This window comes from Kutzneria sp. CA-103260, assembly GCF_018263855.1.
Classification (GTDB): Bacteria; Actinomycetota; Actinomycetes; order Mycobacteriales; family Pseudonocardiaceae; genus Kutzneria.
Genome location: NZ_CP073318.1, coordinates 4,134,799 through 4,360,859, shown reverse-complemented (window position 1 = coordinate 4,360,859; position 226,061 = coordinate 4,134,799). Strand labels below are relative to the sequence as shown.

The window sequence follows — 226,061 nt, the reverse complement described above, 5'->3', positions numbered from 1 at the left end:
TGGGTGGCCAGGTCGTAGAAGCCGGCCAGGCTGATCTCCGCGAAGTGGTCGATGGTGGTGTTCAGCAGGTGCTCGACGTTGTGGATGGTCGACGTGCGGCCGGCCTCGCGGCTTTCCCGCTCCAAAGTGGACTGGTCCCGCTCGCCCTGCGCGTAGAGCTGCTCCTGCCGCTGCTCCTTGGCCAGCCCGTAGGCTTCCTTGAGCTTGCCGGTCTTCTGGCCGAGCGGGGTGTCCACAAAGGTCACCTCGTCGTCGCGGGGCACCGAGACGGCCATCGCCTTGCTGCCGTCGTTGGGCACGTGCACGACGATCATCGTGTTGGTGTTGTAGCCGCCGCGCGTGCCGTCGCCGGCGTGCAGGGCGTCCTGCACCTCCTTGGGCAGCGGCTGGCCGTTCTGGTCCAGGCGGGTGGTCAGGCCCATGACCAGGATGTTCTGCGCGCCGTCCTTGGACTTCGGGCTGTCTCCGCTGATCGCCGAGGACGACCCGAGGTCCTGGAGCTGGCGGTAGGTGCCCCACGCGACACCGAAGGAGGCCAACACCGCGATCGACGCGCCGGCCGCCACCACTTTGCCGGCCAGCACGGCCACACGAATCCCCATGACGTCCCTACGCCGAAGCAGGTCATCGGGTTGCACGTGTGGCCGGGGTCATACTTCAGCGCCTGGCGGGGGTGACTCCGTCGAACCAGTTGCCGCCCAGGGCGATCTCCTTCTCACCGGCCACCGGCAGGTCGTTGAGGCGGGTGATCTCCTCGGCGGTGAGCCGGAGGTCGGCCGCGGCGGTGTTCTCCTCCAGCCGGGAGATGTGCAGGGTGCCGGGGATGGGCACGATGTCTGGGGCCTTGGCCAGCAGCCAGGCCAGCGCCACCTGGCCGGGGGCGGCGTCGTGCGCGGCGGCGATCTCGCGGACCGTCTCGACGGCGGCGAGGTTGGCGTCGAAGGCGCCGTCGGCGAAGCGCGGCATCCTGCGGCGGTAGTCGTTCTCGGGCAGGTCGCCGCGGGAGGCGATCCGGCCGGTGAGCATGCCGCGGCCGAGTGGGCTGTAGGGCACGACGCCGATGCCGAGCTCCCGGGTCAGCGGGACGATCTCCGTCTCGATGTCCCTGGTCCACAGCGACCATTCGGTCTCGATGGCGGTGATCGGGTGGACGGCGTGGGCGCGGCGGATGGTGTCCGGGGCAGCCTCGGACAGGCCCAGGTGACGGACCTTGCCGGCCTGGACGAGCTCGGCCATCGCGCCGACGGTCTCCTCGATCGGCACGGTCGGGTCGACGCGGTGCTGGTAGTAGAGGTCGACGTGGTCGGTGTTCAGCCGTCGCAGCGACCGCTCGATGCGCTCGCGCACGTACTCCGGGCGGCCGTTCATCCGCGGGCCGTCCTCGTGTAGCAGGGATTGAACGATGCCGAACTTGGTGGCGATGACGAACTGGTCGCGGCGGCCCGCGATGGCCCGGCCGATGACCTCCTCGCTGTCGCCGTAGCCGTCGGCCGTGTCGATCATGGTCACGCCGAGCTCCAGGGCCCGGTCGAGGATCGGTCCCGCGTCGACGGCCTGCTCGGCGGTCTGGCCGTAAGGACGGGCGAAGCTCATCGCGCCGTAGCCGATCGCGCCGACGGCGAGCGAACCCAGGTGACGCTGGGGGATGGGCATGTCTGACACCTCGGTGGTCACTGCGTGGGCCCTATGTCCACGACTGTGGACATCGTATGTCCGCACCTGTGGACATGCAAGGGGTGCGGCGTAGGCTGGCGTTATGACCGCCGAGGATCGACCCGTCCGCCGCCGCGATGCCGAGGCGACGCGGGCCGCCATCCTGCGCGCGGCCCGGGAGGCCTTCACCGAGCACGGCTACGACGGCGCCGGCGTGCGGGAGATCGCGCGGGCGGCCGATGTGGACACTCGTTTGATCAGTCGCTACTTCGGCTCCAAGGAGGGGCTGTTCGCCGAGGTCGTCGACGTGGCGTATGAGAAGTCGATGATGATGACGCCGGAGGCCAACGCCGACGCGGCCATACAGTTGTTGACCGGCACCGACAAGGCCGCGCAGGACGGCCTGCTGCTCACCCTGCGCTCGGCGGCCAATCCCCGCGCCGCCGAGATCATGCGGGACAGCATCGAGCGCAACTACCAGCGACGCCTGGCCGACGCGTTGCCGGGGGAGGACACCACCGGCCGCGCCGCGGTGCTGATCGCCATCTGCGCCGGCGTGATGCTGAACCGGATGTTGTTGGGCCACACCGAACTCAACGGTCCTGACGTGGCGCGCCTGGCTCCGCGCCTGCGCGCGGCCCTGGACGCGGTGGCCCTGGCTTAACTGGTTCCGGTCAGGCGTCGGGCGGCGTCCACCAGCACCTGCCCGTGCAGCTCGAACAGCGCGTCCAGGTCGACCGCGTCCCCGCCGATCTCGACGGCCACGAAGAACCCGTCCACCGCCGCCATCGCGTACACCGCCAGCAGTTCGACCTTGCGATCTGCCAATCCCGGCGCGTGCTCCCGCACCATCTCCCGGATCCGCGCCAGGGTCTTGGCCCGCACGTCCAGGAACACCCGCCGGGCGCTCGCCTCCTGGGGCCGACGCTCCAGCGTCAGCATCAGCCCGAGGCGTAGGAAGTCGGGCGTCTCGACCAGGGCCTTCCCGATGCGCACCACCAGCGTGGTGATGTCGTCGTCCGTCACGTCGAAGGCCTTCATCCACTCGACGAAGCTCTGCTCGATCACCGCGGCGATGAGCTCGTCCTTGTCCTTGAAGTGCCAGTAGATGGAGCTGGCCGGCAGTCCGCAGCGGGCGCTGACCTGGGCGATGCTGGTGCCGTCGTAGCCGCGCTCGCCGGCCACCTCGGCCGCCGCGTCCAGGATGCGCTGCCGCGACTCCTCCCCGTTGGCCCGCCGCTTGCGTGGTTCGCCCATCGTGACCACCTCCTTGACAACCCAGCTTACTGTAGCGACCATTCCAGTAACTACCGTAGTGATCGCTACAGGAACGAGGTCCGGTGTCCCACTACGACGTCGCCGTCGTCGGATACGGCCCGACCGGCGTCACCGCCGCCAACCTGCTCGGCGCTCTCGGCCTGCGCACGCTGGTCGTCGAGCGCGATCCCGACATCTACGCCCGCGCCCGGGCGATCTCCACCGACGAAGAAGTCGTCCGCGTCTGGCAGCGCATCGGCCTCGCCGACGAGCTGACCCGCGACATGCTGGCCGACCGGCCGATCAGCTTCGTCGACCACAGTGGACGGTCGTTCTACGACGCCGCCTTCACGTCGCGTGGCCACGGCTATCCGCCGCAGCTGTTCATCTACCAACCCGCCCTGGAAGCCACCCTCCGGCAAGGCGTCAAGCGACATCCGAACGTCACTGTGCGCCTGAACACCGCATGCCAGGGCATCCGCCAACGCCCCGACGCCGTTGAACTGGAACTCCCCGACAGCACCGAGACCGCCCGGTACGTGATCGCCGCCGATGGCGGCTCCAGCCCCATCCGCGGCCAGCTCGGCATCCGCTTCGACGGTCGCACCTACGAGGACCGGTGGGTGGTGGTCGACACGGTGGTCAAACGCGACTGGCCCGGCTGCGACCGGCTCCGGTTCCACTGCGACCCAGCCCGCCCGGCCGTCGACTGCCCGACTCCGCTCGGCCATCACCGCTGGGAATTCCCGGTCCTGCCAACGGAGAACGAGCAGCAGCTGACCGAGGACGTGTGGCGGCTGTTGGCCCGCTACGGCATCACCGACGACCATGTCGACATCCTGCGCGCGGTCGGCTACAGCCATCACGTCCGCGTCGCCGAACGCTGGCGGGTCGGCCGGGTGTTCCTGGCCGGCGACGCCGCGCACGCGATGCCGCCGTGGATTGGTCAGGGCATGGCCGCCGGCGTCCGCGACGTCGCCAACCTGTGCTGGAAGCTGGCCGGCGTCCTCAACGGCGAGTTCTCCGACAGCGTCCTCGATTCGTACGAAGCCGAGCGCAAACCCCATGTCCGGGCGACCATGAACCGGGCCGTCCTGGTCGGCCGGCTCATCACCGAACGCCGCCCGGCGATCACCAAGGCCCGGGATGTGTTCTTCCGGAGCCTCGGCCACCGGGCCTGGTTCAAGCAACTGATGATCAAACGCAGCTGGGTGCCGGAAGCCCATTACCGACAAGGGTTTCTCATCAGGAGTCGAGCCGCCGGGCACAAGATCCCGCAGCCCTGGGTGCTCGACGCCGCTGGTGCCCGTCGCCGGCTCGATGACGTCGTCGGTCCGGGTTGGGCGGTGCTCAGCCGCCACGACGAACCCGACGCGATCACGGTCCTCCCGCCCGGTTCCGCCGCCCGGCCCGGCTGCGTCGTCGACATCGCCGGCACGCTCATTGCCTGGCTCGCCCGACATCGGGCCGAAACCATCACCCTCCGCCCGGACGGCTTCGTCCACTCCTCCCGGAAGCGAATCCCATGAACGAGCGCACAATCCAGGTCGGCGGCCATCGGATCTTCGTGGCCGAGACCGGCGCCGGCCCGGCCGTCGTGCTGCTGCACGGCGGCGGCCCCGGCGCCTCCGGCGTTCCCACCTACAGCGCCAACATAGAGGCCCTGGCCAAGCAGTTCCACGTGATCGTGCCTGATCTGCCCGGATATGGCCGTTCCAGCAAGACGATCGACCAGAGCGACCCGTTCGGCTCGCTGGCCGACGCCGTCCGCGGCGTGCTCGACGAGCTGGGCCTCGACTCCGCCACCCTGGTCGGCAATTCCTACGGCGGCTCGGCCGCCCTGCGGCTCGCCCTGGACACACCGACCCGCGTCGACCGGCTCATCCTCATGGGCCCCGGCGGTATCGGCACCACCAGGTCGCTGCCGACTCGCGGCCTGCGCCGCCTGCTCGGCTACTACCCGGAGCCCAGCCGGGAGAAGATCGCCACCTTCATCCGCGAGTACCTGGTGTTCGACGGATCTTCCGTGCCGGACACGATGATCGACGAACGGTATCGGGCCAGTCTCGATCCGGAGGTGATCGCCAACCCGCCGCTGCGCCGGCCGTCCAGCCTGAAGACCTTGCTGAGCATGGACTTCCTTCGGGACCGCCGGCTGCGCACGCTCGACGTGCCGACGCTTGTGCTGTGGGGCACCAAGGATCGGGTGAACCGCCCGTCCGGCGGCACGGCCCTGGCCACGATCATGCCCAACTGCGACCTGATGCTGTTCGGCAACACCGGCCACTGGGTGCAGTGGGAATGCGCCGACCGGTTCAACCACCTGGTCGCCGACTTCATCGGGAGCGCCGCGTGAACGACGTCTTCGGCAACGTGCACCTGGGCTATGTCGTCATCGAGACGCGGAAGTTCGCCGACTGGCGGCGGTTCGGCGTCGATGCCATCGGCATGGCCATGGAAACCCTTGACCATGGCACGATGCGGTTCCGCCTGGACGACCGTGAATGCCGGTTCCTGCTGCATTACGGTCCGGCCGAGGACGCGACGGCCATCGGCTGGCACATCGACGACCACGAGACGTTCGACCGGGTTCTCGCCCGGGTCGTCGACCGCGGCGTTCCCGTCACCGAGGGAACGCCCGACGAAGCCGCGCATCGGGGCGTCGAGCGGCTCTGGCGGTTCCCCGGTCCCAAGGGCCTGGCCCAGGAGGTCTTCACCACGCCGGTGGCGAACCCCAATCCGGTCAAGGGTTTTGTCACCGGTGAGGGCGGCCTGGGGCACATCGCCGTCACGTCCGTGCAACCGCACAAGGTTCGCGGTTACTACAACACGGTGTTCGACGCCCGGCTCACCGACTATGTCGACGAGACCATCAGCGGCGTCAAGCTCAAGATCCGGTTCCTGCGGGTCAACAGCCGGCACCATTCGGTGGCCGTCGCCGCGACCGGTGGTCTGAAGTTGGATCCGATCCGCACCCGCATCCAGCACCTCAACATCCAGGTCGCCGACCTGGACGACATGACCCAGGCCTACCAACGGGTTCGCGAGCTCGGCTTCGGCATGGCGCTGTCGGTCGGCCAGCACACCAACGACCGCGAGCTCTCTTTCTACGCCCGCACCCCGTCCGGCTTCGAGTGGGAGGTCGGCTGGAACCCGGTCGCCATCGACGAGTCCACTTGGGAACCGGCCACCTATCAGGGCATCAGCATCTGGGGCCACACGCCCGTCGGTCAGACGGTGCTCGACCGCCTGGCCCAGTTCAAACGGGCCGCGCAGTCGTTGCGGGAGCAGGAGGAGACGGTGCCGGCGCTCAGCGGCGCCGGCATCCCGGATGACTAGAGCGTGTCTCACAGGCGAGTCTCCTAGCTAGGCTGCCGTCCACCCGAATTCCGGTGCCCCGTCGTTGATCTTCACCGACCAATCGCTGTGGTGAATCAGTCGATGATGCTGTCCGCACAGCAGGACGAGGTTGTCGGTGTTGGTGGGGCCGCCGTCTGCCCAGTGGATCACGTGGTGGGCGTGACATTGCCGTGGTCTTCGATGACATCCAGGGAACGCGCATCCTCGATCTCGGATGATCAACGCCCGCCGGATCTGCGTCGGGATCGTCCGGGTGGTGCGTCCGATGTCCAGCGGCTGGGACTGGGCACCCAGGACCACGCGCAGGACGGTGCTGTCGCAGCCGATCCGGCGGGCGGAGGCGGCGTTGATCGGCCCTGACCCGTCCATCTCGGCCGTGCCTCGCTGGGCCAGGAAGTCCGCCAGCGGCATGGTCAGGGCGAGGTGGGGCTTCTCGCCGCCTTCGTCGGGAAGGCTGTCGCTGCCGGCGGCGAGGTCGATGATCTCGGCGAGGGCATCGCCCTGACGTTGCGCGGTGGTGCGGGTGTCGTCAGCGGAGGCGGGCTTGGCCAGGGGGCTGAGCATCGCTTCCAGCTGTGCTCCGCTTTCCGGGTCGAGCTTGCCCCGGAAGACCATGGAGCCGTCGCGCCGGTTGGTGTAGTGGAATTCTCGGGCGGGTTCGGCTAGGTCGGGGTCGTCGGGTTCTTTGCCGTCCTGGTCGAGCAGCTGCAGGATGCGCTGCCCGAGCATCCGCAGCGCCGCCCCGTCGAAGACGCGCGCCTTGTCCAGCAACTCGGCCTCGACCTTGTCCCGGTCAGGTTCCGGCGCATCGGCCAGTGTCTTGTCCAGCACGGTCAGGTGCTGCTTGCTGAGCACCCCCGCCCGCGCCGCCTCGCGAACAGCCTCGCGTCGGAACAGCTGGGCGTGCCGCAGCAGGTCCCGCGCCTCCGCCCGAGTGATCTTCCACCGTGCCGCGAGATCCGCCACCAGCGCCCGCTGGTCATCCTTGCCCCGCGCCGTGCGACCCCACAGCTCACCGACCAGCTCGACCTGCCGCACGTACTCCGCGCGCTGCCGGTCCTGGCTCTGCTGGCCGGCGGCCCACAGCGATCCCTCGTCCATGCGCCACCACTGGGCGTCGGCGGTCAGGGTCGCTTCCATGCCCCCGATTCTACCGTCCTAATGTGATCGATTCCTGTTGTGGGGCAAGGATTACCTGTGTGGGTGACAAAATCAGGCAAGCGCTTTCCGGGCTGGCAGTGGCGGGGCGGTGGCGGTGCGGCGACGACGATGCGTGGTGGGGCGAGCAGGGCGTGGGGCGTTGCGGGGTAAGGGGATTGGCCGGCGGGCAGCCAGGGTAGGGGGTCGGAAACTGGCGGGCGGGGCCGGGAGCCAGGCCTAGGGCCAGTGACTAGGAGCCGAGAGCCGGGGCTGACGGAATGACATACCTGCCAACAGCAACTGCGCGGTGCGGACGCCCGAGTCACAACCGCGCCGACCGATTGGCAACTGCGCGGTGCGGACGCCCGAACCACACCCCACCCCAGGCAACCCACCTCACGGCAACACAACCACCCGAGCCCACCCCACCCCAGTCCACAGCCCTCCCTAGACGCAACTCCACAACCAACCGGCAGCAAACCACCCAACGCCACCACCCACCCAACCCTAGCGAACTTGCCAACCGTCCACGCAGGCCCGCAACCCACCACCCGTCACTTGAGGAACTCCAGCGCGTTGCCGCCGAGGATCTTGGCCTGGTCGCCCTCGGTCAGGAAGTCGGACTTCTGCACCACCCGCCCCACCGGTCGTTCGCCCAGCGGATACGGATAGTCGCTGCCCAGCATGATGTTGTCCACGCCCAGGGTGTCCACCAGCAACCGCAGCGCCGCCGGCTCGAACACCACACTGTCCACACTGAACCGACCGACATAGGCTGACGGCGGCCGCTCCGAGGTGCCGAGGATGTCGTGCCGCTGGTGCCAGGCGTTCTCCAGCCGCCCCAGCCAGAACGCGAACGAGCCGCCGCCGTGGGCGAAGCAGATCCGCAGGCTGTCCGACACCCGGTCGAACACCCCGCCCAGCACCATCGCCACCAGCGACAGGTGGGTCTCGGCCGGCATGCCGGTGATCCACTGGGCCATCCACCGGTTCAGCCGCGGCGAGGACGGCATGTCCCACGGGTGCACGAAAACCGGCGCGCCGCGGTCGGCGCAGTGTTGCAGGAACTGGACGATGCCGGCGTCGTCGAGGTCGCGGTCCCCGACGTGGTTGCCGATCTCCACGCCACGATGCCCGTTGTCCAGGCACCGGTCCAGCTCGCGGCAGGCCAGATCCGGGTCCTGCAACGGAACCTGGCAGAACGGGATCAGCCGGCCGTTCGACGACGAGGTCAGCGACAGTGACGCGTCGTTGAACACCTCGGCGATCCGCAGCGCCTCGCGCGGTGTCCGGTCGTAGGAGAAGAACACCGGCGTCGGCGACACGACCTGGGCGTCCACGCCGTCGGATCCCATGTCGGCCAACCGTTCCGCCTGATCCCAGCTGTTGGCCTGGATGTGCCGGAACTCCCGCGATCCCACCATGATCGTCGCCTCGCGGACGCTGTCCACCCGCAGCCACGGCGCGTCCTCCCAGCCCAGCGCCGGCCACTGCGCCGGCACGTTGTGGGTGTGGATGTCGATAATCGTCATCGGGCGTCCTTCCCCGGGTGCACCGTGCCGCACTGAGGGCACTTGCGCAGGTTCTCGTCGGCGTAGAACTGCTCGAACACCGGCGGCAGGTCGACGACGATGTCCCGCACCTGGAGCTCGATCTCGTGCACCAGGGCGTTGCAGTCCAAGCAGTACCACTGGAACTTCTCCAGCACACCCTCTTCCCGGATGCGCTCCAGCACGATGCCCACCGAGCCGGGAACGGGACGCTGCGGCGAATGCGGCGTGTTCCTGGGCAGCAGCCACATCTCGCCCTCGCGGACGTGCTGCGTGACGATGCCCTCGTCGGTCTGGAGGTTGATGTGCATGTCCCCACGGAACTGGAAGAACCACTCCTCGTACGGGTCCACGTGGAAGTCGGTGCGCTCGTTGGGGCCGCCCACCACCTGCACGATGAAGTCGCCCTGCGGGACCCACATCTCCTTGTTGTTCACCGGCGGCTTGAGCAGGTGCTGGTTGTCCTCGACCCACCGGGTGAAGTTGAACGCCGGGTTCAGCGTGGTCATGACTGGCCGCCTTTCAGCAGGGCAACTGCCTGGATCTCGATCAGCAGGTGCGGGTGGGGGAGCTGGTGCACGGCGACGGTGGTGCGGGCCGGCCCGTTCTCGTCGAAGAACTGGCCGTAGACCTCGTTGTAGCCACGGAAGTCGTTCATGTCGACCAGATAGCTGGTCACCTGCACGACGTCGGTCAGCTCCGCACCGACGGAGTCCAGGATGTCCCGGATGTTCTCGATCACCGCCCGGGTCTGCTCCCGGATGTCCAACGAGGTGACGCCGAGGGCGTCCACCGAAGCCCCGGCGATGGTGTCGTCCGGGCGGCGGCTGCTGGTGCCGGAGACGAAGGCGAAGCCGCCGGCGATCCGGACGTGCGGGTAACGCCCGCGCGGGGTGGCCTTCCCGGCCACGGTCTTGGCAGTCACAGTTTCACGCACACATTCGTCGGCTCGGTGTAGAAGTGCAGGGAGTGGGCGCCGCCCTCGCGTCCGATCCCGGATAGGCCGGAACCGCCGAACGGGGACCGCAGGTCCCGCAGGTACCAGGTGTTGAGCCAGGACATGCCGACTCGCATCGCCCCGGCAACCCGGTGGCCGCGCTGGAGATCGGTCGTCCAGACCGCGGCCGCGAGTCCGTACGGGCTGTCGTTGGCCAACCGAATCGCCTCCTCCTCGGTGTCGAACGGCATCAGGGCGGCGACCGGACCGAAGATCTCCTCCTGCACGATCCGCGCCGAGTTGCCGACGCCGGTCCACAGCGCCGGTTCCACCCACGAGCCGCCAGTCAACTCCTCACCAACGGACGGAATCCCGCCCCCGGTCAGGAGGCGTGCGCCTTCCTGCTCGGCGATCGCGTAGTACGACAGCACCTTCTCCCGGTGCCCCTGGGAAATCAGCGGCCCGGTGGTGGTCTCCGGGTCGTCGGGACGGCCGAAGCGCAGCTCCTGGGCCCGCTTGGCCAGCCCGGCGGCGACCTCGTCGAAGATCCCGCGCTGCACGTAGACCCGTTCCGTGCACAGACAGACCTGGCCGGTGTTGGTGAACACCGAACGAGCCAGTCCGTCCACAGTGGACTCAAGGTCGGCGTCGTCGAACACCACAGCCGCGTTCTTGCCGCCGAGCTCGAACGACACCGGCAGCACCCGCGGCGCGACGGCCTTCATGATCGCGGACCCGGTCCGGGACTCGCCGGTGAAGGTGATGCCGTCGACGTCCGGGTGCGTGGTCAGGAACTCGCCGGCCGAACCCGGACCGAAGCCGTGCACCACGTTGAACACGCCGGCCGGGGCGCCGGCCTCGGCGATGATCTCGGCCAGCAGCGTGGCGCTGGCCGGCGTCTCCTCGGACGGCTTGACCACCACGGCGTTGCCGGTGGCCAGCGCCGGCGCGACCTTCCAGGTCAGCAGCAACAGCGGCAGGTTCCACGGCACGATCACGCCGACCACGCCCAGCGGCCGGCGGACCGCGTAGTTCAGTGCGGTCTCGGTGAGGAACGAGTCGACACCGAGCCCGGCCACCAGGTCGGCGGCGGCCCGGAAGTTGGCCGCCGCCCGCGTGACGTCGAGGTCGCGGGCCAGCGGGACCGGCTTGCCGGTGTCGGCGACCTCGGCCGCCAGCAGCTCGTCGAACCGGGCCTCGATGCGGTCGGCGACGCGGCGCAGCAGCGCGACCCGGTCAGCTGCGGTGAACCGGCCCCACGCGCCGTCCAACGCGGCCCGGGCGGCGCGGACCGCGCGGTCCACCACCTCCTGGTCGGCCGCCTGGACGCGGGCGACGAGCGAGCCGTCCACCGGATTGACGTCGTCGAACTCCTCGCCACCGGCCACGAAACTTCCCCCGACGAAGTTCTGCAAGAGGCGTGTCATGCCTCGATCGTGGCGGCCCGGAGCTATGCCTGGCCAATGCTTGAATCGGCCGGAGATATGCTCGTGTCAACATAGCTTCGGATCTCCGCCCCGACGGCCTCCAGATGCCGCACGAACGCCTCCAGGCTCGGGCTCTGGCCACGGCCGACGGCCAGCGTGAGGCCGACCAGCCGGTCCACGTTGGGCAGTTCGACCGGCAGCACAGCCAGCGCCGGATCGTCCTTGGCCAGCAGCGCCGGCAGAGTGGCGATCATGTCCGCGTCGATCAGCAGCGTCCGCAGCGTCGGCAGCGACGTGCACTCCACGCGGTTGGTGGGAATCCCCAGGCCCTGTCGGAAGAAGACCTGCTCCACCTCGCCACGCAGCGAGGTCTGCGGCACCGGCAGCACCCACGGATAGTCGATCAGGTCCGCCAATTCCGGGTCGACCAGGGACAGCGCGGGATGCCCGGCGCGGACCACGACCCGAACCGGCTCGTGGTAGAGCCGGATCCGGCGGGTCCGCTCGTCCGCCTCCGGAGTCAGCCGGCCGACCACCAGGTCGATGTCGCCGGTCAGCAGGTCCTCGGTCAGCCGGTCCGGGGTCGCCTCCCGGACCACCACCGTGACGTACGGGAACTGCCGCTTGAGCCGGGCGATCGCCGTCGGCAGCAGCACGTTCGCGCCGCTGAGGTGGTTGCCGACCACCACCGTGCCGACCATGCCGGCGCTCAGCTCGGCCACGTGCCGCCCGGCCTGCCGGATCTGCGCGACGATCGCCCGCGCGTCGTCCACGAACGCCCGCCCGTAGGCGTTCGGCGTCACCCCGCGCGGCCCCCGGTCGAACAGCTCCACATCCAGGATCTGCTCCAGTTCCCGCAGGCCGCGGGTCACCACCGGTTGCGTCACCCGCAGGCGCTCGGCCGCGCCGACCAGGCTGCCCTGCTCGGCCACGGTGACCACGAGCACCAGGTGCCGCACCTTCAGGCGGCCGTCCAGCAGCCGGTTGACGTCCATGGCCCATTGTGACGTGAGCCTCGAACGATGCACTGAGTGCAGAACTGCCCGTAGTGTAAAACTCGTGCCCAGGGAAATCGGTGGTCGTGAGGCGGCCAGCATGCAGCGCCGCCGGCAGCGCATCATCCGGGCCGCGACGGAGCTGCTGGTCGACCACGGCGTGCAGGAGCTGTCGGTGGACGAGGTGGCCGAGCGGGCCGAGGTGTCACGCCGCACGGTGTTCAACTACTTCCACTCCACCGACGAGCTGCTCATCGCGGTCGGCACCGACCTGCTCGGCGACGTCGTCAACAGCCTCAACGACGACCGCACGCCGGCCCCGGCCGGGACCGGCACGCACGCGGCGCTGCTCGACGACCTGCTGACACTGCTGGGCGCCACGGACCTGCTCGGCACGATGATCCGCCTGACGCACATCCTCGGCCCGATGGGGCACCAGGACACGCGGGTGCTGGCGATCGTGCGGGACACGATGCTGGGGGTCAGCGAGCGCCTGACGGCTCGCGCCCGCGAGCGGCATCCCGACGTGCCGCCGATGGACGCCGAACTGCTGGTCTCCAGCCTGATCGGTGGCCTGATCGTGCTGCACAAGCACTGGACCGAGCGGACCGGGCTGGCCGACACGCCCGAGACCCGGCGGCTGTGGTCCGACATGTTCGACCGGCTCGTCGTCCACATGCGCGACGGCTTTCTCGCCCTTCCCTGACCAGTTCGACCCGGGAGCCCATCACCATGGCGCAGTTGCTCTATCGACTCGGCCGGCTCGCCGCCCGTAATCCGATCCGGGTGATCGCGTTATGGGTGGTGGTGCTCATCGGCGCGGCCACGGCCTACCTGACCGCCGGCGGCACCCTGGCCACCAGCTTCGACATCCCCGGCACGCAGACCGCCGCGGTCACCGCCAAGCTGGCTCAGAAGCTGCCGAACCTGGCCGGTGTCAGCGGGACCGTCGTGTTCCAGACCAAGGACGGCAAGCCGTTCACCCCGGCCCAGCGCACCGCCGTCGCGAACCTGTTGACCGGCCTCAAGGGGCAGGACCGGGTGCGTGACGTCGTCGACCCGTTCGCCACCGAGCAGCAGCGGGCCGACCAGGAGAAGCAGCTGGCCGACGGGCAGAAGCAGGTCGACGACGGCAAGGCCCAGATCGCCGCCGGACGGCAGCAGCTCGCCGCCGCGCAGAAGCAGCTGGACGCCGCGAAGGCCGCCGCCGGCGGGCAGGCCGTGCCGCAGCTGGCCCAGCAGCAGGCCCAGCTCGACGCGCAGACCAAGCAGCTGGACGCGTCCGAGGCGCAGATCGCCACCAAGTCCAAGCCGCTGGAGTTGGGCAAGGAGCTGCTCGGCTTCGCGGCCAACGTGCGCACCGTGTCCACCGACGGCGGCACCGCGACCGGCCTCGTGATGTTCAGCGACGACGTGTACTCGCTGCCGCAGGAGGCCAAGGACAACGTCGCGCACAAGCTGGACGCCGCCTCGATCCCAGGTGTGCGGGTCGACTACTCGTCCGAGATCGCCCAGTCCACCGACGGCATCATGGGGCCCGGCGAGGTCACCGGCCTCATCGTTGCGGCCCTGGTGCTGCTGCTTATGTTGCGCACCCTGCTGGCCACCGTGCTGCCGCTGATCTCCTCGCTGATCGGGGTCGGCGTCGGTGTGGCCGGGGCGATGGCCTTCTCCGGCGTGGTCGACATGGCGTCGGTGACCCCGGTGCTCGGCCTCATGCTCGGCCTGGCCGTCGGTATCGACTACTCACTGTTCATCATCAACCGCCATCGCCGGCAGTTCCGCGCCGGCATGGAGCTGCACGAGTCGATCGGCCTGGCCAACGGCACGGCCGGCGGCGCGGTGGTCTTCGCCGGTGCCACCGTGATCATCGCCCTGCTCGCGCTCAACGTCACCGGCATCCCGTTCCTGGGTGTCATGGGCGATGTCGGCGCGGTCTGCGTGGCCATCGCCGTGCTGGTCGCCATCACGCTGCCGGCCGCGCTGCTCCGGCTGGTCGGCGCACGTCTGCTTACCCGGCGCGCCCGCGCTTCCATCGGCGCGGACGAGCACGCGGAGGTCGCGCCGAAGCCGATGCCGACCTGGCGGGCGGTCGTGACCGCGGCACTGGCGATCGCGGCCCTGCTGGTGATCGCCGCGCCGGCGCTGTCGATGCGGCTGGGGCTGCCTGACGGCTCGGCCCAGGACACCAACTCCACCGCGTACCGGACCTTCAAGACCGTGGCCGACAAGTTCGGCACCGGTGTCAACGGCCCGCTGCTGGTCACTGCCCAGACGCCCAAGCCGGTCGCCGCCGACGACGTGCTGTCCACCCAGGTCGACATCGCCCGCGAGCTGAGCAAGCAGCCCGACGTGGTCGCGGTCGCGCCGGCGGCGGTGGCCGACAGCAAGGACTTCTTCGCCTTCCAGGTGGTTCCGGCCGAGGGACCGACCAGTGTGTCCACTTCGGACCTGGTCACCCGGTTGCGTTCGTTGCCGTCGCTGCGCAGCGACATCACCGGGGGCATCACCCTCGGCGTCGCCGGCACGGCCAGCGCCAACATCGACGTCGCGGACAAGCTGTCCGGCGCGCTGCCGGGGTACCTCATCGTGGTGGTCGGCCTGTCGTTGCTGATCATGATCGTGGTGTTCCGCTCGCTGCTGGTGCCGCTGATCGCCACCGCCGGCTATGTGCTGTCGCTGTTCGCGGCGTTCGGCGCGGTGGTCGCCGTCTACCAGTGGGGCTGGCTGTCCGCGGTGTTCGGCGTGCACGATCCCGGGCCGGTGCTGGACTTCGCGCCGATCATCCTGATGGGTGTGCTGTTCGGCCTGGCCATGGACTACCAGCTGTTCCTGGTGTCGGGCATGCGAGAGGCCTTCGTGCACGGCGCGCCGGCTCGGGTCGCCATCACCGCGGGGCTGCGCAACGGGCGGGCGGTGGTCGTCGCCGCGGCGATCATCATGGTCTCGGTCTTCGGCGGCTTCGTGTTCTCCGAGCTGACCTTGGTCCGGCCGCTGGGCCTCGGCCTGGCCGTCGGCGTGCTGTTCGACGCGTTCGTGGTGCGGCTGCTGCTGGTGCCGGCGTTGATGCACCTGGCCGGCCGGGCCGTCTGGTGGCTGCCCCGCTGGCTGGACCGTGTGCTGCCCAATGTGGACATCGAGGGCGCGGTTCTGGAGCGCACGCATCCGCTGCCGAGCGCGGATTCCGTCAGCGAACGGGAAAAGGTCGAGTCACACTGACTCACCAGGCGAGTCTGGTGTCGTCCTGGTAGACCTCGCCGGAGGGGCCGTCGTCGTCCACAGTGGCCAGTCGGATGGCGACGGCGGCGCCCTCTTCGGGGGTGCGGGTGCCCCGGTGCTGGTTGAAGTCGGTCGCGACGTGGCCGGGCGCGGCGCCGTTGATCTTCAGCTTGGTGCCGGCGAACTCGCGGGCGTAGTGCGCGGTGAGTGCGTTGAGGGCGGTCTTGGAGCTGGAGTAGACCATCGAGGGCTGGCCGGCCCAGGCACCGGGCTCGCCCAGGGAGCCCCGCATGCTGGTCACGTTGACCACACGCGGGGCTTCCGCCTTGTCCAGGAGGGGCAGGAAGGCGTTCATCATCCGCACCACGGCGAAGACGTTGACCTCGTAGACGTTGCGGTAGTCCTCGACGATCTCCTCGGTGGGGCGGGGGATGTGGTCGAGGGGGCGGAACAGCAGCGGATGCACGCCGGCGTTGTTGACCAGCACGTCGAGGCGGCCGAACTCGGTTTCGACGTGTTGGGCGAGCGCGTCGACCTGGTGCTGTGACGTGACGTCCAGTTGGACGGGGCGGACGTCGCCCGCCAGCTCATCGGCGGTCTGGGCGGGGTCGCGGGTGCCCATGAGGACGGTGAACCCCTTGGCGGCCAGTCCGGTCACGATCGCCAGTCCGATTCCCTTGTTGCCGCCCGTGACCAGGGCGATCTTGCTTGCTGTTGTCATGACAACACCGTAGCTCGCCTGCTGTTGTCATGACAACAGCAGGCTCGGTAAGGTGGCTCACGTGGACCTGTTGACCGAGGACGAGCTGCGGTTCTGGCACGCGTGGAAGCACGCGTCGGAGACGGTGCGGGCCCGCGTCGCCGAGGACATCAGCGCCGCCACCGGCCTGTCCGACGCCGACTTCGGGATCCTGACCCGGCTCGTCGACCTGGGCGAGGGATCCCAGGGTGGCGGGTCACTGCGGCAGAACGAGCTCGCGGCCTCGCTGGGCTGGCACCGCAGCCGGCTGTCCCACCAGCTGACCCGCATGGAACAGCGCGACCTGATCCGTCGCGACCCGGCCGACGGCGGTGTCGTCGTGACGATCACCGACCGCGGCACAGCCGACGTCGCCGCGGCCCGCCCGGTCCACGCCGCGGCGGTGCGCGAGCACCTGCTGGACTTTGTCCCGCCGCGCCAGGCGGGGGAGATCGCCGCCCTGCTCGGCGTCATCGCCGACCGTTAGGGTGGGGCCGGTGGCGATCAAGCTCGTTGTTGTCGACGACCAGACTTCGGTCCGCGAGGCGCTGGCCGTGATGCTCGGGCTGGCCGAGGATGTGGACGTCGTGGCGACGGCCACCAACGGCGAGGAAGCCGTCGCGGTGGTGGGGGAGCATCGCCCGGACGTGGTGCTGATGGATCTGCACATGCCGAAGCTGGGCGGCGTCGCGGCCACCGCGAAGATCCACGAGCAGGCCCCGGACGTGCACGTGGTGGTGCTGACGACGTTCGAGGACGACGAGTCGATCCTGGCGGCGCTGCGGGCCGGGGCCTCGGGCTACCTGACCAAGGAAGCGGACCGGGCGACCCTGTTGCAGGCGGTGCGCAGCGCCAGCCACGGGCAGTCGGTGCTGGACCCGAGGGTGCAGCGGCGGCTGCTGACCCTGGCCACGGCCCGGCCGGTGGCCAGCGAGACTCCGTTCAACCTCACCGCCCGCGAGTTCGAGATCCTCGGCCTGATCGGCGAAGGCCTGCGCAACCCGGAGATCGCCAAGCGGCTGGTGATCAGCGAGGCCACGGTGAAGACCCACATCAACAACCTGTTCGCCAAGGCCGGTTTCCACTCCCGCACCGACGCCGTCCGCTACGTGCTGAACAACCGGGTGGAGACCGGTCTCCACCCGGGGCCGTAGCCCGGAAATACGGCGGCGGTCCCAAGACCGGCAAGGGCGGTTTTCCTAATCTGGTGTCGAACCTGATTGGGAGGAACAATCGTGAGTGCGCCACTGGAAATCCTGTTGGTCATCGCCCTTGTCGGCTACATGCTGATTCGCCGCCTGCTCGGCGAGCCGGCCCAGGCCAAGCGCATGCTGGTGCTGCCGGCGGTGCTCACCGTGATCGGCCTGTCCAGCGCCAAGGACGTCCTGCACGACCCGCTCCAGCTGGGCTTTCTCGTCGTGACCACGCTGATCGGCGTCGGCCTCGGGGCGCTGCGGGGCCTGAGCGTCCGGGTGTACGTGCAGGACGGAATCGCCAACATGCGCTACACCGCGATGTCCATTGTGCTGTGGGTCGTGAACATTGTCGCCAAGTTGGGCGGCAATTTCCTGCTGGCCGCGGTCGACCCGCACGCGAACGGTGGCAACACGCTGATGCTGACGCTCGGCGCGGGCCTGCTGGTGGAGGGGGTGGTCGTGCTGGCCAAGGCCATGCGCACCGACGGCCAGGTGATCTGGCAGCAGGGCAAGGACGGCGCCCCGCACCAGACCTCGCAGTTCCTCAACGACCTGCAGTCCCGCATCGGCCGGCGCTGACCGCTACGCTGGCCGGCGATGACAGTGATCGATCGGGAACAGTGGCTGATCGAGGTCGTGGTCCGACCGGTCCTGACTCTCGGCTGCATCCTCGTGACGGCGGTCGAATTCCCCAGCCACGAGGTTATGGCGCGGCCGTTCACGACCGGGCTGCTGGTGGTGGTGTCGGCGCTGGGCCTGGCCACGCTGGCGCCGTGGGGTCGCCCTCCACAATGGACACTGCCACAGTGGACACAGCTGGGTCTGCTCGGCCTGTACGCGGTGACCGGTTCGTTGCTGCTGCCGCTGGCTCAGCCCACGCTGGCCCCGATGTTCGCGTTCCTCGCGGCCTCGGCGACCGGCAAGCTGACCGGCCGCAAGCCGGCCATCGCCATCGCGGTGCTCACCTCGGTCAGCAGTGCCGTCGCCGTGGCAGTGGTCAACGGGATCGCACCGTCGCCGACCCAGTGGCCGTGGTGGGAGGGGCTGATCACGGGATTCCCGGCGTACATCAGCATTGCCCGCGTGGACCGGCTGGCCGCGCTGGCCAACGCGAAGCGGGCGGCGGCCGAGGCCATGCGGGCGGCGGAGTCGGAGGCGCGGGAGGCGACCCTGCTGGAGCGCGGCCGGATCGCCCGGGAGCTGCACGACGTGCTCGGCCATTCGCTGACCGGCATCGCGCTCCAGCTCGACATGGCCGACGCGCTCAACGAGAACGACCGCCGCGACGAGGCTACGCAAGCCATCAGACACGCCCGGAAGCTGGCCGTGAACAGCATCGTCGACATGCGTGGGGCGGTCGAGGCCCTGCGCGAGGACACCGTGCCGTTGAGTCGAACCCTGCGGACCATCGCCGACAACGCCGGCGCGTCGCTGGCCGTGGCGGGGGAGGAGCGGCCCGTCCCGGCCGAGGCCGCGCACGCCATCCACCGTGCCGCCCAGGAAGCCCTGACCAACGCCGCCAAGCACGCGCCCGGCGCTTCCGTGACGATGGAGTTGGCTTTCGACAAGGACTCCGTGACCCTGACTGTCGTGAATGGACAGTCCAAGGTTCCGGTGCCGGCCGGTATCGGCGGCGGCACCGGCCTCGGCCTGTCCGCCATGCGGGACCGGGCCGTGGCGCTCGGCGGCACCCTCGACGCCGGTCCGTCCGGTCCAGGCTGGGCCGTGAAGCTGACCCTCTAGAACCGGGCCACGAACCGCCGCTGCCACGGTGTTTCCACCGCCCGTGGCGAATAGTGGTCACGGACATAGGCCACCGCTTCTTTGCCGGGCACCCCGTCCAGCACCGCCAGGCAGGCCAACGCCGTCCCCGTGCGGCCATGCCCGCCGCTGCAAGCCACCTCGACCCGTTCTGCACCGGCTCGTTCCAGCAGTTCGTGCAGCGCTGTCCGGAACGCCTCCCGGTCGGTCGGCAGCCAGAAGTCCGGCCAGCGGATCCATCGGCTGTCCCACGGCATCGGGCCCGGATCAGCGCCTTGCAGGTAGAGCCCGAACTCCGCCGTCGGCCCGGGCGGCAGCGGATTGCGCAGGCCACGCCCGCGAACCAGCCGCCCCGAGGGCAGCCGGCACAACCCGGGCGTGGCCCGCGCCCACATCAGCCGATCACCGCGTACGAGGTCGAGCTGCCGGCCCCGATCGCCGTGACGCCGCTGAGGCCGGCCACCAGCTGCGCGGCGATCAGGTTGGTGCCGCGCTGCCCGTCGGTGTTGTCGCCCCAGCTCCACACCGTGCCGTCCGACTTGAGGCCCAGCCCGAAGTTGGCGCCGCCGGCGATCGAGGTGATCCCGGTCGGGCCAGGGATCTGGTGTGGCGTCGGATCGACGTTGGTCCGCTCGCCGGTGCCGAGCGCGTTGAGTTCGTTCCCGCCCCAGCTCCACACGGTGCCGTCCGCGGCCAGCGCGTACGCGGTTTCGGTCGTGTGGCCGTTGGCCAGCCCGACGATCGCCGGCAGGCCGTTGACCTGGGCCGGCGGGGTGTTCGCCTGGAGGTTCATCGCGCCTCGCTCACCGAACGTGTCGCTGCCGCCCCACGCCCACACCGTACTGTCGGACTCGCGGGCGAACACCGTGCCGGTGGCCGTGGTGCTGATGGCCGTCACATCGGCCAGCCCGGCCACCTCCTGCCGGTTCGCCTGCGGGGCGGGGCCGCCGAGGTCGCCCAGGCGACCCCAGCCGTAGACCTTGCCGGCCATGACCAGGTAGGCGGCGCCGGACCCGGCGGCGATCGCCGTCGCCGTCCCCGGGCCGGCGATCTGCTGCGGCGTCGCGAACCACTGGTCGGCATCCGGCGTGACCTGGTTGAAGAAGTTGTCGCCCCAGCCCCACACCGAGCCGTCACGGCCGAGCACGTACCCGTTGTGGCCGCTGTAGGTGATCGCGGCGGCGGGCGGCAGCCCGTCCAGGCGCGTCGGCACCGGAGTCACGTCCTGGCTCTGGCTGCTGGCGGTGCTGGAGCCCCACGTCCAGACGCCGCCGTCCGAGTCCAGTGCCGCCCCGTTGTCCGAGCCGCCGGCGACGGACGTGATGCCGGACAGGCCGAACACCTGGCCGGGCCGGCTCTCCCCGGCCCCGACGGTGCCGGTGCCGAGCTCGCCGTGGTCGTTCGCGCCCCAGCTGACCGGGCAGTGCACCGCGCACGCCGACGACGCCGGCGCGAAGTAGCCGTCCAGGTCCGCTCGCACGTCGACGTTGCCCACAGGCGACAGCGGCGTGAAGCCCGAGCCGGCCGGGGCCACGCTCGTCGGCGTCGCGGCAGCCGGGACGGCCATCCCCACAACGAGGACGGCGGCCAGTAACAAGGCACGTCTCACCATGCACTCCACCCCTGACCCGAGGTGGCGCCCTCAGCCGCCGGTGATCCCCGGATCCCCGCGCACACCCTAGCCGACAGGCGGGCTAACCTGGGATCACTTGTCACCTGTGCGCTGGAGACCGAGACCCGATGCTTGACCGTGCCGTCATCGACGCGTTGTTCCCCGCCGACCTGCCGGAGCCGGCGCACTGGGAGCAGCGCTACCCGCAGCGGCAGCTCCCGGACGGCGCCCAGGTCACCCGGGTCGGCCCGTCGCCGACAGGCTGGCTGCACATCGGCGCGCTGTACGTCGGGGCGATCAACCGGGACATCGCGCACCGGACCGGCGGCAAGTACCTGCTGCGCATCGAGGACACCGACCAGGCCCGCGAGATCGAGGGCGCGGTCGAGCAGTTCACCCGGGCCTTCGGCTACTTCGGGCTGACCCCGGACGAGATGGAGGGCGTCGGCGAGTACGGCCCCTACCTCCAGTCCGAGCGTGAGCAGCAGTACCTGACCTACGCGCGCGAACTGCTGCGCGAGGGCAAGGCGTACCTGTGCTTCGCCACCGAGGACGAGCTGGCCGACATCCGCCGCCGCCAGGAGGCCAGCAAGATCCCGCCCGGCTACTACGGTGGCTGGGCCATCTGGCGCGACCGCGACGACGCCGACGTGCGGGCCAAGCTGGACGAGGGCGCGCCGTACGTGGTGCGGTTCCGCTCGCCGGGTCAGGTCGACGGCCGGGCCGTGTTCACCGACGCCATCCGCGGCCGGCTGGAGCACGAGGACAACCGCAACGACGTGGTGATCCTCAAGTCCTCGGCCAACGACGTGCGGCTGCCCACCTACCACTTCGCGCACGCCGTCGACGACCACCTGATGCGGGTCAACCTGGTGATCCGGGCCGAGGAGTGGATCTCCTCGGTGCCCACCCACCTCCAGTTGTTCGCGGCGCTCGGCTTCGAGCAGCCGACCTACGCGCACATCGCGCCGCTGATGAAGCAGATCTCCGGCGGCAAGCGCAAGCTGTCCAAGCGCAAGGACCCCGAGGCCTCCGTCGACTTCTACATCGACGAGGGCTACCCGGCCGAGGCGGTGCTGTTCTACCTCAAGGGCCTGGCCAACGGCCGCATCGCCGAGATGTCGCTGGCCGAGGCGCTGGACGCGCCGATCAAGCTGGACGAGATGGGCCTGGCCGGGCCGCTGATCGACATGGCCAAGCTGGACGACATCAGCGCCAACCACATCGCCACGCTCAGCGGCGCGGAGATCGTGGCCGCGGTGAAGGTGTGGGCCGCCGACCGTGACGCCGAGCTGGTGACGGTGCTGGACGCCAACCCGGAGCTGGCGCTGGCCGCGCTGGCGGTGGAGCGCGAGGGCGTCGAGAACCCGCGCAAGGACCTCCGCAAGTGGTCGGACTTCCGCACCGCCTACGGCTTCTTCTTCCCGGAGCTGTTCGTCCCGGTGGCCGCGGACGATTCCCGCATCGAGGGCGTGACGCCGGAGCTGGCCCGGGCCTTCGCCGCCGACTTCGCCGATGGCTACCAGCACCTCGACGACGGCCAGGAGTGGTTCGGGCAGATCCGCGAGCTGGCCGCCAAGCACGGTTACGCGAAGAACGCCAAGGAGTACAAGAAGAACCCGGACGCCTACCCGGGTTCCATCCGCGAGGCCTCACAGATCATCCGGGTCGCGCTGACCGGCTCCACGCGTAGCCCCGACCTGCACGCCGTGGCCACCACGCTCGGCGAGGCCGAGGTGCTGCGCCGGATCGGCGCCGTGGCTGGCTGAAATCCGGCGGAGGTTGGCAAACCGGCTCCTTCTTCGATGCGGCGGACGCGATTAGCGTTCGCCGCATCGTCTTTATGGGGAAGGAAGTTCCGCCGATGCTGGTGCAGGTTGTGTTGTTCGACGGGTTCGACCCGCTCGATGTCGTTGCCCCGTACGAGATTCTGGCCAACGGGCCGATGACGGCCGAGTTGGTGTCCGCGGAGGGGCCGCGTGACGTGCCCAGCGGCATGGGGTTGATGACGCTGCGGGCAGCGTCGCGTTTGGACCCTTCGCGGGCCGACATCGTTGTGGTGCCGGGGGCTTTGGGGGCCATCCCGGACGGCATCACCGAGACGCTCGGTCGTACCCTGTCCACGCCGTTGCCGGGGTTGCTGGCCGAGGCGCTGAACCGGCCCTCGACCACCGTGGCCACCGTGTGCGGGGGATCGATGATCCTGGCGCTGGCCGGTCTGATCAAGGGCCGCTCGGCGACGGGCCACTGGCTTGGGCTGGACATGTTGGCCGCCAACGGGGTCCAGGTCGTGGACGGCCGGGTGGTGGACGCCGGCGACCTGGTCAGCGCCGGTGCCGTGACGTCCGGCATCGATCTCGCGCTGTATCTCTTGGAGCGGGAGTTCGGCGCCCAGGCGGCGATCGAGACCGAACGGCTCATCGCTTATGAGCGCCGTGGAACCGTGTGGCGGGTCAGCCAGCCAGGCTGAACTTCTCGGCGTGCACTTGGCGGTCCGGCACGTTCAGCTCGCGCATGCTGGCCAGCACCGCGTTGGTCATGCCGGCCGGGCCGCACACGAACACGTCCCGGGACCACACGTCCGGCACCAGGTAGCGCAGGCTCTCCGCGTTGAACTGGCCGGCCGACGGTCCACTGAGGACACGGACCACCGGCGCCAGGGCGCGGAGTTCGTCCAGCAGCACGGCATCCCGCTCGTCGCGGACCCGGTAGAGCACCACCACGTGGCCCTGGATCTCCTCCAGCAGCGCGCGAATCGGCGTGACGCCGACGCCGCCGGCGATGAGCAGGGCGTGCTGGTGCACCTGGTTGGCCGTGGTGAACGCGCCGTACGGGCCTTCGGCGTAGACACGCGTGCCGACCTTGAGGTCGCGCAGGGCGGCGCTCGCGGTGCCGACCGCCTTCGCGGTCAGCCGCAGGTACCGGCCGTCCGGCGCGGCCGACAGGGAGAACGGGTTGGCCCGGTGCCACATGCCCTTGGCCAGGAACCGCCACACGAAGAACTGGCCCGCCCGCGCCGGCAGCTCGTGCAGGTTCCGGCCCTCGATGTACACGGAGACGACGTCGGGCGACTCCTGCACGATGCCCGCGACCCGCAGCTGGTAGCGGCGGTTGCGCAGCAGCGGGCGGATCACCCGGCCGGTCAGCAGCAGGCCGATCGCCGTGCCCCACAACAGGATCCAGTAGATCCGGCCGCCGGTGGAGGCGATCGTCGTGCCGGAGACGAACTGGTGGGTGAAGGCCAGCGCCACGATCGCGTAGGTCAGCAGATGGATCGCGTGCCACGTCTCGTAGGGCAACCGCTTGCGGGCGATCCGGGCCGAGGTCGCGCCGACCACGACCACCAGCAGGAAGGCGATGATCGCCAGGAACACACCAGCGAACGTGTCGGAGAGGACAAACACCTCGGAGATCACGTCGTGGGCGTCGTGCTGGGCGTAGCCCGCGACGATCAGCACCACGTGCGCGAGCAGGGCCCACATCAAGCTGAAACCGGTCCAGCGGTGGTAGGACGTGAGGCGATCCATGCCCAGCCGCTCGTCCAGCCAGGGCAGGCGGGCGATGAGCAGGAACTGGCACGCCATCAGCAGGCCCGCCACCAGCCCGGCGATCCGGCCCAGCGTGATCAGGATGTTCGGCGAGGCCCCCGTCACCACCACCAGCGCGGCGACGATCAGCACGTTCACGCCCAGCGCCGCGAGCAGCACGACCCGTGCCGTCGAGCGGCGGTCCGGCGCCGTCCGCACGGCTACCTGGCGGTTCTGGATGGTGGTCACGGGGTCCTCCCGGAGAATCGGCTCGCCCCCACACACGAGCCGCGGCCGCTCCCGGTTCACCTCGGTTCTGGCGGATTTCCGCCGTGGACGTTGTTCGCGGTCCGTCTGGTCACGTCCCGTCGTTAGGGTGTGGCCGTGGGTGATACTCCTTCAGGCGACGCGCGGAGCCCGCAGTGCAACCGCGTCACCCCCACCGGCGACATCGAGGCCTTTCCCCTGCGCGGGGCCTGGACCGGCAACCGTGGCGTGATCCACCGCGGCCGGGACATCGTCCGCTTCCACGCCAGCGACTTGTGGATCACTTGCGCCTTGGAGTTCCGGGGTCGGTGGCGGGAGCAGTGGTTGCCCAACCGCTGGACCCACCTCTACTTCCACGACGAGGCCGTCTCCTTCGCCGCCGGCCACCGCCCGTGCGGCGAATGCCGCCATCGCAGCTATCTGTCCTATCGGGACGCTTGGGCGGATGTCGTCGGGCACCGACCGTCGGCGACGGAGATGAACCGCCAGCTGCACGGTGAACGCATCTTCCGCGGCACTCACCGGCGGCGGTTTCATCAGTTGCCGTGGGGTGGTCTGCCTGTCGGAACGTTCGTGCTCGTGGAGGAAGGCCCGGCGGTGATCGTGGACGATCACTTGGCGCTGTGGACCAGAGATGGTTACCGGGGGTGGAGACCGTTGCCTCGGTCTGGGGAGGCCACGGTGATCACGCCGCCGTCTACGGTGGCTGTGCTGAGGGGTGGTTATTCGGTGCAGATCGATGCTGGGGCTGGGGGTTGAGGGGGAGGGATTTTGAGGGGGCGCTGTGTGGAGTGGGGGTGTGTTGCGTTTGGAGGGTGGGATTTTTGGGTGGCTCCGGGTGGATTTTGCGTGGAGCCTCTGGGCGATGGCATCGAGGCAAAGAAGCGGGCAGGCTGCGCCTGCCTCGATCGCCGACAGCTTATGCCATCGCCCCCCTCCACGCAAAATCCACCCTCCGGAACGAGGAGTGGGTGTCCTTGGGGTGGAATGGTTAACAAAGGGCTTGAATTCACCCGTTAGTGAGTCGAGTTCGATCTTCGGTCGGCGTATTCTGAAGGCATGAAGGAAATCACCCGAGAGCTGGAGTCCATGGAACCCTCAGGGGTCATGGTGGACCTGCTCCTGGGTGTGGATGTCGAGGGCCTTACCGATGATCAGAAGCTCACTCTGCTTATCGTGGCTCGTAAGGCCATGGCGGCTCTCCACTGCGTTGAGCTCAGCCTGGTTCGGGGAATCGAGGACACGGCCGAGATCGCCATGGCGGTTCATGAGCCGGAGCAGTCGGTGGTTCGTCAGAAGGAATACAGCGACGTCCTGGACCGGCTACCCCGATGTGCGGAACTGTTGAGGCGTGGGGAGATCGATGCCCGCCGGCTCAAGACGGTGGATGACCGGGTGGTTCACCTGACCGACCCCGAGCTGATCTCCCAAGTTGACGAGGCCCTGGCGGACGTGGCCCCCGGCCTGACCCACACCCAGCTGGCCCGCCGGGCCACCAAGGCCGTGGCGGAGGCTGACCCTCTCGGCTATGACCAGCGCCGGCTGAAGGCCCGCGAGGACCGGCGGGTGGAGTTCATTCCGCTGCCCGATGGCATGGCCCAGCTCAGCATCATCCTGCCGGCCATCGAGGCCCGCCAGGCCTACGACGTCCTGACCTGCGACGCCCGCTCCCTCCCGAAAGACGACCGCACCACCGACCAGAAACGCGCCGACGCCTTCCTGGACCGCTTCCTGGGCTACGGCGTCGACCGCACCGTCCAGGTCCACGTCACCATCCCGGTGGAGACCTTGATGGGATTGACCGAGGACCCCGGCCTGCTGGACGGCTACGGCCCCATCGCCGCCGACTCCGCCCGCGAACTGGCCATGCACGGCCCCTGGCGCGGCCTCCTCCTCGACAACCGCCGCCACGCCGACGCCATGAACACCCACAAATACCGGGCCGACACCCGGACCCGCGAGTTCATCAAAGTCCGCGACGGCGGCACCTGCACCGCCCCCGGCTGCACCACCCCCATCCAAGAACTCGACCACACCATCCCCTGGCCGGCCGGCAAAACCACCGCCACCCAACTCAAGGGCTACTGCGCCCACCATCACCACCTCAAACACGCCAACTACACCGCCACCCTCGACTCCGACGGAACCCTCCACTGGCTCACCCCACAAGGCCGCCACTACACCACCCACCCCCACCAGTACTGACCGCTCGTTCTTTGACAACTCCACAGCGAAACAGCACCCGAAAAAGAGGAAGAACTGGCCGACGAAGGGCGGGGCCGGAAGGCCAGGAAGAGGGTGGCGAGAAGGCCGCCCGAGCGAAGCGTGGGAGATGGATGCGGGAGGGGCCGAAAAAAGGCCCAGGGGATCTAAATCTAGCCAAAGCGCCAGCGCCGAAAAGCGCGACCGCCCCAGCAACCCCCACCCCTTACCTCGGAGGGTGGATTTTGCGTGGAGGAGGGCGATGGCATAAGCTGTCCGGCGATCGAGGCAGGCGCAGCCTGCCCGATTCTTGCCTCGACTGCCATCGCCCAGAGGCTCCACGCAAAATCCACCCGGAGCCACCCAAAAACCCCACCCAGACCCCACCCCCAAAAACCACCCACCCAAAACCCCATCCCCCGGCTAATCCCCCTCCGCCGCCGAATCTCCCCGATGAGCCGCGGAACCGCCTGCCGGGCCACGGCGATGAAGGAGGCGTTCTCGTCCCCAGCGCTCGTCGGCGACGTCGATGTAGCGGGGCTGCTGGATGAGTGCGGCGGCGACGATCTCGCCGAGGCCGGTGTCGGGGACGGTGCTGACGGCGACAAACCACGGGCCGGAGGTGGCCGCCTGAGCGAGCTCAGAAAGCCCGTCGAGCTCCTGGTCGGTGAGGTTCATGCGCGGATGCTAGGACCGTCCTGTTCACGACATTGGCCCAATTTGCCGGTGCTGAAATTGCGTTGTTCCCGGAGCTGCCCCGGAGTAGCACTGGGATGGTGCGCTTACTGGGAGCGGTTCTCGCCATAATGCTGATGGTCACGCTGGCCCCGGCGGCCAGCGCGGCGGAGGGGCCACAGGTGTCGGGGCCGGTGACGGGCGGCCGGTTGGGCATTCCGTTCAACTCGTCGCCGGTGCCGTTGGGCGCGGCGGGGTACACCGAGCAGGAGTACTTCTTCGGTGGCACGGCCACGGGATACGCGCAGAGCGGCACGTGGACGGGCGACGGGCGGTGGTCGGTGACGCCGGCGGAGCAGGCCCCGTACGAGACGAGGATGCTGGTCCGGCGGCCGGCGGATCCGGCGAGGTTCAACGGCACGGTCGTGGTGGAGTGGCTGAACGTCACGGCCGGCATCGATCTCGACCCGGACTTCCAGTACGAGAACGAGGAACTGCTCCGCGCCGGCTACGCCTGGGTGGGCGTCTCCGCGCAGCAGCTCGGGGTCGATGCCCTGAAGAAGATCGACCCTGGCCGCTACGGGACGCTGAACCACCCGGGTGACACGTTCTCGTACGACATCTTCTCGCAGGCGGCGCAAGCTCTGCGGCACCCGCAGGGGGCGGATCCGTTGCAGGGCCTCAAGCCCAAGGCGTTGATCGCGGACGGCGAGTCGCAGTCGGCGTTCCGGATGGTCACCTACGCCAACGCGATCCAGCCGGTCCAGCGCCTGTACGACGGTTTCCTGATCCACAGCCGTCGGGACGCCGGGGCGCCGATCAACTTGAACCAGCTCTCCCCGGCAGCGTGGACGAGGACGGATTCCGGTGTTCCGGTGTTGACCGTGCAGACGGAGACCGACGTGCTGGCCCCGCTGAACTACTTTCCGGCCGCGCAGCCGGACAATCCACGCTTCCGGCTGTGGGAGATCCCAGGCACCTCGCACGTGGACGCGCACGTGCAGCAACTGGGCCAGGTCGAGATCCAGCGCTTCTTCCCGGGCATCACGTTGCCGCAGTGTGGGCTGCCGCCGAACGACGGCCAGGAGCGCTACGTCATGGACGCCGCGCTGGCGCACCTGAACGCCTGGGTCCGCTACGGCGCCGCACCCCCGGAAGCGGACCGGATCACGATCACCGGGACGCCGCCGGCGATGGTCCGCGACCAGTACGGCAACGCCGAAGGCGGGATCCGCACGCCGGCCCTGCAAGCGCCGGCCGCGACCCTGACCGGAACCGGAAACACTGGCGACAGCCTCCAGTGCACGCTCGAAGGCACGACGGTCCCCTTCACCCCGGAACAGCTGGCCCGGCTGTACCCGACGAACGCCGACTATGTCGCGGCCGTGGGCCGGGCGGCGGCGCAGGCCGTGGTCAAGGGCTTCCTGCTACCGGCGGACGCGGCGGAGATCGTGCGGGACGCCGTCCACTAGCATCGCCGCACGTGATCACCGTCGCGACCTGGAACGTGCTGCACCGCATCCACGCCGAGAACTGGGGCGAGGACGTGGCGACCCACTGGCCGGACGAGTCGAAGCGGGTCGCCGCGATCGCCGGGCGGGTGGCGGAGCTGCCGGCCGAGGTCGTCGCGCTGCAGGAGGTCAGCGGCGACCTGCTGGCGGCCATCCGCGCGACGACCGGCCGCACGGTGCACGCGATGCGCTACCGCCGGGTGCCGCGGCCGCGGAAGATGCCGTCCCAGCTGAAGGACGACACCGAGTACCTGGTGCTGCTGGTCGACGGCCCGAGCCGGGTGATCACCGAGCTGCAGTTCCACGACGACTGGGGCAAGGGCGGGTTGGCCGTGCACACCGCCGGTCTCACCATGGTCGCCACGCACGTCAGCTGGTGGGAGGCGAAACGGGCCGGTCAGCTGGCGAAGCTGCGGGATCTGGCGGTAGAGCCGGCGGTGCTGATGGGGGATTTCAACGCTGACGGCGACACCGTGGTCAGCGGCCTTGGCGAAGGCTTTCGGGTCGCCGAGCTGCCGCCCGGCGCGACCACCCAGGGCGAGCAGGCCATCGACCACGTGATCGTGCGCGGTGCGACGGCCACGAACGCGCGGGTCCTCGACAACGAGGGCCTGTCCGACCACCACCCGGTGCTGGCCACGATCAGTTAGACACGGGGAACCGCTCGTGGCCCAGCACGCTCAGCAGCTGGAGCTTCTCGTGGCCCTCACTGCGTGGGGGAGCGGTCAGCACCAGCAGCGCCTGCGACTGGTCCTCGGTGAACAGGGCCTGGCAGTCGACCTCGATCGGCCCGAGCTCGGGGTGCAGCAGCGTCTTGTGGTCGGCGAACCGCTGCGCGACTTCCTGCCGTTCCCACAGTCCCGCGAACTCCGTGCTGGCCTTCTCCAGCACGGAGACCAGCTCGCCGGCCCGTGACCGGGGGCCCATCTGCCCGTACGCGAAGCGGAGGTTGGCCACCAGTGCCCGGCTCTGCCGGTCGCGGTCGTCCTCGGGATAGATCAGCCGCTGCTGGGGATCGGTGAACCAGCGGTAGATTTCGCTGCGGGCCAGCCCGGTGTACGCGGTGTGATCACCCATCAGCGCCTTGGACATGCGGTTCTGCACCAGCACTTCGCCCAGGTTGGACAGGATGAGCGCGGGCGTGTCGTCGAGCCGGTCCAGCACCCGCAGCAGCGCCGGGGCGACGTGCGCGCCGGCCGAGACCGGTGACGGCGCGTTGCGGCCGGCCACCCGGAACAGGTAGTCCCGTTCGTGATTGGACAGCCGCAGCGCCCGGGCCAGCGCGGCCAGCATCTGCTCGCTCGGCTGCGGGCCCCGTTCCTGCTCCAGACGCGTGTAGTAGTCGGTGGACATCGCCGCCAGCGACGCGACCTCCTCGCGGCGCAGGCCGCTGGTCCGGCGGCGGGCGCCGGCCGGCAGCCCGACGTCCTCGGGGCGCAGCGCCTCCCGTCGCGTCCGGAGGAAGGAGGCCAGTGCAGCTCGGTCCATACGCCAAGTATCGGCGGGAGGCCGGACGCCAGCCAGGGATCGCGAATCCCCCGATGAGTGCTCTCTGCACACGGCTCTCGAACCCGAGCAGGGTTACGGCCATGGACATCACCGGAAACACCGTCTTCATCCCCGGCGCGACCAGCGGCATCGGCCTCGCCTTGGCGCTGGCCCTGAAGGACCGGGGCAACAAGGTCATCGTCGGCGGCCGCCGCACCGCGCTGCTGGAGCAGATCGCCGTCGAGCACCCCGAGATCGACACCGTGCTGATCGACACCGCCGACGCCGGCAGCATCGAGGCCGCGGCCAAGCAGGTGCTGGCCCGGCACCCCGAGCTGAACGTGCTGATCGCGATGGCCGGCATCATGCAGGTGGAGGACTGGCACAAGCCGGAGGGCTTCCTGGCCTCGGCCGAGGCCATCGTGACCACCAACCTGCTCGGGCCGATCCGCCTGGTCGCGGCGTTCGTCGAGCACCTGCAGACCCGTCCGGACGCCACCATCGTCACCGTCTCCTCGGGCCTGGCCTTCACCCCGCTCAAGGTCACGCCCAGCTACAACGCCACCAAGGCGGCGATCCACATGCTCAGCGAGTCGCTGCGCATGCAGCTGGCCGACACCACGGTGAAGGTGGTGGAGCTGGTGCCGCCGTCGGTGCGCACCGCGCTGATGCCCGGCCAGGAGACCAGCGACTTCGCCATGCCGCTGGACGAGTTCGTCGACGAGGTCGTGATGCTGCTGGAGACCCGCCCCGACGCCAAGGAGATCCAGGTCGAGCGGGTCAAGTTCCTCCGCTACAGCGCGGTGAACGGTGAGTACGACCAGGTCGTGGCCACGCTGAACCACAGCGACCCGCACGGCAAGTGAGGCGCGAAAACCGCACGCGCCGCCGGCCTGGTCCGTGCCAGAATCCGCCGGGTGCAGGAGTTCCGCGGCTTTGACGGCCTGAGCATCGCGTACCAGGAACTGGGGGAGGGCCGGCCGGTCGTGCTGCTGCACGGCGTGATGGGCGTCGGCTCGCAGTGGATCGACCAGGGGCCGGCCCGCATGATCGCGGACAGCGGCTTCCGGGTGATCCTGCCCGATCTTCGCGGGCACGGCGCGAGCGCCCGTCCGCACGACCCGGCCGCCTATCCGCCCGACGTGCTCGCCGACGACGGCCTGGCCCTGGTCGAGCACCTCGGTCTCGACGACTACGACCTGGGCGGCTATTCGCTGGGCGGCCGTGTGACCTTGCGCATGCTGGTTCGCGGCGCCCGGCCGCGGCGGGCGGTCATCGCCGGCCAGGGCCTGGACGCGGTCGAGGGGGAGACCAGCCGGACCGGCGGCTACCGGCGGACGCTGACCGCGATCGCCACCGGCGGCGAGCTGGACCAGGCCGGACAGCAGACCAAACACTGGCTCGACCAGCTCGGTCAGGACCCGAATGCCCTGCTCCACGTGCTGGACACCCATGTCGCGACGCCGCTGGAGGCGTTGGCCGAGATCGACGTGCCGACGCTGGTGGCGATCGGGGCGGACGACCGCAGCCACGCCTCCGCCGACCGCTTGGCCGCGGCGCTGCCCTCCTCGCGGTACGTGCGGGTGCCCGGCGACCACTGGAGCGCCTTCGCCGGCCCGGAATTCGGCTCGGCGGTCCTCGGCTGGCTTCGAAACATTTCGGCGATGTAACCGGTAACATCCCGGCTCATGCGTGGTGACGCTCCGACGCTGGCGGAGATCGCGAGGGCGGCGGGAGTGTCCACTCCGACCGTGTCCAAGGTGCTCAACGGGCGGTCCGACGTCGCGCCGGCCACCCGGGCTCGCGTCGAGGAGCTGCTGCACCAGCACGGTTATCGGCGCCGGGCTGCCGGTCCGCCGTCGCGGCTGTTCGACCTCGTGTTCCACGAGCTGGAGAGCGCGTGGGCGATGGAGGTCATCCGGGGCGTGGAAAACGTTGCCCGGCAGGAGAAACTCAACGTCGTGCTGTCCGAGGCGGCCGACCGGCACTCGCCCGGGCAGTCCTGGGTGGACGGTGTGCTGGCCCGCCGGCCGACCGGGGTCGTGCTGGTGCTGTCCGACCTCGACGCCGCGCAGCGGGCCCAGTTGGGCAGCCGGGAGATCCCTTTTGTGGTCCTGGATCCCGCCGGTGACCCGGCCGACGGGGTGCCCGCCGTCGGCACCAACAACTGGCACGGCGGGCTCAACGCCACCCGACACCTGATCGAGCTCGGGCACCGGCGGATCGGCATCATCGGCGGGCCGTCCCGGATGCTGTGCAGCCGGGCCCGGCTCGACGGCTACCGGGCCGCCCTGGAGACGGCCGGCCTGCCCGTCGACCCGAAACTGGTGCGGGAGGGCGACTTTCACACCGAGGCCGGCTACAGCGCCGGCCGCGATCTGCTCTCCCTGCCGCAGCGGCCCACCGCCGTCTTCGCCGGCAACGACCTGCAGGCCCTCGGCGTCTACGAGGCCGCCCGCGAGCTCGGCCTGACCATCCCCGACGACCTCAGCGTCGTTGGCTTCGACGACCTGCCCCTGGCCCGCTGGGTCGGCCCGCCCCTGACCACCGTGCGCCAGCCGCTGGTCGCCATGGCCGAAACCGCCGCCCGGCTGGCGTTGCAGCTGGGTCGGGGTGAGCGGCCCGCGTCCACCCGGGTGGACCTGGCGACGTCGCTGGTGATCCGGCACAGCACCGCCCCGCCCCGCCTGCTGGCGCCGTCGGTTTAGGCCCAGGCGGTCGAAACCTTTCGACCGTTGACGGGTCCCCGCCTTGCTCCTACAGTCTGGCGAACCGGTTCGCGAACCGGTTCGCGACAAGGAGGCCGCGGGTGAACATCGGTGAGATCGCCAAGCTGGCGGGAGTGTCCCGGAGCACGGTCTCGTACGTGCTGAGCGGGAAACGGCAGGTCAGCCCGGAGTTGCACGAGCGCATCACCCGCGTGATCGAGGAGTCCGGGTATCGGCCCAACGCCACCGCGCGGGCCCTGGCCGAGGGATCGACCCGGACGATCGGGCTGGTCATACCGCCGACCGGCCCGCACCTGTCGGTGGACCAACTGCACTTCGTCGGGGCCGTGGCCGAGGCGGCGGCCGAGCGGGACTACGACGTGTTGCTGTCGCCAAGCGGGCCGGAGCGGTTCGACCGCATGATCACCGAGCGGCGGGTCGACGGCGTCATCCTGATGGAGACCCTGCTGCGGGACGCCCGCGTCACCGGGCTCATCGAGCAGGGCTTCCCGTTTGTCACCATCGGCCGCACCGGGGCCGACGACGCCCACGGCTGGGTCGACCTCGACTACGCCGGCCTGGTCACCGAGGGCGTCCGCCGGATGCATGCCTTGGGGCATAAGAACATCGCTCTCGTCAACCGCCCCCAGGAACTGCTGGACCACGAGTACGGCCCGGCCTTCCGGGCCGCCGACGCCTTCGAGAAGGCCACCGTCGAGCTGGCCGGCCTCGCCGTGTGCTGCGACGACAGCGACGACGCGGCCGCCGGCTGCCTGGCCTCGATCCTGGCCCAGGCCCCGGACACCACTGCCATCCTCACCATCAACGAGCGCTCCCTTGCCGGCCTGATCGCCGCCCTTTCCGCCGCTGGCAAGGACATCCCCGCCGACATGTCCGTCCTGGCCATCACCTCCGTCCGCAACGCGACGGCCCTGCGCCCCCAGATCTCCGCCGCCGACGTCCCGGCCGCCGCCATGGGCGAGGCCGCGGTCGATGCCCTCCTGCACCGCATCAACTCCGCCGCCGCCCCCGCCCCGAACGTCCTGCTCACCCCGGAGTTCGTCGACCGCGGCAGCATCGCGGCCCCACGCGCCTGACCCCGCACCTCGCCCGACCCTGCACCTCACCTGACTCCGCACCTCACCTCACCTCACCTCACCTCCGCGAAGGAGCCTTCGCCATGAGGAAACTCGCGCTCGCCCTGGTGGCGGCGACCGTCGCCCTGGTCACGACCGGCTGCGGCGGATCGTCGGCCGGCGACGACTCGACACTGTCCGAAATGGACTACTACAACACCGACCCGCTGGTCTCGGCCTTGCCGAAGCTGCTGGACAGCTGCGGCCAGCAGGCCGGAGTGACGATCAAGCGGCAGGTGGTGCCGGACCTGCGGACCAAGCTGCTGCAACTGGTCGGCAGCCATGACGTGCCCGATCTCGTGCTGCTGGACAATCCCGACCTGCAACAGATCGCCGCCACCGGGGCGCTCGCGGAGCTGAGCGGACTGTCCACCGACGGCCTGTATCCGAACGTCGTCGCCGCCGGCCGCTACCAGGGCAAGCTGTACGGAGTCTCCCCCGGCGTGAACGCGCTTGCCTTGTACTACAACACCAAGCTGTTCTCGGCCGCCGGCATCGACCCGCCCAGGACGTGGGACGAGTTGAAGACCGCTGCGGCGAAACTGACCACTGGGGCGCAGCACGGTATCGGGTTCGCGGTGCCCGCGACCGAGGAGGGCAGCTTCCAGTTCGAGGCCTTCCTGCTCAGTGGCGGCGGCTCGCTGTCCACATTGAACTCCCAGCCGGCGGTCTCCGCGCTGCAACTGCTCGCTGACCTCGTGACCAGTGGCGCCGCGCCGAAGGACGTGCTGACCTGGACGCAGGCCAACGTGGAGGAGCAGTTCGCGAATAGCAGCCTGGCCATGATGGTCAACGGCCCGTGGCAGCTGCCCCAGCTGGCCAAGGCCGGCATGGCCGACTTCGCCGTCGTGCCGATGCCGGTGCCCGCCGTCGGCGGCAAGCCGTCCAGCGCCCTCGGCGGCGAGGTCTGGGCCGCCGGCAACGGCCCCAAGTCGGCGAAGGCCGCCCAGGTCGTCAAGTGCCTCACCGCTGCCGAGAACAGCCTGTCGTGGTCCAAGCTCACCAACTACGTGCCCAGCAATCAGCAGGCGGCCCGGCAACTCGCCGCCGCCAGTCCGCAGTTCAAGTCCTTTGTGGACGAGATCGGCGACGCCGCCGGCCGCACCGCCACGCTCGGCGTGAACTATCCGAAGTACTCCCAGGCCCTGTGGACCGCGGTGCAGTCCGCCCTCGCCGGCCGTGCGACACCGCAGGCCGCCCTGGAGGCGGCCCAGAAGCAAGCGACGGGGCAATGAGTAAGACTCTAACCCGCGTTGGATTCTTACTGCCGGTCGTCGTATACCTGGCGGTGTTCTTCCTCTACCCGCTGATCGGCAACCTGGTCCTGTCGTTCCAGGACTTCGGCATCCAGTCCGTCTACAGCGGACAAGCACCGTTCAACGGGCTCGACAACTACGTGCACTTGGTGCACGACCCGGTGTTCGGGACGGCGGCTGTCAACACGGTGGTGTTCGTGGTGGCCTCGCTATTCTTCCAGTTCACGATCGGGCTGGCGCTGGCGGTGTTCTTCAACCGGGCGTTCCCGCTGAGCGGACTGGTGCGGACACTGCTGCTGATCCCGTGGCTGCTGCCGTTGGTGGTGACGGGCACGGTGTTCCGCTGGATTCTGGACACCAGCAACGGGGTGCTGAACCACGTGCTGCTCGCTCTGCACCTGGTCGGCGAGCCGGTGCCGTGGTTGAACAGCGTGCAGACGGCGATGATCGGCGTGCTGCTGTGCAACGTGTGGATCGGGATCCCGTTCAACATGGTCATCCTGTACGGCGGCCTCCAGTCGATTCCGGCCGACGTGCACGAGGCGGCGGCGCTGGACGGGGCCTCGGGGCTGAAGAGGTTCCGGCACATCACGGCGCCGCTGCTGCGGCCGGTGGTGGCGGTGGTGCTGACCCTCGGCCTGATCTACACGATCAAGGTGTTCGACGTGATCTGGGTGATGACCAAGGGCGGCCCGGCGAACGCGACCCAGACCGTCACGACCTACGGCTACCAGCTGTCCTTCGGCGGGTTGTCGCAGTTCGGACTGGGGGCGGCGGCCAGCAACATGCTGATCGTGGTGGCGCTGGTGTTCGCGGTGTTCTACCTGCGGTCGACACGGAAGGAGGTGGCGTGATGCGGACCGCGATCGCTGTTGTCCTGCTGGCGGTGATGCTGTTCCCGCTGTACTGGATGGTCGACGCCTCCTTCCAGACCAACGAGCAGATCGCCGACCGGTCGCCGCACTGGCTGCCTTTCGGCGGCACGCTCGACGGCTACTGGGATGCGTTGGGGCAGCAGGGCGATCACCTGCTGGTGTCGCTGATCGTGGCGCTCGGCACGGTGGCGCTGACGCTGCTGATCGCGGCCCCGGCGGCATACGGGTTGTCGCGAAGGGGAACGCCCGGCTCGCGGCCGCTGCTGTTCACGCTGCTGATCGTGCAGCTGATCCCGGGCATCGTGATGGCCAACGCCCTGTACCGGGTGTTCTCCACGCTCGGCGTGCTGAACTCGCCGGAGGCGTTGGTGCTGGCCGACTCCACGCTGGCGGTGCCGTTCGCGGTGCTGATCATGCGGGCGTTCATGCTGTCGGTGCCGAGTGAGCTGATCGAGGCGGCCGGCCTGGACGGCGCGGGCGCGCTGCGCACCTTCGTCGTGATCGTGCTGCCGGTCAGCCGCAACGGCGTGATCACCGCCGGCCTGTTCGCGTTCCTGTTCTCCTGGGGCGACTTCATGTTCGCCTCCACGCTCAACCTCGGTGCTCCACAATGGACGCCGATCACCGTCGGGTTGTACGACTTCATCGGCGCCGGCACCAACACCAGCAGCTGGAACTCGGTGATGGCGACCGGGGTGCTGGCCTCGCTGCCGGTGGCGGTGCTGCTCGTGGTGGCGCAGCGGCACGTGTCGGCGGGCCTGGCCGCCGGCGCGGTCAAGGACTGAGGGGATTGCCGTGACAGAACTGTGGCTTCGCACCGCCGACCACGTGCTGTGCGCGCAGCCGTGGGGTGCGGACAGCATTCGGGTGCGGGTCGGCCGCAAGGCGATCGTGCCGGACATTCCCGGCGCGCTGGAGCTGACGCCGGCGGAAGTGCCGGCCGTGGCAACGGAAACGTCGTTGACGGTGGGCCGGTTGCGCCTCGATGTCATCGACGGGCTGCTGAGGTTCAGCAAGGACGGCGAGGAGTTGCTGGCCGAGCAGCCGGGGCATTTCGCCTGGCCGGGGCCGCGGTTGTTCGCCCCCAATGGCGACGGCTACCACCGGTTGGAACAGCGGTTCCGCGCGTACCCCGGAGAGAAGGTCTTCGGGCTCGGCCAGCACCAGCACGGCCGCCTCGACCAGAAGGGCATGGTGCTCGATCTGGTGCAGCGCAATGCGGAGGTGTCGATCCCGTTCGCGCTGTCCTCGCGGGGGTACGGCCTGCTGTGGAACCTGCCGGCGATCGGCCGGGTCGAGTTCGCCGAGAACGGCACCCGCTGGGTCGCCGACTCGGCGCGTCAGATCGACTACTGGGTGACCACCGGCGACACCCCGGCCGACATCCTGTCGCACTACGCCGACGCCACCGGCCACGCCCCGGCGCTGCCGCACTGGGCCACCGGCTTCTGGCAGTCGAAACTCAGGTACCGTAACCAGGACGAGCTGCTGGCGGTGGCCCGCGAGCACCGTGACCGGGGTCTGCCGCTTTCGGTGATCGTGGCCGACTACTTCCACTGGACGCACCTGGGGGACTGGCGGTTCGACCCGGCCGAGTGGCCCGACCCGGCGGCGATGGTCAAGGAGTTGGACGGCATGGGCGTCAAGCTCATGGTGTCGGTGTGGCCGTCGGTCAACCCGCTCAGCGAGAACTACGAGCACATGCGGGACAACGGGTTCCTCGTCGGCGCCGAGCAGGGGCTGCCGCTGCACCAGACTTTCCCGGACAAGGGCTTCGGCGAGCACAAGCACGGCGTCGCCTTCTACGACGCGACCGATCCGGCCGCGCGGGAGTTCGTGTGGTCCCGGCTCAAGGCCGGCTACTACGACCACGGCATCAGGGTCTGGTGGCTGGACGCCTGCGAACCGGAGATCTTCCCCGAGCAGTTCGGCAATCTCCGTTTTGCCGCCGGCCCGGGCCGCGAGGTCGCCAATCTCTATCCACGCGAGCATGTGCGCGGTCTGCACGAGCACATGACCGCCGAGGGGGAGGACGACTCGGTCAGTTTGGTGCGGTCGGCCTGGGCCGGCAGCCAGCGGTTCGGGGCGGCCCTGTGGTCCGGCGACATCCCGGCCACGTTCGCCGCGCTGGGCAAGCAGATCCGGGCCGGCCTGAACGTCGCGGTCAGCGGGATTCCCTGGTGGACCACGGACATCGGCGGCTTCCACGGCGGCGACCCGGCGTCGGCCGAGTACCGCGAGCTGATGATCCGCTGGTTCCAGTACGGGGTGTTCTGCCCGTTGTTCCGGCTGCACGGCCACCGCGAGCCCCGGATCGGCTTCGGCGCGGGGCATTCCGGCGGTCCCAACGAGGTCTGGTCGTACGGCGCGGAGGCGTACGAGATCATCGCCGACCAGCTGCGCCTGCGGGAGCGGCTGCGCGGCTACATCGGGGAGCAGCTGGCCGAGACCGCCCGGACCGGGATCCCGTTGCTGCGCCCCCTGTTCGTGGACTATCCGGATGATCCATCCGCCTGGACGGTCGAGGACCAGTTCCTGTTCGGTCCCGACCTGCTCGTCGCGCCGGTCACCGAGCTCGGCGCGCGGTCCCGGCCGGTGCGCCTGCCGGCCGGAACCGCCTGGATCGACGTGGCCACCGGCATGGAACACGCCGGCGGCGAGACCGTCGAGGTCCAGGCCCCGCTGGCGCGCATCCCGGTCTTCCGGCGCGCCGGCAGCACCCTGCACCTGTAGACCGACGAAAGGTCAATGATGACCACGTCCCTGCTGACCACATCCCTGCTGGCCGCGGCCGCCCTGCTGACCGCCGCGGCGATTGTCCCCGCACCGCAAATCGATCAACCACGGGTCGATCACACCGTCACCGTCGACCTCGGCACGTCACTGGGCGCGCCGACCGGGGTCGGCTCCGGTTTCCTCTACGGCCTCAGCCAGGACGGCAGCGCCCCGGCCGACAACCTGCTGGGCCCGCTCAACGTGAAGTCCGGCCGCGGCGGCGGGGCCCGGATCGACGGCCACGGCTGGATCGGCGACGGCATGACCGCCGGCAGCGGCTACCGTGTCCGGGTCACCTCGGCGCTGGACCAGGCCCGGCGGCTCAGCGGCTACCACGCCAGCTACGACCTGCTGGTCAGCGACCTGTTCGGGGCCGACACCACCCAGCCGTCCACGACGGTTTACCCCTGCACCAACGGGGATTGCTCGAACTGGACCCGGTTCATCGACCAGGTCGTCGGGGACGTCAAGGCGTCCGGGCTGACCGTGAACTACGACGTCTGGAACGAGCCGGACGGCACCGCGTTCTGGCCCGCCGGCCTGAACTCCCCGCAGTACTTCCAGATGTGGGACACGGCGGTGCGGGAGATCCGGCGGCTCGCGCCGAACGCGTCGATCATGGGACCGAGCCAGTCCGGCTGGAATCCTTCGCAGTTGGGCACGTTCCTGGACCACGCCAAGGCCGCCGGCACCGTGCCGACCTACCTGAACTGGCACTTCAGCCCGCACCCGGTGCAGGACGCGCAGACCGCCCAATCCCTGTTGTCCGCAAGGGGAATCAGCGGCGTGAAGCTGGCCGACAACGAGTACCTCTTCTCCGGTGACCAGCACGCCGGCTACCAAGCCTGGTATCTGGCGGAGCTGGCCAAGTCCGGGATCAGCCTGGCCGACCACGCCATCTGGACCGACTGCTGCGTCACCGGCAGCCTCGACTCGACGCTGGTCAACGGGCAGCCGACCGGCCAGTGGTGGGTGTACGACGCGTACGCGCAGATCACGGGCCAGCTGGTGTCGGTCGACAACGGCGGTGCCAGCGCCGACGCCGTCGCGGCCAAGGACCAGTCGCTGCGGCGGGCGACCGTGCTGCTGGGCGACTCCGCCGGCAACACCGGGACGATCACCTTGAGCCTCAAGAACCTGCCGTCCTGGCTGGCCGGCAGCTCCGGGATTCAGGTGGCCGTGCAACGGATCCCGGACCAGAACCCGCTATCCCAGCCGATCACCGTCAGCACCACGGTCGTCACCGGTGACTCGTCGGTGCCGATCCCGTGGTCATCGGGCACCGACGCGTACTTCGTGACGTTGTCGCCCGCGAACGGACCGATCACCCAGATCGTCGACGGCACAGTCACTTCCGGTCCCAACTACTTCCAGTACGGGGCGAACTGGGGCCAGACCAACGGTGTCTCCGACATGTACGACGGCACCGCGAACTGGAGCTACACCCCGGGTTCGGTGGCGCAGTTCCACTTCACCGGCAGCCAGGTGGCGCTGCACGCCGTGCGGGACTTCGACCAGGGCCAGATGCTGTTGTCGCTGGACGGCAGTCCGGCCACTACCCTCGACAACTACGCCCCGAGCCGCAATGCCGCCGGCGTGGTGTGGACCAGCCCGAAGGTGGCCAACGGATCGCACACGCTGACGATCACCGTTGGCAGCGGCCAGAACCCGGCCAGCGCCGGGCGCAACATCGCCATCGACCGGGCCGACGTCAGCTGATCCGGGCTGGAGGTGGGGTGGTCGACCGCGGCCACCTCACCTCTGGTCGGCCAAGGTGTAGACGGCAAGGCGCACGGCGGCGTCGTCATTGGACTGGAAGGTGGCGTAGTCGTAGGCCAGCACCCCACGTTCCGGATGGTGTAGGACCTTGCGGCCGGAGCCACTGCCGACGGCGATGCTGTGGTCGTCCCACCAGGCGGTGAACTCGCGGCAGCCGGCGGCCAGCCGGGCGGCCAGGCCGGTGAAGGCGGGATCGCCGGCCCAGACGTCGTGAGCGGCGCGGAACTGGCCGACGGTGTGCCGGGCGCGGGCGGCCCAGCCGCGGCCGAACAGCCGCCGGGTGGCCGGATCCAGCAGCAGGTAGACGAGGATGTTGCGGTCCTCGACCGGGCTGCGGCCGAAGTCGGTGAACAGCTCGGCGGCGGCGTCGTTCCAGGCCAGCACGTCCCAGCGGCGGCCGGTGGCGTAGGCGGGTTGGCTCATGCCCTCGATCAGGTTTTTCACCGCCGGCGGCACGGTTTCCCGCTCGAAGGCGGGTCGCCGGGTCTGCTGGGCCAGGACGGCCAGGTGTGCGCGCTCGGTGTCGTCGAGCCGCAGGGCCTCGGCCAGCGCGTCGACCGTGGCCGTGGAGGGGCGGACGGTTCGGCCCTGTTCGAGGCGGACGTACCAGTCGACGCCGATGCCGGCCAGCTCGGCGACTTCCTCGCGGCGCAGGCCGGGCGTGCGCCGGCGGCGACCCGGGTGCAGGCCAACGGATTCGGGGGTCAGGCGTTCGCGCCGTGACCGCAGGAACTCACCGAGTCCGGTCGGCATGGGACGCCTCCATGGGTGTCGATAATCCTAGGATAATACCAGGTCTGGATACCTGGTCCGGATCCTTGTTGGATCGGTGGCATCCAACGAAGGGAACCACCGATGAAAGCCGCTGTGCTCACCGAGTTCGGCACGCCGCTGACTGTCCGCGAGGTGCCCGATCCGGTGCTGGGCACCGGAGAAGTGCTGGTCGACGTGGTCGCCGCGCCGGTCCTGCCGTACACCGGCGAGGTGGTGGGCGGCGACCGCGGCTACCTGCTCGACCTGCCGGTCGCGATCGGCGCCGGGGCGGTCGGCCGGGTCCGTGCCGTCGGCCCCGACGCGACCCGGCTGGCCGTCGGGGACTGGGTGTTCTGCGACCCGACGCTGCGGTCGCGTGATGACGCCCTGACCCCGGACATCATGCTGCAGGGCTGGAGCGCCCGGGGCGAGGGCGGTCTGCGCCTTCAGCGGCAGTACGGCAACGGCTCGTTCGCCGAGCAACTGCTGGTGCCCACGGAGAACGCGGTGCCGCTCGGGCCGATCGACCCGGCCGACGCGGGCCGCTGGGTCGCGGCGGCCGTCGTGTGTCTGGTGCCGTACGGCGGTTTTCTCGCCGCCGAGCTCCAGCCGGGGGAGACGGTCCTGGTCAGCGGGGCGACCGGCAACTTTGGCAGCGCCGGCGTCGCGGTGGCGGTGGCGATGGGCGCGGCCCGCGTGGTCGCGCCCGGCCGTGACGAGAAAATGCTGGCAGAGCTGGAAAATCGGTTTGGCAGTCGGGTCAGGACGGTCCGGCTGACCGGCGACGAGGACAGCGACCGGGAGGCCATGGCCGCGGCCGGGCCGATCGACGTCGTCCTGGACCTGATGCCCCCGTCGGTCGGCAACGGGCCGGTGCGGGCCGCCGCGATGGCCGTGCGGGAGTTCGGCCGGGTGGTGCTGATGGGCGGCGTGCAGGACGATTTGGCGTTGCCGTACCGATGGTTGATGCGCAACGGGATCACCGTTCGCGGGCAGTGGATGTGCCCGCGCTGGGCCCCTCTCCGCTTCATCGAGCTGGTCCGCGCCGGGCTGCTCGACCTGAACCAGTTCGATGTCACGGAGTTCGGCCTCGACGACGTCCACCAGGCGCTGGAGCACGCCGCCGCCACCGGCGGCAAGTTCCGGGGGACGGTGATCAGGCCCCGCGCTTGAGGATTCGGCCGCGTTTCCGCGCCAGCCGCAGGAACAGCACCGTGGGCACGCCGCAGACGAGGATCGCGACGATGCTGGCCTCGGGCCCGAACTGGCCGCCGGTAAGGATCTCCGGCCCGCTCGTCACGGCGTTGACCAGGCTGGCCTGGCCGGCGCCGGAGCCGGAGACGACGGTGCCGAAGATCCCGCCCTCGGCCAGGTTCCAGGCCATGTGCACGCCGATCGGCAGCCACAGGCTCCGGGTCGCCGCGTACATCGCGCCGAACAGCAGGCCGGCCTCCACCGCGATGGCCAGCGCGCCCCACACCGTGGCGTCCGGGTTGAGGATGTGCAGCCCGCCGAAGACCAGCCCGGACACCACGATCGCGCCGTAGGTGCCGGTCTTCTCCTCCAGGATGCGGAACAGAGCGCCGCGGAACAGCAGTTCCTCGCAGACGGCGGCCGACCACATCAGGCCGGCGGTGTTGAGGGCGCCGAAGAACGAGCCCCACCCGACGATCTGGTAGCCGCCGAACAGGGCGATGACCGCCAGCGTCACCACGAACATGGTCAGCCCGAGCAGCAGTCCACGGCCGAGGCCGTTGCGGGCGTCCTGGCGGGCCAGTTCGTCGAGGGAGCGGTGTTCGAGCCACCGCACCAGGCCGCGATAGGCCAGCAGCGCCAGGAATCCGGCCACCAGGCCGACGATGAGGCCGAGCACCGGCACGCCGCCCAGCGGCGGCACGACCAGACCGGCGAGGAGATCCACCGCCAGCAGCGCGACGAACATGACCGGCAGCCGGACCCAGGCCGACAAGGTTTGTTTCATGGGACGAAAACTACGGTCGACACCGGCCTGTGATCGTCACCGTGGGGTGGGCAATCGGCTGTCCCCCACGGGAGCTACGAGACCAGCCCGGTGCGGTAGGCCAGCACCACGATCTGCACCCGGTCCCGCAGGTCCAGCTTGGTCAGGATGCGGGACACGTAGGTCTTCACGGTCTCGGCGCTGATCACCAGCCGCTCGGCGATCTCGGCGTTGGACAGGCCCTCGGCGATGAGCTTGGTGACCTCCTGCTCGCGGGTGGTCAGCGTGGTGATCGGCTCCGCCGTCGGCCGGATCCGGTCGGCGAAGCGGCCGATCAAGGTCCGGGTGACGGCTGGAGAGAGCAGCGACTCGCCGCGGGCGACGGTGCGGACCCCGTTGATCAGCTCCGGCGGCGGGGCGTCCTTGAGCAGGAAGCCGCTGGCCCCGGCGCGCAGCGCGTCGTAGACGTAGGAGTCGACGTTGAAGGTGGTGACGACGAGGATCCGCATCGGCTCGGCCGAGCCGGGGCCGGCCAGCTGGCGGGTCGCCTCGATGCCGTCGAGCTGCGGCATCCGGATGTCCATCACGACCACGTCCGGCCGCAGCTCCCGGGCCTTGGAGACGGCCTCGCGCCCGTCGGCGGCCTCGCCGACGACGGTCATGTCCGGCTGGGCGTTGAAGATCGTCACGTAGCCGGCGCGGACCAGGGCCTGGTCCTCGCAGATGAGCAGGCGGATCATCTATCCACTTCCGGTGGGGATACGGGCGCTGACGACGAAGCCGCCGTCGGCTCGGGGACCGGCCTCCAGCGAGCCGCCGACCTTGGCGACCCGTTCCCGCAAGCCGTCCAGGCCCCGGCCGCCGCCCTGGGCCTCGGGATGGAGCCGGGACTCGGCGGTGGTGACCTCGACGTCGACGGCGTCGGGGGTGCGGCCGACCCGAACCACGGTCCGGCTGCCGGCGGCGTACTTCACGGCGTTGGTCAGCGCCTCCTGTACTACGCGGTACAGGGCCAGCTCCACGCCGGGGTTCACCGACCCGCGGTCGCCGTCCTCGATCAGCTCCACCGGCTGGCCGCCGGCCCGGGTCTGCTCGACCAGCTCGGCCACCGTGCCGGCGGCGCCGGTGGCCTCCAGCACGTCCAGCAGGTGCCGGAGCTCGCGCAGGGCCAGGCGGCCGGAGCCGCTGATCGCCGTCAACGCCTCGGCCGGCTCGCTCACGAACTGGGCGGCGTCGGCCTGCACCACCATGGCGGTCACGTGATGGGTGACGACATCGTGCAGCTCACGGGCGATCCGCGCCCGCTCATCGGCCGCCGCCGCCAGCTCCGCCAGCCGCCGCCGCTCCACCTCGTCCTGCCGTCGCCGGCGAACGAACGCCCCGAGCAGCCACCAGGCCGCCAGCGCCACATAGAAGACGGCTGAGTCGAGCATCCGGTCCGGCGATCCCAACCAGGCCAACACCGCCGCGAACGCGACGTAGGCCGCGGTCGCGGCGATCGCCAGCGCCATCCGGTGCCGGTTCTGCAGCGAACCCACGCTGTACAGCGCGATGTACAGGCCGATGGCGGCGATGTTCTGCGGATAGCCCATCGATTCGTGCACGGCGAACGCGATTCCCGTCACCGCCAGGCACAGCGCCGGCCACCGCCCGCGCACCGCGAGCGGCACCGTCTGGCCCAGCACCAGCAGCACCGCCAGCGCATCGGCCGGCCGCCGCGGCAGATCCCCGAACTCGCCCCCGAGCGCCGCCAGCGGCGGGATGAAGGCCAGCACCGTCACACCGAGGGCGATCTCATGGTCCCGCAGGCGCAGCACCCTCGGCATCGGCATGGCGGCAGGTTACTGAGTCCCCACCGGCGGGGACCATCGGACCCGGTATCGCTAGTGCTCGACCTTGAGCAGCAGCTCGCTCAGCTCGGCCGGCATGGTGATCATGCAGTCGTGGCCGGTCGGCAGTTCCCACACCCGGGCCGGCGAACCGTTGGGCTGGGTCGGGGGAACCGGCCGCCGGACGATGCCGGCCGGCCGGGTGCCGACGCAGTGGATGTGCGTGCGCGCAATCGCGTCGGTGGCCGGGTTGTCCAGCCGCACCGGCTGTTGCAGGCAGCGCACCGGCTGGTCCGAGAGCATCGTGCGCAGCCAGGCGATGTCCGCCGGGTCGGTGACCCCGAACAGGCCGAGCGGCGGGGCCTGCTCGGGGAACGGGGGGATGCGCCAGCCGTCGCCGGCCTGGTCGATCAGCCGCTGGCTGATGGGCATGACGTCGATCGCGGTCTCGCCGTCCTCGGGGACCATGGCGTCGAGGTAGACCAGGTGCGCGATCCGGTCCGGAACCCGGTTGGCCACCGACGAGATGACCAGCCCCGCGTAGCTGTGCCCGACGAGCACCACATCAGTGAGGTCTTCGCGCTCGATCAGCTCGGCGATGTCGTCGACGTGCGTGTCGAGCCCCACCTCCGGACCGAGCAGATGCGCCTTGTCGCCGTAGCCGGTCAGCGAGGGCGCGAACACCTGATGCCCGGCGGATTCCAGCAGCGGCGCCACCCGGTCCCAGCACCGTCCACTGTGCCAGGCGCCGTGAACCAGCAGAAATGTCGACATGACCGTCCTATCGGTTACTATTCGTGCCTCGGTTCTGTTCGATAACCGTGACGATTCTGGTTCGCCCGGCGCGGATCAGGCAATAAGGCACATTTCGGTGCCCCGGTTCCCTGGAGGTGACCATGGCCGCCACCGCGGGCGAGCCGGACCAGACGTCGGCCGACGGCTGTCGGACCCGGGCCGTGCTGGACATCGTCGGGGACAAGTGGTCGCTGCTGGTCGTGCGCCGGCTCAGCGCGGGGCCGCGCCGGTTCACCGAGCTCAAGCGCGAGATCGACGGCATCAGCCAGCGCATGCTCACCGTCACCCTGCGCAGCCTGGAACGCGACGGCATCCTGACCAGGACGGTGCACAACGTCATGCCGCCGCATGTCAGCTACGAGCTCACCCCGATGGGCCGGACGCTCCGCACGGCGACCCTGCCCCTGCTGGACTGGAGCATCGCGCACCTGGCCCGCATCGACGAAGCTCGCGCCCGGTACGACGCCCGACCGACTCCCTGACTCAGGGGCCGGCGATGACGGGAGTGACGCTGGCGGCCGCGATTCCCTCCTGCGGGCTCTGGTACACCGGTGTGCCGGTCGACCAGGGCACGGACAGGTGCGTGGTCTCGTCCGGCGGGGTCACCTCGAGGTGCGTCGGCGTCCACAGCTGGCCGGACTGGGAATCGGGCTGGGAACCGGTCGGATCGATGTAGCGGATCGTGGAGTGCGCGTTCGCGCCCGGGGCGAGCGAGACCGCGGCCGGGGTGTCCGTGGTGCGGGGCAGTGAGTACTTCGGGCCGCCGGATGCCCCATGGTCTGGACCATCCACGTCGACCCCGGGGAAGCCGCGCATCGTGCACGGGTGGCCGGAGTTGTTTGTCCACACCAGATTGACCGTGTAGTGCACGCCCGCGTCGCCGAGTTGGCCCTGCACGTCCACCGGCACCTCGATCTTCGGGCCCAGGGCGGCCGACAGGTCAGCGGCGTGGCACGTGCCTCCACCCTGGGGCGCAGCCGCGGCCGGCGCACTGGACTGGGACTGCGTTGTCGGAGAAGGTGAATCGGCTACCGGCTTGGCCGCGCTGTCCACGGCGGGACGCACCAGCGTGAACCACACCAACACCAGTGCCAGCAACACGGGCAGCAACGCCAGCGGCCAGCGGGGCAGCAGGGCGGTCTGGACGAGTTCGCCGTCTAGTTCCTTCGATTCCTGGGTGTCCTTGGGCGTCGCGGTGACCTGGAACGGGCTGGTCACCGGCCGGCCGAACCAGATCGGACTCGCCCCGCGCACCCGCAGCCGCACCTCGGCGTCCTCACCCGGGCGCAGCGCGGTGCTCGACGGAACGCCGCCGTAGCGCAGCTCCTCACCGGGATCGGAGGCGTCGAGCCCGACATCGATCGGCGTGTTGCCCTGGTTGGCCAACCGGACGTGGAAGTTGGCCCGCCACGCGGCGCGCCTTCGCCGTGGCGCCAGGGCGGCCGTGAGTTGGGTGAACGGTTCGATGGTCACGGTCGTCTCGGGCACGGTGGCCAGCCGGGGCCGTTGCGCGGGCAGCACCCGCACGGCCAGCGGCAGCTCGCCGGCGCGCACCTCGGGCGAACGCGGCGGGGTCAGTCTCACGGTGACGAATTCGGAAGTGCCCGGGTACAGCCGCAGCCGCTCGGGTTCGACCACGGCCCACGGCGCGCACGGACCGACCACCTCGAAGGTGTAAGCCTCCACGATCTCGCTGTCGTTGCGGATGGTCAGGCGGGTGGTGGCCGTGGCGCCGGGTGCGACCACAACGGCCGCGAAGTCGGGTTCCGGTGAAGTCACGGGCCCGACCGTACGGGCGGAAGCTTTGTCGCTGACAGGTCGTGGCGGGCAGCCGCCTGGCAGAACACGGCGTCCCGCAGGGCAACGGGTCTGCCCGAAGTCACTGGATGCGGCGCGCCACCAGCTCGATGGCCGGGCTGATGGCGCGGCGGTCGCGGGTGTTGAGGCGGATGTCGAGGAACCCGGCCGCCGCGGCCTGCTCGCACAGCCGCGTGGGCTCGCAGTCCAGGACGTGGCGGTGCACGGTGACCACCAGCCGGCCACCGGGCCGCAGCACCCGGTGGAGCTCGGTGAACCCGGCGGGGCGATCCCACAGCATCACGTTGTTCACGGAGATCGCGACGTCGATGCTTTCGTTGGCACAGTTGGTGTTCTCCGCCGAACCGGGCCGCACTTCGAGGTCGCCGGAGCGGATCCACCGCACGCAGCGCTCGGCGGCCATGGCCCGCATCAGCGGGGACGGGTCGACGCCGATGACGTGACCGCCGGGTGACACCGACACTGCCGCGAGGGCCATGCCGACGCCCGGCCCGTGCCCGACGATCAGCACCACTTCGCCGGAGCTCAGGGCGGCCAGGCCGATGGCGGCCCGCTCCTGGTCGCGGTTGCCGAACGCCATGATCGAGCCGCCGACCCGGCCGGCGACGCCGCGCGGGTGGCCGAACGCGGCGTCCAGGGCTCGCCTCAGCAACGTGGGCATGCCCTAGGGCACCACGGATACCGCCGGAATGCCAGCGATGAGCGCCCGCGCGTCCTCGTCGGGTGGATAAGGCAGCGAGACGAGAGGATCGAGCTACGGGACGGGCCGTCGGTCAGTGTCGAATGGAGCGGTGATAATCATCAGCGTCACCACCACGCTCGCCGACCGGTCCGACCGCGACCGCCTGGCCGAGCTGCTGACCGCTTCGCGGGTCGAGACCCTCAAGGAACCGGGCGTCGTCGAGTACAAGATCACCGCCGACTTCCGGGATCCCCGTGTCCTGCACTCGCTGGAGATCTACCGGGACGAGGCCGGCCTGCGGGCCCACGCCGAGGCGCCGCACCTGCGCGCGGTGCTGGCGGCGACGTCCACAATGGACATCAAGATGGACGCCACCGCCTGGACCGGCGACACCGAGCCGTTCGACCTGTCGTCCTTTCTGGTCTAGATGCCGCGCACGCCGGTGATCGTCACCCGCAGCGCGACCGAGTAGGTCCGGCTGAACTCGGTGATGTCACCGGCGAAACGGGCCACCGCCGGGCCGTACTTCTCGACGTAGGGCGGCCATTCGTGCATGGCCGGATGGCTCTGGTCGACGACCGCCCGGCCGTGCAGCACCACGATGTCCTGACCGTGGCCGTCACTGTCGAAGTGGAACGAGACCTGGTCCGGCCGGTCCCGCAGGTGCTTGAGCCGGTGGGCGTCGGGCCGGTTGTAGATGACGAACTCGGCGCTGTCCGGACCGCCGTCCCGACAGAACCCCACCGGGTTGGGCTGAGGTCGGCCGTCCGCGCCGACGGTGACGATCCAGATCACCGTGTCGTCGCCGAGGCGCTTGCGCACCCGCTGGCCGAAAGGGGTTGCCGCGTCGGGAAGAACGTCCGCCGTCATGGCCGACAGCCTAGTGTCGGACAGCGTCGTCCATATGACGACTCCTTCCGTTCATCCGGAATCACCGTATCGCCGGCGGGAGGACATCCCATGTCTGGATCGCGTCGAGGTCGGGTCCTGCTTTGCCGGTTCCGCACGGCAATATGGACGTCTTCTTAACGGCCGTGTGTCGGGAGGCTTGATCGGGTCCGCCCAGGCAGACTGGACGCGTGAGCAACGAGGGACACCATCGCACCGGGATGGCCGCGCTGGCGGTGAGCGCGCTCGGCGTCGTGTTCGGCGACATCGGCACCAGCCCGCTGTACTCCATCCAGACCGTGTTCGCCCTGGACAACGGGGCGATCCGGCCGGTGCCGGACGACGTGTACGGCGTGATCTCCATGGTCTTCTGGGCCGTGCTGCTGATCGTGTCGGTCAAGTACGTGGTGTTCGTGATGCGGGCCGGCAACGACGGCGAGGGCGGCATCATGGCCCTGGCGGCGCTGATCCGGCGCAGCGTGGCCGGCCGGACCACGATGGTGGCGACGGCGGTGCTGCTGGGGGTGATCGGCGGCTCGCTGTTCTTCGGCGACAGCGTCATCACACCGGCGATCTCGGTGCTCTCGGCGGTGGAGGGCATCGAGGTGGTGTCGCCGGAGATCAAGGAGGTCGTGCTGCCGATCGGCGTGACCATCCTGGTGCTGCTGTTCCTGGCCCAGCGGTTCGGCACGCATCGGGTCGGCCGATTCTTCGGGCCGATCATGCTGCTCTGGTTCGTGGTCATCGGGCTGCTCGGGGTGCCGTGGATCGTGGCCCGGCCCGGCGTCCTGCTGGCGCTGTCGCCGACCTCGGCCATCGCCTTTTTTGTCGACCGCCCGTTCCTGGCCTTCGTGGCGATGGGCGCGGTAGTGCTGGCCATCACCGGCGCCGAGGCGCTGTACGCCGACATGGGCCACTTCGGCCGGGCGGCGATCAGCAAAGCGTGGTTCTTCGTGGCCTTCCCCGCGCTGACGCTGAACTACCTCGGCCAGGGGGCGCTGATCCTGAGCCGCCCGGACGCGGTGTCGAACCCGTTTTTCATCATGGCCCCGGGCTGGGCCCAGATCCCGCTGATCGTGCTGGCCACCGCGGCCACGGTGATCGCGTCCCAGGCGGTGATCTCCGGCGCGTTCTCCATGGCCCGGCAGGCGGTGCAGCTGGGTTTCCTGCCGATCCTGACCGTCCGCCACACCTCGCGGGAGGAGAGCGGGCAGATCTACGTGCCCGGCATCAACTGGCTGCTGCTGGCCGGGGTGCTGATCCTGGCGGTGACGTTCGGCTCCTCGCAGTCGCTGTCGACGGCGTACGGGCTGGCGGTCACCGGCACCCTGCTGCTGACCACGTCGCTGTTCCTGGTGCTGGCCGGCGCGGCCTGGCACTGGAAGTGGTGGCAGCTGACGCTGGTCGGGGTGGTGTTCGGCGGGCTGGAGCTGACGTTCCTGGCCGGCAACCTGACCAAGGTCGTGCACGGCGGCTGGCTGCCGCTGCTGCTCGGAGCCCTGGTCGTGACCGTGATGTTGACGTGGCAACGCGGGCGGCGGGTCGTCACCGCGCGGCGCACCGAGCTCGAGGGCTCGATGGCGGAGTTCGTGGACGAGCTGCGTGACGGCGAGGCGGTCCGGGTGCCGGGGACAGCGGTGTTTCCCCATCCGCACAAGGAAACCGTGCCGCTGGCGCTGCGGGCCAACTTCGAGTTCAACGGCGTGGTGCACGAGGACGTGGTGGTCGTGACGGTGATCCCGGAGAACGTGCCGCACGTGCCGCGCAACGAGCGGTTCAGCGTGGACTCGCTGCACCAGACCGACGACGGCATCGTGCACCTGACCGTGCGCTTCGGTTTCCAGGACGACCAGGACATTCCCGGCGCGCTGCGGGACGCCTTCCTGCTCACCTCCGAGCTGGAGGTCGACCCCGACGCGGCGTTCTACTACCTGTCCCGGGTGAGCATCGAGGTCGGGCCGCGCAAGGGCATGCCGCGTTGGCAGAAGATGCTGTTCACCGGCCTGGCCCACAACGCCGCCAGCCCGGCGGTGTACTTCCGGCTGCCGGTGGAGCGGACCGTGGTGATGGGCACCCGGGTCGACATCTAGCGGTGGTGGGGAATGCCCAGCACGGCGTGGTCGGCGTAGCCCAGGGCCTCCTCGACCAGGCCCGCCAGGTGATCGCTGGTGATCCGGTACAGCATGCGGCGGCCGTCCCGCCGGGCCTGCACGAGCCCGGCGAGGCGGAGCCGGCCCAGGTGCTGCGACACCGAGGACCGTGACGCGGGAACCTGGGCCGTCAGCGTGCTGACGTCCTGCTCGCCGTCGCTGAGCAGGTGCAGCAGGTGCAGCCGGGTCGGGTCGGCCAGGTGGCCCAGCACGTCGGCGGCGATGCCGAGCCGTTCGCCGTCGACTTGCTGGTGCGAACCGCTGGCACCTGCCATGTTCTTGTGCGCGCACATGCTTGCATATTGCTCCTGAGCAGCGCATCCTGGCAACGTGAGCCAGCAACACGGACATGGTCATGGGCACGGCCACGGGCACGGGCATTCGCGGTGGCGGCGGCTGCGGCACGTGCTGAAGCCGCACAGCCACGACTCCGCCGACCGCGTGGACACCGCGCTGGAGACCAGCCGGCAAGGGCTGCGGACCCTGGTCTGGTCCTTCGCCGTGTTGATCGTCACCGCTGTTTTGCAGCTCGCGGTGGTCCTGCTCAGCGGCTCCGTCGCGCTGTTGGGCGACACGATCCACAACTTCGCCGACGCGCTCACGGCCCTGCCGCTGGGCATCGCGTTCCTGCTCGGCCGCCGCGCCGCGACCCGCCGCTACACCTACGGCCTGGGCCGCGCCGAAGACCTCGCCGGCGTCGTGGTGGTGGTGATCATCGCCGCCTCGGCGGTGGTCGCCGCGTGGCAGGCGATCGACCGGCTTGTCCACCCGCAGCCCGTCGGCTATTTGTGGGTGGTCGCGGTCGCCGGGGTGATCGGCTTCCTGGGCAACGAGATCGTGGCCCGCTACCGCATCAGCGTCGGTCGGCGCATCGGCTCCGCGGCTCTGGTTGCCGACGGTGTGCACGCCCGGACCGATGGCTTCACGTCACTCGCCGTCGTGCTCGGTGCCGGGGGAGTGGCCGTCGGATTCCCGCTCGCCGACCCGATCATCGGGTTGTGCATCACGGTGGCGATTTTGTTCGTGCTCCGGGATGCGGCCCGTGAGGTGTTCCGTCGCCTCATGGACGCGGTCGACCCTGCGGTGATCGATCTCGCTGAGCGGACCGCGGGTGGCGTGGAGGGTGTGGTCGGGGTCGGGGATGTGCGGATGCGGTGGATCGGGCATGTGCTTCGGGCTGAACTCGCCGTGACAGTGGATGCCGGGCTCACCGTTGAGCGGGCGCATCGGATTGCTCACGATGTCGAACACCAGTTGGTGCATGCGGTGTCGCGGTTGGCGGCCGCGACTGTGCACACCGAGCCGGCGGTGCGGGCGGGGGATGCGCACGAGACTCTGGCGCATCATCGCTGATGGTTGTTGGGTGAGTTTTTTGGGGTTTCTCCGGGTGGTTGTTGGGTGGCTTTGGGTGGGGTTTTTGTGTGGCTCCGGGTGGATTTTGCGCGGAGCCGCTGGGCGATGGCGTATCGAGGCGTCATCGGGCAGGCTGCGCCTGCCTCGATTCGCGGATCAGCGTATGCCATCGCCCCCCTCCACGCAAAATCCACCCTCCGAGCCGAATGGTTAAGGGTTCTTGGGGATTCTGTGCTGGTTTCGCTGTGGAGTTGTCAAAGAACGGGTGGAGTGGGTGGGTCAGTACTGGTGGGGCTGGGTGGTGTAGTGGCGGCCTAGTGGGGTGCGCCAGTGGAGGGTTCCGTCCTGGTTCAGGGTTACCGTGTAGTCGCCGTGTTTCAGGTGGTGGTGATGGGCGCAGTAGCCCTTGAGTTGGGCAGCGTTGGTCTTGCCCTGGGGCCAGGGGATGGTGTGGTCGATCTCTTGGATGGGTGTGGTGCAGCCGGGTGCTGAGCAGACTCCGCCGGCGCTGAGCTCGGAGAATTCTTTGATTCTGGCGGTGGGGCGGTACTTCTCCCTGCTCAAGGCGTCGGCGCGGTCGTACTCGTCGAGGAGCAGACCGCGCCAAGGGCCGTGCATGGCCAGTTCGCGAGAGGAGTCGGCGGCGATCGGGCCGTAGCCGTCGAGCAGGCCGGGATCCTCGGTCAGGCCCATCAGGGTCTCCAACGAGATGGTGACGTGGACCTGGACTTTGCGGTCCACTCCATAGCCGAGGAAGCGGTCGAGGAAGGCGTCGGCGCGTTTCTGGTCGGTGGTGCGGTCGTCCTTGGGTAGCGAGCGGGCGTCGCAGGTCAGGATGTCGTAGGCCTGGCGGGCGTCGATGGCCGGCAGGACGATACTGAGCTGGGCCATGCCATCGGGCAGCGGAGTGAACTCCACCCGCCGGTCCTCGCGAGCCTTCAGACGGCGCTGGTCATAGCCGAGAGGGTCAGCCTCCGCCGCGGCCTTGGTCGCGCGGCGAGCCAGCTGGGTGCGGGTCAGGCCGGGGGCCACGTCCGCCAGGGCCTCGTCCACTTGGGAGATCAGCTCGGGGTCGGTCAGGTGGACCACTCGGTCGTCGACGGTCTTGAGTCGGCGGGGGTCGATCTCCCCACGCCTCAGTAGCTCCGCGCACCGGGGTAGCCGGTCCAGGACGTCGCTGTATTCCTTCTGGCGAACCACGGACTGCTCCGGCTCGCGAATAGCCATGGCGATCTCGGCGGTGTCCTCGATTCCCCGAACCAGGCTGAGCTCGACGTAGTGGAGAGCCGCCATCGCCTTACGAGCCGCGATCAGCAGAGTGAGCTTCTGATCATCGGCAAGATTCTCCACATCCACACCCAGGAGTAGATCCACCATCACCCCTGAGGGTTGCATGGACTCCAGCTCTCGGGTGATTTCCTTCATGCCTCCAGAATACTCGCACACATGATCGAACTCGAATCACTAATGGGTGAATTCAAGCCCTTTCCCAACCATTCCACCCCAAGGACCCTCGCCGCTTACCTCGGAGGGGGATTTTGCGTGGAGGGGGGCGATGGCATAAGCTGTCGGCGATCGAGGCAGGCGCAGCCTGCCCGCTTCTTTGCCTCGATGCCATCGCCCAGAGGCTCCACGCAAAATCCACCCGGAGCCACCCAAAAATCCCACCCTCCAAACGCAACACACCCCCACTCCACACAGCGCCCCCACTCCCACCCCACCACCCCTTGACTCTCAAGCCGCTTGAGATCCCATAGTGGTCCCCGTGACCGAGTTCTACGCCATCGGAGACGTGGCCCGCCGCACCGGCCTGACTGTGAGCGCGATCAGGTACTACGCCGACGAGGGTGTCGTCGCCCCGTCGGAGCACACGGACGGCGGCTTCAGACGCTATGACGTGCAGGCGATCGCGAAACTGGAGTTGGTGCGAACACTCCGCGAGCTGGGTGCGGGCCTGGAGGAGATCCGCCGCATCCTGGGGGAGCAGTTGGCGCTGCCGGAACTCGCCGAGACGCATCTGGACCTGGTGGAGCGGCAGCTGGGGCAGCTCCGGGCCCGCCGGGCGGTGTTGCGGACGATCGTGCGGCAGCGAACGACCAAGGAGCAGGTGAGCTTGATGCACAAGCTGGTGTCGATGTCGGACGACGACCGCGACCGGATCATCGACGAGTTCTGGGACGCTGTCACCGAGGGCCTGGACGTCCACCCCACCTATGTTGAGCGGCTGCACCAGATGCGGCCGCACCTGCCCGAGGCGCCGGAGACCGAGCAGCTGGAGGCCTGGATCGAGCTGGCCGACATCGTGCAGGACGAGGAGTTCCGCACGAAGATGCGGGACCGCCTCCATGCCGGCTTCAGCACCGACCAGGCCCGCCGCCTGACGACCCCGGAGATGATGGCCCGCGTCGAGAAGCGGCGGGACCTGTTCCTGGAAGCGCAGGCGGCGCAGCAGGCCGGAGTGCCCGCGGATTCCCCGCAGGCCAAGGACATCGCGGAACGCATGGCCGCCGACACGGCGGAGTTCGCGGCGGCTATCACCGGTGAGCACGACGCCGCCGCCACGCGCCGCCGGATGATGGCCTACGACCGTGACGAGTCGGCGAAGGTTCTGTCCAGGCTGACCGGCGTGACCATGCTCAGCCGGTACCTCACCCTGGTGGCGACGATCAACGGCACGCCGAAGCCCGATCCGGACCGTGCGGCCGCCACGCAGGAGTGGATCGCCAAGGCGCTCAACCAGTAGCTACAGCTGGTCGTAGAGATCAGCCAGCTGCCGCAGCACGTCAGCGGTGGCGACGACCTGTTCCGTGCTGAGCGTTCCCAACGTCTTCTCGAAAGCATCGGCGAGCAGCCGCTGGCGGACAGTGTGCCGCTGGCGGCCTTCGGCGGTGATGGCGACGACCACCGATCGCCGGTCCTGCTCGGTGCGTTCCCGCGTGACGTAGCCGGCGGCGACGAGGCCGTTGACCAGCTGGGTGACGGCGGCGCCGCTGGTCTCGGTGTGGCCGGAGAGCTGGCTGATGGTGAGGGGGCCGATCTCGGCCAGCACCCGCAGGGCCCGGGCGTGCGGGAACGACAGCGCCCCGGGCACGCGGGTGGCGCGCCCGCGTAGCCGGGCGTCGGCGGCGCTGAGCGTGTAGACGGCCCGGCCGAAGTCGTCCAGGGCCTGCGCGCGGTCGACCATCGGGATCCTCCTCACGGTTGACGCCCAAGGTAGCACAGTGCTTAGCTACTAAGTACTTAATCATTAAGGACTTAGGAGTCGGCGATGACGGCACGGGCGCAAGGGCAGGCGTGGGCGTTGGACGCGGCGATCGCGCAGGGCGGCTTCGACGCGCTGCACCCGCAGGCGCGCGGGATCATGGAGGAGTTCGGCGTCGACCACACCGACTTCGACAAAGTGTTCTCGCAGGTCCGCAGCGGGGCGATGATGCCGAAGGCCTGGGCGGACGTGGCGGCGCAGACCGAACGCCGGGCAGCGCACCATCAGGCCGGAGGCTTCCAGCACACGGCCGAGGGCCTGTACGCGCGGGCCGCGCTGCTGTGGGGTCACGCGAACTACACCATCCGCGACGTCGCCGACCCGCGCAAGGCGGCGTTCCGCCAGCGGGTCAATCGCTGTGTGGACGAGGCCGGCGTGCGGCGGGTCCGGCTGCCGTTCGGTGACGGCCACCTCCACGGCCTGCTGCACCTGCCGGCCGGCCCGGTGCGCAATGCCCCGGCCGTGATCCTCGGCCCCGGCATGGACATGATCAAGGAAGACTTCATCGCCATCGCACGGAAGCACTACACCTCAAGGGGAATCGTCGCGCTGTCGGTCGACGGGCCGGGGCAGGGGGAGACTCGTGAGACCGGCGTTGTCCTCGGTCTGTCCACTGTGGAGCAGGCGCTGAGCCGGTTCGTCGACTTCCTGTCCGAGCTGGACGAGGTCGACCCGGCGCGGATCGGCATGTTCGGCATCAGCATGAGCGGCTACTGGGGCCACCGCCTCGCCGCCACCGACCGCCGGCTGGCCGCGCTGGCCAGCTTCGAGGGCGTCACCGGCGACTTCACCACGATCTTCGAACGGGCCCAGCCCAGCTTCAAGGCCAACTTCATGGCCATGGCCGGCTATGACGACGAGTCGGCCTTCGACCGGGAGTTGGCCGCCGGGCTGCCACTGGGCGACCTCGTCGCCGACGTCGAGTGCCCGGTGCTGATCGGCATCGGCGAGTTCGATGAGCTCAGCCGGTTGGACCAGGTCGTCGAGTCGTACGAGAAGATCCGCGCTCCCAAGGAGATTCGGGTCTACGAGAACGAGTTTCACCCGCTCGGCGGCGTCGCCGGCGAGGTCATCGGCTACGCCGCCGACTGGCTGTCCCGGGCCCTGTCCGGCGAACTCGCCGAGCCGGGCCGGGATGCCCGTTTCTACATGCGCGCCAGCGGCCGGGTCGACACCGGCAGTGCGCTGCCCACCTGGTGGTCGGCCAGGGACTGAACGGGTGGTACGTCCACTTGGGATGCTTCTAGGTCGGGATGTCCCGCCAAGCCGCACGGGACAGCAGTCCTACGTGGACCGGGCCGCAGTGGCAGCCGGGACACATCGTCTCCTCGGCGGCCGGCGACTCGCACGGGTGACCCCCGTGGCTGTAGAAGGAAAAGGTGTCCCCTTCGGCATCGGTCACATGCGTCACCTGGTAGACGTCGTCCGAGTGCTCGCCGCACCGGGCGCAGGTGAACCGATACCGCTCGACAACCCGCTCCGAGAACATGCTGCCTCACCTCTTCGCTGTCGAGACGCGCAGCCCTTCGAGGATCGATGCTACGCCGGTGCGGCTGGCCCGAACGGGTCGATTCTGTTGGCACTCCAGGGACACGGGGACGATCCCGACATAAAGGGGCCCCCGCCGCGGCGGGGGCCCCGAACGCCTCAGGAGTCGCGGTTGATCAGCTGGAAGGTCGCGTAGTGGTCGCCGGTCCAGAAGAACTCGCCACCCTCGCCGGTGACGATGCGGCGGGCGCCGCGGTTGGGCGCGCCCGGGGTGGGCACGGTGTACTCGTGGTAGTAGCTCTTGGCGCAGATCGGCAGGATCTGCTCCACGTTGGTGAACACGGAGCCGTCCTTGCCCGGGTACGGGAACGGCCCGCCCTGGTCGATCAGCTTGACGGTGTCGGCGGCCTGCGCCGGCAGGCTGGACAGGGCGACGTGCTGGTAGCCGGAGGTGTCGCCGCAGGAGGCGAGCACGCTGTGCGCCGCGACGGGCGACGCCAGCGCGGGCGTCGCGGCCGTGGTCACGCCGACGACGGCGAAGACCAGGGCCAGCAGGGCTTTCACGGTTCGGGACATGGTCAGCGACGGTAGCGCGGTATGGTGCTGTCGGGGCGAATGATCCCGAATTGAATGTGAGTTTAATTCACTGGATTTCTGTGAACGCCTCGGTTTTGTCGGAATTGACCCGCGTCGGGCAGACTCGGGCGATGGCGACCCTGGTGGCGTTCCACGCGCATCCCGACGACGAGGTCCTGCTGACCGGCGGCACGCTGGCTCGCGCGGCGGCCGAGGGGCACCGGGTGGTGATTGTGGTGGCCACCGACTCCATGGTCGCCGCCGACGAGGGGCAGCCGCAGCGGATGCTGGAGCTGCGGGCCAGCGCCCACGTGCTCGGCGCGCACCGGGTGGTGCACCTCGGCTACGCCGACAGCGGCCACGGCCCCGTGCTCTACCCCGACCCGCCCGACCGGCAGCGCTTCGCCCGAGCCGACGTCGAGGAGGCCGCCGGCCGGCTGGCCCGCCTGCTCCAAGAGGAAGGGGCCGATCTGCTGCTCAGCTATGACGTCAACGGCGGCTACCGACACCGTGACCACCTCAAGGTGCACGTCGTCGGCCAGCGCGCGGCCGAGTTGGCCGGCGGCGTCCGGGTGCTGGAGGCCACCGTGCCCCGGGACTTCGTGGTGCGGATGATGCGGCTGGGCCGGCTGCTGCGGGTGCCGTTCGGGCACGATCCCGAGGTCTGGTCCAAGGCGTTCAGCCCGTCCGACGCGATCACGCACCGGATCTCCGTGCGCAAGTACGCCGCGCAGAAGCAGTCCGCGCTGGCCATGCACCGGTCCCAGGTCTACGGTGGCGGCCGGCTGGCCGCGGTGATGCGGCTGCTGGTCGAGATGCCGACGGCCCTGTTCGGCCTGCTGCTCGGCTACGAGTGGTTCGTGGAGGAGAGCCGTCGCGGCAGCAAGGCGTAGACGGCCCAGCCGATGACCGCCAGGCCCAGCCACGTGATGGCCCGGTAGAACAGCACGATCGCGCCGGCCGGGGCGGCGGCGATGCCGGCGCTCAGCAGCACCCCGAGCAGGCCGGTCTCGGCCAGGCCCGCGCCGCCGGGGAGGATCTGCAGTGCGATGCTGCCCTGCACGATCAGGAAGCCGACCACCAGCGCGGCCCACGGGATCTGCACGTCCACGGTGAGCACGCTGGCTACCAGCGTCACGAAATCCAGGACCCAGGTCAGCAGGGCCACCGCCACCAGCACCGGCCATTCACGGCCGTTCGGGCGCAGTGAGGCGACGTTGTCGGACAGGCGGATCGCCGCCGACTCGGCGCGGGCGGCCCAGCGTCGCGGCGTGATCCAGAGCAGGCCGTGCCGCAGCACGGCCGGGTGGCTCAGCAACTGCCACGCGCCGAAGGTGCCGCCGCCGAGGACCACTGCGATCGGCACGGCCACGACAGCCGGCAGCTCGCCGGCGATGGCCAGCCCGAGCGCGCCGATGACGATCAGCGAGACGCTGGTGATCAGCCCGGCCATCAACACCGACCAGGCCGCCACCGGCCCGCTCACGCCTCTGCGGCGCAGCTGCTGGATGCCGTAGCCCAGCGATCCTGCCCCGCCGACCACCGGCACCGTCGTCGACACCGCGTTCTGCGCGAAGTTGATGCCCTGCACCGTGCCCGAAGGCAGCGAGACGCCGCCCACGACCAGCAGCTTCCGGTGCAGCTCGCCATACACCGCCAGCGCCCCGGCCCCGCTCAGCACGGCCACCAGCAGCCAGCCCCATCGCACGTGATCCACGTGCACACCGGTCTCGGTGAACTGACTCACCATGCCCGGGATCCGCCATGCCACCCAGCCCAGGGCGGTCCCGACCACGGCCCAGTGCAGGACAGCGCGCCACGGGAAGGGCTTGCGTTCCTCATGGGCCTGAGCCCAGCCGATGGTCGCCATCGCCGCCTCCCTCGCTCACCAAGGTCAACGGCATCGTCGGCAAATCAATTTCCGGAACTGGCGTGCTGTGGCCACCGTCTCGCACATGTCGGTGGGTCGTACCAGCGCAGGAAGTCCTTGTTGGCGACCCATAACGGCCAAGAGTTGACAGCGGCGACGGTAGGCCGCGCGCACCGGTGCCGCGTCGCCCGGGCGGCGCAACCACACCCGCACCGAACCGCGTAGGGTGCCTTCCCAAGCCACCCCGCTCCCTGCCGACCGGGAGGCGCGCTGACCCTCACACCAGCGGCGGGAAACCATGGGACTGGTCGTCGAATGCCGCAATCTCGACGAGATCGAGGAATTGATCGCCAGGAGGTACGCGTCGATACGGTTCACGACCCGCTCCCAAGATCAGAACCGGCTGCGGCTCACCCAGAACAGGTTGGGGCCGATCGCACTGGATGTGCTCGACTACAGCTTCGAGGCGGACTACGCCGTCGAGCCATTGGGCCGTGTCGCCTTGTTCGGGGTGGAGTCCGGGGCCTTCTCCCATGTGGAGACCGAGGGTGTGCGGGACAGCCACGGCCCGGGTGAGGTGTTTCTAGCCGCCCAACCCGACCGACCCTATGCCGGCCGCGAATGCTGTGCGCGGTTCAGCATCACCTTGCTGGAGCCGGCGTTGCTGTCCCAGGTCGCCGCGACCGCGCCCGGCCGCACCGACTCCCCGGTGCGACTGACCGGCTTCCGGCCGATCACCCCGGCCGCTGGCCAGCACCTGCTGCACACCATCACCTTCCTGCGCGACCACGTCATCTCCGCCCCAACCGTCGGGGACGCCCCGTTGATCGCCTCCACCGCACCCCAACTGCTGGCGGCGACGGTGCTGAACACCTTCCCCAGCACCGCCCTGACCGACCCCACCACCGAGGACCGCCACGACGCCCACCCCGCCACCCTGCGACGTGCCATGGCGTTCGTCGACGATCATGCCCACCACGACCTCACCGTCGCCGACATCGCCGCCGCCGCGCACGTCACCATCCGCGCCCTCCAGTACGCCTTTCGCCGCCACCGCGCCACCACCCCGATGGGCTACCTCCGCGACGTCCGCCTGCACCACGCCCACCAGGAACTCCTGACCACCGACCCGACCCTCGGGGCCACGGTGACCGAGATCGCGGCCCGCTGGGGCTTTTTCCATCCCGGCCGCTTCGCCCGCCACTACCAGCGCGCCTACGGCCACCCGCCGTCCCGGACACTGCTGCGCCATGTTCCGTGACCCGTACCCCGGTGCAGACTCCGAGCCCGGGGGGAGGACAGCCCGGAGTCTGTACCACAGGGATGTGGAAGGCCGGCGGGGTCTGGACCGGCCGACCCGGATGGCCCTGATGGCCAAGCCCAATCTGCCCGCTGGGAACCCCACCTGGCAGCACACCGAACGAACCCTTGTCATCCCTGCTCAGCGACGACACCATCCAGAAAACGAACCGCCTGCACCGGGACGGGAAGCAGTCCCCGCCCGGCACGCCGGTGGCCGACCGCGGGCCGCGGGTCGACGCCGAGGTCACCAGGCTGCGGGACCTCGGCGCGACCCACGTCCGCACGGTCGAGCTAGCAGGCTCCGTTGTCCTGCCAGATGTTCCAGGCGATGGCCGAGCCCGGCGTCACGCCGGTGGACCAGTAGAGCGACGTCCACTTGTGGCTGTTGTAGGACACGACGTTGCCCGGCACGTAGGCGGTGTTGGTGTCCCACGCGGCGATGCCGGAGCAGCCGCCGCCACCGGGCGGCGTGGTCGTCGTGGTGGTAGTGGTCGTCGGCGGCGGTGTGCCGCCACCGCCGCCACCGCCGTTGTAGGCGTCGAAGGCCTTGCTGAAGTCCAGTTTGGACTGACCGATGTTGCTGCACGACGGGAGGCCGCTCACACCGCCGCCGCAGGGCTGGTCGCGGTCGACCGACCAGAAGGCGAGACGGCCGATTCCGTTGGCGTTGGCGAAGTTCACCACGGTCTGGGCGTCGGCCAGGGTGAAGATCTCGGCGGCGTCGTCGTTCTGGCCGATCATCGGGGTGATGCCGATGTTGCCGTAGGTGTCGGACGACCAGAGGCCGCGGGCGAAGTTGAGCGTGGCGGTGGCGGCCTGGGTGGCGTAGGACCCCATCTGCGGGTTGCTGTCCCAGCTGCCGTAGTAGTCCATGGTCATGATGTTGATCAGGTCCAGCCGCGCGCCGTCGGACTTGGCGGCCTGCAGGAACGACTGCCCGTAGTTGTCGGGACCGTTGGGCAGCACCGGAATCGTCACCGAGACGACCAGTCCGGGGTTGGCGCTCTCCAGGTTCTTGATCGCCGCGAACCGCCGGTTGACCGAGGCGGTGTCGGCGATCGCCGCGCCCTCCACGTCGAAGTCGATGTGGTTGACGTGCAACGTGTTCACCACGGTCTGGTACGCCGAGGTGAGCGAGTTGGCATCGGTGCAGGACTGGGCCAGTTCGACCCCGCCGGCCCCGCCGAAGGAGACGATCGCCTGCGCGCCGGCCGACTGCGCGGCGGAGATCTCCCCGTTCACGGTCGGGTCGTTGGTCACCGGCAGCGTGTCACCCCAGATCGGGGTGCAGCCGCTGCCGATCACGAACGCCGCCGTGAACGCCTTCAGGCCGGCGCCGCTGATCGCGGCGTTCAGCATCGGCTCCTGGTTGTTGGTCATGTCGACGTACGGCGCGACGCCGTAGCCGGTCGCGGCCGGGGCGGCGACCGCCTGGCTGGCCGCGCCGGCGTAGCCGACCAGACCGAGGGTGAGCAGCAGGCCGGCGGCCGCCGCCGGCCAGGCCGCCTTGGTGCGTAAGGATCTCATCGCGACACCTCGCAGGGGTTCAGTACCGAACGATGATCTTGGTGAAGTCGTAGGCGCCCTGCGTGATGTTGCTGCAGGTGCCGGGCGCCCAGTTCTCCGGCACGCCGGCCGGGCACTGGAAGTCGCGGTTGACCGACCAGAACGAGAACCAGGCCGGGTGGTTGGCCTGGGCGAAGGCCAGCAGCTGGGTGAACGTGTCCTGGGTGAACAGCTCGCTGGGCTGGTCGCTGTGCCCGTTCATCAACTGCAGGCCCAGGTGCGCCCAGGCGGTGGCCGTGCTCCAGCCGTAGATCGAGGCCAGCTGGGAAACCGCGGTGGTGGCGATGTTCTCGGTCTGCGCCACCTCGGTGCCGCTGGTCAGGCCGGTGTCGAAGTCCATGATGTTGACGATGTCCAGCCGCGCGCCGGCGGCCACCGCCTGGCGGATCTCGTCGGTGCCGCTGCCCGGGAAGCCGACCGTGGTCATCGGGATCGTCAGCGAGACAACGAGATTCGGGTTGTCGCGCTCCAGGATGGCGATGGCTCCGAAGCGGACCGCGGTGTTGGTGTCCAGCGCGCCGTTCTCGTAGTCGAAGTCGACGTGCTTGAGCTGGTACTTGGTGATCACCTGCTGGTAGGCGGCGGCCAGCGCGCTCGCGCTGCCGCAGGTGCTGCCGAGCTCCGTTCCGTTGTAGCCGCCGAAGGACACCGCCGCGTCGCCGCCGGCCGCGCGGATCGCGTTGATCTGCGCCGCCACCGCGGTGTCGTTGGCCACCAACTGGTTGGCGTTGCCGTCCCAGGCCGGCGTGCAGCCGCCGGAGTCCAGCACGAACGCCAGGTTGAACTCCTTCTCCCCGGAGCCGTTGACGATGTCGCCGATCGACGGCGGGGTGTTGTCCAGCGGCATCAGGTACACCGGGTGGCTCCAGCCGGTGTTCGGCGGCGGCGCGACCGTGGTGGTCGTGGTCGTCGTCGTGGTGGTGCTGGTCGGCGGGGTCGAGCCGCCGGCCGGGCCGGTGAGCGTGACGTCGTCGGCGTAGTACGTGGGCTGGCCGTACCAGCCGTGCACGAACACCGTGACCGAGGTGGTCGACGCCCCGGTGGTGAAGGTGGTGCTGAGCTGCTGGTACGACGGAGCGGACTGGGTCCAGGTGCTGGCGTTGACGCCGGTGCCGGTGGCGCCGAGATAGACGTAGGAGCCCTGGACGAACGCGGTCAGGGTGTACGCGCTGTTCGGGGCGACGCTGATCGTCTGCGTGCACTGGGCGGTGGCGCTGGCCGACGGCGTGCCGGCCAGGGCCTTCGTGCCGGCGTGCACCGGCGTCGACACCGTGGTCGCGGTGCCGGCGTCGCAGGTCCAGCCGGTCAGGCCGGACTCGAAGCCGGCGTCGGCGACCAGGTTGGTGGCCGCGGTGGCCGACGGGGCCAGCGTCAGGGCGGCCGTGAGCAGGGCGGTCATGGCGGCGGCCAGCGCCACCGCGATGCCGAGGCGGATGCGTGACAGGGACGGCATGTGTTACCTCCGACGGGCGGCCGTGGAGTGCTCCCCCGAAAGTGGACTAGACCACCTGTCCCCGTCAAGAGCCCGCCGACTGGGAAAAAGCTGGGGGCGGACCACCGGGCCCGGTGGTCCGCCCTGTTGGCAAGGGAAATGACCGATTAGTCGCTCTCCACTGTGGACTACGGCAGCGTCCACCGCTGGTTGGCCCCCGCGCCGCAGTCCCAGATGATCAGCTGCGAGCCGTTGGCCGTGGACGCGCCCGGGTCGTCCAGGCACTTGCCGGACTGCACGCTCACCAGCGAGCCGTTCGGGCCGGAGGTCCACTGCTGGTTGCTGCCGCCGCCGCACGTCCACAGCTGCACGTGGGTGCCGTTCGCGGTGCCGCCGCCGGTCACGTCCAGACACAGGCCGGCGGTCCGCAGCGTGCGGTCCGGCATCACGGTCCACTGCTGCGCGCCGGTTCCGTTGCAGTCCCACAGGTCCACGGTCGCGCCCGGGGCAGTTGCGGAGTTGTAGTCGTCCAGGCACTTGCCGGCGATGCCCGACGGCACCGGCCCGGCCAGCAGGCCGGACTGCTGCCGGATCAGCGCGGAGACCAGGGCGTGGCCCGGGAAGTCGGTCAGCACGACACCGACATGACTGGTGGCCCCGCTGTTGAGGTAGTCGACGGTGCGCGGATTCATGCCCTTGGCCATGTCCTCCGGGTCCGCGCCGAACGGCGAGCAGTTCGCCGACAGGTACGTCGTGTACATCGCGGTGGCGGTGTCGGCCTTGGCCATGTTGGCCTGGGCCTCGCCGAACTTGCTGTTGACGTCGCACTGCGTCCAGTCGTTCTCCACGTACTGGCCCCAGTCGCCGGTGGTCAGCTGGGTCAGGCCGTAGCCGCCGTAGACCTGGCCGCGCGGCCCGGTGAACGTGGTCAGCACGATGTGCCCGCGCGCCTGGCCGACCGTCGGCATGTCCGCGGTGCTGGCGCCGGTCACCGTGGGCGCGTAGAACAGGCCGGGATAGCGGGACACGTAGTCGTTGAAGATCCGGGTCCGGTCGGCCTGCGTGATGGTGGACGGATCGTCGGCGCAGTGCCCGATCGAGCCGCTGCCGCTGCCGCCCTCGGTGGAGTCGCCGTCGCATTCGCCGTGCAGGTCCATCAGCACGGTCTCGCCCGGGTGCGCGGACAGGAAGTTCCGGGCGTGCGTCAGCACGTCGTCGAAGTTCGCGTTCTGGTACACATCGGTGTGGTGGACGGCGAAGGCGGTGTCGTTGTTCACCACCCGCACCCGGATGTCGATCGCCCGGATGCCGGCGGCCAGTTGCGCGTCCAGGGTCGCCGCGCTGTCGCCGTGGTCCTCCTGGGCCTCGTAGAAGGCCGGCAGCAGCCCACCGTGGATGGCGAGCGTGTCATGCGTGCCGGGGATGCTCAGCGCCGCCAGGCTGGCCTGCGCCGGCAGGCCGGCCATCCAGTCCGGGTGGCTCTCCGCGGTGAGGCTGTTGAACGCGTCGGTCGACGAGGACGGCTGGGCCGGCGCCGTCCCGGCGAACGTGAGCAGCAGCAGGGGCGTGGCCAACGCGAGCACGGCGGGATGCCGCATGGTCTTCCTCCATGGGGTCGGTCCGCGAACGACCCGTACGGTGGACTGGACCAATCGTGGTGTCAAGCGCTGTGACGGTTCAGCTGACAGGATCGGACAGGACCGGCCGGCGGCGTTGACGCGGTGAGAAATCGGTGGCCCGGTGGGCGCGCGGGGGAGGAAGATCAGGCGACGTCGAGTGATGGGGGACTGATGCCGGGCAGCTTCCGGTCGCTGCGGGAACCGGTGTTCCGGCAGTGGTTCCTCAGCCAGCTCCTCTCCGCGTCCGGGGGCGTGACCCAGGGGGTGGCGCTGTCCTGGCTGGTGCTCCAGCTCACCGGCAGCGGCCTTGACCTGGGCCTGATGTCCACCTGCACCTTCCTGCCGCTGTTCCTGGTCGGCCCGTACGCGGGCGCGCTGGTGGACCGGATCGGCCCGCGGCGGGTCCTGATCGTCACGCAGAGCCTGATGGCGTCGATCTCCACCCTGACCGCGGTGCTGGCGGCGACCGGGGTCGTGCAGATCTGGATGCTGTTCGCCATCGCGGCGGCGACCGGCATCGTCAGCACGCACGACGCCACCGCCCGGCAGGTGTACGTCTTCGACCTGGTCGGCGCCGACGGGGTGAGCAACGCGGTGGCGCTGAACGAGGTCGTGGTCAACGGGGCCCGGATCCTGGGGCCCTCCATCGGCGGCGCGCTGCTCGGATTCTGGGGCCCCGCGGCCTGTTGTGTGTTCAACGCGCTGACCTTCGTGCCGCCGCTGATCGTGGTGCTGCGGCACCGGGTCAGGGAGACGGCGCACCCGCCACGGCCGCAGCGGATCGGCGGATTGCGTTACGCCTGGCGGAATCCGGTGATCCGGGCCTGTCTGTTGCTGGCGGCGGCGTCCGGAATGTTGTTCAGCCTCAACGTGCCCGTGCCGCTGCTGGCCACCGGCGTGTTCCACCTCGACGGCACGGCCTTCGGACTGATGATGGCCACGTTCGGGGTCGGCTCCCTCCCGGGCGTGCTGCTGGCGGCGTCCGGTCCGAGCCGGCCGAGCGGCCGGCGGGTGGTGATCCTGGCCGGTGGCACCGGACTGTCGATCCTGGCCACCGCGTACGCACCGACCGTGCCGCTGGTGTTCGCCGCCATGGCCGTCACCGGCTGCGTTTCAATCTGGTTCATCTCGCTGGCCAACACGGTGGTGCAGCTGGAATCCGACCCCGGCATGCGGGGCCGGGTGAACGCGGCGTGGAGCATGGCGCTGCCGGGCTGCACGCTGGTCACCGGTCCGTTCATGGGGTGGGTCGCGGGAGTCGCCGGGCCACGGCTGGGTTTCGGCGTGGCCGGGCTGGCGATGCTGCTGGCGGCGGCCGCCGGCTGGCGGGCGCTGACCCGCGTCCGCCTAACCGTCGGCCAGTGAGTCCAGGTAGGCCCGGCAGGTGGCGCGCATCCGGTCCACGGTCATGTTCCGCGAGCCCAGCAGCACCTGGATGGCCAGCCCGTCGATCATCGCGACCACGGTGTTGGCCACCAGCACCGGATCGCCGCCCTTGAGCAGGCCCTGGTCCTGCGCGTCCCGGACCAGGCCGACCACGGTCCGCCGCCACTCGCCGTAGATGCTCTCGTTGAGCTCCTGGAGTTCCGGCTGCCGCAGGCCGTGCACCCACAGCTCGGCCCACACCCGCCAGGCGGCGACGCTCTCGGCGTCCAGCGGCGCGTACGACTCGACCAGGCGGGCCAACAGGTCCAGCGGACTGCCGCCGCACGCCAGCACGGCGGCCCGGCGTTCCAGGGAGTGCCGGAAGTTGTGCTCGAAGGCCGCGTGCAGCAGGGCCTGCTTGCTGTCGAAGTAGTAGTGGATGGTGCCGGAGCTGACGCCGGCCCGCCGGGCGACGTCGGTCAGCCGCAGGTCGTGGATGCCGGCGTCGGCGATCACCGCGCACGTGGCGCGCAGGATCTGCGCCTTGCGCTCGGCCTCGACGCTGGGACGCGGCACGGTCACTCCTCCCGATGGGTGCGACCGCGAGTATAGATAACTGGCTCACCAGTCAGAGATGACGGGAGATCACCAGGCGCATGATGTCCGAGGTGCCCTCCTCGATCTCCTCCAGCTTCACGTCCCGCATCCACTGCTCCACCGGGAACTCCCGGGAGTAGCCCCAGCCGCCCAGCGTCTGCACGGCCGCCCAGGTGACGAACATGGCCGTCTCGGACGCGGTCAGCTTGGCCATCGCGGCCAGCCCGGTGACCCGCTGGCCGGCGTCGATCTGCCGGGCGGCGTGGTGCACCAGCAGCCGGGCCGACTCGATGCGGGTGGCCATGTCGGCCAGCCGGAACGCCACCGCCTGGTGCTCGATGATCGGCACGCCGAACTGCTTGCGCTCGCGGGCGTAGTCCAGCGCGAACTCGTAGGCGGCCCGGGCCGCGCCGACCGCCGCCGCGCCGAGCACCACCCGGGAGATGTCGAACGTGCCCATCAGGCCGTGGAAACCGCGGCCCTCGTCGCCGAGCCGGTCGCTCGCCGGCACGAACACGTTGTCGAAGAAGACTTCCCGGCAGACGATGGCCCGCTGGCCCATCTTGCGCATCGGCTCGCCGAACCGCAGCCCCGGCGCGTCCCGTTCGAGCAGGAACGCGGTGACGCCGGCGGAACGCTTGCTGCGGTCGGTCTTGGCGAACACCACGTAGTACTTGGCCGTGCCGGCGTTGGAGATCCACGTCTTCTGGCCGGTGAGCTCGTAGCCGCCCTCGACCCGGCGGGCCGTGGTGATCATCGAGGCCGCGTCCGAGCCGGCGTTGGGCTCGGTGGTGGCCAGCGCGGTCATCGGCGCGTCCGGGCCGGCCAGCGGGGTCAGCCACTGCTTCTTCTGTTCCCCGGTGCCCAGCTCCAGGATCGGGTCGGCGTAGAAACCGTTGGAGCACAGCAGATTGCCGATGCCCGGGTCGCCCCAGCACAGCTCCTCCTGCACCAGGCACTGGGTGAACACGTCGGTGAAACCGCCGCCGCCGTACTCCTCCGGGAGCATGAAGTTCGTGATCCCGACCTCGCCGGCCCTGGCGAACAGGTCCACCGGCGTCACCACGTCGGCCTCGTCCACCTCCCGCGCCCGTGGCCGGATCTCCCGCTCGGCGAAGTCCCTGCACAGGTTGACGATCTGGCGTTGTTCGGCGCTGAGCGGCCAGGCCGGGAAGTGGGTGGTCATGCGTGGCGTGCCTCCTGACGGGCTACAGGGAAGATCAGGGCGTCGACGGCCAGCGGCCCGTCCGGCCCGACCCGGACCGGGTTCAGCTCCAGCTCGCCGACCAGCGGCGAAGCCGCCACCAGCAACGACATCCGGTGCACCAGATCGGCCAGCCCCCCGATGTCGACGGCCGGGCGGCCGCGCCAGCCGCGCAGCAGCGGGGCACAGTGCAGCCGGCCGAGCATGTCCCGGGCGGTGGCGGGGGAGACGGGAGCCAGCTCGGTGGCGATGTCCTGGCGCAGCTCGGTCTCCGTGCCGCCGGCGCCGACCACGACCAACGGCCCGAAGTCGGGGTCGCGGCGGGCGCCGATGAGGATCTCCACGGTGTCCGGGCGGATGTCCTGCTCCTCGACGACGTAGTCACCGGGGCCCAGGCGGGCCGACATCTCGTCGTACGCCGCGGTCAGCTGGTCGACGGTGGCGAGTCCGATCCGGACGCCGCCGGCCTCGCTCTTGTGCTCCAGCCAGGCGGCTTTCAGCACGTAGGGGGCGGTGAGCCGGGCCGCCCGGGCCAGCTCCGCCCGGGCGCGGACGACGAGGCCCCGGGGGAAGGCGACGTCGACGAGCACCTGGCGAGTCTCCCAGTAGCCCTCGGGCAGGGCGTCGAGGGGCCGGGCTTGGTAGGGCAGCGGCAGCTCAGGCGGCCGCCCAAACGCGACCAGACCGCGCAGCGCCGACAGGGCTGCCTCGATGCGGTCGTACGTCGGGACGCCGACCGCCCACAGGGCGTGGGCGGTGGCGCTGTCCGGGCCCATCGAGTGCACCACCACCGGCTTGCCGGCGTCGGCCACGGCCGCGCCGATCCGTTGCGCCACCGCGACTTCCCGGCCGCCGATGGCCGGAATGTCCAGTCCGTACCGGCCGAAGTAGCCGGTCAGCACGGCGGCGTCCACGTCGTCGCGACGCAGCACCGCCTCGGTGATCCGGGCGTAGTTGGCGATGTCCTGCTCGCCGGCCCCGGCCAGGTCGACGGGGTTGTGCGCGGCCGACCCGGCCGGCAGCGCGACGCCGATGTCGTGCGAGAACGCCGGCACCGTGAGCCGATTCGTGTGGGCCACGTCGGCGGCGATCCCGCACTGCCCGCCGCTGTCGCCGATGATCGCCACCCGGTCGCCGTGCGGCGGCCGGGCCGCCAGCAGGGCCCGGGCCACGTCGATCAGCTCCGACGGCGTGCTCACCCGCGCGACCCCGGCCGCCCGGCACGCGGCGTCCACGACGTCCAGCGGCGAGGTCAGGGAACCGGTGTGCGAGCGGGCCAGCCGGGTGCTGGCCGCGCTGCCGCCGACGGTCAGCAGCAGCGTCGGCTTGCCCACCTCCCGCAGCCCCCGCAATGCCCGCAGCAGCAGCGATCCGTCCGTGAAGTTCTCCAGGTAGACGGCCACCACCTCGGTCGCGGAGTGGTCGGCGAGGTCGGCCAGCAGCTCGGTCGCCGTAACGTCAGCGGCGTTACCCAGCGAGACGAACCGGGAGATGCCCAGCCCGTGCCGCTCGCCCAGCAGCGCCAGCTCCGAGCCGACCTGCCCGCTCTGCGACACGATGGCCAGCGGTCCGGCGGTGAAACTGCCCCAGGCCAGGCACAACTCGGTGGCCGTGTCCACGATGCCCAGGCTGTTCGCGCCGACCAGCCGGGCCCCGCCGGACCGGATCCGTCGCGCCAGCTCCAGTTCGTCCGAGACGCCGGCGGTGATGCCGAGGAATCCCTTGACCCCCAGGGAAAGCCCCTCGGTCACGACCTCCGGCACGTGGGTCGCCGGCACGCAGAGCACCACCAGCTCCGGCACCTCGTCCAGGCTCCGCAGGTTCGTCGCGCAGGGCTGCCCGCACACGGTGCCGCCGCGCCGGCTGACCAGGTGCACGCGCCGTCGACCGGCTCCGGTCAGCGCTCCGGCCGCCAGCCAGTGGCCCCATTTGGACCGGTCCTCCGACGCGCCGACCACCGCGACCGAGGCGGGGTCGCGGAACACGCCCAGTCCGTGCATCACCGCTCCGTAGATAACTGGCTCATCAGTCAGTTATCGTGAGCGCGGCGACAATGATTGTCAACTTGTGGAATCGGGTTCTGGCCGATCGGCCAGAACCCGGCGTCAGTACAGCGGCTTCTGGCCGATCGCCCCGTAGGCGCAGCTCAGCTCGGGGTGCTCGTCAACGTCCTCGGGCGACTCCGGCCGCCACTGCGGCACGTAGACCACGCCCGGCTCGACCAGGTCCAGACCCCGGAACAGCCGGGTGAACCGCCCGCGGTCGCGGGCCGTGAACGGGCTGTCGGTCTGGTCGTACAGGCGGATCACCTGCTCGCCCCGCTCGCCCGCGGCCTCCTGGGTGCCCTGGGAGATCGCGATGTAGCTGCCCGGCGCGATGGCGGTGCGGTAACCGGCCACAATGGACTGCGCCTCGACATCGGACTCGACGAAGTGCAGCACCGCCGACATCAGCACCGCCACCGGCTGGGACAGGTCCAGCAGGTTGGTGACCACGTTGTGGCGCAACACCTCCCGCGGGTCTCTCAGGTCGGCCCGCAGCGCGGCGGCGTTGTCGTTGCCCTCCAGCATCAGGGCGGCGTGCGCCATGGCCACGGAGTCCCGGTCCACGTAGACCACCCGGGAGCGCGGGGCGGCCGCGTGCGCGATCTCGTGCACGTTGCCGGCGGTCGGAATGCCCGATCCCAGGTCCAGGAACTGGGTGATGCCCTGCTCCAGCAGGTAGTGCACGGCCCGCCGCAGGAACCGGCGTGAAGTGCGCAGGATCAGCGGCAGGTCCGGCATCGTCTGCTCGGCGCGGTGGGCGAACTCCCGGTCGACGGCCAGGTTGTGGTAGCCGCCGAGGAAATAGTCGTACACCCGGGCGGCACTGGGCACATCCGGATCCAGTCCCGTTGGCATCCACGCCGATTCGTGCACGAGCCCGACCTCCCGGAAAACTTCATATTCGCCGCGGAAATCCTAGTACAGCCTCACGCCGTCGCGGTGACAACAAGGGTGGGAGGTTTGCGGAGATAATCGCCGAAGTGATCGACGTCGGCCGTCGGCGAGCACTGCGGAGCCCACCACGTCACCTCCCGGAAACCCGCGTTGAGCAGGGCTTTCTCCTGAGTGGCGCGGGACCAGAAGTGTGGCGTGACGTCGATGCTGCCGCCGAGGAACTCACTGCGCAGCCGAACCGGATCGCCGTCACGAAGTTCAGCCGAAGGGGCTATCAAGTCGAATCCGTAGCGTGTGTAGTAACCGGGTTCGGTGGCGAAACCAGGATTGATGGTGACGGTCACGAACATTTTCCCTGGTCCGGACAGGGCGGACCGCGCCGTCGCACACATGGCGGTGAGTGTCTCGACCGTTTCCGCGTACGGCAGCAGGTGCACCGCCAACACCACGTCGAAACGGCCGGAGATCGGCTCCGAGGCGTCCCGCCGGGCGAAGGTCGCCCCGGACGGGTCCTCGGCCTCGCGCCGCCGGGCGTAGTCGACCATGCCGGCCGCGCTGTCCACCCCGACCACCGGCCGCGCCCCGTGCTCGGCCAGCAGTCGGGTGTACGAGCCGGCGCCGCAGCCCAGGTCCAGCGCGGCCAGCCCGGCCACCTCGCCCAGCGCCGCCAGCACCGAGTGCTGCTCCACGTCCCGCCGGTACGGCCACACCTCGAAGCTGTGCTCGTACAGGTAGGCCAACTCCTCGAACTGGCTCGCCGTCATGTCACTCCTCACCAGGTCACGGGCAGCTGCATCGGGCGGGTGAACATGCGGTTCGGGTCCCACGGCAGCTCCCGCTCGCTGACCGCCAGGTCGAGCGTCGGGAACCGGGTGAACAGCGCGGAGATGGCCTCCTGCAAGACAACCCGGGCCAGCTGGGAGCCGAGGCAGTAGTGCGGCCCGGCGCCGAAGGTGGCCGACCCGTCGGTGGCCCGGTGGATGTTGAACCGCTCCGGGTTGCGGTAGTGCCGGGGGTCCCAGGTGACCGCCTGCATCGGCACCACCAGCGCGTCGCCGGCCCTGATCAGCGTGCCGCGCAGCTCCACGTCCTCGCGGGCGACGCGCGGGAAACCCAGGCCGCCGTTGTGGAAGTAGCGCAGGATCTCCTCGACCGCCTTGGGCCACAGGGCCGGATCGGCCTGGCACTCGGCGAGTTGCGCGCGGTGCAGCATGAGCATCATCGGCCCGGTGGTCAGCGGGGCCACCAGCGGGTCGAACGACGTGACGAAGATCAGGAACACCGTGCCGAACATCTCGGCCTCGGTGATCAGGCCCTGCTCGCGGGCCTCGATGAGCGCGTGCACGGGGGAGTCCGGCATCGGCTCCGCCCGGCGTACCTTGATCAGCTTGGCGATGAACTGCTTGGCCGCGTCGGTCTCCTTCTCCACCGCGTCCGGCGTGGAGGACAGGTCCAGGCTCATCGGGTAGACGCGGCGGCACTCCTGCGCCAGGTCCGGCGGCACGCCCATCACCTCGCCCATCGCGTCCAGCGGCAGCGTCGCCGTGTAGGCCTCGACCAGGTCCACCGGGTTCGGGCCGTCGGCCATCGCGGCCAGCAGCCGTTGCGCGTGCCGGGCCACCAGCGGGCGGTGCCGCTGCACGGCGCGGCGGGTGAACCAGCTGCTGAGCACCTGGCGGACCCGGCCGTGCTCCGGCGGGTCCAGGTTGAAGATCGCGTGGTCCACCGAGGTCAGGTCCTCGCCGACCATGCGGGGTGAGCCCGGCTCGGCCAGGTTGCGGCTGAACCGGTTGTCGGCCAGCGCCTGGGCCACGTCGTCCTTGCGGGTCAGCATCCAGGCCGTGACGCCGCTGGGCAGCCGCACCGGGCAGACCGGCTTGGCCTGCTGGGCCCAGGCGGTCAGCGGCGGCAGCGCGCCGGTGTCACCGAGCGGGAACGGGTAGTGCAGCGGAAGATCTGGTTCGGCCGTGCTCGTCATGATTTTGCTCCTTTTGCTCGACGACCGCCCACGCCTGTCCGGGCTGTGCGCTGAGAATGGAGTCGCTACGGGCGATCTCCGCCACCAGTGGGGTGGCACGGTGGTACACGAATACGCTGCCGTTCGTCCCGAAGAGGCTCGGACCGTCCGTGAGCAGCGGTATTTCGGCAATCACGTAACGGACCGCGATGTCGATATCCCGGTCCGTGACCAGGTGCCCCGCGGCCGAGTTGGCCACCACCTCGGCCGTCATCTCACGGCAGGCCCGGCGAATGCCTGGGTCGGTCATATAGGCGATTCGGGATCGGTTCAGCGCGGCTCGGTAAGCGTGGTCGGCGTGCAGCCGGGTCCAGCTCATCACATGCCTGGCCGCGTCGGGAACCCCCAGGTCGGCGAGGGCTTGCACGGCCGGGTTGCGCAGCTGGCGATAGGCCCTGCGGGCCCGGTGCACCGCCTGGGCGGGCGGGTGGCCGGCCGCGACCAGCGTGTATGCCGCCTCGAACCCCGGAATGACCACGTCAATCGATCTGAATCGGGGATGCAGCCAGGAAATCAGGTTTCGGATGTATTCCGGCTTGTACCGCCCGTTCTGCGGGCTCAACCCGACCAGCACGTGGTCGTGGTTGTCGGCGCGGGAACCGGCTAACGGCGTGATTGTGAACATCGGCGAGCCCCTTCCTTGTCCACGGCAAGTTGCCGTCGGACTGGACGAGCCGGACGACTGCGCTTTTTGCATAGCCATATCTGCAAATTTCGGCATAAGTCTATGTGGTTGCACTACGGCACGCACAGGACTAGTTCGTGTGAATAACCAATCACTCCCCGCGTCCGGCATTCACTCTCGCGGGTGGCCGACTAGGCCGTCCGGGGTCCCGCACTACCCGTGTCGGTAGATCCCCCGGTCACCCGCTCCTCGGCCCCTACTGGCAACCGTCCCCCACCATCGGGTGACATTGCCGCGAACCATCCGGACCACCGGCGGGCCATGCAGCGCCGCTACGGCTCGCGGCACGTGTTCTTCGCCGGCCGCTCCATCGAGTCGAACGTCGCCTTCGACCAGCGGCTGCTGGACGCGATGCGGTTCGGCTCGCGTGGGGACGCGCTGTTCTCGGCCGGCGTGGATCGCGGCGTGCACTACTGGGAACTCGACCCCGACCGGGCCGGGCCGTTCATATGCCAGGGGTACTGCCCGTCTGGCGGCTGACGGGGTGTCAGCCGCCAGACCTCAGGGCGTCAGCCCTGCGTGGACTCGGCCCGCTTGGGCAGCTTCCAGCCCGGACGGACGAAGTGGCAGGTGTAGCCGTTCGGGTAGCGCAGCAGGTAGTCCTGGTGCTCGGGCTCGGCCTCCCAGAACGGGCCGGCGGCCTGCACCTCGGTGACGACCTTGCCCGGCCACAGGCCGGAGGCGTCGACGTCGGCGATGGTGTCCTCGGCCACCCGGCGCTGCTCGTCGCTGGTGTAGAAGATGGCCGACCGGTAGCTCAGGCCGATGTCGTTGCCCTGGCGGTTCTTCGTGCTCGGGTCGTGCACCTGGAAGAAGAACTCCAGCAGGTCGCGGAAGCTGGTCACGCTGGGGTCGAAGACGATCTCGACGGCCTCTGCGTGGGTCCCATGGTTGCGGTAGGTCGCGTTGGGCGTGTCGCCACCGGAGTAGCCGACCCGGGTGGACAGCACACCGGGCTGGCGGCGGATCAGGTCCTGCATGCCCCAGAAGCACCCGCCGGCCAGCACCGCGGTCTCGGTCGTGTTGCTCATCGCTCCCTCTCTCGATCCGTTCCCCCCGGTCGATACAACACCGGTCAGGACGGTTTTGGTCCCGGCTGTGACGTGCGTCCGGTCCAGCGTAAGCACTGGGTAAGAACCAGGGAATCCACTGACGAACTTGTTCGTAACGAACATGTTCGTTAAGGTGGGGTCATGACCAAGACGCTGATGGTGTTGCACGGGGGCCCGGGACGGCGGTCGGTGCAGCCGATCGTGGACCGCTTCGAGCCGACGCACCGGGTGCTCGCGCCCACTCACGCCGGCTGGGATGGCACGTCTCGGCCCGACTGGTACGAGGGGCCGGACGACCTGGCGATGGAGTACCTCGACCTGCTGGACGACGAGAACATCGAGGACTTGGTGGTGATCGCGACCTCCTTCGGCGGCTGGATCGCCGCCGAGATGGTGATCCGCGACCGCGGCCGGCGCATTGGGGGACTGGTGCTGATCGACGTGATCGGGCCGCGGATCCCGGGGCTGCCGGTGGCCACGCCGAACCCGGACCAGGCAGCGCAGCTGCCGCCGGCGGTGCGGGACAACCTCGGGGTGCTGGCCCACTACATGGCTCCGCATCCGCAGGGCGACCCGCGGCTGCCGCATCGGGTGGCGAGGGTGACTGTGCCGACGCTGGCCATCTGGGGCGAGGACGATCGGGTCGCCCCGCTGGAGTACGGCCGCGCCTACGTGAAGCACTTCCCGAAGGCGGAGTTCGTGTCGCTGCCGGGTGTCGGCCATGCCCCGTTGATGGAAGCCCTGGAGCGCACGCTGGACCTCATCGCCGATTTCCTGCGTCCCTGACGAACGTGTTCGTCACGAACGCGTCCGTTAGGCTCGATCCCATGTACAACCGACGGGAACGGCCGGCCAAGCCGGCGCTGACCAGGGACGGCATCGTCGGCACGGCGCTGGCGGTGATGCGGGCCGAGGGCATGGACAAGGTCACCATGCGGCGGCTGGCCAAGGAGCTCGACACCGGGCCGGCCTCGCTCTATGTCTACGTCCGCGACACCGAGGAACTGCACGCCGCGATGCTCGACGAGCTGCTCGGCGAGGTCGACCTGGACCCGGGCCGCTCGCCGGACTGGCGGGAGCGGCTGCACAAGGTGATCACCTCCTACCAGCGGGTGCTGCACGAGAATCCGAGCCTGGCTCGGGTCGCGATGGTCACCCGGCTCAGCGGTCCGAACTACCTGGCCGTGGTCGAGGCGGTGCTGGGCCGGCTGGCCGAGGGCGGCATGCCCAAGGCACAGGCCGCCTGGGCGGTGGACATGCTGCTGCTGATCGCCACCGCCAGCGCGGTGGAACACGGCACCCAGCAAGAGAATCTGGCGGCCGCGGTGGCCAACCACGACCGGCTCGAACGGGTGGTCGCCGACGCCCCGGCCGACACCTACCCCAACATCGCCGCACACTCCAGGGAACTGATGGCCGGCCCGGCCGTGAATCGGGCGCGCTGGATGTTCGACGTCCTGATCAGCGGGGCGCTCGGCACCCCTATACCGTGATCGGAGAAACGCAATGAAGATCAGCATCGTCGGCGGCGGCCTCGGCGGCCTCACACTCGCCCGGGTGCTGCACGTCAACGGCGTCCAGTCCACTGTGTACGAACTGGACGCCTCGCCGACCGCCCGCGACCAGGGCGGCACCCTGGACATGCATGAGGAGTCCGGGCAGCGGGCGCTGCGCGAAGCGGGCCTGTTCGACCAGTTCCGGGCCGTCGCCCGGGACGAGGGCGAGGCGATGCGGCTGATGGACGGCCGGGGCACCGTCTACATCGACGACGTCGCGCCCGAGCCCGGCGGCCGGCCCGAGGTCGACCGCAAGGAGCTCAAGCGGATTCTCGTCGAGTCCCTGCCGGCCGGCACGGTGCGCTGGGGCGCCAAGGTCACGTCCGTGACTCCGTCGACGATCACCGTCGGCGGCGAGACTGTCGAGTCCGACCTGGTCGTCGGCGCCGACGGGGCGTGGTCGAAGGTCCGGCCGCTGCTGTCCGACGCCCGGCCGATCTACTCCGGGCTGTCGTTCGTCGAGATCCATCTGTCCGATGTGGACGCCAAGCACCCGGACGCCGCCGCCTTTGTCGGCCCCGGCTCGATGTTCGCCCTCGACCACGGCAAGGGTGTGATGGCCCAGCGCAACGGCGACGGCCGGATCCGGGTCTATCTGGCCATTCGCGCCGAGGACGAGAACTGGGCCGGCACCGAACTCGTCGACCCCGCCGACCCGGTCCAGACCCGCCTGCGGCTGCTGGAGCTCTTCGACGACTTCGCCGAACCCCTGCGCGGCCTCATCGCCGACGCCGACGCCACCTTCGTGCCGCGGGCGATCCACGCCCTGCCCGTCGGGCACCGCTGGACGCGCGTCCCCGGCGTCACCCTGCTCGGCGACGCCGCCCACCTCATGTCGCCCTTTGCCGGCGAGGGCGCGAACCTGGCCATGCTCGACGGCACCGACCTGGCCCTCGCCCTCGCCGCCGGCTCTGACGTCGAGACAGCGCTGACCGCGTACGAGACCGCCATGTTCCCCCGTGCCGAGGAGGCCGCCCATGACTCGGCGACCAACCTCGTGGAGTGCTTCGAACCCGGTGGCGCGCAGCGGCTCGCCGGGGTGATGGCCGGCTGACCGAGCTCAGGTCAGCAGCCAACCGCCGTCGATGTTCAGGTCGTGCCCGTTCATGCCCCCGTTGCGCAGCAGGAACGCGGCGACGTCGTCCATGGTGATCAACCGAAACGGGGCGATCTCCCGGACCAGCGTGTGCATCAGGCCGACGACGACCGATCGGGCAGTCAGTCGAAGTCGGCCCCGCGCGACAGCTTCTCGTGCACGCGCAGTTCGGTCAGCGTCGCCTCGAACTTGGTCGTGGCCGACTCGAAGGCGGCGTTGCCGAGCACCAGCCGCTCCGGCGGGTTGGCCGAGTTCATCGCCTCGATCACCGCGCGCACGCCCCGGTCCGGATCGCCCGCCTGCTTTCCGTTCTCCGCCACGAATGCCGCGCGGACTTCGGTCAGCAGCGGGTGGTAGGCGTCGACGGTCTCGCTGATCGGCTCGTCGTCGAAGCCGGCGTACGCGTTGGTGCGGAACGCCCCCGGCTCCACCGACAACACCTTGACACCAAACGGTTCCACCTCGCGCCGCAGTGCCTCGGTGAGGCCTTCCAGGGCGAACTTCGCCGCCGAGTAGTAGCCGAATCCGGTGATCCCCACCAGGCCCGCCAGCGACGACATGCTCACGATCCAGCCGCTGCCACGTTCGCGCATGCCCGGCAACACCGCGCGGATCACGTCGACCGCGCCGAAGAAGTTGAGGTCGAACGTCCGCCGCACGGTGTCGTCGGTGCTGCCCTCCACCGAGCCGTACCAGCCCCGGCCCGCGTTGTTGACCAGCACGTCGATGCCGCCGAACCGCTCCTCGGCGGCGCGCACCGCCCGCCGGATCTGCTCCCGGTCCGTGACGTCGAGCGGCAGCACCAACACCCGATCACCGTGCTGCTGCGCCCATTCCGCCAGTTCATCGGGCCGACGGGCAGTCAGTGCCACCCGGTCGCCGATGGCCAGCGCCGCGTTCGCGTACGCCATGCCGAAGCCGCCCGGTGTGCCACCGGTGATGAACCACGTCTTCACGCCCAGCCTCCTCCGCTACAGCTGCTATAGCCATGACTGTAGCGCCACTACCCACTCGCTGTCGACGCCACATGTGGTCCACAGGGGTCTGCCCCCAACGAACGTTGCGAACGTCCGACTCGAAATGCACGGGCGGAACGCGTCTGTTAATCGCAGCAACGACGTCGGTCAGTGGACGACGTGCCGGTGGGTTGAGCCCCGGCGAATGCACTCTCCTGCCGATGACAGAGTGGGATCCGCCGATTGGTCGCAGCGCCTGCGACTGGGCCACCTCGTCCTGGTTCTTCCCACCCGTCACTGGAGCCCCTGTCCGCTGTCAGGCACTGCCGACAGACGCCGGGCGGTCATGTCGAGGAGGCGCCATTACGGCGCGTTAGCCGGTCACGTTGGCTCGGCGACCAGGTCGGCGGCGAGGAAGGGCCTCACGAGACCGAGCAGTTCTCGGGGCCGATCCAGCGGAATGATGTGGCCGCAATCCGGCATGAGATGTCCGGTGAGGTCGTCGGCGATGGGGCGTAGCTGTCGTTCCAGCGCAGCGCCGACCGGGTGAGCGCCGATCGCCAGCGTGGGCACGGTGAGCCGGCCACCGGCCACGGCGTCACTGAGGTGGCGGGCGGTGGTGGGCAGTGCGCGGTAGTAGGAGAAGGCGCAGCGGAGGGCGTCGACTCCGGTGTAGGCGTTGATGATCGCGTCGTGGATGTCGGGTGGCACGCGCCGGCTGCGGGTGCCGGCGGTGAGGAACCAGTCGATGTACTGCTCCTCGTGTCCGATGAGGACCGTTTCGGCGAGACCGGGGACGGCATGGAATCCGAACCACCAGGGTGGACCGGCGGCGAGGAACTCCTCAGCGCCGGGCAGCGAGCCCAGCAGCGCTTCCATGACGACCAGTCGTCGGATCCGGTCGGGTCGGCGCAGGGCGAGCAGGACCGCGACCGGGGTGCCGGCGTCGATCGCGACCACGGCCGCCGTGGGTTCGGCGACGGCGTCGAGGATCCCGTCGATGTCGTCGGCCAGAGTGCCGGCGTCGTAACCGTCCGGGGCGCGCGTGCTGGCGCCGAATCCGCGCAGGTCGGGGGCGATCACCCGGTGGTGCGCGGACAACGGGCCGATGAGCTCGCTCCACACCTGCCAGGTGTGCGGAAAGCCGTGCAGCAGCACGACCGCAGGACCGGCGCCGGCCGTGGCCACGTTGAGGTGGACGCCGTTGGTCGCGATCCGCCGCAGCTCGACCTTCGGCGGGCGGGGTGACGAGGTGTCGGACACAGTGCCTCCGTCGGTTACCATCGGTGACCACAGAACCGTAGGTAACCGTGGTTGTGGTGCCAAGACGGCACTTTGCCGACAGGTGGTGAGGTCAAGGTGACCACTCAGCCCGTGCGGGTGGAGCGCGCCGGTCGCGGCGATCTGTTCGATCCCCGGTGTCCGACGCGTCAGCTGCTGGACCGCATTGGCACGAAATGGACGTCGATGGCGGTCAAGGTGCTCGCCGAGGCCGCCCCGGGTGAGGTGCGGTTCGCCGAGTTGCGGCGGCGGATGTCCGGCGTGTCGCAGAAGATGCTGTCGGTGACGCTGCACAGCCTGGTCCGGGACGGGCTGGTCGGCCGTCGGGTGGAGCCGACCGTGCCGCCACGGGTGCACTACCGGCTCACGGAGCTGGGCTTGTCGTTGGAGGCTCCGCTGGCGGCGTTGCGGGCTTGGGCGGAAGAGCACATGGTGGAGATCGATCAGGCCAACGCCGTCCACGACGCGCAGCACGCCGATGTCCTCGACAGCATGTGAAGCCAGCTGCGCGACAAGCGAACCAGCAACTGCTGGCCAAGCCGAAGGCCCTCTGTCGCGACGACTACACGCGAACGGCCCAACCACACTCCCGGCGCGCCGATACGCAGCGGTGTCGAACGCCGAACATCCGCTCACGCCGCATTGAGTGAGAACGCCGACGCGAACGAGCGTTCGACGTTGAGTAAGTGGACGGTCCATAGCGAACGAGTCGTGGACGCCTCGACTGAAGCCGGTCATGTCCGATTCCGTTCACGACCTTGGAGAGTTCACGGGCAGGCATCTTCATGACGCGCATGAGTTCTGTCTATGTGGCATATGAAGGCGACGACGGACCACATGTGGCGTTTGGTGTCGCTGGTGTGTGGGGTCGGGGTGGTCAGGTGTGGTCGGACTCGGCGGCTTCGTTGAGGGCGTCCATGGCGTCGGCCATCTTGTGCAGGGCCTCGGTGTCGAGGCGCTTGAGTAGCCGGCGCTTGTTGTTGCGGCCGGCGTCGCGGAGCTCGGCGAGCATGGCGGATCCCTTGGGGGACAAGTAGATTCGGCGCACCCGGCGGTCGTCGGGGTCGACGGCGCGGCGGATGAGGCCGCGAGCGGAGAGCCGGTGGGTGATGCCGGTGACGGCGGCGAGGCCGACGCCGAGGGCGCGGGCCAGGTCCTGGCCGGAGGCGCCGTCCACGAAGGACACGACGAGCAGCGCCTGCAACTGCCGCATGGTGAGGTCGGTGGACGCCAGCGGACTGGCCCCGCCGGCCGAGGTGAGCCGCAGGAACCGATCCTCGGCCTGCTCGATCCGCTCGATCAACCGATCCCTGTTGTCCACTGGCGCCTCCCTGAAAACCTGGCGCCGATAGTTTACGGCATGCATACTGTTCACATCATGTGAAGTATTTCCGCGTCACGGGGAGGGTGACATGGACGTGCCGGTGTTGATCGTCGGGGGCGGGCCGGTCGGGCTGTTCCTGGCCGCTGAGCTGCGGTTATCCGGGGTGGCTCCGCTGGTGGTGGAGCGGCTGGCCGAGCCTGACGAGGGCAAGAACGATGACGACCGCGGGCTCACGGCCCGCACCATGCAGACACTGGACCTGCGCGGGCTGGGTGATCCGGTACGCGCGATGACCGCTGCGGCCCTGCGCCGCCTGGCCGGCCTCAGCGAGCAGACCGCCGGGGACGATCCCGGTGATCTCGCGGAGCTGATGGCCAGTCTGGGCATGGCCGACTTCAAGGGCGACTTCGCCATGCTGCCGTTCATCGACCGCCACGGCGAGCTGGCTGATTTGGCCCCGCCGCTGATGGTCATGCAGGGCGAGTTCGAACGGCTGCTGGCCGACCGGGTCGCGGAGCTCGGCGTCGAGGTCCGCCGGGGCCTCGAACTGGTAGCCGTCGAGGACGAGACGACTGCCGTTTTCGCTGACGGCACAAGGATATCCGCTGACTGGTTGGTCGGCTGCGACGGCGGTCGGAGCACGGTGCGCCGCCAGGCCGGCTTCGACTTCCCCGGCACCGACCCGTCCATGCTGGCCCGCACCGGGATCGCCGCCTACGACGGCGATCTGCCGTTGGCACCGGGCATTCACCGGCTCCCCGACGGCATTCTCGCCGTCGCCCCGGCCCCGTCGCCGAGCATGACCATCGAGTTCGATCCGAGCCCGTTCGACCGCGACTCGACGCTGACCGCCGAGGAGTTCCAGGCCAGCCTGCGCCGGGTCAGCGGTCACGACTTCACCGTCACGGCGATCGAAAAGCCGATGCGGATCACCGACAACGCCCGCCAGGCCTCGACCTACCGTCGCGGCCGGGTGCTCATCGCCGGCGACGCCGCCCACGTGCACTCGCCGATCGGCGGCCAGGGCCTCAACCTCGGCCTCCAGGACGCCGCCAACCTCGGCTGGAAACTTGCCCTCGTCGCCCGTGGCGTGGCCGACGACGAGCTGCTCGGCACCTACACTGCCGAACGGCATCCCGTTGGCGCGCAAGTGCTTCGCGACAGCCGGGCCGAGTCGGCGCTGATCCGCACCGATGCGCAGACCGAGGCCCTGCGCGGCGTGCTCGCCGAAGCCCTGGACGCCCGGACCATGCTGGAGCTGAGCCACGGCTTGCGCATCCGTTACGGCGACGACAAAAACCCGCTCGTCGGCACTTTCTCCGCCGACACCCGGCTCCTCGACGCCCGCGCCCGCTACGTCGGCCCGGACGTCGAAGTTGTTGGCCCGTGGGAAGATCGCGTCGCCGTCGAGTCCGGATCGGGCGAGGGAACGTTGATCCGCCCCGACGGCTACCTCGCGTGGGCCGGCACCGACGCCGACGAGTTGCGGGCGGCGCTGCGGCGGTGGTTTGGCACGCCTGTCGGAAACCTACATTCGGTGTGCCGCTGAGCGTGACTCGCGGAAGCTAATGCGCCAGGAGGGGTGGGCTGGGCGCCAGCCGATGCCGCGGGCATGGGCGTTGTCGGCGCCGCGAGCGAAGGGGGTGCGCTGATCCGACGGGGCCGGCGGTTCGGCGTCGACCAGGGCGCAGAACTCCGGCACCCACTCGGTGGCCGGGGCCGGCTCGTCGTCGCAGATGTTCACCGGGCCGGTTTCCCAGTCCAGGGAACGTAGTGCGGCGGTGGCGGCGTCGTCGATGTGCACGAAGCTGGTGACGTCACGGTTGGCCGGCAACTGCCCGGCCCGCGCGGCCTCAGCCATCAGGCCGGTGGGGGAGTACCAGGTGCCAGGCCCGTAGAAGGTGCCGTAACGCAGCACCACATGCGACTCGACCCGGGCGGCCTGCGTCTCCAACTCGGCGATGCCGCGCACGGTGGTCTGCCGAGGTTCCGGGGCGGTGAAGTCGAGCGGAGTGTCCTCACTGGCCGGCGCAGTGCCCGGTTCGTACGCGAAAGCGATGCTCTGCACGACAAATCGCCGCACGTCGGCGGCCAAGGCGGCCTCGACGAGGTTGCGGGTGCCGACGACCCGGATCGCCGAGTTGGCGGCGAGGTCACGGGAGGCCAGGTCGGTGAGCTGGTGCATGACGACGTCCGGCCGCGCGGCCGCCACCGCCGCCCGCAGGCTGTCGGCGTCGAGGGCGTCACCGGCGGCCGGTTCGGCCCCCAGCTCGCGGATCCGGTCCGCGCTGGCGGTGGACCGGGCCAGGCCGGTGACGTGGTGTCCGTGGGCGAGCAGCAGCGGAACGAGGCGACGGCCGAGGGCTCCGGTCGCGCCGGCAAGGAAAACACGAGCCATGACCGGAACGTTAGCCTGAGCGCACCACGCCGGCATGGTCCAGTGTTCCCACGAAAAGTGGGACCAGAAAAGGTGAGCTGCGCACGACTATCGGCGGGTGGTTACCCCGGTCGCGGCCCCCTACCCTGGGCTGGCGCGCACTCCGGTGGCACCGGTGCCCCCCTTGGTGAACCACGGAACGGAGACGGCTTCATGATCCCTGCCCGTCATCGATGCCTGACCATCGCCACCCTGCTCGTCGCCGGCCTGGCAGTCGCGGCCCCGACAGCCGGCGCCGCGCCGTTGTCCGCGCGGCAAGCGACCAACCTCGGCGCGACCGCCCAGTCCCTGCTCGGCGACCGCACTGTCGGCTCCTACTACGACCACCACCAGCTGATCGTCAGCGTGACTGACGACGCCGCCGCGGCACAGGTCCGCGCGCTGGGCGCGGTCCCGGCCAAGGTGCCCTACCGTGCCTCCGAATTGGCGGCCGTGACGTCCCATCTCAACCAGAACGCCCGAATTCCCGGCACGGCCTGGCGAGTCGACCCGCGCACCGGCCAGGTGCTGGTGACCGCCGACTCCACCGTCACCGGGGCCAAGCTGGCCTCGCTGACCAAGGAGGTCAACGGCTTCGGCGGCAAGGCCCGGCTCAAGACCACCGCCGGCAAGCTGCGCCCGCTGATCGAAGGCGGCGACGCCATCTGGGGCCAGGGCCTGCGCTGCTCGCTGGGCTTCAACGTGCACGACTCCAGCGGCAACCCGGCCATCCTGACCGCCGGCCACTGCGGCGTCGCGACCAACGACTGGTGGGCCGACAGCGGCGACAGCCAGCACATCGCCACCACCTCCCAGGCTGATTTCCCGGGCACCGACTATTCGTACGCGGTCTACGACCAGGGAGTCGACGCGCCGAGCGCCGTCAACACTGGCCAGCAGATCGACCAGGCCGGCGACGCAGGAGTCGGCGAGTCGGTGACGCGCAGCGGTTCCACCAGCGGCGTGCACACCGGCCAGGTCACCGGCCTGAACGCGACCGTGAACTACCAGGAAGGCAGTGTCAGCGGTTTGATCGACACCGACGTCTGCGCCGAGCCCGGCGACAGCGGCGGCGCGATGTTCGACGGCGACACCGCCCTGGGCCTCACCTCCGGCGGCAGCGGCGACTGCAACTCCGGCGGCGAGACCTTCTTCCAGCCGGTGCCCGCGGCGCTGAGCGCCTACGGCCTGACCCTGCCCTGACCGACTCTGCCCTGATCCACCGCTGCACTGATCCACCCCGGCCTGGTTCCGCGTCGCGCTCCGCGCGGAACCAGGTCCTCAGTAGCGTGTAGAGAACGGCCGACCGGCTCCGACCCACTGGTGACCGAGCTCGAAGACGTGAAGGAGCGCAGCGATGAAGTACCTGCTCATGATCTACGGCAACAAGGAGAAGTGGGACTCGCTGCCGGCCGAGCAGTGGCCCGAGGTGATCGCCCAGCAGGAGGCGTTCAACACCCGCTACCGGGAGACCGGCGAGCTGCTCGGCGCCTACGGCCTGGCCGACGCCGCCGAGGCCAAGCTGGTGCGCCGGGTCGGCGGGGCGGCCGTGGTCACCGACGGCCCGTACCTGGAGACCAAGGAGTACATGGCCAGCTTCTACCTGCTGGACGTGGCCGACGAGGCACGGGCCCGGGAGATCGCCGCCGACATGCCGATCGCCGACCAGGATCCGGTCGAGCTGTGGCCGGTGCCGCACGAGTCGGCGTGAGACGGTCGACGGGGGCTCGGGTTGCGAGTCCCCGTCGTCTCGTCACGGGCGGTCGGTGAGGTAGCCGCCCATCGTCTTGAAGTAGTCGTTCGCGGCCAGCTCCGCGCCGTCCGCGGTGCGCACCCGCTCGATCACCAGGCCGGGGAAGGTGCCGCGACGGGCGTCCGGGCCGGCGACGATCACCACGCCGTCGCCCTCACGGTAGAAGATCCGGCCCGGCGTGCCGCCGTAGTGGCCCTGGGAGACCGAGGCCTTCACGATGCGCAGCTCCTGGCCGCGGTGGTACGTGAAGGCGTTCGGGTACGGGTCGGACTGGGCCCGCACCAGTCGTTCGATGTACTCCGGCGTCCAGTTCCAGTCGATCAGGCTGTCCCGCTTGGCCCGCTTGTGGAAGAAGCTGGCCTTGGACCGGTCCTGCGGCTGCGGCGTGCAGCCCTGCTCGATCAGCTTGATCGCCTCGGCGGTGATCGGCGCGATCAGGTCCACGGTGCGGTGGAACAGGTCGGCCGAGGTGTCGGCCGGGCCGACCGGCACCGATCGCTGCAGCACGACGCCGCCCGCGTCCAGCTCGCCGTCCATCATGTGCGCGGTAACGCCGACCTCGGGCTCGTTGTTGAGCAGCGCCCAGATCACGGGGGAGAAGCCGGCGTAGGCCGGCAGCAGCGAGTCGTGGATGTTCAGCGTGCCGTGCCGGGGCAGGTCGAACACCTCCGGCGGCAGCCAGGTCCGCCAGTTGTTGGCCACGATCAGGTCCAGGTCGGCGGCCTGTAGCTCGGCCAGCAGCTCCGCGTCGTCCGGCCGTTCCCGCAGCAGCACCCGGATGCCGTGCTCCCGCGCCAGGTCGGCCACCGAGTCCGCCCAGATCCGCTCGTACGCGTGGTCGCTCTGGGGATGCGTCACCACCAGCGCGACCTCGTGGCCGGCGTCGATCAGGGCACGCAGGGTGCGGTGCCCCCAGGTCTGGTAGCCGAACATCGCGACGCGCATGCGCAGGTGCCTTCCGTTGGCTGACGAGTAGGTCAGCCTAGCCTAACTTAGGCGAGGCTGACCTACTCAAGCGCCCGGATGGCGGAGGCACGGCCGCTCAGACCTTCGCGGTTCGGCCCCCTTTTTCCTTTCGCCCCTTCAGTTCTTCGTCGCCGTGTAGTTCTTGAACAGCAGATAGGTGTCCAGGATGTCCGAGCTGGCGCTCTGCACCGACCGGTAGATGCCCCACTTCGGCCGCACGTAGTCGCCCTGGTCGGGGATGTTCACGCCGGTCATGTGCCCTTGCGCCGCGATCGGCGCGCTGCTGCCCGCGCCGCTGCGGATGATCGCGGTGCACGCGCCCTTGGTGCCCGGGGTCAGCGTCAGCGAGATGTTGATCCACTTGTCCCGCAGCGGCGCCAGGTCCGTCTTGGCGATCGCCGGCGAGCCGGAGTTGGAGTAGGCGCGGGCCTGGATGATCTCCGTGCTGCCGCTGCGGCTCAGGTCGATCGTCACCCACGGGCCGCCGTTGGTGGACGGCGTCTTGGTCTGGAAGATGTGGGTGAACTTGTCGGTGCCGTGCAGGGAAGACGGCATGTACATGTCGTAGGCGATGGTCCAGGTCTCGCCGTTCTTCATCTTCAGCGCGGTGCCGTTCTGCACCATGCCCTTCGACTCGGTGCGCTGGCGGTCGCCGCCGCCGGTGCTGTCCCGGTCGTCCTTCCAGATGTTGAACCGGTAGTGGTCGCCGCCCTCGACCACGACGTACTTGCGGTCCGGGTGCTTGCCAACCCGGTCGGCCTCGATGCCCTCGAACGCCTTCAGCCCGTCGGTGGCGGGGTTCGGGTGCCAGAGGGTGGTGGCCGCCGGGGTGGCGAAGGCCGAGCTGAGCGGGCGCAGCGCGATCGGCGCGGCGAGCGCCGTGACGGCCAGCGTGCGCAGCATGGTCCTGCGGGAATGCGCGTGCGGCAGGGATTCCGACATCGTCGGTGTGTCCTTCCTGGCGGCGAACGACAGGGGGTACACATCGGGCGGCGGGAGAACGACCCCGTTCGCGAGGCCAGAACATCCGATGTCTTGCGGCACCGACCTTAGAACTGACGCTTCCACGCTGTCAATGGAAACCATTTCATCCGAGGGATACGAAAATTTGCGGCGGTGCGCGCGGCGGGCCGCTAGCGTGCCGGCATGCAGCTGGGGATCGCGGTGTTCGGTGGTTGCGACGGCCTGACACCGGCCGAACTCGCCCGTGCGGTCGAGGAACGCGGCTTCGAGTCGCTCTGGTACGCCGAGCACACGCACATCCCCGTGGCCAGCCGGCGCGACGACAACCGCCCGGCCCGCGACTACGCCGCCACCTACGACCCTTTTGTCGCCCTTGCCGCGGCGGCGGCCGTGACCACCACGCTGCGCCTGGGCACGGCGGTGTGCCTGGTGCCGGAACGGGATCCGATCATCACGGCCAAGGAGGTCGCCAGCATCGACCGGATGTCCGGCGGCCTCTTCGAGTTCGGCGTCGGCGCCGGCTGGAACCGACTGGAGCTCGCCAATCACGGCACCGACGCGCGGCAGCGGATGGCCATGCTGGCCGATCGGGTCCAGGCGATGCGAGCGATCTGGACTGCCGATGAGGCCGAGCATCACGGTCCGCACGTCGACTTCGATCCGCTGTGGTCGTGGCCGAAGCCGGTGCAGCGGCCGCATCCGCCGGTGTTGGTCGGCGGCAACGGTCCCGGCGCGGAGGATCGAGTGCTCGCGTTCGGCGACGGCTGGCTGCCGCAGTGTGGACCGCTCGCTTCCGTGCGGGAATTGGCCGACCGGATCGCCGCCCTGCGTCAGCGGGCGGCTCGGCCGGTGCCGGTCACGCTGTTCGGCGCCATCCCCGACCCCGCGATGCTGCGGGCGTTCGCCGAGGCAGGCGTGGACCGCTGTCTGTTCACGTTCATGTCGGGCCCGGACGACGTCGACCGGCTCGACGGCTGGGCCGGTCTGCTCGACCGGCGGTGATCGCCAGAGGCGTGTCAGCCTGCTCAAGACTCCGGGCCAGCCGCACCTGCGATAATGGCCCGGTACGCATCGTATGGATCCGAAGGAACGTTATGGCCGGTGTCGGCGGCGGGTCGATGTCGCACAGCGAGGCCCTGGCCGGCGTGCTCGACGCCGACCGGGCGCTGCCCTCGCGGCGGCTCGCCGGCAGCGACGACCTCGGCTGGCGGTCCATGCTGGCCCGTAGCTACCACGATCCGTCGTACGCCGAAGAGTTCGAGACCGCCCCCACCGCGGCGCTGCTGGTCGTGGTCGCCACCGGGGGCAGCTACACCATCGAGGCTCGGTCCGGCTCGCGGTGGCACAGCGCGGCATACCGCCCCGGCTCCGCCGGCGTGACCGCTCCTCTGCGGTCGTCATCACTGCGCTGGCGGGCCGAGTCCCCCGAGCCGCTGCATTCCGTGCACATGTACCTGTATCCCGATCTCGTGGACGAGATCAGCCACGAGGTGGGCGGCGTGGGGACGGTTCGCCCGCACGAGCTGCCCGATTCCCTCACCGTCGACGACCCCTTCGTCACCGCCACCGGCTATGCCGTCTCCGGCGCCCTCGGGCAACGAGCCGCCGGCCTGTACGCCGACTCGCTGGCCCATGCCCTCACCGCTCACCTGCTGCACGTCGTGCACTCCCGGCCGGCGGTGGAGCCCCAGGCCATGCTCGGCCGCACCACCCTGCACTCCCTGCTCGGCTACCTCCGCGAGTGTCTGCACGAGGACATCACCCTCGACGACCTCGCCCTCCAGGCCAACATGAGCAAGTATCACCTGCTTCGGAGTTTCAGGCAGGCCACCGGCACCACCCCGCACCGCTACCTCGTCCGCCTCCGCCTCCGTCGCGCCGCCAGCCTCCTGCGGGGCAGCTCCCAGTCCGTGCAGCAGATCATGACCGCCTGCGGTTACCAGAGCGCCGCCCAGTTCTCCGCCGCCTTCCGCCGCGAATACGGCTGTTCCCCAAGCCACTACCGCCGCTCGGCCCACTAACCCAGCGAGTGCCGCCGCTCGGCCTGTTGGCCCGGCCAAGACCGCCTACTGCCGCTCGAACCTGGCAGGGAGGCCGGATCCCTCGCTTACGGCACCGGCGGAGTGCCGTGGGTGTGGAAGGACTCGATGGTCTTCAGTCCCCACGCCTGCCCCTTGGCCCGTTCGGCCTGGGTCCAGCTGATGGGGCGCCAGTCGGGGGCCAGGATCAGCCGGGTGAGCGGGTTGCACAGCTCGATCCGGTTGCCGCCGGGCTCGTAGACGTACAGGAAGAACGTCTGCTGGATGGCGTGCTTGTGCGGGCCGGTCTCGATGAACACGTCGTTGTCGAGGAAGATGTCGGCGCCGCGGAGAATGTCCTCGCGGGTGTCGGTGGCGAACGCGATGTGGTGCAGGCGGCCGGAACTGCCGGTCCAGTCGTTGGTGTAGACGAGATCGTAGGACTTGTTGCCGAAGTGGAGCCACGACGCGGCGACGGAACCGTCGTCCAGGACGATCTGCTCGGTGACCTCGCCGCCCAGCGCGTCGGCGACGAAGCCGCTGTTGGCGGGGACGTCGGCGGCCAGGAAGTTGACGTGGTCGAGCCGCCGGACGCCGATGCCCCGGCCGGGGTGGGCCTGCGGCTGGTTCTTCAGCGACGGCGCCAGGTGCGGCGGCGCCTCGAACCACGTGGTTTCCCAGTACAGCTGGATTTCGTGGCCATCGGGATCGGTGCACAAGTAGCTTGGGCCGATGCCGGCGCCGGCGGGCAGCCACCGGCCGTCGGGGATCGCAGTGGCCAGCCGGTCGAGGGCGCCCTGGCTGGAAGTCCGCAAGGCAGTGCGGCGGAGGCCGGAAGTGTCGCTGGCGGTGAGCACCAGGCTGTACTGCTCATAGTCGTCCCACGTGCGCAGGAACACCGAATCGCCGTCGCGGCCGTTCTCGGTGAGCCCCATGAGCTCGGTGAAGAACCACAGGCTGCGCTCGGGTTCCGGGGTGAGCAGCTCGACATGCCCGAGGTGCGCGACGTCGTGTCGGGGAGCCATGCGATCTCCTTGCTAGCGGGGGAAAACCGTGCCGTCGAACAGCGTGCGGGCGGTGCGCACGACGCCGCTGCGCCGCACCCGGCCGGCCGGGTCCAGCTCGACCTCCACTTGGAGGTGACCGGTGGGATGCTCGACGTCCACTCTGGACGAACCGCTGAACAGCTCATGGCCGACGCCCCCGTCCATCAGGAGCGCGGTGGCGACGCTGACCGCGCCGAGCACGCCGATGGACGTGTGCAGCCGCAGGGGAATGAAGGTTCGGGTGCAGATGGAGCCGCCATCGACCGGCGGCGCTACCAGCGTGGTCTTCGGCACCGACGTGGTGTCCCGAAGCCCCATCAAGGCGGCCGCCTGCATCCGCAGCCGCTGCACTCGATCCCGCAACGCGAGATCATCGGCCAGTTGGGAGACCGACTCATAGCCGGTGACGCCGAGATCCGCCGCCCGGGCAACCACCACCGGCATCCCGTTGTCCACACAGGTCACCGGCACGCCGTCGATCACGTCGACCAGGTTCCCAGTCGGCAGCAACCCGTTGGGTCCCTCGGTGTCATCGAAGTCCAGCACCACGCCGGGGGCGGTGCCGGGAACCCCGGAGATGGCGACCTCCCCGACCGGAAACCGCGCCGTGGCGACACTGTCCGAGTTGACCATCCGGATCCGCACCGGACGATCCGTCGGCACCAGCCCGCGCGCCACGGCGAACGGCCCGACACCGGCCAGGAGGTTGCCGCAGTTCTGCCGGTCGGAGACGGTCGCCTCCTCCACACCCAGCTGGAGGAACAGGTAGTCGACGTCCACGTTCGGCTCGGAACTCGGCGACACCACGGCGACTTTGCTGGTCAACGGCGTCGCGCCGCCGATTCCGTCGATCTGGCGCGGATCCCCGCTGCCCATGGTCCGGATCAGCAGATCGTCGCGCTCGGCCGGATCCGACGGCAGATCGGCGGCGAGGAAGTAGGCTCCCTTGGAGGTGCCGCCCCGTATCAGCATGCACGGAACACCAGCCATCATCGGATCCCGTACTCCGCGGCCGTCACGTATCGGACACCCAGCGCGGCCAGCTTGTCCCGCAGTCCGTACCGGTCCAAGCCGAGTTGCCCGGCCTGGAACGCCTCCCGCGTCGCTTGTTCCTTGTCGACCCGTGCCTTCGCCAGTTCGATCGCCCTCGGCACCTCGCCCCGGGGCACGCGGAGCACCCCGTCATCATCGGCCAGGATCACATCACCGGCCTGGATCGTCTGCGCCCCAACGACAATCGGCACGTTCACCGCACCCGCCGTCGACTTGACCGTACCCTGGGCGCTGACCGCCCTGGACCACACCGCAAACCCCATCGCGCGCAGCTCGGCGACGTCCCGCACGCCGGTGTCGATGACCAGACCGCGAACTCCCCGCGCCTGCAACGAAGTTGCCAGCAACTCGCCGAACAGGCCGTCCGTGCAGGGAGAAGCGGTGGTGACGACCAGCACGTCGCCGGCCTGGCACTGCTCGACCGCCGCGTGGATCATCAGGTTGTCCCCGGGCCAGCACAGCACCGTGACCGCCGAGCCGCCGATGCGGCGGCCCAGGTGCGTCGGCCGATGGTCCGGACCCAGGTAACCGATGCGCCCCAACGCCTCGTGCACTGTCGCCACGCCGTAGTCGGCCAACTGATCGATCGCGTCGAGCGGTGCCCGCGGGACGTCCGTCACCACCACCGTGTCCATGCCTACTCCGTCTCCTTGAGCGCCGTGATCACGCTGCGCAGATGCTCTCGGGCGGCCCACTCGGCGGCATCCGGGTTGTGCTGGGCGATCGCGTCGATGATCGCCAGGTGCTCCGGCAGTGACACATGGGTGCGCCCGTCCCGCATCGCCAGCCGGAACTGGTGCCGCACCAGCTGCCCGTGCAGACGTTCCAGCAGCTCGCCGGCCACCGGCTGGTCCGCGATCTCCCGCACCATCCGATGCAGCTCCCGGTTCAGCGCCGAGTACTTCATCGGCTCCCCGTCCGCGACCGCTGCCCGCATCTGTTCGCCGACCTGCACCAGCGCCTCGATCTGGTCGTCGGTGGCCTTCTCCGCCGCCTTCGCCGCGCACAGACCTTCCAGCACCATGCGGCATTCCGTGATCGCCACCGCCTCCGCGACGGTGACCACCCGAACCCGCGCACCCCGATTGGGGATCCGCTCGACCAGCCCTTCAGCCGTCAGGTCGATCAGCGCCGCTCGCACACTGGCCCTGGTCACCCTGAACGTCTCCGCCAGCTCCGCCTCGACCAGCCGCTGCCCCGGCACCACATCCCCGGCTATCAGCGCCGCCCGCAACGCCGCCATCGCGGCCTGCTTGCCGGCCTCTCCCTCGTGCGGCGCGACCTCGTTTGTCCGTGGCACGCCACCCTGGGGAGGCCCACTGGCTTCGTTGGTCCGCGGTGTCCCGATGCCGGCTTGCTCGCGGGCCTCGCCGGCACGTGGTGCAGCCTCGGCGGCCTGGCTGCCGGCCGCGCTCTTGTTCTTACGTCGCGCTGCTGCTCCGGTTCGCGTGCTGTCGTGCCCTGCTGCCGTTGCGGTTGCCTTGGCCGACTGCCGCGTGGTGGCCCCGGCCGTGCTCGAAGCCCGGCCTGACCGCCGTGGCGCTGCCGCCCGCCCCTCGGCCTCGTTCTTTCGCGGCGCGCTCGACATGGCGGCTCCCTTCCTGGGCATCGGACGCTAAGCATCTCACACAAGATTGTCAACAATCCTGTCGACAACTCTTGTGACGATCGCGTCCACGGAGCTACCGTTCTGGCCCATCGCCCCTGAGGAAGTGGGCACGCCCGCTGGTCCGGGGTCCCGCTCAGCCGCAAGCCAAGCGAAGCGCGGTGATGCGGCGGCTCCGGCCGAGAAAGCAGCCATGCCCGGCGTAGCGGGCCCACCCGCCGAGACGGGCCTGCTCAGCAACTCGGGAAACACAGACCGAGGGAGGGTTCATGTCCAGCAGCGCGCAAGTGTCGACGAGGGACCGTGCGGCCGTGCTGGCCAGGCTGGATCGGTTGCCGCGACGGACCGTGAGCTACGCGGCCACCGGCATTGTCGGCCTGGCGATGTTCGTGATCTTCTACTGCAACTTCGACATCAACGTCTCCTTTCTCCAGACCTGCGGCCAGATCGTCGACGGCTGCGCTCCCGTGAACGCGCAGTCCTGGCTGCCGCTGCCGGTCTGTGCCTACCTCGCCGGCTACGTGCTCGGCTGCCTGGTGGTAGCCCCGCTGTCCGATCGCCTCGGCCGACGGCCGGTGCTGGCGGCCTCGGTCGGCTTCGCGGCCCTGGGCTCGCTGATCGCCGCGGTTGCCGGTGACTACGCCACCTTCACGACCGGCCGGGCCGTCACCGGCATCGCCATGGGCGCGGTGCTCGCTGTCGGCAACACCTACATCGGCGAACTCGCCCCGCACGGGGCCCGGGCCCGCTACACCGCGACGACCTTCGTGTTGTGCACGCTCGGCGCGATGGTCGGCATCGGACTGGGGTTGATGCTCACCACGCAGGCGGCCCCGTTCCCCGAGGGCATGCCGGTCGCCTTCGGACTGGCCAACGGCTGGCGCTGGATCCACTGGGTGGCGGTTTTCCTGGGCGCGCTCGCCGTCGCGGCGACGTTACGACTGCCGGAATCACCGCGCTGGCTGGTCGAGCACGGCCGGATCGGTGACGCCGACGCCGTCATGACCAGACTGGAGGCGAGGGCCAAGGCGCCGTTGCCCGAGCCCGATCCGTCCACGGTGCCGCCACCGGTCGAGCATGCCCGGCACGCCTACCGCGAGCTGTTCGTCGACCCGCGCTACCGACGCCGTGCGCTGCTGCTGATCGCCATGTGGTTCACGGGTTATGCCACGGTCTTCTCCTATTCCACCGGTTCCACGGTTGTGCTCACCAGCTTGCACTTCACGCCGCCGGTCGCCGGCATGATCTCCGCCGCCGGCGGCGTCGGCTTTTTTGTGCAGGGCTTGTTCTCCGCCCGGTATTCAGAGGTGCTGGAACGTCGGTACTGGCTGCCGGTGGGCGCGGCGATGACCGTGCTCGGGGCCGTGATCATTGCCTTGCTCGGCACTGACATCGGTTGGGCGCTGGCGGGCTCCTTCCTGGTGTTCTTCGGCTTCAACGTATGGGTGCCGCCGACGTTCGCGCTGTCCGCGGAGAGCTTCCCGACCCGGATCCGGTCCGCCGGCTTCGGCCTGGTCGACGGCATCGGCGTGCTCGGCGGCGCGACCGGCGTGCTGGTCGTCGCCCCGCTGGTGCCGCTGCTCGCCCCGCTGCCGGCACTGCTGCTGGTGTCGAGCTTCCTGGTTGTCGCCGCGGTGTTGGCTCAGTTCACGCCTCGCACCCGTAATCGCGCACTGGAGGAGCTGTCCCCGTGATCATCGACTGCCACGGCCACTACACCACCGCGCCCGCCGCCCACACCACGTGGCGGGAACGCCAGCTCGCCCGCGACACGCAGACGTACCCGACCATCACCGACGACGAGATCCGCGAGTCCGTGCGGGAACAGTTGCGGCTCATGGACGAACGCGGCATCGACCTGACCATCTTCTCGCCACGCGCCTCCGCCATGGCCCACCACCTCGGCGACGAGTCGACCAGCGCCGCCTGGGCACGGGCGTGCAACGACCTGATCCACCGCGTCGTCACGCTCCACCCCGACCGGTTCGTCGGCGTGGGTCAGCTCCCACAGTCGCCGGGCGTGCCGATCGACCGGTCCATCGGCGAACTTCGGCGCTGCGTCGAGGAGTTGGGTTTTGTCGGCTGCAACCTGAACCCCGACCCGAGCGGCGGCCACTGGACCGCGTCGCCACTCACCGACCGTGGCTGGTACCCCTTCTACGAGGCGATGATCGAGCTGGACGTGCCGGCGATGGTGCACGTGTCCGCGTCCGTGAACCGGGCGTTCCACGCCACCGGCGCTCATTACCTCAACGCCGACACCACTGCTTTCATGCAGCTCGTGCAGGGCGACCTGTTCGCTGACCTGCCCGAGTTGCGGCTGGTGATCCCGCACGGCGGCGGCGCGGTCCCGTACCACTGGGGCCGCTACCGTGGGCTCGCCGACATGCTGGGCCGTCCGGACCCGGCCCACCATGTGCTGACCAACGTCTCCTTCGACACCTGCGTCTACCACCAGCCCGGCATCGACCTGCTGTTCCAGGTGATCGGCGCGGACGCCGTGCTGTTCGGCTCGGAGACGCTGGGCGCCGTCCGCGGCGTGGACAGCCGGACCGGCCACCACTTCGACGACACCCGTCGCTATGTGGACGCGGCACCACTGTCCGAAGTGGAGCGGGCCAAGGTTTACGAGCACAACGCCCTCCGTGTGTATCCGCGTCTGAAGGCCGTCACTGGTCGGCCATCGCGGCAGTGAGTGACTGGCGGGATGCGCGGCGGGCAGGCAGCAACGCCGCGAGGGGAGCGGCCAGAACGGCGGCGGCCAGCAGGACGCCCAGCCGGGGCCACGGCAGCGTGAACAGCACGGGCTCGGCGTCGGTGGAGGCGACGCGAGTGAGCAACCACGCGGACACCACGCCGACGAGCAGGCCGCACGCCGCGCCGAGCAGTGCGACGAACACCGATTCGGTCATGACGGTGGCCCCCAGACCGCCCCTGGTCAGGCCGAGTGCCCGCAGCAGGGCGGACTCCCGGGTCCGTTCCAGCACCGACAGCGACAGCGTGTTGGCGATGCCGGCGAAGGCGATCACCACCGCCAGCGCGGTCAGCGCCCACAGCAGGTTGAGAGTGCCACGCAGCGGCGTGGTCATCTGGTCCTTGATCTCGGCGGTGCTGTTCAGTTGTGCCAGCGGTTCCGCGGACAGCGCGTGTTCCAGTGACGGTCGCACCTGGTCGGCGTCCACGCCCGACGCCAGCTTGACCAGCAGGCTCTCGTCGTAGCCGGCGCCGCCGGCCAACGTGATGGCGGGCCGCTGCGCGAGATCGACCAGGGCCAGGCCGAGATCGACGCCGGGGGCGTTGACACTGTCGTAGACGGCGACCACATGCAGCGGCACCTTGGCGTCCACGGTGTCCCCGACGCTGAGCCCGGTCTCGGTGGCGAGTTGCTTGCTCACGGCGATCTCGCCCGGCCCGAGGTGGTCGAGCCGGCCGGACAGCACCACCGGGCGCACCAGGCTGCCGACGGCGTCGCCGCTGATGGCGGTCATGCCGTAGGCGCCGTGCGAGCCGAGGACACCGGAGAACGACACTCGTTCCGCGGTGGCAGCCACTCCGGGCACGCGGGCGAGCGTGGCCGCCAGGTTGTCGGGCAACGGCCGGGTGGCAACGGCAGTCGTCACAGTGAAGTCCGCGGCCAGCTGTTGGTCGACGCCACGGCTCTGCCCGGCCTCGACCCCGGCCGCGACCGTCGTCACCAGCGTCACCACAGCCAGCCCAATGGTGAGCGTGGCGGCGCTCGCGGCGGTGCGCTTCGGGTTACGGTCGGCATTGAGCGCCGCCAACTTCGCGGGCTGTCCCAGCACCGGGGCGAACAGCCCGCTCAACGTGCGGACCACCGGGCCCACGAGCATCGGGCCGATCGCCAGCGCCGCCACGAGCAGTGCCACCATGGCGACGACGGCCAACGCCGCGCCGGTGTCCATATCGGTGGACAGTGACAGCACACCCGCCCCGACGCCCACTGCCAGCGCTGCCACGGCTGCTGCGGCGCGCACTATGCCGGCCCGGTCTGACTTGCCCTCGATCGGCGTGCGCAGCGCCTCCACCGGCGCAACCCGGGTTGCCGCCCGCGCCGGCACCGCCGCGGCCAGCGCTGTCACCAACACGCCGATCGCCACGGACTCGATGGCTGTCCTGACGGTGAGCGGCACGTGCACGCCAGCCGGATTCCCGACCTGCAACGCGGCGGCGACACCGAGTCCGGCGAACAGGCCCACCACGGAGGCGACGGCTCCCACCACAACGGCTTCGATCAGCACGCTGACGAACACCTGCGACCGGCCGGCCCCGACGCACCGCAGCAGCGCCAACTCGCGGGCCCGTTGCGTGACCAGGATGGTGAACGAGTTCACGATCACCAGGCCGGCAACCACCATGGCCAGCGTGGCGAACGCCGTGAAGAACTTGGTCAGGCGGGCCGAGTCCGAGGCGGCGTTGCTCAGTAGTTCAGCGGCGGCTTGATCGCCGGTCGCCACCTCAACGCCACGGATGGTTTGCGCGATGGTGTCGCCGAGCTGCCGGGCGTCCACACCGGGCGCCGCGCGGACCACGATCTCGCCGTATCCCTGCCGCGGCGCGAGTTGGCGAACCGCGTCCGCCATGAGCACCAGTTGCGGGGCGCCGATGCCGGCATCGGTCGGTCGGCTGAAGGTGCCGACCACGGCGTACTGGTGCTGCTTGCCGTCCTGGTCGAACACGGTCACCCGCTGGCCGGGCGAGTAGCCGACCTCGGTCGCCGTCGCGACCTCGTCAGCCTTGTCGGGCAGCCGCCCAGCGGCGACGTCGAACGGCCGCAGCTGTTCGTCCGCGGGCAGCGCCATCGCGCCCGCGTCCCGCGCGTGGCCGTCCTTGAGCAACGGGGCACTGATCACCGTGCGCCCCTCGGCCGTGGCGACCCCCGGCAGCCGGCGGACCTGGCTCAGGACGGAGTCGTCCAGATCTCCGCGCCGCATGGTGATGTCCGCGTCCACGCCGCGCAGCTGGTACGCGACGGCCGCGCGCACGCCGGCGTGGACGGCGTCGGCGAGGATCAGCGACCCGGACACGAACGCCACGCCGAGCGCGATGGCGAGCGCGGACAACAGCAGCCGGGTCGGCCGCGCCTTCAGGCCGGCGAGAACGGTACGCAGCATCACGCCCCCAGGGTGGTCAGCGCGGACAGCACGGTGTCGGCGGTCGGCCGCTGGAGATGCGCGGCGATGCGGCCGTCCGCGAGTAGCACGCCGTGGTCGGTGTAGGAGGCGGCGACGGGATCGTGGGTCACCATCACGACGCTCTGCCCCAGTTCGCGCACGGATGTGCGCAGGAAGTCCAGCACCTCGGCGCCGGAGCGCGAGTCGAGATTGCCGGTCGGCTCGTCGGCGAACACCACGTCCGGCCGGCCCACCAGCGCCCGCGCGCACGCCACGCGCTGCTGCTGGCCGCCCGACAGCTCACCGGGCTTGTGTCCCAGCCGCGCGCGTAATCCCAGCGCGTCGACCACGGTGTCGAACCACTGTCGGTCCGGTCGCCGACCCGCGAGACGCAGTCCCAGGAGGATGTTCTCCTCGGCGGTCAGCGTCGGCAGCAGGTTGAACGACTGGAACACGAAACCCACATGGTCGCGGCGCAGCCGGGTCAAGGCGGCGTCGGACAGACCTGTCACCTCGTGCCGGCCGATCCGCACCCGGCCGGCGTCCACGGTGTCCAGACCGGCCAGGCAGTGCATGAGCGTGGACTTGCCGGAGCCGGACGGGCCCATGATCGCGGTGAACCGGCGGGCCGGGAAACCGACGGACACGTGGTCGAGCGCGCGTACGGCGGTCTCGCCGCGGCCGTACACCTTCACCACATCGGTCACCTCGGCCGCCATGGGACTGTCCACTGTGCTCTCCTCGCTCGTCGCGCTGTCCCGGCGATCGTGCCGGGTCGAGGCTGAACGGCCGCTGAAGCAACCTGAAGTTCGCTTCAGGGTCTGTCCGGAGCATCTGGGAGGATCGAGGCATGCGAGTACTCGTCGTGGAGGATGAGAGGCGGCTGGCCGAGTCGCTCCAGTGGGGACTGGAGGCGGAGGGCTATGCCGTCGATCTCGCGCACGACGGCATGGAGGGGCTCGAGCTCGGGCAGCAACAGTGGTATCAGGCGATCGTGCTGGACATCATGCTGCCCCGGCTGAACGGGTACAAGGTGTGCCAGGCGCTGCGGGAGCTCGGCGTGACGACGCCGATTCTCATGCTCACGGCCAAGAACGGCGAGTACGACGAGGCCGAGGCGCTCGACACCGGCGCCGACGACTTCCTCAGCAAGCCGTTCTCGTACGTCGTGCTCAAGGCCCGGCTGCGGGCCCTGACCCGGCGCGGCCGGGCCGGCGCCTCGGCCGTGCTGTCGTTCGGCGACCTGGCGCTGGATCCAGCCAAGCGCGTGGTCCGGCGCGCGGGCCAGCCGGTGACGCTGACCTCGAAGGAGTTCGCCGTGCTGGAATGCCTGCTGCGCCACGGCGGACAAGTGGTCGCCAAGCACGAGATCCTGGAGCAGGTGTGGGACATGGCCTACCGCGGCGACCCGAACATCGTGGAGGTGTACGTGAGCGCGTTGCGGCGCAAGCTCGACGCCCCGTTCGGGCGGCGCACCATCACGACCGTGCGGGGCATCGGCTACCGGTTGGTGGACGATGAGTAGATGGTGGCCGGCTTCGGTCCGGCGCAGCACGACCCTGGCCACCTTCCTGGTGTGCGGGCTCATCTTCACGCTCGGCTGGCTGGGCATCCGGTCGTTCGTGGACCAGCGGCTGTCCAATGACGACACCAACGCGGCCAGTGGACAGCTGGACCAGCTGGTGTTGGCCTACCGGCATGGTCTGCCCGGTGGCGACAAGTCGGTCGGGTTGAGCGGCGACGCGATGTACGTCGTGGTCGACGGCGCCGGGCAGGCGATCGTGACCAGTGACAGCATCACCCATCTGCATCCACAGTGGACACCACCGCCGCCCGCCCCCGCTGCGGCGCCGGCGGAGTGGCGCACGACCGTCGACGTGACACTGTGCTCGGCCGAGCATCCACAGTGGCGGGAGTTCCGCACCTACAGTGTGCTGGGGCGGGTTGTCAACGACACAAGGGGAAATCGGCTCACGGTGTACCTGTTCGTGCTGCCGTGGAACACGGTGAGCACCCTGCGGCTGTTCGATGACACGATGGCGTTCTTCGTTCCGCTGGCGGTGCTGATCGCCGCCCTCGTGGCGTGGTTCGCCCTGCAGCGGACGCTGCGTTCGGTGGAGGCGATCCGGCGGGAGTTGTCGGGGGTCAGCGGCAGTCGGCTCGACCGGCGAGTGCCGGTGCCGCCGTCCCGGGACGAGATCGCCCGGCTCGCCTCGACCACGAACGACACGCTCGACCGACTCCAGCGGGCGCACGAGCAGCAGGAACGCTTCGTCGCCGATGCCAGCCACGAGTTGCGCAGCCCGCTCGCCAGCCTCCGCACCGGGCTGGAGGTGGCGCTGGCGCACCCCAACCGCGCCGACTGGCCGTCCGTCGCCGAACGCTCGCTGCTCGACGTGCAACGGCTTCAGCGGATCACTGCCGATCTGCTGCAACTGGCCGTTGAGGACGCTTCCCCGCCGGCCGAACTTGTTGACCTGGCTGACGTGGTCGCGGAGCAGGTCGCCGAGCGGTCGATGGGCGCCGGCCCGGTCGTGCGGTCCGTTGTGGACGGGCCGGCGCTGGTTCACGGCGAGCTCGTGCAGTTGGAGCGGATGCTGCGCAACCTGCTCGACAACGCCGTGCGGCATGCCGCGTCGACTGTCACGGTGCGGTTGTCCGTCGGCAGTGAAGTGGTGATGGAGGTGGTGGATGACGGTCCCGGTGTTCCCGTTGGTGATCGGGAACGCGTGTTCGACCGGTTTGTGCGAATGGACGACGCACGGGCCCGCGATGCCGGCGGTTCCGGGCTGGGGCTGACGCTGGCCCGGGACATCGCGGTCCGGCACGGCGGCTCGCTCCGTGTCGAGGACAGTGATGCCGGAGCCAGGTTCGTGGCGCGCTTGCCGGGTGCAAGAGCCTCGCCAGGGTTACCGTGAGCGGGTGGCGAGCCCGGTCGAACTGGACGTCGACGGCTACCCGGTGCGGATCTCCAACCCGGATCGGGTCTACTTCGCCGCCCGTGGCGAGACCAAACTCGACCTGGTCCGGTACTACCTGGCCGTCGGACCCGGCATCGTGCGGGCGCTGCGCGAGCGGCCGTGCATGATGCACCGGTTTCCGACCGGGACCAGCGGCGAGAAGGTGCACCAGAAGCGGGTGCCGGCCGGTGCGCCGCCCTGGTTGGAGACCGTGCGCGTGCACTTCCCCCGGTACAAGCGGTACGCCGACGAGCTGTGCGTCACCAAGCTCGCCGACGTGATCTGGTCCGTGCAGATGTCGACCGTTGAGTTCCACCCGTGGAACTCGCGTCGGGCCGACACCGAGCGCCCCGACGAGTGGCGCATCGACCTCGACCCGATGCCGGAGTGCGGCTTCGACACCGTGCGGCTGGTCGCCGGGGTGGTGCGGGAGCTGCTCGACGAGCTCGGCATCATCGGCTACCCCAAGACTTCCGGCGGCCGAGGTCTGCATGTCTACGTGCGGATCCGGCCTGACTGGGAGTTCGGCCAGGTCCGTCGGGCCGCGCTGGCGTTCGCCCGTGAGGTCGAGCGGCGGGCACCGGATGTCGTCACCACCACGTGGTGGCGGCGGGATCGGGATCCACGCACGCTTTTTGTCGACTACAACCAGAACGGCCGAGACCACACCATCGCCAGCGCCTACTCCGTTCGCGGCGTGCCCGAGGCCACCGTGTCCACGCCGATCCGGTGGGACGAACTCGCTGACGTCGAGCCACGGGACTTCACCATCGCGACCGTGCCGCCGCGGTTCGCGGAGCTCGGCGACCTGCACGACGGCATCGACGACGTCGCGCATTCGCTGGAGCGGCTGCTCGAGTGGGCGGACCGGGACGAGCGGGCCGGAGCGGAAGACCCGCCCGAGTAAGCGGGAGGAGGGCGAGAACTGCGGCGGATCGCGCTGCCTGGGGTTGGGGAGGAGAACCGGACAACGGTCAGCAGGTGCTGGAGTTGCAGGGGCGGTGGCTGAGGGCGTCGAAGAACACGGCGCGGAAGGTGGCGGCGTCCAGGGCCTGGTAGGCCTTGCCGCCGGTGACGGTCGCGATCTGGTTCAGGACGGTCATGTCGGCGTCTGGGCCGAGGCCGATGCCGATGATCTCGACGGGGTGGGTGGGGTCGACCTCGGAGCGCAGACGAGTCAGGAGGGTGGTGAGGTCGAGGCCGCCGGAGCGGTCGTTGCGACCGTCGGTGATGAGGACCTCGGCGTTGACCTTGGTCGGGTCGAAGCCGGTCTTGAGGGCTTCGAAGCCGGCGAGGGCGGTGTCGTAGAGGGCGGTGCTGCCACCGACGCGGCCGGGCAGGGTGGCGCCGGCCCGCTGGAGCGCCAGCCGTTGGGGGACACCGTTGTCGAGGCCGCCGAGGGGCCCGAGCGGCACGAGTTCGGTGGTGGTGAGGGAGAACGCCCACAGGCCGACGGAGGTGGTGTCGGGCATCAGCGACAGACCGGCCAGCGCGCCGTCGCGGGCGACGTCGACGCGGGTCTGGCCGCCGGGCATGGGCTCGTTCATGGAGCCGGAGGTGTCGATCACGGCCAGGGTGCGGCCGTCGAGATGCACGACGTTCCACGCCCGCATGACGGTGGTGACCTGGTCGGCGGTGGGGGCGGGAATGAGCGACGGGGTCTGGGAGCGGACACCGTCCTTGCCGCCCCAGGAGGCGGAGGCGACGGCGTTCGGATCGCGGAAGCCGGCGGCGCTGAGGATGCCCATGGACCGGGCGGAGTGGAGCTCGGTCTCGAAGGCGGCCGCCGCGGCGTTGGTGCCGGCCGGCTCGTTGGCCGTTTGCACGCGGACGACGGGGTAGTCGAACAGGACGCTGCCCTCGGCCGGGTAGACGGCGACGGCCTTGGCGTCGGCGGAGGCGGCGGCGTTGTAGGAGACGACCGACTGCTCGGTGGTAGTGAAGAGCGTGTCGGGATGTTGTTGCTGGGCGGCGAAAGCGGCGGCCGTGCTGTCCACAGTGGAGTTTCTGAGCTTGAGTAGGACGGCGATGAGCTGCGGGGGCGGGGTACCGGTGGAGGCGGGGGCGAGGCGCTGCGCGAGGGCGAGGGTGGCGATGCCCTCCGTGTTGCTGAGGGGATCGGCGATGGTGACGTTGCCGGCGACCAGCTGCTGCCAGCTGCGGATCTTGGGCGCCTGCTGTGGGGACGCGGCGATGACCAGCGGTGAGGAGGCGATCGAGGGGTGCTCGGTCAGGCGCGGGGTGGGGCCGCTGACCTTGGCCTCCAGCTGCGAGGCGGTGGGGACCCACAGTGCCGAGTCGGGGATCCACAGCGCGGGCGGGTCGATGGGGTTCACCGGCAGGTCCTGCACGACCTGGGCCGCCGGCTCGGCGGCGACGTCCACGGTGGCGCAGGGTCCGCCGACGCTGACCGAGTCGTGGTTGAAGGCGGCGGCGATGTCCTGGACCGGGGCGAGCATGGCCGGCGTGACCGCGACCCGGAGGGGGATCGTGTCGCCGTGGCAGTGCGGGGAGGCCAGGGCGTTCGCGACCACCACGCCGGTGACGGCGAGGGCGGCGACCAGGACCGGGAGGAGGAAGGGACGCAGCGGGTGCTGCGGGGAACGCGAGTGCTGATGGGCCGCCATGTGCCTCTCCCGATCCGTGCCAGGACGTGGGTCGCCACACTCTGGTACGCGGGGGAGCCATGACGGGTTCAACCGAGGATTGCTCCCCGCCGCGATTACCGTCGCGTCAACCGTTTCGGAGTCCGGGGAGAATCCGCTGAGCACCGTCCAAGCGGGACATCTCCGGGCAAACTTCGCGACGCGACGAGTGTGAACGGGCGGGAGCGGATGCTCAGGCGTGGAAGGCGGCCACCAGCTTGTCGGTCAGGCGGTCCAGGTAGTCGGGGCCGGGGTCGGTGTTGATAGCGGTGAGGCGCCAGTACAGGGGGCCGGCGAGGAAGTCGAGGCAGAGGTCGACGTCGGTGTCGGCGGGGAGCTCGCCCCGGGCGATGGCGCGTTCGACGAGGGCGCCGGCCTTGGCGCGGCGGGGGTCGCGGACGGTGGACAGGAGGGCGTCGGCGAGCTCGGGGTTGCGGTGGGCCTCGGCGAGCAGGTCGGGGACGATCGGTCGGGCCAGGGGGTGGGAGAGGGCGTCGCGGGCGTTGGCGAGGAACTGGCGGATGTCGCCGCGTAGGGAGCCGGTGTCGGGGGCCTCGACGGCGGCGACGGCGACGGACGAGATGAGTTCGATGGCCATGCGCTGCTTGGAGGGCCAGCGCCGGTAGATGGCGGCCTTGCCGACGCCGGCCCGCTTGGCGACGGAGTCGACGGACAGCCGGCCGTAACCGGTCACGGCCAGCTCCTCGAAGAAGGCGGCGCCGATGGCGTCGGTGACGTCGTCGTGCAGAGCCTTGCCCACGGTCATGCTCGACAAGCTATCACGGAACGGAACGGTTGCGTCTCGTTGGATCAGCGCGCTAGGGTGATGGAACGAGTCCGTTCCGTTCCGCTGGAAAGGTGAGGTCAGGGGCATGAAGTTTCTGTTTGAGGACGAGTCGTTCTCCTTCGAGACGCTGCGGGCGGCGGGGTTCGCCAACTACGGCGGGGCCGAGCTGGGCGAGGTGCTGGCCACCGTGCGGGGCATTCCCGATGCCGATGAGGCGGCCTGGCACCGGGAGTGGAAGGCGACGGCGGAGCGGGTGGAGGCGCTGGGTCGCGCGTCGCTGAAGGCGGGACACGAGGTGAGCGCCCGGGAGGCGTTGCTGCGGGCGTCGAACTACTTCCGCACTGCCGAGTTCTACCGGCGGGACGACCCCGAGAACGACCCGGAGGTCGTGGAGCTGTCGGCGCGGTCGCGGGACGCCTTCGTCACGGCGGCCGGGCTATTCGACTTCGGCTTCGAGGAAAGCGAGATCCCCTACGAGGGAACGACTCTGCCGGGCTATCTGTACACGGTGGACGACACGCCGCGGCCGACGGTCATCTACAACAACGGATATGACTCGACGCTGGACGAATCGTACTTCGCGATCGGCGCCGCGGCGTTGGCCCGCGGCTACAACGTGCTGGCCTTCGACGGGCCGGGCCAGGGGGCGGCGCTGCGCAAGCAGGGGCTGGTGTTCCGGCCCGACTGGGAGGCGGTCATCACGCCGGTGGTCGACTTCGCGCTGACCCGGCCGGAGATCGTGCCGGATCGCATCGCCCTGTTCGGCTACAGCCTCGGCGGCTACCTCGTCGCCCGCGCGGCGGCGTTCGACCACCGGCCGGCCGCGGTCATCCTCGACGACGGCATCTACGACTTCCATGCCGCCATGGAGAACTCGATGCCGCCGTTCGTGTCGGAGTGGATCAATCAGGGGCGCGACGACGTGGCGCTGCCGGTGGTGTCGCTGCTGATGACGGCCAGCACGCAGGCGCGGTGGGCCATGCGCAACGGGGTGTGGGCGATGGGCGTCGACTCGTACGCCGAGCTGGCACGGGAGTTTCGGCGCTACACCCTCGACGGCATCGCCGACCGGATCACGTCGGCGACGCTCGTGCTGGACGCCGAGAACGACCAGTTTTTCAAGGGGCAGCCGGAGCAGGTGGCCAAGGCGCTGACCAACGCCCAGGCCACGCTGGTCACGCTGCGGGAGGACGAGGGCGCGGGTGAGCACTGCCACATGGGCGCGATGTCCCGGTCCCACCAGGTGATCTTCGACTGGCTGGACGAGACGCTGGCGTGATCGGCGATCGGATGGCTTGAACCGGCGATGTGGTCAGCAGGCGGAGGGGCGCGATCGCTGATGTGGTCAGCGATCGCGCGGGCGGGGTCAGCAATCGCGTAGTTCGGGGCTCTGGTTGAGCAGCTGTCCGCGGGGCGAGACGAAGGCCTGGTGGCGCGGGCCGGCTACGGCGGAGGGGCGGAATGCGGCGACGCGGTGGCAGTTCTGGAAGGCGAGGGTGACGCCGAAGTGGCGTTCCAGGCCGGAGCGGATGGCGTCGGAGGCGAGGGCCCGGAGCAGTTGTCCCCGTTCGGCTTCGCTGGGCGGGGGCGTGGCGTGGTCGGCGAAGTCGGAGTCGGAGTCGCCGAGGTCGGCGACGACGCCGCTGATCACCTGCCAGGCGTAGGGCAGCGAGTCGCGGACGCAGGCGACGAACTCCTCGTCGGTGACCTCGCCACTGGCGGCGCGGGCGAGTAGGGCGGGGGACACGTCCAGGGACATGGGTTCGACCTCCGAAGGTGGGCTGCTACCGTTCTACTGAACATTGAAATCATTATCAACAGGGGTCACCCGAATGAAGATCGCCTTCGTCGGCAAGGGCGGCAGCGGCAAGACGACGCTGTCGGCGCTGTTCACCCGCCGGCTGGTCGCCGGCCGAGCACCGGTGCTGGCCATCGACGCCGACATCAACCAGCACCTCGCCGCCGCCCTTGGCGCGACCGACGAGCAGGTGCTCACGCTGCCCACACTCAGCGCCCATCTGCCGCTGATCAAGGACTGGCTGCGCGGCAGCAATCCCCGCATCGCGTCCGCGGCCAAGATGATCAAAACGACCCCGCCGGGGGAGGGCTCGCGGCTGCTGAAGGTGGTGGAGGACAACCCGATCTACGCCGCCTGCGTGCGGGAGGTCGACGGCGCGCGGCTGGCGCTGACCGGGCCGTTCACCGATGACGACCTGGGCGTCGCCTGCTACCACTCCAAGGTCGGGGCGGCCGAGTTGCTGCTCAACCACCTGGTCGACGGGCCCGGCGAGTACGTCGTGGTGGACATGACCGCCGGCGCCGACTCGTTCGCGTCGGGGCTGTTCACCCGGTTCGACCTGACCGCCCTGGTGTGCGAGCCGACCCTGCGCAGCGTCGGCGTCTACCGGCAGTATCTGGGCTACGCCAAGGACTTCGGCATCCGTGTCGCGGTGATCGGCAACAAGGTGTGCGACCAGGACGATCTGGACTTTCTGCGCGACGAGGTCGGCGACAACCTGCTGTGCTGGCTCGGCCGCTCGGGGCACGTCCGCTCCGCGGAGCGGGGCCGGGTGCTGCCGATCACCGAGCTGGAACCGGACAACCTCGCCGCCCTCGACTTGATTCGGGCCGAATTGGACGGCACGGTCCGGGATTGGGCGGCCTACCAGCGACAGGCCGTCGAGTTCCACCTGCGCAACGCCCGGGCGTGGGCCGGCGAAGACCTTGCCGCGCAGGTGGATCCGGACTTCGTGCCGTCGGCTGGGTGAGGGAGAACGGCGGCGACAAGGGGCCTGGTGGCGCGGAAACGAGGCGTGGCCGGGGACGTGAAGGTGACGTCACCTGGATGGGGGTGGTGCGGAACATAGGTTCCGGCGGTGGGGGCGGGCGTAGCGTTGGCGGCTGAGGGCTGGGAGAAGGAGCCGGGGATGGCTGCCTGGGCGGATCTGGTTCGGTTTGTCGACCGTGAGTACGACGTGACGCGGCGGGGAGCGGACGAGGTGCGGGTGCGGATCCACTACAGCGGCGAGGATGTGGACGACGACGAGCGGACGCAGATCGCGGTGGTGGCCCGGGAGCAGGTGGACGGGCAGGAGTGGGTGCAGATCGCGACGCCGTTCGCGCGGGTGGGGGAGGTGGACGTGCGGCAGGTGCTGGCGTCCGTCGGGGCCACGACGGTGGTGGGCGGAGTGGTGATCATGGGGGACTATCTGGTGCTCAGGCACTCGCTGCCGCTGCGGAACCTGGACCTCAACGAGTTCGTGGAGCCGTTGGAGCTGGTGGCGGGCTCGGCGGAGCTGCTGGAGGAGCAGTTCACGGGCGGTGACTACTACTGATGGGCTCCAGCAGCCGGTGCAGGCGAACAGCGTCGGCGAAGCTGGGAACCGAGGAGGAGCCGGTGGCGATGTCCTGGCGCAGCTCCCGGTAGGCATGCCCGACGTTGTAGGCGGGGGAGTCGGAGCGGCCGGGGAGCACGTGTTCGTAGCTGGCGGGAACGGGTAGCTCGGTGAGCGAGGAGTCCGAGCGGGCGCCGTGCAGCGTCACGGGAGTCATCCACAGGGCCCCGTGTGGAGCCTTGACGACGATGTCGCCCTCGGTTCCGTTGATCTCCCAGTGGAAGTTGGTGGCCCGGGTCCGGCCGCCCCGCATGTGCACGGCGCCGACGGCGCCGGAGGCGAGGGTGAAGGTGACGGCGATCTGGTCGGGGGAGGTCATGGTGGCGGGCTCGCCGGTCGCGGCATGGTGGACGGTGGGCCGACGGGTGGCGGTGCGGGCGGAGAGGTCGACGATGTCGCCGAGCACCATGGTCACGGCGTCGATGGTGTGCCCGAAGGGAATGGACAGCAGAGTGGCCCCGTTGGCGGCGTCGATGAGGTACTTGCTGTCGGTCTCGTAGGTGGCGCCCCAGGCCCCGCCGGTGCCGATCAGCGTCGTGGACAGCACGTCGCCGATGTAGCCGTCGGCGATGAGGTCGCGCAGGTAGCGAAGTGGCGGCGCGGATCGGGCCTGGAGGCCGACGGCGGTGCGGAGGTCGCCGGCCAGGTCGGTGAGCGAGGAAGCCCGGGTGAGGTCGGCGGCCAGCGGCCACTCGCACAGGACCATCTTCCCGGCTTCCAGCGCCGGGCGGACCAGCTCGTCGTGGTACGGCACCTTGACCGTCACGACGACGAGGTCCACGTCCGGATGCTGGGCGAGGTCGGCCGGGTCGGAGAAGACCAGCGGCACGCCGTACTTGGAGCCGGCGGCCTGGGCCGACTCGGGTGTGCTGGCGCTGAGCGCCCGCAGCTCGTAGCCCTCGATCGCTCGCAGCGCGGGCACGTGGGCCGCGGCCGCCCAGCCGCTGTGGGCGCTGAGCCCGACGATCCCGACCCCGAGTGCATTGTTCGATGTCACTCGAACATTATGGCACGTCGGCGCGGACCGTAGGATCTCCGACGTGACCGACACCGAGGTGCTGCGCAACGACAACCGCTACGAGTTGCGGGTGGACGGCCGGCTGGCCGGACTGGCGGCGTTCGTGGACCGGGACGGGCAGCGGATCTTCCACCACACCGAGATCAACCAGGCGCACCGGGGCGAGGGCCTGTCCACCGTGCTCATCGAGCAGGCGCTGGCCGACACGACGGCGGCGGGACTGCGGATCGTGCCGGTGTGCCCGGCGGTGAAGGCGTATCTGGACAAGCATGACGGGTTCGCCGACGTGGTCGACCCGGTGACGGACGAGACGATGGACTGGCTGCTGGCCAAGTTCGACAAGCGCTGAACAGGGACGCGCGCCGAGAAGTGGTGGCGCGACTCTGTCCGGTGCGGACCGATCTGGACACGCCTCCCGAAGCGCGCGGGCGGCGGTGACCGTTCGGCTGTGAATTGACTGTCCGGGAAGCCCGCGTTCGTCGTTCGGGCACGGGTCCGATCTGGACGGTGGGCAGCCCGATCAAGTTCGAAGAACCGTCAACGGGCTGCGGTCCACCTTGCTGTGCCACGTCGGCCTGAGTGGCCAGACCCGGCCGATGGCATGACATGGCCATCCTCTGGCGAGGTGATGCGCAGGTCGCCCCTTGCCACCGCGCGGGCGACGTCGGCGAGCTTGAGGTTGTGCTGTCGGGTGTAACCGCGCAACACGGAGAACGCGTCCTCGATGGTCACGTGCAGACGCTCCGCCAGAACTCCTTTGGCCTGTTCGATCGTGATTCTGTTGTTGAGCACGTGACCGAGTTGTTCGCCGACGGTCGGTCTGTGGCCGGCCCGTTCGTTGAGCACAGCCATGGTGGCCAGGTCGGCCAACGTCTGGGCGAGTTCGGCGGCCTCGACGTCAAGCTTGCCGGGCTGGGCGGACAACAGGCTCAGCGCCCCCACGGCCTGCCCGCACACCCGCATCGGGAACGCGTGTGCGGCGGCGAATCCGGCCGTCCGCGCGGTGGCGGTGAAGTCTGGCCAGCGGTCTTCGGTAGCCAGGTCCGGCGACCAGACGGCGGAGCCACCGAGGAAGGCGTCCATACTTGGGCCGCCGCCGCGGGGTTCCCACAGGTCGTGGACACCGGACCATTCCATGGAAGCGGCCACGAAGCGTAATGCCCGTCGGCGATCGGCCAGCAGGATCCCACCGACCGACACGTCGAGCAGATCGACACCGAGGTGGGCAAGGTTGCACAGATAGTCGATGGCGTCGAAGTTGGTCACCAGCCTGCCGGTGAGAAGAACGAATGCTTGTCGTGCTCGCCGGTCCAGGGAATCCATTCCCGCGCCTCCAACAACTGCTGGGACATGTCAGACCCGGCACAAGGCTACGGTGAATGCCCCGGCGAAGCGCCCCCCGGACGGTCCGATCGCACCCCTCAGATGGGGTGGAACAGCGCCAGCGGCCTGATCAGGTGGCGGTGGGAGTCGCAGGCAGGAGCCCGATCCGGGTGGCGATGACGACCGCCTCAAGTTGGGTGTGCGCACCCAACTTGCGCATGACGTTCTTGACGTGGCCCCGGGCGGTGTGCGCGCTCACGACGAGCCGTTGCGCGATCGCGTTGGCACTCAGTCCTTCCCCCATCAAACCGAGAACCTCTCGTTCCCGGGGAGTAAGCCCGGTCCAGTCCTGCTCCGGGACAGCTGGTGCGAGCAACGCGATGGCGGACTCCTCGACCAGGACCTTCCCCTCGATCGGGGTCCGGATCGCCGTCAGGATGTCAGGCAGCGCGCTGTCCTTGGCCAAAAACCCGGTGGCGCCGGCCGCGATGGCCTCGGTGAGCAGGCAGGGCTCGGTGTTCGCGGTCAGGATCAGCACTCGGACATGAGGATACATCGCCTTGATCCGTCGAGTGCCCTCGATGCCGTTCGCGCCTGGCAGGCGGACGTCCATCAACACGATATCGGGGCGGTGGCGGGCGACCAGCGCGAGCGCGTCCTCGACCGTGGCCACGGCGCCGACGCACTCCAGGTCGGGCTGCGTGTCGATCGCGATCTCCAGGGCGTCGGCGAGCGTCCGTTGGTCCTCGACCACCAGCACGCTAGCCACGACTGTCACTCCTCCTCGTTCCGGTGCCCAACGGCCACCTGCCTAGTGCAGTTCGATCCGGCGTACCGTGCGAACCAGGAACGACTTGCTCGACGCGTCGGACGGTACCGCACCTGCTGGATCGCGTGAACGCGTTGTGGCACACGGAGTGACCGAACGGGGTGGGAACTCGTGAACACCTACTCGTTCCGGCTCTACGTAGCTGGGCGCACGGAGCGGTCCCACGCCGCGCAGGTGAATCTGCGCGCGCTGTGCGAGTCCCTCGTTACCGGCCGCTACCAAATCGACGTTGTCGACGTCACCGAGCGGCCGGACCTGGCCGAGAGGGAACGAATACTGGCCACTCCGACAGTCATCAGGATGAGTCCACTGCCGAGGCAGCGGGTAATCGGGGACCTGTCCGATCACCGCCGTACAGCGTTCGCCCTCGGCCTGGCAGAGGTGGCTGGGTCCAGCCCACAAGGGGATGAGACATGACCGACAACGCCGCGATCAAGCGGTATCCCACCGGTATCAACGGCTTCGACCACGTCGCGTTGGGCGGCTTGCCCGCCGGCCGGTCCACGCTGGTCAGCGGTACCACCGGAACCGGCAAGACGTTGTTCGCCGTCGAGTTCCTCGCCAGGGGCATCCAGCGTTTCGACGAGCGGGGTGTGTTCGTCAACTTCGAGGAGCCGCCCGCGGACATCCGACGCAACGCGGTCTCGCTCGGCATCCCGATCGAGCAGTGGGAACGCGAGGGGAAATGGGTGTTCGTCGACGCGGCGGCAAACGCCGATGAGGACGTGTCGATCGTCGGCGCCTACGACTTCGGCGGGCTGGCAGCCCGGATCAAGCACGCGGTCCGCGAGGTCGGGGCGGCACGCGTGTCGCTGGACTCGCTCGGCTCGATCTTCAGCCGCTTCCCCGACACGACACGCGTCCGCCAGGAGCTTCACCGGATCGCGCACGTCCTGAGCCAGCTCGAGGTCACCTCGGTCCTCACCGCGGAGCGCACCAGCGAATACGACGGCATTTCCCGGCACAACGTCGAGGAGTTCGTACTCGACAACGTGATCATCCTCCGCAACGTCCTGGTCAACGAGCGGCGACGACGGACCGTGGAGGTCGTCAAGTTCCGCGGTACCACGCACCGCACCGGCGAGTGGCTGTTCACGATCGATCCGCAGGACGGCATCGTCGTGATGCCGCTGGCGTTCCTGACGCCGCTGGCAGCGGCATCCCGAGTACGGGTGTCCTTCGGCAACACCGGGCTGGACGAGATGTGTGGCGGCGGCCTGTTCAAGGACGCGATCGTCCTGCTGACCGGTCCGAGCGGCTCCGGGAAGACACTGACGGCCCTGGGGTTCACCGCCTCCGGGGTCGAGGCCGGCGAGCGGTGCCTGATCTACGCCCTCGACGAGAGTCGGGCCCAGTTGGGACGCAACGCCGCCGGCTGGGGACTCGATCTCGACGCCATGGAGGAATCGGACCTGCTCCGAATCATCTGCGACTATCCGGAGGTCGCATCGCTGGAGGACCACTTCCTGCGGATCAGGCGGGCCGTCGAGGACTTCCGTCCGTCCCGGCTGGTCATCGACACCCTGTCGGCGCTGGAGCGCGTCGTCTCGCCCCGAGCATTGCTCGACTTCGTGATCTCGCTGGGCGCCGTGGTGCGGCACCATCAGGTGACCACGCTGCTCACCTCGGCGCCCTCTGGCCGGTTCACCCCCCAGCTCACGCCGGCGATCGCGGCCGAGATCGCCAGTCTCACCGACGTGACCATCAACCTCCGCTACGTCGAGGCCGCCGGGGAGATCCAGCGCGCCATCGCCGTCGTGCAGACCCGAGGCACCACCCACGACCACAGCATCCGGCAGGTGGACATCACTGGTGACGGCCTGCACATAGGTGCGCGCCTGTCCAACGTGGTGGGCATTCTGACGGAAAGCCCCTCGATCGCCGGGACTCCGTGGTGGTCGGTCGCGCCGTCGCAGCAGGAGGCGCCAGAGCAGGGTGAGTGAGCACTCGAGTGCCTGGTTCCCTGACGACGTCAGCCGGCTCGTCGTCGAGGCGTCGGCGGACGGGGTCCTGGCCGTCAGCGGGGAAGGGATCATCCTGCTGTGCAACACGGCGGCGGAGGACCTGTTCGCCCGTCCGGCGGCCGACCTGGTCGGTTCCCCGTTCGGGTTTCCGATCGCCGTGGGCGCCTCCGAGATCGACCTGCTCCTTCCCAGCGGTCAGAAGCGGGTGGTCGAGATGCGGGTCACCGCCACGACACTGCGTGGTGAGCGGCTGCACGTCGCCGCGCTGCGCGATGTCACCCGCCGCCGGGACGCCGAACACGCACTGGCGGCGGAGCTGGAGCGGCAGAACATCGTGCTCGCGGTAGCGGCCCACGAGCTGCACAGCCCGCTCGCAGCGATCAGCGTGCTGGCGCACGTGCTTCGTGACAGCGAGACCACCTTGACCCGGCAGCGGCGGGTCGAGATCACCAACAGCGTCATCGAACGCACCGCGTCCCTGCAAGCGCTGGTGCACAAGCTCCTCACCGCCTCGCGGATCGACGCCGTCGGCGAGCGCTCGGTCGTCGAACGCGTGCCGGTCCTCGAAGTCGTCCTCGAGCAGATCGCTGACCTGGGGGAGAACGCGGGGCACGTCCGGGTGTCGTGTCCCGAGGGATTGGTGGCCGCCGTCGACCGCGCCGAGTTCACCGAAATGCTCGCGAACTACCTGGAGAACGCCTTCGCCCATGGCCGGCCACCGGTCGAGATCCGAGCGGGCGTCAAGGCAGGTGGTGTCGAGGTTCGGGTGATCGACCGGGGCTCGGGAGTGCCCACCAGCTTTGTGCCTCATCTGTTCGAGCGATTCAGCCGCGGTCCGGGCAGCGACCGCAGGAGTGAGGGGACCGGGTTGGGGTTGTGGATCGTGCGCAATCGCGCGCGGGCCAATGGCGGCGACGCCTGGTATGAACTCGGCTGGCGGCAAGGTGCCTGTTTCTGTCTGCGTCTGCGGCAGGCTGTCGTCAACCGGCCTGAGCCGGAGAGCAGTGCTCAGCTGAGATAACCGGCAACCGGCCCCAGGGTGACGAGGCCGCTGCCGGCACCGGCAAGTTCGGTGTCGGCCGGGGCGAGGCGTTCGCGCAGCGTGGCCAGCAGTGGCCGGTCGTCGACCGCGCGGGCGGCGGTGATCTGGAGGCAGCTGAGGAGCTCGTACATCAGGTCGGCCGGTGGCTCGAGGGCGGCGTGCAAAGCCTCCCGGGCGGCGGCGCGGTCTCCGTTGTCCAACAGGAAGAAGGGTTCGATCCACGGGCGGTACGGACCCCAGTCGGCTGCGGGATCGGCCTGGTGGTCAAGGGAGAACAGGGCCAGTGGCAGCAAACCCCTTTCCACGCCGGGCATTCCCGTTCCAGCCAGTAGGGCAGCCGCCTCACGGTAGGACGACGCGGAGCGAGTGAGCATGGCGCGAAACCAAGCTGTGAACACGCCGACCAGTGGAAGTTCATGTTGTGCGGCAAGGTGATCCGCCGCGTCGGCATGCTCGGTGGCGGTGTCGAAGTCGGCCAGTGCGCCACGGGCCTGGACCCGGATGAGGTGGCCGAGGACCGCGAAGGTCGGCAGATCATGCCGGGTGGCGAGGTCGATCAGCTCGACGCCGATCGCATCCCGCTGCGGGGCCATGCCGGCCCGGGTGCACGATTGCATGAACCGGCCGTTGAGGGCGAACGCCAGCAGCGCCGGATCCCCGTGCTGCCGGGCGATTTCCTCGGCCTGACGGGCGGCGGCGGGTCCGCGGGGCGAGCGGGCGCCGCGCATCTCCAACGCGACCGTCGCGAGTAGACGGCAGCGGGCGGCGGGATTGTCCGGCAGCACGGCCAAAGTGCGCTCGGCGGCAGCCACGATCTGGGCGGCCTGAGCGGGATCGTCATTGCGAGTCCAGATCGCCGGCACGTCGTACGCGCCGATCACCCTGGCCGTCAAAGAGGGATCGCCGAACTCCTCGGCGGCGGAAACGGCCCCGAGCCGGTGTTCCTGCGCCGCTTGAAGACCACCAGTAACGGCCAGTGTCCGAAGTAGACCGACTGTGGACTCCAATCGAGCCCGTGAACCGGCGGCCACGGTCCGCTCATACGCCTCAGCCGCCCGCGTCCACAGCCCGGCCGGGTCCAACCGGGGATCCTGGGCCAGCACATCGGCTTCCAGTCGTCGCAGCCCCGGCCCGGGATCGAGCCCCAACTGATCGGCCAGCATCGCCCGGGCCCGCCGCAGCACCGCCAACGCGTCCGCCTGCCGGCCCGTCTGATACAGGGCGAGCGCCAGCAGCCGCCAACCCTCTTCGCGCCAAGGATGTTCCGTCATGTGGGCATCCAGATCGGGCACGGCCTCGGCTGCCGCCCCGGCAGCGATCCGTTGCCCGGCAAGGCGTTCGACGGCCTGGAGGCGCAACTCGGCCAGCCGGGACCGCTCGGCCGCGGCCCACGGCTCCGACGCGAACTCGGCGTAGGCCGGCCCTCGCCACAACGCCAGGGCCTGCGCGAACGAGGATGTGGCCAGGGATTCGAACTCCCAGGCGTCCACATCCGTGGCGAGCAGGGCATATCCGGGCCCGTCGGTGACCAGCAGCCGGGACGGGGTGCGGGCCGGCCGCGAAGGTTCCAGCGCCCGCCGCAGATCCCCGACGAACGTCCGCACCGCGCCGACCGCCCGTGCCGGCGGCTCCTCCCACAGGTCGGCCACCAGCCGCGCCACCGGCACGACCCGGCGGCGGGCGAGGATCAGCCGGGCCAGCACGGCCCGGTGCCGAGGGCCCTTCAACGCCAGCGGCCGGCCGTCGGCCCAGGCGGCGACCGGCCCGAGCACGCCGAACCGCGGTTGCTGATCGGATGCTGATTCGCGGCCGGCAGGGTCGTGCACATGACCACTATCCCCGGCTTCGAACCGCACCGCATTCCCGTCGCCGACGACGTCTCGCTGCACGTCGCGGTGGGCGGCGCCGGCCGGCCGATCGTGCTGCTGCACGGGTTCCCGCAGACTCACCTGATGTGGCGGCACGTGGCCACGGACCTGGCCGCCGACCACACGGTGATCTGTCCCGACCTGCGCGGATACGGGGCCAGCGACAAGCCGGCGCACGGCTACGACAAGCGCACCATGGCCGCCGACATCGTGGCCGTGGCGGCGGCGCTGGGTCACGACGAGTTCGCCCTGGCCGGCCACGACCGCGGCGCGCTGGTCGCCTTCCGGGCCGGCCTGGACCATCCCACGAAGATCACCCGGCTGACCTGCCTGGATGTGCTGCCGACGCTGGACATGTGGGACGTCATGCGGGGGACGTCCGCGGCGGTCGGCTTCCACCTGTACCTGATGGCCCAGCCGCCGGGCCTGCCCGAGCAGCTGATCTCCGCCGCCCCCGACGCGTTCTTCGGCCACTTCCTCGACGCCTGGACCCGTGATCCCCAGGCCATCCCGCCCGAGATCCGCGCCCACTACCTGGCGGCGTGCCGCAACGCCGTGCCGTCGATCGTGGCCGACTACCGGGCGTCCGCGACGATCGACGTCGAGCACGATCAGCAGGACCGAGGCACCCAGTTCCAGATGCCGGTCACGGTGCTGCAACAGGACTGGGGCTTCGGCGGCGAGGAGCTTTGGCGGGCCTGGGCTCCGAAGCTCGATCACCGCACCGTGCACTGCGGGCACTTCATGGCCGAGGAGGACCCGAAGCTGATCGCCGACGTGCTCAGGGCTTGAGCGCGCGGATCTCGGCGACCACGTCGGCCCCGGACGGCGCGGTGGCCGGATCCACCAGCCACTGGAGCATCAGGCCGGTCAGGATCGCATTGGGCACCGAGCCGCCGAGCCCTTCGCGGGCCTCGCGCTGGCCGGCGGCCAGGTGCTCGCGCACCTCCTCGTTCCGCTCGGCCACCGCGATGGCCTCCAGTTGGGCCACCCAGAGCGGCCGGTGCGTGGTGAAGGTGTCGATCAGCGCCTGCCACCGCTGCGCCGGATCGACGTCGTCCAGGCGGCGGGCCATCTCGTCGCCCAGCTCGTCCATGGCCGCCATCAGCGCCTGGGTGAGCAGCGCCTCTCGGGAACCGAAGTGGTAGCCGATGGCCGCGTGGTTGACGCCGGCGGCCGCGGCGATGTCGCGGACGGTGGTGCGCGCCCAGCCGCGTTCGATCAGGCACTGCCTGGCCCCGGCCAGCAGATCCTCACGGTTGCCCATGCCGAGCAGCCTAGCCCAGGTCTGAACCAGATGGTTTATCCAAATGGATTGACCGGGTGGATAAGACCGGGCTACGGTCGGAGCCGTGACCAAGGTGCTGATCTCCGGCGCGAGCGTGGCCGGCCCCGCGCTCGCCTACTTCCTGGCCGCGGCCGGCTACGACGTGACCGTCGTGGAGCGGGCCCGCGAGCTGCGCGACAACGGCTACAACATCGACTTCCGCGGCGACGCCTTCGCGGTGCTGGCCGATCTGGGCATCGAGGACCGGATTCGCGGCCTCGACACCCGGATGCGCGGCACCACCGTGCTGGACGAGACCGGCGCGAAGGTCGGCGAGCTGCCGAGGGAGGTGTTCTCCAGCGACGTCGAGGTGCCCAAGCGCGAGCTGACCCGGCTGCTGCACGAGATCACCGCCGACCGCGTGCGCTACGTCTTCGGCGACTCGATCACGTCCATTGAGGACGGTCACGTCGAGTTCGAGTGCATGCCGGCGGCCGACTACGACCTGGTGATCGGGGCCGACGGCGTCTACTCCAACGTCCGCCGGCTGGTGTTCGGCGCGGACGGCCTGGTGCACCTGGGCCTGTCCGGCGCCGGCTTCAGCCTGCCCAACCACCTCGGGCTCGAGCACCGTGGACTGCTCTGGCGAGACAGCGGCGCGATGGTCTACCTGTGCAGCGCCAACGATCCCGAGCGGCTGACCGTCGGCATGTCCTTCACCACGGACTCACCCGAGCTCGACCGCCGTCCCCGGGCCGAGCAGGAGGCCGCGGTGCGGGCCGCCTTCGCCGGCTACGGCTGGGAAATCCCGCGCCTGCTCGACGCGATGGCCACCGCCGACGACTTCCGGTTCGACTCCACCTGCCAGGTGCGGGTCGACAGCTGGTCCCGCGGCCGGGTCGCCCTGGTCGGCGACGCCGGCTACTGCGCGGCCCCGACCAGCGGCATGGGCACTTCGCAGGCGCTGATCGGCGCCCGGACCCTGGCCCGGCTGCTGGCCTCGTGCGACGACCATGCGATCGCCTTCGCGGCGTACGAACGCGAACTGCGCCCGTACGTGGCCGAGAACCAGGAGATCGGCCGGGCCCATGCTCAGAGCTTGACGGCCACGCCCGCGTAGCCGGCGTTCGGAATGTCGAACCGGGGACCGGCATCGTTCGGATCCGGCCGCCAGTCCGGAATCCACACCACACCCGGGTCCAGCAGCTGCCACCCGTCGAACAGCGCCTCGACCTCGGGACGGGTGCGCAGCCGGACCTGGGCCACCGACCGCTCGTACATCTCGCGGGCCCCGTGCAGGTGCTCGTCCGGCATGTTCTCGGTGGTCGGGCTGCCGTGGGCGATGGCCAGCATGCTGCCGGCCGGCAGGGCGTCCCGGAACCGGGCCAGCACCCGGGCCGGGTCGTCCTCGTCGGGCACGAAGTGCAGGATCATGATCAGCATGACCGCGACCGGCCGGTCCAGGTCCAGCGTGCCGTTGAGCTCCGGACTGTCCAGGATCTCCTCCGGCTCGCGGAGATCGGCCCGCAGCACCGTGGTGGTCGGGTCGCCGGCCAGCAGCTGCCGGGTGTGGCTCACCGCCACCGGATCGGTGTCCACGTAGACCACCCGGGCCCGCGGGTCGGCCAGCCGGGCGATCTCGTGCACGTTGCCCACGGTCGGGATGCCCGAGCCGATGTCCAGGAACTGGGTCACCCCGGCCGCCGCGCACATCCGCACCGCCCGCCGCAGGAACGCCCGGCTGGCCTGGGCCATCCGGGGGCCCTCGGGCATCAGCCGCAGCATCTGCCGGGCCACCTTGCGGTCCACCGCGAAGTTGTGCGAGCCGTCCAGGAACCAGTCCCAGATCCGGCTGATGCTGGGCTGCTCGATGTCCACGTCCGGCGGGGCCCAGCTCGGTCGCTCCATGCCGGTCACCCTAGCGGTCGAACTCCGGGATCAGCTCGCCGATCAGGCGGATGCTGGTGTCCACCGCCTCGTCCGGCACGCTGCCGATCTGGTGCAGGCACATCAGCCGGTCGATGCCCAGGTCGGCGTAGGCGCGCAGCTTCTCGCGGCAGGTGTCGGGGCTGCCGACGATCAGCGACTGCTGGGCGCTGAGCACCGTGAACAACTCGTCCTCGGGCACGTCCTCGCCCTCCAGCACACGGCCGATCAGCAGCTGGGCCGGAGTCGGCGCGTTGTCGGCCTCGCCGCGCAGGAAGTCGCCGGTGAGCCCGCCGCCGTCGGGGGAGTCGAGCACCTCCTGGTGCCGCCGCATGGTGGTGGCGAACTCGGTGGCGGCCTCGAAGAAGCGCAGCGCGGTCACGGTGTACCAGGCGGCGGCCGCGGCGGCGCCGTTGCGCATGGCCTGCTCGTCGGTCTCCGCGCAGTGCACGAATGTGAAGTAGCCGACCTGGTTGTTCACGAACGAGCCGACCGGGTCGGCGCAGGACTCGGCCGCGGCCCGGTACAGCTTGATCATCCGGCCGACCCGTTCCAGCGACTCCCACATCGTCGTGCCCAGCACGCCGACGCCGCGCCGGCCGGCCTCCTCGAACGAGGTCGGGCTGGCCGCCGCCTGCCACAGCGGCGGGTGCGGCCGCTGCAGCGGCTTCGGTCCGATGCGGACGTTGTCGATGGCGTAGTTCTCGCTGTGGTACGAGAATTCATCGCTGGTCCACATCTCGGGAATCATCGCGAACGCCTCGGCGGTCTGCGCCCGCGCCTGCTCGGGGGAGATGGTGAACAGCCGCCACTCCGGGATGGTCGACCGGGTCAGGCCCAGCTCCACCCGGCCGCCGCTGAGGTGGTCCAGCGTCGCCGCCCGCTCGGCGACGCGGATCGGGTGGTTGAAACGGCCGGGGGCCAACACGGCCGAGTGGCCTAGTCGGATTCGGTTGGTGTGCTGGGCGATCGCCGCCAGCACCAGTTCCGGGGCCGAGGACAGGCTGAACTCGCCGGCCCCGTGGTGCTCCACCTGCCACCAGCAGCCGTAGCCCAGCCGGTCGGCCAGTTTCGCCTGCTCCACGGCGCGCCGGAAGCGGTGCTGCTCGTGGCCGTCCGGCCAGGGCCGGGGATTCTGGATCTCGTTGAACAGATCGATCTTCACGGCGGACGCCCCTTCGTCGTGACCGGCCACTGCCCGCTGTTGTCTGCCGACGCACCGTGGTCGTTACATGGTGACGCCCCGATCACTGCACGCGGCGGCCCGTCAACCGAGAGTGGTTGTTGCCCAACGATGGCCACAGATGGTCGACGATGCCCGGTCGCCTGGGTACCTTCTGTGTGCCGACGCGCGACACGTCGAGGCGACTGGGGGATTGCCCACCGGACACTGACGTCCGGCTCGTCTCGCGCGGGCCGCCCCGTTCGCTCCCCTGCGCCGGTGCGATGTCCACGAGAAGGAGACGCAACGTTGTCGCCGGTCAACTCCCCTGCACCTGCCGCTGTCCTGACCTCACTGAGACCGCTGCGTGACGGCTTCGACACGCCCCGCACACGTCCGGTCGACGACGGCCTCGTCGGTGACGACTCGATCCTGCGCCGGTACTGCGCGCCGTGGCTGCCGACCGTGCTCGGCGGCTGGTCGGCGTTCACCACGCTGGTGCTGATCGACCACATGCGACAGTCCATCTCGATGGCCATGGCCCGCCGAGCCAACTTCAACGAGTTCCGCCAGCTGACCCGGGGCATGCTGGTGGCCATCTTCGGCGACACCGAGCAGGTCGAGGCCCAGCGCCGGGGAGCGTGGGAAGCGCATTCCCGGCTGCGGGGGATCGACGCGGACGGTCGCGAGTGGACGGCCAACGACCCGGAGCTGACGACCCGCGTCTACACCGTGCTCATCCACCACCTGCTTGCCGCGCAGGAGAAGCAGATCGGCCGGCTCAGTGAGTCCGAACGGGACGGTTACTGCGCGGACGCGGTGCGCACGGTCGGCTACGTCTTCGGCACCACGCCGGTGCTGCCCGGCAGCTACGACGCGTTGGAGGCCGAGTACGCCGGCATCATCGCCAACGAGCTGACGGTGACGCCGGAGGCGCACGAGGTGTTCCAGGAGAACCGCTCCCTGCGGGTCAAGGACATCCCGATGGAGGAGCTGGTGGCGGCCACCGCCGACCTGCTGGACCCGGAGGTGGCCGCGGTCTTCGGCATCGACCGCTCGCAGACCGTCGACCTGCCGCGGATCGACCTGTCCACGGTGACCGAGGAGGACCTGCTGCCGATCGCCGTGCTCAGAGGCTGACGCCGCCGCCCCAGTCGATGTGGTGCAGGTGCAGCCAGTCGGTGTCGGGGTGACGGGTGCGCCGGGCGACGGCCCGGTCGCGCAGCAATCGGCGCAACGGCCCGGGCAGGCGCGGCCCGGGCCGGCGGAAACCGGTTCGCACCACGCGTTCCACGCGCTCGCGGCGCAGCCGCTCGTAGGCGTGCAGCGCGGCTGTGGTGTCGGGGATGTCGCGCAGGCACATGGCCAACGTGACACCGTCCTCGATGGCCATGGAAGCGCCCTGCGTGGTCGACGGCGAGGCCACGTGCAACGCGTCGCCGACGAGGGTCATGCCGGCACGGGACCAGGTCGGCACGGTGGGCAGCTGATAGCAGGCGGCGGCGGTGATCTGGTCGTCGCCGGTGGCCCGGATCGCTCGCACAGTGCCGATCCGGTCGCCGGCGAACAGGTCGCCGAGCCGGCGGCGTAGCTCCGTGGGCGAGGCGCCGGCCAGTTCCTGTTCGCCGCACGGCAGATTGGCGAACCACCAGGTCTCGCCGTCCGGGGCGGTGATGTGCCCGCAGGTGGCCCGGCGGCCGAAGTACATGTAGTAGCTGTCGTAGTCGTCGGCCGGCAGTGCGTCGCGGACCGCGCCCATCACGCTGTGCCAGCCGGTGTACTCCGGTTGCGGCGCTTTCGGGTCGATCAGGGACCGGGTGGTCGAGCGCACGCCGTCGGCACCGATCAGCAGGTCCCCGCCGATGCGGCTGTCCTCGGCGAAAAACGCCGTCACACCACCGTGATGGCGCGCCCCGACCAGCCGCTTGCCGTGCTCGATCTCGACGCCGCGCCGCACCGCCTCGTCGGCCAGCGCCCGGTACAGGTCGGCACGGCGCATCGTGCGCGGGCCGTGGTCGGGATCGGGAGTGGGGATGGTGAGCACGCCCAGCCCACGGTCGTGGCTATCGCGCATGCGCACCTGCCTGGAGGCGAACGACCGCTCCAGCACAAGGTGTTCGGCGTCGACGGCCCGCAGCGCGTCTCGGCCGTTGGCCATGATCGTCAGGAACGCGCCCCGGCCGTCGGCGCCGGTCGGATGCGCCTCACACACGGTGGCGCTCAGCCCGGCATGGCGCAGCGCGATGGCCGTCGTCAGGCCGGCGACTCCGCCGCCGATGACCAGGATCCGGCTCATGCGACCCGAAGTTCCCTTGACAGTGCGACAAGTTCACGGACGTCGGACTCCAGGCCGCCGTCGGCCGGCACCGCCAGCGGCCGCGCCTCGGCTGATTCATGCGGGCCCGAATGATCGCCCAGCGTGCCACGCAGCCACGCGGCGAGCGCGACCGGATCGGCCGGGCTGTCGGCGCCCAGCCGGCCGCTGGCCCGCACCAGGCCGTCCCGGCACTCGATGACCCGGCGGTAGAACCGGCGGTTCACCGCCCGCACGCTCAGCATGTCCCGCCAGGCGCTGGCCGGCGCGCGGTTGAGCGCGTCCTCCGGGAACGCCGCGTGCAGCATTGTCCACAGTGGACGGAGTTGGTGATAGTCCCGCAGGTGCCGCCACCACACCTTGGCCGCCACCCAGCGAACCCGGGCCCCCGGCAGGATGAAGCCGGCCAACACCACCATGTTGCCGACGCCCACCACCACGCCCGGCAGCTCCAGGACGACCGCCGTGTCCGGCTCGGCCAGCCGGATCACCATCGACACGGCGATCAGCGCCGAGCCGAGGCCGATCACCGCCAGCCCGGCCGAGGCCACCGCCAGCCCCCAGGCCAGCCAGCGCTGGGTGATCCGGGTGTGCCGGTGCATCCACACGATGCAGGTGATCACGCCGTAGACGGTGTAGGCGTTGGCGACGAAGCGAAACGCGTCCAGCGTGGCCCGCGGATAGGCGTCCGGGGCCAGCGACTGCGGCACCGTCGCGGCCAGCATGCCCAGCACGGCCAGCGTGAGCACCAGCCGCACCGCCTCCCGCACCGCCTGCCGCCACGCCTGCCTCCCTTGCCCGGCGGAGAAGACGAACACACAGATCAGCGAGTACAGCATGGTCAGCAGCAGTGCGTTGCCCAGCCACATCAGCCAGATCGGGCCCGCGCCGGACACCCCGCCCTCGATGCCGACCCCGGCCTGCGGCAGCACCGCGAAGGCCACCGCCGACACCAGGAAGCAGGCCACCACGAACCACAGCGAGATCCGCCGCGGGGTGCGGACCAGCTGCGCCCCCTTCCAGACGCCCACGGCGGTCGCGGCGTACACCTGGAACGACAGGTCCGGGTTCACAGCCAGCCCAGCCGGTCGCTCAGCGCGGCGTCGACACCCTCGGCCGCGTCGGAACTCTGCGGGATGCGCATCGCGTCCAGGATCGACGCCCACTCCAGGATGATCGTCGCCACGGTCTCCGCCTCCCGCTCCTCGCGCTGGTCGTACGCGGTCCGGCAGCGCAGCGAGTCCGGTGGCTCCGGCAGTTCGGCCGCCGGGCCGGCCAGCAGTTCGGACAGCTCGCCCGCGCCCTCGTCGGACGGGTGGTCGGCCAGGATGTGGCCGACCTCGTGCAGGATGATGTGCCGCTGGTGCGGCTTGGTGGTGTGTTCCTGGTAGACGATGAAGTCGGCGTTGCGGCCCTTGAACCACAGCCCGAACGGCCCATCGGCCCACAGCGGGTAGGGCACCAGCCGGATCGGCCGGCCGCGCACCACCGCCAGCCGGGCGCAGAACTCGTGCACGTCCAGCGGCGGCTGCACGTCCAGTTCGCGCAGCAGGCCGCGGCAGCGCCTGCGCAGCTCGCGCTCGCTGGAGCCGTTGTCGCGGCGGGGGAAACGCATCGGCGGCTCAGCCCCCGACGCTCGGCAGCGGCTCGCCGCCGCCCGGGTCGATCACTTCGATCATCTCCACCAGCATGCGCAGCCGGTCCGGGCTCATCCGGCCGGCCCGCATGGCGATGGCCCGCACCTGCTCGGCCCGCTCCGGCAGCGCGTCCGGGCTCCCGGACTCGTCGTCGCCGTCGGCCAGCAACCAGGCCGCCGTCACCCGGGGCGCGCCGTCCGCGCGGTGGTCGTCGAAGAACTTGGCGATGGCCCGGACCTTCTCCATGGTCGGATTGGCCTTGCCCTCGCGGACCTTCCACAGCGTCACCCGGGAGATGGAGATCGGGTGCGACGGGTCGTCGCTGATCGCCGCGGCCACCTCGGGCGTGGAGTAGCGCACCGGCCGGCCGCGCTTGTCGACGGCCTTCACGGTGGTGTTGAACAGGTGGTTGAGCCGGCGGGCCAGGACGAACTCCGGCTGCGCAGCCCCCTCGCTGCCGTCCACGGCGCCTCCCTCGTTGCGTGAACGGGCCCGATGTTAACCAGGGAAGCGAATCGTGGTACAGGCGGTTGGGCCATCCGAGTGAACGAGATCGGAATCGGTTAATTATATTGTAGCGTGAGTGGCGTTCTGGGCTCCCGGGTTCACTCCCGGGGCTGGGCGGGCTCCCTGGGGGCGAGCCCGCCGGCAGGCGGCCCCGTGCGCACCATGCCGGCCGCTTCGGGGGGAAGCCGCCCGGCTGGGGAGGAAGGCGTGCGGGGCCGCTGTCATACCTCGGCCGGCTCCCGGTCCAGCGTCGTGACCGCCCAGCCCGCGATGGCCGCCGCGATCGCCCCGGCGCTGTTGTTCAGGAAGTCCTGGGTCTCGCAGACGCCCGCGCCGGTGACGGCCTGCGTCAGCTCGATCAGGCCGCTCAGCGTGATCGACACCAGCATCACCGCCGGCGGGTTGCGGGTGGCCAGCACCGCGAAGAACGCGAACGGCGTCAGCATCAGGGCGTTGAGCAGCTCGTTGGTCCCGATCAGGAAGAAGCCGTTGAACAGGCAGAACGGCCGGACCGAGCCGTAGGTCTGAGGCGGCACCCGGCACAGCGTGACCGCGAGTGCCAGCGCCAGACCCGCTCCCGCCACCGCGGCCGGCGTCGTCGACCAGCCGCGCCGGCGGCCGACCAGCCGGCCCAGCCAGGCGAACAACGGGCAGCCGACCAGCAGGCCGGCCACCACCAGCGGGTCCGCGGTGACGTAGGTGGCGGCCTGGTGGACCAGGGAGGGAATCACGGGCCTCACCCTGCCGGCGATCGTCCACCCGCCGCCTCGGCCGAACAGCCCCGTGTCGTCCGATGGCCTCGGCCTTATGGCTGAGGCCCCGATTCGGCGCTGTCTGTGCTACACCTGCTGTGGGGGTGGGACATGGTCGTCGCCGAGTCGTTGCCCGACCGGAACGTGAGGATCCGGCGGTTCGCCGTGCCGGCCGCCGTCGTGCTGCTGGCCGCCACCGCTGTGCGGATCCCGCCGCCTTCCCTGCCCGCCTACCTCTACTTCGTCCTGGCCGGTGTCGTGCTGGCCGTGATCGACCTCGAACGCCGCCGGCTGCCCAACCTCATCGTGCTGCCCTCGTACCCCGTGGTCGCCGCCCTGCTGGCAGCGTCTTCGTTGTGGCGGCACGACTTCTGGCCCCTGGCCCGAGCCGGCATCGGCGGCGTGCTGCTGCTGGTGTTCTTCCTGGTGCTGGCCACCGCCCAGCCGTCCGCCATGGGCCTCGGCGACGTCAAACTCGCCGGCCTCATCGGCTTGGCCCTCGGCTACCTGTCGTGGTCGGCGCTGCTGTTCGGCTGCTTCGCCGGTGTGTTGCTGGGCGGGATCGCCGGCGTGGCGCTGACTGTTCGCGGCCGACGGAAGGCGACCATTCCCTACGGCCCCTTCCTGATCGCCGGCGCGCTGCTGGGCGTGCTTCTCTAGGGCTGCTCGCCGCCGGGCAGAACGGCCGACGCGAGTGGCGTCGGCCGTTCATGCGGTCAGATCAGAGCACGACCAGTGCGAACACATCGGAGTAGGCAGCGGCGTAGAGCGTGCTCTCGGGGTGGAACACCCGCAGCGACAGGGTCGCGGAGACGTCGAAGCTGACGTCGATGGAGAACGCGCCGTTGGGACGGCAGCCCCCGGTGGCCACGTTCACCCAGGCGCCGGCCTGGAGCTCCTGGACGATCAGCGTCTCCGCGTCGGCGTCGACGGACCTGGCCGCGTCGTCGATCCGGCCCTTGACCTGGGTCTTCTCGTGCTTCTTGACCTTGCCCTTGACCGCTGCGGCCTGGACCTTCATCTTGTGCTTGGCCGGCGCCTGCACGGCGGCCGGGGCGGCGGAGGCGGCCACGGGCGTGACGGCGAACGCCGCGCAGCCCACCGTCAGTGCGGCAAGCGTGCGGGTCAGTGGTGACATACGCATGCACGTAGTGCAGCGCACCACCGTGAGCGGTCACGGCACCCACGCCGGGCAAGTTCGCATGATCATTCGGTCGGGTGGTTTCACGGCGTGTCAGACGGCGAATGGACCGCCTACCCCGAAGACACGCGCGGCGAAGCGGGCGCCGATGAGGCGGTGGGTGGCGGCGTCGGGGTGGAGGTCGTCGGGCAGGGCGGGGTCGGAGTCGGCGTGCAGGTCGAGGCCGTCGAGGTAGTGGAGGTTGGGGTCGTCGGCGGAGCGGAGCTTGACGATGCGGGCGAGCTCGTCGCGGATGACGGTGAGGGTGAGCTTGCCGGGGGCGGGCTCGCCGGTGGCGCGGAAGCGGAGGACGCCGTCGGTCATGACGGGGGCGACAGGACCGGGGGTGTTCTCCTGGATGGGGCAGTACAGGGGCGATACGACGAGCAGCGGCGTGGTGGGGTGGCACTCGCGGATGGTGTCGAGGAAGCCGTGCACGGCGGGCCCGAAGGCACGCAGGCGCATGAGGTCGGCGTTGGTGAGGTTGATGCCGAGCTTGAGGCTGATGAAGTCGGCGGGGGTGTCGCGGATGGCCCGGGCGGTGAACGGGTCGAGCAGGGCGCTGCCGCTGAAGCCGAGGTTGACGAGCTCGACGTCGCCGGCGGAGGCGGCCAGGGCGGGCCAGGTGGTGCTGGGGCTGGCGGCGATGGAGCCGTGGCTGATGGAGCTGCCGTGGTGCAGCCAGACCCGGCGGTCGCCGAGCGGCACGGGGGCGACGGGGGAGTCGGTGCGCAGCGCGACGAGCTTGGTGATCTCGTTGTGCGGCAGCCAGATGGCCACGTCCTTGGCGCCGGCCGGCAGGGTGAAGCGGACGGTGCCGGCGGGGCCGGGCTTGAGCTCGGCGGTGCCGGTGGCCATGTCGATCAGCAGGATGCTGCCGCCGGGGACGCTGGACTGGGCGGTCAGCTGGCCGTCGACGATCAGGTCGTAGAGGCCGTCGGGGCGGGGCGGCACATTGACGTAGGAGTTCTTGGTGGCCAACGTGTCGAGCTCGACGACGGTCGCCTCGGTGCGGAACACCAGCCGCACGCCGGACGGCTGGGCCTCGGCCATGGCCAACTGCTGGTCCGGCATCTGGGCGCGGGCCCGGGCCGGCAGCCGGTGCGGCTGGAGGCCCTGCTCGGTCGGCTCCAGCTCCAGCGCCCCGCGCACCAGGTCGGCGGTGATCGGCGTGGTGATCAAGTCGGTCATGCCTTCACCTTAGATCGGAAAAGCGGACGCGGCTCACGAGAATTGGTCACGCGTGACGGAATCGCTTGTCAGGTGATCCATGGTATGCGATAAACGAAGGCAATCTTCACTCCTGCGACGAAATCAGTGGGGTGGTAGCCGTGGAAGCCAGTCGACGCGCGGTGCTGGCCGGCCTGGGTGCGGCCGCCGTGTCGGTCACCATGGCCGGGACCGCGGTGGCGTCGCCCCGCCGGTCGGCGGCGACGGTGCTGCACAACGGGATCGTGTACACCGGGGTGTCGAACTGCCCGCCGGCGGAGGCGATCGCGGTGGGTCGGGACGGCCGGATCCTGGCGGTGGGCACGGGTGCGGAGTTGCTACGCCGGCTGGGCCGCGACACGGAGGCGATCGACCTCAAGGGCGGCCTGGTGATGCCCGGCCTGCACGACGGCCACATCCATCCCATCGAAGGCGGCGCGGGCCTGCACACGCCGTCATTGGACGACGCGACGCTGACGGTGCCGCAGATCATCTCGGTGGTGACGGCGGCCCTGAACGCCTCGACCGGTCAGGAGCCGGACGGCTGGCTGCAGATCGCCAACTGGAACTCGGCGGGTGTGCTGCCGCCGGGAACGGTGGTGCACAAGCGGGATCTGGACGCGCTGCCGACCAGGCGGCCGATCTTCGTCGGCTCCTCGGACCACCACAACGCGTGGGTGAACTCCCGGGCACTGGCGTTGGCCGGCATCACCAAGGACACGCCGAATCCGCCCGGTGGCACCATCGTGCGCGACGCCGCGGGGGAGCCGACCGGCCTGCTCAAGGACGACGCCGTCAACCTGGTGCAGCAAGTGATCCCGCCGCTGACCTTCGCCGATCTGGTGGCCGCGGCGACCGAGGCCTATGGGATGCTGGCCGCGGCCGGTGTCACCACGGTGATGGACGCGACGGCCAACGACCAGCACGCCGAGGTGTTCAAGGCGTTGGCGGCCAACGGAAAGCTCAGCGCCCGCACGCACATGGCCTACCGGGTGGAGCCGGACAAGGCGGCCGACCCGAAGGCGATTCTGGCGGTGCTGCAAGCGTTCCGGCAGCGGCATCAGGGTGTCGACCGGCTCAGCGCCGGTATTGCCAAGGTGTTCATGGACGGTGTCATCGAGTATCCGGCGCAGACGGCGGCATTGCTCGAACCGTATCTTGTGGACGGAAAGCCGAGCGCCAACTACGGCCAGCTCTACTTCGACCAGAAGACCATCTCCGCCTTCGTGTCCACTCTGGACAAAGCGGGCTGGCAGGTGCACGCCCACACCATCGGCGACCGAGCCGTGCGCACGGCGCTCAACGCCTACGAGGTCGCACGGCTGGCCAACGGCGATCGGGACAACCGACACACGCTGGCCCACGTGCAGCTGATCGACCCGTCCGACATCGCCCGAGTGGCGAGGGCGAAAGTGCTGTGCTGCCTGCAGTTGCAGTGGGCCGGCACGAACTTCTACAGCGTCGACGCGCTGCTGCCGTATGTCGGCGCGGAGCGGCAGGGTCGGATCTACGCCGCACGCACGCTGGAGCGAGCGGGCGTGCGGCTCACCGGCGGCACGGACTTCCCGGTGGACCCGTTCAACCCGTGGGCCCCGGTCAGCCAGGCCATCACCCGCGCCTTCCCGGACGGCAGCCCGGCCTTGCATCCCGAACAGGGCCTGTCCCGGGAGTCCTCGCTGCGTATGCACACCTTCGGCACGGCTTTCCAGCTGCACCAGGAACATCTCACCGGCACCCTGGAACCGGGCAAGCAGGCCGACCTGGTGCTCACCGACCGGGACGTGACCCGGATCGCGCCGGCCGACATCCACAACACCAAGGCCCTGTTGACGATGGTCGGCGGCGAGATCGTGCACCAGGGCCCGGCTCCCGTGCCGCCGGCGATCGCGGCCAGAAACGCCCTGCTGGCCACCGGTGCGCCAGCCGACCGCCGGCAGAGCCACGCCGCTTGTGGCCACGGTTGACCGTTGGTCGACGCATACCTACCGTTGGCCGGCGGAAAGGAACCGTTGGGCAGTCGACATGCCCGAAAGGCTAACGATCAGCAACACGGCCGCGAAGAGCTACCCAGCCGGGATTCCCACAGGCTCGACCCGGTGCGACGTGGTCCCCCTGTCACCCCCGAGCGGGGGGATCACGTCGGCCTGAAGAACTCCCGAACCGCCTCGGCCACCAGCTCCGGCTGCTCCTCGGGCAGGTAGTGGTCGCTGGGCAGGGCTTGGCCTTTCACGTCAGCTGCGTAGTCCCGCCACACATCCAGCACAGCATAGGTGCGGCCGACAAAACTGTGCTCGCCCCACAGCGCCAGCAGCGGACACTCCACCCGCCGGTCGGCGTCGGCGCTGTCGTGCACGAGGTCGATGCCGGCGGCAGCGCGGTAATCGGCGCAGGACGCGGCGATCGCGGCCGGGTCGGAGAAGCAGCGCACGTACTCGTCCACCGCGGCCGGATCGAACGGGGCGCCGCCGTGGCGCCGGGAGTTCATCCGCGACCGGATCCAGAAATCCGGCTCGGCGGCCAGCAGCCGTTCCGGGATCCCGTTGCCGGCAGCCAGAAAGAACCAGTGGAAGTAGCCCAGGCCGAACGTGGTGTCGGCGTGCTCGAAGGAATGCCGGGTGGGCACGATGTCCAGCACCGCCAGGCGCTGCACGGCATCGGGCGCGTCCAGGGCCATCCGGTGCGCGACCCGGCCGCCACGGTCGTGGCCGACCACGCCGAACCGGTCGAAACCCAGCGCCCGCATCAGGGAAACCTGGTCGGCGGCCATGGCCCGTTTGCTGTACTCCACATCGTTTGCGGTGGGCGCGGGCTTGGAACTGTCGCCATATCCGCGCAAATCGGCCAGCACGACGGTGTGATCAGTGGCGAGCAGCGGCCCGACCCGACGCCAGATCAAATGGGTCTGCGGATAGCCGTGCAACAGCAGCAGCGGCGGCCCGTCACCCCCGACGGCGCAGTGGATGCGCACGTCGTCGACGTCGATGTCCTGGTAGACAAAGCTTTCCGGCAGCAGGCTCACAGGAACTCCACCAGGGCCTTGGTGAACTCCTCGGTGCTGGCGGTGCCGCCGAGGTCGGCCGTGCGCACCGGTGACTGGGCGAGCACGGCGGCGATGGCTCCTTCCATCGAGGCCGCCGCCTCGGCGTGGCCGAGATGGTCCAGCATCATGGCCGCGGTCCAGATCGCCCCCAGCGGATTGGCCACGCCACGGCCGGCGATGTCCGGCGCCGAGCCGTGCACCGGCTCGAACATCGACGGGAAGTCCCGCTCCGGGTTGAGGTTGGCCGCCGGCGCGATGCCGATGCCGCCGGCCACCGCCGCGGTGAGGTCGCTGAGGATGTCCCCGAACAGGTTGGAGCCGACGATCACGTCGAACCGGGCCGGGTCCAGCACCAGCTTGGCCGCCAGCGCGTCGACGTGCTCGGACCGCCACGACACGTCCGGATGGCTGGCCGCGACCTCGGTCACCACCTCGTCCCAGAACGGCATGGTGTGCACGATGCCGTTGGACTTGGTGGCCGAGGTCAGCACGCCGCGCCGGTTCTCGGCCAGCGTGAACGCGTACTCGGCGATCCTGGTCACGCCGGCGCGGGTGAACACCGCCTCCTGCACGGCCATCTCCTCCGGGAAGCCCCGGTGCAGCCGGCCGCCGATCTCGCCGTACTCGCCCTCCACGTTCTCCCGCACCACCACCAGGTCCACCTGGCCGGGCAGGGCAGACCGGACCGGGCTCGGCAGGCCCTCGAACACCTTGACCGGCCGCAGGTTCACGTACTGCCGGAAGCCCCGGCGGATCGGGATCAGCAGCCCCCACAGCGAGAGGTGGTCCGGCACCGACGGGTCGCCGACCGCGCCGAGGAAAACGGCGTCGTGGTGGCGGATCCGGTCCAGGCCGTCGGCCGGCATCATCGCGCCGGTCTCGTGGTAGCGGGCGCAGGACCAGTCGAACTCGTCGTAGTCGAACCGGACGCCGTGCCGCGCGCCGACGGTGTCCAGCACGTGCCGGGCCGCCGGGGTGACCTCGTGGCCGATGCCGTCGCCGGGGATGAGCGCGATCCGATGGGTGACCATGGATCCGATCACAGCACCGGTGCAGGGGCCGGGTCCAAGACCGGAATCCACCCCCGCTCATAGGCACAGCCTATGAGCACCACCCCGCGAGTCCCGCTCTCAGACAAGTGAATGTCGAGATCGAGACGCGGTCTCAGGTCCGAAACTCGTATTTCGGTTGCCCGAGAGCGGGACTCGCGGTGGTCAGGAAGGCCTGGGCGGCGGGGCTCAGGTCGTCGGTGCGGGTGGCCAGGCAGATGTGCAGGTGCGCGGCCGGTTCCAGGGCCAGCACCAGGGCCCCGCTGCGCTCGGCCAGCCCGGCCCAGGAGTCGGCCAGCACGGCCATGCCGACGCCGCCGAGCACCAGCGGCAGGATGGCCTCCCGGTGCTCGGTCTCCACCACGGCGGTCAGGTCGACACCGCTGTCCCGGATCCGGTCGACCAGCCGCCGCATGCCGCTGCCGGTCTGCCCGACGATCAGCCGCTGCCCGGCCAGCTCCGCGTGCCGCACGACGTGGCCCGGCGGGAACGGGCCGTCCGGCGGTGTGACCAGCACGAACCGCTGTCGGCCCAGGGACGTGAAGCGCAGCCCGGCGGCGGACGGCTCCTCGGCCGAGGCCAGCAGGGCGATCTCGACGGCGCCGCCACGGACCAGATCCATGGCGTTCTGCGCGGTGAAGGCGGCCCTGATGGCGACCGAGATGCCTGGATGGACGGCGGCGAACGCCCGGATCAGGCTGGCCAGCGGCTCCACCGCCTGGGACGGCGTGGCGGCGATCTCCACCCGGCCGACCGCCAGCCCGGCCACCGAATCCACACTGGACCGGGCCGTGGCCAACCCCCGCACCACCTGCCGGGCCGGTCCGACCAGTGCCCGGCCGGCGTCGTTGAGCACCAGCCGTCGGCCGATCCGGTGAAACAGCGGCTGGCCGAGATCCCGTTCCAGGGTCCGCAGCGCCTGCGACAGCGACGGCTGAGCCACGTAGAGGGCGGCCGCGGCCTTGCCCATGCCGCCGTGGTCAACCACCGCCAGGAAGTACTCCAGCTGCCGAGCGTCCACAATGGGCAGCATGCCACGTCACCCGTTCCGGGGAGCCGGCCCGCCGATGGTGATCACTAGGCTGAGCGCCGACTCAAGGGAGAGGTGGCAGCGGGTGGAGCGACCGGCGTGGGCCCCGAGGGAAGTCGACATCGAGAAGGCCAGCGCGGCCCGGCTGTACGACTACTTCCTCGGCGGCAGCTACAACTTCGAGGTCGACCGCGCCCTGGGCCGGCAGATCGAGCAGGCCGCGCCGGGGGTGCCCCAGTTCGCCTTCCTCAACCGGTCCTACCTGCGGCGGGCCGTGTGCTACCTGCTCAGCCGGGGTGTCGACCAGTTCCTCGACCTCGGCTCGGGCATTCCCACCGCCGGCAACGTGCACGAGATCGCCCAGAACATCAACCCCGATGCCAAGGTCGTCTACGTGGACAACGAGCCGGTCGCGGTCGCGCACGCCGACCTGCTGCTGGAGGACAACCCCAACGCGGTGGCCATCGAGGCGGACCTGGCCGACACCGGATACGTGCTCGGACACGAGAAGACCCGAGGGCTGCTCGACTTCAGCCGGCCGATCGGTCTGCTCGCGGTGGCTGTGCTGCACTTCCTGCCGCCCGGGGTCGACCCGCTGGCGGTGCTGGCCGAGTACCGCCGGGTGCTGTCGGCCGGCAGCTACCTCGCCCTGTCGCACCTGACCCACGAGGTCGACAGCGACCAGGTCAACCAGATCACCCGGCTCTACGCCCAGTCGCAGAACCCGATCCAGCCCCGCGGCCGGGGCGAGATCATCGCCCTGTTCACCGGGTTCGACCTGGTGGAGCCGGGTGTGGTGTTCACTCCGGTGTGGCACCCGGAGTCGCCCGAGGACGTCGGCGAGCACCCCGACCGTAGCGGCGCCCTGGTCGGCGTCGGCCGCAAGGCCTAGCGGACTCCGGGCCGGCCGATCGACGCTGATCGGCCGGCGATCGGTGTTTCATCGACGCTGTCGACCGGATGGCTGCAAACCTTTACGTCGATTGCCGCACGCTGTTACAGTTCGGCCACGCCGTCGCGACCCTGCGTGATCAACCTGCGGAGTCAAGACATGAGTGTCGGTCGTCTCTTCTGTGCCGCGGCCCTGGTGCTGACCATGGCCGGCGTGGCCGCCCCTGCCTCAGCCACCCCGGACCAGACCACCCCAGACCAGATCGCCACCACCGGCGCGGCCCCGATCGGGTCGGGCTGGACCGAGATCCACCCCGACTACCAACTCGACGAGCCGCCGGGCCTGACCCGGCACACCCTCACCAACGGCGAGCACCACATGTGGGTGCTGGCCACCGACCCGAGCAAGTACCCGGGCCGCGACTCCGGCCCGCGCAGCGAACTGCGCTTCTTCAACGACTACACCTCCGGCCAGGCCCAGTTCCAGGCCGACATCAAGGTGGCGTCGGGCTGCTCGCGGGCCTCGATCATGCAGGTGTTCGGGGCGTCCGGCCGGGCCACCGCGTTCATGGCGTGGGCCATGCCCAACCAGCTCTCCTACTACGACCAGTCCACGATCTACCAGCCGCTCTACGACCACTACCTGACGCTGAACGTCACCCACGACACCGCGACCGGCAAGGTGAGCGTGTACGTGAACGGCGCCGCGCACGGAGTCTTCCAGGACCACGGCGCCGCCAACCACTACTTCAAGGTGGGCGTCTACCACCAGAAGGGCATGTCCGCCCGCTGCGACGTCTACGTCAGGAACATCCACATCTACAAGAAGTAGCCGCTACACCGGAATGTCGTGCTGGTGCAACAGGAATCGGTTGACCAACTCGACCTGGGGGTCGCTGAGGCCGCCGTCGACGAACACGGCGACGGCGACCAGGCCGTTGAACACGCCCAGGCCGTTGTTCACGCTGCCCAGCAGCGGAGTGGCGAACTTGATGTCGCCGTTGATGTCGCGGCGGCGGGTGTCGTAGCGCCGGCCGTTGGCCCACAGGTCGAGGATCCGCTTGGCGCCACTGGTGTACCGGGCGGCGTAGACGACCCAGTCCGATGCGGATGCGGCCTGGGGCGCGCCCAGCAGGTTCGCGCTCCAGGCCAGGCCGTACCGGCGCAGCGACGCCCCGCCGGGCGCGGTGTCGACGAGCGGATCTCCCTTGGTGACAAGGAAAAGCGTGCCGCCGCCGGTGGTGCCGGTCATCGACGGGAACTGGTACCAGCCGTCGCCGTCGAAGCGCAGCGCGGCCCGCCCGTTGACCTGGTTGGACAGATAGAGCGGCGCGGTCCGCACGGCCGCGCCGTCGTTGTGCGCCTTGGACAGGTCGAAGAGCGTGGTGATCGCCTCGCCCTCGACGGGCAGTCGCGGGCCGTTGCCGGTCGGCAGCCGCAGCTCCTCGGCCGAGTAGTAGCCGACCAGCCCGGGCAGGTCCGGGATCGGGTCGGCGGCGGGGCGAGCCACGGTGCGGGCCGGCGGCACGGGTCCGTTAAGGCCGATGCGAGCCGACGCCCCCGGCCACGCCGTGGTCGTCACCAACTCCGGACGGGCCGGCGCCGGTCCCTGGAAAGTGCCCTGCCACAGCGGACCGTCCACCGCCACCATGGCGAGCGCGTCGCGGTCCAGGAAGGTGTTGAACGACCGCTCGATCGTGCACCAGCCCCGATTGCGCCCCGGCGTCGGCAGACCGGCGTTGACGTCGCCGGAGACCAGCCGCACCGCCACGGCCTCCGGCCCGCAGGTGCCGACCTGGCAGTCCCGGAACACCAGCTGCGTGGGGCCGGAGTCCGAGGCCAGTGAGGCCCAGAAGTAGCTGTCGCTGGGCAGGTTCGCGGTCGGCGACTCGAAATCGGCGATCAGGGCGTCGAACTGGGCCGAGCACTCGTACATCCGCACCACCGACTCGCAGGAGGCCGAGTCGGTGAAGAAGATGTCGTGCCAGCTCAGGGTCGAGCGGACGGCCTTGACGGCGGTGTTGCCGTAGTACCGCACGTTCATCCGGTCCGCGCGGCTGATCTGGCCGTAGACGTAGACGGCGGTGTCGGTCTGCCAGCCGAAGTCGCACCGGTGCAGCTCGACCGGGTAGCTGACGCCGAAGTTGTAGGAGCTCAGGCCCTGCGCGCCGAAGTTCACGACCACGTCGTCCAGCCGGAACGAGTAGACGAAGCCGACGCCGATGCCCTGCCCGTAGTTGGTGGGACCGCTGAAGACCCGCCCGCAGTTGATGGTCAGGTGCTCCAGCGAGTCGCCGATGATGGTGTCGCCGTTGCCCAGTTCCCGGGCGATGAGCAGGCCGTAGCCGAGCGGGCCGTTGGTCGAGCTGGTCCACGGCACCTGGAGGTCGGGCAGGTCGGGCGTGTTCGGCGTGGTCGCCCTGGTCATCGTCGCCGGCTGGTTCATCGGCAGGCAGGCGAAGACGCCGGCGGGGTTGGCCCACCAGTCGGCGTCGGTCACCGCCCCGGCGGCGGTCCGCTGCGTCGGGTTGTCGTCCACGACGTACTGCAGGGTGGACGACAGCCGCATCGCCGCGAAGGTCAGGTCGGCCAGGCCCCCGGGCAGGTCGCCGGCCCCGCTGGCGCCGTTGGACAGCGGGGAGATCGTGCCCAGGTTGAACGGGGAGTACTTGTTGCGGAAGAAGGAGAGCGGGCGCTCGCCCCAGCCGTCGTTGACGAAGGACAGGTCGGGGGTGACGCGGACGTGGTTGATCCAGGTGGCGACCGCCCCGGTGGTGAGGTCGAACTGGATGGAGCAGCGCAGCAGCGCCTGGCTCGGGTCGGCGACCGGCACCCGGATCTGCCGCCACAGCCCGTCGTCGGTGGTGAAGTCGAAGACCAGCACGAAGCCGCCGACGCCGGTGCCCAGCCAGGCGACGAACGGCGCCGGCAGGCCCTCGTTGTCCACCGCGCCGAACAGCGCGGTGGTGGTGGCGGTCGGCCACGCCCCGTCGTTGTTCCTGACGGTGAAGTCGAGGGTGAACTGGGTCAGACCGGTCCAGCCGGCGGGTCCGTCGGCCGGCCCGAGTGAGAACGGCGACGCCGGCAGCGTGACGATCGCGTTGTCGGTCGTGCGGCTGTCCTTCGGCAGGGGCGTGAGCAGCGGCGCCCTGGTCCGATAGCCCCACCGCTGGCCGGCCGGCAGATCCGGCATGATCTCGTGCAGGTCCTGCCAGTGCGCCGGGTTCATCGGGCTGGCGTGCAGGCCCCGCTGCACGCCGAAGATGAGCGGCGGGATGGAGAGCCGGGTCTCCAACACGGTGGTTGTCGCATTCTCGCCGACGAAGCGGACGTTGGGGCGGTCGACGATCACCGATCGGTTGAACAGGTACGCGTCGGGCCCGGCCGGCACCACCACGGTGCCGCCGCGGACCGGATCGAGCGCGTCGATGGCGTTGCGGAACGCGGTGGAGCAGTCGTCGGTGTTGTTCGGCACGGCGCCGAAGTCGCGCACGTTGACCGTGACGGGAGCGGGGGTTGTCATGTCCGCCAACGGTAGGAACGCGCCGGGCCGCCGGCGGTGGATCGGCGTGGCCCCGCCCGAAGAGGCGGCCGTCAGTCCACGGCGGCGTGCCGGAACTTGTGCCGGTAGCTGCGGGCCGTGGTGCCGACGTGGCGCTGGAAGTTGCGGCGCAGCGTCTCCGGGGAGCCGAAGCCGACGGCGGCGGCGATGTCGGCGATGGGCCGGTCGGTGGTCTCCAACAGCAGCCGGGCCCGATCGATCCGCTCCCGGTTGACCCACTCGAAGATGGTCGCACCGGTGGCCGAGCGGAACTTGCGGACCAGGCTGCGCTCGCTGATGTAGAGCTCCTCGGCGACCCGGGACAGCGACAGCGGCTCGTGCAGGTGCTCGCGGAGCCAGCCCATCACCACGGCCATCGGCTCCTCGCCGTCCCGCCGTGACCGGATGTCGGCCCGCCGGGGCGTGGCGATGACCGCCCGGCCGACCGCCTCGGCGCGGGCTCGGCCGACGTCGAGGGACAGCAGGTGCAGCGCGAGATCCACGCCGGACGGCATGCCGCCGCCGGTGTGCACCCGGTCGTCGTCCACGTGCGGGAGCTCGGTGTCCAGCCGGGTCGACGGGAACTGCTCGCGGAACTCGCGGGCGTACTGCCAGTGGGTCGTCGCGCGCCGGCGATCGAGCACGCCCGCGTGGCCGAGCAGGAACGCGCCGGTGCCGACGGCCACCATGCGCGCCCCGGCGGCGTAGGCGGCACGGAGGGCGTCGATGACGACGATGCCGCGCTGCGCCAACGGATTCTCGACGCCCGGCACGATGACCGTGTCCGCCGTGACCAGCTTCTCCAGCGGCGCCAGCTCACCCTGCTCTCCGCACAGCACGACCTCGTACAGGCCGGCGACATCGGACTCGGGCGCGGTCCGCGGGCCGAACACCTGCCGTATGACCGCCACGTCGAGGGCGATGGCGTCGTCGGGCACGAGGACCGCGACGACGTGCCGGAACCGGCCGTGCGACAGCGCCGGCCGGGCCGGCTCCGGGCTGTCGGTGCGCATCACCACGGCCTGGTTTCCCTGCGGCGTCGCCCGCCACAGCCGGCCGTGGTCGGTCGCGAGGGAGAGCCCATGGCTCGGCGTCGTCATCCTCGCCCGCCTTTCACGGTGTCTGCTGGGAACACCGCGAACGTAGCCAGCGTGGCGGGGAACGAGCATCCGTCATCTGACGACAATGCCGGTACGTCATCCGCCCATGGCCTCAGGGAAGCCTAGGTGGGCGGTCACTGATATACCAGGGCGCCGCCCGCCGTCGTCGGGCCGGCTGGCGGGATCCGTGCGATCAGGACGCCCGCGGCGGCAGCGGGCTGAGGACCACGATGAGGAAGGTCGCGATCGGGCCGAGCAGCAGCGAGAGCAGGAACCAGTTGAGGCCGCTGCGGTTCTTGCCCTGGGCGAGCCCGGCGTTGATCAGAGTCAAGGTGCCCCAACCCGCGTAGTACTCGGTGTTCATCCGCAAGCCTTTCTGCTGGTCCGATGATCGCCGAAGCCTAGCGGCTCCAGAGTGGACGGTCGGTCGAGCAGGCCGTCCAGGTGGTGGCCGGCAGGCCGGTGCGGCCGTGGATGGCCGTGGGTGGGCGCTGTCACAGCTCACCTGAGTTGTCATGCTGTAGTCAGGGGGTAGTATCGGTGGGATGACGGAGCAGGTGGCCGACGACCTGCCGGCCTGCTCGATCGAGCGGAGCCTGCAGGTGCTCGGCGAACGGTGGACTCTCCTGGTGCTGCGCGAGGTTTTCGCCGGGCGGCACCGCTTCGCCGAGATCCGGGCGACCCTGGACATCGCCCCCAACCTGCTCAGCGCCCGGCTCAAGACCCTGGTCGCCGCCGGTGTGCTGGAGGCCCGGCCGTACCAGGAGCCCGGCAGCAGGCAGCGGCACAGCTACCACCTCACCCCGGCCGGCTGGGACCTCCGCCTGGTGCTGGGCGCGTTGCAGCAGTGGGGGGACGTGCACCGCCCGCGCACCGTCGGCCCGTCCTCGTCGCGTCGCAGCAAGTCCGGGCAGTCGGTGCACGTCGCCTTTGTCAACGACGACGGCGTCGAGGTGCCCACGCGTGACGTCGAATTCGTGCTGAACAAGCCCTGACGGCCACACTCCCAGCGGCGGCTACTCAGCGGAGGCCGGTGATTTCGCCGATGCCCGCGGCCCCGTGAGCCGAGCACGCTTCGGCCGAAGGATCCCGGAACACCGCCGCCACACCGGTCCGCGGTCGCTTCCCGGTCCGAAGGGAGTCCACATGCAGGCACAGCATTCCGCGCGGGCCGAGCGCCGACGACCGTGGCGTCGATTCAGTGGTCCGCTGGCGGCGCTGGGGATCGTACTGGCACTGACAGCGGGCGGCCTGGCCACCGCCGCCACGCCGGCCTTCGCCGACCAGGTCGGCCAGGCGCCGACCGCGGACAACATCACCGGCAACGGCAGCTTCGCCACCACCTCCGCCGCGATCACCAACCAGACCGGGTTCGGCGGCGGGACCGTCTACTACCCGACGGCCGACGGCACGTATCCCGTGGTGGCCATCGTTCCCGGATTCGCGGCCACCTGGAGCCAGATCAGCTGGCTCGGCCCGCGGGTGGCGTCCTGGGGCTTCGTCGTGGTGGGCGTGGACACCACCTCCGTGTTCGACTCGCCGCAACAGCGGGGCGACGAGTTCCTGGCGGCGTTGAACTGGGCGGCGAACTCGGCGCCGGCCAGCACACGCGGCAAGGTCGACGGCACCCGCCGGGGTGTGGCCGGCTGGTCCATGGGCGGCGGCGGCACGCTGGAGGCCATGGCCAAGGACACCACTCTCAAGGCCGGTGTGCCGCTCGCGCCCTGGGACACCACGCAGGACTGGAGCAAGATCGGCAAGCCGGTGTTCATCGTGGGCGCGCAGAACGACCTCATCGCGCCGCCCGCCTCCCACGCCATCCCGTTCTACAACTCGCTGGCCGGCCCGAAGTCCTACCTGGAGCTCGCCGGCGCCGACCACTTCTTCCCCATCTCCGCCAATCCCACGGTGTCCAGGGCGGTGGTGTCCTGGTTCAAGCGCTTCGTCAGCGCCGACGACCGGTTCGCCCCGTTCACCTGCGGGTTCGCGGGCGCGGCGGTGTCAGCCTTCCGGACCACGGCCTGCTAGCCCGCGGCTCTAGCGCATCAGCTTCGCCAACTCCACCCGCGACCGCACACCCAGCGTGGCGAAGATGTTGCGCAGATGGTGGTCCACGGTCCTGGCGCTGATGAGCAGCTGGGCCGCCACCTCCCGGTTGGTCGCACCGTCGGCGACCAACCGGGCGATGCGGGCCTGCTGCGGGGTCAGCGTGTCGTCGACCGGGGCGGTGCGGGGCTGGGTCGGGTGGCCGGCGGCGCGGAGTTCGCCGGCCACCTGCGCGGCCCAGGGTCGGGCGTCGAATCTTTCGAACGTGACCAGTGCCTCCCGCAGGAGATCCCGTGCCTGCCTGGATTTGCGCCGTCGACGCAGATGCTGCCCGAACAGCAGCGCGGTCCGGGCCCGGTCGAACGTGTTGGCGCTCAAGTCATGCAGCTGCATCGCCTGGTGGAAAAGGGCTTCGGCGTCGGCCGGGTCGTCGGCCAGCAGCGCGTGGCACCGGGCCGACAGCGCGAGCCAGTACGGATTGCGGGTGCTGCCGGCCCACGAGTCGTAGATCTCCAGTGCGGCCACGGCGGCTGACGGCCGGCCCGCCCGCGCGGTGGCCTCGACCAGATGCGGCGTGGTGTGGATCTGAAGAATGAGATGTCCTCGACTGTCGTGCTCGGCGATGATGTCGCGCAGGTGGTCCGCGGCGTGGGCGTAGCGGCCTTCGGCGAGGTCCAGCGCGGCCAGTGCCCAGGTGCTGTAGGCCGCGGCCCGCCGGGTGCCCCGGCCCGCCGCCTCACGCAGCCGCAGCAGGCACGTCTGCTTGTCGCCGATCATCCCGGCAGCCGCGCCGAGCTGGGCGAGGTAGTTGCCGGTCAGGGTGTCCTGGCCGCTGTCCCGGGCCAGCCGCAACCCGTCCAACGCCGTTGTCACGTCGTCGAACCGACCGAGCACGAACTCGGCCAGCGACGCGGCCTCCACCGCCTGGGGCAGACTCGGCGCGTCGCCGGTGGCCTGCGCGATTCGCATCGAGCGGGTGGCGAGGTGATGGGCCTGCGCCTCGTCGCCGCGAAACAGCAACGCCATGCTCATCCGGCTCAGCATGTCGCTGTCGTCGAGCGTGGGCGCCAGGGCGAGCAGCCGGCGCGAGGACTCGACCGCCTTGCCCTGGTGTCCCTGGAAGCTCGCCGACAACGTCTCGAAATAGTCGAACATCGACTCGACCACGGGCACTTCGTGGGGACGGCGCAGGGCCAGGGCCCGACGGGCGATCTCCGGGTACCGCTCGTGCCCGCCCGACTGGTACAGCGCCTCGCCGGCCCGCATCAGCGCCGCGATGGCCAGGTACCGGTCGAGGGTGGCCAGGTCCCCGGCGGCGGCGAGAAACGTCCGGCTGGCCACGCCGGCCTGGCCGGTCCGCATCTCGATCTCGCCGGCCAGCACCCGGGAACTGGCCCGGACGCGGGCGGTGGCGGGGATCGCGGGGATCCGGTCGAGCAGGGTTCCCGCCCGGCTCGGTTCACCGGCGAGCCAGGCGTGTCGGGCCGCCGAGAGGAGTCGGGCCGCGCCGACGAGTGGGTCGCCGCTCAGGTCCGCGGCCCGTTCCAGGGCGAGGGAAGACGTGGCGTGCCTACCGGTCTGCTTGGTCGCTATCCATTCCAACTCGTCGGCCAGGCGGTTGTCCGGGCCGTCGGTGGCGGCGGCCCGGTGCAAGGCGTGCCGCAGCGGATGCGCGTGCGGATCAAGTGCCTGGGCGAGGCAACGGTGCGCGGCTCTGCGTTGGGCGAGAGAAGCTTCGTGGTACGCGACCGAGCGGAGCAGCGGGCCGGGGAAGACCACCGTCTGACCCTCCGCGCGAACGAGCCCGGCCGCCTCGGCCGGCTCCAGCGCGGCGATGTCCACGCCGCTGACCGCGGCGGCGTGAATCAGAGTGTCCACATCGGACTGATCGTCGGCGGCGGCGAGCAGGACCAGCCACCGGGTGTCGGCCGTGAGCCGGTCCAGTCGGGTCCGGTAGTGCCGGCGGAGGGTGCTGTCCGGCGGCAGTGTCCGTGGCGCGGGCTCTTCGCCCCGGACTTGACCGGGCGTGAGAGCGGCGGCGAGTTCCAGCAGTGCCCGGGGATTGCCGGAGGCGATGTCGGTCAACGCCGACAGCAGGGCCGGCACGGGCACGACTCTGCGGACCAGTTCCATGCTCGACAGGCGGTCCAGTGGCGCGAGCCGAAGACTCGGGATGCCGGCCAGGATTTCGTCGGTGCCCTGCTCGTCACTACGGGCGAGGAGCAGGCCGACCCGATCGGCCCGCAGCCTCCTGGCGACAAAACCCAGCACAGCGCGGGAAGGCTCGTCGATCCACTGCGCGTCGTCCACGACGCACAGCAGCGGACGTTCGCCGGCTGCGGCGCGGAACAGGTCCAGGGCCCGGACCCGCGGCATGAGACCCAGGTCGGTGTCCGACTCCAGAACCCGCGCCAACTCAGCGGCCTGGCCCGACCGCGTGTCCGGCAGATGGTCGGCGAGGAGGCGGAGCAGATGGTGCAGCGCCGCGAACCGGATGGCTGACTCGGCTTCGCACCCGCTGACCGACAGCACCCTGAAGCCGGCCGCCTCGGCGGTGGCGAAGCGGAGGAGCGCGCTCTTGCCGATGCCGGCCTCGCCGTGCAGGAGCAGTGCCGAGCCCTCGCCTCGCGCGACAGCGGCGAGCCAGGCGACCAGTCCGTCGCACTCCTGGTCCCGGCCGGACAACGTGTTCGACGCTGACACGCCTGCCATGCTCAACAACGTACTGCGTCGAACGGGCAGTGAATACTCCTCGGCCGCCCGCCGCCGTCACCTGGGCAGGGCGCTGGGCCGGATCAGATTCCGGTTCTCCTGATACCAGGTGACGGTCCGGTCGATACCGTCCACATAGGACGTGGCGGCGTCGCCTTCGTGGGCCGCGAGATACTTGCCGGAGTCGACCACGAACGGCTGCTCGAACTGGTAGAGCAGGGAGGCGCCGATGCGCACGACGGGGGAGACCGCCTTGAGCGGCTTGGTCATCGCCGCGGAGACCACCAGGGGCTTCAGCGGGCGACCGAGCCGCTGGCCGAGGCGGCCGACCAGCTCGCGGCCGGTGGTGGGCGCGGCGTGCGGGACGTGCCAGACCTGGCCCCAGGCCTGGGGATCGGCGGCGACGGTGGCCAGGCCGCGGGCGAAATCGCCGATATAGGTGGGGGTGAGCGGCAGGTCGGGATTGCCGAACCAGATGGGCCGGCGCCCGACCACCGCCCGCCCGAACAGGTTCTGCCCGAGCACCGACTCGACGTTGGGCCCGTACAACTCGCCGGCCCGGGCGATCACCACCTGGGCGTCGCCCCGGTAGTGGGCGGCCATCGTCATCTCGGCCAGCCAGGCCCGGAACACGCCCAGCTCGGTCACCGGCCGGACCGGCGTCTGCTCGGTCATCGGCCCGTTCACACGGCCGTACATCCAGGTGTCGTCGGCGAACGCCAACACAGCACCTGCCGCGCCAGCGGCCGCCACCAGGGCGCGGATCGCCTCCGGGTAGACCGCCCGCCACTGTTCGAACGGCGGGTTCACGCAGTTGTAGACCGCCGTCGCCCCGACGCACACTTCGCGCATCCGGGCCGCGTCGCTGGCGTCCGCGGCGATGGCCTCCACGCCCTGGATGGCACAGTCGCCACGGCGGCTGACCGCCCGTACCTTCTCGCCCCGGCCCAGCAGTTCCCGCACCAGAGCCGAGCCGGTTCCCCCGGTCGCCCCCACCACAACATGCACCGACATGCCCCTAGCACCCCACGTTGACCGGCCGGTCGGCAAGTGTAATTGGGAGGGGTGCCCGAAGGGGCGAGATGCTGGTGGGGTGAGGTTGTGGGGGTGGCGGTTGGTGGTGGGGTGGGGCGGGTGTTTACGGAGTTGTTCTGAGGGGTGGTTTGGGGGTGCGGTTTTGAGTGGGGTTTTTGGGTGGCTCCGGGTGGATTTTGCGTGGAGCCTCTGGGCGATGGCAGTCGAGGCAAGAATCGGGCAGGCTGCGCCTGCCTCGATCGCCGACAGCTTATGCCATCGCCCCCCTCCACGCAAAATCCACCCTCCGAGGTTTGGGGTGGGGGATGCGTTGGGGGTGCGTGCTTTCGGTGTCGGCGGTTTGGCTAGATTTGGATCCTCATTACCTTTTTCTTTGGTCCATCTCGTATTCATCTCCCGCGCTCCGCTCGGGCCGTCTTCTCACCACCCTCTTTCTGACCTTCACTTCAAACCCGGCCTTCTGGCCCCGTCCTTTGTCGGCCAGTTCTTTCTCTTTTTCGGGTGCTGTTTCGCTGTGGAGTTGTCAAAGAACGGGCGGTCAGTACTGGTGGGGCGTGGTGGTGTAGTGGCGGCCTTGTGGAGTGTGCCAGTGCAGGGTTCCGTCTTCGTCCAGGGTGGCGGTGTAGTCGCGGTGTTTGAGGTGGTGATGGTGGGCGCAGTAGCCCTTGAGTTGGGTGGCGGTGGTTTTGCCGATGGGCCAGGGGATGGTGTGGTCGAGTTCTTGGATGGGGGTGGTGCAGCCGGGGGCGGTGCAGGTGCCGCCGTCGCGGAGGATGGAGAAGGTGCGGGTCTGGGCGTTGGGGCGGTAGGTGTGGGTGCCGATGGCGCAGGCGTGGCGGTACTCGTCGAGGAGCAGGCCGGCCCAGGGGCCGTGCATGGCGAGTTCGCGGGCGGAGTCGGCGGCAATCGGGCCGTAGCCGTCCAGCAGGGCCGGGTCCTCGGTCAAGCCGATCAGCGTCTCCACCGGGATGGTGACGTGGACCTGGACGGTGCGGTCGACGCCGTAGCCGAGGAAGCGGTCCAGGAAGGCGTCGGCGCGTTTCTGGTCGGTGGTCCGGTCGTCCTTGAGCAAGGCCCGGACATCCTGGGTGAGCAGGTCATAGGCCTGGCGGGCGTCGATGGCCGGCAGGATGATGCTGAGCTGGGCCATGCCGTCGGGCAGCGGAGTGAACTCGACCCGCCGGTCCTCGCGGGCCTTCAGGCGGCGCTGGTCATAGCCGAGGGGGTCAGCCTCCGCCACGGCCTTGGTGGCCCGGCGGGCCAGCTGGGTGCGGGTCAGGCCGGGGGCCACGTCCGCCAGGGCCTCGTCCACTTGGGAGATCAGCGCGGGGTCGGTCAGGTGAACCACCCGGTCATCCACCGTCTTGAGCCGGCGGGCATCGATCTCCCCACGCCTCAACAGTTCCGCGCACCGGGGTAGCCGGTCCAGGACGTCGCTGTATTCCTTCTGTCGGACCACCGACTGCTCCGGCTCGTGAATGGCCATGGCGATCTCGGCCGTGTCCTCGATTCCCCGAACCAGGCTGAGCTCGACGTAGTGCAGAGCTGCCATCGCCTTACGGGTCAGAATGAGCAGAGTGAGCTTCTGATCATCGGTAAGACTCTCCACATCCACACCCAGGAGTAGATCCACCATGACCCCTGAGGGTTCCACGGCTTCCAACTCTCGGGTGATTTCCTTCATGCCTCCAGAATACTCGCACACATGATCGAACTCGACTCACTAATGGGTGAATTTGACAGGCTTAACCGGCCTACCCCAAGGATCCCCGCCCCTTACCTTGGAGGGTGGATTTTGCGTGGAGGGGGGCGATGGCATAAGCTCGTCCGCGATTCGAGGCAGGCACAGCCTGCCCTCGTTTTGCCTCGAATGCCATCGCCCAGAGGCTCCACGCAAAATCCACCCGGAGTCACACCAGAAATCAAACGCGAAGCCAACCCGCCAAAAAACCGCAACCCCAACACAACCCCTAATCCACCAGCTCCCGCTCCGACAACCGCACTTCCTCAATGTCCAGCCGAGCCTGGATCTGCCGCAACACCGTGTCGTCGATCCGGTTCTCGTCCCGCAGCCGCACCACCGTCGCCCGCTTCCTGGCCAGCAGCGCCAGCCGCAGAGCCGCGTAGTGCTGGTCGTGCCGGAGTGCGGGCTCGTCCTCGTCGTCTTCGCCGTCGTTGTGCAGCGTGTGCAGATGCTTGCGGAACTCACGGTCGAGCCGGTCGACAACGTCCGGATCGGTACCCAACTCCTCGGCCACCATCGGCATCGCCGCCAGCGCCTCCTCGGTGGCGGTTCGCTGCGCGAGTTGGCGTTCCTCGGCCATGGCGCTGTCCTCGGGCAGATGAGCCCACCGAACGACTCCCGGCAGCGCCAGGCCCTGCGTCACCAACGTCACGATGATGACCCCGGCGGTCACGAACACGATGATGTCCCGGTCGGGGAACGCGGCCCCGGAAGCGACGGTTTCGGGCACGGCCAGCGCGGCGGCCAGGGACACCGCGCCGCGGAAGCCGGCCAGGCCGCTGACGACGCGGCTGCGGTTGCTGACCCGGCGCTGCCGTTGCGAGGGCCGGCGGTCGACGGCACGGATGATGTACACGGTCACGAACAGGAACACGAGCCGGACCACGACCAACACCACGCACACCAGGCCGACGGCGATCAGCCCGCGGACCAGGCTGGCGCTGGCCAGGCCGCGCACGGCGGCGTGCGACTCCAGTCCGACCAGCACGAACAACGCGCCGTTGAGGATGAAGGTGGCCAGGCCCCAGAACGCCTGCGACTGCTGGCGGGTGGCCGCGCTGAGGATACGCGGCCCGACCTGGCTCATGATCAGTCCGGCGGTGACCACGGCCAGCACGCCGGATGCGCCAATGGCCTCGGCCAGCAGGAACGCCAGGAACGGCGTGAGGATCATGGCCACGTTGCCGAGCAGCGGGTCGTCCAGCCGCCGCCGGATCGGGATCATCACCGCCGCTGTCACCGCGCCGGCCGCCACGCCGCCGACGTAGGCCAGCAGGAACAGTCCGCCGACCCGAACGGCCCCGAGCTGCTCCTGGCCGACGGTGACGCCCACGGCCAGCGCGAAGATCACCAGCGCGGTGCCGTCGTTGACCAGGCTCTCGGCCCGCAGCGTGGTGATGAACCGGCGCGGTAGCATCCGGGCCAGCACCCCGACGGCCGTGGCGTCGGTCGGGGCGACCGCCGCGCCCAGCACCCACGCCGGACCCCATGGCATTCCGAGCCAGTGCACGGTCACCGCCACCGCACCGGCCGTGGCGACTACGAGCAGGGTGCTCACGAGCACGATGCCGCGCAGGTTGCGGCGGATCTCGCGCAGCGAGGTGGTCAGGCTCTCCCAGTACAGCAGTGCCGGCAGGAACAGCAGCAGGACCACTTCGGACGGCAGGTGCACGTCCAGCACCGCGGGCACGAACCCGAGGAGCACACCGCAGGCGAGCAACGCCACCGGCGGCGCGACCCGGAAGCGTTGCGCGATGAGACCGGAGACCAGGACGGCCACCCCGAGCGCCACGACGAGTTCCAGTCCGAGCACGTCGACCTCCTCAAGCCAGCGGTAATCATGCCGCCTGTCGACGTTGTCGCCATGATCTCAGCGGGTGCTGGCCCGCTGAGTCAGCCGTGGCGCGAGCAGTTGGGTCTCCGCCGGCGCCTCACGCAGGGTCATCCGCACCGCCAGCTCAGCCAGTTCCGCCACCGGGATCGCGACCGACGTCAGCGGCACCGGGCCGCTGGTCGCCATGGCGTCCCGGCAGACCGCGACCACCGACAGATCCTCGGGCACCCGGAGGCCACGGCGTTGCAGCTCGGCCAACACCGTCGGCAACGCGGCCTCGTTGTGCACGACGATCGCCGTCGGCTCGGTGGTCAGCAGTTCGTCGAGGCAGGCGCGGATCGCCTCGTACTCGTGGCCGCACTGATGCACTGTCGCCTCGACGCATCGGGCCTGGGCGGTGGCGGCGAAGCCGTGTCGGAATCGCCGCGCCGCGGGGATGTCCGGCCGGTGCGGGCCGAGCAGGGCGACGGCTCGATGGCCCAGGTCGGCGAGATGATCGACGCAGCGGACCCCGGCCGCCGTGTAGTCCAGGTCCACAGCGGCCAGGCCGGTCGCCTCGGCCGGCTCACCGATCAGCACCACCGGCCGGCCGAGTGACAGCAGCGTCGGGATCCGGGGGTCAGCCAGCTCCACGTCCATCACGATCAGCGCGTCGGCCAGCGCCGACGACGCCACCCGCCGCAACGCCGAAGCGCCCTCGTCCTTGGTTAGCAGCAACAGGTCCTGGTCGTGGCCGCGGGCCGCCGTGGCCACCGCGGCCACGAACTCCATCACTCCCGGGTTGTTCAGGTCCTCGCGCAGCGGTGCCATCAGCGAGAGCACGTTCGTGCGGTGGCTGGCCAGCGACCGGGCGCCGGCGTTCGGGTGGTAGCCGAGCTGGCGGATGCTCTGCTCCACCGCCCGCCGGGTCCGCGCCGATATCGAACGTTTCCCGCTCAGCACATAGGAAACCGTGCTCGGCGCGACGCCCGCCGCCCGTGCGACATCCACGATGGTCACCACGGTTGCTTTTTCCCCTCGCGCAGTCGGAACGCGTTGACGACGTTAGATCACGCCATCCCGTCCGGGCAAGAAAACGATTCCGGTGTCGAAACATTCGGAAATGGGGTTCACAATTCGTGGTCGAAAGTGTCGAACGCCCTGTTCACGGCGTTCTGTATCGATTCGAAAGTTGCTCCTCCGGTCACGGCGGGCTTGGCTGATCCGTTCGAACGCCGCGGCCAGCGCGATGAGTCGGGCGTCGGAGTTCCGGCCGGCCATGAAGGACACGCCGATTGGCAGCGCGCCGGCAAAACCGGCCGGCACGGTGATGTCCGGATAGCCGGCGACCGCGGCCGGCGTGGAGGAGCCGAGCTCGAACGCGTCCCCGCTGGCGTAGTCGGTGACCCAGGCCGGCCCGTTGGTCGGCGCGATGATCGCGTCGAGGTGGTCGGCGGCGATCAGGTCGTCGATCGAGTGCCGGGCCAGCTCGGTCGCCGTGGCCCGCTGCTGGAGGTACGTCGGATCGGTGATCGGCGGCGCGGCCTGCGCCTGTTCGAAGAGCTCCTGCCCGAACTTCGAGAGCTCGACCGGATCCCGCTGGTCGAAGGCGATCAGGTCGTCGAGGGTCCGCGGCACGCCGGGCCGGGTGGCCAGGTAGGCGTTCAGGTCGTGCTTGAACTCCGCGAGCAGCGCCGGAGTCTCGTTGTCGCCGATGGTGTCCTGGTTGGCCGGCGCCACATCCACCAGGATCGCGCCGGCCTTCTTCAGCGTGGCCACGGTGTCCTGCATGACCTTGTCCACGCCCGCGTCGGAGCCGGCCATCGCCCACACGCCGATTCGCTTGCCCCGCAACGAGGTGCTGTGCGGCGTGTAGTCCTTTCCGGACAACACCGAGAGCGTGATCGCCGCGTCGACCACGTGCCGGCCGAACGGGCCGGCCGTGTCCTGGAGGTGTGAGATCGGCACGATCCCGTCGCCGCTGACCACGCCCAGCGTCGGCTTGATGCCGACGATCCCGTTGGCGCCGCCCGGGCAGACGATCGAGCCGTCGGTCTCGGTGCCGATCGCCACCTGGGCCAGCGAGGCCGCCACCGCGGCCGCCGAACCCGATGACGACCCGCACGGATTCCGGTCCAGCACATAGGGGTTGTTCGTCTGGCCGCCCACCCCCGACCAGCCCGACGTCGACTTCGTGGACCGGAAGTTGGCCCACTCCGACAGGTTCGTCTTGCCCAGGACCACCGCGCCCGCGGCCCGCAGCCGCCGCACCAGCTCCGCGTCCCGCGTCGGCTTCTGCGCCAGCAGCGCCCGCGACCCGGCCGTCGTCGGCAGGTCCTTCGTGTCGATATTGTCCTTGAGCAGCACCGGAATCCCGTCCAGCGGACCCAACCCGTGGCCGCCGCGCCGGCGCTGGTCGCTGGCCTCGGCCTGGCTCAGCGCCGTCGGATCGAGGAACAGGATCGAGCGCACCTTCGGCTCCAGCTCCCGGATGCGCCTCAGGTACGCCTCCGCCAGCCCCACCGCGGTGAGGTCGCCCTTCGCCATCTGGGCCTGCAAGTCCGGGATCGTCGCCGCGTCCAGCACGGCGTCCAGCGTAGGCGCGGCACTCGCGCCCACCGGCGATCCGGCCACCGAAGCGGCCATCGCCAGGATCAACGTGGCCAGGCTCAGCTTTCGCACGCCCCCACCGCACTCGCGTCGGCGGCCCCGGTCAACCCCTCGAAAGTCGGGCCCCGAAAAGAGATCCGGGCCAACCGCGTGCGGCTGGCCCGGATCTCTTGTGGGACTGGATCAGACGTCGAAGCGGTCCACGTCCATGACCTTGGCCCAGGCCTGCACGAAGTCGGTGACGAACTTGGCCTTGGCGTCGTCGCTGGCGTAGACCTCGGCCAGCGCACGCAGCTCGGAGTTGGAGCCGAAGAGCAGGTCGACGCGGCTGCCGGTCCACTTCACGGAACCGGACGCGTCAACGCCCTCGTAGGTCTCCTCGTCCGCGGCCTTGCGCCACTGCACGCCTAGGTCGAGCAGGTTCACGAAGAAGTCGTTGGTCAGCGACCCGACGTTCGCGGTGAACACGCCCAGCTGGGACTGCTGGAAGTTGGCGCCCAGCACCCGCAGGCCGCCGACCAGCGCGGTCATCTCGGGCGCGCTCAGGGTGAGCAGGTTGGCCCGGTCGACCAGCAGGTACTCGGACGGCAGGCGGTTGCCCTTGCCCCGGTAGTTGCGGAAGCCGTCGGCGGTCGGCTCCAGCGCCGCGAAGGACTCGGCGTCGGTCTGCTCGGCCGAGGCGTCGGTGCGGCCCGGCGTGAACGGCACGGTCACGTCGTGGCCGGCGGCCTTGGCCGCCTGCTCGACGGCGGCCACACCGCCTAGCACGATCAGGTCGGCCAGCGAGACCTTCTTGCCGCCGGCCTGGAAGGCCTCCTGCACGCCCTCCAGCGCCCGCAGCACCTGCGCCAGGTTGTCGGGCTCATTGACCTCCCAGCCGCGCTGCGGCTCGAGGCGGATGCGGGCGCCGTTGGCGCCGCCGCGCTTGTCGCTGCCCCGGAAGGTGGAGGCGGACGCCCACGCAGTGGACACCAGCTGCGACACCGACAGACCGGTGGCCAGGATCTGCGCCTTGAGGGCGGCGATGTCGGCGTCGTCGACCAGCTCGTGGTCGACGGCCGGCACGCGGTCCTGCCAGATCAGCTCCTCCTGCGGCACCAGCGGGCCGAGGTAGCGCTGGATCGGGCCCATGTCGCGGTGGGTCAGCTTGAACCAGGCCCGCGCGAACGCGTCCGCGAACTGGTCCGGGTTCTCCAGGAACCGGCGCGAGATCGGCTCGTAGATCGGGTCGAAGCGCAGCGCCAGGTCGGTGGTGAGCATGGTGGGCGTGCGGTTGAGCTCACCGGTCTCCGGGTCCGGGAACGTGTTCGCGCCCGCGCCGTCCTTCGGCTTCCACTGGTTGGCGCCGGCCGGGGACTTGGTCAGCTCCCACTCGTAGCCGAACAGGTTCTCGAAGAAGCCGTTGCTCCACCGGGTCGGGGTGGAGGTCCAGGTCACCTCGAGGCCGCTGGTGATGGCGTCGCGGCCCTTGCCCGAGCCGAAGCTGTTCTTCCAGCCCAGGCCCTGCTCCTCCAGCGGCGCGCCCTCCGGCTCCGGGCCGACGTGCTCGGTGTCGGGCGCGGCGCCGTGGGTCTTGCCGAAGGTGTGGCCGCCGGCGATCAGCGCGACGGTCTCCTCGTCGTTCATGGCCATCCGGGCGAAGGTCTCGCGGATGTCGCGCGCCGAGGCCAGCGGGTCCGGGTTGCCGTTGGGGCCCTCGGGGTTGACGTAGATCAGGCCCATCTGCACGGCCGCGAGCGGGTTCTCCAGGTCGCGGTCGCCGCTGTAGCGCTCGTCGCCCAGCCAGGTGGTCTCCGGGCCCCAGTACACGTCCTCGTCCGGCTCCCACACGTCGGCGCGGCCGCCGGCGAAGCCGAAGGTCGTGAAGCCCATGGTCTCCAGGGCCCGGTTGCCCGCGAAGATCATCAGGTCCGCCCAGGAGACGGACTTGCCGTACTTCTGCTTGACCGGCCACAGCAGGCGGCGGGCCTTGTCCAGGTTGGCGTTGTCCGGCCAGCTGTTCAGCGGGGCGAACCGCTGCATGCCGGCGCCCGCGCCGCCGCGGCCGTCCTGGACGCGGTAGGTGCCGGCGCTGTGCCAGGCCATCCGGATCATCAGGCCGCCGTAGTGGCCGAAGTCCGCCGGCCACCAGTCCTGCGAGGTGGTGATGACCGCGTCCACGTCGCGGGCCAGCTCGTCCAGGTCGACGGTGGCGAACGCGGCGGCGTAGTCGAAGTCCTCGCCCATCGGGTTGGCCACGGCCGGGTGCTTGCGCAGGATCTTCAGGTTGAGCTGGTTCGGCCACCAGTCGCTGTTGACGCCGCCCTCGGTGGGGTGCTTGAAGCGCCCGGTGACCGGGCACCCGCCAGCGCTGGGATCGTTCAACTCGCCAACAACTGCGTCGGGCTTGTCAGACACGGGAATCCTTCCTGGGTTCTTGCGTGAGAGCGGCTTTGGAGGACGTGAGTGCCGACGAACAGTCGGAACACTGGCCCCAGTAGATGACTTCCGCCTCGTCGATCGTGAAGCCGTGATCGTCGGAGGCCGTCAGGCACGGCGCCGAGCCGTGCGCGCAGTCGGCGTCGGCGATGACGCCGCACGACCGGCACACGACATGGTGGTGGTTGTCGCCGACCCGGGACTCGTAGCGGGCCACGTGCCCGGCCGGCTGGATGCGCCGGACCAGGCCCGCGGTCGTGAGGACCTTGAGCACGTCGTACACGGCCTGGTGCGAGACCTCGCCCAGGTCGGCCCGCACCGTGCCGAGGATCGAGTCGGTGTCGGCGTGCGGGTGGGCGTGCACCGCGGTCAGCACTGCCACCCGGGGCCGCGTCACCCGCAGCGCGGCCCCGCGCAACAACCGCTCGAAGTCCGTGGTGGTGGGCACGGCTGGAGTCTGGCCCACTTTCTGGAATCAATCAAGTTTTGGATGGTTTCGTGCAGGCTGACGGGCGTGTCGCGGGGACCATCAAGATCGTTCTGTTGGGGGATGGTGCCAGACGCCGGGGGAGGGGTGGCCAGCGGGGCCGACCGGCCGGACGGGCTGTGGCCCGAGGCTCGGGCAAGCAGTGGGGCGGCCTGGGGTTCAGGACCGAATGCCCGGTGGCCCCGCTGGATTCGAGCGTTCGTCGGGAGCGGTGCCACCGCTATTTCATGCGCTTTTGCGACAGGTTGGAAATTCGATCTTGTCGTGGCGGGGTGATGAAAATGGCCCCTACGATTTCTGTGATCGGGCCGGGCGAGTGGCATGGAAATGGCGTCAGCCGCCGGTCAAGGTCGCCGTCCCGTCATCCGATGAGCCGCCCTCGCGTTTTTACTCCGTTCAGTGGCCTTCTCGGCAACGGTCAATACTCTAGTGTCGAGCCCGCCAGTGCGACCCGATTGTCGCGCATTTCGGAGGGAATTATGCGTGCAGCGTTGGCCATAACCGGCCTCGTCCTGTCGTTGTTCACACCCATGACCGATACGCAGACAACGTCGCCGCCGCAGGGAAAGATCACGCTCGACATCAAGACCATCAACGGCTCGGGCTGCCCGGCCGGCACCGCCGACGCCTCGGCCGTGGTGTCCGACGACAACACCTCGTTCACGGTGACGTACAAGAACTTCGCCGCGAAGACGGGGGCCAGCACGACGGCCGTGGACCAGCGCAAGAACTGCCAGATCAACGTGCTGGTGCACGTGCCGCAGGGCTTCACCTACGCGGTGGCGGAGGCCGACTACAGCGGCTTCGCGCACCTGGCGGCCGGCGCGACGGCGCTGGAGCAGGCGAACTACTACTTCACCGGCACGGCGGCGACGGCCCGGGTGCCGCACACCCTGACCGGGCCGTTCGACGGCGAGTGGCAGAACAAGGACGTCGCCGACGTCGCGTCCCTGGTCTACGCGCCGTGCGGCGTCGACCGGAACCTGAACATCAACGCGGAGCTGCGGGCCAGCGCCGGGTCCTCGGACGCTAACTCGACCAGCTTCATCGAGATGGACAGCTCGCACGCCAGCGTCACCACCACGTACCAGTTCTCCTGGAAACAGTGCTGACCTGACCCGGCGGGGGCGGCCCAGCCCCCGCCGGCGTCAGCCGCCCAGCAGCGGCAGGTACCCCAGCCGCTGCCCGTATGCGTTGGGGTGGAAGGAACCCGCGACGTCCAGCAGGGTCACGCCGTTGATCCACGCGTCGGCGGCGCAGTACCCGTGCCCGGCGAACGCGGGACGGGCGTCGGCGAACTGTGCCCCGGCCTTGACCGACTGGTCACGGGTGACGGCCGCGAGCTGATCAGCGCCCTCGTTCAACGCCTTGCGCTTGGCTGCGCTGAGCGAACACGGGCCGTCGGCCTCTACCACGTGCGGATAGCCCAGCACGAGGATCTTTGCGTTGGGGGCCTTGGCTTTGATCGCCGCGAACACCTTGGCCAGGTTCGCGCCGAGCGGCCCGTTGGCGACATCCTCGGCCTGGTGCACCCGGTCGACGCAGGCCGCGTCGCCGCTGAGCACGCAGGTGCTCATCACGTCGGAGAAGCCGATGTCGGTGCCGCCAACCGTGATGCTCACCAGCGAGGTGCCGCCGGTCAGATCGCCGAGCTGGCTCGTGAGGACGTCCGCCGTGCTGGCCCCGGTGCACGCCTCGACATGCGCGTTGGCCAAGCCCGACTTCGCCACGTACAGGAACGGGTACGCCTCCGGGCTCTGTCCACAGCGGCCACTGGAGCCAGCTGTGCCCATGCCGGCGGCGTAGGAGTCGCCGAGCGCCACGTACTCCGGGGCGAACGACTCCGGAACCAGCGCCGCTGGGGCGCTGGCGAGGAGCAGAGAACTGAGCAGCAACGCCGTGAGTCCGGGCATGGAATGTGAGTACCACACACCATGTCCACCGATCCGGTGATTCTCAGAGCAGTTGCTGGCCGCCGTCGATGTCGTAGGTGGACCCGGTCAGCGCGGTGTTGGCCATCAGGTGCACGGCCAGCGCCGCCACGTCCGCCGGCCCCACCACCCGCCGGATCGGCAGCGTCTCCCGCAGCTGGTCACGACGGTTGTCCAGGTCGTCGCCGACCAGCTTGGCCGACAGCGGAGTATCCACGAAGCCGGCGGCGATCAGGTTCACCCGGACGGGGGCGATCTCCAGCGCCAGCCCGGCGACCAGCGCGGTCATCGCCGAGGCGAGGTCTGCCCCTTCATGACGCGGCTCCGATCTGCTTGTCGAGGTCCCGCAGCGCGTGCAGGAAGGCCTCGGAGAAGGTGGGGAACGGCTGGATCACGTCCAACATCACGTCCAGCGGCACCCGGGCGCGGATCGCCACGGTGGCCTGCTGGAGCCATTCGCCGGCCTCCGGCCCCAGGGCGTACGCGCCGGTCAGGCGGGTGCCGTCGGAGACCAGGGTCAGGAAGCCGGGCGTGGTGTCGTAGGCCCGGGTGTAGGTGGCCGTGCGCGGCACGCCGGACAGCGGGATGGTCGAGGTGTACGCGCCCTCGGCTGCGCCGACCGCGGCGGCCTGCGGATCGGTGAACACCACCCGCGGCACGGCGTCGTAGTTGATCGTGCGCGGCCGACCGAGGATGTTCGAGGCCACCACTCGACCGTGGTATTCGCCGACGTGGGTGAGGTTCCACTGGCCGGTGACGTCGCCGACGGCCCACAGCCCGTCGCCGGCCGACATGCGCTCGTCGACGGGAATTCCGTGCGGATCGGCCTCGATGCCGACGGTCTCCAGCCCGATGTCCGCCACCCGCGGCCGGCGGCCGGTCGCCACCAGCAGCTTGTCGCCGCGCAGCTGCGAGCCGTCGGGCATGTCCAGCACGTACTCGTCGCCATCGAGCCGGGCGGCGGTGGCGTGCTGGCCGAGCGCCAGCGTCACGCCGTCGGCGGCCAGCGCCTTGGCCAGGCCCTGGCCGACCGCTGCCGGCTCACGGGGCAGCACCCGGTCCGCGCCGTCGACGAGCGTGACCTCCGACCCGAAGCGGTGGAACGCCTGGGCCAGTTCGACGCCGGTCGGGCCGCCGCCGAGCACCAGCAGCCGGGCCGGGATCTCCTTGACCCCGGTGGCCTCGCGGTTCGTCCACACGCCGGGCAGGCCGGCCAGGCCCGGCACCGGCGGGATGATCGGGTCCGCGCCGGTGGCGATCACGATGTGGTCCGCGGTGTACGTGCGGTCGCCGACCGCCACCGTGTGTGGGCCGGCGAGCCGGCCCGCCCCGCGTAGCACCTCGATGCCCGCGCCCTCGGCCCACTTCTGCGCGCCGGCGTCGTCGTACGAGGAGACCATGAAGTCCCGCCAGGCCAACGCGGCGGCCACATCCACCTGGCCGGTCACGGCCTCGCGGGCCCCGGGCACGTCCCGCGTCGCGGCCACCGCCTCGCCGGGACGCAGCAGCGTCTTGGACGGAATGCAGGCCCAGTAGGTGCACTCGCCGCCGAGCAGCTCCCGCTCGACGATGGCGACCCGCAGGCCGCCCGCGGCGATCGCGGCCGCGGTGTGCTCACCGGGCGCGCCGCCGCCGAGCACGATGGCGTCGAACCGATCGTTGGCCATGACGGCTCCCTAGTTCCGCTTTTCCTCAACCATGTACTCGGCATACCAGCTCGGCCAGTCCGCGTCCTCGTGGCCGAGCTGCTTCTCGTGCTCGCCGTGGGCGGCGGCCGCGCGCCGCAGCGCCTCAGCCAGCTCGGCGGCGTTCTCGTAACTCGTGCTCATGGTCGTCACTCCCGTCCGGGCAGGCGCGTGGTGATCTCCTGCAGCACCCACTGATTGCCGTCGGGGTCGCTGAACGTGGCGAACGAGGAGTAGCTGCGGCGCTCCGGATCCGGGCCCGCGACCTCCTTCTCGCCGTTGGCGTGGTGGAACACCCTGTCGGCGTCGTGGAAGACCTCGCTGACCGGCACGCCCCGGTCCGCCAGCTCGGCGCGGGCCTTCTCCACGTCGCTCACGACCAGGTGCAGGCCCTGGACGGAGCCGGGCTCGGCGCCGCTGACCTTGCTGCCGAAGATGACCGAGGCCGGCGACCCGGGCGGGGTCAGCTGGACCACCCGGAAGCCGTCCTTGCCGGGGAAGTCGGCGTCCTCCCGCCAGCCCATCCGCAGGTAGAAGTCCTTGGCCCGGTCGACGTCGGAAACGGGCAGGACCACGACTTCGAGCTTCATGTCCATGGTTGCGACTCCCTGCGCGGGGCCATCTCCCGGATGGCCGCTGACACGAGGTTGCTCCCCGGGCCAACCCCTTCGAACCCGGGTAACACACTGGTCCCTCGGGCCCCAGGGGGCCAGTGGGCGACCGGGGTCAGCTCTCGACGACGCGCTTGAGCAGGTCACGCAGGGTCTGCCGCTGGTCGTCGGTGAGGGCGGCGAGTGGGTCGGCGGCGAACGGCATGCGCTCGGTCAGGTCGGCGATGACCGCCAGGCCGGCCTCGGTGGCGGCGACCAGCTTTCCCCGCCGGTCGGCCGGGTTGGGTCGGCGTTCCAACAGGCCGTATTCGGCGAGACGGTCCACGATCGGGGTGACGTTGGACGGCTCCGACTGCAACACCTCGGCGATCCGGCGCATGGGCACGGGCGTCCGGGCCGCGCGCAGGGCCTTGGCCTGCATCGCGGTCAGCCCGTGTGGGGTGGCCGCGGCCTGGGCCTCGGCGACGTAGCGGCGGGTGATCGCGGCGATCAGGCCCACCACGTCGGCGGTGATGTCCGGGGTCACATCCTCGTCGGCCATGTTATGGAGTATAAAGGTTATGGTTCATAACTAGTGAGAGTGGGCAGACATGACCGACACCGTGCTCGTCACCGGCAGTTCGACCGGCATCGGGCTGGCCACCGCGATCGCCGCCGCCAAGGCCGGCTGGCGGGTGGTGGCCACCATGCGCGACACCTCGAAGGCGTCCCCGGTGCTGGCGGCCGCCGGCGACCTGGTCGACGTCCGGGCCCTGGACGTCACCGACGCCGAGGCCGCCGCGGCCTGTGTCGCTGACGTCGTCAGCACGTACGGCCGGCTCGACGCCGTGATCAACAACGCCGGCGCGGGGCACGTCGGCACCCTGGAGCAGGAGTCGATCGACGAGGTCCGCCGCGTCTTCGAGGTCAACTTCTTCGGCGTGCTCAACGTGACCAGGCCGGCCCTGCCGCACCTGCGGGCCGCCGCCGGCCGCCTGATCACCGTGACCAGCGTCGGCGGTGTCGTCGGGCAGCCGTTCAACGAGGCCTACTGCGGGGCCAAGTTCGCCGTCGAGGGCTTCATGGAATCCCTTGCGCCGGTCGTCGCCGCGCACGGCGTTCGCGTGACGGTTGTCGAGCCCGGGGCGGTGGCCAGCGAGTTCGTGACCAACGTCGGCTTCGACCCGGCGCAGATCGACGCCGCCGGTCCGTACGGCCCGCAGCTGCGCGCCTATCTCGAACGCACCAGTGGGGCTTTCGCCGGCGCGCAGACGTCTGAGGACGCGGCGGCTTCCATCGTCGAGGTGCTGACCGCGGAGCAGCCGGCGTTCCGGGTGCAGACCTCGGAGGTCGCGCGGACTTTCAGCGGGGTGAAGCTCGGGGATCTCGACGGGTCGGCGGTGCAGGGGCTGACCGGGGGCTGGATCGCCGGCTAACCGATCCGGCGCTGTTCGGCCTGGGGCTGGTGGTGCTGCACCGCCAGCTTCACGATCTCGACCACGTGCGGGTCGTCGACCAGGTAGATCTGCCGCTTGCCGTCGCGGCGGGCGCGGACCAGGCCGGCCAGCTTGAGCTTGGCCAGGTGGTGGCTGACGGTCGCCACCGACTGGCCCAGTTCGGCGGCCAGGGTGCCGACGTCGCGTTCGCCTTCGGCCAGCAGCCAGACGATGTGCAGCCGGGCGGTGGCCGACAGCATGCCGAACGTGGCCGCGGTGCGTTGCAGGAGATCAGCGGGCAGAGGATGGTCAGGCAGGGGGTCGTCAGGCAAGCGCGGTCCTTCCAGGGTGGGCCTTCAGTGTGACGAAGGCCGTAACACTTGCGCAAGTGTTTGAACGTCAGGTCTACTGAGTGCGGCGATCGACCCTGAGGAGGTGCATCCGGATGACCGGCGACGGAAGTAGTCCCGCCGACGCGGCGGTCCGGGTGCTGGCGAGCTAGCGCCGGGCGGGTCCGCGTCACGACGGCCGATGCCCGACCCAGTGACAGGACCACGCCATGGTTCCTACCTTTCCCCTGCCCGACCGGCTCCGCGAGCTCGCGGAGGTTCCGGTGCTGCCGCTGTTCCGCACGCTGGACAGCACGCCCAAGGGCCTCACCGAGACCGAGGCGGCCGCCCGTGTGGAGCGGTTCGGCCCCAACGAAATGCCCGCGCCCAGAGAGCTGAACCGGCTGCGGGACGCTGTCGGCAGCCCGTTCGTGGCGCTGCTTTCCGTGCTGTGTTTGACGTTTCTCATCGTCGGCGACCTGCGTGCGGTGCTCACCGTGGCGATCATGGTGGCGCTGAGCGTGATCCTGCGCCATTGGCAGGGCACGCGGTCGGACCGCGCCGTGCGGGCGCTGCGCGGGCAGGTCACGACCACGGCCACGGTGCGCCGCCGCGCGGCCGACGGGCATGAGGCCTTCGACCGGGAAGTCCCGGTCGAGGACCTGGTGCCCGGCGACATCGTGGTGCTCTCGGCCGGCGACATCGTGCCCGCCGACGTCCGGCTGCTCACGACCGTCGACCTGTTAGTGGACCAGTCGGCGCTGACCGGCGAGACGCTGCCGGTGGCGCCGACGACGCTGTGCTTTGCCGGCACGTCGGTGGTCGGCGGCAGCGCGACGTCGGTGGTCGTGGCCACCGGGGCCGACACGTGCTTCGGCGCGGCCGGGCGCGGCGAGCGGCCGGAGTCCAGCTTCGACGTCGGCGTGCGGGCGGTGGGCTGGACGCTGGTCCGGTTCATGCTGGTGATGGTGCCGATCGTGCTGGTGGTCAACGGCACGATCACCGGGAACTGGGGCCAGGCCGCGATGTTCGCGCTGGCGGTCGCGGTCGGCCTGACGCCGGAGATGCTGCCGGTGATCGTCACCACCAACCTGGCCCGCGGCGCGGTGCGGCTGGCCCGGCACAAGGTGATCGTCAAGCGCCTCAACGCCGTGCAGGACCTCGGCGGCATGGACGTGCTGTGTGTGGACAAGACCGGCACGCTGACCGAGGACCGGGTGGCCTACGCGCACAGCGTCGACCCGCTGGGCCGGCCCGACGGCGAGGCGGCCGAGTACGCCTATCTCGCGGTGCACTTCCAGGTCACGCCGCTGAACAACCTGGACGAGGCGATCGCCGAGCAGTTGGCCGAGGAGTCCGAGGACCTGCTCTACGACGCCATGTTCGCCAAGGTCGAGGAGTTCGCCTTCGACCACGACCGCCGCCGCTGCACGGTGGTCGTCCGCCAGCACGGCGGCGAGCACCTGCTGATCACCAAGGGCGACCCGGCCCGCGTGCTGCCGCTGTGCACACAGGTCCAGCGGGACGGCGAGGTGATCGACCTGACCCCGGCCGCCGCCCGGCACGCCGAGGACGTGGTGCGGGCCTACGCCGAGCACGGCATGCGGGTGCTGGCGGTCGCCGCTCGACAGGATGTCCGGCGTCCCGACGAGAACGAGCTGATCCTGGTGGGGTTCGTCGGTTTCGTGGACCCGGTGCGGGCCAGCGCCGCCGACGCCGTCCAGCAGCTGACCGACCACGGTGTGGCGGTGAAGATCCTGACCGGCGACAACCAGCACGTCGCCGCGTACGTGGCGACCCAGGCCGGGATCACGGTCGGCGACATCGTGCTGGGGGAGGACGTCGAGGCCGCCACCGACGACGAGCTCCGTCGTGTCGCTGGGCGGCACAACGTCTTCGCGCGCCTGACCCCGGCCCACAAGTCCCGGATCGTCACGGCCTTGCGCGCGGACGGCCACGCGGTCGGCTTCATCGGCGACGGCGTGAACGACGCGGCGGCGCTGCGCATCGCGGACGTCGGCATCTCCGCCGACTCGGCCACCGACGTGGCCAAGGAAGCGGCGGACCTGCTGCTGACCGACCGGGACCTGACCGTTGTGGCGCAAGGGGTTGTGGCGGGGCGGCGCACCCTCGGCAATACCGTGAAGTACGTCCGGATCACGGCCAGCTCCAACTTCGGCAACGTGTTCACGGTGCTGGCGGCCAGCGCCTTTCTGCCGTTCCTGCCCATGCTGCCGATCCAGCTGATCGCCCAGAACCTGCTCTACGACTGCGCCCAGCTGGCCCTGCCGTGGGATCGCGTGGACCGCGAGTACCTGCGCCGGCCCCGCCGGTGGGACGCCCGCGACCTGGCCCGGTTCATGCTGGTGTTCGGCCCGGTCAGCTCCCTGTTCGACCTGGCCATGTTCGGGGCCCTGTGGTGGGCGCTGGACCTGGGCGGGCGACCGGAGCTGTTCCAGACCGGTTGGTTCGTGGAAAGCCTGCTGTCCCAGGTGTTGGTCGTGCTGGTGCTGCGCGGCCGAGGACGGCCGTCGCGGCCGGTTCTCGGCGCGGCCGCGGCCGTCGGCGCGGTCGCGCTGGTCCTGCCGCTGACCGGCTGGCTCGGTCTGCATACCTTGCCGGCCGGCTATTTCCTGTGGCTGGCCGGGATTCTCGCCGCCTACACGGTCACCGTGCACCTGGTGAAGGCGTTGTACCTGCGCGCCAAGTAGCCGCGTACCACTTCTGAAGGGACCCCTGCCGTGGCTCTGCTGCGCACTTTTCCCTCGCGCGAGGCGTTGGCCCGCCCGCGCCAGGGCCTGATCGACCTGGCCGTGCTGATCGGAGCGGCCGCGCTGGTGTGGATCGTGGTCCGGCTCTGGCACGGCGTCACCGTGCCGTTCGACCAGGCCACCGCACCGTCCACTGTGTCCACCGATCCGGCGGAACTTCCTTACTACGCGGCGAGGTCGCTGCTGCGGATGTTCGCGGCGCTGGCCCTGTCGGTGGTCTTCACCCTGGTCTACGCCACCGCGGCGGCCCGGCTGCGACGGGCCGAGAAGGTGCTGCTGCCGGTGCTGGACATCCTGCAGTCGGTGCCGATCCTCGGCTTCCTGTCGGTCACCATCACCGGTTTCATCGCCCTGTTCCCGGGTTCCGAGCTCGGGCTGGAATGCGCTTCCATCTTCGCCATCTTCACCTCGCAGGCGTGGAACATGACCTTCGCCTTCTACCAGTCGCTGGTCTCCCAGCCCCGCGACCTGGACGAGGCCTCCCGGCTGCTGCGGCTGTCCAAGTGGCAGCGGTTCTGGCGGGTGGACGTGCCCAGCGGCATGATTCCGCTGGTCTGGAACGGCATGATGAGCTTCGGCGGCGGTTGGTTCTTCCTGGTCGCCTCCGAGGCGCTGAGCGTCAACAACCACAGCTACGCCCTGCCCGGTATCGGCGCGTACGTGGCCACGGCGACGCAGAACTCCCAGCTGGACCGGGTGTTGCTGGCCATCGGCGTGATGATCGTGCTGGTGGTCGGCGTGAACGCGCTGTTCTGGCGGCCGCTGACCGCGTGGGCCGAGCGGTTCCGGGTGGAGGACTCGGAATCCGCGCAGGCGCCGCGCAGCCTGATGCTGGACCTGTTGCGCCGGTCCCGGATTCCGCGCCTGCTGGGCCGGGCGCTGGGCTGGCTGGTGGCGCCGCTGGACCGGGCCATGGCCGTGTTCGGGCTGGCCGAGCACCCGCTGCGGACCTCGCCCGTCCGCCGCCGCGCCGGCGACGTGGTGTTTGCGGTGGTCGTGCTCGGCACAGTCCTCTATGGACTGTCGCGAATGGTCGAGTTCATCGTGGACACCGCCGGCTTCGCCGAGGTCGGCCACGCGTTGCTGCTGGGCCTGGTCACGTTCGGCCGGGTCATCGTGCTGGTGATCGTCGCGACCGTGATCTGGGTGCCGGTCGGCGTGTGGATCGGGCTGAACCCGCGGATCTCCCGGCTGGCCCAGCCGGTGGTGCAGGTGCTGGCCTCGTTCCCGGCGAACTTCCTGTTCCCGCTGGTGACCGGGGTGCTGGTGGCCACCGGCGTCAGCCTGGACTGGGGCGGCATCCTGCTGATGGCGCTGGGCGCGCAGTGGTACATCCTGTTCAACGTCATCGCCGGCGCGAGCGCCATTCCCAACGACCTCCGGGAGGCCGCGGCCAATCTGCGGCTGCCGCGAATGCTGTGGTGGCGCAAGCTGATCCTGCCGGCGATCTTCGCCAGCTACGTGACCGGCGGCATCACCGCGGCCGGCGGCGCGTGGAACGCCTCGATCGTCGCCGAGGTCGTCAGCTACGGCTCGACCACGCTCACCGCCACCGGGCTCGGCGCGTACATCGCGCAGGCCACCGGCAGCGGCGACGCCTCGCACATCCTGATCGGCGTGGCGGTGATGAGCCTCTACGTCGTCGGCCTCAACCGACTGTTCTGGCGGCGCCTGTACGCGCTGGCCGAGCGCCGCTTCAGCCTCTAGGAGTATCCAGTGCAGAACACACTGATCACCGTGGACAAGGTCAGCAAGAGCTTCACCGGCGCGGCCGGCGACGAGCTCCGGGTGCTCGACGAGATCACCCTCGAACTGCGGGCCGGCGAGATCGTGGCGCTGCTGGGCCGTTCCGGCTCCGGCAAGTCCACGCTGCTGCGCACCATCGCCGGCCTGATCCCGCCCACCGGCGGCGCGGTGCGCTACCTCGGCGAAGAGCTCAACGGCGCGAACCCGGGCACGGCAATGGTGTTCCAGTCGTTCGCGCTGATGCCGTGGCTGACCGTGCAGGACAACGTCGAGCTCGGTCTGGCCGCGCAGGGGGTTCCGGTCGCGCAGCGGCGGGAGCGGGCGCTGGCGGCCATCGACCTGATCGGCCTGGACGGTTTCGAATCGGCCTACCCCAAGGAGTTGTCCGGCGGCATGCGCCAGCGGGTCGGCTTCGCCCGGGCGCTGGTGCTGGAACCGGACGTGCTGCTGATGGACGAGCCGTTCTCCGCGCTGGACGTGCTCACCGCCGAGAACCTGCGCACCGAGCTGATGTCCTTGTGGGCCGGGCAGAAGTTCCCGACCAAGGCGGTGTGCATCGTGACCCACAACATCGAGGAGGCGGTGCTGCTGGCCGACCGGGTGATCGTGCTCGGGGCCAACCCCGGCCACATCCGGGCCGAGGTCACCGTCGACCTGGAGCGGCCGCGCGACCGCAAGTCGCCGACGTTCGAGGCTTTGGTGGACCGGCTCTACGACCTGCTCACCGGCCGTGAGCCGGACCGGCACGAGCCCGAGGCCACGCCGACCACCCGTCCGCTGCCGGCGGTCTCCGTCGGCGGACTGGCCGGACTGGTGGAGATCGTGCACGCCCAGGGCGGCCGGGTCGACCTGCCGGACATCGCCGCCGACCTGAACTTCGAGATCGACGACCTGCTGCCGCTGGTGGATGCCGCCACCATGCTCGGCTTCGTCGAGGTCGAGGGCGGCGATCTCACATTGACCAGTGTGGGCAAGGACTTCACCACCGCCGACATCCAGCGCAGCAAGCAGCTGTTCGCCGAGCAGGCCCGTGACCGGGCCCCGCTGGTGCGGACCGTGTGCCGCGCCCTGGCGTCCAGCGCCGACGGCGCCCTCCGGGCCAGCTTCTTCCTCGACCTGCTGCGCCGGGGCTTCTCGACCGCCGATGCCCAGCAGCAGCTGGACATCGCCATCGACTGGGGTCGGTACGGGGAGCTGTTCGACTACGACACCGACACCGACCAGATCACCGCCGACCCGGCCGCGGGCCTGGTGGGGTGAGGACCGGGGCGCACATGTGAGTGGCTCACTTGACTTCGGCTCACCGCATCCGGTCGGAGCGGCGTCCGGCCGAGAGATCCGGGGCCGGGGGGCTGGCTGCGGGCACCGAGAGCCCGGTCCGAACGAGTTTGTGCCACGGCAGCCGGGCTCCGGCCAACGCCGTCATCACCGACTGCACCACCACCAGGTACATCAACTGCCGGTACACGAACTGCTGCAACGGCAGCGCCAGCAGCGGCGCCAGCCGCTCGCCGTCCAGCCGGAACGCGATCACACCGGGGACGACCTGCATCAGCATGAAGGCCAGCCAGTAGGCCAGGGCGGTGGGCCAGTCGCCGACGAGCGTGCCGAAGATCGCGGCCACATCCACGAAGGGGCCGAGCACCGGCAACGCGACCTGGAAGAGCAGCAGGTACGGGATGCCACGCCGGCCCAGCCGGCCGGCCGCGCCGCGCTCGAACACCGCGCCTCGGTGCTTCCACACCGCCTGCAACGTGCCGTAGCACCAGCGGTAGCGCTGCTTCCACAGCTGCGAGAGGGTGGCTGGCGCCTCGGTCCAGGCCCGCGCGTGCTGCTCATAGACCACGCGCCAGCCATCGCGTTCCAGGGCCATCGTGAGGTCGGTGTCCTCGGCAAGCGTGTCGGTGGGGATGCCACCGAGCGCCAGCACCGCCTCGCGACGGAACGCGCCGATGGCGCCCGGCACCGTCGGCATGCACTCCAACACGTCGTACATCCGCCGGTCGAGGTTGAAGCCGATCACGTACTCGATGTGCTGCCACTTGCCGAGCAGTCCGCCCCGGTTGCCGACTTTGGCGTTGCCGGACACCGCTCCCACGTCCGGGTCGGCGAAGTGCGCCACCGCCGTCCGCACGGTGCCGGGTTCGAGCACGGTGTCCCCGTCCACCATGACCACCAGATCGGTGCGCGCTGCGGCGAGGCCGGTGTTGAGCGCGGCCGGCTTGCCGGCGTTCGCCTGGCGGATCAGCACAACCCGCCGGAGGTTCAACCGCTCGACCAGTTCGGCGGTGCCGTCGGTGGAGCCGTCGTCGACCACGATCACCCAGACCGGATGGTCGGACGCGAGCACCGAGCGCACAGTGGCTTCGATGCCCTCCTTCTCGTTGTAGGCGGGCACGATCACCGTCACCGGCTCGCCGGGCCGCCACCGTGGCCGGCGGCGAGTCCGCCGCACATGCACCCAGGTCGCGACGAGCACCAGGATCGTCCGCAGCACAGCCAGCAGGCTTGCCGCCAAGAGGAAGATGCCGAGCAGCGAAGTGAGCACGTCGCTGGTCTGCACGGCGGCAACCAGCAGCCAGCCGCCCACTTTCGCCTCGGCCGGCGCCGGCGCGTTGACGCCGGTGATGCCCGACGTCCTGCTGACCGTGTCCAACTGCCACCCGGCACCGAGCATGGTGGGAATGAACTTGTTCAGCGCGGCGACTGTCTGCGAGCGGTCGCCGCCCGCGTCGTGCATCAGCACCACCGCGCCGTGGTTGTCGTGCGGCGTCGAGTTGGCGATGATCTTGCCAACGCCCGGCAGCCGCCAGTCCTCGGAGTCCAGATCGGACAGAACGGTCAGCCGGCCGTCCGCGCCGATCCGCCGCAACGACTGCCAGGCGAGGTCGTCGATCGAGTCCGGGGTCGCCGAGTAGGGCGGCCGGACCAGCGATGTGGCGATGCCGGCGGCCCCAGCCAGCGCGAGGTCCGTCGCGTGCAACTCCAGGTCCGTCCTGGTGGCATCGACGTCGCGCAGGTCGACGTGGGTACCGGTGTGGTTGCCGATCTCGTTGCCGTGCGCCAGGATCTCGCGCACCAGATCCGGGTGCTGGGCCGCGTGCGCGCCGGTGACGAAGAACGTCGCGTGCACGCCGTAATGGTCCAAAATGGACAGCACCTTGGGTGTCCAGGTGGGGTCCGGCCCGTCGTCGAAGGTGAGCGCGAGCATGTGGTCCTTGGGGCCCAGCGTGGCCGGCGTCGGTGTTCGGGCGTCGATCACGGCCCCGCCGGTGCGCACGGCCGCGGGAACAGTGTCCGTCGGTCCCTGGGGAGTCGACTCGTCCGCGTGGAATTCACCCAGCACCAGGCCGTGCAACGTGAGAAGTGCGACGGTCAGTACGAGCAGCGTGCCCAGCAGCAGCCAGTGCGCTCTCGGCGGCGGGGTGCGGTGATGCGTCGCCAACTCTGGGTCCTCGCTACGGGCTCGGCGTTGTGGTGTCGGTCCGCCTGACCCGGCCGGGTGGCGTTGACGGAGCGTGGGAGTTGCGGTTGCCGGTGGTGGTCGTGACAGTCGGTCCGGCGGACAGCTGAGAGGTCAGCGTCGGCTGCGCGACCGTTGCCGTCGTGGCCGCGGTGTGGCTGGTGCGGCCGACGTGGCTGGCGGAAGTTGTTGCCAAGGTGGGAACACCCGACTGCTCGGGTTGCTGGTCGATCGCGGTCGGCTCGACACTGGTCGGCGCGCCCGGCAGCGGCAGCAGCGCCGACGGAGGGATCGGCGCACCGGACAGCGCGGCGCACAGCAGCACCACGTAGGCGGCGAACAGGGCGCAGACGGCGATCGCGAGACGCCGGAGGAACCGGCGACGACGTCCGCTGGGGTCGACGAACACCGGTCTTTCGGAGAAATCACTGGCGACAGGCATCGTCTGACTTCCGTTGGGAGCAGCCCACTGCAAGGCACAAGGTCATTCGGTCGCCCCGGACGGTGCGGGGCCGGTCCGTTGGGAGAGCGACCGGCCCCGCACCGCATCATTCAGAAAGCCCCGGTGCCGTTGGGCGTGCCGAGGCCGGTGGGACCGTCGTAACCGCTGACAGCCGCGCAGAGATACGTGCCGCCGCAGCTTCCGTTGCTGCCGCCGACGACGTCGTACAGCGCGCCGGTGTGGTTGTAGATCGACGACGCGTAGGTCAGCGATGACGCGTTGCCGGCCAGTGCGTAGATCGACCCGATGATCGGCGAGGCGACGCTGGTGCCGCCGAACACCAGCCAGCCCTTGCGTCCCTGGTAGGACGTGCTGTCGTAGACCGCGACACCGGTGTTGGGGTCGGCCACGGCGCTGACGTCGGCGACGGTGCGGTTGGCGCAGCCTGAATCGGTCTGCCACGAGGGCTTGGTGATGTGGCCGGAGCAACCGCTGCCGGCACCGCTCCACGCCGTCTCGCTCCAGCCACGGGAATTGCCGGCCTTGCTCAGGGAGGTGCCGCCGACGGCGGTGACGTACCGGGATGCCGCCGGGAACTCGACGCCGTAGCCACCGTCACCCGAACTGGCCGTGATCGCCACCCCCGGGTGGTTGTAGTACGTGCTCTCCGACCTGGCCTCCGAAGCGGACTCACTGCCGCCGTAGCTGTTGCTGACCGCGTTCGCGCCGAGCTTGACGGCCGTGTTCACCGCCGTGCCCAGGTTGGCCAGCGAGGCGCTACCGGCCTCGACGAGCAGGACATTGCACTGTGGACAGATCGCCGACGCCATGTCCAGGTCGAGCGAGACCTCCTGGGCCCAGCCGCCGTTGGCGCGGGGGTAGCGTACGCCTCCGCTCTGGTCGGACTTCGCGAAGCACGCGGTGGTGCTGGACCTGATCGTCGACGGGGTGCACGAGGCCAGCGCCGGGATGCCGTACTGCGCCCGGTAGACATTGACGTCGGCGAACGCGGTCGGATCGTCGTAGGCGTCGACGATCGCGATCGTCTGGCCGGCGCCCGCGCTGGTCGACGTGGTGAGGTTGTAGGCCGATCTCAGGTCGGACGGTCCGTAGCCGGACGGCGTGGCCGCCGGAGTCGCTGACATCGATGTGACAGCGTCGTTGAGCCATGCCTCGCAAGCCGCCTGGCCCGCGGTCGGACGGTCGCAGACGCGGTGCGCGGAATGGATGCCGCCAACGGCGGTCGCGGTCAGTGACATGGCCAGTGTCAGGCTGGCCAACAGGGCGAGGAGATTACGCAAAGCGACCTCCACTGTGGCAGGGACCGGGTGTCAGTGCCCGGCGTGTTCGCGCATCGTGCATCCGGAGTGGACGGATGTCACCACTGGACCGATTCCCTTTCGGCGCAAGATAATCATTGTGAACGTGGGTGTTTCGTGGAGGGGCGGACGAGCGGCGGAATGCTGGGGGACAGACCGCCGCCCGTCCTGTGGCGGCGACCCCTGGGGTGTCTAGGGGAAGTAGGCCGCCGCCGGCCGGTGGGAGGGGAGGACTCGGTGGAGCGGAGGACGGGGACGCGCAGCCGGTCGCGGCAGCGGCGATCCTGGCCGTGACCAGTTCTGCCAGGCCGGTCTTGATCATTGAGCGTCTCCGTGAGTGCGGGGCCGGGGCCGAGACGAGCGGCCTGACACGCCGCGACCGCTGCTCATCTCACCTCCTTCAGCGTCGACATCCTCGTTTGTGTCACACCACCCTCCGACCTGCGGCTTTGCGCCGATATCGCGGTGGTGTCCGCCGATCCGGCCACGTTCTGCGCGTTGGCTGGCGTGAGGTGCTCGGCGAGCTCGCGTAGACGATGCGTAATGCGCCAGGGCGCTTGCGCGACACACACCCCGCACGCATGATGTCGCGGTCGTGGGGCGGCTTGGTGAAGGTGGTGAGGGCACTGGTGTCGGTCCGTCCCGAAGACTTCGGGCAGGACATGCCGGACGAACCTCCGGTGCGGTGGAGGTCGATGGCAGACCCCTCGACTGCGTTGCGGGCCGCGCAGGACGGTGACGAGGACGGTTTTCGGGTGCTGTACCGCGCTGTTCAGCCAGGGGTGCTGCGCTACCTGCGGGTTCTGGTCGGTGACGACGCCGAGGACGTGGCGTCGGAGGCGTGGCTGCAGATCGCCCGGGACTTGGCGACCTTCCGGGGCGACCTGGACGGATTTCGCGGCTGGGCGGCGACCATCGCCCGGAATCGAGCCATGGACCACCTACGCCACCAGCGCAGGCGTCCAGCCAGCTCGGCGCAGGACGAGCAGTTGGCCGAGGTGCCCGCTCGCGAGGACACCGCCGAGTCCGCAGTGGACGCGATCGGCACCGACGCGGCGCTGGCGTTGGTCGCGAAGCTGCCCCGCGACCAGGCCGAAGCGGTCCTGCTGCGGGCGGTCATGGGGCTGGACGCCACTGCGGCGGCCCGGGTGCTCGGCAAGCGCGCCGGAGCCGTGCGCACCGCGGCCCACCGAGGACTGCGCAAGCTCGCCGATCTCCTCGACGCCGAATCGCGAACGCCCCCGCCGGCGGCGAAAAACCGCAGGTCAGCGAATGGTGTGACACAAATGGCCACGCCGACGCTGAAGGAGGTGAGATGAGCACGCACCACCGTCGCCGCCGTCTCGACCGGCGCACCTGCGAGCAGATGCTGGGCGGTGCACCGGTCGCCGGTGGAGATCCGCTGACCGACCTGCTCGCCGCCGCGGCCGCCCCCGCCCGTGACGGCGAGCTCGCCGGTGAGCAGGCCGCTGTCGCGGCGTTCCGCGCCGCTCGTCTCGGGACCGCCCATCAGCCCCAGCGACCGTCGATGGTCAAGACCTTGCTGGCCAAGCTGCTCACGGCCAGGATCGCCGCCGCCGTGGCCGCCGTGGCCGTGGCCGTCGGCGGCATCGCGACGGCCGCCGCGACCGGTTACCTGCGCAGCCCCCTGGGTGGGAACTCCACGGTCGCGCCCGCCCACTCCAGCGCTCCCGCCACCTCGGCGGAATCGTCCTCAGCCAGCGAGTCGCCCGGCGTCGGCGACAGTGACGATCACGGCACGTCCTCGCCGAGGTCCCCGGAGTCCCCGTCGCCGTCCGTGACCGGCTTGTGCCAGGCCTACGCGGCCGGCGCGGGCTCGGAGCACGGCAAAGCACTGGACAGCCCGCCGTTCAGCGCGCTGATCACCGCTGCCGGCGGCAAGGACGACGTCGACGCCTACTGCGCCAAGCTGCTTGCCAGCCATGGACACGCCGGCGTCACGGTCACGGCCGTTCCGCCGGCGAGCACGGATGTGGATCACGGCGGCCAAGGGCACGGCGCGAACTCGCCGTCCACCAGCCATCCCGGCCCGTCCGCCAATCACGCCCCGGGCTCGCCGACCACGCATCCCAGCCACTGATCGCCTCGTTCGCCACAGAGCCGGCGGCGGCCGCAGCCTCAGAGGTGGACACTGGGGGTCAAGTAAGCCACTCATGTGCCGTTTTTGCCGTACATGAGTGGCTCAGATGGCCTTTTGGGGTCAAGTGAGCCACTCATGTGGGCGGGGTCGGATCAGCCGATCGAGTAAGGGTCGCCGTAGACCTTCCAGCGCAGCGGCGGGTTCAGCGCCAGGTTGCCGGCGTTGAGGAAGACTCGCTGCTCGGTGTCGACGCGGGAGGTGTCGCTGTGCGCCTCCTCGGTCTTCATGGCGGCCTTGCGCGCGTCGAGGAAGGCGTTGAGATAGGTGGTCTCGTCGCCGCCCTGGGCCGGCGTCTTGGCCTTCTTCAGCGCGGTCTTGCGGATGCCGCCGAAGGAGGTGCCGTCGTCGCCGGGGCCGTGCATGACGATGGCGTCGTAGTAGATGAACTGGCCCAGCGCGCCCAGGCCGTCGGACTTGCCCTGGTTGACCGCCGGGTTGAAGTACACCCGGTCCCGCTCGTTGTTCTGGGCCGTCTGGAACGCCGAGTCCTTGGCCGCGGTCTTCCAGTCGTTCACGAAGGCCGAGCCCAGCCCGGCGTGCGAGTCGGAGCCGTTGACCTTCTTCAGCGCCGGCAGGTACTTGGCCAGCACGTTGTCGGGCTCGCTGTCGGTGTAGGCCTGCACCAGCTCCAGCATGTCGCCGGTGCCGGAGCAGAAGCCGATGATGCCGGCGGTGTAGCCGCGGCCGTCGCCGATGTCCTCGATGTAGCTGTACTGGGCCTTCCAGTCCAGTGAGGAGTTCTCCGCGCTGGAGACCAGCTCCATCGCGATTTCCTTCTTGGCCGGGTCGTTCAGGTCGCCCTGGGCCTGCACGCGCAGGACCGAGGGAGCCGGTGCGGCCATGGCCGCGGCCCCGGCCGTGGTGGTGCACAGGGCGAGAACGGCGCAGGCGGACAGGGCCGCGCGCACGACATGTTTGGTTGTCACCGAAGCTTCTCCAGTGGGCAGGGTTTTGGAGGATCTTCTTCGGCGGCGGAACCCCCATGTTCGTGAAGAGTCCTTACGATGTCAAGGGTTGGGCCTTACCAAGTCATGGGTTACCGCTGGCGCTGCTCGTCCCGGGCCTGGAGCTCGGCGGCCTCGGCCAGCACGCGGTGCGAGATGCCGGGCTCCTTCTGCTCGGCCGCCGCGACCCCGCGCCACTTGGCCAGCAGCACCCGGGTGCTGGCCAGGTCGCCTGAGCGCTGAGCCTCCCGGCGAACCACGTCGTGCTCGTTCTCGAACTCCGCCCGCAGCAGCGGCGGCAGCGCGCGGCCCAGGGCGGCCAGCTCCGCCGCCAGTTCGTCGGCGTCCATGTCCAGAGTGGACCGGGTCATTCCTGTGTGCTCCCTGCGATGATCTTCGCCAGTTCGGCCGGGCGGCCGAGCCACGGGCTGTGGTCCGCGTCCAGGCGGGCGGCCGCGGCGCCGATGCCCTTGGCCATCTCTTCCTGGAGGAGGGGCGGCATCGCCGCGTCACGCTCGCAAATCACGTAGGTCGCCGGCACCCGGCCGTAGGCCGCCTCGCCCAGCGGCTCCCGGAACGACCGCATCGACTGCGGCGTGAGCTGGGGCGCCGGGTCGGGGTCCGACGCGTTGAAGAAGACCTTCCGTGGGTCGTCCGGTGTCACCGTCCGCTGGTCCTCGGCGATCACCCACCACTCCGGCGGTGTTCCGCCCACCGCGCTCAGCAGCGATTCCCCCGCCGGAATCGCGAACGCGCAGACGTACACCGCGTGCCGGACGTCGCTTCGGGTCGCGGCCACGCTCGTCATCGGGATGCCGCCGTAGGAGTGCCCGACCAGGACGAACGGCCCGTCCAGCTGGTCCAGCCGGGCGTGCACGGCCGCGATGTCGTCCTGGAGGCCGCCCAGCTGTGGGCCCGAGCTGGTCAGCGTCACCGCGGTCGAGGAGATGCCGACGGCGGCCAGCTGCTCGCGGACCCCGTCCCAACACCACGGCCCGTGCCACGCGCCGTGCACCAGAACCACCGTCGGAAGCTTGGAAGCCATCCTCGTGCCCGCCCGTTTCTGCAGTCCCAGCCCTGTTCCGGTGACGGTACCGGTGCCGGAAAACCCGCACCACGCGGCGTGTTCGCAGGGGGCAACGGATCTCGCCCCGATGGACACGCCGGTCGCGGTGCGGCCAAACGGCGCATAGCGGCCCCGATGCCAGGTACTCGATCGGCGACACGCGAATTCGCGGAGGTGAGGGCATGACATCCCCGGCATTGGTGTGGCACGGCCCGGAGGACGGGCTCACGGTGCTGGTGCTCGACCTCGGCGGCTTGGCCGACCACGGCGCGCTGCCGGCGACGTGGCGGCCGCTGGCCGAGCACCTGCGGATCGGCTGGAACCGCTACGCCGGCCTGGACGGCATCGACGCGATGCTGACCGGGCTGGGGCCGGTGCACCTGGTGTCGAGCGGCCGGGCGACCGAGGCAGTGCTGCGCCTCGCCATAAGGCACGCCGACCAGGTGCGCTCGGTGGTCGTGGTCGATCCGACGCCCACGGCCGAGGCCGTCCGCCGCGACCTGGCCGACGAAGGCGTGCTGCTGCGGACCTTCGTCAGTGATGAGACGGTGCGCGTGGACCCGGCGCCGCTGGGCCACCCGGACGTGGTGGGCCGGATCGTGGAGACGCTGCTGGCCGTGGAGCCGGAGCACGGCGAGATCGCCGACGACTGGCAGCGGGTCCGCGAGCAGGTCGCCGACGCGATGCGGCGGTCCCGCGGCGCGGTGTGATCACCCGACCGACTCGTCACAGTTCCCGTTCGTGCTCGTCGGAATAGCGCAGCAGGTCCTCGTGGGTCTGGCCGTCCGGGTGGAAGAACTCGTCCCGGTGGCGTCGGCCGCTCTCGCTCTCGCCCAGCAGCCGGGACACCGTCAGGGCGGCCGACAGCGGCCGGTGGTTGATCACGATCTCGTCCACCAGTCCGCGTTCGTTGAGGTGGAAGGTGCCGAGCCCGGTTACCGGACGGCCTTCCACCACCGCCGTGTACTCGTTGATCCGCCGGTCGCCGAACTCGCCGCTGTAGACGACCTGGTAGTCCCGGTAGAACGAGGCCACGGTGCGGACCTGCGCGGCGACCGCCTCGGCCCCGCGCAGGCTGCCGTTCATCGCCGGGGCGGCCAGCACCACGTCGGGGTCGAGCACCTTCAGGAACCACGGGTCCTCGGACATGGCCACTCCTGTAATGGTCTATTAGTTAATGACCATGTCGAGGTTAGGTGGCCGGCACGGCCCGGTCAACCAGGTCGTGCCGGCCGCGAGGCGGGTCACATGGCGGGCCGCTTGGTGAGGGTGCGGATCCGGCGCCACACCGGATGCCGCCGCCGGGCGGCCTCCTGCCGGCCCCGCTCGGCCAGGCGCGGGGCCCGGACGGGGAGGTCGACGCAGTCGGCGTAGGCGGTGGCGCCGTGCTCGGCCGGGAACAGGGCGATGACCTCGCCGACCGGGCGGGGAGTGTCGAACAGCAGGTGGCAGGTCGGGGTGACACGGGCGTTGAGCTCGATGAACCAGGCGGTGCCGTCCTCGGCGGTCACGAAGTCGAGGCCGCAGAAGCCGCTGAGCCCGAAGTGCCGAACGACCTTCCGGGCGGCCTCGGCCATGCCGGGATGGTCGACGACCCGCACCACGGCCGACGGCCCCCGCAGCTCCTCGGCCAGCACGACTTCCAGGCACACCAACGAAAGCACCTCGCCGTCGAGGCAGGCGACGGTGGCGATGGCATCGGTGCCGGCCTGGAACTGCTGCACGTTGACGGTCGGCCGCCGGCGCAGCAGCAGCGAGCCGAACGACTGGAGCTCACGGTTCACCAGCGCCCGTTTCACGGCCACGTGCAGCGGCGGGGGAGTGGAGAGGGAACGCCAGATTCGGGACAGGGAACCGGAATCACTGACCGCGGCGACTCCCCGGCCGCCGGAGCTGCCGTCGGTCTTGAGCACGAACGGAAGCGCCCACTGCATCAGCGCCTCGATGCTGCCGACGGCGGCGGTGAACGGCGCGGTGACCCCGGCCTCGCGGGCGCCCTCGGCGACCGCGGTGCGGGAGGTCATCCGCGTCCACTCGCCCAGTGACCGGGCCAGCACCAGATCGTCGGTGCGGGAATGCAGGCGCCGCAACAGAACCAGCGACCGCTCGTCGTCACACAGCACAAGATCCGGCTTGGCCGCGTCGATGGCGTGCTGGATCGATCGCAGCGGCCGCGACTTGTGTAGCGGGTACTGACCGTCCAGTCCGTCCACAACCTCGAGCGGATGCCCGGCCGGCTGGCAGGCCGACACCGTGAAGCCAGCCTCGACCATCGCGTCGGCCAGCCGCGCCGCCGAGAACCACCGCATGGTCGAGACGATCAGCACCCGCTCGAAACCCGGCGCGGGGCGAACTCCCGGGCCCTGGTTGATGTCCCGGCCGATGCCGTCGGCGACCGCGGCCGCTGCCTCGGGATCGCCGACGATGGTCAGGTGATCGCCGACGATGCGCCGCACCGACAAGTCGCGGGCCAGCCCCTGCCAGCATTCGGCGGTGTCGCAACCGAAATGCCGGTTGTCGGTCGCGGCCAACACCGTCACGGCGCCGTCGTGATAGGTGGGCCGGTAGCGCGGCATCGCGGCGTACGCACGACGGCCGGCGTCGGTTTCCCCAGTGGACACGGCGGTCGCCTCGCCACCGGAGGACCGCCGGACCAGCCGGCGCACCAGCCGCCGGCCGCGCAGCCCGAACTCGGCGACGGCTTGCCGCGGCGGCAGGTGGGAGATCCGGGACAGCTGGTTGAGGCCGCGCCGGCGCATCGCCACCAGCCACAGCCGGCGGTTCCAGTACCGCTCGTCGAAGATCGCCTCGATCAGGAACAGTCGCCCGGATTCCTTGCGCCGCTGGGCCATCTCCCAGGCGATCAGGCCGCCGAACGAGTAGCCGCCGAGATGGTACGGCTCGTCGCCCAACACCTCGGCCAGCGCGGCGACCATCAGCTCGGCCATCCGCTCCACCGTCTCGACGGCCACGCCCCGGTCGTCGACCAGCATCGGCGCGGCCACGTAGACGGCCTGTGGCCCGGTGTAGCCGGCGATCACCCCGGCCAGCTCGTCGGGATCGCCCTCAAGACCCGGCACGAGCACCAGCGCGCCCGCGGATCCCTCGCGCACGAGGTCGATCCGCACCCCGTTGGCCTTGTAGACGATCAACGGACCAGCCACCGTCTCCGCCGCGGCCGGGCCTGGGCCACCGAGACCGGCGCCCCGGCCCGCCGGGCCAGTCGGTAGGCGATGCGCGGGGCCACGTACTCCGCGCCGACCATGAACCGCATCAGCGGACCGAAGGTGTCCACCGCGGCCGGGCCGACGAAGTACAGGCCGGACACGGAACTCTCGAACCACCGCGACACCATCGGCATCCGCGAGTGGGTGCGCACCGCGCGGCGCAGGTCGTCGCTGAGGAACTTCAGCCGGGCCAGGTCCGGGTAGTAACCGGTCGCCGTCACCACGTGATCGGTCGTCACCGTCTGCCCGCCGCTGAGCGACAGCTCTACCTTGCCGTCAACTTCGCGGGCCGCGGTGATGGCCCGGCCGAGGTGCGTGCGGACGCCGGCGTCGAAGCGCTCCTTCATGTGGTGCGGGGACTTCGGGCCCAGGTGGGTGCGGATCAGCCGCAGCCGGAGCTCGCCGGGAAGGAAGCGGAACAGCGACGGCATGGCCTCGCACAGCCAGTTCCGCAGTCCCGGGCCGACGCCCGAGGACGGGCTGCGCAGCTTCTCCCAGAGACCTCGCGGGCCGGGGTCGCCGCCGAACTTCACCTCATTGGCCCGGGCCACCAGCGACACCGTGGCCCCGGCCTCGGCCAGCAGCACCGCCGTGTCCACGGCCGACGAGCCCGCGCCGATCACCGTGACGTCCCGGCCGGCGAACACGCTCGGGTCGTGCACGTCGTAGGTGTGGCTGATCCGCTCGGCCGGCAGACCGCGCAACTCCCTTGGGGTGCGGGCGAAGTGGGTGATGCCCACCGCGCACACGACCCGGTCGGCCCACACGTCTTGACCGTCCGTCAACGTGAGCCGGAAGCCGCTGCCCTCCCGGGCCAGCCCGGACACCAGGACCTCCTCCAGATCCGGCACGAACCGGCGCTGGAAGTCGGCCGCGTAGTCGCCGAACACCTGCAGCGGCACCGGGATGTCGGTGTCGTGGTAGGGGATCCCGTTCTCCCGGCAGTACTCGGCCAGCGTGCCGACCGCCTTCGGTCCGTACACGTTGGACGCGAACCCGTCGGACTTGAGCAGCATCCCGGCGGGCATGTGATCACGCCACGTGTCCAGCGGGATACCGAAAACGCGTGTGTTCACACCGTAGTCACGCAGGTACGCGGCGATCGACAGCCCGTACGGACCGGCCCCGATGACGGCAACGGATGTCACGCGACCTCCACTGTGGATGAGATTTGCGCGTGTAGTCGTCGCCGTTGATGCTTGCGTTACCACCACTTTGCCCGGGCGTCGAGACGACTTCCGGCCAGAGTCGTAAGTCCCTGGCGCCGGGTGGCCGCCCCGTCACTTTCGGCCACCGGCGCTCGCCCCTTGGGGCAGCTTCTTGTAGGAAGGGACGGTGTTCGATCCAGCCTTCGTGCGCGATCCTTACCCGACCTATGCTCGGCTCCGCCGAACAGCGCCGGTGAGTGCGGCCATGACGCCCAACGGCATGCGGGTGTGGCTGGTGACCAGGTACGCCGACGTCCGGGCCGGGCTGGCCGATCCCCGGCTGAGCAAGGATGTCGTGGCGGCGGGGCAGATCCTCGGCGACGGCGGCGACGAGGGAAAGGCTTTGCTGGCGCTGCCGCCGTCGATCGCGGTGAACCTGCTCAGCATGGACGCGCCCCAGCACACCCGGCTGCGCAAGATCGCCAACGCCGCGTTCACTCCCGCCCGGGCGCGGGAGCTGCGGCCCCGGATCGCCGAGATCGTCGACTCGCTGCTGTCGGGACTGGCCGGTCGGGAGCGGGTCGACCTTGTCACGGAGATCGCCCGCCCGCTGCCGATCCTGCTCATGTGCGAGTTGCTCGGCCTGCCGGCCGCCGACGCCGACCGGCTGCGCGGCTGGACCGAGACGCTGGTGTCGATGTCGACCCGCTCGGTCGAGGAGTACGGCGCGGCCGGGCACGCGCTGCACGACTACCTGACGGACGTGATCGCCGAGCCGTCCAGCGATCTGGTCCGGGACCTGGTGACCGCGGACCTGACCGAGCTGGAGCTGGTGTCCCTGCTGGCGGTGATGGTCATCGGCGGCTTCGAGACCACTGCCAACCTGATCGGCACGGCCATGCTGGCCCTGTTCGCCCACCCGGACCAACTGGCCCAGCTGCGGGATGATCCCTCGCTGCTGCCCGGCGCCGTCGAGGAGCTGATCCGCTTCGACGGGCCGGTGCACATGGGGACCTTCCGCTACACCAAGGAATCCGTGACGTTCGGCGACACGGTGATTCCAGCCGGCGAAGTCGTGATGTTGTCCCTGCTGTCAGCCAACCGCGACGAGGAGCAGTTCGCCGACGCCGACCGGCTCGACCTGACCCGGGCGCCCGCCGGGCACGTCGGCTTCGGCCACGGCGCCCATTACTGTCTCGGCGCCGCTCTGGCCCGCGTCGAGTGCGAGGCCATGCTCGGCGGCCTGCTGGACCGGTTCCCGGAGATCTCCCTGGCCGAGCCGGCCGCCAGCATCCCCTGGCAGTTCACGTTGCTGACCCGCGGCGTCGAGAGCCTGCCGGTGCGGCTGTCGCCCGCGCCTCGGCCGGCCGCGGTCTCGGACTTCTACGACGTCTACACGCACCTGCTGCTGCGTTCCTGGGACGTCAACTTCCATTACGGCTACTGGCTTTCCGCCGACGACAACAGCTCGGTGGCCGTCGCCGCCGAACGGCTCACCGACGTGCTGATCGACCTGTTGGAGCTGCGGCCCGGCGAGCGGATGCTGGACGTCGGCTGCGGCATCGGCGAGCCGGCGATCAGGCTGGCCAGCCGGGTCGACGCCGCCATCACCGGCGTGTCGATCAACCGTGGACAGGTGCTGACGGCCGCCGCACGCGCCGCCGCGGCCGGCGTCGTGGTCCGCTTCGAAGAGGCCGACGCACTGGAATTGCCTTATGCGGACGGCTCTTTCGACGCCGCGTGGGCGTTCGAGTCGCTACTGCACATGGACCGGGACCGGGCGCTGCGGGAGATCCACCGCGTGCTGCGCCCCGGCGGCCGCGTGGTGATCGCCGACCTCCTCCAGCGCGCGCCGTTGACCGCCGAACACCGGGCCGCCTACGACGACGCGCTGACGAAGTTCGCCCTGAGCCAGCTGCCGACCGTCGACGACTACCGGGCCCTGGTCGCCGACGCCGGCCTCGTGCTGGACCAGGTGATCGACATCAGCGAGCACACCCGGCCCACCATGCGGCACCTCGCCGACAACGTCCGGGCGCACCGCGCCGAGCTGGAGGCTCGACACGGCGACGCCGCCCGGCAGTTGATCGACGTGCTGCTGCACCCGGTCGCAGACCTGCCCGAGTACGGCTATCTCCTGGTCACTGCTTACCGGCCGCGATGAGCTCGCCCGGGATCTCCCGGCCCCGCAGCGAGGCCCCGTTGGTCTCGGGCACGAAGCGCAGCGCGATGGCCCCGACCACGCAGGCGGCCATCAGGTAGTAGGCCGGGAAGATGTCGTCGCCGGTGACCCCGATCAGGGCCTGGTTCACCGCCGGGGCGGTGCCGCCGAACAGCGACGTGGAGATATTGTAGGCGATGGCGAAGCCGGCGTAGCGCACGTGCGCGGGGAACATCGCCGGGAACATGGCGGAGATGGTGCTCAGCTGGGGCAGGTAGAGCAGGCCCAGCACGGCGAAGGCCAGCACCGCCGGCCAGAAGCCGGTGGCCATCAGCTTGTAGAGCGGAATGGTGAGCACGAACAAGCCGATGATCGAGGCCCACCACAGCGGTTTGCGGCCGACCCGGTCGGACAGCCGGCCGGAGAACGGCAGCAGCACCATCATCACCAGCTGGCCGATGATCACCAGGATCAGCGACTGCTGCGAGGTCAGGCCGATCTTCGATTCCAGATAGGTCGGCATGTACGCCAGCAGCGTGTAGTTGGCGACGTTGAGCGTGACCACCAGGCCCATCAGCAGCAGCACCGGCCGCCAGTAGCCGAGCAGATCGCGGAACTGCGTGCCGGTCTCCTGGTCGACCTCGCCGTTGCGGGCCAGTTCGCGGAAGACCGGCGTGTCGTCGAGCTTGCTGCGCAGGTAGACACCGACCAGGCCGAGCGGGGCGGCGACCAGGAACGGCAGCCGCCAGGCCCAGTCGTTCATCGCGGCCTCGCCGAGGAAGGTCTCCGACAGCAGCACGATCACCGCGCCGACGGTGAAGCCGGACAGCGTGCCGAACTCCAGGAAACTGCCGTACACGCCGCGTTTGCGGTCCGGCGCGTACTCGGCCATGAAGGTCGCCGCTCCACCGTACTCCCCGCCGGTGGAGAAGCCCTGGATCATGCGCAGCACCACCAGGCCGATCGGCGCCGCGATGCCCCATGACGAGTAGCCGGGCAGCAGTCCCAGCAGGAACGTCGAGCCAGCCATCAAGATGATGGTCATGGCCAGCACGCGCTGCCGGCCGACACGGTCGCCGAGCGGGCCCCAGACCAGGCCGCCCAGCGGGCGGATCAGGAAGGACACCGCGAACACCAGCAAGCTGCCCAAAGTGGACGCCGTTGGGTTGCTGCTGGGGAAGAAGGTCTTGCCGATGTAGACGGCGGTGTAGGCGTAGACGCCGTAGTCGAACCATTCGGTGGCGTTGCCGATCGCCGAAGCGGCGACCGCGCGGCGCAATGTGCTGGCGGATGTGTCGGCCATCGTGCTCCTCGGAGGTTAGACGTCCAAGAGGGGCTACCCGAGGTTCGTGAGCGGAAACATGTCTTGTTTACGTGTCCAGTGGACTGTTATTCTGTTCACCATGGCCGGACCGTTTCTCTTCGTCGCCACCAACAAGGTCCGCGACGGCAGGCTCGCCGACGAGCGCCGCCGCGCGCCCGAGTGGGCGAGGCTCATTCAGGAGCGCGAGCCCCGCCTGATCGGCTTCCACGAGTACGTCAGCGCCGACGGCTCCGAGGTGGAGTTCGTGCAGATCCACCCCGACGCCGCCTCCTTCGAGCACCACATGCGCCTGCTGGCCGACCAGCCCTACGGCGGAAACCTCGATGGCGTCACGAGCATCCGCATCTACGGCCAGCCCACGCCGGCGATCCTGGAGATGCTCGAACGGGCCGCCGGCCCGGACGTGTCCGTGACCGTCCTGTCCGAACACCTCGGCGGCTTCACCCGCGCGTAGGGACGTACGGCCAGGTGTCGGAAGGCTTGGCGGTGACCGATTCCCGGCCGATGCCCAGCGAGACCGGCGAGTTGCTGGCGAAGGAGAACATCACGTCGGGGGCGTTGTCGGTCATCGAGCGGCCGTTCCAGCCGGCGAAACCGAAGACGGCGGGCGTGCCGATGGTGTACGGCAGCACGTTGGGCAGCAGCCGCGACACGACGGTTTCCGCGTAGGCGCGAGGATCCCGGGCGGTGCCGTTGGCCGCGACCACGCCGGCGACCATGTCCACCAGGGACTTGCCGTACGTGTTCGGGTCGTCGGCGGGCCGGCCGTCGTTGAGCCGGTTCCCGAGGTCCTCGTTGAACTGGGTGAACAGCGGGTGCATCATCGGGAGGCCGGCGCGGTTGATCCGGCGCCACCCGCCGGCGTCGGTGGCCAGCGTGGTCAGGCCCCAGAACCCGATGCGGCGGTCAGGCGCCACCGCCAGCAGGGCGGCGTCGGGGATCTCCAGCACGATGGAGTGGACGGTGTGGCCGGCGAACAGGTTGGCGGCGGCGGCCGGTTCCCACCCGGACAGGTCGATCTTGGTGCCGTCCTGGAAGGCGTGGCCGACCGCGTGCAGGACGTCCGGCTCGATCCAGAACGGGTCGCCGGCCTCGCCGGTCCACAAGCGAGTCCCGTCTTCCGCGTCCACCGTGGCCCCGACGGGTCCCTCGGCCAGCAGGATGCCGGGCGCGTGCGGGTCCGGGTCGGTGACGCGCCGCAGCTGGAGGCGGTCGGTGAACGTGACCCGGTAGGTGAGGTCCTCGACGGCGTCGCCGTCACCGTCGATCTTGAACTCGTACATCGCCTCCGGGTGGAAGCCCCGGACGTCCTGACCGGCCAGCGAATGGCTGACGTTCATCACGAACACCGTGCCCCGCTCGCCGCGGAACAGGTAGACGTCGGTGATGTCCAGCCGGGCGTCCTGGCGGGCGATCGGCGAGTCCAGGTGGTGCGACATGGGGCGCTCCTCGTACGTGTCGGGCAACACCGTCGATCCTGGGCGGACCGGTCCGTGCCCGGTACCCGGCAATCCGGCAAGCGGCCATAAACTCCGGTTATGACCCCGGACCTGGAGAGCCTGCGGCTGCTGACGATGGTCGCCGAGCTGGGCAGCCTCGGCCAGGCCGCCGAGCGGCTGGGCGTGAGCCAGCCCGCCGCGAGCAAGCGGCTGGCCCTGCTGGAGCGGCGGCTCGGACTGTCCCTTGTGGACCGTGGCCGCCGCGGCTCCGCGCTGACTGTTGAGGGCAAGGCCGTCTGCCAGTGGGCCGGCCGGGTGCTGGCCGAGGTGGACGCCCTGATGGTCGGTGTCGCCGCGCTGCGGGCCGACCACGCGCAGGACCTGACCCTGGCCTCCAGCATGACGTTGGCCGAGCACTTCGTGCCCGGCTGGATCGGCGCGCTGCGACGCCGGTCGCCCGATGTCTACGTCAGCCTCAAGGTCACCAACTCCGAGCAGGTGGCCGCGCTGGCCACCGAAGGCCGCATCGGCCTGGGCTTCATCGAGGCCCCGACCGTGCCGCGCGGCCTGAGTTCACGCCAGGTCGGCGCCGACCGCCTCGCCGTGGTCGTCGCGCCAGGGCATCCCTGGGCCCGCCGCCGACGCCCCGTCGACCTGGACGAGTTGGCCCGCACCCGTCTCATCGTCCGCGAACCCGGCTCCGGCACGCGCGAGACCCTCGACCGCCTGCTGGCCGGCGCGGGGGCCAGGCCGCTGATGGTGCTCGACGCCAATGTCGCCATGCGCAGCGCGGTGATCGCAGGCGTCGGCCCCGCCGTGCTCAGCGCCGTCACCGTCCGGGACGACCTGGCCGAACGCCGCATGGTCGAGGTCCCGGTCGCCGGAGTCGACCTGACCCGGCGGCTCCGCGCGGTCTGGCCCAGGGGCCGCCGCCTGGTCGGCGCGGCCGAGGAGTTGCTCAGGATCGCCGTGCAGACCGGTCGATCGCCTGGCTGAGGCAGCCCTCGGCGACCTCGTCCGGGCCAACGTCGCTGTCCACCGACCTGTGGCCAAATGGTTCGACGGCGTCACAAGGTCCTGGCACAGTGACACAGCATGGATGACTCCGCTCTCGTGAGCGCGTCGGACGTGCGGCTGATGCAGGGCCTGGCCCAACGGGTCACGGCCGTGCGCCCCGACCTGGTCAACAGCGACGCCTCGGTCGGCGAGCTGGCGTGGATCTGGGGCAAGGGGCACGCCAGCACCGGCCCGAGCTGGCGGCGTCGGCTGTGGTTCGCCGGCGACGACCTCGTCGCGTGGGGCTGGGTCACGCTGCCCAGGCACCTCCCCTCGGGCAAGCACATCGCGCACGCCTCGCTGGCGTACCAGGTCCATCCCGATCACGCGAAGCTGGTGGACGAGGTGATCACCTGGTACGACGGCGAGACGGCCGTCGACCGCACCGTGATCGCCCAAGCCGCCGACGATTTCGGCCTGGAACGCTGGGGCGCGCACGGCTACGTGACCGACCCGGCCTCGCTCGGCGACTGGACGCAGCTCAACGTGCGGGAGCTCGACGACATCGAGAAACCCGTGCTGTCTGCGGGATTCCGGTTCCGCACCGCCGACGAAGCCGGGCCTCACGCGGCGGTCCAGGCCCATGTGGACGCTTGGTCCTCGACCACCTACAACGCCGCGTCCTACGACGGTGTCCGGCAGACTTGGCCGTATCGCGGCGATCTGCACGTGCTGGTGGAGGCACCGGACGGCACCATGGCCGCCTCGGCGATCATATGGCTCGACGAGGTCAACAAGACCGCCGAGTTCGAGCCGGTCGGCACCCATCCCGACTACCGGCGGCGTGGCCTGGGCCGAGCGCTGCTGCTGCACGGCATGGGGCTGGCCCGGGAGGCCGGGGCCGGCCAGATGACCGTCGCCTGCCTTGGCGCGCCGGAACATCCCAGCGCCCGTGCGCTGTACTACGGCGTCGGGTTTCGGAAGTTCTCGCAGGACATAGCGCTGATCAAGCCTGGAGCAGCACAACCCCCGACACATACCGGCCGCCCTTGACATCGCCGTCGGTGACCAGCCGCGGCTGCGCCAACGGAGTGCCGTCCTCCACAGTGGACAGCAGCAGCGGCCGACCGCCGACCCGCTCCTCGGCGATGGTCACCGCCGCGCCGTAGCCGTCGCTGCCCACCGCCACCACCGCGGTGTCGGCCGTCGGCAACACCCCGGCCGCCAGCAGCACCAGGCTCAGCTCCGGGCCCGACTCCGTGTGGGTCTGGCTTCCCGTGCCCGACTGGAAGGCCACCGTGACGGTGCGCCGCGGCAACCTCGCCAACAACGCCGCCGACACCGTGACCGTCCGATGTGGACCCGTCACCCGAACCGACCCTGGTGCTGTGCTTACGGCCGCCGCGTCCGACACCGCCACCTGCACGCTCGTCACGTCGTCAAGATCCCGGGACCGCCCCCGATCACCCGGCACCACCAGCTGCCGATGGTCGGTCAGCACCGCCGGATGGTTGCCGAAGTCCGGAGCCAGTTCCCCCAAGGCGAACCTCACCGCCCGGTGGTGGCTTGCCGTCACCGTCAGAACGACCCTCAGCTGCGTGTTGTGCCCCGCCGGCACCTTCGGCGCCGACCGCTCCACCAGCGCCTCCAGGTCCACCCCGGTCACGCCGCCCTCCGTCACCTGCGGCAACGACGCCAGCTGCGCCCCCGTATACGCCGCCGGCGCTGCTACCTGGCCGCTCACGGTCACCGTGTGCACCGTGGCACCCGCCGCCGGGCTGGCCAATGCCACCAGCATCGCCGCCGCGATCAACGCCGTCCGTACGCGCATTGGCCCACGCTAGCGGCAACCCGGCTAGCTGCCCAGGGCCGTGACCACGGCGAGCGAGTCGAGGTAGTCGCGCCAATGGACGATCTTGCGGTCCTGGATGGTGATGATCGAGACGAAGCGGTTCTGGTACGGGGCGCCGGTGGCGACAAGCTTGCCGTGGCAGCGGTATTCGAGGACGACCACGCCCTGCTCGCGGTCGTGGTGGACGCGGAGGTCGTCGGCGCCGGTGAGGCGGATGGTGTCGCCGTAGGGGCGGTAGAGGTCCATGAGCGCGGCCCGGCTGTCGACCTGGCGGGGGTAGCCGGGGACGGTGACGACGTACTCGGTGACGGCGTCGTCGGCGAAGAAGTCGAAGAAGTGGTCGCCGTCGACGAGGCCGTCGAGGCCACGGCGGATGACGTCGAAGAACGGGTCCAGTGCGGTGTAGTCGTCCATGACGTCGACGGTAGGTGGTGACCAGGTCAGATACTGTCCTGGTCATGGCTAGCCCGTCGGGCCGGTTGCTCCGGCTGCTGTCCGTGCTGTCGACCCGGCCGTCGTGGACGAACCGGGAGCTGGCGGAGCGACTGGAGGTCACGGAGCGCACGGTGCGGCGGGACGTGGCCCGGCTGCGGGATCTGGGGTACGGCATCGAGTCGGACGCCGGACCGTGGGGTGGATATCGCCTGGCCGCGGGCAGTGCGATGCCGCCGTTGAATCTGGACGACGACGAGGCGCTGGCGGTGGCGGTCGCGTTGCGGGAGGCGGCGCTGCGGGCCGTGTTGGGCAGTGATCAGGCGGCGTTGTCGGCGTTGTTCAAGCTGCAACGGCTGCTGCCGCGGCGGGTGGCGGATCGGCTGAGCCAGTTCGCCGGGGCCTTCGTGTACACGCCGCAGGGAACGCCGGACCCGGTGTCGGCGACGGTGCTGCTGGAGCTGGCCAGCGCCTGCCGCCACCAGCAACGGCTCCGGCTGGCCTACCGTGACCGAGACGGCCGGCACACCACCCGCGAAGTCGACCCTTTTCGCTTGGTGCGCACGGCAAATCGCTGGTACCTGGTCGCGCTGCACGTCGACCGCGGGGAGTGGCGCACCTTCCGGGCCGACCGCGTGGTTGAGGCCCATCGCACCGGCGCCGCGGCCCGCATCGCCGATCCGCCGGACGCTGCGCGGCTGGTCGCCGACATGCTCACCAGCCACTATCCGGTCTACGCCACCGTGGTGCTGCCCGTGCCGCTGGCCGAGGCCCAGTGGCTGATCCCGCCCGGTTCCGGCGTGCACGAGCCGGATGGTGACAACACGAGGGTCAGCCTCGGCGGCGTGGATCTCGACGACCTGGCCGACCGGTTGCTGCGGCTGGCTACGCCGTTGACAGTGCTGGCCCCCGACGACCTGCGCGAGACGTTGCGGCGAAGGGTGCTGGCCCAGCTGGACGCACTTTGAGGATGTTCACCTGACGTTCCCTGGACACGGACCGTGACCAGCGGTCGACTGAGCCGGACCGGACGGGCGCTCGGAGGAACGAGGAACGATGGGCGAGATCAGTCGGCGGACATTCCTGGCCACCACGGGGGCCGCCGCCCTCACCGGCATGGCGTCGGGGCGGGCGGCCGCGGCGACCGGCACCATCGCCGACGTCAAGCACATCGTGGTGCTGATGCAGGAGAACCGGAGTTTCGACCACTACTTCGGCACGCTCAAGGGGGTTCGGGGCTTCGCCGACCGGGCCACGATCCAGCTCGCCGGCGGCAACTCGGTGTTCAACCAGCCCAACGGCGGCGGCCGCCAGTACCCGTTCGCCTTACGCGGCACGGCCAGCAACGCCGAGACGCTGGCCCAGTGCCAGGGCGACATCGCGCACTCGTGGTCGGACCAGCACGCCGCCTGGAACCTGGGCAAGATGGACAGCTGGATGTCGGCCAAGAACAAGATCGGCTGCCTGGGCTACCTGGACCGCGCCGACCTGCCGTTCCACTACGCCCTGGCCGACGCCTACACGATCTGCGACGCCTACCACTGCTCCGGTCTGACCGCGACCGGCCCGAACCGGACGTTCCTGTTCAGCGGCATGATCGACGCCGCCGGCCAGTTCGGCTCGCCGGCCAACGACGGCGGCGACGAGTCGGGGCTGACCTGGCAGACCTACGCCGAGGTGCTGCAGAACGCCGGCATCAGCTGGCGGGTGTACCAGAACGCCAAGGACAACTACGGCGACAACGCCCTGGCCTACTTCAAGCAGTTCACCAGCGCGCCGGCCGGTTCGCCGCTGCACGACCGGGGCATGGGCAGCGTGCCGGCGAAGACCGGTAGCACCCCGGACGACATTCTGGCCGCCATCAAGGCGGACGTGCTGGCCGGCACGCTGCCGCAGGTGTCGTGGGTGGTGACCGACCAGATCACCTCCGAGCACCCGATCGGCCCGCCGGTCAACGGGGAGCGCTTCGTCAGCGGCCTGCTCCAGGCCCTGGCCGCCGATCCGTCCACTCTGGACAGCACCGTGCTCTTCCTGAACTACGACGAGAACGACGGCTTCTTCGACCACGTGCCGCCGCCCTCGCCGGCCGCCGGCACCACTGGCGAGTTCGTCAACGGCACCCCGGTCGGCCTCGGCTTCCGGGTGCCGATGCTGGTGATCTCGCCGTGGAGCCGCGGCGGCTGGGTGAACTCGGAGGTGTCCGACCACACCTCGGTGATCCGTTTCATCGAGACCTGGTCCACCGCCATCGGCACACCGGCCATCTGCCAGTACATCAGCGCCTGGCGACGGTCCGTGTGCGGCGACCTGACCTCGGCCTTCGACTTCGCCAACCCCGTGCACGGCCTGCCGTCGCTGCCCACTCCCGGCTCGGTCATCACGGCCGCGACCTGCGCGTTGCTGCCCAACCCGTCGCCGAAGACCAATGCCCTGCCGCCACAGGAGTCCGGCGCCAAGCCCGCTCGGGCGCTGCCGTACCAGGCCAACGCCTCCATCTCATCGTGGTACTACTCCGGCAGCACCGTGCAGCTCAACATCACCATGGCCAACGACGGCGCCAAGGCCGCGCACTTCTCCGCGTACGCCAACAACTTCCGCAGCGGCGGCCCGTGGCAGTACACCGTGCCGGCCAACGGCTCGACCACCGACTTCTTCAACTGCGGCAGCGGTTTCGGCAACGGCCAGTACGACTTCACCGTCGTCGGCCCCAACCGCTTCCTGCGCCGCGTCCAGGGCAACGCCAACGGCGCCAGCAAGAACGTCGAGGCCCGCTCCCGGATCGCCACCACCGCCAGCACCGGCAAGCTCGCCCTCTGGCTGGATCTCGTGAACGGCTCTGGTGCCACCGTCACCTACACCGTGACGTCCACCAACTACCGCACCGACGGCCCTTGGACCTATCAGGTCCCGGCCGGCCAGACCGTGAGCGACTACTTCAACGCCGTCGCCTACAACAACGGCTGGTACGACTTCACCGTCACCGTGTCCGCCGATTCCACCTGGTCGCGGCGTTTCGCTGGTCACATTGAGACCGGAGCCGCCAGCGTCACGGGATGATCGTATGTATGACTGACTCGCTCGTGGCGCTCGACAACCCCGTTCTGACGTCGTTGACGGGGCCGCACGCCCGCTTCGCTGAGCGGCACGGCCAGGCAGTGCGGTACCTGGCCGACGTGGCCCCGTTTGTCGCGCTGGCCGACGAGCCCGACGCCGGCGCGTGGCGTGACCTGGCCGAACTCGCCGGTTCCGGCACCCAGGTCACCGTCACCGCCGGCACCGTCATGCAGCCCGCCGACTGGCCGGTCGAGTTCGAGATCCCCGGCGTTCAGCTGGTCGACAACGGCATCGCCGCTGCCCCGTTCGACGAGGCCGTGCTGCTCGGTCCGGCCGATGTGCCCGAGATGATCGACCTGGTCGAGCGCACCCGCCCCGGCCCTTTCCTCACCCGCACCATTGAGCTCGGCACCTATCTCGGCGTCCGCCGTGAGGGCGCCTTGGTCGCCATGGCCGGGGAGCGGATGCGCCCTCCCGGCTGGACCGAGATCAGCGCCGTCTGCACCGACCCCGCTTTCCAGGGCCAGGGCCTCGCCACCCGCCTGGTGCTGGCCGTCGCCGCCGGGATCCGGGCCCGGGGCGAGGTTCCTTTTCTGCACACCGCCGCCGAGAACACCGGCGCGATCAGGTTGTACGAGTCCTTGGGCTTTGTGGTGCACCGGAAGCCGGTGTTCCTGGTGACGCGGGTGCCGTAGCCATCGCCAGCAGCGCCAGCTTGTCGGCGTTGTCGGTGCCCGGCTCCGCGTGGCAGACCACCAGCAGTTGGCCGTTCGTGCCCGTGATCGCCAGCTTCTCCCGGTAGATCGTGAGCTGTCCGACCTGCGGGTGGTTCAACGTCTGCGTGCTCCCTTGCCATCGCACCACGTCGTGTCGGGCCCACACCGTCCGAAAGCTCTCACTCGCCAGCGACAGTTCCCCGACCAGCTCGATGAACCTCGGGTCGTCGATGTCCGTCCCCACCGACGCCCTGAATCCCGCCACCAGTCCTGCCCCCGCCCGCTGCCAGTCCCCATAGAGCGCTTGCTCCGCCGGGTCGAGAAAGATGTCCCTCAGCCGGTTGCCGCCCACCGCCAGCCTCGGCGACAACGCCACCGCCAGCGCGTTGGACGCCAGCACGTCAAAACAGCGACTCTCCACAAACGCCGGCAACGGCAGCGTCCCCAGCAACGTCCGAATGCTCTCCGGCACCGTCTCTTTTCTCGCCCGCCGCTTCTTCTTCGGCCGTCCCACAAGGCTCAGCAGGTATTCGGTGCCCGTCGCATCCAGCTGCAACACCCTCGCCAACGCCTCCAACACCTGCGCCGACGGATTCCGATCCCGCCCCTGCTCCAGCCTCAGGTAGTAGTCCGCGCTGATCCCCGCCAGCATCGCCACTTCCTCGCGCCTGAGCCCCGGCGTCCTCCTCAGCCCCACCTGCCTCAGCCCCACCGCCTCCGGCGTGACCTGCTCGCGCCGGGCCCGCAGGTAGCCACCCAGTGAGTTCTCGTCCTCCGTCACCCTTCGCAGCCTAGGAACCTTCGCCTCCCGGTGACTGGCCCTCTCACCCCCAGGAACCCGAGCCACCGCCAAGCGAGTGCAAAACCAACTAACGCGCCACCACCGCCCCCACGACGCACCCGCCGGCGAACCACCCAACGTCCCCACCTGACGCACGCACCTACGGACCCCAGCCACGGTGTCGGGTGGCAAGGCCGCGACGGCACCCCGGAATCGTCAGCGCAGGAGTCGGCCGTCGTGGCCGCGGCAGCGGATCACCAGCACAGGAGTCGGTGATGTTCCAAGCCGGTAGGGCGGGGCCGCCGAGACGATCTCAGAACGGCGGTTCTTCCACCGGTTCCGGCCTGGTGGTGTACGTCTGCCCCCACCGCGTCTCGACGGTAGCCGTCCCATCCTCCGCGATGCTGACCTTCGCCTTGGTCGCGTGCTTGTACCGGTGATGCCTGCGATCCAACGGCCCCAGATTGGTCCCAGTGCTCTTGCCCTCCGGCCACGCCACCGCGTGATCGACATCGCACGACCTCGACGGATGCGAGCAACACGGCATCACACACGTCCTGTTCCGCGTCCGAATGAACCGATCCACCTCCGCCTTCGGCCGGTAGATCCCCGGGCTGTACTCCAACAAGTTCCCCGCCGGATCCGTCAGCAACCGGTGAAACACCGTGCCCGGATGGGCCATCAGGTCCCGCACCACCTCCGCCGGGATCACCTGCCCGGCATCCAGCTGCCCCGGCCGATCATCCACGCCGAGTAGCGCGGTGATCGGCACGGTGACCTGGATCAGCGCCTTCGACCCGGCGCTTTTCGGCTCCTCCAACACCAACGCGGCCACCACATCCGCCCGCACCGCGTCCATCGACCGCCCGTTCTTGGGCTCCTGTCGCGCCAACCGGTCGACCTTGGCGTACATGGCCTGCGCGATCTCCACCGGCTGCTCGCACTTGAGGGCGGCCATGCCGTCGTCTTCGTCGTAGAGCACGACTTTCCGGTCCCGCCGCCGCTCGGCGCACCGCTGAGCATGCGCGGCCGGGTCCGCCCGCTGCAACCGACTCCGCATCGACCGTCGCAGCTGTTGGCAACACCGGCCCTCGGCGGTTTCCAAGGTCTTCGTGACGGCTTTCTGCGCGAGCTCGGGCTTGTAGTTCTCGGTCGGATCAACCAACGCGTGCGCCGACCACTCGCTGATCATCCCGGCGTCCATGGCGTCCAGCACGTCAGGAAACAGTGTGGCGACATGGGTAGCCCAGTCCACAAGAGACGAAGCGTTGCTGGGCGACAACTGCAGGGCCATGCCGATGTCATTGACGGCCCAGTCGTCGACGTTCAACTCGGCGATCAACCGCAGCCGCTCGGCCTGAGTCTTGCGAAGGGCTCGCTCGCATTCGATCAAGCGAGCGACTTTCTCTTCCATACCAGCGATTCTACTCGCCCCAAAAGATCGACTTCATCACTCGAACGGGTGGAAAGCGTTGGTGGAAAAGGAAAAGAGGGAGTGTGTGGGAGGTGGCGGGGTAGAGGTGGGGCGCTTGGAAGGCTTTGTGGACAAGGAACAGGATGGGGTGTGTGGGAGGTTGTGGAGTGGAGGAAGGCATTGGGGTCAAAGGAAAGGAGCCGGATGTGTGGGGAGTTGGTAGGGCGAGGGGTGGGGTGTGTGGGAGGTAGTGGCGTGAGGGTGCGGGGGTGCCTGGGAGGCTCCGAGGCAAGGGAAAGGGGTCGGATATGTGGGAGGTGGTGGGTGAGGGAAAGGAGGGGACTGGGAGGCGGTGGAGGTGAGGGACAGGGGATGTGGGAGGCGGTGCGTATGAGCGCAAGGGCGGAGGTGTTGCGGGAGAGAGGGTGGGACGTGGAGCGCCAGGCCGGGCAAACCCCCGGCAGCTCGGCTGCCGGGGGTCTGGACCGCTACTTGGTGGTCGGCACGCTGTGGATCTCGCACTTGGCCGGGTCGCCCGGGACCGGCTGGGCGGGGGTGGCGCCAGGAGCGTCGGGCTTGGTGATGATGCAGATCGTGCACTCCTTGCCCTTGCCGGGCTGCGTGGCCACCGTTCCCGCCCCCTGGCCGGAACCGGTGGTGGGGTGCCAGGGCGGCAGCGGGCAGACGGGGCACTCACCGGGCTTGCCGGGCCTGCCGGCGGTGACGGTCCCCTGGCCGCCGGCGCTGGTGGTGGTGCCCTGCTCGGTGCCGGCGATGGTGCCGCCAGCGGTGCCGGTAGTGCCGCCGCCGGTGGTGCCGCCGCCGGGGGCCGTGATGATGCAGATGACGCACTTGCCGGGCTTGCCGTGGTCGGGCTGCGCGCCGGCGCCGGCCGGGTCGGCGGGAGTGATGATCACGCACCCGGGCGGGGTTGGCGTCGATGCGGCGGCGAATGCCGGCGTGGCGACCAGGGCCATGGCGACCACGGCGGCGGCGGGCAGCCCGGCCAAGCGGGTCCAGCGGCCAAGCGTCGACCTCATCCCGAGTCCTCCTTCAGGTTGGTGAACGGGTCGGGAGAAAGCGAAGCAGGAGGGCGGTTACGCCCCGGGAACAAGCGCTGTTACCGCGGCACCACAACGGCCGGGCCAGACTGGGGCGCATGCGCGTGCTGGTGGTGGACGACCACGAGGAACTGGCCGAGACGGTGGCGGCCGGTCTGCGCCGGGAGGGCATGGCGGTGGACGTGGTGTTCGACGGGGCGCAGGCGTTGCTGCGGACCTGGGACAACGGCTACGACGTGGTGGTGCTGGACCGGGATCTGCCGGTGGTGCACGGCGACGACGTCTGCCGGCGGATGATCGAACAGGGCACGCACAGCCGGGTGCTGATGCTGACGGCGGCGGGCACGATCGAGAACCGGGTGCAGGGCCTGAGCATGGGCGCGGACGACTACCTGCCCAAGCCGTTTGCCTTCGCCGAGCTGGTGGCCCGGATCCGGGCGCTGGCCCGGCGCGCACAGCCGCCGGTGCCGCCGGTGCTCACCCACGGCGACCTGCACCTGGACCCGGCGCTGCGGACCGTCACCCGCGCCGGGCGGCGGCTGTTGTTGTCCCCCAAGGAGTTCACAGTGCTGGAACTGCTGTTGTCGGCCCGCGGCGCGGTGGTGTCGCCGGAGCGGCTGCTGGAACGCGGCTGGGACGAGGCGACGGACCCGTTCACGCAGACGGTGAAAGTGACGGTGAGTCGGCTGCGGCAGAAGCTGGGCGACCCGCCGGTGATCGAGACCGTGCCACGCGGCGGGTACCGGATATGAGCCTGGCCGAGCGGTGGCGACTGGGGCGGCGCAGCGTCCGCGTCCGGCTGACGGCGCTCTACAGCGGACTGTTCATCGCCACCGGGGCGGTGCTGCTGGCGATCACCTACGTGCTCACCAGCTCGACGGCCGGGGTCACGGTGATGATCGCGACGCCGCCGCCGGACGGGGTGCCGGTCTCCAGCCTCATGACCCAGCAGCGGGACGACGTGCTCAGTGGGCTGCTGGTCGAGTCGGCGGTGGCGCTGGGCATCATGGCGGTGGTGTCGCTGCTGCTGGGCTGGGTGGTGGCCGGTCGTGTGCTCCGTCCACTGAGGACGATGAGCCACCGCGTCCGGCACCTGTCCGAGGACAACCTGCACGAGCGGCTGGCCGTCGCCGGCCCGCCGGACGAACTGAAAGACCTGGCCGACACCTTCGACGGACTGCTGGCCCGACTGGAGACGGCGTTCGAGGCGCAGCGCCTGTTCGTCGCCAACGCCTCCCATGAGCTGCGCACGCCACTGACGTTGGAGCGCACGCTGATCGAGGTCTCGCTCGCCGACCCGGACCCGACCGTGGAGTCGTTGCAGGACACGCATCGCCGGCTGCTGGCCAACAACCAGCATCAGGAACGCCTGATCGAGGCGCTGCTGATGCTGGCCCGCAGCCAGCGTGGCATCGGGGCGCGTAGGCCGGTCGACCTGGCGGTGCTGGCGAAGGAGGCCACCGCGACCAAGGGCGAGCTGAGAGTGGACACGACTCTCGCGCCCGCCACGGTCGCCGGTGATCCGCATCTGCTGGAACGGCTGGTGGTCAACCTGGTCGACAATGCCGTGCGGCACAACGTGCCCGGCGGCTGGGTGGACGTCCACACCGGCACGCCCGGCGGCTGGCCGACGCTGTGCGTGATCAACAGCGGCCCGGTGATCCGGCCGGATCAGGTCGCTGAGCTCGTGCAGCCGTTCCGCCGGCTCGACGGTCAACGTCGACGACGGGAGGGACACGGGCTGGGACTGTCCATTGTGGCCGCGATCACCGCGGCGCACGGCGGCCGGATGACCGCCTGCCCGGTGCCCGGCGGAGGGCTCAGGGTCGACGTGACGCTTCAGCCGCAGGGCGGGCCGTCGTCCCGATTGGCCTGGTCCTGTGCCAATACCTCGCGCTCGTCGTCGGTGTAGGCGCGGTTGCTCATCTGGCACAGGTGGGTGAACCACAGATCCGGGTCGAGCTTGACCGAGCGGCCGGCGTAGGTCAGGAGATCGCCGTTCAGTGTCCAGGAGTTGGTGCTGTCAGGGGCGGTCAGGGTGGCCAGCTGCTTGCCGGTGTTGACGTCCCAGATCTGGGCCACCGCGGAGGAGCCGGTGGAGCCGCCGATGGTGATCAGGTTGCCACGAGGGGTAAAGCCGAGCAGGCCGTCGATCAGGCCGGTGGGGATGGCACGGCCGATCTGGGCCCCGGTGTTGACGGTCCAGAGGGTGGCGGCGCCGGCGGTGGACTGGACGGCGAGCCTGTCGCCGGTGGTGTCGAACAGGACGGCGCCTTGTTTCTGCGCGGTGCCAGAGGTGTTGATGGTCGCCACGCTTCGGCCCTGGGCGACGTCCCACACTTCGACGTGCCCGCTGGGTTCGACGACGGCGACGTCCTCGGGGTGATGGGCTCGGGGCACGGCGAAGGCGAGCAGGGCGGAGCGGCGTTCGCCGGCCGGATCCTGGCGCAGGCGAACGGGATTGCCGATGCGCTGGCCGCTGCCGAGGTCCCAGCGGGTGAGCATGCCGGCGTGCAGAACGACGGCCTGGTCGGGGGTCAGGGAAACCACGGATGTGGCCCAGTCGGAGAAGAAGCCGCTGTCGCTGGGCGGACCGCCGAGATCGGTGGGCACGGGCAGCGAGCTCCGGTGTTCGACTGTCAGCGACGGCACGGAGTAGCTGACGAGCGTGTCGCCTTCCGCCACCAGCAGCCGTTTCTGGTCGGGGGTGAAGGTGAACCAGCTGCCCTGGAAGTTGGGGGCCAGTGGCCGGGCAGCCCCGGTCGTGCTGGCGATGGCGGTGTTGGTCTTGACGTCGATGAGCTTGATCGTCCCGTCCTCGCCGAGGCCGGCGATCAGGTCGCCGTGCGGGCTCAGCGTGTGCGAGTCGTAGGACGGGGCCGCCGGGTTGTCGGCCGAGGTGAGGGTGACCGGCGTGGTCGCGTGGACCCGGTACAGCAGGGTCTTGTTGGCGATCAGCGCGGTCGGCGCGCCGTCAGGACCGGCGTACACGGTGACATTGTTCAGCGGCCCGAGGTTGTTGTTGAGCTCGACGATGAGCGGGATGGTGAGCCGATAGGTCTTGCCCGTGCGCAGATCGGCGATGGTCAGCTGGGCGTTGGAGTCGCCGGTGAGCGCGTCGCCCTGCGGGAACAGGGCGTAGTTGGTGCTGTTGTCCAAGGTGAGGGCGAAGCACTGGGCGACCTGGATCACCCGCTGCTCGGCCCCGGTGGCGAGGTCGAACACGTGCAGCCGGTCGTCCTCGTCGCAGCGCGCGTATGCGCGGCCGTTCTCGGCGATGGCGACCTGGGTGACGTCGGACGGGGGCGCGGTTGCGGTCTGCCGGCCGGTGCCGATGTCGTAGAGGGTGGTGGTTTTCCCACTGGTCACCGCCACCGTCGCGGCGTTGGGGCCGAAGGCGACGCGGTCCACGACGGTGTCCTGCGGGGGAATCGGGTTGGCCACCGGGACTTTGGCGTGGGTGTGGACGTCCCAGACGTCGATGGCGGGCGTGCCGCCGTTGTAGCCGGTCCGCCGCACCATCAGTCGGGACTCGCCGGGTGCGAAGGCCATGGTGTTGACGATCTGCGGCTCCGCGTTGCCGGCCGGACCGTCCGGCGCGAGCTCGACCGGCCCGCTGCGGTGCTCGACGTCCCACAGCACAACGCCGCCATTGTCGTTGGCGTACGCCAGGAAATGGCCGTCGCCACTGAGCTGGAACGTGCCGCCGATGCGGGCCGGTGTCGGCGGCTTCCATTGCTGCGGGTGATCGCCGTTGAGGCCCAGCCACACCGCGGGCAGGCCGTCGGTGCTGGTGATCACGGCGACCGAGCCGTCGTCGCTGGCGGTGACGGTGCCGATGGTCCCCGGCGACAGGTTCTCGTACAGCTTGTCCACCGGCTGCAGGCCGGCGTACTGGATGAACAGCGCGCCATACGCCTCGGCGGTGTCGTGGTAGTGCCAGGCGGCCTCGGCGAGCTGGAGCGAGGCGGTCGGGTCGATGTTGCGCAGCCGGTTGGCGTCGTTGGCCAGCTGGCGCGAGGCGGCGACGCGCAGTTCTTCTTGCACCGTAGCGGTTTGAATGGCGGCGACGCCGGCCAGTGTGCCGGCGATCAGCGCCAGCACGGAGATCACCGCCACGATCGTCCACAGTGTACGGATACGGCGGCGCTCACGGGCGTCGCTGGCCTGGATGTAGGCCCGATCCGCCTCGGCGATCTCGTCGGGCCGCTTGCGTAGCCAGTCGTCCGCGGTGGTCAGTGCCGCGCCCCGCAACAGAGCGCCGGGATCGTCGCGCCACCGGTGCACGCCCGAGCGTAATTCCTCTTGCCAGGAAAGGAAGTCGCGGTCCTCGGTGAGCCAGTCGCGCAGGGTCTGCCACTGCTGCACCAGCGCCTGGTGGGCCAGGTCGACGATCTCCGTGCCGTCCGCGGCCCGGCCCACGACGACCAGCCGGCTGGCGGCCAGCTTGGCCAGCGCCGGCCGCAGTGACTCGTCCACATCGGACAGCAGGACCGGCCGGCGGATGAAGTCCCCGTCCTCGGCCGGTCGGGCCAGCCCGACCAACAGCCGACGGGCTGCCGGCCGCTCGTCCTCAGGCATCGCACCGTAAACGCCGTCGGCGTAGCCGACCAGGGCACCGGCGACACCGCCGAGTTCGTCGTACGCCGCGTGGGTCAGCAGCCCTGCGCTCTGCTTGTCCCACAGTTCCCGCAGCGCGAACTCCACCAGCGGCAGCCGGCCCGGTGCGGTGCCGGCGTCGTCCAGAATCCGCTCAACCAAGCCAGAGTCGAAGGTGACCTCGCCGCCGGCGACCACGGCCGCGCGCAGTTCGTCCCGGCTCATCGGCGGCACGAACACCACGCCGTCCCGGACCGCGTCGGCGGTGTCCGCGGTGACCAGCGTGTCCAAGGAGCTCGACCGGAGGGTCACCACGGCCACCAACACCGGCGAGCCATCGGCCCGGCGCGGCCCGGCGGTGACCAGACCATGCAGCAGATCCAGCAGTTCACGGGCCTGGTCGGTCGGCAGCTCCTCCAGCTGGTCGGCGAAGATCAGCAGGCCGCCGTCGCCGGCTCGCTCGGCCAGCCGGGCGGCCACCAGCGGAAGATCCTCGGCCAGGACCTTGGCCGCTTCGATGCGCCGGATCTCGTCCAACTCGGGCTCCAGCACCGGAAGCACCGCCGTGGCCAGCAACACCGCCGGCGACACACCAGGAATCGGGCGGAACGCGGCGACGGCGGTGGTTCGGGCCCGCAGTCGGGGGATGAGCCCGGCGCGCACCAACGAGGACTTACCGCTGCCCGACGGCCCGGCCAGCACCACCAGCGGCCGGGTGGCGACCGCGTCGGCCAGCCGTGCCGTCACCGCCTCGCGGCCATGGAAGAGATCGGCGTCCTCCTCCTGAAATGGCTCCAGCCCCCGATAAGGGCAGCTCGCCGGGACAGCGATCCCTGAGTGCGCTTCGATCAGCGTGCCCGCCGGCAACAGATATGCCGTGGTGGCACCACGTTCCGCCGCTACGACCATGCCGACGACGCCGTGGGCCGAATCACTCCACGCGGGGGAGCCGCTGAACCCACGGGCGATCGCCTGGCGGCCGAGCTCGGATTCGATCTGGAGCCACCCGGTGGCCTGCCGGCCCCGCAGCTCGGCCTCGACCCACACGCCGTCGTCCTCGGCGAAGCCGATCAGCCGGACCTGTTCGCGCCAGCCGGCCCCCGCCCGGGTCAGCCGCGCCGGAACGGCGTCGGTCGGGGCCGGTTCACGCAGCCGCAGCACGGCGATGTCGCCCGTGCCGTCGGGCCGGATCGGTTGCCAGGCAACAACATCAGCCTGAACCGAAGGGTGGCCGTCGAGCAGCGGGAAGTCGAGGGCGACGGGATCGGTGGGCGGTTCGTCGCCGATGACGTGGGCACAGGTCAACACCAGGTCTGCGGTCACGAGGAAGCCCGCGCCGCCCACCTGTCCCGAGCGGCCATGCACACGCGTGACAGCCGCCGCCGGCAGCCGCTGATCACCGTCCATCGCGGCGAGGGTAGCGGTGTCGTCCAGTGATCAGTGGCGCTTTGGGCGAAGACCGTCAGATCGGCGCACTGACCACGAGTTCCCGGCGGGCGAAATCCACCAGCAGCTCACGCATCACCGTGACGCTGACCTCGGGCGATCCGGTGAGCACCTGGATGGCCAGGCCGTCGGTGAGCGCGGTCAGCCGCAGCGCGACCTGGTCGGCGTCGACGTCGCGGAACACGCCCTGCCGCAGCCCGCGGCGCACGATCCGCACCACGGTTTCCCGCCAGCGGGCGTAGAACTCGTTGTGCACGGGCCGCAATTCGGGGCGTATGGCCGATTCCGCCCAGTACTGCAGCCACACCGACCATTCGTCGCGGACCGGGCCGACCTTGGGCAGCTGCATGTCGATCAGCTTCAGCAGCCGCTCGTAGGCGTCGTCGATCTGCCGCAGCTCGTGGCTCTGCCGGGCGAAAGCCTGCTCCACACAGTGTTTCAGAGCCTCGGTCAGCACGTCGTGCTTGCCGGGGAAGTAGTAGTGCACGGTGCCGGTGCTGGTGCCGCAGACCTTGGCGATGTCGGCGATCCGCACGGCGTGGTAGCCGCGCTCGGCGATCAGCCGCCAGGTGGCGTCGAGGATGGCGGCGCGGCGGTCCTCCTCGGCACGGGTCATACCGACCAGCATAACTTGACGCACCAGTCAGAGGCACCCCTACCTCTTGACATGGCTCGTTTAATAAGACTGACTGACGCGTCAGTCAGATCCTCACAGTGCTGATCCTCGATGGGGAGGCGACGTGACCGGAGTGCTCCGGCCGGACGTGCATGCGGGCAAGGTGGCGGTGGTCAGCGGTGGCGGCACCGGCCTCGGCCGGGCGACCGCGCTGGACCTCGCCGCCGGCGGGGCCCGGCTGGTGATCTGCGGCCGGCGGCCCGAACCGCTCGAAGCCGTGCGCGAGGAGATCGTGCGGGCCGGCGGGCAGTGCCTGGTCAAGGTGGCCGACATCCGCGAGGACGTCACGCCGGTCGTCGACGCGGCGATCGAGGAGTACGGCCGGATCGACGTGCTGGTCAACAACGCCGGCGGCCAGTTCGCCGCCCCGGCCGAGGACATCAGCCCAGGCGGCTGGCGGGCGGTGCACCGGCTCGCGGTCGATGCCACCTGGTCGATGACCAGGGAAGTCGCCGTCCGGTCGATGATTCCCAACCGCTCGGGCGTGATCGTCTTCATGGCCTTCTCGCCCCGGCGCGGCATTCCGGGCATGGTGCACGCCAGCGCCGCCCGGGCCGCGCTGGAGAACCTGGCGTCCGGTCTCGCGCTCGAATGGAGCCGATACGGCATCCGGTCGCTCTGCGTCGCACCCGGCACGATCGCCACCGAGGCGCTGGACGAGAACTACACCGAGGCCGACCGCCAGAAGTGGGCCCAGGCCGTGCCGCTGGGCCGGCTGGGCACGCCGGAGGACGTCTCCGGCCTGATCTCGTTCCTCGTTTCCCCTGGCGGCGCCTACGTCACCGGCACCACGATCGTGGTCGACGGCGGCGCCGACGCCTGGGGCGCCGGATACCCCGCACCGGAGGTGGCGTCCCCGTGAGGAACCTGGACCCCCTGTTCACCCCGCGCTCGGTGGCGATTCTCGGCGCCAGCAACGACGAGACCAAGTACGGCAACTGGATCAGCGTGCAGGCGCTGCGCATGGGCGACCGCCGGCCGCTGTACCTGGTCAACCGCCGCGGCGAGCCGGTGCTCGGCCGGCCCACCTTCAAGCGGCTGGCCGATCTCCCGGAGCCGGTCGACCTGGTGGTGATCACCGTGCCGGCCAAGGGGTTCGACGAGGCGGTGGACGACGCGCTGGCCGCCGGGGCGACCGCGATCGTGGCCATCACCTCGGGCTTCGCCGAGCTCGGTGACGAGGGCCGGGCCACGCAGATGGCCGTGGCGGAGCGGATTCGCGCCGCCGGGGCGGTGCTGCTCGGACCCAACTGCCTCGGCGTGCTGGACACGACCAGCGACCTGTTCCTGGTCTCCAACCCGCTGCCGTGCGGGCCGGTCGGGCTGGTGTCGCAGAGCGGCAACATGGCGTTGGAGCTGAGCAAGTTCCTGGCCGACCGCGGCCTGGGCTTCTCCCGTTTCGCCTCCCTGGGCAACCAGGCCGATCTCGGTGCGGCCGACCTGATCCGGGCCTACGCACGCCACCCGGGAACCGAGGTGATCGCGGCCTACTGCGAGGACTTCCAGGACGGCCGGGCCTTCGTCGCCGCGGCCGGGGAGGCCGTGGCCGCGGGCAAACCCGTTGTGCTGCTCACGGTCGGCCGCAGCGCAGCCTCCAACCGTGCTGCGATGTCCCACACCGGCGCGCTGACCAGCGGCAACGACGTGATCGACGCCGCCTGTCGGGCCGCCGGTGTCGACCGGGTGCACAGCCCGCGGGAGATGGCCGACCTGGTCGCTGCCCTGCACCGGCACGGCTCCAAGCGGGCCCGCCGGGTGGCGGTGATCGCCGACGGCGGCGGGCACGCCTCCACGGCCAGCGACATCGCTGACGCGAACGGCTTGGCGGTCAACGAGTTCCGGCCTTCGCTCGTGGCCGCGCTGAAGGCTGAGCTGCCGCCGTCGGCCGGTGTGGCCAACCCGGTGGACCTGGCCGGGGCCGGCGAGCAGGACATCACCTCGTTCGGCCGGGTCATCGACCTCGTGCTGGCCGATCCCGACATCGACTCGGTGCTGGTCACCGGCTACTTCGGCGGGTACGGCGACTACGGCCCAGAGCTGGCCGCCCGTGAGATCGCCACCGCCACCGTGATGGCCGAGCACGTCCACCGGCACGGCAAACCGCTGGCCCTACACACGATGTGCGCCGACAGTGCGGCCGCCGACGAACTGCGCCGCAACGGCATCGGCGTGTTCCGAGTGGTCGACGATGCCGCCCGTACCCTCGGCATGCTGGCCGATCACGCCGACCACCGCCCGGCGGCTCGACAACTGCCACCGCCGGCCGAGCCCGTCACCGAGTCCGGCTACTGGGACGCGAGGGAACTGCTCAAGGCCGGCGGCATCGCCTTCCCCGCTGCCCGGCTCACCACCGACGTCCTGGCCGCGGCCGAGGAGATCGGTTACCCGGTCGTGCTGAAAGCCATGGGACTGCTGCACAAGTCCGATGCCGGCGGAGTCGCGATTGGACTGTCCACACAGGATGAATTGCGGGCCGCCCATGCGGACATGGTGCAACGGCTGAACGTCGCCGAGTACTGCGTGGAACAGATGGCCGGCGGGGGAGTGGAGCTCATCGTCGGTGTGCGCAGGGATTCCCGGTTCGGCGCGGTGCTGATGGTCGGGCTGGGCGGTGTCTTCGCCGAAATCCTCAAGGATGTCGCGTTCGCGCTGGCCCCGGTCACGCCGGAAGAGGCGGAAACCCTGTTGCGGGGTCTGAAGGCGGCCCCGCTGCTGCAAGGGGCTCGTGGCCGTCAACCGGTCGATCTGGCCGCCGCGGCCCAGGCGGTCGCGGCGATCAGCGAGGTCGGCGCGGCCCATCCGGAGATCGCCGAACTCGAAGTCAACCCACTGCTGGCGACGCCGGCCGGCTGCCTCGGCCTGGACGCCAGGATCGTGCTCGTCAAGAACTGAAGGAGAACCACCGTGGAGTTCGCGTACACCCCGAGGCTGGCCGAGCTCAAGCAGCGCGCCGCCGACCTCACCGCCAAGATCATGCAGTACGAGGACGCGTGCGAAGCCGACAACGGCCTGTCGCCGTCGGCGCTGGACGCGATCCGCCAGGACGTGCTGGCCAGCGGGCTGCAGGCGGTCAACATGCCGGAGGAGTGGGGCGGCGCGGGCCTGTCCGTGCTGGAGCAGGTGGTGGTCCAGGACGAGTTGGGCAAGCTCACCAACGCCTTGTGGGACACCGTGTGGCGGCCGGCCAACTGCCTGCGGGCCTGCACGCCGGAGCAGCGCGAACGCTACCTCGTGCCGGACATCCGGGGGCAGCGCCGGGACGCCGTGGCCATCACCGAACCGGGCGCCGGCTCCGACCCGGCCGGCATCGAGACCACCGCCACCCCGGACGGCGACGGTTACCGCATCAACGGCGAGAAGTGGTTCGTCACCGTCGGCGACGCCGCCGACTTCCTCATCGTGCTGGCCCTCGTGGGCGACGCCCCGACGTTGTTCCTGGTGGACAAGGACCTGCCGGGCGTGTCGGTCAAGCGCACGCCCCGCTACACCCACACCTTCGTCTACGAGCACCCGGAATTCCTGTTCGAGGATGTGAAAGTCGGGGCGGACGCGGTGCTCGGCGGCATCGGCAACGGCTATGAGCTGACCCGGGACTGGTTCACCGAGGAACGGCTGATGATCGGCGCTCGTACCATCGGCGCGGCCGAACGGGCCCTGACGCTGGCGGTCGAGTGGGCCTCGCAGCGGATCCAGGGCGGGCAGCCGCTGATCGAGCGGCAGCTGATCCAGGGCATGATCGCCGACTCGGTCGTGGACATCACCACCAACCGCGCGCTGACCCACCAGGTGGCGTGGGAGTTCGACCAGGGCGAGAACCGCAAGCTGTTGCACGCCAAGGCCGCCACCGTGAAGCTGGCCGCGTCCGAGGCGTCCAACCGGGTCGCCGACCGCGCGGTGCAGATCTTCGGCGGCCGCGGCTACATCCGGGACTACCCGGTGGAGCGGCTGTGGCGGGAGCTGCGGGTGGACCGGATCTGGGAGGGCACCTCGGAGATCCAGCGGCTGGTGATCGCCAACGAGGTGGCCAAGCGCGGGCTGTCCGGCCTGCTGTCCTTCCCGACTGCCCAATGAACAGTGGCACAGTGATCGGCGACGTCGAAGTCTCCCGGCACGGCGATGTGGCCGTGCTGACCCTGCGGCGCGAGGCCAAGCTCAACGCCCTGTCCACGCACATGGAGTCGCGGCTGCTCGACGCCGTGCGCTCGGTCAACGACAGCCGGGCAGTGGTGATCACCGGCGGCGACAGGGTGTTCTCGGCCGGGGCGGACACTTCAGAGCTGCGGGAGATGACCCCTGAGGCGATCGCCGAGTACTACCGGGGCAGCGGCGCGGTGTATGAGGCGGTGGCGGCGCTGCCGCAGCCCACGATCGCCGCCATCGCCGGCTACTGCTTGGGTGGCGGCTTCGAACTCGCGCTCGCCGCTGACCTGCGAGTAGCGGACGAGACGGCGGTGTTCGGGCTGCCGGAGGTGGGCATCGGCATCCTGCCCAGCTCCGGCGGAGTCACACGGCTGGTCCGCGCCGTCGGCCCGGCTCGCACTCGTGACCTGGTGCTGCGCTGCCGGCGGATGTCCGTGACAGAAGCACATTCCTGGGGCCTGGTCACCGAGACCACCCCGGCCGGCAGTCATCTGTCAACGGCGCTGGAGATCGCCGCGGAGCTGGCGACGCAGCCGCCATTGGCGGTATCAGTGGCAAAACAGGTGATCACCGCGGCGACCGACGCGTCCAGGGAAACCGCGCTGTTGCTCGAACAACTCGCGTACGCCACCCTCAACCGCATCGGTTGAGCCGGCGTCCGAAAACTGGGGGACGCACGCCTTCCGCAGCTCAACGAGGAGAACAGGCATGGCGGCCAATCCACCCACCGTGGTCCAGTCCCATCGGCCCCAGCGATCGCTGGGCATCGAGTCCCGGTCCATCGACTACGTGCCCATAGCCGAGCGACACGGCAAGGTGTGGCACCTGTTCCCGGTGTGGTTCGCCGGGGACGCCCACCTGGCCACCATCGCCACCGGCATCATCGGCGTCGCGATGGGCGGCAACCTGGTCTGGACCGCCATCGCGGTGGTGCTGGGCAACGCCTTCGGCACGTTCTTCATGGCCTTCCACTCCACCCAGGGCCCACAGCTGGGACTGCCGCAGATGGTGCAGTCCCGGCCGCAGTTCGGCTTCGTGGGCGCGTTACTGGTGTGGGTGGTCGCGCTGGTGACCTACATCGGCTACACCGGGTTCAACCAGATCCTGGTCGGCAGCACCATGCAGCACCTGGTGAACCTGCCGACCCCGGTCAGCTACCTCGGCTACGCGGTGATCGGCGTGGTGCTGGCCATCGTCGGCTACGACTTCATCCACAAGGCCTCGCGCTGGCTGACCTACCTGATGCTGGTGCTGCTGGTGGTGTTCACCGTCGGGCTGGCGGTCGTGCACCCGTTCAGCGCCGGGCAGTTCGACCTCGGTCAGTTCGCGCTGACCCCGTTCCTGGTGCAGTTCTTCACCGCCGCCGTGTACCAGCTGTCGTGGTCGATCTACGTCTCCGACTACTCCCGCTACCTGCCGCGCGACGTCGGCGTGCGGGCCTCGTTCTGGTGGACCTATCTCGGCGCGGGCGTCGGCGGGGCGTGGATGATGCTGGTCGGCACCGCCGCCGCGGGCCTGTTCCCCAAGGCCGACACCGTGGACGCCGTGCTGTCGGCCGGGAACGCGGTGTTCCCGGGATTCGGCCTGGCGCTGCTGATCGGCTCGGTGCTGCCGCTGATCACCATCGGCACGCTCAACTTCTACGGCGGCAGCCTGACCCTGCTGTCCTGTGTGGACTCGATCAAGCGGTTCCGCCCCACCACGATGAAACGGGTGTACGCGCTGGTGGTCATCGGGGTGCTGGCCACCACTATCGCCTTCGCCTCCAACAACACCTTCCAGGAGGACTTCGAGTACTTCCTGACCGTGCTCGGCTACCTGTTCACCCCGTGGACGGCGATCAACCTGGTCGACTTCTACGTGGTGCGGCGTGGCCACTACTCGATCCGCGAGATCTTCAACCCGCACGGCATCTACCGCCGCTGGAGCTGGCGCGGCCTGGTCGCCTACGGCGGCGGCTTCGCCGCCATGATGCCGTTCGCCGTGGTCGGCGAGTTGCAGGGGCCGGTGGCGCGAATGCTCGGCGGGGCCGACATTTCCATGCCGATCGGGCTGCTCGTGGCCGCCGGTCTGTACCTGGTGCTGTGCCGTTCGCTGGATCTGACCGCGGAACGGGAACGGGTGGCGATCGCCGACGCCGGCCTCGATCCGGACGCCTGAAATCCACATCGGACGGTCCCTCGATGGAGTGAAATCCGCCGATTCGCAACGCATTTCGAGTCCACATGCGTGCGAGTCGGCGTTTTTTCTGCTTACCGTGCTTGGCATTCGGTTCCGCACGGAAGGTCAGGAAATGAACAAGGGACAGCTGATCGAGATGCTCGGCCTGCGACTGGGCATGGACAAGAAGATGGCGGCCCAGGCCGTCGACGGCATGTTCGACATCATCGTCCGCAACGTCGACAAGGGCGAGAATGTCATGCTCACGGGCTTCGGTGTGTTCGAGAAACGGGCCCGCGCGGCCCGAACCGCCCGCAATCCCCGGACCGGCCAGCAGTTGCGGCTGAGGCGGACGAACGTGCCGAGCTTCCGGGCCGGCACGCTGTTCAAGGAAGTGGTCGACGGTTCCCGCAAGCTCGGCCGCGCCCCCGCGGCCAAGCCCGTGGCGACGACGGCCGCGGCGGCTCGGACGACAACCGCCGCGAAGACGACCCGCGCCGCCGCAAGCAAGCCGGCGGCCAGGGCCGCGCGACCGGCCGCCGCCAGGACCACGCGCACGGCCGCGGCCTCGACCCGCGCGGCGGCGGGAAGCAAGGCGAAGGCGACGCGCACGACCCGCCCGGCCGCGAAGACCGCGTCGACCACGCGTGTGACCACGGCCAAGACCACGGCGAAGGCAACTCGCCCGGCCACCGCGAAGGCAACCCGCCCCGCCGCTTCGAGGACCACGGCGAAGGCCACTGGAAGGACCGCGCCGGCCACCCGCGCGACCACCGCGAAGACCACGGCGAAGGCGTCCAGCCCGGCCGCCGCCAAGGCCGCGAAGGCGAGTCGACCCGCCGCCGGAAAGGCGGCCAAGGCGACCCGCCCGGCGGCGGCCAAGGCGACGGCGAAAGCGAGCCGGCCGGCGACCAAGAAGGTGGCAACTGTGAAGAAGGCGGCGGCCGCGAAGAAGGCGAAGCCGGCGGCCAAGAAGCGCGCCAAGAAGTGACGCGAGCGCGGCGGGGCCGGTCGACCGGGGTCGATCGGCCCGCCGTCGTTATTCGTGAGCGTTCCCGGCATCAACTTGCGGGTGTCAACTTGCAGATTTGCCCCGGTGTACGGTGACCTACTGTGTCGACATGTATCCCAGTGGCTCCGCAGCGTTATGATCTCTCGGATGTTCATGCCGTCCGGCGAACGCGTTAGGCCAGGTGCTTCCGCCTCGAATCCGTCGAACCTTATGGTGAACGGCGTCACTGACAGGAAGCCGATGGGGTGTTGAACCTGTGACCAGGGGTCCCGGCACGCGCGGTGCACGCCCGACCTGGTGGCGGCGTCGTGTCTGGCACAGACTCGCGATCATCGGGCTGGCCTTCTCCTTACCCCTCGTGACCTCGACGTACCTGTTGATGGTCAACAACGGCCAGCGCATCGAGTTCAGCCAGAACGAGCTGCGCGGCCTGGACTATCTGCGGCCGCTGGAGGCGCTGCTGGTTGACGTGACGTCAGACCGCACGCTCTACCGGCTGGCGGCGGCCGGACAGGCCACCACCGAGCAGGTGCACGCGGCCCAGATGCGGGTGGACAACGACTTCGCCGCGCTGACCGAGGCCGACGGGCGCGACGGCGACGAGCTGAAGACGACCGGCGCCCACCTCAACGCCAGCGTGCTGCCGACGACCCTGGCCAAGAACTGGCACACCTGGGAGGCCGGCCGGCACGATCCAGGAACCGACGATGCCTTCCATTCGCTGCTGGTGGCCAACCTGCGCACGCTGGTCTCCTACGTCGGCGTGACCTCGAACCTGGTGCTCGATCCGGAACTGAGCCCCTATCACATCGCCGACGCGCTGGCCGTGCGCACGCCGGCGATCATCGACCACACCCGGTCGCTCGGGGACACCGTGGACAAGCTCCTCGCCGACGACCACTCGCGCATCATGCTGTCGGACCGGACCGGCGTCGCCGCCACGGTGGCCACCCTGTCCGCCGACGCCGACGGTCTCCAGGACGACCTGTTCACCACGTTCCAGGACGGCGGCGGCAGCCCGGAAGCGCGGGCGGTGCAGAACGCGCTCGGTCCGCTGCTGACCACCACCTACCTGAACGTGGCCAACCTCGACACGATGATCACCCGGGACTTCGTGCAGGCCCCGCAGATCGGGCTGACCCAGCCGGCGCTGCGCACCGCTGTCGACCAGGCCCTCGGCGCCGTGTCCGCGCTGTCGACGGCGTTGTCGCAGCGTGAAGGCGTGATCTTGCAGGCCCGCATCGACATGGACTCGCTGAACCGGGAGCTGACCCTGGCCGCGGTGCTGGCCGTGCTCGGGGTGACGGTGCTGCTCACGGTGTGGCAGTCCCGCCGCATCACCACCGACGTCGGCACCGTCTCCCGGGTCGCGGCCTCGCTGGCCGGCGGCGACCTCACCGGCCGGGCCCGGGTGCGCAGCCGGGACGAGATCGGCGTGATGGCCACCGCCTTCAACGAGATGGCCGGACAGCTCCAGCACATGGTCGAGGACCAGCAGCGGGCCGAGCGGACGCTGCGCTCCGAGCGGGACTTCGTGGACGCCGTGCTGGACATCGCCGGCAGCCTGGTGCTGGTCACCGACGACGCCGGCCGCATCGTCCGGTTCAACCGGGCCTGCGAGGTGACCACCGGGTACGCCGCCGCGGACGTGGTCGGGCGGCTGTGCTGGGAGCTGTTCCTGCTGCCCGAGGACCGGCCCTGCATCGAGGCGCAGTTCGCCCACCTGTCCCCGGAGTCGTTCCCCAGCAACTTCGAGTGCCCGTGGCTGACCAAGTCCGGCGAGCAGCGGTGGATCTCCTGGTCCAACACGGCGCTGGTGGACGAGGGCGGCGTCGTCACGCACGTGATCGCCACCGGTCTGGACGTCACCGCCCAGCGCGACGCCGAGGCCGGGCTGCGGGAGGCCAAGGAGCGGTTCCAGAAGGCGTTCGACCACGCCTCGATCGGCATGTGCCTGGTCGACTCGGAGTCCCGGTTCACGCAGGTCAACCGGGCGCTGTGCGAGATGCTGGACCGCACCGAGCAGGAACTGCTGACGCTGCGCGTCTCCGACGTGACCCATCCCGACGACCTGTCGGCCAGCCAGGCCACCGCCGTGGAGGCGACCGACGGCTACAGCACGCCGCACCGGCTGGAGAAGCGCTACCTGCGGCCCGACGGCCGGGTGGTGTGGGCCTGGGTGACGGTGTCCACCGTCTACTCCGAGGACGAGGACCAGCCGTACTTCGTCACGCAGGTCGAGGACGTCACCGAGCGGCGGGAGGCGGAGGCCCGACTGGTCCGGCAGGCCCTGCACGACCCGCTGACCGGGCTGCCCAACCGGACGCTGCTGATGGACCGGCTGCGGCAGGTGCTGGCCCGGGCCGACCGGCATCCCGAGCTGACCGCGGTGCTGTTCATCGACCTGGACGGCTTCAAGGACGTCAACGACAGCCTCGGGCACGACGTCGGCGACGAGGTGCTGCGCGAGATCGGCCGCCGGTTGCAGGCGCACATCCGCCCGCTGGACACCGTGGCCCGGCTGGGCGGCGACGAGTTCGTGGTGCTGTGTCAGGACCTGGCCAGCGAGCAGAACGTCGTGGAGATCTCCGAGCGGCTGGCCGAGGTGCTGTCCGAGCCGGTGGCCATCGGCACGTTCGAGGTCGTGGTCACGGCCAGCGTCGGCATCGCCCTGGCCAACGGCAGCGCGCCGACGCCGGAGGACCTGCTGCGCGACGCCGACGCTGCCATGTACGGGGCCAAGACGCGCGGCAAGAACCGGTGCGAGATCTTCGACGCCGGGCTGCAGGCCCGCGCCGTCGACCGGGTGGCGATCGCCTCGGCGCTGCGGCAGGGCCTGCGCGACGACCGGTTCGTGCTGCACTTCCAGCCGGTCATCGACATCGGCACCGGGACCACGGTGGCGGTGGAGTCGCTGGTCCGGCTGGACGACCCCGACCGCGGGCTGCTCGCGCCGGACACGTTCATCCAGGTCGCCGAGGACAGCGGGCTGATCGTGCCGATCGGCACCTCCGTGCTGGAGCAGGCCTGCCGGGAGCTGACCCGGTGGCGGGACAGCGGGGCGGCTCCGGCCGGGCTGCGGACCGCGGTGAACCTGTCGGCCCGGCAGGTCAACCGGCCGGACCTGGCCGCCACCATCGAACGGGCGCTGGCCGACGCCGACCTGGAGCCGGCCGGGCTGACCCTGGAGCTGACCGAGACCGTGCTGATGGAGGCCGACGCGGCGACGCTGCGGCAGCTGGAGCGGATCCGGGAGCTGGGGGTGGAGCTGGGCATCGACGACTTCGGCACCGGCTACTCGTCGCTGACCTACCTGAAGCGGTTCCCGGTCAGCTTCGTCAAGATCGACCGGTCGTTCGTGTCCGGCCTGGTCACCGACCCGTCCGACCGGGAGATCGTGACCGCGGTGATCCGGTTGGGGCAGGCCCTCGGGCTGACCACCATCGCCGAGGGCGTCGAGGAGCTGGCCCAGTTCGAACTGCTCCGCGAGTTGGGCTGCGACCAGGCCCAGGGCTACCTGCTGGGGCGGCCCAAGGCCGGCCCGCCGGGATCGGCGGCGGCCGTGCTGACCGTGGCGCCGATGTCGTGACCCTCTCGCGGCGGAACCTGCTGCGCGCCGGGGCGTTGCTGGGCCTCGGCGCGGTGGCGGTCGGTTGCTCCACGGACCGGGACACAAGGGCGGTCAGCGCCGCGGCGCTCGGGCCCAGCAAGCACGGCGGCGTGCTGCGGGTCGGGATCGCCGGCGGCAGCTCGGCCGACGGGCTCGACCCACACCACCCGCCGACCTATCCGGACCAGGCTCGGGTGTCCAATCTGTACGAGCCGCTGTTCCTGCACGACGTCTCGTACACCATCCAGCCGGTGCTGGCCGAGTCGATCGAGGCGGCGGACCACGGCAGCACGTGGACACTGCGGCTGCGCGACGGCGTGGAGTTCCACAACGGCAAGCGGCTCGACGTGGACGACGTGATCTTCTCGTTCCGGCGCATCGTGGACACCAAGGCCAACGGGGCCGCGGCGCTGGGCGTCATCGACTTCGACGGGCTGCGCAAGCTGGACGCCCGGACCCTGCGGATCCCGCTCACCCAGCCGTACGCGCTGTTCCAGGACGAGCTGGCCCAGTACTACAACGCGATCGTGCCGGTCGGCTTCGACCCGGCCAAGCCGGTGGGCACCGGGCCGTTCCGGCTCGGCACGTTCACGCCGGGGGACCGCAGCTCCTTCCCGCGGTTCACCAGCTACTGGCGCGGCGACCAGCCGTACGTGGACGAGCTGATGATCATCGACTTCGCCGACTCCGAGGCCCAGCTGGAAGCCCTGCTGGCCGGCGAGGTGGAGGCCATCGACAACCTGCCGGCCGAGCGGGTGGCCACGGTGAAGGCCGCCGGGGCCAACGTGCTGGTGTCGGAGACCGGCAACTGGACGCCGTTCACCATGCGGGTCGACACCAAGCCGCTGGCCGATCCGCGGGTGCGGCAGGCGCTGCGGCTGGTCGTGGACCGGGAGCAGATGATCAGCCAGGCCTGGAACGGCCAGGGCCGGGTCGGCAACGACCTCTACGCGCCGTTCGACGTCTGCTACGCCAAGCAGCTGCCGCAACGGGAACAGGACCTGGCCCAGGCCCGATCCCTGCTGCGCAGCGCCGGACAGTCCGACCTCCAGATCGAGCTGGTCACCTCCGGTGCCGTCGGCGACGGCGCGGTGGCCGCCGCGCAGCTGTTCGCCCAGCAGGCCAAGGGGGCCGGAGTCGACGTGCGGGTGCGCACCGTCGACAGCGCCACCTTCTACGGGCGGGACTACCTGGGCTGGACCTTCGCCCAGGACTACTGGTTCACCCGCGGCTACCTGCCGCAGGCCGCGCAGGGCTCGCTGCCCAACGCCCCGTACAACGAGTGCCACTGGAACGATCCGACGTTCAACTCCCTGATCTGCAGCGCCCGGGCCGAACTCGACGTCACCCGCCGGACCCGGCTGCTCCAGGACGCCCAGCAGCTGGAGTACGACCACGGCGGCTACATCGTGTGGGGTTTCAAGAACCAGGTCGACGCCTACAGCAACAAGGTCACCGGCTTCGTGCCGGACCGCAGCCTGCCGCTGTCGTCGTTCCAGTTCCGGACGGTCTCGTTCGTCTGATGGTTGGTCACGTTCGGTCCCGCCCCCAAGGCCTGATCAGCGCTTAGGATCCCTCTTCGATCGGCTTGTGGAGGCGGGGGGAAACGCGATGCGACGGATGTTGACGCTGGTGGCGGTGCTGGTGCTGATGGCCGTGTACGCGGCGACGGCCAGCGGCGCGGCCCGCAGCTGGTCGACGCCGATCGGGGTGATCGCGCCCAACAATCTGGGCGTCGGCCACTACTGCTCGGCCAGCGTGGTCGCCAGCCCGCGGCACAACGTCGTGCTCACGGCCGCGCACTGCGTGTGGGACACCGACCCGGCCACGAAGGCGGTGTGGTTCCTGCCGTCCTTCAACAACGGCGCCGCCAGCACCTACGGCCGCTGGCGCGTCGTGAAGATCATCGTACCGCCGCAGTACCTCCAGTGGCGCAAGACCCATCCGGCGCCGGCGGGGCAGGACCGCACCAATCCGTACGACTACGCCTTCCTGATCGTCGATGGTGACGTGCAGGGCCGCACCGGGGCCCTGACGCCGGTGGTCAACGCGGTCGGCGGCCCGACCACTGTGGCCGGCTACAACGACACCGGCGGCAGCCTCTCGTCCTGTCGCAGCACCGCCAACCGCTGGGAGTACCAGGGCAACTGGTACCTGAAGGTGGCCTGCCCGTCAGTCAGCCTGAGCAGCGGCACCAGCGGCGGGCCGTTCGTCGAGACCGGCACCAACCGGGTCATCGGCGTGATGGGCGGCTACCAGGAGGGCGGCCCGACGCCGTACACCGACTACAGCTCGGCGTTCCAGGCCGACTTCACCGCCGCCTACGACCTGGCCAAGCGCGGCTGACGGTAGTTTGGCCTGGTGGCTGACGATCCTTTTGCCCAGCTGGCCGACAAGTTCGCTGACGAGGCATATGCCTCGGTGAAGGGGTATGTGCGCACCTACGTGCTGCACCACCAGCTGCTGGAGCATCTGCCGCCGTCGGCGACCGTGCTCGACGTCGGCGGCGGGGCGGGGCATCAGTCGTTCCCGCTGGCCGAGGCCGGTTACGAGGTGACGGTGCTCGATCCGTCGGCGGCGATGCTGGGCAAAGCCCGGCAGCGGTGGGAAAAGCTGTCGGCGGAGGCTCAACGGCGGGTGACCTTCGTGCACGCCGACGGCGAGCGGGCTTCGGAGGCTTTGGGCGGTCGTCGTTTCGACGCCGTGTTGTGTCACGGGGTGCTCGGCTACCTCGATGATCCCGTGCCGCTGGTTGATCAGCTGTGCCGGTGCGCCGCGCCCGGCGGTGTCGTCTCGATCATGACCGCCAACGCCAAGACGATGGCCGTGCAGCCCGCGTTGGAACAGCGCTGGGCCGATGCTCTGGCGGCGTTCGATGCCCGTACCGGTATTGGGGTGCTGGGAGTTCGGGGGCGGGCCGACACTGTTGAGGAGATCAGCTCCCTCATCCAGGCTCGGGGCGTGGATCCGGTGCAGTGGTACGGGGTGTGGCTGTTCGTCGACTGGCTCGGGTTCGGTGGTGTCGACGTGGACCCTGGTAGCCGGGAGCAGGTGGCGGCCGTTGAGCTTGAGGCCGCCCGGCGTGATCCCTACCGTCAGCTCAGCCGCGTTTTCCATCTTGTGGGCCGGAAAGCCCGGTGATTCTGCTCGGGGTGTTCGCCCATCCCGACGACGAGTGCACCGTAGCCGGCGGGGTGTTCGTTCGTCATGGTGGGCAGTCGATTCTCGTGTCGTGCACCAACGGCGAGTTTGGTGACGATGTCGGTGGGGTCAAGCCTGGAGCGCCCGGTCATGACCCGGTTCGAGTCGCCGCCACCCGTCGGGCGGAGCTGGACGCCGCCTGTGGCCGGCTTGGCGTGTCGGTTATTGAACGCCTCGGCTACCACGACTCGGGGATGCCCGGGTGGGACGCGTTTACCGATCAGACGGTGTTCAGCGCTGTGGCCGTCGAGTCTGTTGCCCTGAGGGTGCGTGCGCTGGTCGACCGGTATCGGCCGGATGTTGTGGTCACCCACAACGCTGATGCTGCCCATGAGCACGTCGATCACCGCCACGCTGCCCGGGCCACCGCCCTCGCTGTGGAGGGGTTGCCGACGACGCTCTACTTCGGGGCCACTGGAGCTGTCCGCTTCCGGGAGCTTATGGAAGCCTTGGCGCACAACGGGATTCACCGGCCTCCGGCGGATGTCGATCGCCGCCGGGGGTTGGAGCTCATCGAGTCCCGGATCACCACTCGCGTTGCGCTTGGGCCTGCTGTGGTGGACAAGAGGGCTGCCTTGTTTGAACACGCGAGTCAGCTGGGGAGCTCCTTGGCGGCGCAGTTGACGGCGGAGCAGTACGAGGCGGTGTTCGGGACGGAGACGTTCATTCGGGTGCAGGGGGAGTGGGGGTTGTGATTTGGTGTTGGGGGGATTTGTAAGGTTGGTGGCTCCGGGTGGATTTTGCGCGGAGCCTCTGGGCGATGGCGTATCGAGGCGTCATCGGGCAGGCTCCGCCTGCCTCGATTCGCGGATCAGCGTATGCCATCGCCCCCCTCCACGCAAAATCCACCCTCCGATGGGGAGAGTGGGTGGTGGTTGGGTTTCGGGGTGGCTTGGTGGGGTAGGGTTGCCAATTGTATGTTGGTGTGAATTCGCCCGTTAGTGGTTCGAGTTTGATCTTTGATCGGCGTATTATGGAGGCATGAAAGAACTCACCCGAGAGTTGGAGGGTGTAGAGCCTTGTGGGGCTCTATTGGATCTGCTCATGGGTGTGGATATTGCTACTCTGACCGCTGATCAGCAGGTCACGGCGTTCATTGTGGCTCGGAAGATCAAAGCCTTCGCGGATTATGTGCAGTTGTCGATTCTGTGGGATGTGGAGGATACCGCTGAGTTGGCGATGGCGGTGCATGAGCCGGAGCAGTCGGTGGTGCGGCAGAAGCGCAGCAGTGAGGTGCTGGACCGGTTGCCCCGGCTGTCGGAGCTGCTACGGCGCGGCGAGCTGGACCTGCGGCGACTGGAGACCGTGGACGAGCGGATCGTCAACCTGCCCAACCCCGCCATGGTCGCCGAGGTGGAGGACGCCCTGGTCGAGGTGGCTCCGGGGCTGACCCGCACCCAACTGGCCCGCCGGGCTACCAAGGCCGTGGCCGAGGCCGACCCTCTCGGCTACGACCAGCGTCGCCTGAAGGCCAAGCAGGAACGTCGGGTCGAGTTCACGCCACTCCCGGATGGCATGGCCCAACTGAGGATCACCCTCACCGCACTCGACGCCCGCGAGGTCTACGACGTCCTGACCCAGGACGCCCGGGCCCTGGTCAAAGACGACCGCACCACCGACCAGAAACGGGCAGACGCCTTCCTGGACCGCTTCCTGGGCTACGGCATCGACCGGAAGGTCAAGGTCCACGTCACCATCTCCCTGGAGACCCTGATGGGCCTGACCGAAGACCCCGGTCTACTCGACGGCTACGGCCCCATCGCCGCCGACTCCGCCCGCGAACTGGCCATGCACGCCCCCTGGCGCGGACTACTGCTGGACAAGTACCGCCAGGCCTCCGAACTGAGCACCGACACCTACCGCCCCACCACCCGCATCAAGGAATTCGCCGAACTCAACGCCGGCGGCACCTGCTCCGCCCCCGGCTGCACCACCCCCATCCAAGAACTCGACCACACCACCCCCTGGCCCGCCGGCAAAACCAACGCTACCCAACTCAAGGGCTACTGCACCCATCACCACCACCTCAAACACGGCAACCACACAGTCACCCTGGATACAGACAACACCCTCCACTGGGTCACCCCACTAGGCCGCCACTACACCACCCACCCCCACCAATACTGACCACCCGCCCCACCCGTTCTTTGACAACTCCACAGCGAAACCAGCCCAGCCCACTCAAGAACCCACAACAACTCGAATCGGAGGGTGGATTTTGCGCGGAGGGGGGCGATGGCATACGCTGATCCGCGAATCGAGGCAGGCGGAGCCTGCCCGATGACGCCTCGATACGCCATCGCCCAGAGGCTCCGCGCAAAATCCACCCGGAGCCACTTCGTCAATCCAATCCGGAGCGCTAAACCGAAGGCCCCGGGGCAACCGACCCCTCATCCCATCCACGGCAACTGCGCGGCGCGGGCACCCAAACCACAACCGCAACCATCACCCCTCACGCCGCCTTCTCCCGCATCCGAATGATCACCTCCGCCAGCTCTCCCGGCGCTTCCTCCGGCACAAGATGCCCCGCCCCCGTGATAACCGTCAGCTCCGCCCCAGGAATCCGCCCAGCCATAACCTCATGCCCCTCAACCGGCCAGATCGAATCCTGTTCCCCGGCAACCATCGCCGTCGGCACCGCCAGGGCCGCCAACCGCTCAGTCAGATCCTCACGCCCGATCACCGCCCCCAGCACTCCGAGCTCCGCAGCCAGGTCTGAGCCCAGGAACCGCTCTCGAACACCAGCCAGCCGCGACCCAGCCGTCGCCCGATAATCCGGCGAGTAGAGCGCTGCCTCGAACAGCGGCCACCACGGCTCAAGGTTGGAGCTGTGCGTGAAGTACTCGGACAGGGTGTCGTACAAGACCTGATCGTCCGGCCGCTGACCGACCCCGGTCCCGACCAGTACGAGGCCGGAAACCTCTGCCGGGTAGGCGAAAGCGTGTTCCAGGGCGATCATGCCGCCCAGCGAGTGCCCGCACACCAGCGGCTTCCTCACGCCGAGCCCGGCGATCACCGCCTGTAGGTCCGCGGCCAGCTCGGCCATCGTGACCACCGAGCCGGTCCAGGTGCTCGCGCCGTGGGCCCGGACGTCGTAGTCGATCACGCTCAGGCCGGCCCGGACCAGCAGCGGTCCCACGTCGTCCCAGGTGTGCGCCGAGCATGACCAGCCGTGCACGAGCACGACCGCCGGCCCGTCGCCGGCCCGCCGCCAGCGGCATCGTCCCCAGGACAGATCCAGGTGGTCCATGCGGCGAATCTATCAATTCCGTAATCGGCGACTGGAGGGGAATTCCATCGTCTGGAGCACGCCGCCGCCGCGCGCCGGGACGTAGGGTTCGGGAATGATTGTCCCGGCGAGGGAAAGGGTGCACAGCATAACCGGCCGCCACCGCGCAATATTTGACATTTGACGGTGCAATTGACTCGCTCGATGGGAGTTCGATCAAAAATGTTCAAATCTGGTCGGGTCACGGCGCGGCGGGCCGCGCTGGCCCTGCTGGCCGTGGCAGCGCTCACGGCCACCGCGGCGACCACCGCGGCGGCGGCCCCCGCGAACACGGCGGCGGTGCCCCACAAGACCGGGCCGATCTCGGTGGCCTACGTCGAGGTGAACAACAACAGCATGGTCAACGTGGGCAAGTACACGCTGGCCAACGGCGGCGGCAACGTCTTCGACATCGGCGTCATCTTCGCGGCCAACATCAACTACAACACCACGACCAAGTCGGCCTACCTGTACTTCAACCCGCAGGTGCAGAGTGTGCTGGACAACGCGGCGACCCAGATCCGACCGTTGCAGGCCAAGGGCATCAAGGTGATGCTGTCGATTCTCGGCAACCACCAGGGCGCCGGTTTCGCCAACTTCCCGTCCCAGGCGGCGGCCGCCGCGTTCGCCAAGCAGCTGTCCGACGCGGTGTCCAAGTACGGTCTGGACGGCATCGACTTCGACGACGAGTACGCCGAGTACGGCAACAACGGCACCGGCCAGCCCAACGCCAGCTCCTTCGTCCAGCTGGTCACCGCGCTGCGCAACAACATGCCCAGCAAGCTGATCTCGCTGTACAACATCGGCCCGGCCGCGTCCCGGACGGTCTACAACGGCGTCGACGTCGGCCCGAAGTTCAACTACGCCTGGAACCCGTACTACGGCACCTGGGGTGTGCCGAGCATCAACCTGCCCAAGTCGGGTCTGTCGCCGGCGGCCATCGAGATCAACGGCACGTCCACCAGCACCGCGGCCAGCCTGGCCAAGCAGACCGTGTCCGGTGGCTACGGCGTGTTCCTGACCTACAACCTGGGGGCGGGGGACCAGCACTCCTACATCAACAGCTTCACCAACCCGCTGTACGGCAGTAACTCGGTCTACACGCCGTGACAACGACCTCCGGCGGGCTGGACTTCCAGTCCGCTGGAGGTTGCACAGTGGTTGAGTGACTGTCACACGTGAGAGACGCGGCAGCCCGCTGTGGGCCCCGGATCGCCGCGCGGCCACCGTCGGGCTGCTGTTGCTCATGACGCTGGCGGCGTTCGAGGCGATGGGTGTCACCACGGCGATCCCGACGCTCGTGCACGAGCTGCACGGGGAAGCGCTGTACTCGTGGCCGTTCACGATGATGTTGGCCACCCAGGTCGTCGGCAACGTGGTGGCCGGCCGGGTGAGCGACCGCCGTGGCCCTGGGCCGATGCTGATGCTCGGTCCGCTGTTGTTCGCGCTGGGCCTGATCGTCGCCGGCACCGCGGGCACCATGACGCAGCTGCTGGTCGGCCGCGCGTTGCAGGGTTTCGGCGGCGGTGCCCAGATCGTCGCGCTGTACGTGATGATCGCGATGGTGTTCCCGGAACGGGACCAGCCGGCGGTGTTCGGTGCGTCGGCCGCCGCGTGGGTGGTGCCGGCGATGATCGGGCCGACCGCGGCCGGCCTGTTGACCCAGTATCTGAGCTGGCGCTGGGTTTTCCTCGGCCTGGCCCCGCTGGTGCTGCTGGGCTGGGTGCTGATCCTGATCGTGCTGCGCCGGCTGCCGGCCTTCGAGCCCCAGCCCGACCAGCCACGTCGTGGGCTGACAGTCGCCGCCGTGGCCGCGGCGGTCGGGCTGGCCGTGCTCAGCTGGGCCGGCGATCATCGCGACCTCATCGGCCTCGCGGTTGGCATTGTCGGCCTGGCCGCGCTGGTGCTGGCGGTGTTGGTGTTGCTGCCCAAGGGCACGTTGCTCTCCCGGCGGGGCTTGCCGAGCGTGGTCCTGGCCCGCGGCCTGTTGTCCGGGGCGTTCCTGGGTAGCGAAGCCTTCCTTCCTCTTGTGCTGCAACAGGTACACGGCCTCAGCCCGGCCTGGGCCGGTGTGCCGCTGACCGGCGCGGCCGTGGGTTGGTGGCTCGGGTCCTGGTGGCAGGCGCGGCGTCCGGACATCAGCCGGTCGCTGATGCTGCAATGGGGTTTCCTGACCATTGTGGTCGGGCTGGCCCTGGTGACGCTGGTCGCGCCGGCGTGGGGTCCGGCCTGGGTGGCCGTGCCGGCGTGGGCGATTTCCGGGCTGGGCATGGGATTGGCCACCGCCTGCACGTCCGTGCTGGTGTTGCGGCTGTCGCCGCCGGCCGATCGTGGCTTCAACTCGGCGGCGTTGCAGCTGTCCGACCTTTTTGGACAGTCGGTGTGCATCGCGCTCGGCGGTGTGCTGGTGGCGCTGCTGGGGCCGGCCGGCGGCTGGTCGCCGCAGAACGCCCTGATGGTCGGGCTCGGTCTCGTTGGCGCCTTCCTGGTCAGCCGCCGCAGCGCCACGACCGCCGAACCGCATCCGGGGATGCAGTCCGGCGGCCAGGTTCAGCTCGACACCGCGAAGTAATGGCCCTCGTCGATGTCGGCCAGCAGGCCGGGGTGCTCGGGCTTCCAGTCCAGCAGCTGTTGCGTGCGGGCGCTGGAGGCCGGGTTGTTGATGGCAGCGAACCGAGCGAACCAGCCGAAGTGGTCATCTGCGTTCTCGGGGGCGATGCTCGCGGCCGGCACGCCGAGGTGGCGGCCGATGGCCTCGGCGATCTGACGGAGCGACACGCCCTCGTCGTCCACGGCGTGCAGCCGGGACCCGGCCGGGGCGTGCTCCAGGGCCAGCCGGTAGAGCCGGGCGACGTCCAGCGTGTGGCCGGCGGGCCAGACGTTGGCGCCGTCGCCGATGTAGCCGGAGACGCCCTTGGCGCGAGCGATGCCGATCAGGGTCGGGACGAAGCCGTGCTTGTCGAGTGAGCTGTGCACGGTCGGCGGCAGGCGCAGGACCGAGGATCGGATGCCCTGGCCGGCGAGCTCGATGGTCAGGTTCTCGGTGTCCACCCGGTAGCCGCCGGGCAGCACGACGTCCTCGGTGCCGATGCCCTGGTGGTCGGCCAGGGCGAGCATGCCGGTGCCGGAGGTGCCGACCAGCGGCTTGCCGGTGCCGGCGAGGGCGTCGGCGATGGCCCGGGTGGCGGCCAGGTCGGCCACGGCGGCGCCTTCGAGGTCGCCGGCGATCATCGCGTCGTGCTTGAAGGCGAGGTGGATGACGCCGTCGGCATCGGCCGACGCGTCGTGCAGGACGTCGAGGCTGTCCAGGTCGCCGCGGCGCACCTCGACGCCACGGGCCGCCAGCGCCGCCGCGGAGGCGTCGGAGCGGGCCAGGCCCACGACCTGGTGGCCGGCCGCCTGCAGTTCGGGGATGACGGCCGAGCCGACGTGGCCGCTGGCTCCGGTGACAAATACGCGCATTGCTGATCCTCCTGTGATGACACCTGGTGTCATAACCACGGTAGCACTCCACGACACCGGGTGTCATCACATAGACTGTCGGCGTGAGTCGGTGGGAGCCCAACGCGCGGACGCGGCTGGAACGAGCCTCGCTCGAGCTTTTTGTCGAGCGCGGCTACGACAACACGACCGTGGCCGAGATCGCCGAACGGGCCGGGCTGACCAAGCGGACCTTCTTCCGGCACTTCGCCGACAAGCGCGAGGTCCTGTTCGGCGGGCAGGAGATACTCAGCCGCCTGTTCACCGAGGCCATCGCCGGCGCGCCCGCGTCGGCCACCCCGCTGGAGACCATCGCCGCCGCCCTGGCCGCCGTGGCCCCGATCTTCAACCTCGACCGGTTCGAACTGGTGCTGCGCCGGCAGGAGGTCATCGCCGCGCACACCGATCTCCAGGAACGGGAGCTGCTCAAGGCCGCCACCCTGACCGCCGTCATGGCCGAGGGCTTCCGGGCCCGTGGCCTCGCCGACCTGGCGGCCGGCGTCGCCGCCGAACTCGGCCAGCTCGCCTTCCGCACGGCGTTCTTCCGGTGGGTGGCCAGCGGCGGGCGGGAGTTCGTGCACATCGCCAAGGAGGTCGTGGCCGATCTGCAAACGGCGGCGGAGCTGGTGACCACCGGACAGTGATAGAAGAAAGCCATGCGTGACACGGTGGTTCGGACCAGGGCCGGGGATGTGCGGGGCCGATGGTCGGATGAGGTGGCCTGCTTCCTCGGCATTCCCTACGCCACGGCCGGCCGGTTCGAGGTGCCGACGCCGGTCGCGCCGTGGGACGGCGTGCGGGACGCCCTGGCCTTCGGCCCCACCGCGCCCGGCGCCGAACTGCTGCCGTCGGAGTACGGCCCGTCCCCGAAGATCCCCGGCGACGAGTGGCTCAACCTCAACGTGTGGACGCCGTCGCTGACCGGCGACCAGCCGGTGCTGGTGTGGATTCACGGCGGGGCCAACACCATGGGCTCCTCGGCGCAGCCGGTGTTCGACGGCACGGCGTTCGCCCGTGACGGCGTGGTGTTCGTGTCCGTCAACTACCGGCTCGGCGTGGAGGGCTTCGGTCAACTGCCCGACGCCCCGGCCAACCGGGGGCGGCGCGATCAGATCGCCGCCCTGGAATGGGTGCGCGACAACATCTCCGCCTTCGGCGGCGACCCGGGCAACGTGACCGTGGCCGGCATCTCGGCCGGGGCCGGCGCGGTGCTGGCCTTGCTGTCGCTGGACACCGGCCTGTTCCGACGGGCCGTGATCCAGAGCGGCCTGCTGCACAGCGCGCACGCGGCCAACGACGCCGCCCTGGTCACTGCCGAGGTCGCCCGCCGTGCCTGCGTCGAACCCACCGCCGCGGCCTTGCGAGCCGTCGACCCCGACAAGCTCGCCGGCCTTGCCCACGCGGTCGACGGCGAGGTCGGCGCGAACCCCGATGCCGCCTTGTGGGGTGCGAGCGTCGTGGCTACCGGCATGGGGTTCAGCACCGTGATCGACGGTTCGCTGGTGACCGGCGATCCATGGCAGCGCGTGCTCGACGGCGTCGGCGAGGACATGGACCTGCTGGTCGGCCTGGCCTCCGACGAGCTGCTGCGGATGCTGCCCGGCGCCCCCGACCAAGCCGCCGCCCTCACCGACGCGATGTTCCGCCGGCCCGTCCACGAGCTCGCCGCCGGCCGCGCCGGCCGCACCTTCGTCTACGAGTTCGGCTGGCCGTCCCCGCTGCCCGGCGTCGGGGCCGCCCACGGCCTGGACGTGGGCTTCGTGTTCGACACCCTCGGCAATTGCCCGCTGGAAGGCGACGATCCGCCCCAGCGGCTGGCCGACACCGTGCACCGGGCCTGGGTCGAGTTCGTCCGTGACGGAAATCCGGGATGGCCGGCCTACCCGTCGACAACGCGCTTCGAATCGCCGGACCCGGTATGACCCGTCGGACCTGACAGAACGCCTGTCCACAATGGACTTCTGGGGGCCATCGGCGACACGGCCGGGTGGGGGTCCGCCGGATTGTCGGTGGGTACCTGTACCGTCGCGGGCGGCCACCGGCCTGACAAAAAGCCCCGGCGGTGCGGGAACACCGGCCGGGGCAGCGGACACACCGAAGGGATCCCAGCGTGTCTGTCGACAATCCTACGGGCTCGCCGAGCAGCGCGAACGGTGCGGCACGCCCCGTACCGGATGATTTCACCAGCATGGAGCACACCGCGCCGATGGACATCGTCGACCTGCCGGTGTCCGAGAACGGGCGCCGCCGGTTACGGCCGTCGCCGCCGGTGGCCACAGCGGATGTGCCCATGATCGGTGGGCGTGAGGACGACCCCGTCGGCCGGCTGGCGGCCGAGATCCGCCAGGCCGAGCAGGAGCGGGAACTGCTGGCCAACCCGGCCTGGCTGGACGTGCTGTCCCCGGCCGAGCGCGAGGCCGAGCGGGCCGTGGCGGAGAAGATCCGGGCCGCCGAGCGGGCCGAGCGCACCGAGGCCGGCCTGGCCAAGGTGGCCCGGGACAAGCGGGGCCGCAAGCACGGCGACCGACTGTCGCTGATCACCGAGAAGCTCGACCAGTGGAAGGCCGAGGCGCTGGCCAAGCGGGACCGGCTGCTCGACCCGTCGACCAGGCTGGCCGAGCTGCACCGGGCCCACCGGGTCAGCACCATCGTGCTGCGGGTGCTCATGCTGGTGGGCATCGGCTGGACCAGCGTCGGCGTGCACGACGCGCTGATGGGCCCGGACAGCGCCGCCTGGCCGGCCACGCACTGGCTGGCCTACGGCGTCGAGCCGCTGTTCAGCGGCCTGCTGCTGCTGACCATGAACTGGCACGCCCAGGGCGCGCGCTGGGGCCGGCCCTTCCCGGGCGGCGGCCGGGCCCGCATCGGCGTCATCGCCTTCGAAGTCGGTCTCCTGCTGGCGGTCGTGCTGATCAACATCTCGCCGGTGGTGCCGGTGCTCGGCACGTGGCACAACACCGAGACGTTCTGGGCCCGCTTCCTGCCGCCGCTGCTGATCGCCGCCACCGTGGTGATGCAGGTGGTCATCGCCGGCTTCGTGGCCAAGCTGATGATCTCCGCGATGGTCGAGGGCAAGGCCACCACCCGGCTCAGCGCCGACGAGGTGTCGGTGGCCCGGCTGGTCCGCCAGATCCCCAAGGACCTGGAGGCCGGCGTGCTCGCTGCCTCGGCCGAGAGCGGCTACGGCCTGCCGTCGGCCAGCGCCGTGGCCAAGTGGTACGGCGTCGGCAAGCCGAGGGCCGGGGCCGCGGTCGACTTCCTGGAGATCATGCACGGTCGCGAGTAGGCCGCGAAGGCCCGGACCGCGACCGGTTCGGGCCCAGCGGCGGGGTCAGGGTGTGACGGCGGGCTGCTTGGCCACCAGGCTGGACCTGGTGCCGGCGAGGCCGACGGCCAGCCGCAGCCCGGCGCCGATCAGGATGATCAGGTACATGTCGTGCCACGCGTCCTCCAGCGCGCCGGCGAGCAGCGCCGACAGCGGAATGGTGGAGAACGCGAGCATCCTGGTCGCGGCCACGACCCGGCCGAGTAGCTCCTTCGGCACGATCCGCTGCCGCAGCGTGAACCACGAGACCACGTTCGTGGACCCCAGCGCGAACACCAGGCCCGACACCACCGACACGCCCACGGGGTCCCGCAGCACCGCCAGCAGCGCGGTGAGCAGCCCGGCCATGACCGTCGACAGCGCGATGGTCCGGCCGTTGCCGAGCACGCGGATCACCCGTGGCGCGAGCAGGGAGCCCAGCAGGGCCCCGACGCCCTGCGCCGCGTAGACGACGCCGACCACCGTCGAGGACAGCTTGAGATAGGTGGTCAGGTAGTAGACCAGGTTGGCCTGCACCAGCCAGATCCCGAAGTTGGAGCCGGTGAACAGCAGGCTGCCGGCCAGCAGGGTGCGGTTGCCCCTGGTGACGTAGCGCAGCCCGGCCCGCAGATCGCCGAGGAAGTTCGGCCGGGCCGGCCGCTCGGGCCGGAACACCTCGACCCGGATCAGGAAGATCAGCAGCGCGCTCAGCCCGAACGAGACCGCGTCCAGGTAGATCGCCGGCTGGTAGCCGACGGCGGCGACAAGGCCACCGGCCAGCACCGGGCCGACCAGACTGAGGATGTTGTCCGCGGACTGCAGCCGCGCGTTGGCGGTGTCCAGGTGCTCGCCCGACACGACGTCGGGCAGCAGCCCCTGGAACGCGGGGTGGTAGACCGGCTCGGCGCAGGCCAGCAGGAAGGCCACCACGTAGATCGCGGGCAGCGCCGACGGGCCGGCCGA

Annotated in this window: 211 protein-coding genes and 1 pseudogene (2 of these 212 only partly in view); 100 read left to right on the top strand and 112 right to left on the bottom strand. The window is 70.1% G+C overall.

Annotated elements, in window-relative coordinates; genetic code table 11:
* Together JJ691_RS18660 and JJ691_RS18655 are read right to left on the bottom strand one after the other, a co-directional pair.
* Positions 1-602: the beginning of an LCP family protein gene (locus JJ691_RS18660; RefSeq protein ID WP_211770023.1), read on the bottom strand. It extends 886 nt beyond the left edge of the window; only the first 602 of its 1,488 coding nucleotides appear in the window; it begins with the start codon at positions 600-602; the stop codon falls past the left edge of the window.
* A gap of 55 nt (positions 603-657) precedes the next feature.
* Positions 658-1,653, bottom strand: coding sequence for an aldo/keto reductase (locus JJ691_RS18655; RefSeq protein ID WP_211770022.1), 996 nt, complete (start codon positions 1,651-1,653; stop codon positions 658-660).
* A 103-nt stretch (positions 1,654-1,756) separates the two neighbouring features.
* On the opposite strand from JJ691_RS18655, the gene JJ691_RS18650 reads away from it, so the two are divergent.
* Positions 1,757-2,317 carry a TetR/AcrR family transcriptional regulator gene (locus tag JJ691_RS18650; protein WP_211770021.1) on the top strand — a complete coding sequence of 187 codons (561 nt, stop codon included), beginning with the start codon at positions 1,757-1,759 and terminating at the stop codon, positions 2,315-2,317.
* On the opposite strand, the gene JJ691_RS53060 is transcribed toward JJ691_RS18650, so the two are convergent.
* Complete coding sequence (locus JJ691_RS53060) at positions 2,314-2,910, bottom strand: TetR/AcrR family transcriptional regulator (protein WP_211770020.1); 597 nt, start codon at positions 2,908-2,910, stop codon at positions 2,314-2,316. The genes JJ691_RS18650 and JJ691_RS53060 overlap by 4 nt on opposite strands.
* A gap of 83 nt (positions 2,911-2,993) precedes the next feature.
* Here JJ691_RS53060 and JJ691_RS18640 point away from each other — a divergent pair, with 83 nt between their 5' ends.
* From JJ691_RS18640 to JJ691_RS18630, 3 genes are read left to right on the top strand one after another with little or no spacing between them, the layout of a single operon-like run.
* Entirely contained in the window at positions 2,994-4,439 is a 1,446-nt protein-coding gene (locus JJ691_RS18640) for a bifunctional 3-(3-hydroxy-phenyl)propionate/3-hydroxycinnamic acid hydroxylase (protein WP_211770019.1), read from the top strand.
* Positions 4,436-5,266 (top strand): alpha/beta fold hydrolase, encoded by an 831-nt coding sequence (locus JJ691_RS18635; protein WP_211770018.1) that lies wholly within the window; start codon positions 4,436-4,438, stop codon positions 5,264-5,266. Before JJ691_RS18640 ends, JJ691_RS18635 begins: the two co-directional genes overlap by 4 nt.
* Positions 5,263-6,249, top strand: coding sequence for a VOC family protein (locus JJ691_RS18630; protein WP_249228020.1), 987 nt, complete (start codon positions 5,263-5,265; stop codon positions 6,247-6,249). The genes JJ691_RS18635 and JJ691_RS18630 overlap by 4 nt, the downstream gene beginning before the upstream one ends.
* A 27-nt stretch (positions 6,250-6,276) precedes the next feature.
* Here JJ691_RS18630 and JJ691_RS18625 read toward each other — a convergent pair whose 3' ends face one another.
* The 6 genes from JJ691_RS18625 to JJ691_RS18600 form a co-directional block, all read right to left on the bottom strand.
* Positions 6,277-7,410 carry an HNH endonuclease signature motif containing protein gene (locus JJ691_RS18625; RefSeq protein WP_211770016.1) on the bottom strand — a complete coding sequence of 378 codons (1,134 nt, stop codon included), beginning with the start codon at positions 7,408-7,410 and terminating at the stop codon, positions 6,277-6,279.
* Between the two features lie 554 nt (positions 7,411-7,964).
* Positions 7,965-8,942 carry an amidohydrolase family protein gene (locus JJ691_RS18620; protein WP_211770015.1) on the bottom strand — a complete coding sequence of 326 codons (978 nt, stop codon included), beginning with the start codon at positions 8,940-8,942 and terminating at the stop codon, positions 7,965-7,967.
* Positions 8,939-9,469 (bottom strand): 3-hydroxyanthranilate 3,4-dioxygenase, encoded by a 531-nt coding sequence (locus JJ691_RS18615; protein WP_211770014.1) that lies wholly within the window; start codon positions 9,467-9,469, stop codon positions 8,939-8,941. The genes JJ691_RS18620 and JJ691_RS18615 overlap by 4 nt, the downstream gene beginning before the upstream one ends.
* Complete coding sequence (locus tag JJ691_RS18610; RefSeq protein WP_211770013.1) at positions 9,466-9,885, bottom strand: RidA family protein; 420 nt, start codon at positions 9,883-9,885, stop codon at positions 9,466-9,468. The genes JJ691_RS18615 and JJ691_RS18610 overlap by 4 nt, the downstream gene beginning before the upstream one ends.
* Complete coding sequence (locus JJ691_RS18605) at positions 9,882-11,324, bottom strand: 2-hydroxymuconic semialdehyde dehydrogenase (RefSeq protein WP_211770012.1); 1,443 nt, start codon at positions 11,322-11,324, stop codon at positions 9,882-9,884. The genes JJ691_RS18610 and JJ691_RS18605 overlap by 4 nt, the downstream gene beginning before the upstream one ends.
* A gap of 23 nt (positions 11,325-11,347) precedes the next feature.
* Positions 11,348-12,319: a LysR substrate-binding domain-containing protein gene (locus tag JJ691_RS18600; protein WP_211770011.1), complete on the bottom strand. Its 972-nt coding sequence runs from the start codon at positions 12,317-12,319 to the stop codon at positions 11,348-11,350.
* A 64-nt stretch (positions 12,320-12,383) separates the two neighbouring features.
* Between JJ691_RS18600 and JJ691_RS18595 the strand changes: the two genes are divergently transcribed.
* Together JJ691_RS18595 and JJ691_RS18590 are read left to right on the top strand one after the other, a co-directional pair.
* Complete coding sequence (locus JJ691_RS18595; RefSeq protein WP_211770010.1) at positions 12,384-13,025, top strand: TetR/AcrR family transcriptional regulator; 642 nt, start codon at positions 12,384-12,386, stop codon at positions 13,023-13,025.
* A 26-nt stretch (positions 13,026-13,051) separates the two neighbouring features.
* Positions 13,052-15,538: an MMPL family transporter gene (locus JJ691_RS18590; RefSeq protein ID WP_211770009.1), complete on the top strand. Its 2,487-nt coding sequence runs from the start codon at positions 13,052-13,054 to the stop codon at positions 15,536-15,538.
* Between the two features lies 1 nt (position 15,539).
* Here the strand turns inward: JJ691_RS18590 and JJ691_RS18585 are convergent, their stop codons facing one another.
* Entirely contained in the window at positions 15,540-16,259 is a 720-nt protein-coding gene (locus tag JJ691_RS18585; RefSeq protein WP_211770008.1) for an SDR family NAD(P)-dependent oxidoreductase, read from the bottom strand.
* Between the two features lie 61 nt (positions 16,260-16,320).
* Here JJ691_RS18585 and JJ691_RS18580 point away from each other — a divergent pair, with 61 nt between their 5' ends.
* The 4 genes from JJ691_RS18580 (at position 16,321) to JJ691_RS18565 (ending at position 19,216) form a co-directional block, all read left to right on the top strand.
* On the top strand, positions 16,321-16,764 hold the full coding sequence (locus JJ691_RS18580) for a MarR family winged helix-turn-helix transcriptional regulator (RefSeq protein ID WP_211770007.1): 444 nt from the start codon (positions 16,321-16,323) through the stop codon (positions 16,762-16,764).
* 10 nt (positions 16,765-16,774) lie between these two features.
* On the top strand, positions 16,775-17,431 hold the full coding sequence (locus JJ691_RS18575; RefSeq protein ID WP_211770006.1) for a response regulator: 657 nt from the start codon (positions 16,775-16,777) through the stop codon (positions 17,429-17,431).
* Between the two features lie 81 nt (positions 17,432-17,512).
* On the top strand, positions 17,513-18,052 hold the full coding sequence (locus tag JJ691_RS18570; RefSeq protein WP_211770005.1) for a DUF1453 domain-containing protein: 540 nt from the start codon (positions 17,513-17,515) through the stop codon (positions 18,050-18,052).
* A gap of 18 nt (positions 18,053-18,070) precedes the next feature.
* Positions 18,071-19,216, top strand: coding sequence for a sensor histidine kinase (locus tag JJ691_RS18565; RefSeq protein WP_211770004.1), 1,146 nt, complete (start codon positions 18,071-18,073; stop codon positions 19,214-19,216).
* Here the strand turns inward: JJ691_RS18565 and JJ691_RS18560 are convergent.
* Positions 19,213-19,629 (bottom strand): protein-tyrosine phosphatase family protein, encoded by a 417-nt coding sequence (locus tag JJ691_RS18560; RefSeq protein WP_211770003.1) that lies wholly within the window; start codon positions 19,627-19,629, stop codon positions 19,213-19,215. The genes JJ691_RS18565 and JJ691_RS18560 overlap by 4 nt on opposite strands.
* Complete coding sequence (locus tag JJ691_RS18555; protein WP_211770002.1) at positions 19,629-20,846, bottom strand: RCC1 domain-containing protein; 1,218 nt, start codon at positions 20,844-20,846, stop codon at positions 19,629-19,631. The genes JJ691_RS18560 and JJ691_RS18555 overlap by 1 nt, the downstream gene beginning before the upstream one ends.
* A 128-nt stretch (positions 20,847-20,974) precedes the next feature.
* Here JJ691_RS18555 and JJ691_RS18550 point away from each other — a divergent pair, with 128 nt between their 5' ends.
* Together JJ691_RS18550 and JJ691_RS18545 are read left to right on the top strand one after the other, a co-directional pair.
* Positions 20,975-22,615, top strand: a complete 1,641-nt coding sequence (locus JJ691_RS18550) for a glutamate--tRNA ligase (RefSeq protein WP_211770001.1) — start codon at positions 20,975-20,977, stop codon at positions 22,613-22,615.
* Positions 22,616-22,710: 95 nt separating this feature from the next.
* Positions 22,711-23,316 (top strand): DJ-1/PfpI family protein, encoded by a 606-nt coding sequence (locus JJ691_RS18545; protein ID WP_211770000.1) that lies wholly within the window; start codon positions 22,711-22,713, stop codon positions 23,314-23,316.
* Here the strand turns inward: JJ691_RS18545 and JJ691_RS18540 are convergent.
* The gene (locus JJ691_RS18540; protein ID WP_442912731.1) at positions 23,300-24,622 is read right to left on the bottom strand and encodes a ferredoxin reductase family protein; all 1,323 of its coding nucleotides are present in this window, start codon (positions 24,620-24,622) and stop codon (positions 23,300-23,302) included. The genes JJ691_RS18545 and JJ691_RS18540 overlap by 17 nt on opposite strands.
* Positions 24,623-24,757: 135 nt before the next feature.
* Here JJ691_RS18540 and JJ691_RS18535 point away from each other — a divergent pair, with 135 nt between their 5' ends.
* A complete protein-coding gene (locus JJ691_RS18535) occupies positions 24,758-25,399 on the top strand; it encodes a hypothetical protein (RefSeq protein ID WP_211769999.1) in 642 nt (213 codons plus the stop codon).
* Between the two features lie 300 nt (positions 25,400-25,699).
* Positions 25,700-26,845, top strand: coding sequence for a DUF222 domain-containing protein (locus JJ691_RS18530; RefSeq protein WP_211769998.1), 1,146 nt, complete (start codon positions 25,700-25,702; stop codon positions 26,843-26,845).
* A gap of 420 nt (positions 26,846-27,265) precedes the next feature.
* On the opposite strand, the gene JJ691_RS18525 is transcribed toward JJ691_RS18530, so the two are convergent.
* The gene (locus tag JJ691_RS18525; protein ID WP_211769997.1) at positions 27,266-27,520 is read right to left on the bottom strand and encodes a hypothetical protein; all 255 of its coding nucleotides are present in this window, start codon (positions 27,518-27,520) and stop codon (positions 27,266-27,268) included.
* 134 nt (positions 27,521-27,654) lie between these two features.
* Between JJ691_RS18525 and JJ691_RS18520 the strand changes: the two genes are divergently transcribed.
* The gene (locus JJ691_RS18520) at positions 27,655-28,989 is read left to right on the top strand and encodes an alpha/beta hydrolase domain-containing protein (RefSeq protein WP_249228019.1); all 1,335 of its coding nucleotides are present in this window, start codon (positions 27,655-27,657) and stop codon (positions 28,987-28,989) included.
* An 11-nt stretch (positions 28,990-29,000) separates the two neighbouring features.
* A complete protein-coding gene (locus JJ691_RS18515) occupies positions 29,001-29,678 on the top strand; it encodes an endonuclease/exonuclease/phosphatase family protein (protein WP_211769996.1) in 678 nt (225 codons plus the stop codon).
* Here JJ691_RS18515 and JJ691_RS18510 read toward each other — a convergent pair.
* Positions 29,671-30,516 (bottom strand): helix-turn-helix transcriptional regulator, encoded by an 846-nt coding sequence (locus tag JJ691_RS18510; protein WP_211769995.1) that lies wholly within the window; start codon positions 30,514-30,516, stop codon positions 29,671-29,673. The two genes, JJ691_RS18515 and JJ691_RS18510, sit on opposite strands and share 8 nt — an antisense overlap.
* A gap of 101 nt (positions 30,517-30,617) precedes the next feature.
* Between JJ691_RS18510 and JJ691_RS18505 the strand changes: the two genes are divergently transcribed.
* From JJ691_RS18505 to JJ691_RS18465, 9 genes are all read left to right on the top strand, one after another.
* Positions 30,618-31,382, top strand: coding sequence for an SDR family oxidoreductase (locus JJ691_RS18505; RefSeq protein ID WP_211769994.1), 765 nt, complete (start codon positions 30,618-30,620; stop codon positions 31,380-31,382).
* A gap of 51 nt (positions 31,383-31,433) precedes the next feature.
* A complete protein-coding gene (locus JJ691_RS18500; protein ID WP_211769993.1) occupies positions 31,434-32,186 on the top strand; it encodes an alpha/beta fold hydrolase in 753 nt (250 codons plus the stop codon).
* A gap of 18 nt (positions 32,187-32,204) precedes the next feature.
* A complete protein-coding gene (locus JJ691_RS18495; protein WP_211769992.1) occupies positions 32,205-33,224 on the top strand; it encodes a LacI family DNA-binding transcriptional regulator in 1,020 nt (339 codons plus the stop codon).
* A gap of 101 nt (positions 33,225-33,325) precedes the next feature.
* Positions 33,326-34,321 carry a LacI family DNA-binding transcriptional regulator gene (locus tag JJ691_RS18490; RefSeq protein WP_211769991.1) on the top strand — a complete coding sequence of 332 codons (996 nt, stop codon included), beginning with the start codon at positions 33,326-33,328 and terminating at the stop codon, positions 34,319-34,321.
* An 83-nt stretch (positions 34,322-34,404) separates the two neighbouring features.
* Entirely contained in the window at positions 34,405-35,595 is a 1,191-nt protein-coding gene (locus tag JJ691_RS18485; protein ID WP_211769990.1) for a sugar ABC transporter substrate-binding protein, read from the top strand.
* The gene (locus JJ691_RS18480; protein ID WP_211769989.1) at positions 35,592-36,470 is read left to right on the top strand and encodes a carbohydrate ABC transporter permease; all 879 of its coding nucleotides are present in this window, start codon (positions 35,592-35,594) and stop codon (positions 36,468-36,470) included. The genes JJ691_RS18485 and JJ691_RS18480 overlap by 4 nt, the downstream gene beginning before the upstream one ends.
* The gene (locus tag JJ691_RS18475; protein ID WP_211769988.1) at positions 36,470-37,276 is read left to right on the top strand and encodes a carbohydrate ABC transporter permease; all 807 of its coding nucleotides are present in this window, start codon (positions 36,470-36,472) and stop codon (positions 37,274-37,276) included. The genes JJ691_RS18480 and JJ691_RS18475 overlap by 1 nt, the downstream gene beginning before the upstream one ends.
* Positions 37,277-37,286: 10 nt before the next feature.
* The gene (locus JJ691_RS18470; RefSeq protein ID WP_249228018.1) at positions 37,287-39,224 is read left to right on the top strand and encodes a glycoside hydrolase family 31 protein; all 1,938 of its coding nucleotides are present in this window, start codon (positions 37,287-37,289) and stop codon (positions 39,222-39,224) included.
* Between the two features lie 18 nt (positions 39,225-39,242).
* The gene (locus JJ691_RS18465; RefSeq protein WP_211769987.1) at positions 39,243-40,985 is read left to right on the top strand and encodes a hypothetical protein; all 1,743 of its coding nucleotides are present in this window, start codon (positions 39,243-39,245) and stop codon (positions 40,983-40,985) included.
* 36 nt (positions 40,986-41,021) lie between these two features.
* Here the strand turns inward: JJ691_RS18465 and JJ691_RS18460 are convergent, their stop codons facing one another.
* Positions 41,022-41,798 carry a helix-turn-helix transcriptional regulator gene (locus JJ691_RS18460; RefSeq protein WP_211769986.1) on the bottom strand — a complete coding sequence of 259 codons (777 nt, stop codon included), beginning with the start codon at positions 41,796-41,798 and terminating at the stop codon, positions 41,022-41,024.
* A gap of 102 nt (positions 41,799-41,900) precedes the next feature.
* Here JJ691_RS18460 and JJ691_RS18455 point away from each other — a divergent pair, with 102 nt between their 5' ends.
* Positions 41,901-42,971, top strand: coding sequence for an alcohol dehydrogenase catalytic domain-containing protein (locus tag JJ691_RS18455; RefSeq protein ID WP_211769985.1), 1,071 nt, complete (start codon positions 41,901-41,903; stop codon positions 42,969-42,971).
* On the opposite strand, the gene JJ691_RS18450 is transcribed toward JJ691_RS18455, so the two are convergent.
* The 4 genes from JJ691_RS18450 to JJ691_RS18435 form a co-directional block, all read right to left on the bottom strand.
* The gene (locus JJ691_RS18450; RefSeq protein WP_211769984.1) at positions 42,955-43,779 is read right to left on the bottom strand and encodes a CPBP family intramembrane glutamic endopeptidase; all 825 of its coding nucleotides are present in this window, start codon (positions 43,777-43,779) and stop codon (positions 42,955-42,957) included. The genes JJ691_RS18455 and JJ691_RS18450 overlap by 17 nt on opposite strands.
* A 74-nt stretch (positions 43,780-43,853) precedes the next feature.
* Positions 43,854-44,498, bottom strand: coding sequence for a response regulator (locus JJ691_RS18445; RefSeq protein ID WP_211769983.1), 645 nt, complete (start codon positions 44,496-44,498; stop codon positions 43,854-43,856).
* Positions 44,499-45,590, bottom strand: coding sequence for a sensor histidine kinase (locus JJ691_RS18440; protein ID WP_249228017.1), 1,092 nt, complete (start codon positions 45,588-45,590; stop codon positions 44,499-44,501).
* Between the two features lie 51 nt (positions 45,591-45,641).
* Positions 45,642-46,361 (bottom strand): alpha/beta hydrolase, encoded by a 720-nt coding sequence (locus tag JJ691_RS18435; protein ID WP_211769982.1) that lies wholly within the window; start codon positions 46,359-46,361, stop codon positions 45,642-45,644.
* Between the two features lie 122 nt (positions 46,362-46,483).
* Here JJ691_RS18435 and JJ691_RS18430 point away from each other — a divergent pair, with 122 nt between their 5' ends.
* Positions 46,484-46,864, top strand: coding sequence for a winged helix-turn-helix transcriptional regulator (locus JJ691_RS18430; RefSeq protein ID WP_211769981.1), 381 nt, complete (start codon positions 46,484-46,486; stop codon positions 46,862-46,864).
* Position 46,865: 1 nt separating this feature from the next.
* On the opposite strand, the gene JJ691_RS18425 is transcribed toward JJ691_RS18430, so the two are convergent.
* Together JJ691_RS18425 and JJ691_RS18420 are read right to left on the bottom strand one after the other, a co-directional pair.
* Positions 46,866-48,161, bottom strand: a complete 1,296-nt coding sequence (locus tag JJ691_RS18425; RefSeq protein ID WP_211769980.1) for a DUF4232 domain-containing protein — start codon at positions 48,159-48,161, stop codon at positions 46,866-46,868.
* Between the two features lie 100 nt (positions 48,162-48,261).
* The gene (locus JJ691_RS18420) at positions 48,262-48,861 is read right to left on the bottom strand and encodes a class I SAM-dependent methyltransferase (RefSeq protein WP_211769979.1); all 600 of its coding nucleotides are present in this window, start codon (positions 48,859-48,861) and stop codon (positions 48,262-48,264) included.
* A gap of 130 nt (positions 48,862-48,991) precedes the next feature.
* Here JJ691_RS18420 and JJ691_RS18415 point away from each other — a divergent pair, with 130 nt between their 5' ends.
* A complete protein-coding gene (locus JJ691_RS18415) occupies positions 48,992-49,309 on the top strand; it encodes a putative quinol monooxygenase (RefSeq protein ID WP_211769978.1) in 318 nt (105 codons plus the stop codon).
* Here JJ691_RS18415 and JJ691_RS18410 read toward each other — a convergent pair.
* Positions 49,306-49,752, bottom strand: coding sequence for a pyridoxamine 5'-phosphate oxidase family protein (locus JJ691_RS18410; RefSeq protein ID WP_211769977.1), 447 nt, complete (start codon positions 49,750-49,752; stop codon positions 49,306-49,308). The two genes, JJ691_RS18415 and JJ691_RS18410, sit on opposite strands and share 4 nt — an antisense overlap.
* A gap of 209 nt (positions 49,753-49,961) precedes the next feature.
* Between JJ691_RS18410 and JJ691_RS18405 the strand changes: the two genes are divergently transcribed.
* Positions 49,962-51,860, top strand: a complete 1,899-nt coding sequence (locus JJ691_RS18405; RefSeq protein WP_249228016.1) for a potassium transporter Kup — start codon at positions 49,962-49,964, stop codon at positions 51,858-51,860.
* Here JJ691_RS18405 and JJ691_RS18400 read toward each other — a convergent pair.
* Positions 51,857-52,213: an ArsR/SmtB family transcription factor gene (locus tag JJ691_RS18400; RefSeq protein ID WP_211769976.1), complete on the bottom strand. Its 357-nt coding sequence runs from the start codon at positions 52,211-52,213 to the stop codon at positions 51,857-51,859. The two genes, JJ691_RS18405 and JJ691_RS18400, sit on opposite strands and share 4 nt — an antisense overlap.
* 37 nt (positions 52,214-52,250) lie before the next feature.
* Here JJ691_RS18400 and JJ691_RS18395 point away from each other — a divergent pair, with 37 nt between their 5' ends.
* Entirely contained in the window at positions 52,251-53,273 is a 1,023-nt protein-coding gene (locus JJ691_RS18395) for a cation diffusion facilitator family transporter (protein ID WP_211769975.1), read from the top strand.
* 279 nt (positions 53,274-53,552) lie between these two features.
* Here JJ691_RS18395 and JJ691_RS18390 read toward each other — a convergent pair whose 3' ends face one another.
* A complete protein-coding gene (locus tag JJ691_RS18390; RefSeq protein ID WP_211769974.1) occupies positions 53,553-54,698 on the bottom strand; it encodes an HNH endonuclease signature motif containing protein in 1,146 nt (381 codons plus the stop codon).
* A 340-nt stretch (positions 54,699-55,038) separates the two neighbouring features.
* Here JJ691_RS18390 and JJ691_RS18385 point away from each other — a divergent pair, with 340 nt between their 5' ends.
* A complete protein-coding gene (locus JJ691_RS18385) occupies positions 55,039-56,016 on the top strand; it encodes a helix-turn-helix domain-containing protein (RefSeq protein WP_211769973.1) in 978 nt (325 codons plus the stop codon).
* Here JJ691_RS18385 and JJ691_RS18380 read toward each other — a convergent pair whose 3' ends face one another.
* Positions 56,017-56,457: a MarR family winged helix-turn-helix transcriptional regulator gene (locus tag JJ691_RS18380; RefSeq protein ID WP_211769972.1), complete on the bottom strand. Its 441-nt coding sequence runs from the start codon at positions 56,455-56,457 to the stop codon at positions 56,017-56,019.
* 84 nt (positions 56,458-56,541) lie between these two features.
* Between JJ691_RS18380 and JJ691_RS18375 the strand changes: the two genes are divergently transcribed.
* On the top strand, positions 56,542-57,750 hold the full coding sequence (locus JJ691_RS18375) for an alpha/beta hydrolase (RefSeq protein WP_211769971.1): 1,209 nt from the start codon (positions 56,542-56,544) through the stop codon (positions 57,748-57,750).
* Positions 57,751-57,778: 28 nt separating this feature from the next.
* On the opposite strand, the gene JJ691_RS18370 is transcribed toward JJ691_RS18375, so the two are convergent.
* Entirely contained in the window at positions 57,779-58,024 is a 246-nt protein-coding gene (locus JJ691_RS18370; RefSeq protein WP_211769970.1) for a hypothetical protein, read from the bottom strand.
* 158 nt (positions 58,025-58,182) lie between these two features.
* On the bottom strand, positions 58,183-58,599 hold the full coding sequence (locus JJ691_RS18365) for a ribonuclease domain-containing protein (protein WP_211769969.1): 417 nt from the start codon (positions 58,597-58,599) through the stop codon (positions 58,183-58,185).
* 131 nt (positions 58,600-58,730) lie between these two features.
* Here JJ691_RS18365 and JJ691_RS18360 point away from each other — a divergent pair, with 131 nt between their 5' ends.
* The gene (locus JJ691_RS18360; protein ID WP_211769968.1) at positions 58,731-59,492 is read left to right on the top strand and encodes a PIG-L deacetylase family protein; all 762 of its coding nucleotides are present in this window, start codon (positions 58,731-58,733) and stop codon (positions 59,490-59,492) included.
* Here JJ691_RS18360 and JJ691_RS18355 read toward each other — a convergent pair.
* Positions 59,447-60,469: a lysylphosphatidylglycerol synthase transmembrane domain-containing protein gene (locus JJ691_RS18355; protein WP_211769967.1), complete on the bottom strand. Its 1,023-nt coding sequence runs from the start codon at positions 60,467-60,469 to the stop codon at positions 59,447-59,449. The genes JJ691_RS18360 and JJ691_RS18355 overlap by 46 nt on opposite strands.
* A gap of 298 nt (positions 60,470-60,767) precedes the next feature.
* Here JJ691_RS18355 and JJ691_RS18350 point away from each other — a divergent pair, with 298 nt between their 5' ends.
* Positions 60,768-61,730, top strand: coding sequence for a helix-turn-helix transcriptional regulator (locus JJ691_RS18350; protein WP_211769966.1), 963 nt, complete (start codon positions 60,768-60,770; stop codon positions 61,728-61,730).
* Between the two features lie 332 nt (positions 61,731-62,062).
* Here the strand turns inward: JJ691_RS18350 and JJ691_RS18345 are convergent, their stop codons facing one another.
* The 3 genes from JJ691_RS18345 to JJ691_RS18335 form a co-directional block, all read right to left on the bottom strand.
* Positions 62,063-63,298 carry a chitinase gene (locus JJ691_RS18345; RefSeq protein WP_211769965.1) on the bottom strand — a complete coding sequence of 412 codons (1,236 nt, stop codon included), beginning with the start codon at positions 63,296-63,298 and terminating at the stop codon, positions 62,063-62,065.
* Between the two features lie 19 nt (positions 63,299-63,317).
* Positions 63,318-64,790, bottom strand: a complete 1,473-nt coding sequence (locus JJ691_RS18340; protein WP_211769964.1) for a carbohydrate binding domain-containing protein — start codon at positions 64,788-64,790, stop codon at positions 63,318-63,320.
* Positions 64,791-64,957: 167 nt separating this feature from the next.
* On the bottom strand, positions 64,958-66,367 hold the full coding sequence (locus JJ691_RS18335; RefSeq protein ID WP_211769963.1) for a phosphatidylinositol-specific phospholipase C domain-containing protein: 1,410 nt from the start codon (positions 66,365-66,367) through the stop codon (positions 64,958-64,960).
* Between the two features lie 123 nt (positions 66,368-66,490).
* Here JJ691_RS18335 and JJ691_RS18330 point away from each other — a divergent pair, with 123 nt between their 5' ends.
* Entirely contained in the window at positions 66,491-67,753 is a 1,263-nt protein-coding gene (locus JJ691_RS18330; protein ID WP_256449401.1) for an MFS transporter, read from the top strand.
* On the opposite strand, the gene JJ691_RS18325 is transcribed toward JJ691_RS18330, so the two are convergent.
* The 7 genes from JJ691_RS18325 to JJ691_RS18295 all read right to left on the bottom strand — a co-directional run bounded on the left by JJ691_RS18325 (position 67,736) and on the right by JJ691_RS18295 (position 75,135).
* The gene (locus JJ691_RS18325; protein WP_211769961.1) at positions 67,736-68,329 is read right to left on the bottom strand and encodes a TetR/AcrR family transcriptional regulator; all 594 of its coding nucleotides are present in this window, start codon (positions 68,327-68,329) and stop codon (positions 67,736-67,738) included. The two genes, JJ691_RS18330 and JJ691_RS18325, sit on opposite strands and share 18 nt — an antisense overlap.
* 52 nt (positions 68,330-68,381) lie before the next feature.
* On the bottom strand, positions 68,382-69,536 hold the full coding sequence (locus JJ691_RS18320) for an acyl-CoA dehydrogenase family protein (protein ID WP_211769960.1): 1,155 nt from the start codon (positions 69,534-69,536) through the stop codon (positions 68,382-68,384).
* Positions 69,533-71,554 (bottom strand): acetate--CoA ligase family protein, encoded by a 2,022-nt coding sequence (locus tag JJ691_RS18315; RefSeq protein ID WP_211769959.1) that lies wholly within the window; start codon positions 71,552-71,554, stop codon positions 69,533-69,535. Before JJ691_RS18315 ends, JJ691_RS18320 begins: the two co-directional genes overlap by 4 nt.
* A 105-nt stretch (positions 71,555-71,659) precedes the next feature.
* The gene (locus tag JJ691_RS18310; RefSeq protein WP_211769958.1) at positions 71,660-72,454 is read right to left on the bottom strand and encodes an SAM-dependent methyltransferase; all 795 of its coding nucleotides are present in this window, start codon (positions 72,452-72,454) and stop codon (positions 71,660-71,662) included.
* Positions 72,455-72,525: 71 nt separating this feature from the next.
* The gene (locus tag JJ691_RS18305) at positions 72,526-73,257 is read right to left on the bottom strand and encodes a class I SAM-dependent methyltransferase (RefSeq protein WP_211769957.1); all 732 of its coding nucleotides are present in this window, start codon (positions 73,255-73,257) and stop codon (positions 72,526-72,528) included.
* Between the two features lie 8 nt (positions 73,258-73,265).
* Positions 73,266-74,471: a cytochrome P450 gene (locus tag JJ691_RS18300; protein WP_211769956.1), complete on the bottom strand. Its 1,206-nt coding sequence runs from the start codon at positions 74,469-74,471 to the stop codon at positions 73,266-73,268.
* Complete coding sequence (locus JJ691_RS18295) at positions 74,416-75,135, bottom strand: tRNA-dependent cyclodipeptide synthase (protein ID WP_211769955.1); 720 nt, start codon at positions 75,133-75,135, stop codon at positions 74,416-74,418. The genes JJ691_RS18300 and JJ691_RS18295 overlap by 56 nt, the downstream gene beginning before the upstream one ends.
* Before the next feature lie 321 nt (positions 75,136-75,456).
* Between JJ691_RS18295 and JJ691_RS18290 the strand changes: the two genes are divergently transcribed.
* Positions 75,457-75,675, top strand: coding sequence for a hypothetical protein (locus JJ691_RS18290; protein WP_211769954.1), 219 nt, complete (start codon positions 75,457-75,459; stop codon positions 75,673-75,675).
* Between the two features lie 29 nt (positions 75,676-75,704).
* Here the strand turns inward: JJ691_RS18290 and msrA are convergent, their stop codons facing one another.
* The gene (gene msrA, locus JJ691_RS18285; RefSeq protein WP_211769953.1) at positions 75,705-76,226 is read right to left on the bottom strand and encodes a peptide-methionine (S)-S-oxide reductase MsrA; all 522 of its coding nucleotides are present in this window, start codon (positions 76,224-76,226) and stop codon (positions 75,705-75,707) included.
* A gap of 162 nt (positions 76,227-76,388) precedes the next feature.
* On the opposite strand from msrA, the gene JJ691_RS18280 reads away from it, so the two are divergent.
* The 3 genes from JJ691_RS18280 to JJ691_RS18270 are packed head-to-tail and all read left to right on the top strand — an operon-like array spanning position 76,389 to position 78,857.
* On the top strand, positions 76,389-77,033 hold the full coding sequence (locus tag JJ691_RS18280; RefSeq protein ID WP_211769952.1) for an alpha/beta fold hydrolase: 645 nt from the start codon (positions 76,389-76,391) through the stop codon (positions 77,031-77,033).
* A gap of 41 nt (positions 77,034-77,074) precedes the next feature.
* The gene (locus JJ691_RS18275) at positions 77,075-77,740 is read left to right on the top strand and encodes a TetR/AcrR family transcriptional regulator (protein WP_211769951.1); all 666 of its coding nucleotides are present in this window, start codon (positions 77,075-77,077) and stop codon (positions 77,738-77,740) included.
* A gap of 13 nt (positions 77,741-77,753) precedes the next feature.
* Complete coding sequence (locus JJ691_RS18270) at positions 77,754-78,857, top strand: FAD-dependent oxidoreductase (RefSeq protein ID WP_211769950.1); 1,104 nt, start codon at positions 77,754-77,756, stop codon at positions 78,855-78,857.
* Between the two features lie 6 nt (positions 78,858-78,863).
* Here JJ691_RS18270 and JJ691_RS52935 read toward each other — a convergent pair whose 3' ends face one another.
* From JJ691_RS52935 to JJ691_RS18260, 3 genes are all read right to left on the bottom strand, one after another.
* A complete protein-coding gene (locus JJ691_RS52935; protein ID WP_256449400.1) occupies positions 78,864-78,995 on the bottom strand; it encodes a hypothetical protein in 132 nt (43 codons plus the stop codon).
* A gap of 26 nt (positions 78,996-79,021) precedes the next feature.
* Complete coding sequence (locus JJ691_RS18265; protein WP_211769949.1) at positions 79,022-79,855, bottom strand: oxidoreductase; 834 nt, start codon at positions 79,853-79,855, stop codon at positions 79,022-79,024.
* Between the two features lie 381 nt (positions 79,856-80,236).
* On the bottom strand, positions 80,237-81,118 hold the full coding sequence (locus JJ691_RS18260) for an alpha/beta fold hydrolase (protein WP_249228015.1): 882 nt from the start codon (positions 81,116-81,118) through the stop codon (positions 80,237-80,239).
* A 96-nt stretch (positions 81,119-81,214) separates the two neighbouring features.
* On the opposite strand from JJ691_RS18260, the gene JJ691_RS18255 reads away from it, so the two are divergent.
* A complete protein-coding gene (locus tag JJ691_RS18255; protein WP_442912729.1) occupies positions 81,215-81,634 on the top strand; it encodes a winged helix-turn-helix transcriptional regulator in 420 nt (139 codons plus the stop codon).
* Between the two features lie 379 nt (positions 81,635-82,013).
* On the opposite strand, the gene JJ691_RS18250 is transcribed toward JJ691_RS18255, so the two are convergent.
* Entirely contained in the window at positions 82,014-82,457 is a 444-nt protein-coding gene (locus tag JJ691_RS18250; protein WP_211769947.1) for a MarR family winged helix-turn-helix transcriptional regulator, read from the bottom strand.
* A gap of 91 nt (positions 82,458-82,548) precedes the next feature.
* Between JJ691_RS18250 and JJ691_RS18245 the strand changes: the two genes are divergently transcribed.
* Complete coding sequence (locus tag JJ691_RS18245; protein ID WP_211769946.1) at positions 82,549-84,009, top strand: FAD-dependent monooxygenase; 1,461 nt, start codon at positions 82,549-82,551, stop codon at positions 84,007-84,009.
* Here JJ691_RS18245 and JJ691_RS18240 read toward each other — a convergent pair.
* Positions 83,989-84,858, bottom strand: coding sequence for an NAD-dependent epimerase/dehydratase family protein (locus JJ691_RS18240; protein WP_211769945.1), 870 nt, complete (start codon positions 84,856-84,858; stop codon positions 83,989-83,991). The two genes, JJ691_RS18245 and JJ691_RS18240, sit on opposite strands and share 21 nt — an antisense overlap.
* A 192-nt stretch (positions 84,859-85,050) precedes the next feature.
* Here JJ691_RS18240 and JJ691_RS18235 point away from each other — a divergent pair, with 192 nt between their 5' ends.
* Positions 85,051-86,079 (top strand): S1 family peptidase, encoded by a 1,029-nt coding sequence (locus tag JJ691_RS18235; RefSeq protein WP_211769944.1) that lies wholly within the window; start codon positions 85,051-85,053, stop codon positions 86,077-86,079.
* A gap of 154 nt (positions 86,080-86,233) precedes the next feature.
* Positions 86,234-86,587 carry a YciI family protein gene (locus JJ691_RS18230; RefSeq protein WP_211769943.1) on the top strand — a complete coding sequence of 118 codons (354 nt, stop codon included), beginning with the start codon at positions 86,234-86,236 and terminating at the stop codon, positions 86,585-86,587.
* A 42-nt stretch (positions 86,588-86,629) separates the two neighbouring features.
* Here the strand turns inward: JJ691_RS18230 and JJ691_RS18225 are convergent, their stop codons facing one another.
* Both JJ691_RS18225 and JJ691_RS18220 read right to left on the bottom strand, forming a co-directional pair.
* Positions 86,630-87,574: a methionyl-tRNA formyltransferase gene (locus JJ691_RS18225; protein ID WP_211769942.1), complete on the bottom strand. Its 945-nt coding sequence runs from the start codon at positions 87,572-87,574 to the stop codon at positions 86,630-86,632.
* A 138-nt stretch (positions 87,575-87,712) separates the two neighbouring features.
* A complete protein-coding gene (locus tag JJ691_RS18220) occupies positions 87,713-88,537 on the bottom strand; it encodes a hypothetical protein (protein WP_211769941.1) in 825 nt (274 codons plus the stop codon).
* A gap of 204 nt (positions 88,538-88,741) precedes the next feature.
* Here JJ691_RS18220 and JJ691_RS18215 point away from each other — a divergent pair, with 204 nt between their 5' ends.
* Complete coding sequence (locus tag JJ691_RS18215; protein WP_211769940.1) at positions 88,742-89,560, top strand: LLM class F420-dependent oxidoreductase; 819 nt, start codon at positions 88,742-88,744, stop codon at positions 89,558-89,560.
* Positions 89,561-89,652: 92 nt separating this feature from the next.
* Positions 89,653-90,579 carry an AraC family transcriptional regulator gene (locus tag JJ691_RS18210; RefSeq protein WP_211769939.1) on the top strand — a complete coding sequence of 309 codons (927 nt, stop codon included), beginning with the start codon at positions 89,653-89,655 and terminating at the stop codon, positions 90,577-90,579.
* A gap of 86 nt (positions 90,580-90,665) precedes the next feature.
* Here the strand turns inward: JJ691_RS18210 and JJ691_RS18205 are convergent, their stop codons facing one another.
* The 4 genes from JJ691_RS18205 to JJ691_RS18190 are packed head-to-tail and all read right to left on the bottom strand — an operon-like array spanning position 90,666 to position 93,975.
* Positions 90,666-91,601, bottom strand: a complete 936-nt coding sequence (locus JJ691_RS18205) for a VOC family protein (protein ID WP_211769938.1) — start codon at positions 91,599-91,601, stop codon at positions 90,666-90,668.
* Between the two features lie 12 nt (positions 91,602-91,613).
* Positions 91,614-92,594, bottom strand: coding sequence for a PrpF domain-containing protein (locus JJ691_RS18200; RefSeq protein WP_249228014.1), 981 nt, complete (start codon positions 92,592-92,594; stop codon positions 91,614-91,616).
* A gap of 17 nt (positions 92,595-92,611) precedes the next feature.
* Entirely contained in the window at positions 92,612-93,310 is a 699-nt protein-coding gene (locus JJ691_RS18195; protein ID WP_211769936.1) for a 4-carboxy-4-hydroxy-2-oxoadipate aldolase/oxaloacetate decarboxylase, read from the bottom strand.
* Between the two features lie 2 nt (positions 93,311-93,312).
* Positions 93,313-93,975 carry a GntR family transcriptional regulator gene (locus tag JJ691_RS18190; protein WP_249228013.1) on the bottom strand — a complete coding sequence of 221 codons (663 nt, stop codon included), beginning with the start codon at positions 93,973-93,975 and terminating at the stop codon, positions 93,313-93,315.
* Between the two features lie 575 nt (positions 93,976-94,550).
* On the opposite strand from JJ691_RS18190, the gene JJ691_RS18185 reads away from it, so the two are divergent.
* Together JJ691_RS18185 and JJ691_RS18180 are read left to right on the top strand one after the other, a co-directional pair.
* Complete coding sequence (locus JJ691_RS18185) at positions 94,551-95,975, top strand: MFS transporter (protein WP_211769935.1); 1,425 nt, start codon at positions 94,551-94,553, stop codon at positions 95,973-95,975.
* Positions 95,972-96,976 carry an amidohydrolase family protein gene (locus JJ691_RS18180; protein WP_211769934.1) on the top strand — a complete coding sequence of 335 codons (1,005 nt, stop codon included), beginning with the start codon at positions 95,972-95,974 and terminating at the stop codon, positions 96,974-96,976. Before JJ691_RS18185 ends, JJ691_RS18180 begins: the two co-directional genes overlap by 4 nt.
* Here the strand turns inward: JJ691_RS18180 and JJ691_RS18175 are convergent.
* A complete protein-coding gene (locus JJ691_RS18175) occupies positions 96,951-99,413 on the bottom strand; it encodes an FtsX-like permease family protein (RefSeq protein WP_211771556.1) in 2,463 nt (820 codons plus the stop codon). The two genes, JJ691_RS18180 and JJ691_RS18175, sit on opposite strands and share 26 nt — an antisense overlap.
* Positions 99,413-100,132: an ABC transporter ATP-binding protein gene (locus JJ691_RS18170; protein ID WP_211771555.1), complete on the bottom strand. Its 720-nt coding sequence runs from the start codon at positions 100,130-100,132 to the stop codon at positions 99,413-99,415. The genes JJ691_RS18175 and JJ691_RS18170 overlap by 1 nt, the downstream gene beginning before the upstream one ends.
* Positions 100,133-100,263: 131 nt before the next feature.
* Here JJ691_RS18170 and JJ691_RS18165 point away from each other — a divergent pair, with 131 nt between their 5' ends.
* The 3 genes from JJ691_RS18165 to ligD are packed head-to-tail and all read left to right on the top strand — an operon-like array spanning position 100,264 to position 103,280.
* Complete coding sequence (locus tag JJ691_RS18165) at positions 100,264-100,938, top strand: response regulator transcription factor (protein WP_211769933.1); 675 nt, start codon at positions 100,264-100,266, stop codon at positions 100,936-100,938.
* On the top strand, positions 100,931-102,331 hold the full coding sequence (locus JJ691_RS18160) for a sensor histidine kinase (protein ID WP_211769932.1): 1,401 nt from the start codon (positions 100,931-100,933) through the stop codon (positions 102,329-102,331). The genes JJ691_RS18165 and JJ691_RS18160 overlap by 8 nt, the downstream gene beginning before the upstream one ends.
* 4 nt (positions 102,332-102,335) lie before the next feature.
* The gene (ligD, locus tag JJ691_RS18155; RefSeq protein WP_249228012.1) at positions 102,336-103,280 is read left to right on the top strand and encodes a non-homologous end-joining DNA ligase; all 945 of its coding nucleotides are present in this window, start codon (positions 102,336-102,338) and stop codon (positions 103,278-103,280) included.
* A 67-nt stretch (positions 103,281-103,347) separates the two neighbouring features.
* Here the strand turns inward: ligD and JJ691_RS18150 are convergent, their stop codons facing one another.
* Together JJ691_RS18150 and JJ691_RS18145 are read right to left on the bottom strand one after the other, a co-directional pair.
* Positions 103,348-105,000, bottom strand: a complete 1,653-nt coding sequence (locus tag JJ691_RS18150; RefSeq protein ID WP_211769930.1) for a substrate-binding domain-containing protein — start codon at positions 104,998-105,000, stop codon at positions 103,348-103,350.
* Between the two features lie 211 nt (positions 105,001-105,211).
* Positions 105,212-105,784, bottom strand: coding sequence for a TetR/AcrR family transcriptional regulator (locus JJ691_RS18145; RefSeq protein ID WP_211769929.1), 573 nt, complete (start codon positions 105,782-105,784; stop codon positions 105,212-105,214).
* 106 nt (positions 105,785-105,890) lie between these two features.
* Between JJ691_RS18145 and JJ691_RS18140 the strand changes: the two genes are divergently transcribed.
* Positions 105,891-107,084, top strand: coding sequence for an alpha/beta hydrolase family protein (locus tag JJ691_RS18140; protein WP_211769928.1), 1,194 nt, complete (start codon positions 105,891-105,893; stop codon positions 107,082-107,084).
* Between the two features lie 87 nt (positions 107,085-107,171).
* On the opposite strand, the gene JJ691_RS18135 is transcribed toward JJ691_RS18140, so the two are convergent.
* Entirely contained in the window at positions 107,172-107,564 is a 393-nt protein-coding gene (locus tag JJ691_RS18135) for an SCO5389 family protein (protein WP_211769927.1), read from the bottom strand.
* Positions 107,565-107,637: 73 nt separating this feature from the next.
* Between JJ691_RS18135 and JJ691_RS18130 the strand changes: the two genes are divergently transcribed.
* Together JJ691_RS18130 and JJ691_RS18125 are read left to right on the top strand one after the other, a co-directional pair.
* Entirely contained in the window at positions 107,638-108,573 is a 936-nt protein-coding gene (locus tag JJ691_RS18130) for an ATP-binding protein (protein WP_211769926.1), read from the top strand.
* Positions 108,574-108,732: 159 nt separating this feature from the next.
* Complete coding sequence (locus JJ691_RS18125) at positions 108,733-109,140, top strand: hypothetical protein (RefSeq protein WP_211769925.1); 408 nt, start codon at positions 108,733-108,735, stop codon at positions 109,138-109,140.
* On the opposite strand, the gene JJ691_RS18120 is transcribed toward JJ691_RS18125, so the two are convergent.
* The gene (locus tag JJ691_RS18120; RefSeq protein WP_211769924.1) at positions 109,118-110,197 is read right to left on the bottom strand and encodes a Gfo/Idh/MocA family protein; all 1,080 of its coding nucleotides are present in this window, start codon (positions 110,195-110,197) and stop codon (positions 109,118-109,120) included. The two genes, JJ691_RS18125 and JJ691_RS18120, sit on opposite strands and share 23 nt — an antisense overlap.
* 43 nt (positions 110,198-110,240) lie before the next feature.
* On the opposite strand from JJ691_RS18120, the gene JJ691_RS18115 reads away from it, so the two are divergent.
* Entirely contained in the window at positions 110,241-110,567 is a 327-nt protein-coding gene (locus tag JJ691_RS18115) for a GNAT family N-acetyltransferase (RefSeq protein ID WP_211769923.1), read from the top strand.
* 188 nt (positions 110,568-110,755) lie between these two features.
* Here the strand turns inward: JJ691_RS18115 and JJ691_RS18110 are convergent, their stop codons facing one another.
* On the bottom strand, positions 110,756-111,541 hold the full coding sequence (locus tag JJ691_RS18110) for a GAF and ANTAR domain-containing protein (RefSeq protein WP_211769922.1): 786 nt from the start codon (positions 111,539-111,541) through the stop codon (positions 110,756-110,758).
* Between the two features lie 130 nt (positions 111,542-111,671).
* Positions 111,672-112,301 (bottom strand): response regulator, encoded by a 630-nt coding sequence (locus JJ691_RS18105; RefSeq protein WP_211769921.1) that lies wholly within the window; start codon positions 112,299-112,301, stop codon positions 111,672-111,674.
* Positions 112,302-112,481: 180 nt separating this feature from the next.
* On the opposite strand from JJ691_RS18105, the gene JJ691_RS53385 reads away from it, so the two are divergent.
* The 3 genes from JJ691_RS53385 to JJ691_RS18090 are packed head-to-tail and all read left to right on the top strand — an operon-like array spanning position 112,482 to position 115,355.
* Positions 112,482-112,787: a circadian clock KaiB family protein gene (locus JJ691_RS53385; RefSeq protein WP_211769920.1), complete on the top strand. Its 306-nt coding sequence runs from the start codon at positions 112,482-112,484 to the stop codon at positions 112,785-112,787.
* Positions 112,784-114,313: a circadian clock protein KaiC gene (gene kaiC / locus JJ691_RS18095; protein ID WP_211769919.1), complete on the top strand. Its 1,530-nt coding sequence runs from the start codon at positions 112,784-112,786 to the stop codon at positions 114,311-114,313. Before JJ691_RS53385 ends, kaiC begins: the two co-directional genes overlap by 4 nt.
* Positions 114,306-115,355 carry a sensor histidine kinase gene (locus JJ691_RS18090; RefSeq protein WP_211769918.1) on the top strand — a complete coding sequence of 350 codons (1,050 nt, stop codon included), beginning with the start codon at positions 114,306-114,308 and terminating at the stop codon, positions 115,353-115,355. Before kaiC ends, JJ691_RS18090 begins: the two co-directional genes overlap by 8 nt.
* Here the strand turns inward: JJ691_RS18090 and JJ691_RS18085 are convergent.
* Positions 115,343-117,202 carry an AfsR/SARP family transcriptional regulator gene (locus JJ691_RS18085; protein WP_249228011.1) on the bottom strand — a complete coding sequence of 620 codons (1,860 nt, stop codon included), beginning with the start codon at positions 117,200-117,202 and terminating at the stop codon, positions 115,343-115,345. The two genes, JJ691_RS18090 and JJ691_RS18085, sit on opposite strands and share 13 nt — an antisense overlap.
* Between JJ691_RS18085 and JJ691_RS18080 the strand changes: the two genes are divergently transcribed.
* On the top strand, positions 117,203-118,036 hold the full coding sequence (locus JJ691_RS18080) for an alpha/beta fold hydrolase (protein WP_211769917.1): 834 nt from the start codon (positions 117,203-117,205) through the stop codon (positions 118,034-118,036).
* Here the strand turns inward: JJ691_RS18080 and JJ691_RS18075 are convergent.
* Positions 118,026-118,511, bottom strand: a complete 486-nt coding sequence (locus JJ691_RS18075) for a TetR/AcrR family transcriptional regulator (protein ID WP_211769916.1) — start codon at positions 118,509-118,511, stop codon at positions 118,026-118,028. The genes JJ691_RS18080 and JJ691_RS18075 overlap by 11 nt on opposite strands.
* Positions 118,512-118,596: 85 nt before the next feature.
* Between JJ691_RS18075 and JJ691_RS18070 the strand changes: the two genes are divergently transcribed.
* Entirely contained in the window at positions 118,597-119,631 is a 1,035-nt protein-coding gene (locus JJ691_RS18070; protein ID WP_211769915.1) for an FAD-dependent monooxygenase, read from the top strand.
* Here JJ691_RS18070 and JJ691_RS18065 read toward each other — a convergent pair.
* Both JJ691_RS18065 and JJ691_RS18060 read right to left on the bottom strand, forming a co-directional pair.
* A complete protein-coding gene (locus JJ691_RS18065) occupies positions 119,604-120,419 on the bottom strand; it encodes an SAM-dependent methyltransferase (protein WP_211769914.1) in 816 nt (271 codons plus the stop codon). The two genes, JJ691_RS18070 and JJ691_RS18065, sit on opposite strands and share 28 nt — an antisense overlap.
* Positions 120,420-120,429: 10 nt before the next feature.
* The gene (locus tag JJ691_RS18060; protein WP_211769913.1) at positions 120,430-121,602 is read right to left on the bottom strand and encodes an LLM class flavin-dependent oxidoreductase; all 1,173 of its coding nucleotides are present in this window, start codon (positions 121,600-121,602) and stop codon (positions 120,430-120,432) included.
* A gap of 306 nt (positions 121,603-121,908) precedes the next feature.
* Between JJ691_RS18060 and JJ691_RS18055 the strand changes: the two genes are divergently transcribed.
* The gene (locus tag JJ691_RS18055; protein ID WP_211769912.1) at positions 121,909-122,739 is read left to right on the top strand and encodes an oxygenase MpaB family protein; all 831 of its coding nucleotides are present in this window, start codon (positions 121,909-121,911) and stop codon (positions 122,737-122,739) included.
* On the opposite strand, the gene JJ691_RS18050 is transcribed toward JJ691_RS18055, so the two are convergent.
* From JJ691_RS18050 to JJ691_RS18030, 5 genes are all read right to left on the bottom strand, one after another.
* Positions 122,729-123,895, bottom strand: a complete 1,167-nt coding sequence (locus JJ691_RS18050) for an FAD-dependent monooxygenase (protein ID WP_211769911.1) — start codon at positions 123,893-123,895, stop codon at positions 122,729-122,731. The genes JJ691_RS18055 and JJ691_RS18050 overlap by 11 nt on opposite strands.
* On the bottom strand, positions 123,892-124,986 hold the full coding sequence (locus JJ691_RS18045) for an MAB_1171c family putative transporter (protein ID WP_211769910.1): 1,095 nt from the start codon (positions 124,984-124,986) through the stop codon (positions 123,892-123,894). Before JJ691_RS18045 ends, JJ691_RS18050 begins: the two co-directional genes overlap by 4 nt.
* A complete protein-coding gene (locus tag JJ691_RS18040) occupies positions 124,983-125,528 on the bottom strand; it encodes a hypothetical protein (protein ID WP_211769909.1) in 546 nt (181 codons plus the stop codon). The genes JJ691_RS18045 and JJ691_RS18040 overlap by 4 nt, the downstream gene beginning before the upstream one ends.
* Before the next feature lie 7 nt (positions 125,529-125,535).
* Positions 125,536-126,015, bottom strand: a complete 480-nt coding sequence (locus tag JJ691_RS18035; protein ID WP_211769908.1) for a hypothetical protein — start codon at positions 126,013-126,015, stop codon at positions 125,536-125,538.
* 263 nt (positions 126,016-126,278) lie between these two features.
* Positions 126,279-126,788, bottom strand: coding sequence for a VanZ family protein (locus tag JJ691_RS18030; RefSeq protein WP_211769907.1), 510 nt, complete (start codon positions 126,786-126,788; stop codon positions 126,279-126,281).
* A 132-nt stretch (positions 126,789-126,920) separates the two neighbouring features.
* Here JJ691_RS18030 and JJ691_RS18025 point away from each other — a divergent pair, with 132 nt between their 5' ends.
* Complete coding sequence (locus JJ691_RS18025; protein ID WP_211769906.1) at positions 126,921-127,469, top strand: prepilin peptidase; 549 nt, start codon at positions 126,921-126,923, stop codon at positions 127,467-127,469.
* Positions 127,470-127,530: 61 nt separating this feature from the next.
* On the opposite strand, the gene JJ691_RS18020 is transcribed toward JJ691_RS18025, so the two are convergent.
* Positions 127,531-127,953, bottom strand: a complete 423-nt coding sequence (locus JJ691_RS18020; protein ID WP_211769905.1) for a hypothetical protein — start codon at positions 127,951-127,953, stop codon at positions 127,531-127,533.
* A 90-nt stretch (positions 127,954-128,043) separates the two neighbouring features.
* Positions 128,044-129,171 carry a GDSL-type esterase/lipase family protein gene (locus JJ691_RS18015; protein WP_211771553.1) on the bottom strand — a complete coding sequence of 376 codons (1,128 nt, stop codon included), beginning with the start codon at positions 129,169-129,171 and terminating at the stop codon, positions 128,044-128,046.
* Between the two features lie 149 nt (positions 129,172-129,320).
* On the opposite strand from JJ691_RS18015, the gene JJ691_RS18010 reads away from it, so the two are divergent.
* Complete coding sequence (locus JJ691_RS18010; protein ID WP_211769904.1) at positions 129,321-131,162, top strand: amidohydrolase; 1,842 nt, start codon at positions 129,321-129,323, stop codon at positions 131,160-131,162.
* A 170-nt stretch (positions 131,163-131,332) separates the two neighbouring features.
* Here JJ691_RS18010 and JJ691_RS18005 read toward each other — a convergent pair whose 3' ends face one another.
* From JJ691_RS18005 to JJ691_RS17995, 3 genes are all read right to left on the bottom strand, one after another.
* Complete coding sequence (locus JJ691_RS18005; protein WP_249228010.1) at positions 131,333-132,217, bottom strand: alpha/beta fold hydrolase; 885 nt, start codon at positions 132,215-132,217, stop codon at positions 131,333-131,335.
* Positions 132,214-133,269: a tartrate dehydrogenase gene (locus JJ691_RS18000; protein ID WP_211769903.1), complete on the bottom strand. Its 1,056-nt coding sequence runs from the start codon at positions 133,267-133,269 to the stop codon at positions 132,214-132,216. The genes JJ691_RS18005 and JJ691_RS18000 overlap by 4 nt, the downstream gene beginning before the upstream one ends.
* A gap of 133 nt (positions 133,270-133,402) precedes the next feature.
* A complete protein-coding gene (locus JJ691_RS17995) occupies positions 133,403-134,320 on the bottom strand; it encodes a LysR family transcriptional regulator (RefSeq protein WP_249228009.1) in 918 nt (305 codons plus the stop codon).
* A gap of 82 nt (positions 134,321-134,402) precedes the next feature.
* Between JJ691_RS17995 and JJ691_RS17990 the strand changes: the two genes are divergently transcribed.
* Positions 134,403-135,209: an SAM-dependent methyltransferase gene (locus JJ691_RS17990; protein ID WP_249228008.1), complete on the top strand. Its 807-nt coding sequence runs from the start codon at positions 134,403-134,405 to the stop codon at positions 135,207-135,209.
* A gap of 159 nt (positions 135,210-135,368) precedes the next feature.
* Complete coding sequence (locus JJ691_RS17985; protein ID WP_211769901.1) at positions 135,369-136,040, top strand: polysaccharide lyase family 7 protein; 672 nt, start codon at positions 135,369-135,371, stop codon at positions 136,038-136,040.
* 3 nt (positions 136,041-136,043) lie between these two features.
* On the opposite strand, the gene JJ691_RS17980 is transcribed toward JJ691_RS17985, so the two are convergent.
* The 3 genes from JJ691_RS17980 to JJ691_RS17970 all read right to left on the bottom strand — a co-directional run bounded on the left by JJ691_RS17980 (position 136,044) and on the right by JJ691_RS17970 (position 140,213).
* Positions 136,044-138,731 carry a glycosyl hydrolase family 28-related protein gene (locus tag JJ691_RS17980; RefSeq protein WP_211769900.1) on the bottom strand — a complete coding sequence of 896 codons (2,688 nt, stop codon included), beginning with the start codon at positions 138,729-138,731 and terminating at the stop codon, positions 136,044-136,046.
* Positions 138,732-138,802: 71 nt separating this feature from the next.
* The gene (locus JJ691_RS17975; protein ID WP_211769899.1) at positions 138,803-139,849 is read right to left on the bottom strand and encodes a GlxA family transcriptional regulator; all 1,047 of its coding nucleotides are present in this window, start codon (positions 139,847-139,849) and stop codon (positions 138,803-138,805) included.
* 193 nt (positions 139,850-140,042) lie between these two features.
* On the bottom strand, positions 140,043-140,213 hold the full coding sequence (locus JJ691_RS17970) for a hypothetical protein (protein WP_211769898.1): 171 nt from the start codon (positions 140,211-140,213) through the stop codon (positions 140,043-140,045).
* 181 nt (positions 140,214-140,394) lie between these two features.
* Between JJ691_RS17970 and JJ691_RS17965 the strand changes: the two genes are divergently transcribed.
* Both JJ691_RS17965 and JJ691_RS17960 read left to right on the top strand, forming a co-directional pair.
* On the top strand, positions 140,395-140,844 hold the full coding sequence (locus tag JJ691_RS17965) for a winged helix-turn-helix transcriptional regulator (protein WP_211769897.1): 450 nt from the start codon (positions 140,395-140,397) through the stop codon (positions 140,842-140,844).
* A 151-nt stretch (positions 140,845-140,995) separates the two neighbouring features.
* On the top strand, positions 140,996-141,877 hold the full coding sequence (locus JJ691_RS17960) for an alpha/beta hydrolase family protein (RefSeq protein ID WP_211769896.1): 882 nt from the start codon (positions 140,996-140,998) through the stop codon (positions 141,875-141,877).
* A 9-nt stretch (positions 141,878-141,886) separates the two neighbouring features.
* On the opposite strand, the gene JJ691_RS17955 is transcribed toward JJ691_RS17960, so the two are convergent.
* From JJ691_RS17955 to JJ691_RS17920, 8 genes are all read right to left on the bottom strand, one after another.
* Positions 141,887-144,607: an AAA family ATPase gene (locus JJ691_RS17955; RefSeq protein ID WP_211769895.1), complete on the bottom strand. Its 2,721-nt coding sequence runs from the start codon at positions 144,605-144,607 to the stop codon at positions 141,887-141,889.
* A gap of 57 nt (positions 144,608-144,664) precedes the next feature.
* The gene (locus tag JJ691_RS17950; protein WP_211769894.1) at positions 144,665-145,621 is read right to left on the bottom strand and encodes an NAD-dependent epimerase/dehydratase family protein; all 957 of its coding nucleotides are present in this window, start codon (positions 145,619-145,621) and stop codon (positions 144,665-144,667) included.
* 559 nt (positions 145,622-146,180) lie between these two features.
* Positions 146,181-147,326 (bottom strand): DUF222 domain-containing protein, encoded by a 1,146-nt coding sequence (locus JJ691_RS17945; protein ID WP_211769893.1) that lies wholly within the window; start codon positions 147,324-147,326, stop codon positions 146,181-146,183.
* A gap of 286 nt (positions 147,327-147,612) precedes the next feature.
* On the bottom strand, positions 147,613-149,199 hold the full coding sequence (locus tag JJ691_RS17940; protein WP_211769892.1) for a Na+/H+ antiporter: 1,587 nt from the start codon (positions 149,197-149,199) through the stop codon (positions 147,613-147,615).
* 57 nt (positions 149,200-149,256) lie between these two features.
* Positions 149,257-150,222, bottom strand: coding sequence for a LacI family DNA-binding transcriptional regulator (locus JJ691_RS17935; RefSeq protein WP_211769891.1), 966 nt, complete (start codon positions 150,220-150,222; stop codon positions 149,257-149,259).
* Between the two features lie 42 nt (positions 150,223-150,264).
* Positions 150,265-151,845 carry an amidase gene (locus JJ691_RS17930; RefSeq protein ID WP_211771550.1) on the bottom strand — a complete coding sequence of 527 codons (1,581 nt, stop codon included), beginning with the start codon at positions 151,843-151,845 and terminating at the stop codon, positions 150,265-150,267.
* A 147-nt stretch (positions 151,846-151,992) separates the two neighbouring features.
* Entirely contained in the window at positions 151,993-154,206 is a 2,214-nt protein-coding gene (gene katG, locus JJ691_RS17925; RefSeq protein ID WP_211769890.1) for a catalase/peroxidase HPI, read from the bottom strand.
* Entirely contained in the window at positions 154,199-154,675 is a 477-nt protein-coding gene (locus JJ691_RS17920) for a Fur family transcriptional regulator (protein ID WP_211769889.1), read from the bottom strand. The genes katG and JJ691_RS17920 overlap by 8 nt, the downstream gene beginning before the upstream one ends.
* 569 nt (positions 154,676-155,244) lie before the next feature.
* On the opposite strand from JJ691_RS17920, the gene JJ691_RS17915 reads away from it, so the two are divergent.
* Complete coding sequence (locus JJ691_RS17915; protein ID WP_211769888.1) at positions 155,245-155,826, top strand: DUF4360 domain-containing protein; 582 nt, start codon at positions 155,245-155,247, stop codon at positions 155,824-155,826.
* A 36-nt stretch (positions 155,827-155,862) separates the two neighbouring features.
* On the opposite strand, the gene JJ691_RS17910 is transcribed toward JJ691_RS17915, so the two are convergent.
* The 6 genes and pseudogenes from JJ691_RS17910 to JJ691_RS17885 form a co-directional block, all read right to left on the bottom strand.
* Positions 155,863-156,627 carry an SGNH/GDSL hydrolase family protein gene (locus tag JJ691_RS17910; RefSeq protein ID WP_211769887.1) on the bottom strand — a complete coding sequence of 255 codons (765 nt, stop codon included), beginning with the start codon at positions 156,625-156,627 and terminating at the stop codon, positions 155,863-155,865.
* Between the two features lie 43 nt (positions 156,628-156,670).
* Positions 156,671-156,943: pseudogene (locus JJ691_RS17905) on the bottom strand (SDR family oxidoreductase); the annotation flags it as partial.
* Positions 156,944-156,956: 13 nt separating this feature from the next.
* Positions 156,957-158,312 (bottom strand): dihydrolipoyl dehydrogenase family protein, encoded by a 1,356-nt coding sequence (locus JJ691_RS17900; protein ID WP_211769886.1) that lies wholly within the window; start codon positions 158,310-158,312, stop codon positions 156,957-156,959.
* A gap of 9 nt (positions 158,313-158,321) precedes the next feature.
* Positions 158,322-158,474 (bottom strand): hypothetical protein, encoded by a 153-nt coding sequence (locus tag JJ691_RS17895; protein ID WP_211769885.1) that lies wholly within the window; start codon positions 158,472-158,474, stop codon positions 158,322-158,324.
* A 5-nt stretch (positions 158,475-158,479) separates the two neighbouring features.
* The gene (locus JJ691_RS17890) at positions 158,480-158,926 is read right to left on the bottom strand and encodes a VOC family protein (protein WP_211769884.1); all 447 of its coding nucleotides are present in this window, start codon (positions 158,924-158,926) and stop codon (positions 158,480-158,482) included.
* A 130-nt stretch (positions 158,927-159,056) separates the two neighbouring features.
* Positions 159,057-159,482, bottom strand: a complete 426-nt coding sequence (locus tag JJ691_RS17885) for a MarR family winged helix-turn-helix transcriptional regulator (protein ID WP_249228006.1) — start codon at positions 159,480-159,482, stop codon at positions 159,057-159,059.
* A gap of 49 nt (positions 159,483-159,531) precedes the next feature.
* On the opposite strand from JJ691_RS17885, the gene JJ691_RS17880 reads away from it, so the two are divergent.
* A complete protein-coding gene (locus JJ691_RS17880) occupies positions 159,532-160,356 on the top strand; it encodes an SDR family NAD(P)-dependent oxidoreductase (protein WP_211769883.1) in 825 nt (274 codons plus the stop codon).
* Here the strand turns inward: JJ691_RS17880 and JJ691_RS17875 are convergent.
* Complete coding sequence (locus JJ691_RS17875) at positions 160,353-160,688, bottom strand: ArsR/SmtB family transcription factor (RefSeq protein ID WP_249228005.1); 336 nt, start codon at positions 160,686-160,688, stop codon at positions 160,353-160,355. The two genes, JJ691_RS17880 and JJ691_RS17875, sit on opposite strands and share 4 nt — an antisense overlap.
* 227 nt (positions 160,689-160,915) lie before the next feature.
* Between JJ691_RS17875 and mgtA the strand changes: the two genes are divergently transcribed.
* The 3 genes from mgtA to JJ691_RS17860 are packed head-to-tail and all read left to right on the top strand — an operon-like array spanning position 160,916 to position 166,462.
* A complete protein-coding gene (gene mgtA / locus JJ691_RS17870) occupies positions 160,916-163,396 on the top strand; it encodes a magnesium-translocating P-type ATPase (protein ID WP_211769882.1) in 2,481 nt (826 codons plus the stop codon).
* 30 nt (positions 163,397-163,426) lie between these two features.
* Entirely contained in the window at positions 163,427-165,163 is a 1,737-nt protein-coding gene (locus tag JJ691_RS17865) for an ABC transporter permease (protein WP_249228004.1), read from the top strand.
* A 9-nt stretch (positions 165,164-165,172) separates the two neighbouring features.
* Complete coding sequence (locus JJ691_RS17860) at positions 165,173-166,462, top strand: ABC transporter ATP-binding protein (protein ID WP_211769881.1); 1,290 nt, start codon at positions 165,173-165,175, stop codon at positions 166,460-166,462.
* 40 nt (positions 166,463-166,502) lie between these two features.
* Here the strand turns inward: JJ691_RS17860 and JJ691_RS17855 are convergent, their stop codons facing one another.
* The 3 genes from JJ691_RS17855 to JJ691_RS17845 form a co-directional block, all read right to left on the bottom strand.
* Complete coding sequence (locus JJ691_RS17855) at positions 166,503-168,647, bottom strand: bifunctional polysaccharide deacetylase/glycosyltransferase family 2 protein (RefSeq protein ID WP_211769880.1); 2,145 nt, start codon at positions 168,645-168,647, stop codon at positions 166,503-166,505.
* Between the two features lie 13 nt (positions 168,648-168,660).
* A complete protein-coding gene (locus tag JJ691_RS17850; RefSeq protein WP_211769879.1) occupies positions 168,661-169,107 on the bottom strand; it encodes a hypothetical protein in 447 nt (148 codons plus the stop codon).
* A gap of 110 nt (positions 169,108-169,217) precedes the next feature.
* Positions 169,218-170,408, bottom strand: coding sequence for a S53 family peptidase (locus JJ691_RS17845; protein ID WP_211769878.1), 1,191 nt, complete (start codon positions 170,406-170,408; stop codon positions 169,218-169,220).
* Positions 170,409-171,121: 713 nt separating this feature from the next.
* Between JJ691_RS17845 and JJ691_RS17840 the strand changes: the two genes are divergently transcribed.
* Entirely contained in the window at positions 171,122-171,745 is a 624-nt protein-coding gene (locus tag JJ691_RS17840; protein WP_211769877.1) for an RNA polymerase sigma factor, read from the top strand.
* Positions 171,742-172,527: a hypothetical protein gene (locus tag JJ691_RS17835; protein ID WP_211769876.1), complete on the top strand. Its 786-nt coding sequence runs from the start codon at positions 171,742-171,744 to the stop codon at positions 172,525-172,527. Before JJ691_RS17840 ends, JJ691_RS17835 begins: the two co-directional genes overlap by 4 nt.
* Positions 172,528-172,679: 152 nt before the next feature.
* Here the strand turns inward: JJ691_RS17835 and JJ691_RS17830 are convergent, their stop codons facing one another.
* The 3 genes from JJ691_RS17830 to JJ691_RS17820 all read right to left on the bottom strand — a co-directional run bounded on the left by JJ691_RS17830 (position 172,680) and on the right by JJ691_RS17820 (position 174,555).
* Positions 172,680-173,513 carry a chitosanase gene (locus JJ691_RS17830; protein WP_249228003.1) on the bottom strand — a complete coding sequence of 278 codons (834 nt, stop codon included), beginning with the start codon at positions 173,511-173,513 and terminating at the stop codon, positions 172,680-172,682.
* A 110-nt stretch (positions 173,514-173,623) separates the two neighbouring features.
* On the bottom strand, positions 173,624-173,902 hold the full coding sequence (locus JJ691_RS17825; protein ID WP_211769875.1) for a DUF6247 family protein: 279 nt from the start codon (positions 173,900-173,902) through the stop codon (positions 173,624-173,626).
* A complete protein-coding gene (locus JJ691_RS17820; protein ID WP_211769874.1) occupies positions 173,899-174,555 on the bottom strand; it encodes an alpha/beta hydrolase in 657 nt (218 codons plus the stop codon). Before JJ691_RS17820 ends, JJ691_RS17825 begins: the two co-directional genes overlap by 4 nt.
* 224 nt (positions 174,556-174,779) lie before the next feature.
* On the opposite strand from JJ691_RS17820, the gene JJ691_RS17815 reads away from it, so the two are divergent.
* Positions 174,780-175,307 carry a hypothetical protein gene (locus JJ691_RS17815; protein ID WP_211769873.1) on the top strand — a complete coding sequence of 176 codons (528 nt, stop codon included), beginning with the start codon at positions 174,780-174,782 and terminating at the stop codon, positions 175,305-175,307.
* 16 nt (positions 175,308-175,323) lie between these two features.
* On the opposite strand, the gene JJ691_RS17810 is transcribed toward JJ691_RS17815, so the two are convergent.
* From JJ691_RS17810 to JJ691_RS17800, 3 genes are all read right to left on the bottom strand, one after another.
* Complete coding sequence (locus JJ691_RS17810) at positions 175,324-175,746, bottom strand: hypothetical protein (protein ID WP_211769872.1); 423 nt, start codon at positions 175,744-175,746, stop codon at positions 175,324-175,326.
* Between the two features lie 95 nt (positions 175,747-175,841).
* Positions 175,842-177,761: a thioesterase domain-containing protein gene (locus JJ691_RS17805; RefSeq protein WP_211769871.1), complete on the bottom strand. Its 1,920-nt coding sequence runs from the start codon at positions 177,759-177,761 to the stop codon at positions 175,842-175,844.
* Positions 177,746-178,972, bottom strand: a complete 1,227-nt coding sequence (locus JJ691_RS17800) for an NAD(P)-binding domain-containing protein (protein ID WP_211769870.1) — start codon at positions 178,970-178,972, stop codon at positions 177,746-177,748. The genes JJ691_RS17805 and JJ691_RS17800 overlap by 16 nt, the downstream gene beginning before the upstream one ends.
* 253 nt (positions 178,973-179,225) lie before the next feature.
* Here JJ691_RS17800 and JJ691_RS17795 point away from each other — a divergent pair, with 253 nt between their 5' ends.
* Positions 179,226-181,136: a cytochrome P450 gene (locus tag JJ691_RS17795; RefSeq protein WP_211769869.1), complete on the top strand. Its 1,911-nt coding sequence runs from the start codon at positions 179,226-179,228 to the stop codon at positions 181,134-181,136.
* On the opposite strand, the gene JJ691_RS17790 is transcribed toward JJ691_RS17795, so the two are convergent.
* A complete protein-coding gene (locus tag JJ691_RS17790; RefSeq protein ID WP_211769868.1) occupies positions 181,114-182,436 on the bottom strand; it encodes an MFS transporter in 1,323 nt (440 codons plus the stop codon). The genes JJ691_RS17795 and JJ691_RS17790 overlap by 23 nt on opposite strands.
* 100 nt (positions 182,437-182,536) lie before the next feature.
* On the opposite strand from JJ691_RS17790, the gene JJ691_RS17785 reads away from it, so the two are divergent.
* The gene (locus JJ691_RS17785; protein ID WP_211769867.1) at positions 182,537-182,911 is read left to right on the top strand and encodes a hypothetical protein; all 375 of its coding nucleotides are present in this window, start codon (positions 182,537-182,539) and stop codon (positions 182,909-182,911) included.
* Here the strand turns inward: JJ691_RS17785 and JJ691_RS17780 are convergent.
* Positions 182,898-183,896 (bottom strand): DUF4331 family protein, encoded by a 999-nt coding sequence (locus JJ691_RS17780; protein ID WP_211769866.1) that lies wholly within the window; start codon positions 183,894-183,896, stop codon positions 182,898-182,900. The two genes, JJ691_RS17785 and JJ691_RS17780, sit on opposite strands and share 14 nt — an antisense overlap.
* 99 nt (positions 183,897-183,995) lie before the next feature.
* On the opposite strand from JJ691_RS17780, the gene JJ691_RS17775 reads away from it, so the two are divergent.
* Together JJ691_RS17775 and JJ691_RS17770 are read left to right on the top strand one after the other, a co-directional pair.
* Positions 183,996-184,892 carry a LysR family transcriptional regulator gene (locus JJ691_RS17775; RefSeq protein ID WP_211769865.1) on the top strand — a complete coding sequence of 299 codons (897 nt, stop codon included), beginning with the start codon at positions 183,996-183,998 and terminating at the stop codon, positions 184,890-184,892.
* A gap of 99 nt (positions 184,893-184,991) precedes the next feature.
* Complete coding sequence (locus JJ691_RS17770; RefSeq protein WP_211769864.1) at positions 184,992-185,945, top strand: GNAT family N-acetyltransferase; 954 nt, start codon at positions 184,992-184,994, stop codon at positions 185,943-185,945.
* Here JJ691_RS17770 and JJ691_RS17765 read toward each other — a convergent pair.
* Together JJ691_RS17765 and JJ691_RS17760 are read right to left on the bottom strand one after the other, a co-directional pair.
* Positions 185,899-186,723: a hypothetical protein gene (locus tag JJ691_RS17765; RefSeq protein WP_211769863.1), complete on the bottom strand. Its 825-nt coding sequence runs from the start codon at positions 186,721-186,723 to the stop codon at positions 185,899-185,901. The two genes, JJ691_RS17770 and JJ691_RS17765, sit on opposite strands and share 47 nt — an antisense overlap.
* Positions 186,724-186,747: 24 nt before the next feature.
* Entirely contained in the window at positions 186,748-187,158 is a 411-nt protein-coding gene (locus JJ691_RS17760) for a nuclear transport factor 2 family protein (RefSeq protein ID WP_211769862.1), read from the bottom strand.
* A 44-nt stretch (positions 187,159-187,202) separates the two neighbouring features.
* Here JJ691_RS17760 and JJ691_RS17755 point away from each other — a divergent pair, with 44 nt between their 5' ends.
* The 3 genes from JJ691_RS17755 to JJ691_RS17745 all read left to right on the top strand — a co-directional run bounded on the left by JJ691_RS17755 (position 187,203) and on the right by JJ691_RS17745 (position 190,925).
* Complete coding sequence (locus tag JJ691_RS17755) at positions 187,203-188,144, top strand: helix-turn-helix transcriptional regulator (RefSeq protein WP_211769861.1); 942 nt, start codon at positions 187,203-187,205, stop codon at positions 188,142-188,144.
* Positions 188,145-188,232: 88 nt separating this feature from the next.
* A complete protein-coding gene (locus JJ691_RS17750) occupies positions 188,233-190,233 on the top strand; it encodes a phosphocholine-specific phospholipase C (RefSeq protein WP_211769860.1) in 2,001 nt (666 codons plus the stop codon).
* An 8-nt stretch (positions 190,234-190,241) separates the two neighbouring features.
* Complete coding sequence (locus JJ691_RS17745; protein ID WP_211769859.1) at positions 190,242-190,925, top strand: GNAT family N-acetyltransferase; 684 nt, start codon at positions 190,242-190,244, stop codon at positions 190,923-190,925.
* Here JJ691_RS17745 and JJ691_RS17740 read toward each other — a convergent pair.
* The 3 genes from JJ691_RS17740 to JJ691_RS17730 all read right to left on the bottom strand — a co-directional run bounded on the left by JJ691_RS17740 (position 190,855) and on the right by JJ691_RS17730 (position 194,181).
* A complete protein-coding gene (locus JJ691_RS17740; protein WP_211769858.1) occupies positions 190,855-191,727 on the bottom strand; it encodes a helix-turn-helix domain-containing protein in 873 nt (290 codons plus the stop codon). The genes JJ691_RS17745 and JJ691_RS17740 overlap by 71 nt on opposite strands.
* A gap of 313 nt (positions 191,728-192,040) precedes the next feature.
* Complete coding sequence (locus JJ691_RS17735) at positions 192,041-193,141, bottom strand: HNH endonuclease signature motif containing protein (protein ID WP_211769857.1); 1,101 nt, start codon at positions 193,139-193,141, stop codon at positions 192,041-192,043.
* Positions 193,142-193,629: 488 nt separating this feature from the next.
* Positions 193,630-194,181 (bottom strand): hypothetical protein, encoded by a 552-nt coding sequence (locus JJ691_RS17730; RefSeq protein WP_211769856.1) that lies wholly within the window; start codon positions 194,179-194,181, stop codon positions 193,630-193,632.
* Positions 194,182-194,300: 119 nt separating this feature from the next.
* On the opposite strand from JJ691_RS17730, the gene JJ691_RS17725 reads away from it, so the two are divergent.
* Together JJ691_RS17725 and JJ691_RS17720 are read left to right on the top strand one after the other, a co-directional pair.
* Positions 194,301-194,954, top strand: coding sequence for a response regulator transcription factor (locus JJ691_RS17725; protein ID WP_211769855.1), 654 nt, complete (start codon positions 194,301-194,303; stop codon positions 194,952-194,954).
* Positions 194,951-196,114: a sensor histidine kinase gene (locus JJ691_RS17720; RefSeq protein WP_211769854.1), complete on the top strand. Its 1,164-nt coding sequence runs from the start codon at positions 194,951-194,953 to the stop codon at positions 196,112-196,114. The genes JJ691_RS17725 and JJ691_RS17720 overlap by 4 nt, the downstream gene beginning before the upstream one ends.
* Here JJ691_RS17720 and JJ691_RS17715 read toward each other — a convergent pair.
* Together JJ691_RS17715 and JJ691_RS17710 are read right to left on the bottom strand one after the other, a co-directional pair.
* Positions 196,042-200,208, bottom strand: coding sequence for an nSTAND1 domain-containing NTPase (locus tag JJ691_RS17715; protein ID WP_211769853.1), 4,167 nt, complete (start codon positions 200,206-200,208; stop codon positions 196,042-196,044). The two genes, JJ691_RS17720 and JJ691_RS17715, sit on opposite strands and share 73 nt — an antisense overlap.
* Before the next feature lie 55 nt (positions 200,209-200,263).
* On the bottom strand, positions 200,264-200,863 hold the full coding sequence (locus JJ691_RS17710; RefSeq protein WP_211769852.1) for a TetR/AcrR family transcriptional regulator: 600 nt from the start codon (positions 200,861-200,863) through the stop codon (positions 200,264-200,266).
* A 124-nt stretch (positions 200,864-200,987) separates the two neighbouring features.
* Between JJ691_RS17710 and JJ691_RS17705 the strand changes: the two genes are divergently transcribed.
* From JJ691_RS17705 to JJ691_RS17650, 12 genes are all read left to right on the top strand, one after another.
* Positions 200,988-201,785 (top strand): SDR family oxidoreductase, encoded by a 798-nt coding sequence (locus JJ691_RS17705; protein ID WP_211769851.1) that lies wholly within the window; start codon positions 200,988-200,990, stop codon positions 201,783-201,785.
* Positions 201,782-203,815 carry an acetate--CoA ligase family protein gene (locus JJ691_RS17700; protein WP_211769850.1) on the top strand — a complete coding sequence of 678 codons (2,034 nt, stop codon included), beginning with the start codon at positions 201,782-201,784 and terminating at the stop codon, positions 203,813-203,815. The genes JJ691_RS17705 and JJ691_RS17700 overlap by 4 nt, the downstream gene beginning before the upstream one ends.
* Before the next feature lie 12 nt (positions 203,816-203,827).
* Entirely contained in the window at positions 203,828-204,994 is a 1,167-nt protein-coding gene (locus JJ691_RS17695; RefSeq protein WP_249228002.1) for an acyl-CoA dehydrogenase family protein, read from the top strand.
* 11 nt (positions 204,995-205,005) lie between these two features.
* The gene (locus JJ691_RS17690) at positions 205,006-205,713 is read left to right on the top strand and encodes an enoyl-CoA hydratase/isomerase family protein (protein ID WP_211769849.1); all 708 of its coding nucleotides are present in this window, start codon (positions 205,006-205,008) and stop codon (positions 205,711-205,713) included.
* A 58-nt stretch (positions 205,714-205,771) separates the two neighbouring features.
* The gene (locus tag JJ691_RS17685) at positions 205,772-207,223 is read left to right on the top strand and encodes a purine-cytosine permease family protein (RefSeq protein ID WP_211769848.1); all 1,452 of its coding nucleotides are present in this window, start codon (positions 205,772-205,774) and stop codon (positions 207,221-207,223) included.
* Positions 207,224-207,356: 133 nt separating this feature from the next.
* Positions 207,357-208,214: an HU family DNA-binding protein gene (locus JJ691_RS17680; RefSeq protein WP_211771544.1), complete on the top strand. Its 858-nt coding sequence runs from the start codon at positions 207,357-207,359 to the stop codon at positions 208,212-208,214.
* A 379-nt stretch (positions 208,215-208,593) separates the two neighbouring features.
* Positions 208,594-211,824 carry an EAL domain-containing protein gene (locus JJ691_RS17675; RefSeq protein WP_211769847.1) on the top strand — a complete coding sequence of 1,077 codons (3,231 nt, stop codon included), beginning with the start codon at positions 208,594-208,596 and terminating at the stop codon, positions 211,822-211,824.
* A complete protein-coding gene (locus JJ691_RS17670; RefSeq protein ID WP_211769846.1) occupies positions 211,821-213,368 on the top strand; it encodes an ABC transporter substrate-binding protein in 1,548 nt (515 codons plus the stop codon). The genes JJ691_RS17675 and JJ691_RS17670 overlap by 4 nt, the downstream gene beginning before the upstream one ends.
* Positions 213,369-213,456: 88 nt before the next feature.
* Positions 213,457-214,191: a trypsin-like serine peptidase gene (locus JJ691_RS17665; protein WP_211769845.1), complete on the top strand. Its 735-nt coding sequence runs from the start codon at positions 213,457-213,459 to the stop codon at positions 214,189-214,191.
* A 15-nt stretch (positions 214,192-214,206) separates the two neighbouring features.
* A complete protein-coding gene (locus JJ691_RS17660) occupies positions 214,207-214,986 on the top strand; it encodes a methyltransferase (protein ID WP_211769844.1) in 780 nt (259 codons plus the stop codon).
* Positions 214,983-215,741 carry a PIG-L deacetylase family protein gene (locus tag JJ691_RS17655; protein ID WP_211769843.1) on the top strand — a complete coding sequence of 253 codons (759 nt, stop codon included), beginning with the start codon at positions 214,983-214,985 and terminating at the stop codon, positions 215,739-215,741. Before JJ691_RS17660 ends, JJ691_RS17655 begins: the two co-directional genes overlap by 4 nt.
* A 460-nt stretch (positions 215,742-216,201) precedes the next feature.
* On the top strand, positions 216,202-217,173 hold the full coding sequence (locus JJ691_RS17650) for a DUF222 domain-containing protein (protein WP_211769842.1): 972 nt from the start codon (positions 216,202-216,204) through the stop codon (positions 217,171-217,173).
* 325 nt (positions 217,174-217,498) lie between these two features.
* Here the strand turns inward: JJ691_RS17650 and JJ691_RS17645 are convergent, their stop codons facing one another.
* The gene (locus tag JJ691_RS17645) at positions 217,499-218,296 is read right to left on the bottom strand and encodes an alpha/beta fold hydrolase (RefSeq protein WP_211769841.1); all 798 of its coding nucleotides are present in this window, start codon (positions 218,294-218,296) and stop codon (positions 217,499-217,501) included.
* Positions 218,297-218,497: 201 nt separating this feature from the next.
* On the opposite strand from JJ691_RS17645, the gene JJ691_RS17640 reads away from it, so the two are divergent.
* Together JJ691_RS17640 and JJ691_RS17635 are read left to right on the top strand one after the other, a co-directional pair.
* Positions 218,498-219,424 carry an endo-beta-N-acetylglucosaminidase H gene (locus tag JJ691_RS17640; protein WP_211769840.1) on the top strand — a complete coding sequence of 309 codons (927 nt, stop codon included), beginning with the start codon at positions 218,498-218,500 and terminating at the stop codon, positions 219,422-219,424.
* Positions 219,425-219,479: 55 nt separating this feature from the next.
* Entirely contained in the window at positions 219,480-220,886 is a 1,407-nt protein-coding gene (locus JJ691_RS17635; protein WP_249228001.1) for an MFS transporter, read from the top strand.
* Here JJ691_RS17635 and JJ691_RS17630 read toward each other — a convergent pair.
* The gene (locus JJ691_RS17630) at positions 220,865-221,776 is read right to left on the bottom strand and encodes an SDR family oxidoreductase (protein ID WP_211769839.1); all 912 of its coding nucleotides are present in this window, start codon (positions 221,774-221,776) and stop codon (positions 220,865-220,867) included. The two genes, JJ691_RS17635 and JJ691_RS17630, sit on opposite strands and share 22 nt — an antisense overlap.
* Positions 221,777-221,859: 83 nt before the next feature.
* Between JJ691_RS17630 and JJ691_RS17625 the strand changes: the two genes are divergently transcribed.
* The 3 genes from JJ691_RS17625 to JJ691_RS17615 all read left to right on the top strand — a co-directional run bounded on the left by JJ691_RS17625 (position 221,860) and on the right by JJ691_RS17615 (position 225,080).
* Entirely contained in the window at positions 221,860-222,438 is a 579-nt protein-coding gene (locus JJ691_RS17625) for a TetR/AcrR family transcriptional regulator (protein ID WP_211769838.1), read from the top strand.
* A 12-nt stretch (positions 222,439-222,450) separates the two neighbouring features.
* The gene (locus JJ691_RS17620; protein ID WP_211769837.1) at positions 222,451-223,716 is read left to right on the top strand and encodes a carboxylesterase/lipase family protein; all 1,266 of its coding nucleotides are present in this window, start codon (positions 222,451-222,453) and stop codon (positions 223,714-223,716) included.
* A 266-nt stretch (positions 223,717-223,982) separates the two neighbouring features.
* On the top strand, positions 223,983-225,080 hold the full coding sequence (locus JJ691_RS17615) for a hypothetical protein (protein WP_211769836.1): 1,098 nt from the start codon (positions 223,983-223,985) through the stop codon (positions 225,078-225,080).
* A gap of 45 nt (positions 225,081-225,125) precedes the next feature.
* Here JJ691_RS17615 and JJ691_RS17610 read toward each other — a convergent pair whose 3' ends face one another.
* A protein-coding gene (locus JJ691_RS17610; RefSeq protein WP_211769835.1) for an MFS transporter crosses the window boundary here: on the bottom strand, positions 225,126-226,061 show its 3' portion. The gene runs 291 nt beyond the window's last position; only the last 936 of its 1,227 coding nucleotides appear in the window; the start codon falls outside the window, past its right edge; its stop codon occupies positions 225,126-225,128.

What these genes read in the sequence shown, in the direction of transcription:
- JJ691_RS18655 (WP_211770022.1), bottom strand. Translation starts at nt 1,653, where the DNA reads ATGCCCATCCCCCAGCGTCACCTGGGTTCGCTCGCCGTCGGCGCGATC.
- JJ691_RS18650 (WP_211770021.1), top strand. Translation starts at nt 1,757, where the DNA reads ATGACCGCCGAGGATCGACCCGTCCGCCGCCGCGATGCCGAGGCGACG.
- JJ691_RS53060 (WP_211770020.1), bottom strand. Translation starts at nt 2,910, where the DNA reads ATGGGCGAACCACGCAAGCGGCGGGCCAACGGGGAGGAGTCGCGGCAG.
- JJ691_RS18635 (WP_211770018.1), top strand. Translation starts at nt 4,436, where the DNA reads ATGAACGAGCGCACAATCCAGGTCGGCGGCCATCGGATCTTCGTGGCC.
- JJ691_RS18625 (WP_211770016.1), bottom strand. Translation starts at nt 7,410, where the DNA reads ATGGAAGCGACCCTGACCGCCGACGCCCAGTGGTGGCGCATGGACGAG.
- JJ691_RS18620 (WP_211770015.1), bottom strand. Translation starts at nt 8,942, where the DNA reads ATGACGATTATCGACATCCACACCCACAACGTGCCGGCGCAGTGGCCG.
- JJ691_RS18615 (WP_211770014.1), bottom strand. Translation starts at nt 9,469, where the DNA reads ATGACCACGCTGAACCCGGCGTTCAACTTCACCCGGTGGGTCGAGGAC.
- JJ691_RS18605 (WP_211770012.1), bottom strand. Translation starts at nt 11,324, where the DNA reads ATGACACGCCTCTTGCAGAACTTCGTCGGGGGAAGTTTCGTGGCCGGT.
- JJ691_RS18600 (WP_211770011.1), bottom strand. Translation starts at nt 12,319, where the DNA reads ATGGACGTCAACCGGCTGCTGGACGGCCGCCTGAAGGTGCGGCACCTG.
- JJ691_RS18590 (WP_211770009.1), top strand. Translation starts at nt 13,052, where the DNA reads ATGGCGCAGTTGCTCTATCGACTCGGCCGGCTCGCCGCCCGTAATCCG.
- JJ691_RS18585 (WP_211770008.1), bottom strand. Translation starts at nt 16,259, where the DNA reads ATGACAACAGCAAGCAAGATCGCCCTGGTCACGGGCGGCAACAAGGGA.
- JJ691_RS18565 (WP_211770004.1), top strand. Translation starts at nt 18,071, where the DNA reads ATGACAGTGATCGATCGGGAACAGTGGCTGATCGAGGTCGTGGTCCGA.
- JJ691_RS18560 (WP_211770003.1), bottom strand. Translation starts at nt 19,629, where the DNA reads ATGTGGGCGCGGGCCACGCCCGGGTTGTGCCGGCTGCCCTCGGGGCGG.
- JJ691_RS18555 (WP_211770002.1), bottom strand. Translation starts at nt 20,846, where the DNA reads ATGGTGAGACGTGCCTTGTTACTGGCCGCCGTCCTCGTTGTGGGGATG.
- JJ691_RS18550 (WP_211770001.1), top strand. Translation starts at nt 20,975, where the DNA reads ATGCTTGACCGTGCCGTCATCGACGCGTTGTTCCCCGCCGACCTGCCG.
- JJ691_RS18545 (WP_211770000.1), top strand. Translation starts at nt 22,711, where the DNA reads ATGCTGGTGCAGGTTGTGTTGTTCGACGGGTTCGACCCGCTCGATGTC.
- JJ691_RS18530 (WP_211769998.1), top strand. Translation starts at nt 25,700, where the DNA reads ATGAAGGAAATCACCCGAGAGCTGGAGTCCATGGAACCCTCAGGGGTC.
- JJ691_RS18525 (WP_211769997.1), bottom strand. Translation starts at nt 27,520, where the DNA reads ATGAACCTCACCGACCAGGAGCTCGACGGGCTTTCTGAGCTCGCTCAG.
- JJ691_RS18520 (WP_249228019.1), top strand. Translation starts at nt 27,655, where the DNA reads ATGGTCACGCTGGCCCCGGCGGCCAGCGCGGCGGAGGGGCCACAGGTG.
- JJ691_RS18510 (WP_211769995.1), bottom strand. Translation starts at nt 30,516, where the DNA reads ATGGACCGAGCTGCACTGGCCTCCTTCCTCCGGACGCGACGGGAGGCG.
- JJ691_RS18505 (WP_211769994.1), top strand. Translation starts at nt 30,618, where the DNA reads ATGGACATCACCGGAAACACCGTCTTCATCCCCGGCGCGACCAGCGGC.
- JJ691_RS18495 (WP_211769992.1), top strand. Translation starts at nt 32,205, where the DNA reads ATGCGTGGTGACGCTCCGACGCTGGCGGAGATCGCGAGGGCGGCGGGA.
- JJ691_RS18485 (WP_211769990.1), top strand. Translation starts at nt 34,405, where the DNA reads ATGAGGAAACTCGCGCTCGCCCTGGTGGCGGCGACCGTCGCCCTGGTC.
- JJ691_RS18480 (WP_211769989.1), top strand. Translation starts at nt 35,592, where the DNA reads ATGAGTAAGACTCTAACCCGCGTTGGATTCTTACTGCCGGTCGTCGTA.
- JJ691_RS18475 (WP_211769988.1), top strand. Translation starts at nt 36,470, where the DNA reads ATGCGGACCGCGATCGCTGTTGTCCTGCTGGCGGTGATGCTGTTCCCG.
- JJ691_RS18465 (WP_211769987.1), top strand. Translation starts at nt 39,243, where the DNA reads ATGACCACGTCCCTGCTGACCACATCCCTGCTGGCCGCGGCCGCCCTG.
- JJ691_RS18460 (WP_211769986.1), bottom strand. Translation starts at nt 41,798, where the DNA reads ATGCCGACCGGACTCGGTGAGTTCCTGCGGTCACGGCGCGAACGCCTG.
- JJ691_RS18455 (WP_211769985.1), top strand. Translation starts at nt 41,901, where the DNA reads ATGAAAGCCGCTGTGCTCACCGAGTTCGGCACGCCGCTGACTGTCCGC.
- JJ691_RS18450 (WP_211769984.1), bottom strand. Translation starts at nt 43,779, where the DNA reads ATGAAACAAACCTTGTCGGCCTGGGTCCGGCTGCCGGTCATGTTCGTC.
- JJ691_RS18445 (WP_211769983.1), bottom strand. Translation starts at nt 44,498, where the DNA reads ATGATCCGCCTGCTCATCTGCGAGGACCAGGCCCTGGTCCGCGCCGGC.
- JJ691_RS18440 (WP_249228017.1), bottom strand. Translation starts at nt 45,590, where the DNA reads ATGCCGATGCCGAGGGTGCTGCGCCTGCGGGACCATGAGATCGCCCTC.
- JJ691_RS18435 (WP_211769982.1), bottom strand. Translation starts at nt 46,361, where the DNA reads ATGTCGACATTTCTGCTGGTTCACGGCGCCTGGCACAGTGGACGGTGC.
- JJ691_RS18430 (WP_211769981.1), top strand. Translation starts at nt 46,484, where the DNA reads ATGGCCGCCACCGCGGGCGAGCCGGACCAGACGTCGGCCGACGGCTGT.
- JJ691_RS18420 (WP_211769979.1), bottom strand. Translation starts at nt 48,861, where the DNA reads ATGCCCACGTTGCTGAGGCGAGCCCTGGACGCCGCGTTCGGCCACCCG.
- JJ691_RS18410 (WP_211769977.1), bottom strand. Translation starts at nt 49,752, where the DNA reads ATGACGGCGGACGTTCTTCCCGACGCGGCAACCCCTTTCGGCCAGCGG.
- JJ691_RS18400 (WP_211769976.1), bottom strand. Translation starts at nt 52,213, where the DNA reads ATGTGCGCGCACAAGAACATGGCAGGTGCCAGCGGTTCGCACCAGCAA.
- JJ691_RS18390 (WP_211769974.1), bottom strand. Translation starts at nt 54,698, where the DNA reads ATGAAGGAAATCACCCGAGAGCTGGAGTCCATGCAACCCTCAGGGGTG.
- JJ691_RS18380 (WP_211769972.1), bottom strand. Translation starts at nt 56,457, where the DNA reads ATGGTCGACCGCGCGCAGGCCCTGGACGACTTCGGCCGGGCCGTCTAC.
- JJ691_RS18375 (WP_211769971.1), top strand. Translation starts at nt 56,542, where the DNA reads ATGACGGCACGGGCGCAAGGGCAGGCGTGGGCGTTGGACGCGGCGATC.
- JJ691_RS18370 (WP_211769970.1), bottom strand. Translation starts at nt 58,024, where the DNA reads ATGTTCTCGGAGCGGGTTGTCGAGCGGTATCGGTTCACCTGCGCCCGG.
- JJ691_RS18365 (WP_211769969.1), bottom strand. Translation starts at nt 58,599, where the DNA reads ATGTCCCGAACCGTGAAAGCCCTGCTGGCCCTGGTCTTCGCCGTCGTC.
- JJ691_RS18360 (WP_211769968.1), top strand. Translation starts at nt 58,731, where the DNA reads ATGGCGACCCTGGTGGCGTTCCACGCGCATCCCGACGACGAGGTCCTG.
- JJ691_RS18355 (WP_211769967.1), bottom strand. Translation starts at nt 60,469, where the DNA reads ATGGCGACCATCGGCTGGGCTCAGGCCCATGAGGAACGCAAGCCCTTC.
- JJ691_RS18350 (WP_211769966.1), top strand. Translation starts at nt 60,768, where the DNA reads ATGGGACTGGTCGTCGAATGCCGCAATCTCGACGAGATCGAGGAATTG.
- JJ691_RS18345 (WP_211769965.1), bottom strand. Translation starts at nt 63,298, where the DNA reads ATGAGATCCTTACGCACCAAGGCGGCCTGGCCGGCGGCGGCCGCCGGC.
- JJ691_RS18340 (WP_211769964.1), bottom strand. Translation starts at nt 64,790, where the DNA reads ATGCCGTCCCTGTCACGCATCCGCCTCGGCATCGCGGTGGCGCTGGCC.
- JJ691_RS18335 (WP_211769963.1), bottom strand. Translation starts at nt 66,367, where the DNA reads ATGCGGCATCCCGCCGTGCTCGCGTTGGCCACGCCCCTGCTGCTGCTC.
- JJ691_RS18320 (WP_211769960.1), bottom strand. Translation starts at nt 69,536, where the DNA reads ATGACCACCCACTTCCCGGCCTGGCCGCTCAGCGCCGAACAACGCCAG.
- JJ691_RS18315 (WP_211769959.1), bottom strand. Translation starts at nt 71,554, where the DNA reads ATGCACGGACTGGGCGTGTTCCGCGACCCCGCCTCGGTCGCGGTGGTC.
- JJ691_RS18310 (WP_211769958.1), bottom strand. Translation starts at nt 72,454, where the DNA reads ATGCCAACGGGACTGGATCCGGATGTGCCCAGTGCCGCCCGGGTGTAC.
- JJ691_RS18305 (WP_211769957.1), bottom strand. Translation starts at nt 73,257, where the DNA reads ATGACGGCGAGCCAGTTCGAGGAGTTGGCCTACCTGTACGAGCACAGC.
- JJ691_RS18300 (WP_211769956.1), bottom strand. Translation starts at nt 74,471, where the DNA reads ATGACGAGCACGGCCGAACCAGATCTTCCGCTGCACTACCCGTTCCCG.
- JJ691_RS18295 (WP_211769955.1), bottom strand. Translation starts at nt 75,135, where the DNA reads ATGTTCACAATCACGCCGTTAGCCGGTTCCCGCGCCGACAACCACGAC.
- JJ691_RS18290 (WP_211769954.1), top strand. Translation starts at nt 75,457, where the DNA reads ATGCAGCGCCGCTACGGCTCGCGGCACGTGTTCTTCGCCGGCCGCTCC.
- msrA (WP_211769953.1), bottom strand. Translation starts at nt 76,226, where the DNA reads ATGAGCAACACGACCGAGACCGCGGTGCTGGCCGGCGGGTGCTTCTGG.
- JJ691_RS18280 (WP_211769952.1), top strand. Translation starts at nt 76,389, where the DNA reads ATGACCAAGACGCTGATGGTGTTGCACGGGGGCCCGGGACGGCGGTCG.
- JJ691_RS18275 (WP_211769951.1), top strand. Translation starts at nt 77,075, where the DNA reads ATGTACAACCGACGGGAACGGCCGGCCAAGCCGGCGCTGACCAGGGAC.
- JJ691_RS18270 (WP_211769950.1), top strand. Translation starts at nt 77,754, where the DNA reads ATGAAGATCAGCATCGTCGGCGGCGGCCTCGGCGGCCTCACACTCGCC.
- JJ691_RS52935 (WP_256449400.1), bottom strand. Translation starts at nt 78,995, where the DNA reads ATGCACACGCTGGTCCGGGAGATCGCCCCGTTTCGGTTGATCACCATG.
- JJ691_RS18245 (WP_211769946.1), top strand. Translation starts at nt 82,549, where the DNA reads ATGGACGTGCCGGTGTTGATCGTCGGGGGCGGGCCGGTCGGGCTGTTC.
- JJ691_RS18240 (WP_211769945.1), bottom strand. Translation starts at nt 84,858, where the DNA reads ATGGCTCGTGTTTTCCTTGCCGGCGCGACCGGAGCCCTCGGCCGTCGC.
- JJ691_RS18235 (WP_211769944.1), top strand. Translation starts at nt 85,051, where the DNA reads ATGATCCCTGCCCGTCATCGATGCCTGACCATCGCCACCCTGCTCGTC.
- JJ691_RS18230 (WP_211769943.1), top strand. Translation starts at nt 86,234, where the DNA reads ATGAAGTACCTGCTCATGATCTACGGCAACAAGGAGAAGTGGGACTCG.
- JJ691_RS18225 (WP_211769942.1), bottom strand. Translation starts at nt 87,574, where the DNA reads ATGCGCGTCGCGATGTTCGGCTACCAGACCTGGGGGCACCGCACCCTG.
- JJ691_RS18220 (WP_211769941.1), bottom strand. Translation starts at nt 88,537, where the DNA reads ATGTCGGAATCCCTGCCGCACGCGCATTCCCGCAGGACCATGCTGCGC.
- JJ691_RS18215 (WP_211769940.1), top strand. Translation starts at nt 88,742, where the DNA reads ATGCAGCTGGGGATCGCGGTGTTCGGTGGTTGCGACGGCCTGACACCG.
- JJ691_RS18210 (WP_211769939.1), top strand. Translation starts at nt 89,653, where the DNA reads ATGGCCGGTGTCGGCGGCGGGTCGATGTCGCACAGCGAGGCCCTGGCC.
- JJ691_RS18205 (WP_211769938.1), bottom strand. Translation starts at nt 91,601, where the DNA reads ATGGCTCCCCGACACGACGTCGCGCACCTCGGGCATGTCGAGCTGCTC.
- JJ691_RS18200 (WP_249228014.1), bottom strand. Translation starts at nt 92,594, where the DNA reads ATGCTGATACGGGGCGGCACCTCCAAGGGAGCCTACTTCCTCGCCGCC.
- JJ691_RS18195 (WP_211769936.1), bottom strand. Translation starts at nt 93,310, where the DNA reads ATGGACACGGTGGTGGTGACGGACGTCCCGCGGGCACCGCTCGACGCG.
- JJ691_RS18185 (WP_211769935.1), top strand. Translation starts at nt 94,551, where the DNA reads ATGTCCAGCAGCGCGCAAGTGTCGACGAGGGACCGTGCGGCCGTGCTG.
- JJ691_RS18175 (WP_211771556.1), bottom strand. Translation starts at nt 99,413, where the DNA reads ATGCTGCGTACCGTTCTCGCCGGCCTGAAGGCGCGGCCGACCCGGCTG.
- JJ691_RS18170 (WP_211771555.1), bottom strand. Translation starts at nt 100,132, where the DNA reads ATGGCGGCCGAGGTGACCGATGTGGTGAAGGTGTACGGCCGCGGCGAG.
- JJ691_RS18165 (WP_211769933.1), top strand. Translation starts at nt 100,264, where the DNA reads ATGCGAGTACTCGTCGTGGAGGATGAGAGGCGGCTGGCCGAGTCGCTC.
- JJ691_RS18160 (WP_211769932.1), top strand. Translation starts at nt 100,931, where the DNA reads ATGAGTAGATGGTGGCCGGCTTCGGTCCGGCGCAGCACGACCCTGGCC.
- JJ691_RS18150 (WP_211769930.1), bottom strand. Translation starts at nt 105,000, where the DNA reads ATGGCGGCCCATCAGCACTCGCGTTCCCCGCAGCACCCGCTGCGTCCC.
- JJ691_RS18145 (WP_211769929.1), bottom strand. Translation starts at nt 105,784, where the DNA reads ATGACCGTGGGCAAGGCTCTGCACGACGACGTCACCGACGCCATCGGC.
- JJ691_RS18140 (WP_211769928.1), top strand. Translation starts at nt 105,891, where the DNA reads ATGAAGTTTCTGTTTGAGGACGAGTCGTTCTCCTTCGAGACGCTGCGG.
- JJ691_RS18135 (WP_211769927.1), bottom strand. Translation starts at nt 107,564, where the DNA reads ATGTCCCTGGACGTGTCCCCCGCCCTACTCGCCCGCGCCGCCAGTGGC.
- JJ691_RS18130 (WP_211769926.1), top strand. Translation starts at nt 107,638, where the DNA reads ATGAAGATCGCCTTCGTCGGCAAGGGCGGCAGCGGCAAGACGACGCTG.
- JJ691_RS18125 (WP_211769925.1), top strand. Translation starts at nt 108,733, where the DNA reads ATGGCTGCCTGGGCGGATCTGGTTCGGTTTGTCGACCGTGAGTACGAC.
- JJ691_RS18110 (WP_211769922.1), bottom strand. Translation starts at nt 111,541, where the DNA reads ATGGATTCCCTGGACCGGCGAGCACGACAAGCATTCGTTCTTCTCACC.
- kaiC (WP_211769919.1), top strand. Translation starts at nt 112,784, where the DNA reads ATGACCGACAACGCCGCGATCAAGCGGTATCCCACCGGTATCAACGGC.
- JJ691_RS18080 (WP_211769917.1), top strand. Translation starts at nt 117,203, where the DNA reads ATGACCACTATCCCCGGCTTCGAACCGCACCGCATTCCCGTCGCCGAC.
- JJ691_RS18075 (WP_211769916.1), bottom strand. Translation starts at nt 118,511, where the DNA reads ATGGGCAACCGTGAGGATCTGCTGGCCGGGGCCAGGCAGTGCCTGATC.
- JJ691_RS18065 (WP_211769914.1), bottom strand. Translation starts at nt 120,419, where the DNA reads ATGGAGCGACCGAGCTGGGCCCCGCCGGACGTGGACATCGAGCAGCCC.
- JJ691_RS18050 (WP_211769911.1), bottom strand. Translation starts at nt 123,895, where the DNA reads ATGAGCCGGATCCTGGTCATCGGCGGCGGAGTCGCCGGCCTGACGACG.
- JJ691_RS18040 (WP_211769909.1), bottom strand. Translation starts at nt 125,528, where the DNA reads ATGCGTTTCCCCCGCCGCGACAACGGCTCCAGCGAGCGCGAGCTGCGC.
- JJ691_RS18025 (WP_211769906.1), top strand. Translation starts at nt 126,921, where the DNA reads ATGGTCGTCGCCGAGTCGTTGCCCGACCGGAACGTGAGGATCCGGCGG.
- JJ691_RS18020 (WP_211769905.1), bottom strand. Translation starts at nt 127,953, where the DNA reads ATGCGTATGTCACCACTGACCCGCACGCTTGCCGCACTGACGGTGGGC.
- JJ691_RS18000 (WP_211769903.1), bottom strand. Translation starts at nt 133,269, where the DNA reads ATGGTCACCCATCGGATCGCGCTCATCCCCGGCGACGGCATCGGCCAC.
- JJ691_RS17995 (WP_249228009.1), bottom strand. Translation starts at nt 134,320, where the DNA reads ATGCTGCCCATTGTGGACGCTCGGCAGCTGGAGTACTTCCTGGCGGTG.
- JJ691_RS17985 (WP_211769901.1), top strand. Translation starts at nt 135,369, where the DNA reads ATGAGTGTCGGTCGTCTCTTCTGTGCCGCGGCCCTGGTGCTGACCATG.
- JJ691_RS17980 (WP_211769900.1), bottom strand. Translation starts at nt 138,731, where the DNA reads ATGACAACCCCCGCTCCCGTCACGGTCAACGTGCGCGACTTCGGCGCC.
- JJ691_RS17975 (WP_211769899.1), bottom strand. Translation starts at nt 139,849, where the DNA reads ATGACGACGCCGAGCCATGGGCTCTCCCTCGCGACCGACCACGGCCGG.
- JJ691_RS17970 (WP_211769898.1), bottom strand. Translation starts at nt 140,213, where the DNA reads ATGAACACCGAGTACTACGCGGGTTGGGGCACCTTGACTCTGATCAAC.
- JJ691_RS17965 (WP_211769897.1), top strand. Translation starts at nt 140,395, where the DNA reads ATGACGGAGCAGGTGGCCGACGACCTGCCGGCCTGCTCGATCGAGCGG.
- JJ691_RS17960 (WP_211769896.1), top strand. Translation starts at nt 140,996, where the DNA reads ATGCAGGCACAGCATTCCGCGCGGGCCGAGCGCCGACGACCGTGGCGT.
- JJ691_RS17955 (WP_211769895.1), bottom strand. Translation starts at nt 144,607, where the DNA reads ATGGCAGGCGTGTCAGCGTCGAACACGTTGTCCGGCCGGGACCAGGAG.
- JJ691_RS17950 (WP_211769894.1), bottom strand. Translation starts at nt 145,621, where the DNA reads ATGTCGGTGCATGTTGTGGTGGGGGCGACCGGGGGAACCGGCTCGGCT.
- JJ691_RS17945 (WP_211769893.1), bottom strand. Translation starts at nt 147,326, where the DNA reads ATGAAGGAAATCACCCGAGAGTTGGAAGCCGTGGAACCCTCAGGGGTC.
- JJ691_RS17930 (WP_211771550.1), bottom strand. Translation starts at nt 151,845, where the DNA reads ATGGCCGCTTCGGTGGCCGGATCGCCGGTGGGCGCGAGTGCCGCGCCT.
- JJ691_RS17915 (WP_211769888.1), top strand. Translation starts at nt 155,245, where the DNA reads ATGACCGATACGCAGACAACGTCGCCGCCGCAGGGAAAGATCACGCTC.
- JJ691_RS17910 (WP_211769887.1), bottom strand. Translation starts at nt 156,627, where the DNA reads ATGCCCGGACTCACGGCGTTGCTGCTCAGTTCTCTGCTCCTCGCCAGC.
- JJ691_RS17900 (WP_211769886.1), bottom strand. Translation starts at nt 158,312, where the DNA reads ATGGCCAACGATCGGTTCGACGCCATCGTGCTCGGCGGCGGCGCGCCC.
- JJ691_RS17895 (WP_211769885.1), bottom strand. Translation starts at nt 158,474, where the DNA reads ATGAGCACGAGTTACGAGAACGCCGCCGAGCTGGCTGAGGCGCTGCGG.
- JJ691_RS17890 (WP_211769884.1), bottom strand. Translation starts at nt 158,926, where the DNA reads ATGGACATGAAGCTCGAAGTCGTGGTCCTGCCCGTTTCCGACGTCGAC.
- JJ691_RS17885 (WP_249228006.1), bottom strand. Translation starts at nt 159,482, where the DNA reads ATGGCCGACGAGGATGTGACCCCGGACATCACCGCCGACGTGGTGGGC.
- JJ691_RS17880 (WP_211769883.1), top strand. Translation starts at nt 159,532, where the DNA reads ATGACCGACACCGTGCTCGTCACCGGCAGTTCGACCGGCATCGGGCTG.
- mgtA (WP_211769882.1), top strand. Translation starts at nt 160,916, where the DNA reads ATGGTTCCTACCTTTCCCCTGCCCGACCGGCTCCGCGAGCTCGCGGAG.
- JJ691_RS17850 (WP_211769879.1), bottom strand. Translation starts at nt 169,107, where the DNA reads ATGCCTGTCGCCAGTGATTTCTCCGAAAGACCGGTGTTCGTCGACCCC.
- JJ691_RS17840 (WP_211769877.1), top strand. Translation starts at nt 171,122, where the DNA reads ATGGCAGACCCCTCGACTGCGTTGCGGGCCGCGCAGGACGGTGACGAG.
- JJ691_RS17835 (WP_211769876.1), top strand. Translation starts at nt 171,742, where the DNA reads ATGAGCACGCACCACCGTCGCCGCCGTCTCGACCGGCGCACCTGCGAG.
- JJ691_RS17825 (WP_211769875.1), bottom strand. Translation starts at nt 173,902, where the DNA reads ATGACCCGGTCCACTCTGGACATGGACGCCGACGAACTGGCGGCGGAG.
- JJ691_RS17815 (WP_211769873.1), top strand. Translation starts at nt 174,780, where the DNA reads ATGACATCCCCGGCATTGGTGTGGCACGGCCCGGAGGACGGGCTCACG.
- JJ691_RS17810 (WP_211769872.1), bottom strand. Translation starts at nt 175,746, where the DNA reads ATGTCCGAGGACCCGTGGTTCCTGAAGGTGCTCGACCCCGACGTGGTG.
- JJ691_RS17790 (WP_211769868.1), bottom strand. Translation starts at nt 182,436, where the DNA reads ATGGCCGACACATCCGCCAGCACATTGCGCCGCGCGGTCGCCGCTTCG.
- JJ691_RS17785 (WP_211769867.1), top strand. Translation starts at nt 182,537, where the DNA reads ATGGCCGGACCGTTTCTCTTCGTCGCCACCAACAAGGTCCGCGACGGC.
- JJ691_RS17780 (WP_211769866.1), bottom strand. Translation starts at nt 183,896, where the DNA reads ATGTCGCACCACCTGGACTCGCCGATCGCCCGCCAGGACGCCCGGCTG.
- JJ691_RS17775 (WP_211769865.1), top strand. Translation starts at nt 183,996, where the DNA reads ATGACCCCGGACCTGGAGAGCCTGCGGCTGCTGACGATGGTCGCCGAG.
- JJ691_RS17770 (WP_211769864.1), top strand. Translation starts at nt 184,992, where the DNA reads ATGGATGACTCCGCTCTCGTGAGCGCGTCGGACGTGCGGCTGATGCAG.
- JJ691_RS17765 (WP_211769863.1), bottom strand. Translation starts at nt 186,723, where the DNA reads ATGCGCGTACGGACGGCGTTGATCGCGGCGGCGATGCTGGTGGCATTG.
- JJ691_RS17760 (WP_211769862.1), bottom strand. Translation starts at nt 187,158, where the DNA reads ATGGACGACTACACCGCACTGGACCCGTTCTTCGACGTCATCCGCCGT.
- JJ691_RS17755 (WP_211769861.1), top strand. Translation starts at nt 187,203, where the DNA reads ATGGCTAGCCCGTCGGGCCGGTTGCTCCGGCTGCTGTCCGTGCTGTCG.
- JJ691_RS17750 (WP_211769860.1), top strand. Translation starts at nt 188,233, where the DNA reads ATGGGCGAGATCAGTCGGCGGACATTCCTGGCCACCACGGGGGCCGCC.
- JJ691_RS17745 (WP_211769859.1), top strand. Translation starts at nt 190,242, where the DNA reads ATGACTGACTCGCTCGTGGCGCTCGACAACCCCGTTCTGACGTCGTTG.
- JJ691_RS17735 (WP_211769857.1), bottom strand. Translation starts at nt 193,141, where the DNA reads ATGGAAGAGAAAGTCGCTCGCTTGATCGAATGCGAGCGAGCCCTTCGC.
- JJ691_RS17730 (WP_211769856.1), bottom strand. Translation starts at nt 194,181, where the DNA reads ATGAGGTCGACGCTTGGCCGCTGGACCCGCTTGGCCGGGCTGCCCGCC.
- JJ691_RS17725 (WP_211769855.1), top strand. Translation starts at nt 194,301, where the DNA reads ATGCGCGTGCTGGTGGTGGACGACCACGAGGAACTGGCCGAGACGGTG.
- JJ691_RS17720 (WP_211769854.1), top strand. Translation starts at nt 194,951, where the DNA reads ATGAGCCTGGCCGAGCGGTGGCGACTGGGGCGGCGCAGCGTCCGCGTC.
- JJ691_RS17715 (WP_211769853.1), bottom strand. Translation starts at nt 200,208, where the DNA reads ATGGACGGTGATCAGCGGCTGCCGGCGGCGGCTGTCACGCGTGTGCAT.
- JJ691_RS17710 (WP_211769852.1), bottom strand. Translation starts at nt 200,863, where the DNA reads ATGACCCGTGCCGAGGAGGACCGCCGCGCCGCCATCCTCGACGCCACC.
- JJ691_RS17685 (WP_211769848.1), top strand. Translation starts at nt 205,772, where the DNA reads ATGGCGGCCAATCCACCCACCGTGGTCCAGTCCCATCGGCCCCAGCGA.
- JJ691_RS17680 (WP_211771544.1), top strand. Translation starts at nt 207,357, where the DNA reads ATGAACAAGGGACAGCTGATCGAGATGCTCGGCCTGCGACTGGGCATG.
- JJ691_RS17665 (WP_211769845.1), top strand. Translation starts at nt 213,457, where the DNA reads ATGCGACGGATGTTGACGCTGGTGGCGGTGCTGGTGCTGATGGCCGTG.
- JJ691_RS17645 (WP_211769841.1), bottom strand. Translation starts at nt 218,296, where the DNA reads ATGGACCACCTGGATCTGTCCTGGGGACGATGCCGCTGGCGGCGGGCC.
- JJ691_RS17640 (WP_211769840.1), top strand. Translation starts at nt 218,498, where the DNA reads ATGTTCAAATCTGGTCGGGTCACGGCGCGGCGGGCCGCGCTGGCCCTG.
- JJ691_RS17630 (WP_211769839.1), bottom strand. Translation starts at nt 221,776, where the DNA reads ATGCGCGTATTTGTCACCGGAGCCAGCGGCCACGTCGGCTCGGCCGTC.
- JJ691_RS17620 (WP_211769837.1), top strand. Translation starts at nt 222,451, where the DNA reads ATGCGTGACACGGTGGTTCGGACCAGGGCCGGGGATGTGCGGGGCCGA.
- JJ691_RS17615 (WP_211769836.1), top strand. Translation starts at nt 223,983, where the DNA reads ATGGAGCACACCGCGCCGATGGACATCGTCGACCTGCCGGTGTCCGAG.